We start from the raw sequence: 230,686 nt of genomic DNA on the forward strand, positions 1-230,686 counted from the left end.
TTATTCAAAAAATATCAACCCAAATCAAACTATATTACAATTTTAAGTACTTTAACTTTCACAAAACTCAGGGCAACCTATTTTAGGCAATGACACTAAAGGATAAAAAGCTTAAAGATTTTTCAAAACATTTGTTGGTTCAGTAAAGTTGAAAGTAAGTAGAACAAGTGAAACAAACGATGAAACTATACCATTAAAGCATTAAAAACCAATGCTTTAAATCCAAAATTCATCATTCACAATTCATAACTCTTACTGTATGATACCAAACGTATTTAATTTCGACTTTACTGAACCGATTGTTTTTTTCTGGCTGTGCATTGTCATATTTGTCATTGTTATTTTTCGCTACTTTTTATTAGCAAGTATTTTCCATGTTTACTTTTATCTCTGGAAACCTGAAAAATGGCAAATTAGAAAACTCAACAAAAAACAATATCCGCCAAAACAATTTCGAAAAGAAATGTTTTGGTCATTAATCACATCTTTGATTTTTTCAATTATCGGAGCATTTTCAGCAGTACTCTGGCAAAAAGGATTTACTGCTATCTATCTTGACATCAACGCCTATCCACTCATTTGGTTTCCAATAAGTATTTTGCTTTCAATGTTTATTCATGAAACCTATTATTATTGGTTACATCGTTGGATGCACCAACCGAAGATTTACAAAATTGTACATTATGTGCATCATGAAAGTAAAATCACTTCTGCTTGGACAGCCTTTTCTTTTCATCCTATAGAAGGTATTTTAGAAGCCTTGATTATGCCCGCCATTGTGATTTTTCTACCGATGCACATTTACGCCATTGTGATTCATCTCACGATTATGACGATTACGGCTGCCATTAACCATTTAGATATAGAAATTTATCCAAGAAATTTGTTCGGAAATTTATTAGGGAAATATATGATTGGAGCTACACATCACAGCCATCATCACAAGTATTATCGTTATAATTACGGACTATACTTTACTTTTTGGGATAAATTAGGCAAAACCGAAAGCCCAAATTTCACGAAGGAATTTGAAGAAAGGGAAGAAATGTAAACAAAAATAGTGAAGGGTTAAATTTGAGATAATTATCTGCTCAAATTTAACCCTTCACTATTTGCTAGAGAAACAAGATGAAGATCTCAGTCTTTTATCTTGTTTCTTATGTCTTTTTTCTCTACAAACCTATCTTAAATCATTCACCTCAACGCCCGGAAATTTACTTTTATCAAATACAAAGTATTTATCATCTACAGGAACGTTAGGTACAAAATTGCTTACTTTAAAAGTTTGACGCTTGCCGCTTTTATCAGTAACAGTCCAGCTTTTTACAGATTTATCTTTTTTGTTCAATTTAATTTTTACTTTCGAAACTTGCGTACCTTTTTTCTCAGGTGAAAGTTCAATTACTTCATAAGACTCTCCACCTTCTTTTACTTCTTGAATAAACACATAACGAAATCCTTTTTTATCAAATGAATAAATTTTTGAAGGATTCAAATCATTATCAGACGGTTCATAGTCAGAAATATTCACTTCATTTGTTTCTTTGATATAAGTAGAAACTTCTTTGCCGTTATTATAAATCTCCTGTCCACTCGTTTTTAAACGATATTTCTGTCCTTTTACCGTAATATTTCCTTGTAATACTTGTGTTGAGCCATCAGCACCATACGAAAATGAAGCACTAAATGCTTTCATTGATTTGTACTTTTTCTGCATTGCATCGATAATCACTCCAGCCTTTGAATCTTGAGCTTTTACCCCTACTACATTCATTATTAGGCAAATGGCAAGTAAAAAAATGTTTTTGTTCATCATTTTGTAATATATTTTATTTTGCTTTCGTTTGGACAAAACAAGTAAGGTTTGGTTTAACACAACCATAATAAAAACACAAAGGTGCTTAAAAAGTTCATAATTTCCATGAATCCAAGTATTGATTTAATGATTTAACAACCTTATTTTTTAATACTATCGAATTTAAAGCGGTGTACGTCGCTTTCATGCAAAATTTCAAATTAGAAACTTTATCTTTGCATACAAGGTAATCTAAGTCCAAATCTTAAGAAAAAATATGCAGTTTTCATTCAAGAAATTCCTCCCACATTTGTATGCAGTAATTGCTTTAGTTGTGCTTGCAGGAATTTACGCCTCTCCAGCCTTACAAGGCAAAAAATTAAAGCAACACGACATTACGATGTCTTTGGCTTCTTCTCATGAATCTACCGAATTTACAAAAGCAACTGGCATTGTGCCTTGGTGGACAAACTCGATGTTTGGCGGTATGCCTGCTTATATGATTCACGGAGCTTACCCAAACAGTATTGGTTCTACCGTTGGCGGTGAAATTATGGGATTTTTACCCTCACCAATCAACGTTATTTTCTTAGAAATGCTCGGAATGTACATACTCTTAATTGTACTGGGAGCAAATATTTGGCAATCAATCATTGGTGCCATTGGTTATGCCTTCTGTACACTCAATATGGTGATACTTCCAGCAGGGCATACTTCTAAAGCCATTGCCTTGGCTTATGCACCAATGGTTGCCGCTGGTGCTGTTTTGTGTTTTAGAGGCAAATATTTACTGGGTGGCGCATTAACAGCTCTTTTTATGAGCTTAGAAATCTATGCCAACCACGTACAAATTACTTATTACTTTGGTTTGATGCTATTTGGCTATGTAATTGTAGAAATTATTAACCATGTAAAATCTGGCAAAATCAAATCTTTGGTTTTTGCGCTGTTGGCATTGGGGCTTGGTTCATTCGTTGGTGTTGCTAACCACACTATGAGGCTTTGGAATAATTATGAATACTCTAAAGAAACCATTCGTGGTAAATCTGAATTAACGACTAATACACAATCTAAAGGTGGTTTAGACCGTGACTACGCTTTCAGTTATAGCTACGGAATCGGTGAAACAGGTACTTTATTGATTCCTAATTTTTATGGCGGAACAATGGGTGGAAGTTTAGGTGGTAAAAAATCTGAAACTTTAAAAGCAATGGTAAATGCAGGTATTCCTGAAGAAAATGCCTTGCCATACACCGAAAGAGGCCCTGCTTATTGGGGCGACCAACCTGCCGTTGGTGGACCAGTTTACGCTGGTGCTATCATTTGTTTCCTTTTCGTTTTAGGAGCATTTTTAGTAAGAGGTTCACTAAAATGGTGGCTGGTTAGTACAGCAGTATTTTTTACAATGCTAGCTTGGGGTAAAAATTTCCCTATTTTAAATTACCCAATGTTCGATTACTTCCCAATGTTTAATAAATTCAGAGCAATCACGATGATATTTTCGCTTACTCAATTGGCGATGGTAATATTAGGCGTATTGACTTTGAAACAGATTAGCGATAATAAACCAACATTTGAAGAACTTAAAAAACCTTTAATATACAGTTTGGCATTCACTGCTGGCTTGTGTGTTATTTTTGCACTGGTTCCAAGTTTGTTTTTCAATTTCAAATCTGTGAATGATGAAGCGATGCAAATTACGGGTGATAAAGGTGTGGATGCTCAGATTTTAAGAGCAATTGTACTTGACCGTGAATCGTTGATGCGTTCTGATGCTTTTCGTTCTTTAGCATTTATTTTATTAGCTGCTGGGCTACTTTGGGCTTGGGTTACTGGTAAAATTAAAGAATCATTATTCTATCCAGTTTTGATATTACTTATCTTGATTGACTTATTCGGAGCTGATAAACGCTATTTCAACAATGATAATTTCGTTTCAAAATCAGAATACGAAGAAATATTTACACCAACTGCTGCCGATGAGCAAATTTTGAAAGATAAGAGTATTTATAGAGTATTCGATGCTGCAGCAGCAGGTGGTTTCAGTAGCGATGCTACTGCTTCATATTATCATCAGTCAATTGGTGGTTATCACGGAGCAAAATTGCGTCGTTACTCAGAGATTATTGAAAACCAAATTGCAAAAAACAATATGCAGGTTTTAAATATGTTGAATACGAAATATTTTATTATTCCAAATCAGCAAACGGGTCAGCCAGTTGCACAACAAAACCCAGAAGCTTGTGGAAATGCTTGGTTTGTAAACTCATTTAAAATAGTAGCGAATGCAGATGAAGAAATGAAATCTTTAGACAAGTTTGACCCTAAAGGCATTGCATTTATCGACAAACGTTTCGCTGACCAAGTAGCTAATTTAAAAATTCAACCTGACAGTATTTCAAATAAAATTGCATTGACTTCTTACAAGCCAAACGCTTTGACTTACCAATCAGACACTAAAACAGACCAATTAGCTATTTTCTCTGAAATATTTTATAGAGGAAATCAAGATTGGAAAGCTTATGTAGATGGACAATACAAACCACATTTAAGAGCAAACTATATCTTGAGAGCAATGGTTATTCCAGCTGGAAAACATAAGATTGAATTCAAATTTGAACCAGAATCAGTAAGTAAAGGAAACAAAGTTGACCTTATTATGTCTGTAATTTTGGTGGGAGTATTAGGATTAGCCATCTTTTTTGAAGTAAAGAAAAAATAGCTTTTGGATTTCGGGTATCGGAATTCAGATTTTATATACATATTAATTATCACATTTTGAATTTAGAAAATTTAACCTCAGAAGTAAGCAAATTAGCTCGTCAGACGGGAGAATTTGTTAGAAAAGCAGCCTCAGAGTTCAGTAAAGACAGTATTGAATATAAAGGCTTGAATGATTTGGTTTCGTATGTTGATAAACAAACTGAGGAACTTTTAGTAGCTGGACTTTCTAAAATACTTCCTGAAGCTGGATTTATTGCCGAAGAAGGAACAGCTGAACAAGCTGAAAATCATGACTTAGCTTGGATTATCGACCCAGTTGATGGTACAACTAATTATATTCATGGAGTACCCGTTTTTGCGATTTCAATTGCTTTAATCAAAGAAAGTAAAATTGTATTGGGCGTTGTCTATGAAATCAATAGAGATGAGTGTTTCTTTGCTTGGCTTGGTGGAGGAGCCTATTTGAATGGTAGTCCAATAAAAGTATCGTCAGCCAAAACTTTAGGTGAAAGCTTAATCGCAACTGGTTTTCCATATTATGACTTTGAGTTAATGGAAAATTACATCGGCATTTTAAAAGAATTAATGCAAAAATCTCATGGTTTACGTCGTTTTGGTGCGGCAGCTGTAGATTTAGTTTATACAGCTTGTGGACGATTTGATGGATTTTTTGAGTACAATTTAAAACCTTGGGATGTAGCCGCTGGTACTTTAATTGTGCAAGAAGCAGGTGGATTTGTAAAAGACTTCAAAGGTGGAGATGATTTCGTATTCGGACGTGAACTAATTGCAGGTTGTGCAATGTTTCCAGAATTAGAGGAAGTGATTGTTCGTAATTGGAATATCACAAAGTCTTAAATTAAAATAAAGACTGTCATGGAAAATATCATCATTGCCATCATATTTTTATCTGCTGTAGCTTATTTAGGCAATATCGTTTTAAAAAACTTTAGCTTAAAAAATAAAGCAGGTTGTTCAAAAGGCTGTGGCTCTTGTGGAGCAATTGATTTTGATAAAATTGCGGCTGAGATGGAAAGTAAAAACTAGCAGCATTCGCATAAAAAAAACCTCTAAGGAAAATTCCTTAGAGGTTTTTTTTATGCGAATGAAAAACGAAATTAACCAATCGCTACTAATTCAATATCAAAAATCAAATCTTTTCCAGCTAAAGGATGGTTCGCATCTAAAGTAATCGTTGTTTCAGTTACTTCTGTTACGGTTACTGGCATTACTTGACCAGAACCATCTTGGTGCATATTTAATTGCATTCCTACTTCATAAGGAATATCCGCAGGAATTTCTGCTTTAGGAAATACTGCTAAATAATCAGGATTCACTGGTCCATAAGCTTCTTCAGCAGGGATATGAACAGTCTTTTTCTCACCAATAATCATTCCGGCAATGCCATCATCAAAACCTTTGATAACCATTCCAGTACCTAATTCAAACTCTAAAGTTTCACGTCCTGCCGAACTATCAAATACAGTTCCGTCCGTTAATCTTCCTGTGTAATGGACGTTTACTTTATCGCCCGCCTTTGCTTGTGCCATTTTATCAATTATTTTTAAAAATTTCGGTAAAGGTCGTAATTTTTATGGAAAAACTGGACTTTGTTCAAACGAAATATTAACAATCAAGTAAAGATATAAAGCTAACTTGGTCAAATAAATAGCAAAGTATTTTAAAAAATTTATTTGTGATAGACATTATAATTCAGCCAATCGCTCAATTGCTGAAATCAATGTATCTTTGTTAAAAGCATAATTGAATGTATTTACTCTTTGTTGAAATTATCGGTTGGATTGGCTCAGTGCTTATCGTTGGAGCATTTGCTTTAAATGCTTTGAATAAGATTTCATCCACCTCTATCAATTACCAATTAGCCAACCTATTTGGCGGGATTTGTTTTATCGTCAATACGCTAGAACATAAAGCATACCCTTCCGTTTTTGTAAACGTTGTGTGGGTCGTAATTGCAGTTACTGCCATTTTAAAAGCTAGAAAAATATGAAATTCATTGATTTAAGTCATGTTATTGAAGAAGGAGTTGTTACTTATAAGGGACTCCCCGCTCCTGTTATTTGTGATTTTTGGACACGTGAAGAATCCAAACAATGGTATGAAGAAGGTACTTCGTTTCAAATGGGAAAAATCGAAATGGTTTCTAACACTGGAACATATTTAGATACGCCTTTTCATCGCTATGAAGATGGAAAAGATTTATCAGAAATCCTGATTGAACAAACTGCTATGTTGGATGCCGTTTTAGTAAGTATTTCTTATAAAGAGCAGCTAAGTATTGATAAATCATATTTTGAAGGATTAGACTTGAAAGGTAAAGCTTTACTCGTTCATACAAGTTGGGATGAAAATTGGAAAAGTGATGCCTATTACTCAGGAAACCCCTTTTTAACTGCCGATGCTGCTGAATATTTAGTTTCGCAAGGAGTAAAATTAGTTGGTATTGATTCTCATAATATTGATGATGTTTCAGGAAAATCCAGACCAGTTCATACGATTTTGTTGAAAAATGAAATATTAATTGTAGAACATTTATGCAATTTGAATGAAATTCCTGTGAATACTCCATTCAAATTTTCAGCAACTCCACCGAAAGTAAAAGGCATGGGAACTTTCCCTGTGAGAGCTTATGCGGTGATTGAAAACCTTTAATTCTCCTTGAAACCAAGATATTTACTACCAGTTGTTATTTTTGCTCAATTTGCGGGTACTTCTTTATGGTTTGCACTCAATGCAGTTCTGAAAGATTTACAAATATTATATCCAAACTCATCCAACTTTCTGGGAAATATGACCTCCGCAGTTCAGTTTGGTTTTGTAGTTGGCACAGCTATTTATTCAATTTTCACGCTGAGTGATAGATTTTCACCTGTAAAAGTATTTGTCATTTCAACACTCATCGCTGCAGTTTTCAACCTTTTAATTGTTTGGATTAAGCTTGATATTAAAACACTTTTAATCATCCGCTTTTTAGTTGGTTTTTTCTTGGCTGGAGTTTATCCTGTCGGCATGAAAATCATGGCAGATTGGTATGAAAAAGGCTTGGGCAGAGCTTTAGGTTATTTAGTGGGTGCTTTAGTTTTGGGTACTTCTTTTCCACATTTTATCGCTTATTTTTCCTTAAAGATTCATTGGGAATCTGTTATTATTGCCACTTCTGTCATCGCTTCAATGGGTGCTTTGATGATGTTTTTATTGATTAAAGATGGACCATTTCGGAAAAAAGCTGGTAAATTCAACCCTAAAAGTATTGTAACATCCTTTAAAAATCCTTCGTTTAGAACATTCTCATTGGGCTATTTCGGACACATGTTTGAAGTATATACTTTTTGGGCTTATGTACCAATCATGATTCAACAATACAATCAGCATGCTAATTTTCACTTCAATACTTCTTTGTGGGCATTCTTAATTATTGCTTCTGGGCTTATAGCTTGTGTACTTACGGGAGAATTTTCTGCTAAATTTGGAAGTGCAAAATTGGCATTTTTGTGTTTATCACTTTCTTTAATATGCTGTCTTCTTTCTATTAGTTTTTCTCAAGTCAATCCTTTTGTATTCATTACAATCATGTTGATTTGGGGAATGAGTGTAGCTGGCGACTCCCCACAATTCTCAACCTTAATTTCACAAAATACTAATCCTGAATATCGAGCTTCGTCAATCACAATCGTAAATTGTATTGGTTTTGCCGTCACGATAATTAGTTTACAAATTTTACAATTCGCAAGCCAATACATCCCAAGTAATTATATTTATTTGATACTAAGTTTCGGTCCAGCTATCGGTTTGACAAGTACTTTTAATCGTACTTTTCTGGTTAAAAACAATGCTTAATATATGGATTTATTAACATCAGACACACTAACTATCGCCAAAAACCTGTTGGGTTATCGTTTGGTTCATGAAAGTGATGAAGGAATTACTGCTGGAATCATTGTAGAAACAGAAGCTTATTTACAAGACGATCCTGCCTGTCATGCTTATCGAAAAAAGAGTGCTAGAAATGCGCCAATGTTTGGCGCAGCAGGAACAATTTATGTGTATCAAATCTATGGAATGCACTTTTGTGTAAACATTGCGACCAATCAAAAAGATATTGGTGAAGCCGTTTTGATAAGAGCTTTAGAACCAATTGAAGGAATTGACTTGATGGAGAAAAGACGTAAAAGTAATGTTTTGAAAAATCTGTGTTCTGGTCCGGGGAAATTAGTACAAGCAATGGGTATTCATAAAGGAATGAACGATTGGCATATTTTAGAAGGTAACTTAAAAATACTTCCTCCACTTTCAGATTATTCCCAAACGTCAGTCGTAACTACCACTCGAATTGGTATTACACAAGGAGCAGAATTACCTTATCGGTTTTACTTCAAAGGAAATTCGTTTATTAGTAAGAAGTGATTGTTAAAACAATCCTTGATACGAAATCAAACCAATGGCCATTACAGCTAAGATTAAACCTATTTTATTAAGTAAGGTAAATTTCTCTTGAAAGAAAATAAAGGCAACCAATGCCGAACCCACAATTACGCCAATGTTATAAATCGGTAAAACGAAAGCTCCATTATTTTGATAAGCATCAAGGGCTTTCAGCAAATAATAGAAAGATAAAAAATTAGGAATGCCTAATGGAACAGCCGCTACCAAACTTTTAAGTACCAATTTTTCTTTTCCTTGCATTATTCTAATTCCCAAAACGATTCCTCCAATCAAAACAGAACCCACTAAAATGGTCAACGTAAAAGGAATTGTCGTTCCTGATGCCGTTACGTACTTGGCATTCAAGTAATTAAAAGTTGTATTCGTAATGCCGTACATTACAAATACTGCAATTGGTAATAGCCAATCTATATTTTCTTTTTTGTTACTGCTATCACTTTCGCTCTTTTTAAAAGTACTCAGCACTACAGCTACGATGGCTAATATTAATCCTAAATAATTTAAAGTATCAAAACTGCTACTCATTTTCAAAACAACTAAACTGAAAATGACTGGAACTACCAACGACATATTGTTTGCCAAAGAGGTCATCGCCATGCCAATACGTTGCGTAGAAATACCTGAAAGCATAAAAGTAATAACGAAACCTACGCCCAAAAGCATCGCTAAAAGTGTTGAGGTTTCAGATAAGTCTAAACTAAAATGCTGATTTTCTGGCAAAAATAATAAACCAGTAATGATACAAACAGGATAATTGAGAATGATAGTCTGAAAAGTATTGACGCCAAATCGTGGATGTAGTCGAAAATTGATTAACAATAAAACCGAGAAGATGATACTGAGTAATAAATCTATCATATCGAAGAATGGTTAAATGCTCTTAAAGTTGATGAGTTCTTAGTTCTAATTATTCAAATTTAAGCATTGTAATATTATGTTTAAACAAATACTCCCGAATTCAGGGATGAAAACTATCATTTCCTAAATTCGGGAATACAAATTATTCAAATAAACTACTATTAAGCTTTTTTAACCAAGTCTTCTAATAAATCAACCCACATCGGTGAGTTATTTAAGCTTTCTACTAATTGCCAATGTTGTCCGCCAAATTCTTCAAACATTTCACGGTACTCTTCACCGATTTCGATAGTTGTTTCTAAACAATCGGCTACAAAAGCTGGTGAGAAAACTAAAATTTTCTTTTTGCCCTGCGCTGCCAATTCTTTAATCACAACATCAGTATAAGGCTGAACCCAAGGGTCACTTCCTAATCTTGACTGAAAAGTAGTCGTATAAGTACCTTCTTTCAAGCCCAATTCTTTTACTAATAATCGAGTTGTTTCATGACATTGCGCTCTGTAACAATGTTGATTCATCGAGTGAATAGTATCGCAACATGAACCAAACTTACAAGTATTTCCAGTGCAATCTCCTTTGGTAATTTGGCGCTGTGGTAGACCATGATAACTAAACATGAAGTAATCATAATCTTGTTTAGCCATATAATTACGAGCCGCCGTTGCGAAGTATTCTATAAATTTAGGATGATCGTAAAAAGTATTAACAAAACTTATTTCAGGAATAATCTGCCATTCTTTTACAATGCACATGGTTTTTTCATAGACCGAACCTGTACTTGCAGAAGCATATTGTGGAAAAAACGGTACTACAATAATTTTCTTATAGCCCGATTTTTTAAATAATTCTAATCCAGCATCCATACTTGGACTTTGATAACGCATTGCCAACTTCACATCATAGTCTTCGCCCAATTGTGCTTGCAACATTTTCTCAATGTCTTCCCCGTAAAACTTCAATGGCGAGCCTCTTTCTGTCCAAAGTTCTTTATATACTTTAGCCGATTTAGGTGCTCTGAATGGCGCAATGATAAGATTCACCAACATCCATCTAAAAGCATAAGGAATATCGATTACTCTTCCATCCATTAAAAATTCACGTAAATATTTACGGACATCTGGCGTATTTGGCGAATCTGGAGTACCCAAATTAACAATTAATACGCCTGTTTTAAGTTTCGTTGCTACTGGTTTTTCAGATAACACTTGTGGTTCTTGTACTTGCATTGTAATAATTTATGTTTCTATTATTTACGCAAAAAATCGCTAAAGAGATTGTTTAAAGACAACATTCAAAGTGCAAATTTGTTTGATTTTAATGTTTCTACCGCTTTTTTGTGAATTTTATTTTAAGAAACATCTAGTTTAATCCTTCCAACCTACTGGTTTGGAAGGTGTTCTGTATAAATTATCTAAACACTCTACGAACTCATTACATACTCTTGTACCTGCTGGACATGAATATACTTCTCCTTGAAGTTTCACATAGGCTGGTCGTTCTCCTTCTGGAATTCCAACAGAGCGGTCGATATAAAACACTTTTTTTCTTACTGAATGTACATCAAAAACGCCAAGGATTTTTTCACTAGGATTGGTTACAGATTTAATATTATAGCTAAAACGTGTTTCGGCAGGAACATCAAACAATGTCCCGTTATTTTGTGTCTGTGCAACAAGTCCTTGATAATAATTATAAACACTTTTAGTAATAGAACGCTGTTCAAATTGAAGATAATAAGGTGTTGTATCATCAAAAGGTACTCTCGCTACTTGTTTGCCAGTTATTCTTTGTCCATTTAAGTATGAATCAGAAAAAATGTTAAGTGCCGTTGAAAAAGTAATATCCCAACAGGTTCTATCGCATTTATAATTCAGCGTCACATCGGTAGGTTGTGGCGGGAACATGCAAGTTTTTTTAGCAAAATCATAATATCCATTGGTGCATGTTTCACAAATAAAAGCTTTTTGGTAATGTTTCCAGAACCATTGGTAATTATCTCCAAGATTGGGTGAATCCTGAAAATCTACATAAATATTAAAACCTCCACGACGAGCATCACCTTTTACATAATTATCCATTATTTCAAATTTTGTAATCAGGTTTTCAATTTCAGGTACTGGTCGCATGGTTTCGGGCGAAGAAACATACTTTTTACCATCGCTGGTTTCAATCGTTAGCTTGTAAGTACCACCTACTCTTCCTGCAAATGTTTCAGAAGTTTGATAATTGCCCGTTCCTTTTGGGTCAGTTAAGTTTTCTATTAAGCCTTTTTCGTCTGTAAAATATACTTTAGCTTTCAATATTGGCTGAAAACTTCCTCCTGTAAGTTTGTTGGACGACATATACAATTTCACTTTATGCAAACCGGGTTGGTCTGATAAAGTGGCTTCAACCGAGAAAAAACTGTTAGTTGATACTTGTTCAAAATCAGTGATTGGTGTGATGCACGAAATCACCAAAGCACATATTAATAAGGTTAATATCGGAAATCTAGTTTTCATGATAAATCTATTTTCAGCCTTTCTGATGGAAAGGAATGGAAGTCTTATTTATAAAAATTTAAAATTGTAGGTCAATGATACCAATGGATTGGCAAATACACTTAATTCATAAGGTTTTAAACCATTCCCTACAGGTTTGAAGAAAACGGAGTAAGGATTTTTTCTTCCATAAAGATTATAAATCGTAAAAGTCCAACTTCCCTCCCATCGCTTTTCTTTTAAACTAGGATTGGTAATCGTCCAAGAAAAATCTAAGCGATGATAATCAGCCATTCTATCATTATTACGAGCTTCATACACAGGATATTTCTTGTTGTCTAACTGAAAAAAACCAGAAGGTGACGAAAACGGGCGACCAGTATTATAAGCAAACGTAAATGAAAAACTATGGTGAATAGTTGGCTGAATATTCATCATGATGTTCAAACTATGCGGTTTATCATAATTTGAAGCATACCAATTTCCATCTGAAATTTGTTGAAGTTCAGGAAAATCACCTCTAACTTGTTGCAAAGAACGAGCATAAGTATAACTCATCCAGCCACTCAGTTCGCCTCTTTTTTTTGTAACCATCAATTCTAAACCATAAGCTTTTCCTTTTCCAGCAATCAATTGTGTTTCTATGGCTTTACTTAATTGCAAGTTGGCACCAGAAATATAATCTACTACGTTTTGAGTAGAGCGAAAATAAGTTTCAGCCGACAACTCCCAAATATTATCTTTAAACGTTTTGAATACTCCTAGCGAAGCAAAATCACTTACTTGAGGTTTGATATATTCATCAGAAGTTTTCCAACGAGCCGTCGGTAAAGGCGTAGTATTATTCGATAACAACTGTATAAATTGTTGCATTCTGTTATAACCTAACTTCAAGGTACTGTTTTCACCCAAAGAGTATTTTATGGCTAAACGAGGCTCAAAACCACCATAGGTTTTCTCGACAGCACCACTTGAAATGGTTTCTTCACCAATTTGCGAAGAAATCGTTCTAGGTTCGTTATCCAAGTATTTTCTTATTGTTGTTGGTCCAAAACTCAAATATTGTGCATAACGAATACCAGCCTGAATGGTCAGTTTTTCATTGGCTTTGTATTCATCATCCACAAACAACCCTAATTCTAACGATTGTTCTCTTGGTAAAAGCACCGTCGAAATTCTTGAACTTATATTCTCGTTCAGCTTTCCGGGCGAAATCTGATAATTAATCCCACTTACACCGAAGTTAATTTTATGTTTTTCGTCTGGATTATAATCAAAATTGACCTTCAAACTTTTGTAGTCTATATTATTTCGTAAATCAATTCTGTTCACACTATCTGGTGCATACGTTTTGGTTTTATAATTACTCAAAACTCCGACCACATCCAAACTCATTTTGGTATTAAAATAATGACTCCATCTTGATGAAAAATTCAAATGTCCATAATCAAACTGTGTTTGTTTGGCTACCACATTTTCTAAACTAAATAATGAATCTACTTGATAAAAATCCTTGCTTACATAAGTTGAAAACGAAAAGGTATTATTCTTATTCGGTCTGAAAAATACTTTAGTAGCTAAATCATAGAAATTTGCACGAGTGTTCCGCATGTTATCAGGACCAATCCATTTAAACCAAAAGTCATTAAACGATAATCTTCCAGCAACCACGACCGATAGTTTTTCTTTAATAATAGGAATCTCGGCCATTGCTCTGTTAGAAACGAAACCTATCCCGCCCGAAAGTTTAAATTTCTCTAAACTTGGGTCAGTCATTTTTATATCTAAAATAGAAGCCGTTCTACCGCCGAATCTTGAAGGAATACTTCCTTTATAAAGTTCTAATTCACGAATAGCATCCGAAGCAAAAACTGAAAATAAACCAAACAAATGAGTTGGGTTAAAAATAGGAGCATCATCAATATAAATTAAATTTTGGTCGATATTTCCACCTCGCACATTGACACCATTTGAACCCTCACCAACCGACGACACCCCCGGCAAAGTTTGTAAAGAACGCATAATATCTACTTCACCCATCATTGCGGGCAATTTTTTAATACCTTTAATACTCAACAGTGTTACGCCTAAGGACGGTGTTTGAATACTTTTTCGAGTAGCTTGGCTAGAAACAATTACTTCTTCCAAGGTTTTTGATACATCGTCGAGTGCTAGGTCAAAGGTCATATTTCCTTTTAGCGCTACTTTGGTTCGATAAGGTTTATAGCCAACATGACTAAACTTAATCACATAATCGCCTTTGGGTAAGTAAACATTATACCTCCCCGTTGTATCTGTAATAATGCCTGATTTCCTAAAATCTAAGAAAATCGTTACTCCGACGATAGGCTCACCTGTTTTGGAATCTGTTATTTTCCCGGTTAAAAGAGGCAGTTTAAATTCTGCATTTTGGGCAACAATTTGTGTAGGCAATGTTATGTAAGTGCAACAAAAAAGTAAACACTTCATTGAAAGTATTCGTAAAAATTGTTTCATAGTTTAGTTTAAAAATAGTCTGAGTTCAAAAGGGTTAGCCCATTTTACAAAGAACGGCATTTTAACGCTAATCTATGGCATGTCCTACCTAAATAAATATCAATATAGTACTATAAAAAAGACGAAATGTATAAAAATCAAGATAAAACATCGAAATAATAGCGTCGAAATCAAATCCTGCCCGACTTGTTTCAACGCTATATTAATCAATCTGTACTCTATCTTGATTAATTATACTTGAACCGTTAAGCTGATAATTTATTTTGATGCAGCAAACTTAGAAAAATTAAAACCATCAATCAAATCAATAAATATTATTTAGAAATAGATAAAAACTATTAATAAGCCCAATTACTAAGTGAAAAAAGGATTTTTTTAAGAAGAAAGCACAAAAAGACCGAGATTTTATAGAAGCGAAGAATAGTGAATCCCCAAAAAGTATAACATTTAAGCACTAAATGTTAAGCATTTCATGGAATTGTGAAATTTGTTCCCTAATTTTGCACCTGAAAAATAAGTAATTTATTAATCAAAGAAATCTGTAAACAACGCTAGAGTATTTATTAATATTGTAAGCCTTTAATAATTAATCTCTAATAGTCATTTAACTAATTCTTTCTTAGTAGATTAAATACTATTCCAAATTCAAAATCACAAAACAAACTTATTATAATGGCATCAGTCAGACCAGATGAAGTATCAGCCATTTTGAGAGAACAACTCTCAGGAGCAAAATCAGAGGCTGAACTTCAAGAAGTAGGTACCGTATTACAAATCGGTGATGGTGTAGCCCGTATTTACGGACTATCGAAAGTACAGGCGGGTGAATTACTCGTTTTTGATAACGGCTTAAAAGCCCTAGCGCTGAACCTTGAAGAAGATAACGTAGGTGCGGTATTATTAGGGGATTCATCTGAAATCAAAGAAGGAGATACTGTAAAACGTACGGACGAAATCGCATCTATTAAAGTGGGCGACGGTATCTGCGGTCGTGTTGTAAACACACTTGGCGAGCCTATTGATGGTAATGGACCAATCACAGGTGATTTGTACGATATGCCTTTGGAACGTAAAGCTCCGGGTGTAATCTTCCGTCAACCTGTAACTGAACCCCTTCAAACAGGTATCAAAGCGATTGATGCGATGATTCCAGTAGGTCGTGGACAACGTGAATTGGTAATCGGTGACCGTCAGACAGGTAAAACTACTGTTTGTATCGACACTATCATTAACCAAAAAGAGTATTTTGACGCAGGAAATCCAGTTTACTGTATTTATGTTGCTTGTGGTCAGAAAGCTTCTACTATCAAACAAATCGAACAAACTCTTCGCAAAGCGGGTGCGATGGACTATACTGTGATTGTTGCCGCTGGTTCTTCTGACCCAGCTCCAATGCAGTTCTTTGCTCCATTTACTGGTGCTGCTATCGGTGAATTCTTCCGTGATACTGGTCGTGCAGCTTTAGTTATCTATGATGACTTATCTAAACAAGCCGTTTCTTACCGTGAAGTTTCATTGTTACTTCGTCGTCCTCCAGGACGTGAAGCATACCCTGGTGACGTTTTCTATCTTCACTCTCGTTTATTAGAGCGTGCTGCTAAGATTAACTCATCTGATGAAATTGCTCGTAGCATGAACGATTTACCTGAATCTATCAAGCATTTGGTAAAAGGTGGTGGTTCATTAACAGCTCTTCCAATCATCGAAACACAAGCGGGTGACGTTTCTGCCTATATTCCTACAAACGTAATCTCTATTACGGATGGACAGATTTTCTTGGAATCTAACCTTTTCAACGCAGGTATTCGTCCAGCTATCAACGTAGGTATTTCGGTATCACGTGTGGGTGGTAACGCTCAAATCAAGTCGATGAAAAAAGTAGCAGGTACTTTAAAGCTTGACCAAGCGCAATTCCGTGAATTGGAAGCATTTGCTAAATTTGGTTCTGACTTAGATGCTGCAACGAAATTGACTATCGAACGTGGTCGTCGTAACCTTGAAATGTTGAAGCAACCAAACGGTGCTCCTCAACGTGTTGAAGAACAAATCGCTATGATTTTCCTTTCAACTAAAGGTCTTCTTGATACTGTAGCTGTAAGTAAAGTTCGTGAATTCGAAAAAGATTTCATTAACGTTATGAATGCTACTCAAAAATCAACGATGGATGCTTTGAAAGCAGGAAAATATGATGATTCTTTGACAGATGTCTTGACTAAAGTATCGAAAGAAGTAGCGCCGAAATATGCGTAAAAAATAATTTTCAATTTTGAATGATAGAATGATAGTGATTTTACAATTTCAATTAACTCACTATCATTCATTCATTCTATCATTCATTTATTAGAAAAGAGAATGGCTTCATTAAAAGAAGTAAGAAACCGAATAGTATCGGTAAACTCAACTCAGCAGATTACCAAAGCCATGAAAATGGTGTCGGCGGCAAAACTTCGCCGTGCGACAGACGCAATCACTCAGATGCGTCCCTATTCAAAAAAATTAACTGAAATGATTGCTACCGTTTCTGCAAATGCAGAAGGTGCAAAAGAAAACCCATACACTATCGTTCGTAATATCAATAAAGTATTAGTTATTGTTGTTACTTCAGACCGTGGTTTATGTGGTGCTTTCAATGCCAATGTTGGTAAAGCAACAGTAAGCTTAATCGCTGAAAAATATGCTGAACAACAAGCGGCTGGAAATGTTGAAATTATGGCACTTGGCAAAAAAGGTGGTGAATACCTTTCTCGCCGTGGATATAACGTAAACACTCAATATGCTGATATTTTCACAAAATTAAGCTTTGCTAATGTTCGTATCGCAGCAGAAGCAGCTATGAAAGGTTTTGAAGAAGGTAAATACGATGTTGTTGAATTGGTTTATAACGAATTCAAAAACGTTGCTACTCAAATCTTAAAAACAGAACAAGTAATGCCTATCGTTGAGAAAAAAGACGAAAAAGTAAAAGCATCTTCTGTTGATTATATTTTTGAACCTTCCGAAGAAGAAATTATCAATGAATTGATTCCTAAAGCATTGAAATTGCAAATCTTCAAAGCAGTTCTTGAATCAAATGCTTCTGAGCATGGTGCTAGAATGACAGCAATGGATAAAGCAACAGATAATGCTGGTGAATTATTGAAAGAATTGAAATTACAATACAACCGTTCACGTCAGGCAGCTATTACTAACGAAATCCTTGAAATCGTTGGTGGTGCAGAAGCTTTGGCAGCGGCATAATATTATATATTTCTTCAAAAAACTCATTCTCAAAAGGAATGAGTTTTTTGTTTTTATACCAATCCACGATAAAGTATTTTATTGAGCTATCAATATTTACTGTTTATCGAAATTTTATGTACTTAACAAAAAGCTAAAGTATTCTTGAAAAAACTCTACTTATATTTGTAGCTTACATCATAACAAATTTTCTTCTCATGAAAAATTTTATTATTTCAATTCTAGCAATTTTTACTTTAAATACTTCATTAAATGCTCAGGGAATTAAAACCCCAGCACCAAGTCCAACGCAAACGATTAAACAAGATTTTGCTTTATCAAGTATCGAGATTACCTATTCAAGACCAAACATTAAAGGCAGAGTAGTTTTCGGAGATTTAGCCCCTTTTGGCAAACTTTGGAGAACTGGTGCTAATGCTGCAACAAGAGTAACTTTTGGCGAAGATGTAAAAGTAGGTGGCGTAGCATTAAAAGCTGGTACTTATGTTTTATACACGATTCCAAACAAAGAAGAATGGGAAGTTATCTTCAACAAAGGCATTAATAACTGGGGAATTGATGGTTACAAAGCTGAAGAAGACGTTGCTAAATTCAAAGTAAAACCTAATGCTTTAGCGAAATCTATTGAAACATTTACTATCGAAATTGCGAATGTTAACCCTTCATCGGCAGAGATTGAAATTAGTTGGGAAAAAACTTCAGTTTCTATTCCTGTAACGGCTGATATTGATGGTAAAATCTCAAAAGCTATCGAAACTGCAATGACAGTTGATAGCCGTCCTTACTTCCAAGCAGCAAGTTATTATTTTGAAACTGGTAAAGATTTGAATAAAGCTTTAGCTTGGGCTGATAAAGCAATTGAACAAACTCCTAAAGCATTCTGGATTATGCACTTAAAAGCAAAAATTCAAGCAAAATTAGGAAATAAAGCTGTAGCCATTGAAACTGCAAAAAAATCTATCGAATTAGCAAAAGAAGCCAATAATATGGATTATGTAGCGTTAAATGAAAAGTTAATTGCTTCAATGAAGTAATTCTCATTGAATTCTTTTTTAAACCTGTAAGTGTATCTGGCACTTACAGGTTTTTTTGTTTATAATGTTATAGAAATCAGAAAATAATGATACCTTTGCAGGACTAATTTTAAACGATTCTTTCAGAATCCAGTAAACATGAAGCTAAGACAAATTTTCTGCTAATTCCCTTTCTCGGCTCTGCAAAATCCAGTCTTCATGGATATTGCCCTCCGAAAGGGCAGTAATTTCAAATCATTCATTTTCTGTTTAAATGTTTTAATTTCTGGAAGATAAAATCAATTGTGTATCTTTAAAATACTCAATCAGATTAATCTTAGCCTTAGAAATCCTAACAAAGCAAGCAAGATAAACGTCCTATAAAACAATGTCAATTTAAGATAAGGCTCGCAACATTTCTTATGAATATTTTACCCTTACCAACAAGTCTGTGAAAGAGTAAAGAACCTATCTTGTGTTCTTTAATATTCATGAAAAAGTCTGAATTTATTTAGACTTCTGAATAACATTCCAATATTGATTATTAAGATATTATGCATACTACAGAAGAAGTAAAAGAGACAGCCGTATTGGTGGCTGTACAAACACAAAAGCAAACAGCAGAACAAACAAAAGAATATTTAGATGAATTAGCTTTTTTGGCTGATACTTCACAAATCAATACGCTATATACTTTCACACAAAAATTAGAAAAACCTGATACTCGTACTTACGTTGGAAAAGGTAAAATGCAAGACATCATCGCTTATGTAGTAGATAATGATGTTGACATGGTGATTTTTGATGATGATCTTTCGCCCGTTCAAATCAGAAATATTGAAACGGAATTTGCGAAGTTCCAACATGAAGTAAAAATCCTAGATCGTAGTTTATTGATTCTGAATATTTTTGCGATGCGTGCTAAAACCGTTCAAGCAAAAACTCAAGTTGAATTGGCACAACAACAATATATTTTGCCAAGATTAACTAGAATGTGGACCCACCTTTCTAAACAACGTGGTGGTGTGGGTATGCGTGGTCCGGGCGAAAAAGAATTAGAAACTGACCGTCGTATTGCTAACGATAGAATTGTTTTCTTGAAAGAAAAGCTTAAGCAAATTGACAAACAAGCTTTTACTCAACGTAAAAACCGTGATAGAATGGTGCGTGTTTCCTTAGTAGGTTATACAAACGTTGGTAAATCTACCTTGATGCGTAGATTAGCAAAAGCAGAAGTATTTGCTGAAAACAAACTCTTCGCAACGGTTGATGCTACAGTAAGAAAAGTAACTTTTGATACGATTCCTTTCTTACTTTCAGATACGGTAGGTTTCATCAGAAAATTACCAACGATGTTGATTGAATCGTTCAAATCTACCTTAGATGAAGTTCGTGAAGCAGATATTTTATTGCATGTTGTTGATATTTCGCATCCAAATTATGAAGAGCATATCGAAGTAGTAAACTCGACGCTTACAGAAATTGGTGCTGCCGACAAGCCAACGATTCTTGTCTTCAATAAAATTGATTTATTCTCTTCAGAAGAAATCGTGATTAATGACTGGGAAATTGGTTCTGGTAATGAACCTGAAAATCAACAAAGCAGGATTGAAAAAGTAACCGCTTTCTTGAAGAATTCTTACATGAATAATCCTCAGCCTCAAACGGTTTTCATTTCTGCTGAACAAAAAGAAAATATCGAAGAACTCAGAGAAACAATTGTAAAGGCTGTCAAGGAAAAACATATTCTTATTTTCCCAAATTGGTTGAATGAAGTACATTATCCAACCGAAGAACTTGAAGAGGAAGAAGAGTAAAGCGAATATTAATCGCTTACCTTGATTATTAAAGAGTTTTTAGAGAAATTTGTAATGACGGAGCTTCCAAGAAATAAATTCTTGGAAGCTCAACAAAGACGCCATAGTTCAACGGATAGAATAGACGTTTCCTAAACGTTTGATGCGGGTTCGATTCCCACTGGTGTCACTAGAGTGATGAGTTGTGAATGATGAATTGTGAATTTAATAGATATTTTAATTAGGTAGCATTAAAGTGTTCTGGTACTATTTAAAACAGCGACCTAGGTTTACTCAGCATTCATTCTAAACTCGAAACTCATTCACATACAACTGTTTTACCGACTAATTTCATACAATTTGAAAACCATTTCAATCGCTCTGTGTACATACAATGGATCTAAATTTTTAAGAGAACAACTCCAGAGTATTGTCAATCAAAAGCTTCTGCCGAATGAAATTATTATCACGGACGATTGCTCTACTGATAACACAGAAAGTATTGTGAATGAATTTAAAAGCTCTCTCAATATTACTTTTATCAGGAATATCGAACCGCTGAAAGTTGCTAAAAACTTCGAAAAAGCTATTTCTCTTTGTACTAGCGATATCATTACTCCTTGCGACCAAGATGATATTTGGCATCCTGACAAATTATCGACTATCCACAATTTTTTTGAAGAAAATCCCACAAAACTTGCTGTTTTCTCTGATGCAACATTAGTTGATAGTCATGGAAAAGATTTAGGACAACGCTTTTGGCAAAAAGTGCGTCTTGATACTCCACAAATTGAAGCTTGGAAACAAGATAAAGCTTTAGACATTACCCTTCATGGCAACAGAGTAGCTGGTTGTATGTTAGCTTTTAGAAAAGAATTACTTTCTTTTGCACAGCCTTTTCCAGCTTTTCGTCCGCCAATGATTCACGACGGTTGGCTTACTTTAATCGCTTGTATGCTGAATAGCATTTCTTTGATTGAAAAACCTTTAATTTCCTATCGTCAGCATGAAGCACAGCAAGTAGGAACAAGAGCTGTTGAAGGTGGAAAGGTTTTGACCTTGAAAGAACGATTGGCTCGTCCAAGAGCTGAGAAAATTGCGCCTTTTCTTCAAAAACGAGATGAATATATTTATTTAAAAACCATATTATCAACCTATTTAAAAGCAACCAATAACCCAATCATCCATAATAATTTCAAAAAAATTGATGCAATTATTGCTTTTTATGAAACTAGGGCTCAACTTTCGGTTTTTCATCTAGCTAGACTTTTTCCTGTGATGAAATTATTGTTTGCTGGTGCTTATCACCGTTATAAAGATCAAGAAGCTTCTTGGAAAGCACCTTATATTGCTGCTTTAGGAGATGTATTGGAGTAAAGAAAAATTCTTTTATGAAATTAATATATACCGTTTGTACTGCTAGTTATTTATATCAAGCTTTTTCGCTGGGTGATTCTATCAAAAAGACAAATCCTGATTATGAATTAATCATTTGTCTTACCGATAAAATGCCTGAGGTTAATTTCCCAATTCCATACAAAATACTTCCTGTAGAAAGTATCAACTTTCCTGCTTTAGAAGAGTATAGTCAAAAATTTAGCATCATCGAATTGGCTTGTGCTTTCAAACCTATTTTTGCCTTTTATTTGCTAAAAAGCTATCCTTCTTTAGAAAAATTGATTTATCTGGATACAGATATTTATCTATATGATTCACTTGTTGGCATTGAAAAAAATCTTGACGAACATGATATTATTTTAACACCACATATCACGAAAGCCATTCCTCTTTCTGAACGTTGGAACGAAAAACAATACTTAAATGCAGGTTTGTACAATGCGGGCTTTATAGCTTTCAAGCGTACTGAAAATTCTTTGAAGTTTTTAGATTGGTGGCAAACGCATTTAAACAAATATGGTTATCTCGACTATTGTAAAGGCATGGGAGCCGACCAACTTTGTTTGAATTTTGTACCTGTCTTTTACGAAAAAGTATTGGTAGATTATAATCCTTCGCTCAATATAGCTTATTGGAATTTACAGGAACGTGAATTAAATTTCGTTGATGGAAAGTACTTCGTGAACCAAAATACTCCATTGGTTTTCTTTCATTTTAGTGGTTACAATCCAGATAAACCAACATTAATTTCTAAGCATTTCAAATTACCCAAAAATAGAAGCCAGAAGGCTTTGAAGCAAATTATTAAAGAATATAGAACGGAATTAATCAAAAACCATTTTAACGATTTAAAAGGGATTATTCCAGCTTATGGCATTTATACTGTTCCTCCAAAAGAAAAACATCCTATCGTAAAATTCATTGAAAAGTCTGCTTGGAAGGTGATTAATTATGTAGAAAACTATTAAGGTTTTCTACATAATTAATATTTTGGCATCTGCTTTTATTTAGTTTTTTCGCCCTCTTTGATATTATCTATAACTTGACAAGCAGCAACAACAAATCAACAGAATAGCCTAACGAGTTGATAGGCTTAGTCCTATAACTCATTGTCTTGAAGACTGTTAATAATGAGTAATTGATGTAAAAGCATGGTAACAAAAAACAAAACAATGCTCATAAAAAACTCAGTGTCTCTAATCATAAAAAGAAACACTGAGTAAGCACTTTCAACCTTTAACATTTATTGAGCAAACCTATATAATACATCTGAAAATACCTTTTTAGGGTTAGAACCTACGCCTGCTACTTTGATGGCATATTGTGTACCCGCTACTAAATCTTCAAACAAAAACGTTTTGGCAGTTGATGACTCTACTTGCCATATACTATCTTCCGTTACAGGAGCTTTGGTAATCTCAAAAAGATACGACTTCGCCCCTTCTATTTTATCAACACTTGCATACAAACTAGCTGCTAATGGTCCGTTTTCAACCTTAAAATTACTTGGCTTAGCCAAGATACCAATCGGTGCTTTACTTTTCTGAATTTCAAAACCTGAACCTAGTGCAATCAAATCATCATTCTTACAATTAGCTTGAATGTATAAGGCTAGCAAACCCAATTGTTGTTCCAACTCTTTACGAGCATGGTTTTTCTTTAGTGTTTCTTGCCTACCACCCGTTTTACTCACAATCAAAGCATCTACATAAGCATTTCTGCTTGCTGTAATTTCCGCTAAAGTTGGAATGGGATTAGGAAAATTTACATTTCCTGTAAGTTTGCTGATAATAACTTGGCTTTGCGTGTCTAAATCGTCGTCTCTAAGCCTAGAAAAACTGATAATCACTTTTACTGTGGACATATTGGTGGGGATTATATAGTTGTAAATTCTTAAAAAAAATAGGAATACCGATACTAATCTCTCTAAAAAACTGAGTCATTCTTCACGTTTTAAAGATAATAAATAAACTATTTCAGATAAAAGAGATTACTGATTTTTTTATTAATTATTTATTATACGGTATTTTGACTTGTGTTTTATCCTATACTTAAACAAAAAAAGTCAAATCAAATATTCTTTACAAAGAGATAAACAAACAATAAAATCATCCAGAAATGACCTTAAAAGCAATAAAATAGTTTTAAAATAGTATTTTGTAATCTTACAATGAAGCATTGCATGAACGCAAAATCATTTTGTAAGCTTACAATGAAGCATTGCATGTATGCAAAATCATTTTGCAAGCTTACAATGGAGCATTGCATGTACGCAAAATCATTTTGTAAGCTTACAATGAAATTATGGAGTCAACAAAATGACGTTGTAAGCTTACAATAAAGCATTGCAAGGATACAAAGTGATTTTGTAAGCTTGCAATAAAGCATTGTAAGGATACAAAGTGATTTTGTAAGCTTGCAATAAAGCATTGTAAGGATGCAAAATGACTCTGTAAGCGTGTAATAAAACCTTTAAAGTTTGAATTATTTCGTTGCTCTAGCTCAAAGAGATTTTGAAGTCGTCATTTGAAAGGAAAGGAGTTGAGCTATTTTTTGATGATGTATTACTAAAATTTAATAATTAAACTGGTGCATTATTCATTAATATGCCTAATAATAGTTTTATTCAAATTCTTTATAAAAATTATATTATTGATATTAATACCATTAATAAAGCACCTTTTAATGTTTTCCTTATCAAGTTAAATCTAATCCAATAATATTCTTGATTCTTTTAATTTCAAATTTAACTTGTTTTGAATGAATATTCCAATCATAAAAATTTTGTTTTTCTTTAATTTTATCCCATACATTATCTAAATAGTCAATAAAAATTTCAGAGCGAATTAACCTTTTATGAATACTCTCTTCGTCTAAAATTAGTTGTCTAATTTTTTTATCAAAAATTGGAGTATCTACTATAATTGCGTCAATATAGGTAAACATTGTTGGTAAGAAATGTAAATGATAAGAGCCTGTGGTAGTTATTCTAAGTGAAGAGGGAAGTTTATCTTTGTCATAAGAAATACCACGAGTAGAAGGTTCAATTAAGTTTTTAGAAATTAAATAACTTAATGATGTATCTATTTGATCAATTGTATAACCAACTCCCTGAAGATGGTTTGATAAAGAAATCACTTCAATAAATCCATTGTTTTTAATAGAGTTTATACCTTGATCTAAAATCGTTAGAATTATTGGAAGTAAAAAATGTTCTTTCTCTTCTTGATAATGTACATCAAATAGATTAACTATGTAGGAACTTTCTGGATGAAAATACACTCCATTGCCAAAGATTACAGCACGCAAAAACTCATGCAAAGCAATTATGTAAGATTTCCTCCCTTCTTGAATATTTTCTGAATTCTTTCTAAGAATTTTCAGAGTATCAATATGCCCACTTCCAAGAAAATTTTTAACAATATCTATTGCATATCTGATGTTACCACATGAAATATTTTCAATAAAACGATATAATTCACTATTGGTATCTAATGAATAAATTAGAACTTGTAACATTTCCTTTAAATTCTGTGAATTAATACCTATGGTTCCTTCAAATTGAGATAAAGTATATTCCCCATTAGAAATTTTCTGAGCAAATTCTAACCTTTTTTCTATGACTAAATCTACTCTTGGTGGAGGTATTGTAAATGCTTTTGGATGATAACCACTTAATGCACCTTTCTTTAAAGAATTATGAAATGTTTCAGGTCTTAAAGAAATGAATACGGTTACTGGTTGCCAGCTATCTGCAATTTCTTGAGATATGAGAAATGCAGTTTGTTGAGTATTATAATCTCTCTGGTCACAATTATCAATGAAAATAACAATCTGTCTATTTTGGCTTTTAGCAATTTGAGACAAAGACTTTTGTAAATGCTGAATTTTATTTTTTTGTTTTTCTTCAAAAAACTCTATCGTCTTCTCTGTTGCTCTTTCTGAGTTCACATCAAATAGAGGTTTGTAAATACCTTTTTTAAACTTTTCATATTCACCAAAATAAGTATTTTTTACTGAATTATATTCATAGATATCTATACTATACTCTTCATCAAGCAATCTAATTATTTCATCTACAATTGCATCTTTAATATCTGATTGAAGAATAATTTTAGTCCCTAAATCAACTTTAAATGTAATACACTTTTCAAATACATCTTTTGCTTCTACATTAATTAAATTGTTTATAAAAGAGGATTTGCCAACGCCAACATCACCTATTAATAGTATTGGACGCTTACTTATACTTTGTGAAGCAATTGATTTTAAGTCTCTATCAATTCCTGCTTTTGACATTGCAGGTTTAATAGAAATATTTTCTGAATTTTTTTCAAATAAGTTTTCATATCTTGTTTTCAAGATTTCTCTGCTTACAGTTGAATAATTTGATATTGCTCCAGCACTACAATAACACTCTTTAAGAAATATAGGCTCTAATTCTTTATATTTTACAATATCTTCTAGTACAAGGTCACTAAGTATTTGTAAATCTGTTTGAAGTGAATTTCTATTTTTTACACCAGGGTAGCCGTTTATTTTCGAAGAAAGTTTAGGAGGCAGCTCTGGCAATATGTTTCCTAAAAGTTTATTTTTAAGATTCTTTGCTTCTATCCCTGATGGTGAAAGGTAGTTCCAGAAATCTAAAAAATTATTCTGAATCTGCTCTAGAGATGAAAATGTGATACAATATCCTTGTAGCGGAGGTATTCCATCAAGTCTAACAGCAATAAATATTACAAACTGAACTCCATTTGATACAATTGCAATTTCTACCCCTCTTTTTTGACAATAATCTGCAACTTGTTCTATTGCTTTTTTTAGTCCTATATTATCTTTACACAAAGATATTATAGAGTAATAAATATCTTTTTTTCCTGCTGGTATTTCAAAATAATTACTTTCTCTCTTTGCTTCGACAATTGCAACTGGTCGTGCAATTGAAAGAGTATAATCAGCATATTCTCCGTTATAAGATTGTTCTGTTTCTATATTAGATTTATCCCAATTTAAGCAATCTGTTAGTATAGAATCAATAAGATGAAATCTTGTGGTATCTTCATTTCTATTAAATGTTTTGACACCTTGATTCCATTCTATTAATTGATTTAATTTTAATCTACAATTGTCAAAAGTCTGATTCATTAAATATTGAGTTTTTATACAAATATAATGCTATTGTATTAATTATTAATATAACTTATCTCCTCGTTTTTTGCCCTTGTTGGAGTTATCTCCAGCCGTCAGGCTATGGTGAAAAATACCAACAAAGGCGGAAAAACAAATTGATGGGTTTGATTTCTTAACTCATTATCTTGAAGATTGTTAATTGGCGAGTTGCTGACGCAAGGCTTGTTGGTGAAAAACACCAACAAAGGCGGGAACGCATCAACATAATGAATTTACAAATAGGTTTATTATTGATATTCATATTGTTAGAGAAAAATTCTAACAATGGCATCAGTATAAAATCCCGAAGGGATGACAGGATTATAGAAAATACATTTATACAAAACAATAACTCCAAAGGAGTGATACAACTGAGATTTGCAGATTGTTTAATCTATTTTTTATGTTATAGAATACGTCATATCACCCTTTCAGGGTTCTGTTAAAGACGTTTCTATTATTGCTATAATAATGACATCCCTTCGGGATTTATACTTTTAAAGTACATACTACTAAACATTCTTTTCCAATACTTTTATCTCTATTTCCATAAAGAAAAAAGTATAATAAAGACTTATACCAAAGAAAATAACGTTTATTTAAGTTCTAAATCCATTTAACGAATTCTATAATATATGATTGACATTTTTATTACAACTCTTGTTGTACTCATCTGCTGGACTTTCTCATATTACCATTGGAAAAGTATCCAAAAGAGTAATCACTTTTGGATACTATTTAGCTTCTATGTATGTTTTGCCATTTGTTTTTTTTACACTATGTGGAGCATGTATTTTTATTTACAAAATGAAAATGGAAAATCTTTCACTGTAGGAGTTTTTGCTTTAGAACTTTTTTTATTAGAATTATCCATTGGCTTTGCATTATTTAGTTGGATACTAAAAAAAATAGCGTCAAAAAAGTTTAATTGAATTTCCCTTTCGTTTATGTTTGTGACAAGTTTTGCCTAGACCAACAAGGGCGAAAAAACAGTAAAATCCAAGCTTTATGATTTGTTATGCTGAACAAATCACAAAACTTGGGTTTATTTTTATGGGTTGGGAATTATAATTTAGTTCTACTCAGTACTTTTAAATTCAATCGCCGACACTGACATTACAATTTGTGAATCTTTTGCTTTATCATTTTTAAAGACAAAATACACATCATGTTGTCCTGAGTTTGCTGGAACTGCAATTTTTAATGAATTAGGAGCTGGTCTCGCTGGTGGAGTTGTTGCTGCAACTTGTCCATTTGTAGAAGCTGCCGTTGTTGGAGGAGGTCCCATTCTCACTTCACGAGGTTCAATCGTTTCACTTTTACCGATTAAAGCACCTGTTGGTGAATCTAATCTCAATTCCACAAAACCACCTGATGCTCCTACTCTTGTTTGTGCTTGTGCCGTTAATTCAATCTGACTGATTTCGTTTAAATCAATGTTTTTGTAGCCTAAATAAGCATTATTTCCAACTAATGAAAACGAACGCATTGGCGTAATGGTCAATTGAGTTCCTTTAGCTTTATCCGCCAATTCTGGATTCAATTTGGCATTTCTCAATACAATAAGGTCTTCAGATGCCAAAGATTTCATTACTTTCGTGCCTTTATCTTTATAAGCTGCACGCAAGATATATGAACCATTTTCTTTTTTACCTTCTGGAATTTTAGTCATATATGAACCATTGGTAGGCAATGAAGTAGCCGTTTTAGGTTCGTTGATATTCAAGATGTATTCAACGATGATATTAGCTTCTGCTTGTGAAATCTGAGGATGAGCCGCCATCATGTGGTCTCCCCAAACTCCGCCACCACCTGCAATTACTTTTTTAGAAAGATAATCTAATGCTTTTGTATCACCCTTATATTTCTTTGCTACATCTTGATAACTTGGACCAACAGATTTTTTATCAATCATGTGGCAAGATTTACAATCGCTTTTATTCATCATTCTTTCGCCCATTGAAGCAAAAGCTGAGGCATCAACGCCACGATGATTTTGTGAAGCTTCGATTTTATCATAACCAATTGCTAAATAATCAATACTTACTGCTACTTGGTCGGGTTTGATTTTTCCATTTTTCAAATCTCCGTCTTCTTTATCAGCTACTTTTACTTCGTACTCAATCGCTTTGTTCGGGAAGTAAAAAGTTTTGTTTCCTTTTTTAATATCAAAAGCCACCGCAGGCGATTCATTCCCTACTTTTACTTCTAAAGATTCGCTGTTTTCTTCGCCTTTAGTATCTTTTACCGTAAGTGTTACATTGTAAGTACCTGCTTTATCAAAAGTTACGCTTGGGTTTTCTGTTCTTAGAACTCTTTTGCCAGCTTTGCTTTTAATTTCCCATAAATAAGTCAATTTATCACCGTCATAGTCGATTGTTCCTTTTGAAGAGAAATTTACTTTTAATGGAGCAGCTCCCGTCAAATTATTAGCCGAAGCTACCACTTTCGGCATACGATTTCCGCCATTGTATTCTACTTTTACTAAACGAGCATTATCGTTTCCTCTGAACCAAGCCGAACCATATTCTAAAACATACAAATCACCATCTGGAGCAAAATCCATATCAATCGCACTACCGAAATCAGTACTCGGCATAAAACGCTCCATAGATTTAAAATCTCCCTTTTCATCCATCGTAACCGACATAATCCAGCCACGCATGAAATCAGTAATCAACCATTTTCCTTCATAATAACTTGGAAAAACTCTTTGTCCATTCGGAAAATCAGCTTTACGAAATACTGGGCCACCAGTAGCACTTCTTCCTGAACTTCCAACCAAAGGAAAATCTTCAGAAATACCATAAGGATACCAAATAAAGGCTTTTTGTGCAGGAGGTAATTGTTTTAAACCTGTATTGTTCGGAGAATCGTTGATTGGATTGGCAGGGTCATATTTTGAATTTGGACGAGCTTTTTTCGTTTCAAAATCCCAATCTGTATATACTTTATTGTCGCCAATGAAGTATGGCCAACCAAAGTTACTTGCTTTTTTAGCTTGGTTAAATTCATCATAACCTCTTGGACCTTGTTCGCCATCGTTAGAAGCATCAGGACCAACTTCTCCCCAATATAAATAACCCGTTTTGCTATCAATCGTTGGTCTCCACGGATTACGATGTCCCATTGTGTAAACTTCTTTCTTTACCAAACCATCGCCATTATTAGGCAAAGTTTCATATAAATTTCCTTTGGGAATCGTGTAAGAAGCATCAGGCTGTGGCGTAATTCTTAAGATTTTACCTATTAAACTATTGGTATTTCCTGCACCACGTTGATCATCCCAATACTCCCAGCCTTTACGTTCGTCAAGATTGGCATAACCATCCGAACCACTGTTTGAAGTATTGTTTCCAACTGTCAAGAACAAGTTTCCTGATTTATCAAAAACCATTCCTCCGCCTGTATGGCAACATTCTTCTCTTTGGGTTGGTACTTCTAAAATTACTTTTTTAGAACTTTCCACCAATTCTTCCCCATTTAATTCCCAACGAGCTAATACATGTTGCGTTTTGTTTGGGTCGGCATAGTACATATAAATCCAATGATTTTTCTCAAAATTTGGGTCGTGAACTAAACCCATTAAGCCTTCTTCGGCTTCACGTTTTTGTCCTTTGGCATTGGTGTACTTGGTATTCACAGGAATCGTCGCTAAAGTTTTGATAGCTCCTGTATTTGGGTCAAATTGTTTTAAAGCACCTTTTCGCTCAACAAACAGTACTCTTCCGTCTTTCAAGAGTGTCATTTCCATCGGTTCGTCAAGCTTATCTGCTAAAACGACTTTCGTAAATCTGTTTTCTTCTGGAGCATTTTGAGCGAAAGAAAGATGAGAGAAAAGCGAGCTAAAAAGCAAAGCCGATGCGGTTATTTTTATGCTTTTGGATAATAAAGATATATTCATTATGCAATTTTTAAATAGTTAAATATGTCGGCAAATTGCAAAATAAACTTAGAATAATATTAGAAATTCGACAGATGGGGGTATTTGTTCGATTGCTTGCTTTATCTGTAGGATATATAGTAGGGGTAGTTTTGGCGACAGATGAAAAACACCTACAAGGGTGAGATTTTATCAAAGTCCTAATTTATCCATAAGAGGTTTTTCGTAATCTCCATCTTCCGCAGGATACCTTAGAACATTATTGAATTTCCCAGACTTTTTTGCTAAAGCCCAAATTAAACTTTCACCTGCTGGAATATTGTCAATCTCTGTTTGAAAAATTGTGTCTTGATAAGCCTTATCTGCATCAATTACTTCCCAACCATTATCCTTAAAATGTTGAATTAGGTCGTCCAGAAATAATGCACCTACTAAATTATGGTGTAAAAGCATCACATGATTGATATGTCTATTAGTCATTTGATATGAAAGCGAATCATAAAAAATGGCTCTATTGAAGAGATGTTGTTTATAAAACTCTCTAAAGCCTGTAATATCTGCCTTAGGATTTTCTTTAAGTCTTTTAACTAATCGGCTGTCAACATACCAATCAGAAGCATCAATTGTTACGTGTCCATTTTTATAGCCTTTTTCTTGTAAGAACTGCCTAAAGCCATTAACCTTTTCTGGCGTATTACCTTCCTTCAAGTAAGGGAATCTAAAATAAGGCAAGTAGTTTGAATACTTGTTGATAATTGCATCATTTTGGGTAAGTTCAAGCTTGAAACTTTCAAGGCTAATGTTTTTACTGTTTAAATTTGGATGAGAAATGGTATGGTTAGCAATGAAATGACCAGCATTATTCCAAGATGATAATACATATTTACCTTTAGCAGTAGATTTATTACCTCCAGCCGAAAACAAGATTGCTTTCAGCTTATGCTTTTTCAAATTATCAAGCAATAGTTGATTCCACACTTCTAATTTATATGAGCCGATATCATCGATAGAACCATCATCAAAAGTAAATGATATGGTTGGCTTAGCGTTAACTTGTCCAACAGAGTTCTTAGGGGAACATATTATTAATCCCAAAATCGTTAATACGCCAAAAGTTAGTTTTGTATAAATGTGTTTGTTCATGGGTGTTGTTATAACGAATCCATTCGATTTTAGAGCTAGTCAATAGGCTCCCATAGTTCAATTTTATTTCCTTCCATATCAAGAATATGAACAAACTTGCCATAATCATACGTTTCTATGTTGTCAAGAATTGTTACCCCTTCTTTTTTTAATTCTTCAACCAATCCCTCCAAATCAGCGACTCTATAATTAATCATAAATTCTTTTGTAGAAGGCTCAAAATATTTTGTTTTCTCGGCAAAAGGGCTCCATTGTGTAGAACCATTTTTAGTGGAATCTGATTCTTCTTTCCACTCAAAGGTTGCTCCATACTCATTGGTATTTAAACCAAGGTGAGTTTTATACCAATCTCTCATTTTGTTAGGGTCTTTGCATTTGAAAAAAATGCCCCCAATGCCTGTTACTTTTTTCATTTTCTGTTAAATTATCGTCTTAAAAGATTACTCTTCTTAATATTCTGAAAGATACCTCGAGATGCCAAGTATAAGTAAAGATAAAAGGATTTATAATCTGAGGGAAAAAGAGGATTAATATTCTTACTATATTTCTATATGACCTGCAAAATATGGCAAAATGCATAATTGATGATTTGCTCACGCACGTCTTGTTGGTGAAGTAATACCAACAAGGGCGATAAGGTGTAAAAATTCATTTTAATTATGTCTCTATTCAAAAAGCTGGTCATCTAAAAGCGAGTTTAAAACTGTCCACTTAGTTGTAGGTCTATCAATATTAAGCTCTTCGTAAGTGACAATTTCTGGATAATGAGAGCGATACTTAAAGGTCTTTTTCAATTCCATAATTTCCACATTAATAACATCGGCAGGATCGACAATTTCCTTTAATTCTTTGTATAAAATAAGAAATTGATATGCACCATAAAAAGACGAGAAATCCCAATAGTAGCTATTGAAATTAGAAATTGAAAAATTGAATGTCTTATTGTTGTCATACCAAACCGTTCTCATCATTGTACGAGGGTTAAAATGTACAAATGTCGAGCTGGCTCGATACATGAATTCATAAAATTCTGAAAGTCCTGTTGCTAAAGCTAACTGTTCAGTTGGGGGTAATTTGTTCTTTGTTTTAATACCATTCCTATGTAAAATTTCGTTTATGGCAGTCAATTTTTCGTTTTGAGTCTCTAATTTTTCAGCGTTTAGTGTCGGCTGAAAAGGTCTATACTTTTGGAGAAAACTAAATTGTTTTGCAATATCATTGCTCAACTGTACTTGAGAAAGCTTAATTATAAGGTCGTTTCTATCAGCTTCATTGATTTTTTCTTTTAAATATTTTAACGATATAAGTTCTTCACAAGTCCCTCTAAGATTACTTAAATACAAAAATGAATTTTCACTATTTACATTTTGATTAATCAGGATATTTATTTCTAAAGCCTTAATAAAAGAAGCCATTGCAAGTAAGTCAAAAATAGATTTACTTTCAAAGTTATAATACTTTAAAAACTTTTCATTGATTTTATCAAAGGTATCTTTATAAAGTGATTTTTCTGACATTAGAATAATCGCCAACGAATATATAATCCTACACTCTCAGTTTTTCTTTATGAATTTATATAGTATAAATCTGAATTCGTTGGTATCAATTGTTTTACACAGATTTATTTTTGAAAATACATAACTATTTTTAAACATCAAACTATTTATTAAAGTAAAACTACAATACCCTAAAACAACCCTTAAATAAAAAGCCTCCCCATCAGAAAAATCTGATAGGGAGGCTTTAATATTAAACCAAATCCAAATTCTTAATAACGATAATGTTCCGCTTTGTATGGACCATCTACTGTTACGCCGATATATTCTGCTTGTTCAGCTTCTAAAGTTTCTAATCTTACACCGATGTGTGATAAGTGTAAACGAGCTACTTTTTCATCCAAATGTTTTGGAAGGATATATAATTTCTTCTCGTATTTATCAGTATTTGTCCATAATTCTAACTGAGCCAACGTTTGGTTACAGAAAGAGTTAGACATTACAAATGATGGGTGACCCATTGCACAACCTAAGTTTACTAAACGACCTTCAGCCAAAACGATTACGTCTTTTCCGTCGATGTTGTATAAATCTACTTGTGGTTTGATTTGCTCTTTTGTATCTCCGTAAGCTCCGTTCAACCAAGCCATGTCAATTTCGTTATCGAAGTGACCAATGTTACAAACGATAGCTTTATCTTTCATTGCTTTGAAGTGACGCTCACGAATGATGCGTAAGTTACCAGTTGCTGTAACAAAGATGTTAGCACGAGTAGCAGCTTCGTCCATTGGAACAACTTCAAAACCGTCCATTGCAGCTTGTAAAGCACAAATTGGGTCGATTTCAGTTACTAATACTCTACAACCAGCACCACGTAAAGATTCAGCAGAACCTTTTCCAACATCACCATATCCTGCTACAACCGCTACTTTACCAGCCAACATTAAGTCGGTAGCACGACGGATTGCATCAACTAATGATTCTTTACAACCGTATTTGTTATCGAATTTAGATTTAGTAACAGAGTCGTTAACGTTGATAGCTGGTAAATATAAAGTACCGTTTTTCAAACGCTCATACAAACGGTGAACACCCGTAGTAGTTTCTTCTGATAAACCTTTGATGCCCTCAATCAATTCAGGATATTCATCGAATACCATGTTGGTTAAATCACCACCATCATCCAAAATCATGTTCAAAGGCTGGCGATCTTCTCCGAAGAAAAGTGTTTGTTCAATACACCAGTTGAATTCCTCTTCGTTCATACCTTTCCAAGCATAAACTGGGATTCCAGCAGCAGCAATCGCAGCAGCAGCGTGGTCTTGTGTAGAGAAAATATTACAAGATGACCAAGTAACGTCTGCTCCTAAAGCAGTTAATGTTTCAATCAATACAGCCGTTTGGATAGTCATGTGTAAACATCCTGCGATTCTTGCCCCTTTCAAAGGTTGAGATTCACCATATTCTGCACGAAGTGCCATCAAACCTGGCATTTCTGCTTCGGCCAAACGTATTTCTTTACGACCCCATTCTGCCAAAGCGATGTCTTTTACTTTGTAAGGCACGTACTGTTGTGTTCCAGTTGACATTTATTTTTTATGTTTTAAATTTCAATTTTCTTAGAATAACACAAAATTAACATCTTTCTCCTTGAATCTAAAAATGATTCAGAATAAGTTTTGCGATTTATCTGCTTATTCTGAAAAAATAGATAATATATCTTTTCAGATTCAATATAAAGAAATATTATCTACTAATTTCATCCGTTCTAGTAGATTACCCATTCTGCAAGTCTTCATCAAAACAGATAAACAATGCTTATAATCAATGATTCAAAAGATAATTCATTGTCATAATCAGGGTAAAAAGCCTTTCGCTTGTCATTATTCCGAATCATCAAAATAAAGCTTATGTTCAAGAAAATTATAAATCTCTCCCTCCTCACTTTAGCCACCAATGCGGCTCTGGCACAACAAGTACCTGTAGATTCTATCTTTTCAAATGAAGGGCTCATTTTAGCAGAAGTAAAGGAAATTGCTCCTGATGTCATTAAATTCACTTATCCATCAGAAACTGTCCTCAATTCTATTTACAAAAATGCTGTTCAGAAAATCTCTTTCAAATCTGGTAGAGTACAGTTCTTCAAAGAATCGTTGGCATTAGGTGAAATCAGAAATGTTTTTGATTTTGAAAGAGTAGCACTCACACATGTTGAATCTGAAACGAAAGGCTTGTACAAATTGGATGAAGTATTTTCAAAAGCAGTTGGCACAACTACTCTTTCTAACATTACCACTGTAAAAGAAAGAGCTTTCAAAAAGCTAAAAATTCAAGCAGCATTGTTAGGTGGCAATGTAATTTATATGCTAGACCAAAATACGGTCGGCAATCAGTTTGGTGGACAATATCAATCTGGAAAAGCAACAGAGACAATTCTAACAGGAATTGTTTATTCAAACAGTATTCCCAAAGTTGAAGATATTACTGCTACACTTAATAACAAAAAGACCTTCACCGTAAATGCTAATTATTATGCAGGAAGAAACAGTACAGATATAGAAGGCAATCCATTTTTACCTGAAACATTTACCATTGAAGATTTCTATCAAGAAAATGGTTTTGTCTATGTAAGAGGCAAAGCTAAAGGCATTAAAAACACATTATTTAAAGTAGTGTCATTTAAAAATAACCAAATGACGTTCTACTGGAAAGACAAAAAAAAAGCATACAACTTATCTGTTGACCTCTAAAGAAAAAAGGCTGGAAGTGATTCCAGCCTTTAGATTTTATTTTACTTCAAAACCTCCTGTTCCAATTTTAAAGCCTTCGGCAAAAAGTTCTACCGTATATTTTCCTGCTCTGTAAGGAGCACCACGATCAAAGTAAAAATCAGCATGAGGATTTTCATTATCGAAAGTAAAATCTCTTTTAATGGTAAAAGCTAAGTCTTGTCCATTATGTTCAAAATTACCAGAACCTAAATCTGTATCAAAAAGCGTATAACCATCTGGGTCAAGTATTCTGACTAATACGGTTTTCTTACCTTTTTCAGTAAGGTCGTTTTTAGATAGTTGAATAGAAATCTTGATTTTCCCTAATTTCTTCGATCTGTAACGATTATCTTCAAACTCTTTTCCTTTATCAGTAACACCCAAAATCTTGATAGATTCTGCTTTTAAGGCTGCTGCACGAGTAACCTTTTCAGTCAGAATTTTATTGATTGAAGATACTTCACGGTTTTGCGCTCTTGCTTCTTCTACACTTTTAACCAAACCACTTTTCTCTGTTTTAAGCGTAGAGTTTTCATTGGTTAAATGAGAATTTTCTTCTCTTAATTGTACCAATTCAGCTTCTTTAGCAATCAAAATTAATTCGTAGTTTTTTATTTTTTCTGCGTAATTATCCTTGATGTTTTCTAAAGAAGCATAGCGGCTGTTTAACTCTTTTTTATCTTTTTCTAAAGCTAATTTTGCTTTTTCCAATTCAGCAACATCTCCGCCTAGTTTTGTTACTTCAGCAATTTGAGACTCCAATTGCGTCGTGATAGAATCTAACTTTACTCTGGTATCAGCCAGTTCTATTACTTTCGTTTCGATTACTTCTTGCTGATTCGCCGATGTCTGTTTTGATTCAAAAAGCATATAAGCCAAACAACCCGCAATCAAAGCCACTAATGCCAACACAGCTTTTAAAACATTATTTGAATTGGGCTTAGGATTTGATTCTTCGCTTGATAAATTATTCATGATGAAATGGATAAGTTTTAAAAATAACGTTTTGGTTTTTTAAAATCCCTCAAAGATAATACAACATTTTCACTCTATCTTGAATATTGATTAAACGGTAATGTTATCCTACAAAATGAGATTCTATTAACCCAAAAATTGCAACACACTTTCTAATCCCATACCTCTTGAACCTTTTACAAGAATATGAGTATCATTAACGGGATAATCCTGTAGCCAATTGTGTAAACCAAATTTATCTGGGAAATAATGTACTTTCATTAAAGGCAAAACTCGCACAGCGCTTTCCATCAAATGACCAGCTAAAAGAATATAATCAAAATGACAGTTTAACAATAATTTCCCGATGGCTTCATGTTCTGCGCTAGCTTCTTCACCAAGTTCGAACATATCGCCCAAAATCACCATTTTCTTGCCTACTTTCAAATCGTTAAAATAAGTAATAGCGGCTGACATTGAAGAAGGATTGGCATTGTAAGCATCCATCAAAACCATGTTTGTTCCCTTTTGAATAAACTGCGAACGGTTATTATTGGGAACATAATCAGCTACAGCCTGACAAGCTACAGACGTTTCAATTCCAAAAAATTGCCCAATTCTAATGGCTGCGCAAATATTCTGGAAATTGTAAATACCCGTTAAATGAGAAGTATATTGTTTTTCAGAAGCATCTTTGAAAACAACAAAAGGACTTTCTTCGACAATATTTACGACTTTTTCAAAAGCTTGGTTTTCCAAAGAAGTATAAACAATGGTTTCTTTGAAATTGTATGGCTGAATCATTTCATAAGTTGGTTCAGAAGCTACATTGACAAAAACTGTTCCGTTATGGATACCCAACCAATCATATAATTCACCCTTCCCTTTTTTCACACCTTCCATTCCACCGAAACCTTCTAAATGCGCTTTTCCGATATTGGTGATAAATCCATGTGTTGGTTCTGCAATTTCTACTAATTCTTTAATATCACCTTGTTTGTTCGCTCCCATTTCAATAATGGCTACTTCAATCGTTTCATCAATTGCCAAAATCGTTAAAGGAACACCAATGTGATTATTCAAATTTCCTAGTGTTGCGTAAGTACGATATTTTTTTGATAAAACACAATTGATTAGTTCTTTAGTCGTGGTTTTTCCGTTAGAACCCGTCAAACCAATAAAGGGGATATTTAACTGTTTTCGATGAAAATTAGCTAATTGTTGTAAGGCTTTCAGTCCATCTTCTACCAAAAGGTATTGCTCGTTTTTTACATAAAGGGCATCATCAACAACTGCATACTTTGCTCCTTTTTCGATGGCTTGTTCGGCAAAAGCATTTGCATTAAAGTTGGGACCTTTCAAGGCAAAAAACATAGAAGCTTCTTCAATTTTACGGGTATCCGTAGAAACACCAGAACATTCTTTATACTTTTGATATAATTCAGTAAGCGAAATCATCATTTTATTCGTTATGTGTGTACCTCAAATGTGAGATTCAGGATTTTTCGACAAATATTACATGAAAAAATTAATTTTACTTTTATTACTGTCAAATCTTGGTAAAAGCTTTGCTCAAAACTTTACCTTTCAATACAATAATACTTTCAAAATTATCCAAAATGGACAAATTTTACCAAATGCTTTTGCAGGAGGTGTTAATGCTCCGCAATTTTCAAGATGTCATTTAGATAATGATAACGTTGAAGATTTAGTCGTTTTCGACAGAACCAATTCTAAACTTTCTACATTTTTAGCCAAAAAAGATAATGCTGGAAAGTACTTTTGGCAATATGCCCCAGAATTTGAAAGTGCATTTCCAAGTATTCAACATTGGATTTTGATGGTTGATTATGATTCAGATGGCAAAAAAGACATTTTCACTTATACGCCAGCAGGAATCAAGGTTTATAGAAATATTTCTACTGATAAAATCGCTTGGCAACTCATTACTGACCCACTTTACAGTACTGGTTATTCAGGAAAAATCAATTTATACACGGCTTCAACGGATATTCCTGCCATTGTTGACATTGATAATGATGGAGATTTAGACATCATCGCTTTTGATTCTTCTGGAAACTTTTTACTCTTTCATAAAAACTTCAGCCAAGAAAATTATAAAGACAATTCGCATTTAGAATTTAAAAGAGTTGGCGATTGCTGGGGAAATTTCTTCAAAGAACATTTTGAAGATGCACGTTTTAATCAAGATTGCGGAAGTAATACGCCAGTTGGTGGAAATGGAAATGCAAGTAGCCAAAAAGTAGAACATTCTGGAAATGCTTTATTGGTTATAGATTTAGATGGCGACGGTTTGAAAGATGCTCTTTACGGACATGTTACAGCCAACAGAGTTGCTGCTTTGAGTAATAATGGAAATTTGAATCAAACCATTTTCACCAAAGCAGATTATTATTTCCCAAATCAAAAACCCATAGATTTCTCCGTTTTCCCTGCGATTTATTATGAAGATTTAGATTTTGATGGAATTAAAGACGTTATCGCCGCACCAAATGGTTATGATAATGCGCTTCAAACAGTTGATTATCAAAATTCAGCTTGGTTTTTCAAAAATTCAGGTCAAAACAATAAACCAATACTTACTTATCAACAAAGTAATTTCTTACAAAACACAATGGTAGATTTGGGAGAAAATACTTCTCCAGTTTTAGTAGATATTGATGGTGATGGCGATAAAGATTTATTAGTTGGCAATGCAGGAAATCGTGGTGAGACAGGTTATAGAGCCAATATTACTCTTTATGAAAATAAAGGGAATAATACTTTTGAATTAAAAACGGCTGATTTCTTAGACCTTTCAAAAGCACAGCAATTATTTGAAATCAAACCATTTGTGACTGATATGAATGGCGACGGCACAGAAGATTTTGGTTTTACTGCCAATACTTTTAATGGCATGACGATTCAGTACATTCCAAATCGTGCGCCTAGAAACCAAGCTTTTTCGCTGAAACTTTCTGAAATTATCACTTTACCTAAAATCAATAATTTATCAAATGGAGATTCCCCTTTGTTTTTCGATTTAGATAATGATGGCAAAAAAGATTTACTCATCGGAAAAGGAAGTGGAAGAATTGAATTCCATAAAAATAACGGAAGTAACGAAAATCCAAATTATGTTTTAACGAAAGAAGAACTCGGCGGACTTACTTCTGATTATCTTTCAGGCAATGTTTCCTTGACAGTTGCCGATTTGAATGGCGATGGAAAAGTAGAACTTATCACAGGAAATCGTGATGGCACGTTTAAGATTTATAAAAATATTATTGAACAAAGTCAAGACCTTTTCAAAGAAGATACTTCTGGTATTTTAAATGATTTTACAGGGAAACACGAACATCTGAAACTAGGCGGAATGCTTTCAATTACTGTCGGCGATTTAGATGGCGATGTAATTCCAGACTTTATTGTTGGTACAAATTCTGGAGGTTTAAGATTTTTGAAAGGAACAACAAAATTTACGGTTACAGGCAATGAAGAAAGTAAATCGGCTGTGATTTACCCAAATCCAGCCAACCATTATATTTTTATTAAAAATACTTATCCCGCAACATTTCATTTAATAGATTTTACAGGAAAAGACCTTGGTAGAAAAACAAGTACCAATCTCAACGAAGAAGTCTATTTTGATTTAAGTACTTATCCAAATGGCACTTATTTTATCAGAATAATGGCAGAAGGGAAAGCGCCAATTACCGAAAAAGTATTATTAAACAAGTAAAATACAAAATTTGGCTTCGCTGTTAAAAAGCCTTAATTGTGATTTTAAATAACATTTTTAATTTTTTTCGCAAAAAATACCTCAAAATTGCGAACTTTGGAATAATACAGTTGCTTGGCACAAGGTTAATGGTTAGAAAAAAATTGAGCTTCATCAACAAAAAGATTAATCCTCAAATCTTTAACCAATTGTAACTCGCCAAGAACCAATTTTTTATATGGCTAGAAATATTCCAAAAAATACAGAAAAAACCAAAGAACGAAATCCTTCCCAACCCATTTCGTTTGATTTCAATATAAAAAAAATACTTCAAAGCGAACAATTACACTTCGTTTTGGGCATCCTGTTTATACTCTTAGGTATATTCATGTTTTTTTCATTTTCGTCGCATCTTTTTACAGGTGATGCAGACCAAAGTGAAGTGGAAGATGATTTACAATCGTCTATTGAACCTTTGAAAAAACAGCCAAAAAATCCATTCGGTTTGTATGGAGCGAAACTAGCGCATTTGTTGCTTTTTAGACTTTTCGGTTGGTCAGCCTTTTTACTTGTTCCCATTTTATTGATTGCGGGTTACAAACTATCTTTTAAGAAGGAAATTTTACCCCTTGAAAAACTTACTTGGCAATCATTATTTTACATGATTTGGCTAAGTACTTTCCTTGGTTTTTTCGTTTTCATGCTTGAAGCGGAGGAAAAATGGAGTAACCTTTGTGGCGGTATCGGCTATTTTATCAATGAATATTTATATGGTTTTATCGGTTGGGCTTCTTTCTTTGTCATCTCTTTTGTACTAATTGTTTTTATCGTTTATTATTACAAAGTTGACACTTCAAGTTTTGCCACAACTGAAGGTGAGAACGACAATATTGCTGTAGCTACACCTGAAAATGAAGCGACAGAAGACAATATTGCCGAAGCTAAAAATATCAAACGAGTACGAGAGAACTTTGAAACAATTTTAGCTGAAGAAGAACCAGAAGAGGAGTTAGCCATCGACCGTGAAGATAATTTTGACGAAGCCAATATTCGTCCTTTTCTTCCGCCAGTTGTAGAAACGCCCATTACTAAAAGTAATAATGCAAACAAAGGTCCAGTTGCTTTGACGATTGAAAATAGCGATGATATTCCTGAAATTATTGAAGATTTTGAAGATGATGCTCCTTTAGAAATCAACGAATCTGTCAATGATGAATTAGTGAAAAAATTTGGGCTATACGACCCAATGTTAGATTTGCCTCATTACAAGTACCCAACATTGGATTTGATGAAAGAGTATGACATGGGCAAACCAAATGTTTCACAAGAAGAATTAAAAGCCAATTCAGATAAAATTGTGGAAACTTTGGCGAATTATGGCATCGGTATCGCTTCTATCAAAGCTACAATTGGACCAACGGTTACTTTGTATGAAATTATTCCAGATGCTGGAGTTAGGATTTCAAAAATCAAGAATTTAGAAGATGATATTGCTTTATCCTTAGCTGCTTTGGGTATTCGTATTATTGCTCCAATTCCAGGGAAAGGCACAATTGGTATTGAAGTACCAAACAAAAACCGTGAAATGGTTCCTGTAAAAATGGTTATTGGCTCTGAAAAATTCCAGAAATCAACTGCTGAATTACCAATTGTTTTAGGGAAAACCATTAGTAATGATATTTTTATCACAGATTTAGCCAAAATGCCTCACTTACTGATGGCAGGTGCTACTGGACAAGGGAAATCGGTTGGTTTGAATATGATTCTTACTTCTCTGCTTTACAAAAAACATCCATCACAATTAAAATTTGTATTGGTTGACCCTAAAAAGGTTGAATTAACACTTTTCAATAAAATTGAGAGACACTTCTTGGCAATGTTACCAAACGCTGCCGAAGCCATTATTACGGATACCAAAAAGGTTGTACATACTTTAAATTCGCTTTGTATAGAAATGGATAATCGTTACAATTTGTTGAAAGATGCAGGTTGTAGAAATTTGAAAGAATACAATGTAAAGTTTGTTAATAGAAGGCTGAATCCAGATAAAGGACATTATTTTATGCCTTATATCGTATTGATTATAGATGAGTTGGCAGATTTAATGATGACGGCTGGAAAAGACGTAGAACAGCCAATTGCTCGTTTGGCTCAGTTGGCACGTGCTATCGGTATTCACTTAGTTGTAGCGACCCAACGTCCATCGGTAAACGTTATTACTGGTACAATTAAAGCTAACTTTCCTGCTCGTCTTTCCTTTAAAGTTACTTCAAAAATTGACTCAAGAACGATTTTGGATACTGGCGGAGCAGAACAATTGGTTGGTCAAGGAGATATGTTACTTTCGATGGGTTCTGATATTATTCGTTTGCAATGTGCTTTTGTTGATACGCCAGAAGTAGAAGATGTTTGTGAATTTATCGGAAATCAACAAGGTTACGATTCTGCTTACATGTTACCAGAATTTGAAGGAGAAAGTGAAGGAGGAGGTTCCGAAAAAAGTGATTTCGACCCAAGTAATCGTGATCAGTTTTTTGATGAAGCAGCTCGCCTAATTGTTACCCATCAACAAGGTTCAACATCATTGATTCAAAGAAGGTTAAAATTAGGATACAATCGTGCTGGTCGTTTAATTGATCAATTAGAAGCCGCAGGAATCGTCGGTCAATTCGAAGGCTCAAAAGCCAGAGAAGTATTGATAAAAGACATGGAAACGTTAGAAAGGCATTTGAAGAGTTTGTAGTTTTTGGATGTGATTAATTCATAAACTATTCATTTTTAGGTATTTTAAAATTAAGCTTTGATGCTCCCTAATAGATAAAAATATAAGAAACGGTAACCTTTGCTGGTTACCGTTTCTTATTTCGGGTAACTACAAAGGTTACCACTACCTTAATAAGCAAACTATAATAGATTATACCTGACAATTTTGTTCATTTGTCTATGTAATCTTATGTTTTCAAAGGGTCATTAACAATAAAATCCACCCATTTTTTGGTGGATTTTATTGTTAATGAATTTCAAAAAGACTTTTCTAATAAAGTACTTCAGTCTTAAAAACTAAGAATTCGCTTTATTCATTTGCTTATCAAACATCGCTTGGTATTTAGCTGCTTCAGGAAGTTTTGCATTTTTTACGCCTTCAATGATGATTTGCATCTCATATAAATTCGTTTGTACTTCTCTGCCATCGCTACCTCTTCTATCATTTAGATAATAGTCTAAAGCTTTGTTGTTTCTGTTCATAATGGTTTCAGCCATTTCTAAACCTGTTTTCTTATCGCCAGCAGCTAAATAAAGTGCTACGAAATTGGCAGAAAGTTGGTCGTAAGGAATGGTTTTGTCTGGCATTACTTTTAAGCAATAATCTAATGCAGCTTTCGCTTTGGCAAATTTGCCTTCACGAACTAATTGGTCTGCTAAACGTAAGAAAGCTAAACGAGCCGTTACTACTGGAACTTCTAAATAAAAATCTGAATGATAATATGTTTTCGGATTGTCCAAATCACGCCAGAACATTTTCGTAGTCAGGTTATTATACATTAATTCGCTGTTTACAAAACCATCTTTTGCTTCTGGTACTTTGAAAGGCATCAATCTATAAGCATAACCTTCTAATTGCATGTATTCTTTCAAGTTCAAATAGCTTGCAGAAGGCAAAGTTGTAGCAAAGTAAATTGGACGTTTCCAACCTGTTGCTGCATTCTGAGCAATCAAATCTAATTGAATCAACTCTGGTTTCATGATACCATTTTTACCAGTTGACCAAGCCATTTGATTTGTCATGAATGGTTCTAAATCTTTTGGTACAAATCCTGCTTTTTTAACTGCTTCAACATCAATTGGTAAGAATAGATTTTCTGTTGGTAAAGTATTAATCATTGAGCCATCCGTTAAAGGTACTTTGATCGCTTGATTATCATCTTTTACCAATTTCAAGTATTCTAATAAATTGATACCCGTTTTAACATTTGGGTTTTCGTAATACATGATTTGCTCGTTCAAGCCTTCTAAGAAACGGTCTTTTGGTAAAGAGATTGGAAGTGCTTGTGAATCGTAAGTCTTACGTTTCATTTGGTCGATATACCAGTCTGTTCCTAATAAAGAAAGGTTACAAACACGCACGTCTGTACGGTAGCCTTCTACTTCTTGTACATACCACAAAGGGAAAGTATCATTATCTCCACCTGTAAATAAAATAGCATTTGGCGCACATGAATTCAACATGTTTTTAGCAAAGTCTATTTGGTGATAACGGTGATTACGGTCGTGGTCATCCCAGTTTTGTTGAATCAAAATTACTGGAACTACTGCTGTTACTAAAGTTGCTACAGTACCTGAAACCATTGGATTCTTCAAGAATTTACCTAACCATTCTGCTAATTGAATTACGCCTAGACCAATCCAAATGGCAAAGAAATAGAACGAACCTACATAAATATAATCACGTTCACGAGGTTCAACCGGTGGTGAGTTCAAGAATACAACAAGTGCTAAACCTGTCAATAAGAACATTAAGGTTGTTACTAAGAAATCGTTTTCGTTTTTACGCACCAATAATACAAAACCACATAAGCCCAAAATCATTGGTAGCCAGAAGTAATTATTTCTAGCTTTATTATGGGCTAACAATTCTGGAAGCTCGCCTTTTCTGGTATAATCAATTACGCCAGCATCTTGAACGTCACTTTCACGACCCACAAAATTCCAAAGTAAATATCTCATATACATGTGTCCCATTTGATGAGTAAACATGAATTTAAGGTTATCTCCAAAACTTGGTTTTTCGCCAGCTGACAAACCTAACATTTCTTCATATAGCTGAATGTGCTGCGGAGAACTGCTATAAACACGTGGCAACAACATTTGTCCGTCTTTAGAGTATATCAGTTTTTGCTTGTAGTCGTAAACCTCATACTTGCCATCTTTCATTTTATAAACTGGCGCACCTTTTTCAACACTTTCAACTGTACCTGTATAAATTGGGCCGTACAATAAAGAGCGTTCTCCGTATTGTTCACGCTTCAAATACTTTACATAATTCAAGATATTACTTGGGTCGTTTTCGTTGATAGGGGTATTAAAAGTAGAACGAACAAAAGCCAAGTTATAAGAAAGGTATCCAATTAATACAAAAACCAATGAAAGTAAAGAGATATTCAGGTTTACTTTTTCTTTTTTGATTGAATATAAAATTCCCCAAACAATTGCACCAACTAGCACAATTACAAAGAAAATTGCTCCAAAACCATAAGGTAATCCAAAACCATTAGTAAATAACAATTCGAATTTGAATGCCATTGAAGGAATACCCGGAATGATTGCCGAGTTGATTACTCCTAGAATAAATAAACCTGCCAATAAAGCAATGATTCCACCTTTGAAAGTAGGTTTAGGATATTTTTTGAAATAGTATAACAATGCCAAAGCAGGTACAGTAACCAAGTTCAATAAGTGAACACCGATTGAAAGACCTACGATATAAGCAATTAAAATCAACCAACGATTTGCAGTAGCTTCATCTTCAATAACTTCCCATTTGAATGCCGCCCAAACTACCAAAGCAGTAAAGAATGATGACATCGCATAAACTTCTGCTTCAACGGCTGAGAACCAGAAAGTATCAGAGAAAGCATAAGCCAAAGAACCAACTACACCAGCACCTAATAAAGTAATGGCTTCGCCTTTTGAAAGCTCTTCAAATTTTTTGTTATAAACTTTACGTCCAATTAAAACAATTGTCCAGTGCATAAACAATATTGTTAAAGCACTTGAAAGTACCGACATCATGTTTACCCAGTAAGCTACTTGAGTGGTGTCTGAACCAGCTAACAACGAGAACATTCTACCCAATAATAAAAATAGAGGTGCTCCTGGAGGGTGTGGAACTTGAAGTTTAAATGCACAAGCGATAAACTCACCACAATCCCAAAAAGATGCAGTACGTTCAACCGTTGCGGTGAAGACGAATAGTGAGATGGCAAATACAATCCAGCCTATGAGATTGTTGATTTTTTTAAAATTGTTCATTGAGGGGTACGTTATCAGTTATCGGTTGTTTGTTGATAGTAATCATTTTTTAGCTAAAAACGCTTATCAACGTAAGCAAAAGACAAATTTGAACTCAAAAATACTAAATAAGATTGGCTTGAAGAGGATAGGGCTGTTAAAATGTGTTAATTCGGCTAAGAAGTAGTTGAATTTTACAGCCTTATACAAAATAAAAAGACCTGAGTTTACAGGTCTTTTTATTAAACTTGATTCAATTTTTTATAATCCTTCAAACTGACGTAAGAATCTTACATCGTTTTCGGTGAATAATCGTAAATCTTTAATTTGATATTTTAACATCGTGATTCTTTCGATACCCATTCCAAAGGCGAAACCTGTGTATTCTTGAGAATCAATACCGCATTGTTCTAAAACATTAGGGTCAACCATTCCAGAACCTGCAATTTCTACCCAGCCCGAATATTTACAAACATTACAGCCTTTCCCTTTACATATTAAACAAGTAATGTCGATTTCAGCAGAAGGTTCAGTAAATGGAAAATATGAAGGACGATAACGTACTTTAGTATCTTGTCCGAACATCTCTTTGGCAAAGTAATAAAGTGTATCTTTCAAATCTTTGAAACCTACATTTTTATCAACATACAATCCTTCTACTTGGTGGAATAAACAGTGCGCTCTCGCAGAAATGGCTTCGTTACGATACACACGACCCGGCATAATCGAACGCAAAGGCGGTTTTTGGTTTTGCATCAAACGAATTTGTACGTTAGAAGTATGCGTTCTTAACAACATATCGTCGGCAACATTTCCACCTTTTTTCTCGATAAAGAAAGTATCTTGCATTTCACGAGCAGGGTGATTTTCAGCAAAATTCAATGCCGTGAAATTATAAAAATCAGATTCTATTTCAGGACCATCCGAAACATTGAAACCCATTTTAGCAAAGATTTCGATGATTCTAGCACGCACTAAAGTCAATGGATGAATACTTCCATTTTCGAAAGGAACGTTTGGAAGTGTTAAATCAAATTCAATCGCTACTGATTTCTCAGCACTTGCTTCCATCAAAGCTTGAAACTCATTGAATTTTACTTGAGCTGCTTCTTTTAATGAATTCAGGGATTGTCCAACGGCACGGCGTTCTTCTTGTGCAACATTTTTCAGTTCATCAAAAAGGTCACCAATTACGCCCTTACGTCCTACATAAGCAATACGGAAAGCCTCTAATTGTTCCTTGTTGGAAATAGTAAAATCAGCAATCTGCTGATGAATGTCGTTAATCTTATCTTGCATTGATTCAGTAATGAATTCAGTGAGCCAAAGTATTAGGTTTACGATGGCATCTTGAAGAATTTTAGATGATTGTTTCTTGAAGATGTGCAAAATTACACTATTCGCCATAAAGGGGCAAAAAAAAAGGCAAATTTAGAGAATTGGGTTTAGGATTGGGTTCAAATCCAATCCTATTGAGAATGAAATTGTTAAAAATAATCCGAAGGATTCAAATGTTTATAGCTTAAAAACGAAGTCTCCATACTCGAACTTTCGGAGTCTCGTACAATTCTCAATCTTTTCTTTTTTCTATAATCATATCATCCCTTTGGGATTGAAGAAAACATTAACCCTGAAAAGGTGATATACATGGATATGCGTATGAAAACTATTTCTGACAACTTTTTATACTGTCAAAAATCAAAAACGCTACGAGTAATTTAAAAATCCACTTTCGGACTAGCATCCTTTAGAGATGCTTTCATCATAGCAATGGTTTTCGATAACATTAACGGAGCTTGTGTATGGTCAAAATCAATAGACACATAAGTTTTCTTTGAAGTAATTACTTCCATTTGTGCAGCCATTGCACCATCATAAAAAGATTTAGTACTGGGTCTTTTTAAACGAGAGATACTGTTTAATTTCACTTGCTCCATCGTTTTCAAGATTTTCTTCCACTGAATAGCTTTAGTTTTAAAGCTATGTCTTTCAGCATTGATAGTAACAATGGTACTATCAGCCGTTATAAGCAAATGCTTCTGCATTCCTCTTGTCTGATAATGAAGTGCTAGTGAATGAATCGTTTCTTTGGGTGAAACATTGATTCCTAACATGAAAAATATAAAGATGAATTGATTCATAAAAAAAGCCTTCTCTCCGTGCTTAGAGAAGGCTTAAATGTATTACTTTTTATTGATTATTCCATTTATGGATTAAAACTAGCTCTAGCTCCTCCAACTGCAAAAATGGCTCTTGTTCTAGTTTTTTGTCCTGCCGAGAACATGTACATACAAGCGTCGTCGGTATAATCCATATAATTCATAAACATATCACCGTTTGGACCATTACTACAAGTAACTTTTGGAAACGATGGACAACCATAATTAGCCGTTTGTTGTGTAGGAGTGTCTGTTACCATATCATTACCACAAGAAGCATCACCCCAAATATGACGTAGATTTAACCAGTGACCAATTTCATGAGTAGCTGTTCTACCTTTATCAAATGGCGCTGAGACGTAACCTGTAGTACCAAAATACTGAGGTGAAATAACCACACCATCAGTTGAAGCAGCACCTCCTGGAAATTGAGCATAGCCTAAAATATTACTTCCAATATTACAAATCCAAATATTGAGCGTAGTTGTAGGAGACGTTGGATCAATCCCTCCTTTTTTAGCACTTTTCATCGCATCTCTAGTTCCCCACGAAGTTTTATTACTTTGTTTACGCACAACATTCGAAAGCGTAAATTGTAATTCTAAATTAGAGAATCTTGAAGTAAAAGCACTTGGTACTAAACTTGCATCGGTATTAGTACCGCTAAAATCTTTGTTAAGTACATCAATTTGTGATTGAATCTGTTCAATACTAATGTTTTGAGCAGCAGTGTTATAAATGACATTTACAACTACAGGAATTACCAAAGTACCTGTTTCTCCTACCCTACTTGCTTTCATTTTTTGTTGAAATGCCAATGTTTGTTGTTCAACAGCATTCATTTTATCAATCAAACTTGGGTCTTCTTTCATGTTTGCTTCAAGTACTTCCATCGAAGCACATTGACGCCCCATCCTAACATTTCTGGAAGATTCGTTTAAATCATTTAAAGCCTCATCTGAATTTTCTAATGATACATCATTGCAGGATACAATAGCTAAAGAACTAGCTACGAAAGCTAGTAAATGGAGAATTTTTTTCATCGCTTTTAGTTTTTTGAAGTAAAAAAGGTAATAAGAAGAACACATAAATGAAGTGCACGAAAAATGTGTTCATCTTAACCTAAATTTATCGTTTTTATTATAAAAGACAAAGAAATCACGAATATTTATCACTTAACTTTCATTTTCTTCACATAAGTTAATTGAAATATTTATTTATACTTTATTTTATTTACTATTATCAACAAAAAATGGCACTAGCTTTAGGTCAATGCCATTCCGATGACCGATTTTCAGTGGCGTGAGAATAAAAACAAGGCTTCGATGACTCCACAGTTGTTGTTGTTTATCATTGGGTCGCCAAGACCAACAATACCAGCGTTAGCAATACACCAATTATAGAAACCATAATTTTGAATTGAAGGAAAGCCTAGTACTAATTGGAGTATTAAAACAAAACTGCTGATTAAGTCAGTATTTTTAAAGTAGTGTAAATGACCCTTTCCCCAAATCCCGAAGGGATGAAAGGATTATAGAAAAGAGCAAGATATTATTTCTAAAACCCTGAACGGGTAATATAAATGTATCCAATTATCAAAACCACATTTTTTTCTCCCTCGTTGTAAGTATCTCCAACATAGACAAAAAAGATTGTCATTCCGTTAAATAAATAGCGGTCAAAAAACTAATTTTGACCGCTATTTATGCTTTTAACATTCGGGATTACTAATATTCATCCATATTCAATGCTAGGCTATTTATAGACCCTAATATAATCTACTTCAAACGTTGAGGTAACAAAATTTGGATCAATCGCTCCGCCAAATGTTCCGCCCATTGCGAAGTTGATGATAAAAAAGAAATCCTTGTTGAATGGTAAAGCATTTGTGTTGGTGAAAGTGTAAAAAAGCTTATTATCAACATACATTTTGATAGTACTTGCCGACCAATCTACTGAATAAACATGAAATTCAGTAGAAGCATTTGTGATGGTTGTATTACCACTATCGGCATTTCCTCCTGCATGATTAGGATGGTGCATTGTTCCGTAAATTTTATTGGGTTCGTTGCCTTTGGCTTCCATAATATCTATTTCTCCACAAGCAGGCCAACCAACAGTTTGTATATTACTTCCTAACATCCATAAAGCTGGCCAAGTGCCTCCTCCAGTAGGCAGTTTGGCACGAATATCTACTCTTCCATAAGTAAAAGAGAATTTATTCATAGTTTGAATTCTTGCCGAAGTATAAGCAAAACCACTGTAATTTTCTTTTTGAGCTGTGATTTTTAATAGACCATCTTTCACTTGGATGTTTTCAGTGCGATTGGTATAAAATTGTTTTTCGGCATTTCCCCAACCATTATCTCCATTGCCTAAATCATAACCCCAAACAGCAGGATTAGGCGCACCGTCTTTATCAAATTCTTCTGCCCAAAACAATTTCTTTTCTGTTACGGGTTCTTCGGCTTGTTTTACTTTCAATTTAGTAAACCAAGCATTTCCATCTGCACCGATTGTTCTTAAAGTCATGCTGTTGGCAGAAAGTGCTAATATTTCATAAGTATTACTCCCTGTTGCAAAATTTACAATCCCATTTCCCGGTACTGTAAATTGTACTCTAGTAGAATTTGCAGTTGTTGATGAAGAAGTAGCTCCTGAAAAAATTAAATTTTTAGCACCCGTAGTACTTATATCATAACAACCATCGCCACCAGCCAAACCATAATATGAAGTAGCTGCACCAATTAATGAAGATTGCCCTTTGTTATCGACAGTCATGGCTACGTTGTTGTTGGCATCTTTTGTAAAAGTAATTTCATCATCATACAAACAAGCAGGACGAGTATTTGGGTCTGCTGCATACCAAATTGGAGAAAAGGCATCTGCTGGACCAACACCTACGTGTCCCGAAGCATCTTTATCAGTCACCCAAACTTTTGAAGCATTGTTTGTCAAAGCTGTAAGAATATCCGTAGGAACTTCAAAAGCCACAAATACTTTTACTTTTTTACTCAAGGTAGAAGCTGCACCACCCGTTCCGACAGCACTCACCGTAATGGTATAATCTTTAGTACCCGGAATACTGTACTTATATGTGATTTTTCCTGAAGGAACCATTTGCGTAGTTCCATCACCAAAATCAACTTTATAAGTTAAAGCCTTGTCGGCAAGGGTTGAAATCACCACATTCCCAGAACCATTTCCGTTCGGATTGTTCGCATCTACTCCCTGTACATCAGCCGTTATTGTAAGGTTTGAAGGCGCAACAATATCTCCAAAAGCATATTCTGCTTGTTTACAAGCACTAATACTCATTACCGATGCACACAAAATGAGTATAAATGATTTTATATTATTAGTTATCATGATTATCTGAATGTTAGATTAATAAAGAATGATGTCATCAAATAAATAAGTGAAGTTCGCAGAGCCATCTCCTTTGGTACCATTATCAAAAATCAAGACTACTTTTTGATAGCTTTTGCTTACATCAATTCCGCTGAAATCAAAAGTTAGTTCTTCCCAAGCATTGGCTTTTGTCGTACTTAATTCTTTTTCAAAACTGACACCACCATCCGTTAGATTTTCTACTTTCAACAAAACTTTAGTGCCTACTTTCGGAGCATATACTTTCATTTTAAAAGTTTTACCAACAGAAAAATCTATCGTTTTCTCTAAAGTTATAAAAGCACCACCCCAAGCTTGACCACCATTTTTAATCATTTGAGCCACTTTCGAACTCGTATTGATTCCATTTGAATGAGGGTTTGTAATGACTGTAGCATTTCCTCCGTCGAAATTCAAGAAGTCATATTTCAAAGAAGTAGATTCAAAAGTTAATGGAATAGTAAGCGTATTATTGGTTTCAGTAGTTGTAGCGATTTTTACGTCATCCCAATAAAAAACTTTACCATTACCCGCTGTTCCAAAATCAAAGAATAAGGAAGCTTTGTGATAAGTATTCGCTAAATTAAGTGTAGGAGTACCAGCTACTTGTTTGGTAAAATCAAAGGTTAATTCTTCCCAAGCTTTAGCAGATTTAGTCAATACTTCTGTTTCAACAGAGATAGAAGCATTATTACGGTCTTCAATTTTTAATCGGATTGGAATACCCGCCGCAGGAGAATATACTTTCACACTCATTTTAGGATTAGAGGCCGTCAACTTAATAGCAGAAGCAAAACCTGTTGGTGTTCCGATGGTAGTTCCAGCCCAAGTTTCAGCACCAGAAGGCTTGGTTGTAATTTTCACTTTGTTGCTTGGATTCGTTGGGTCAATGCCGTCGATAGTACTATTATTTCCGAAATCAGTGACGGTATAATTCGTATTAGCTTCATCAAAAGTGACAGGCAAATTGATTGGCGCAATCACAACAGGGTTCATCAATTTAATATCATCAAACAAGAAAGTAAAATTAGCTGAACCATCACCACGAGTACCATTATCAAAAATCAACACAATGTTTTGATATGAATTAGCCGTGTTGATAGCACTGAAATCAAAGATTAATTCTTCCCAAACATTGGCTTTGCTTGTGGTAAGTTCTTTCTCAAAACTTTGTGAGCCATTTGAAGCATTTTCTACTTTCAATAAAACCTTTGCACCTACTCTTGGAGAAAACACTTTCATTGAAAAGTATTTATTCACAGAAAAGTCCATCGAAGCACCCAAAGTAATTAAACTTCCACCATAAGTTTGTCCCGGATTTTTCACCATCTTAGCCACTTTTGAAGAAGTATTAATACCACTAACTTGTGGATTGGCAATTACAGAAACATCGCCACCTTCAAAATTGCTGAATTTATAGGTTTGCCCAGCTGTTTCAAAGTCAAGTGGTAATACCACAGGACTTACAATGTTTATCGTCTTTTTTACTTCGGTTGTTGCTTTTCCACCACTCAAAGCCACTACTTTCATTTCATAAGTTCCTACCGCTGTATAAGTATGGCTAATGGTTGCACCTTCTAAAAAAGACATCGGTACTTCATTAGCAACATCTCCAAAATACACTTTAAACAAAGTTTCATAAGTAGCTTTTGCTGAAACATTTACTTTAAAAGGATTTGCTGGGTCGATAGTTGAATTTACTTCTACATTTTCTGGTGCTTTAAAAGAGACTGTAAGTTCTTGTGTACTTTCTGATACTTTTCCAGTGACTCCTTTTCCAACCAATTTTACGCTATAAATGCCTTCTGCATATTTGTGTTGTACGCTTTTTCCTGCATCGACTGTTGCGGGCGAAGCGGTACCATCACCAAAATTTACAGAGAAAGTGGCAACGCCTTCGCCATTTGGCGTGATGGTTACTAAACCCGTATTGTCTTGGGTGATGTCAAAAAGAGCTGACATTTTTGCCGGTGACGAGGCAGTTTCAAGAAAAGAAATATCATCAAAAAACTTTTCATTACATGCCGACATGATAGCGATAAAAGCTAACATGGATAAAAATTTATGTATATTTTTCATCGAAATTCATTTAGAAAATATGAGTCTGAATTAATAACCAGCATTTTGTACCAAGCCAGAAACATCAATTTCAGCTTGAGGAATTGGAAATACTTCGTTCTTTCCAACAACAAAATTTTTGATTTTCGTAGCCGCTTGTCCACTACGAACCAAGTCGAAAAAGCGGTCGCCTTCCATGCCTAATTCTAATCTGCGTTCAGTCCAGATTGCTTCTTTCAAAGTATTTCCAGTAGCTGAAATGTTATGAGCATTGTCTCCGAAAGCTCTTTGACGAACTTTATTCAAGTACAATTGCGCATTAATATCATCTGGAGAAGCTTTACGATTCAAAGCCTCAGCATACATCAAATAGACATCCGAAAGGCGGATAATACGTTGATTATTCAAATAATTCAGTTCGATTTGCCCACTGGTTTCTCCTTTTCTTGGCAGATATTTTTGGTTATACAAACCAGTATTTTTATAAGGAGCTACTTGATAAGTAATGCCTAAATTTGGATTAGCATTTTTATAGGCTTCGATTTCCAAACAAGTAATGTCTTTTCTTTTATCTCCCGCTTGATAAGCATTGACTAAATCTTGCGTTGGTAAATTCGTACTCCAACCTGCTGCATACGGACTATTCCCTGTGATACCACGAATACCACATTGTTGAACTGCTAAATTTCCTTGTCCACGAGTAACACCACCCCAATTGTAATAAGGAGAAAGATTTGAATATTGAATTTCAAAGACAGCTTCAGCACCATTTTCACCAGATTGCAAGAAAATATCTCCAAAGTTTGGTACTAAAGAATAAGGTCCATCAATTACACTTTTTAATACTCCTGCGGCTAAATCAAACTTATTTTGGTATAGATATACTTTTCCTAAAAGTGCTTGTGCTGCAAATTTGGTGATTCTGCCATTTTTAGGGTCGGTACTTGGTAAAGCAGCAATTGCATTGGTCAAATCTTTTTCAATTTGCGCATAAACATCTGCTTTAGGCGATTGCTTCAACGTTCTTGAATCTGCAATTCCCAATTTTTTATCCACAAACAAAGGCACATTTCCGAAAACTTTTACCAAAGTGAAATAATAATAAGCTCTTAAAAATGCTACTTCACCATACATAGCTTCTTTTTCTGGGAAAGCGATTACTTCGCCTGCTGGATTTTTGTCTTTGTATTGATACAGATAATTCGCACGATTGATGCCTTCGTAAGAAGCCTTCCAGATTTCGGCTAAAGTTCCGTTTTGTGCAGTAAGTGTGAGGTCATCAATATTCTGTAAATCTAGTACGTCAGAGGCATTTTCACCTCCTGCTACTGCATTGTCAGAAGCAATATCACCCACTGGCACTAACTGATTCAACCATTGTATAGGTGTATAAACACTTACACCCATGCTTTGATAATCAGCAGAAGATTTCAAATAATCTTGGTCGGTTACTCTATAATCATCTTTTGGACTATAGTCAACCCATTCACTACAGCTAGTAAAAGCCATTGTAATGAATAGAAAATAGAGAATATTTTTTATGTTTTTCATTGTTAGTTTTTCTTAAAATTTAATTGCTTTCGGACGTCGAATTTCGGTTGTCGGATTTGGAATCTGACCTTTTATTTGCACTTAGATTATCAGCTTTAATTACTGAAAACCGAAATTAGAAGTCAAAAAACTGATGACTGAAATCCGAAAGCTGAAATCCCAAATTTAAAATCTTACATCCACACCAACAGACCAAGTTCTTGCTTGCGGATAAGTACCACGATCAACGCCAGTATCTAACACGCCACCGGGTACTTCTGGGTCATAACCTGAATATTTCGTGAAAGTGAAAGCATTTTTTACTTGTGCATAAATGCGGATTTTATTCACTACTTTCTTGGGAACTAAAGAGTATGGTAATGTATAACCAATCTGAACATTTTTGATTTTCACGAAAGAACCATCTTCCACATAGCGGTCCGAAACTCTGATATTACTGTTAGCATCAACAAATGAAAAACGTGGATTATTGGCATCGTTAGTTGAACCTTCACCCGTCCATCTTCCTAAAACAGATCTGAATTTGTTAGAGTAAATCGCATTTCTTTCGTAAGCTCTGTAAATATCATTTCCCACAGACGCATAAGTAAATACGTTTACATCCAAGTTTTTATAAGTTATGCCAACGTTCCAACCCAAGGTAAAATCTGGGAAAGGATTACCAATTTGCGTTTTATCTAAATCTGTGATTTGTCCATCACCATTGACATCTACGAAACGAATATCACCCGGAACTGCACCCGTTTGTTTTGGAGCTTCGGCGATTTGTGAAGTATTTTGGAAAAGTCCATTGGTTTTAAATCCATAAAAATACCCCGGAGCAAAACCTTGTTGGAAACGAGTAGCCGTTTGTGATTGTCCGTTGAAATACGATCCACCCGGAATAATAGCCGTTCCATCTGAATTCGTAGCGGTTACTAAATTTTTAGAAGTAGTAAAAGTAACGTTTGTATTTAGTTTTAAATCTTTCAGGATTTCAGCATTGTAACCAAGGTTCAAATCAACACCGCTACTTTTGGTTGAACCAATATTCGCAGTTGGTGCAGCAGCAGCACCCAAGTACAATGAAATAGAAGGCGTAAATAATAAACCATCAACCGATTTATCAAAATAATCTGCGGAAAGCGACCATTTATTATTGCCAAAACGTACATCAAAACCAACGTTGCTTTGTAACTGTTTCTCCCAACGCAAAGTGGTATTGGCATAAGAACCCACCGTAGAACCAGTCGTAAAAGTATTGCCAAAAGTATAACCATTACTGTTAGCATCGCCTGCGTAACTTGGTCCGCCAGAAATAATACCTACATATTGCGGATTAACGTTTTCGTTACCAATAGATCCATAACTTCCTCTGATTTTCAAGTAATTCAAGAAATCAACATTGAAAAAATCTTCATTTGAAATCACCCAACCTAAAGAACCAGCATAGAAATTGGCAAATTTATTATCAATCCCAAAAGCATAAGAACCATCACGACGAGCAGAAAACGATACTAAATATTTGTCTTTATAATCATAGTTTACTCTACCGAAGTAAGAAAGGTTTTTTCTAAAATATTGTCCATTACCAACTGTTTGCGCATTGGTATTGGTAGCAGTATTGATACCTGTTGCAGAAGTAAGGTCTGCGAAAGTCCATGAATTAAAAGGAACGTCTTGTCTTGAACCATTGATTTCATCGCCAGCTATTTTAGCGAATGAAATCCCTAATACTGTTTCAAAATTATGATCATTATTAATTTTGAAATTATAAGTACCAAAAGTTTCAAAAGTATAAGTATTGTCGGTTCGTTTAGATTCGTAAACGCTGTTATGTCTGCCAGTAACGATTGAGCCATCGGCATTCATAGAGTTTTCTACATTCAAAGGACCATAAAAAACGAGTGGCGTAAACGATTTGTAAGTGTTATTAAAATTGGTATAACCAAAACGAGAAGAAAGCGTCAGATTTTTAATTACTTCATATTGTAGCTCTAATTTCCCATATAATTTATTTCCGTTACTTTCATTGTAGTTGTTATCCAGTTTTGTCAAAGGATTAAAAATCTCTGAAAGTAATAAATTACTAAAGCCATATTTCCCTACAGTATTTGGTACAGTATTTAAGACAGAAACAGTTGGGTCGAAATTCAAGGCACTTCCAATTACTGAATTGAAAGAGTTTTCTTGGACACCAACACTTTTAATATTTACATAACTGGTATTTGCCAAGAATTTTAATTTGGGAGCAATCTGAAAAGTAAGGTTTGTAGTAAAATTCAAACGGTTAAAATTTGAATTTTCACCACCGCCAACAATACCATCTTGTCCCAAATATCCACCAGAAAGAAAGTACTGAACTTTATCACTTCCTCCTTTTACCGAAACATTGTGCGATTGCAAAGGAGCATCTTTGAAAATTTGTTTTTGCCAATCTGTTCCAACACCCAAAGTTGATAAATCTTTGAAAATCAATCCTCCGCCTGAAACCAAACTTCCTTCATTCAAAATCGCTCCGTATTCTGTTGCATTTAATACGCCAATAGTTTGCATTACTTGCTGAACGCCATAATTACTACTGTAAGAAATTTCAGCTTTCTGATTCTTTCCACCACTTTTTGTAGTTACTACAATCACACCATTTCCACCTTTTACACCATAAATAGCCGTAGTTGCCGCATCTTTCAATACGTTCATTGATTCAATATCGGCAGAATTGATAGAATTAAAATCATTTAAAGTTTGTGGTACGCCATCAATAATTACGACTGGGTCTGTTCCCGAAAAAGAAGGAATACCTCTAATCAATACTGTTGGTTTTGAACCTGGTGAACCATTTGAAATAACGGTAACACCTGAAGCTCTACCCTGAAGTGCATCTTCTGGACGAACAGGACGAAGTTTTTCAATATCAGCCCCTTTTACCGTAGCAATTGCTCCAGAAACATTGGTTACTTTTTGCGTTCCATAACCTACCACAACGACTTCATTCAGTTTTTTGCTATCAGGGGCTAAACTGATGTTAATCGAAAAGCGATTTCCAACTGTTATTTCTTGTGGATCATAACCAACCGAAGTAATGACTAATACTGCTTTTTCGTTAGGAACGACCAATGAGAAATTTCCATTAGCATCGGTTGTAGTACCTTGCGTTGTACCTTTTATGGCAATACTTACACCTGCAATGGTTTCATTGTTTTCGGCATCCGTGATTTTTCCTTTGATGGTTTGCTCTATGCTACTTTCTAAAAAACCTAAATTGTCTTCTCCATCAATTTTAGAAGTGGTTTTGGCATTCAATCTTTTGAGCAAGATTTTTCTACCGACTACTTCATAATTGATTTTCAAAGGCTTTAACAATTCTTCTAAAACCGTTGAAAGTTTCTCTTTCTTTACGACAAGACTTACTTTTCTATTAGCCATAATCAACTGAGGACTATACATAAACTTGATATTCGCCTCGGTTTCTATCTTTTCAAGAATCTTCTCAACTTCTTGCTGACTAACGTTGATACTTACCTTTTGGTCAAGTATTTCCTGAGCATGCGTAGTTCCCGCATTTGCGAACGACATACACAGAAAGGTAATAATGGTTTGGAATAAACTGATTCGCATGATCTTAATCGGAATCTTGTTAAATTGTCGATTTTTTGACATAATTTTGAATTGTTAGTTTTGAACGACTGACACAAAAGAATCCCTGCATCAAATGAATAGTTGATGTTGAAAAGCTTGAGCACTTTTAGGGATATTTAAGTCGGTGATGTTGGTAGCATCATCGGCTTTTTTTTACACGAAATTTGATTGATTTGTTACTTCACGTTGATTTGAATGACTGTTTGATGATTGTTTATGTTTTGAAATTGTTTAAATAGATTCAATTAAATTTGACGATTACTTACATCCTTTTCCCTCAATTACAATTTTCCCATCTTTCATTTCATATTTGGCTTCCAATACTTCACAAATAAGATTGATTTTTTCAGCGAGTGGCTCATCGCCCAATTCTGCTGTTAATTCACATGAAGCCATTAATGTTTTGTCGTACTCAATCTCAATTCCGTAGGCATTTTCTAAAATATCAAACACTTCAAGTACTGATTTGTTCTTAAAAACAAAACTCTGACTTTGAATTGCTGGTAGTGAGACGATTTGCGGAGCAGTCAATTCAGCTCGCTTAAACTGCCATTTCGGACGAATAAACGTTGCTTGCTGATTTGGTAAAACCAATAAACCCGTTAAAACTTTGCTTACTTGCTGTTCTTTGAGCGCTACATTTTTCTGAGAGAAAACCGAAACTTTACCCGTTTTTACAAATACTTGTACTTGTTTGTCGTCTTCAAAAGCTTTGATGGTAAAACTTGTTCCTAATACTTTGGCTACGACTTCGTTAGCATAAACAAAAAATGGCTTATTAGGATTTTTAGCAATCTCGAAAAAAGCTTCTCCAGAAAGTACTACTTCACGAGTATCACCCGTGAATTTTTCAGGATAACTTAGTTTACTATCGGCTTGCAAAACCACAGAACTTCCGTCGGATAAAGTAATTAATTTGCTTGTTGATGAAGTGTTTTTTATTTCGATAAATTTAGTTTTTTGTGCGACTTTGGCTACTGAATTACTGTAAGTGGGTGTTTCTTTTTCGGATAATTTTTCAAAAACAACATAAGAAAGTAAAGTCACCAACAATACGGAAGCCGCTAAGCTTAATTTGCGGAAAGTAGAATGTTGCCAGAAATTCACTTTTTTAATGCTACGTTGTTCGGCTATATCTACAATTTTAGCAATTGCTGCTGCGATTTCTTCTTCTCCGATTTCCTCCTGAACATTTCTAAGTGCAACAATAATTGCTTTCGCTTGTTGAATAGTTTCATACTTTTCAGGATGTTGAGCAAGCCAATTTTCCCAGAAAGTACTTTCTGTTGGCGTGTTTTTCAAAACCCATTTTCTGAAACTCGCATCCAAAGCGAATTCATTAGCTGTATATTGGCTGTAATCTAACATAGAATAATTTGTATTATTTTGCTCTATACTTGAAATAGCCGATACCTAATACTCCATACTCAGTTGAAATGAAATATTTTTTATTTTTTTTGAAAAAGAAAAATGAAGAGACAAAAGCTGAAGAAATTAGGCTTTCAGATAAAGTACATAAAACAATTGTCCAGCAAGAAACCAATTGCTTTTAAGATTCAAAATAGCTCGATGCAACAAATTAGAAACCGATTGGCGGTTCATATCCATAATTTCGGCAATTTCTTCAATGCTCAAGCCTTCATAGAATTTCAAGAAAATTACTTCTTGTTGGCGTTTGGGCAATGAAGTAAGTAGTGATTTCAGTTTAGATTCATTTTCATAAAACATTTCTAATTCAATCAATTCCGATTCGGGACTGATACCTTCGGTAAAAGGCAAATCAATGTCTAAATCATCCGAAGCGTTTCTTTTTTCTTGATTGAGTTTTTTGAAAAGATTATTTCTGAGCGATTTTAACAAATAAATCGTCACAAAAGGAGAAGATTGTAGTTTTTCACGATGGTCCCACAAGAACAAAAATAAATCTTGGATACAATCTTTAATCAGTTCTCTGTCTTTCGTAAACTTGGTGGCATAGTTAAAAAGTACCTTGTAATGATTGTTTGCAAGATGCCCAAGTGCTTTACTATCACCTTCTTGGAAGGATTTCCACAGTGCTATGTAATCGTTTTTAGGCTCCATTTGATGAAAATAATGATGCAAAATACTGCAAAACATTCAATAAATACTAGAAACTCTTGATTTCGTTATGAGTATTAGCACATAAGCAATTGTAGCAGAAAACAATTTTTCGATACAGATTTTAATATTTTTTAGCTTCTATTGAAAAAAAATCAAAATGCTCCGCAAGTTTTTTAAATTAATAACATCTAAAGCGTAAATGAACCTCAATTGTTGTCAATGCTTGAAAAAGAACTCTTAGAAAAGTTAAAAAATGCTGATGAAGCGGCTTTTCGATTTTTGGTGGAAAAGTACCAAGACAAAGTATTTAATACTTGTCTGGGCTTTCTGCGGAATGTCGAGGAAGCTGAAGATTTAACACAAGAGGTTTTTATTGAGGTTTATGAATCAATTGTTTCGTTCAGAGGCGACGCCAAAGTATCTACTTTTTTGTACAGAATTGCCGTCAATAAATCATTGGATTATTTAAGAAAAAAGAAGCGAAAAAAGCGATTCAGCTTTGTCTTATCCATTTTTGGTTTAGAAGAACAACTCAATTCTAGTAGTGTAGTTGATGAACATCCAGGCATTTTACTTGAAAACAAAGAGCGAACACACTTACTTTTTAGCAAAATGGATGAATTGCCTGAACGGCAAAGAGTAGCGTTTTCATTGCATAAAATTGATGGATTGAGCTATCAAGAAATTGCTGAAGTGATGGAATTGAGTATTTCGGCTATTGAATCTTTGCTATTCAGAGCCAAACAAAATTTACAATCGAAATTGAAAAATTATTACGAATCCGAAAAATAATTTGAACATGAAAAATATCGAAGAAGAAATAGCCAAAACGCTGGAAAGTATTGAAAAAATTCAACCAGTTGCTTCTAATCCCTTTTTGTATACCAAAATTAAACATCGTATGAATGAGCTTAGTCGCCCAACAATTTCGTGGATGACTTATGCAAAGCTTGCTATTTGTATGTTGATTATTGGTTTCAATATTGTTACACTTGGTAAAATATATTTGAATAATCAGCATTCAGACATGAGTAAAGAGGAATTTGGCGCTTATTTAGGAATAACAACCACCCAAAATTTATATGAACCATGAAAAATAAATCTGCTTGGTTAATCAGTTTACTGGTGCTACTCAATGTTTTTTTGTTAGGGACTATTTGGTTTTCTCATAACAAACCACCTCATCCTGACAGACAAGAAATACGCAAATTTGTTGAAAGAGAATTACAATTCACAGAAAAGCAAATAGCACAATACGATGTACTCATCAAAGAACATCAACAAGAAATGCGTTCAATTCATCAGCAAATGCGTCCTCTGAAAAATGAATTGTTTCAAATGATTGCTTTCCCTGAAGATTCCCTCAAAACAAAAATTGTGAGTGAACAAATTGCGAAACTGGTAATTCAACAAGATTTAGCAACCTTGAAACATTTTAGAAAAGTAAGAAATAACATTTGTACAGATAAACAGAAAGCTTTACTTGATAGTCTTCTGTCGGACATCTTAGCAAAAATGGGAAGACAAGGTGGTCCCCCTCCACCGCCAAGACCATAATGTATCACTATTTAACCCTGAAAACATGAAATATTCATCATTATTATTGCTCATGATTATCTTCCTTGCTTGTAAGCAAAGCGATGATACGACCCTAACACCAAGTACTAATACTTCAAGCATTGATATTTCTGTACTGAAAACTAAATTCTCTGGAACAAGTGTTACTGCAACGGTTGAAGGTGATTATTTAGTGATTAGAAGTAACGGCATTCCCGACCACAAAAGTCCATATTTTGCTAAAACGGATACTCGTTACGAAGCTTATAATGGCAGTAACAGCAAGTTTTCAATCAATCCGAATAGTATTTTGGAGCAAACTTTGGTCTTTAAAATTCCTTTGCATCCTACTAAATCTAGTAGTGTTGCTGCTACTCCGCTTGGACCAATTGGTGTTTCTTTGAATGGCATTCCTTTTTTCAATCAATATGCAGGACCAAACCAACCTTTGACAAATGAGATTAATTCATTCGACCAATATTTGGGACACCCGCAACAAACTGGTCAATATCATTATCATCAAGAACCCGCTTATCTAACCACCAAAAATGGCAAGGCAGCTTTTCTAGGATTACTTTTAGATGGATTTCCAGTTTATGGTCCATTAGAAAATGGGAAAGCTGTCACCAATGCCGATTTAGATAATTTGCATGGACACTCGCATGCTACTACAGAATTTCCAGAGGGCATTTATCATTATCACATTACTGATGCCGACCCTTACATCAATGGTTCTGGTTTCTATGGAACGGCGGGAACCGTGAGTAAATAGCTTTTTTGATTTATATTTTTTTAGAATAATCTTTCCTAATGTTGAAATTCATCCCCTTTTTGCTTTTGATAATTGTAGCTTGTAATTCGTCCCAAGTAGAAAAAACTTGGGACGAAAAGCTTTTCTCTCAAAACAATGATGTTTTACTTTATCAGCAAAAAGCTTTTTCTGGAACTCTTGTAAAGTATTACTCTAATAAAAAGCTAGCGTCAAAACAAAATTTCACTGAAGGAAAGCTAGAGGGTTTAACTGAAAAATGGTTTGAAAACGGACAAAATCAAGAACGAAGATTTTACAGCCAAAACCACAAAACAGGCAAACACGAAGCTTGGTGGGAAAACGGTCAAAAACGTTTTGAATATGAATTTGAAAATGATGCTCCCATTAAAAATCACAAAGAATGGTATCCGAATGGACAACTTTTTTCGGTGAATAATTATGATGAAAATGGTCAGCCAGCAGGCGTACAACAAATGTGGTTTGATGATGGCAAAATCAAGGCAAATTATGAAGTAAAAAATGGTAGAAGATTCGGCTTATTAGGTGCAAAAGGCTGTATGGGCAATAATGAAAAAACTCTCTTGAATGAAAAATAAAGCCATTTTTGTCCTTACCTGTTTACTCTTTTGTCAATGCGAAACAAAGCAAGAAAGTAATAAAATTCCCTTTTATAATACACCTGATTTTACGGCTGTTTGGAAAGCGGAGGAAGTTTCTCATACTATCGCAACTTTTCAATTTAAAAATCAGGATAATAAAAGTATTACTGAAAAAGATGTTTTAGGCAAAATTCATGTAGCAAATTTCTTTTTTACAATTTGCCCAAGCCTTTGTCCGAGATTGATGGAAGCGATGCAAAAAGTGTCAAAAGCATTTCCTAATGATAGCACTGTCAGCATTATGTCTTACAGCGTAATGCCCAATCGTGATAGTGTAAGTGTTTTAAAACGTTATGCCTTAACGCACAAGCTTAATACTGCTAATTGGAATTTATTGTCTGGAGACAAAAAAGCAATTTATCAATTAGCCAGACAGTCTTATTTTGCAGATGAAAATTTAGGCGTTCAGAAAAAAGAGAACGATTTCCTGCATACCGAAAACTTTATTTTAGTCGATAAAAAGCTTAGAATCAGAGGAATTTATAATGGAACAATTCCTTTAGACATAGAAAATCTTATTGAAGATATTAAAGCTTTGAAAGCTGAGAAATAAAAATCCCTCCGAAAATTTTCCGAAGGGATTTTTTACTTTATTTAATAATATACCTAATTCCGATACCAAATGAGAATGAAACTTTTGGATTGAAATCATACTTAAATTGTTTTTCAGAAAAACTACTTGGAACACCTGATTGAGTAAGCATTCTTTTACCATCTACCCATGAATAACTAACATCAGCAAGATTTAAATTGACTAAGCTCCCAGTAAATGCCCATTTATCATTTAAACGATATACTAAACCACCACCACCATCTAAACTTATTCCAATCTCGTTAGCAGTTCTTTGTGTATAACTCATTGGGTCTTGATTGTTAGGACTAGTAAGGTCTTGATTATTGTATCTAACACCTCCTGAAAACCCTCCATAAATGCCTAATTTCCCAAAAACAGTTTTATAATATTCACGTCCTTTGTTTAAACTAACACTAAAGCTTTTATTGCCATAAAGTCCTATATCCGAAGATACATTATTATAACCTACTAGGAGGGAAAGAGTCTTTGCGGTATTCTTTGAAATAAATTTTCCATAGCTGAATCCTATTGAAGAATTATGGTCGTCTAAAGACTCTCCAAATTTAGATTGATTCATCATTAATGAACCGTCTAAATATGATTCTCCTTCATTAAACTGTGCCTTTACAAAAGTATTTGCTAACAAGATAATAGCAAAAATGTATAATAATTTTATGTTTGATTTCATGTTTTTGGAGGTTTAGAATGATTTACCGATTGAAATGGACAAAGAACTTACATTCATAATACTGTTCAAATTAACGTTAGTGTACTTGTAGTTACCAGTTCTTTGTTGGTAAAAACTCAAATTAACCAGTGATGTTTGTCCGTTGATAAACAGATTCTTTTTGAGATAATAACGAAAACCAACATTCAAATTAGCATCTAAAGAATACTGATTAATAGAAGAATTACTAGTACCACTGTAAATTCCATAGCCAGCTTTCGCCAGCAATTCGCCATAAATAGCTAATGATTTACTCAATGGCTTGAACTTATCAACAAAATAGCCTGCCTGAATAGTATGAAGGTAGCTGTTACTTTTATCCAAACTATAACTTGTAGAAGAAGTATTAGCTTCTAATTTGTAGCCTAACAACCAGCCTTTGGCTATATTATTTTCACCAAATACTGCTCTTTTAAAAGTTAGTGCTGAATAAGTTGTACTAACTTCAGTAGTGTTAGGGAAAGGCGTAGAATTGGTATTTGAATTAACATTACCACTAAAAGTACCTTCAACTTGCCAAAATTTTGAGCCTTTTTCATACTGGGCTTTAGAGAGGAAACTGATCATGACAAACATCATGACGAGCAAGGGGATTTTTTTGTTTAACATAGTGTAAGAGTTGTTTTAATTATTTAAGTGTTATTTATTTGATGACGAAAGTACTGGCTTATGTCATCCCAAACAAGTAAACGTATAGCATTGGTGTGATATTTAAGATTTATTAACAATTTTTTAAGTGGGTGGCTTAAATAAAAAACCTCTCAAATATTGAATCCTTGAGAGGTTTTTATTGGGGCTTTTAGTAATTTTGTCATTATTTTCATGAAAAGCTCAATCCATGTACAAATTTCTCCTGCAGCCTCTATTGTTTCAATTTGATGCTGAAAAAGCCCATCATATTACTTTTAGTTTAGTAAAATTCCTGTTTAAAATTCCATTTGTTCCTGCCATTTTCAAGGCGATTTATCATTACGAAAATCCTGTATTAGAAAGAGAAGTATTCGGATTGAAATTCAAGAATCCAGTAGGTTTAGCCGCAGGTTTTGATAAAAATGCTGTTTTAGTAGATGAATTATCGACAATGGGTTTTGGTTTTATCGAAATCGGAACGCTTACTCCAAAAGGACAGCCAGGAAATGATAAACCACGTTTGTTTCGTTTAAAAGAAGATGAAGCCTTGATTAACAGAATGGGTTTTAATAACGAAGGGGTAAAAGAAGCCGTTTTGAAATTAAAACAACGTAAATCTGATATTCTAATTGGTGGAAACATCGGTAAAAATAAAGTAACGCCCAACGAAAATGCAGTGGATGATTACTTAATCTGTTTTGATGAACTCTTTGATGTAGTAGATTATTTTGTAGTAAATGTAAGCTCGCCTAATACTCCAAATCTAAGAGCATTACAAGAAAAAGAGCCATTGAAAAATCTCTTACAAACACTACAAGTAGAAAACGAGAAACGTCCGAAATCAAAACCAATTTTATTAAAGATTGCACCAGATTTAACTGATTCGCAATTGGATGATATTATTGAAATTGTTCAAGAAACACATATTGCAGGCGTAATTGCGACAAATACTACAATTTCAAGAGAAGGATTACGTTCATCTGCTTCATTGACATCAGAAATGGGAGGATTAAGCGGAAAACCTGTAGAGAAACGTTCGACAGAAGTAATTCGTTATTTATCTGAAAAATCAAATAAAGCATTTCCAATTATTGGAGTAGGTGGAATTCATTCTCCAGAAGATGCCATCGAAAAATTAAATGCAGGAGCCAGTTTAGTACAAATCTATACAGGCTTTATTTATGAAGGTCCAGCTTTAGCAAGTGAAATTAATAAGGCAATTGCTGGCAAAAACTAAATATAATTACTGCTTTTCTTTAGGTAAACAGCTCAAATATTAGGCAAATTCTACTACCCAAAATTTTATTTTTCAACAAAATACAGAAAATCCCAAGGAATGTCAAATAAGACAATTTCTTGGGATTTTTATTTACAATGTATTGACAATTAAACTATTACTTTATTCAAAAACCAATACACATTTTGTATTTCACTTCTAAATTCTAATTAAAAAAATCTTTCATTTTCTCGAAGAAATTTTTGTCACTTTTACTTGGCTTTGGTTGGAAGTTTGGCGAAGTCCTGAATTTTTCTAATTGCTCCGTTTCTTCACGACTTAGCGTTTTAGGTGTCCAAATATTTACGTGAATTAATTCATCACCCACACCGTATCCGTTCAATTCTTTGATACCTTTTCCTTTTAAACGAAGGATTTTTCCTGCCTGTGTTCCAGCTTCAATAGTAATGCGGGCTTTTCCGCCAATGGTTGGTACTTCTACAGAAGTTCCTAAAGCTGCATCAGCGAAATTCAAGTATAAATCATATACTACATTCGTTCCGTCACGATGTAATACTTCATCAGCTTCTTCTTCAATCACAATTAATAAATCGCCAGCTACACCACCACGAGGAGGAACATTTCCTTTGCCCGTCATAGATAATTGCATTCCTTCTGCAACACCTGCTGGAATTTTGATTGGAATGATTTCTTCTTCTAACACTCTACCCTCTCCAAAACAAACTTCACAACGAGTTTTAATCATCTTGCCTTCTCCATTACAAGTAGGACAAGTAGAAGTTGTTACCATTTGTCCAAGCATTGTTTGCTGAACACGACGCACCTGACCAGAACCACCACAAGTCTGACATGACTGTAATTCTGTTCCGTTTTTCGCACCGCTTCCGCTACAAGGTTTACAAGTAACGTGACGTTTTACTTTGATTTTCTTTTCAACACCGTTGGCAACTTCTTCTAAGTTCAATTTAAGTTTAATTCTTAAATCAGAACCTTTTCTAGTTCTACGTCCTTGCTGTTGTCCTCCTCCATTAAAGAAACCACCAAAAGGATTGTTATCACCAAAAATATCACCGAACTGGCTGAAAATATCATCCATGTTCATGCCACCGCCGTTGAAACCGCCGCCACCGCCAGCAGCACCACTCATGCCTGCATGACCGAAACGATCATACTGCGCTTTTTTCTGTCCATTCGATAATACTTCGTAAGCTTCTGCTGCTTCTTTAAATTTATCTTCGGCAGCTTTATCACCTGGATTTTTATCTGGGTGATATTTAATTGCCATCTTACGATATGCTTTCTTTATTTCGTCTTCCGAAGCTGACTTAGAAATTTCTAATACTTCGTAATAATCTCTTTTTGCCATTTTTTCTGAACAATGAATTAAGTAATCAAGTAGAACAACAATTTCTGTCAAGAATTACTTTATTTTAGTAAGTATTATTTTTAAAATAAGCGATGATTTTCTAGATTAAAACACTGTATGTCAATATACTAAACATCAGTGGCAGACTACTCATAATTCATCACTCATAATTCATACTTATATTAGTTTGCTACAACAACTTTCGCAAAGCGAATTACTTTCTCATTCAAATAGTATCCTTTTTCAACTACATCAAATACTTTTCCTTTATCATCTTCTGTAGGAGCTGGGAATTGAGTAATCGCTTCGTGAACATCTGGATTAAATACTTGTCCTTTCGCATCCATTGGTTTTAAACCTTTAGTTGCCAAAGTATTAATCAATTTATTGAAAATCAATTGAATTCCTTCTGAAATCTCTCCTTCTTGTGCGTTTGCTGTAGCTCTTTCAATATCATCAATCACAGGAATAACATCTACAATTACTTTTTCTGAAGCTGATTGAATCATTTCCAATTTCTCTTTCGCCGTGCGTTTACGGAAATTATCAAAATCAGAATACAGGCGTAAATATTTATCTTTTAACTCCGCTATTTCTCCTTGAAGTTTTTCAGTTTCAGAAATTTCTACTGTTTCTTCAATTACTGCTTCTATATTTTCAGAAACATTGTCAGTTTCTTGGGTCAACACTTGTTCTTCTGTCTGTAATTCTTCCTTATTTTCCATTTTCAATATACTTTTCGCTTTATTTTTATATTTGCTTAATACACTCAAAAGTTTTGCCATTTGTTTTTTCTGTCAGATTGACAGATTTTGAATTGACAAAGTTACGGTTTTTTATGCTCAGATTTATTGAATTGCTGTATTCTTCACCGCTAAACTTCGCCATAAATAAAAAACAGTATAAGCTTCCCAATCTTTAAAGGCTTCAAAAAAAGTATCTAAGTCTTTTCTTAAAGGTTTTTTAGGGAAATTTTTCAAGGAATTTAGCGCATTATACAAACCAACATCTCCATAAGTAACACATTCTAAACGTTTTAAAGATTTCATCAAAGCATAATTGGCTGTCCATTCGCCAATTCCACGAATAGCCACTAATTTCTTAACAGCGTCTTCGGTAGAAAGACTTTCCAACATCGTTTTTGAAAGAATTCCATTAGAGAAATGACGAGCGATTTCAATTAAATACTCTGCTTTTCTGGTTGAAAATTGCATATTTTTAAGTTCTTCAACCGCTAAAGAAGCGATAATTTCGGCTTTTGGAAACAAGTAAAAATCAGTATTTTGATAAGTTTGTTTTTCACCATAGGTTTCTGTCAATCTACGTTTGAGCTTATACGCAAAACTAAGATTAATTTGCTGACCAATAATCGACCAGCAAAGAGCTTCAAATAAATCTGGAATTCCCAATAAACGTAATCCATGATAATCTGAAACCATGTATTTTAAATCTTCATCAAGTGTTAATAATTGATAAAATGGCATTAAATCACGTTCTAAATCAAACCATTCGCTTACAAAATGGCAGATTTTTTCTTCGTCAATCTCACCAAGAATTACTTCAATTTGCAAGTTTTCTTCAAGCTGTTTAATTTCAATTAAAGTTGGCTTTTCATTTACTGAAAGCAATTTTAACACAGAATTTTCCCGAACTTCGTGCAGACAATCATCATAGTTTCTATCTAAAAACCATAAACATTCTTGAAAAGAAAATTGTGGAGGAACGGGAAGGAGAATTGGATTCATGTTTTTTACGCAAAATACTGAATTGTTTTCTTCCGTAAAAACCGAAACTTGCTAATCTGACCGTAAAATGACTATAGAAATTTTCACAAAATACATTGATTCTCCTTTGGGTATGATTGAAGTATCCGCTACCGAAAGCTATTTGACTTCTATTCTTTTTGTGGAAACACAGAAAAAACCAAGTCCACGCAAAGAAGTAACGGCTTACATCCCTCCTATCATTGATGAATTTGAGCAACAAATGAAGGAGTATTTTGAAGGAACTCGCAAAGATTTTGAGCTTGCTATCAAACACGAAGGCACAGATTTTCAGAAATCTGTTTGGGAGAAATTGGAAACGATTCCTTATGGAAAAACGATTTCATACCTAGAACTTTCGAGAAGAATTGGTAACGAAAAAGCCATTCGTGCAGTTGGAACGACGAATGGTTCAAATAAATTTACGATTGTTGTACCATGCCACAGAGTAATTGGGGCGAATGGCTCATTGGTTGGTTATGGTGGTGATTTATGGCGAAAAAAATGGCTTTTAGATCACGAAGCTAAACATTCTGGGAATTATCAGACGAGTATGTTTTGATGAATTCGCTTACTCATAAGGTCTTGTATGAAGCTGGTTTGAAGACTAGTTAAAGAAAGAATCATATTACAAGATTGAAGCCTTATATATAAAGATGAAATCATCATATCACTAAATTAAAGCCTCATGTATAAAGATGGAATCGACATATCACTAAATTGAAGTCTCATGTATAAAGATTGAATCGTCATATCACTAAATTGAAGTCTCATGTATAAAGATTGAATCGTCATATCACTAGATTAAAGACTCATGTATAAAGATGGAATCATCATATCACTAAATTAAAGGCTCATGTATAAAGATGGAATCGTCATATACACGGAAATAGATGTATCAATATACTTTATTTTTACGAGTTGGAAACTCGTTCTACGGGTTATTTGCTACAAACAATTACAATCTTTTGGTTTTGAGCATCGGTTGTTGCAAAAAGATAATCATCACCCCCTTCATTCAGTTTTAGTTTTTCTCTAATTTGTTTCACTGTCAAAGGGAAATTTCTGATGGTAATATTGGCTTTATTACCTGAAATTTGTTTGGCAATTTCTTTTTTATCTAATTTGCAAACCGCCTTTATTTGAAAAGTTCTTCCCTGAAAATGTTCAACCAATTGTTCAGAAGTATAAAGATGACTATGCGGTGCAATTTTTTGTAAACCAAATACCTGAGCCGTCATTCTAAAAGCACCTGATTTTAAAATTGAGGCGTTTGGTTCATACAAAAATTGTTTTGGTGAACTAAAGCTGATGACAGCTGTTTTCTCTTCTGATTTCTGAAAAGTAAAAACATGTTTTTCAGGCAAATCACTTCCAGCAACAAGTACTTGCTTCGGAAAATTAATGGCTTGAATCTTGGCTTCTCCTTCGTAATCTTTTTCAAGCTTAAATAAGATTTCTTTTACTTCGTTCTCTACCGCAACAATATATACTTCACATACATTTTTCAATCCTAAAATTGCTAAATCAATATCCAGCATTGGTGATACTTTCAGCAAAATCTTATCTGTTTTTTCAAAAATTAAATCTTTAACTTTCAGCACATTAGGCTCACAATCTTCTAATCTCACTACTTTATTTCCTGTATCATCTCGTCGGTGTGGGTCAAGATATATCCATGAGAATTTTGTTTGAATTTCGCTTAAAAAAACTTCAGAATTACCTCCTATAAATTGTACATTTCCAATGCCCAATACTTCATAATTATGCTGCGTGATTTTTAATAATTCACTATTTTGTTCGGCATAAAAAGCTTTTTCAAAACCTTTACTTAGGTAAGAAAGGTCTATGCCCATTCCGCCCGTAAGGTCTAAAATACTTTCTCCTTGCACTAAACTAGCTTTAAATTTTGCGGTAATTTCTGAAGAAGATTGTTCCAAAGAAAGCATTTTAGGAAAGAAAACATCAAGGTTTTCAGTCCATTCGGGAAGCTTATTTTTGGCTTTTTGTCTGGCTTGAATTTGCGCAACTAAATAGGGAATATTGAGATTGGAGAAACGCTTTGCTTGTAAAAGTAACTGATTAATATCATCGTTAAGATGATTTTTGACAAAGGTTTTTTCTTCTTCTGAAAGTAAATATGTTGGAGACGATTCGATAATTTTAGCTTTTAAGCTACAAAATTAAGCGGTAGAAATGACATTTACCTTACTCTCATTAATTTAATAAGTAAAACGATGTTTGAATTTAGGCTGTTGCTTCAATTTTTAACAACTCCAGAAACAGCCTATATATTATTGCTCTTTTTTAACAAATTTTTTCTTTTTCTTAAATGGTTTTTTCTTGAAACCATCCGCATTTACTCTTTTATTCGGTTGATAAACTGGGGCTTCTCCCATCCCTTCAGGAAGTGGCGATTTAGGAATTTCTCTTCCAATTAAGGTTTCTATAGCGGCAAATTTCTTTTGGTCTTTATCATTGATAAAAGTAATTGCTACTCCTGTTGTTGCGGCACGAGCAGTTCTACCGATTCTATGAATATAATCTTCGGGGTCGTGTGGGGTATTAAAATTAACCACTAAATTAATTCCTTCTACATCAATTCCTCTTGAAAGAATATCCGTTCCAATCAAAATTGGTAATGATTTACTTCTGAATTCACGTAGAATATCTTCTCTTTCTTTTTGGTCTAAATCAGAGTGAAATGCCTTTGCTTTTAGTCCTGCCTGTCGAAGTTCTTTATCTAACTGTTTTACGTTCTCTTTGGTTGAAGCAAAAATAATTACACTACTGTATTTACCTTCTTCTAAAAGATGTGTCAACAATTTTATTTTCTGCGTATCATACACCAAATACGCTTGTTGAGAAATACCATCAGAAGGTTTTGAAATGGAAATATTTACTTCTTCTGGATTTTTCAGAATGGTATTTGCTAATAATCTAATTTTGGGAGGCATCGTCGCCGAGAAAAGAATCGTCTGGCGATTGGTAGGTAAATACTTGATAATTTTAATAATATCATCATAAAAACCCATATCCAACATTCTGTCGGCTTCGTCTAAAATCAAATGTTTTAAATGTGAAAAGTTGATTTTCCCCATTTGCAACAAAGCAATAAGCCTTCCGGGTGTAGCAATGATGATTTCTGCGCCATCTTCCAAAGCTTTTTTCTGCTGATTCCAGGCAGCGCCATCACCACCTCCATAAATAGAAATGGAACTTACACCTGTGAAATAACCCAATCCTTCAACTTGTTGGTCGATTTGCGTAGCGAGTTCACGGGTGGGAGAAATAATCAGCGTGTTGAGATGTCTTTGTTTTTCAGGCGTGTTGATAATTTTATGCAAAGTCGGCAATAAAAAGGCAGCAGTTTTACCTGTTCCAGTCTGAGCACAGGCAATTAAATCTTTATTTTGCAGAATCAGCGGAATAGCCTGTTCTTGTATCGCAGTTGGTTTGTTATAACCCATTGAATCAAGGCCGTCTAATAGCTTTGAATCAAAGTTGAAATCTTGAAATGTCAATTTGTATTTGTTTAAAATTTGCTCGTCTAACAAGTATTGTCTTGAACTTGTTGGCTCTCAGTAAGTATTTCAGCACGAAGAACGAACAAACGTTGATGTTCAATTTTGAAAAGATAGCTAAAATTTACGACAAATACAAATTAACAGTCCATACTACTTGATAGAAAAAAATCACAAAAGCTCTGTCAAACCTGCTGTATATGCCAAATTTGCCAATGCTTTCTCGTATTTACTCTTCAATGATTCTACTTTTATTTTCATATCAATCAATTTACTTTCACGAGTGTTGATTAAAAATAAAGTACTTTCACCAATATCAAATTTTCGCTGTTCAGCTTTTGTTAGAAGTTCCTGATTTTTAGCGGCATCTTGCTGAATGCGTAGCTGACGCTCATAATTTTTCACTTCATTGTAAGCCGAATATACTTCGTTCATAATTTCACGACGAGCCAAATTCAATTCAAAACCTGTACTTTGCTGTTTGATTCTGATTTGCTGTAATTTGCCTCTTTCTTTTCTTAGAAAAAGTGGCATTACAAACTCAAAACCTAGTTTATGATTATTTGCTGAAAATGAATTTTCGTAAGTATAAGCAGGATTTGAGCTAAAACTATCGGCAATTAAATTGAAATTAGCGTTAAAAGTAGGCTTTAACATTTCCTTTCTGAACTTTTCTTCAATGCCCAATTGCTGAATTTTCAAATCATATTTTTGAATTTCAGGATGTTGTGCTTTCGCCTGAGTAATCAAACTTTGTAATGTCGTTTCATCTACTTTCCGAACGGCTGATAATGGCGGAAAGGCATTTTCGGGTAATTCCAAAGGTGTTTCCTTTTCATCCCACAAATAATTCGACAAAGCTAAACGAGCATTTTGCAAATCTACTTGAGCTTGTTCCAAAGCTACTTCACGGTCTTGCAAAGTAATTTTTGCTTCAACAGAATCAATCGTTGCTTGTTCACCAACTCTTGAACGTTCACGGGTAGCTACAAATCTTTTATTTGCTAAGTCATACCCTTCACGGATAAACTGTAATTGTTGATGACTAAACCACCATTCCCAATAACTTTTTGCGGCATACAAAATGGTTTTGTTGATAAGTTTCTGGCGTTCTGCTTCTGCAATATTTTTAGCTAAATTGGCTTGCTTTAAAGTATTTCTTCTGGCATCAATCACTAACCCTTGCCCAATTGGAACGCTCAATCCTGCTACCATCAAACGAGAAGACTCTTCCGACAAAAGCTTTTTACCTGTACTTTGTTCATAACCAACTTTAAAATCTACGCCTGTCCAAGTCGGAATTTTCAAGGCATTTTTCCAACGATTATAATAATCATCGCCTTTAAAAGCCTTTCTATCAAAATCTGATGACAGCTTAGGATCAAAAGCACCTTTTGCTTGCATGATTTCAGCATCAGCATCCGATAAATACAAATTAGCTTGTTTTACGGTTGGATGATTTTTCAAGACTAAACTTTTGAAATCTTCATAACTAAAAGCTGACTGTGCATTCGCTTTAGGAATACACAGTATTAAAAGTAGGAAGAAATATATGTTGTAAAATCGTGGCGTGGAAAAACCTTTACTTGTAAAAAGTCCAGCTTGATGAACGCCACTCATTTTTATTTGTTTCATTTTACTTGGCTTTTTCAGATTTTAACGTGGCTTCAGGTTCATTTTTCAATGAAGGAGGGAAAGCATTTAGCTGACGCCAGATTTCATACCAAACTGGTACATCATCAAGCATTACCCAACCTACTACTCCTGAACCCATTCTTAATTGTTTTGGCCAATCTTGTTCGCCTTTATGAATTTTTGGAATGACCAATAAACGATATTCACCTTTCGCATTATCAATTCTATCAATTACTTTCACCACTCCACCAAAAGTACCGACTGATGTTGATGGCCAACCTGAAAATACTAAAGAAGGCCAACCTTCAAATTGTAAACGAACTTCTCGTCCTTCTGTAATTAAAGGAACATCCATCGCTCTTACATACAATTCTACAGCCATTTCAGGTGCAAAAGGTTGAAGCGTACAAATAGATTCTCCTTCTTTGATGGTTTCGCCGATACCTGCTTTTAACGCACGAACGACATAACCTTCTTGGGGTGCTTTGATATAATATTGATTTCTACGAATATCAACATTGGTAATTTTATTACTCAACTGTGAAATTTCATACTGACCAGCCGCCAAAGCAGATAATGCCGAACTTTTATCCGACTGAGCTTTCGCAATTTTTTCAGCATATTCTGCCCCAATAGAATTCAATTCAATTTGTGCATTTGTTAATTCTTGACGAGAAATAGCTAATTTATTTTGCGTAGAAACCAATTTGGCTCTTGTTTCTTGCAACTTCAATTTACGTGATTCAAACTCACTCAAGGAAACCAAACCGCCATTTTTGTACTGGTCTTCTCCCCTGTCGTATCGAGTTTGCGCAATATTAAATTGTACTTGTTCGGCAATGACGTCTGTACTATCAGAAGTTACTTTTAGTACTCCTTGCTTTACTTTATTTTTAGCTTTTTGCAAACTAAATTTTTGATTTTGCTCTAAAGCAGCAATTTGCTGTTCTAAAGCTACAATTTTTGCTTGGTAACTATCCAGTCCAGCTTTTTTGGCTGTTAATTGGTCTTGTAAACGAGCAGGAAGGTTTGGATCAAAGTAATCATCTTTTGTTTCAGAAATCACTAAAAGCGTATCTCCTTTTTGTACTAAATCACCTTCTTTAACTAGCCATTTTTCAATTCTTCCCGAAATAATATTCTGGATATTTTGTGGTCTATCTTTGGGTGTAAAGGCAGAAATATCACCTTTTCCTGTTACGTTTTGTTGCCAAGGTAAAAACATCACCATTAGTAAAATCACCACGATAGCCATCAGCCAACGTTTTAGCACTACCGCCGAACGTGGTGTATGAAGCGTATTGAGCGAATGTAATTCAAACTGCTCGTTTACTCGCTTACTGACACTTTGTTTTGATAAATTTAACATATCTTAGTCTATAGCTTCTTGAAAGTGAATGTCTTTGATTAAATCTTGGTATTTTCCTTGTAACACAATTTCGCCTTCGTTCAAAACGATTACTTTGTCGCATGCTGCCATTACCATTGGGTCATTTGAAATCGTGAGGAGCGTCCAAGGATTAGATTTATCAGTTAAAAAAGCAATTGTTTTTAGGCGTTCTGCTTTGTGTAATTCACGATAAATATCAGTAATCATCAATAATTTTGGTTTTTCAACCACACATCTAGCCACCGAAATTTTAGCGATAAAACTTTCTGAAAAACGTTTTCCTCCTGCAATCATCGAAGTATTTAAGCCTTCTGGAAGTTCAGCAATAAAGTCGCTTAAGTTCAAACTATCTAATGCCCATTTCACGTCAGTATATTTTACTCCTGAACGTCCCATAGCAATATTATCCAATAATGTTCCATCAAAAATGGCATCTAATGCAAGATTTCTTTCAATGCTATCACGGATTGAATCTAATTTCACATCTCTGATTGACATGCCATTATAATTAATAGCTCCTTCAAAATCCGTAAAAATTGCTGAAAGTATTTTTAATAAAGTTTCTTTCCCAGAACCATTCGTTCCTGTAATACAAATACTTTCTTTAGGTGTTATATCGACATTGAGTTTTTTCAATACATATTTAGTTTCGCCCGGATAACGATAACTTAAATCTTTCAATTTAATTTCAAGTCCCTCGTTTTTCTCGTGAAAATTAATATTTAATCCTGATTGGCGTTCTAAAGGTAAATCGGTAACATGACCCATTTTCTCTACTGCCGTCAACAAATCAAAAACAGTATCTGCTCCAGAAATAAGTTTTTCAACAGAGTTCACCACTAATACAATGATAATTTCAGAAGCAACAAATTGTCCTAGAGAAATTTGTCGGTCGATAACCAATGAAGTACCCAAAATCAATAAAACTGCTGTCACGAAAGTCTTGAAGAATACTGCATTTCCATACAAAATCAACAATACTTTAAAGTGTTTCTTTCTGTATTTCAAATAGTTATTCACCAAGTAATCCATTCTTTGCATTGGCAAATTTGTAGAACCTGCCGATTTGAAAGCATATAAAGTACGAGCAATATCTTCTAGCCACTGCGCAACTTTGTACTTGTATTTAGATTCTGCCAGACTTGTTTCCATTCCTTTTGCTGCATTCAAATACACCACAAAAGTGACGATGGCGATGGTTAACAAACCAAATGCAATAAAGTAAGGATGATACAATGACAATAAAATAATACCGAAGAGAATCTGAATGAGGGCGGCAGTAATATCAATTAATACTTTAGGAAGGGCTTTTTGAACATTGAGAATATCAAAAAAGCGGTTCATTAATTCGGGAGCATAAGAGCCTAAAAGGGCTTCGGACTTTACTCTTGGAATACGATAGGTGAATTCAAAAGCGGCTTTTGCAAATACTCTTCTTTGTAATACTTCTACTAAGGTTTGTTGGTAAATTTGCAAAACCCCTGAAATGGTAACTCCAAGTATAACGATGGTAATTAAAACATAAACTGAGCTGAAAGCTAAACCTCCAGACACTAACCCGATAATTGCCTGAATTCCTAATGGTAAGGTTAAGCTGATAATTCCGACGACGATGGCATAAATGTAAATATAACCAATGTCTTTTCGTTCTGCACCCAGCATTCTGAACAAACGCTTCATCGGGCTGATGTCTTCTACAATTGGTGTATCGTCAATATTTTCTAAAGGATATACAACCAGAAACCTTACTTTCCCATCTTTGGTGCTATCGGCTTGATTACTGACTGTGGCTGGATGAAACAATTGGTTTTCATCAATTTCTTCTACGCCTTTGTCATCGACAAACTGATAAAAAAATGGCTTGCTGTTTTTTAATTGTCTGGCAGCAAAAATGGTTTTAATGCCATCCTTACTTTCATCAAAAAAAATTACAGGGTGGTTGTTGGCTTGAATGAGCTCTTTAAAACCTTGCTCATCTGCATAATTTTCTACTACTAAGAATTTTTGTTTTCGGGCTGCTTGCGTAAGTGCGTTTACAAAATCATCAATTTCGTTTACTTTGAAAGTTGTCTGCTTCGAAAGTGGTGATTGATACGCAAAGTTGTCAAAATCAGTACCGTAAAACTCGGTTAGTTTCTTAACAATAAGGCTTAACTGAGTGGATTGCATATTTTTTTTGTTTGAATGTGTAATATTAATTTGATTAATTAATGAAATTAATGCCATTTAATTGTTCTAACAACTAAAATATTACTTGTGTTTAGCAAAAATCTCAATAATTGATAAGCGGTTAAATATTATCAATAAAACTAAGATTTATCAATAACAAATAATTGTACCAAAGTTTGTTTGTAAATTTACTCCTCAATTTTTTAATAACTCTTAACATTGGTTTAATCAATAATTTTTATTTGATTTTCAACGTTTAAGTCTTTAATCGCTAAACCCTAAAACTTTATAAGCTTATGCTAGATTCAGAAACAAAACAAACAATATGTTCGTAAAAAAAATAATTGCTTTATTTATATTTTTGACCATCAATTTATATAATAATTCGTACGCTTTTCAAAAAAATAATGCTGATTCAAACTTAGATGCCAATAGCATTATTCAAAAAGCTATTGAGCTTGCTCCGCTTCATGATAAAGCTTTTGTTAACTATCAAGCAGAAGTATTTATCCAAAATTCTGCAAAGTGGACGCAAATTCCGGGCTTATGGAAACCCATCTTAATGAATGAAGGTGTTGAAGAAAATCTTCTTTACCAGTCTGAGTCTTTTGCGCAGTTTTCAGTAAGTGCTGATAATACTTATCATTTTATCAACAAAGCCATTAGAAATAATTATCATACTGAGGCTCGTCCTGATAAATACATTAACCCAAACTTCTATAAAGCTACTTTAGGAACAAATGCCATTTCGCCACTTTCGCCAAAGGCTTTCCAATATTATGATTTTGAGTACTTAGGCACTGAAATCATTAATCAAGTAAAAATTCATCAAATAAAAGTTATCCCCAAAAATAATAACGACGAAAAAGTATTTAGTGGTATTATTTCCCTAACTGATGTGGACTTTTTTCTACAAAGTGTGGAATTAAAGGTCAAAAACTATAATATTACTTATCAAATACAAGTAAGATATGTGCCATTTAATACCCAGTGGGTACCTGAGCATTATCAAATCACTGCCACTGGTGCTTTGATGGGTTTTGAAGGTGAATATACTTACAAAGCTAAAGTTTGGAATTACCAGAGTATTATTCATAAAATAATTCCTGAATTAATTCGCCCTAATGAAGATGAATTCAAGGAAATCGTCAATATCCAAGAACGAAATTTTGAGGTTCAGCAATTTAAACAAGTAATGTCGGCTTTGAGTACCAACCTTAAAAACCAATGGAGTGATGCCAACATTGCTTCTGGTTTAAGACGTTACGATAAAATTGAAATCGCTCCTGAAGCTGATATTCAAAACGATAATGTTTGGTATCAATTAAAACTCAATTCAGATTTCAAAGCTTTCACTCCCGACTTACCGATTAGCTCATACAACAAAAACTCGCTCCCTTTACAACCTGATGAGTTTTCAACTTATCGACAAGCCAATCAAAAGTTTGGAATAGGAAGTGTTTTGTTCAGTCGTTCATACTTTTGGGGCAATACCAAACGTGGATACTATCCTTATGAAATCTATTATAAATCTCCTGTTTTAGATTTCAATTTTAATACCGTCGAAGGTTTTGTTTATAATACAGGTGCATTGTTTCGCTATCGTAGAAACCGCTATGATTGGTGGGAAATTGACCCTACTTGGCGCTATTCAGTAACACAGAATCGTTCGATGGGAATGGTGAAGATTCGTTGGAAAACACAAAGAGAAGATTTTAGTGTTTCTGGTGGTTCATTCATTTCACAGTACAATGTTGATACGCCTGTTGCGCTCGACTTGAACTCTCTTTCAACGCTTTTATTAAAAAAGAACTTCGTAAAAATCTATGAAAAAGATTTTGTCAATCTTTCTTATAACGACCGTTTCTCGAATACTTTCGGTATCAAAACTTCTTTGGAGTGGGCAAGGCGTTATCCTTTAGAAAACACCACTAATTATTACTGGATTAACTTTGCTGGCGACCCTTACTCTCCGAACTTTCCTCAAAACAAGGAAATTACGAATACAAAATTCCAAAGCAACGATGCTTTCTTAGCAAGTTTCCAGATTAATTACCGTCCTACACTCAAGAAACAATATCGTAATAGTATTCGCTATGTAGATTTTTCTTCATCGCCTCTGATTACCTTTAAATACCGTGGAGCTATTCCAAAAGTATTTGGCACAGAGATAGATTTTCATACCATAGAATTAGGAATCACCCATAATTTCCCATTAAGTATCAATACCAATTTTAATTATATTGCCCAAGCAGGTACTTTTTTAAGTGCGAACAAAATGACCTTCGCAGATTATAAGCACTTCAACGGAAACAATAACATGATTTCAATTGGCGATGCCCTTACCACACATCGTTTAGTTGGTTTTTACGATAATTATATTTGGGGAGTAAGTAAAAAGCTGATTGACCCTTTTTATTTTTCAACCAATGGCTCATACATCGACATCATGACGATGGTCGGGCTTAGAAAATTCGCTCTAACACAATCTACCACAATTCGTAATAAGGGTATTCGTGAAGAACTTTTCGCTAATTATCTTTATACTGCCAACAACGATATTCATAATGTTGAAATTGGTTATGGAATTGATGGAATTCTGAGAATACTAAGAGTTGAAGCTGTTTTTGCTTATAATAATAGAGGTTTACCCAACAAAGATTTCACCAAGTTTCAAAATACACAATTCGGTATTAGAATTTCATTGAATGCAAGAGTGCGTGGTGGAGTAACGCCTGATTGGTGATAAAAATGAATCATTTTTTCCTTAGCGGAGATACATCTAATCTTACAGAGATGAATGTATTTCCGCTATTTTTTTGTCCTTGCGGAAAATAAAAATGCTTCTGAGGAAAATTATTTTTGAATTGCGGAAAATGAAATCGCCTCTGAGGAAAATTATTTATCAATTGTGGAAAATGAAATCGCCTCTGAGGAAAATTATTTATCAATTGTGGAAAATGAAATCGCCTCTGAGGAAAATTATTTATCAATTGCGGAAAACAAAATCGCCTCTGAGGAAAATTATTTTTGAATTGCGGAAAACAAAATCACCTCAGCGGAAAATTATTTATCAATTTCGGAAAACAAAATTGCCTTAGCGGAAAATTATTTATGGATTGTGGAATTCTTAAAGGGCTTTGTATAAAGTCAATAGGCTTTAATCTACTTTATAGCAGAAATTTCGCCAAGTACATCTAAAAAAAGACAAGAAAATCAGGATAAAACACTACTTTTATTCATGAATAAATTGTTTGAGCATTCTTATTTTTAAATCTAAAAACTAATGAAAAAATCATTTAAAACCGTAGCATTCTTTGCGCTAGTACTTTCTTCAAATTACGCTTTCTCGCAAGTAACCTTAAAAAAACTCTGGGAAACCGATACCACACTGACCACGCCAGAATCTATCTTATTCGAGCCTAAATCTAATACTGTTTTTGTATCCTGTATCAATGGTGGTCCTGCGGCAACGAATGAAAAAAGCTTTATTGCAAAAATTGATTTAAGTGGCAAAATCACCCAATTAAAACTGAGCGAAAACCTACATTCTACAAAAGGAATGGGCTTTTTAGATGGCAAACTTTATGTTGCTGAAATCTTTAAATTAGTAGAAATTGACCCAAAAACAGGCAAAGTATTGCATAAATACGAAGTACCTGATGCAAAGTTCTTGAATGATGTTAGTGTGGATAGCAAAAATAAAATTGTGTATTTCACAGATATGCGTTCGGATAGACTTTGGAAATTAGAAAAAGGACAAATCGTAAAAGTAGTTGAAGGTGCTCCGCTCAAAAATCCGAATGGAGTATTCTTTGAAAATGGCAAATTGATTGTCGGCAATGGTGATGGTAAAATTTTGGCTTATGATTTACAATCGCAACAATTTTCAACTATTGCTGAAGGAATGGGTGGCATTGATGGTATTTTATCAGATGGCAAAAAAGGTTATTTTGCTTCTGAATGGAGAGGAAAAGTTTGGCATATCAACACAGAAGGAAAAACACAATTACTCCTTGATTTAGTTGACGCAAAAGTAAATACGGCTGATTTTGAATATATCCACAATAAAAAACTAATGCTAATTCCAACTTTCTTGAAGAACAAAGTGTTAGCTTATTCAGTTGAATAATTCGATTTTGGATGTTGGATTTCGGATGTCGGATTTCAGCTATCAGCTATTTAAAACAAGCTAAAATAATAATTCTGAAAGCCGAAAGCAGACAGCCGAAAGCCAACAGAAAAAAAATTAACAATCATGGCAAAGTATAATCTCACAGTAAATGGCAAAAAGTATAATGTAGATGCTGATGCCGACACTCCCCTTTTGTGGGTCATTCGTGACCACGTAGGTTTAAAAGGTACAAAGTTTGGTTGTGGTATGGCACTTTGCGGTGCTTGTACTGTTCATTTGGACGGTCAACCGATTCGTTCATGTTCAACACCAATCTCTACGTTGAAAGCTGCTAACAAAATCACAACGATTGAAGGTATTTCAGTGAATACCGATAGCGCTGTTCAAAAAGCTTGGATTGAAGAACAAGTACCACAATGTGGTTATTGTCAGTCAGGGCAAATCATGTCGGCAGTAGCTTTATTGAAGGAAAAGAGTAATCCAACAGACTCAGATATTGATGAAGCGATGTCAGGAAATATTTGTCGTTGTGGTACTTATCCACGTATTCGTAAGGCAATTCATAGAGCAGCCGAATTAATGAAAGATGGTGGTAATTCTACTGGCAAGTAATTTTAAAACCTCAAAAACATGACACAGCAAAACTCACGCAGGGACTTTATAAAAGCCAGCACGATGTTGGCAATTGGTTTCTCATTACCTTCAATCGGTAAAGCAGAAAGCCTTCACAAGATTGATACAAGCAGTGCAAGTGCTTTAGGAATAGAATTAAATCCTTACATTTTAATTAATGACGATGGTAAAATTATCCTTTTCAATGCACGCCCAGATATGGGACAAGGTACTTATCAATCGCTTCCGCTTTTAATTGCCGAAGAATTAGAAGTTACTTTAGATCAAGTAGAAATCCGTAATACCGACGGACAAGGGAAATATGGCGCACAGCTTTCGGGCGGTTCATCGTCAGTGCGTACTCGTTGGCTACCGATGCGTAAAGCAGGTGCGGCAGTAAAAGAAATGTTGATAACAGCCGCAAGTAAAAAATGGCAAGTACCCACAACAGAATGCTATGCTGAAACAGGCAAAGTATTTCATAAGCCATCAGGTAAATCTTATACTTATGGTGAATTAGTAGAAGAAGCCTCAAAATTAGAAATTCCGAAAGAACCGAAATTAAAAGACCAAAAGGATTTTAAATTGTTGGGTAAATCGGTGCCTCGTCCAGAAATTCCTTCAAAAGTAAATGGAACAGCAGTTTTCGGGATAGATTCAGACATTCCGGGAATGTTATATGCAAGTATCGAACGCTCACCAACCATTCATGGGAAAGTTGTTAGCTTCGATGGTTCAGCAGCAATGAAAGTAAAAGGTGTTAAATACGTGGTAAAAACAGAACGCAAAATGCCTCATAAAGCAGTTGAAGCAGTAGCTGTAATTGCTGATACATATTGGGCAGCCTTGAAAGGCAGAAAAGCTTTGAAAATCAATTGGGATGCACAAGGTTCTGATAAAATTTCTACCGATGCTTATTTTGAAAACTTAAGAACTTTAGCCAAAACGGAAGGTGTAGAATACAAAAATGAGAAAGTAGGTGATTTCAATAAAAGTTTTGAAAGTGCAACAAAAAAAGTAGAAGCACAGTACGAAACACCTTTCTTGGCACATGCTCCACTCGAACCAGAAAATGCTACCGTTTGGGTACAAGGTGATAAAGTAGAAATTTGGGCGCCTATTCAAGGACCAGACGGATTGATTCCACAAGTAGCACAATACTTGAAAATCAAACCTGAAAATGTAAAAGTAAACGTGCCATTTATGGGCGGTGCTTTCGGAAGAAAAGCTTATTTCGATTATGTAATGGAAGCAGCGAATCTTTCAAAACAAGTAAATGCTCCTGTAAAAGTAATTTGGACACGTGAAGATGATACTACGCAAGGACCATTCCGTCCGGGAATGTTATCGGCAATGCAAGGCGGTTTGGATGAAAAAGGCAATGTTTTAGCCCACAATCATAAAATTGTAGGTAGCTCAATTCAACACCAAGTATTTGGTAATCCATTGAAAAATGCACCAGATGATTGGGCAATTGAAACAGCCAACACAGAAGATAGTCCTTATGATTTTGCAAGTCGTAAAGCAAGTTTCCATTTAGCCGAAACTGAGATTCCAATTCTTTGGTGGCGTTCAGTATATTCTTCAACGACAGCTTTCGGACAAGAATGTTTTGTTGATGAATTAGCACACGCTGCTAAAACCGACCCATTGGCTTTCCGTTTAGATATGTTGGCAGATGCTCCAAGATTTAGCAGAGTATTACAAACCTTGGCGAAAAAGACTAATTATCATCAAAAACTTCCTGAAAGACAAGCTATTGGGATAGCCGTTGCTCGTTCATTTGGAACAATTGTAGCTCATGCAGTTACGGTTTCAAAAAATGGCAAAGGCGTTAAAATCGAAAAAGTAGTTTCGGTAATCGACTGCGGAATGACGGTGAATCCAGACAATATCAAAGCTCAAACAGAAGGCAATATTGTAATGGGTTTAACCGCTGCCATTAAAAATGGCATTACTATCAAAGACGGACTTACCGAACAAAGTAATTTCCACCAATACAATGTTTTGAGAATTAACGAAATGCCTAAAACAGAAGTGTATATTGTAGATAATCAAGAAGCACCAGGAGGCGTAGGCGAACCAGGTTTACCACCATTTGCTCCTGCACTTTGCAATGCGATTTATAATTTAACAGGTACAAGAATTCGTACTTTACCTTTTGATATTGATAATATTGGGTAGGGAAAATAACGGTCAACAAAAAAGGAACTGTCTTGACGATAGTTCCTTTTTTTGTTATTTGCCTTCTTGAAAATCTCATTCCTACACCGCTACAGGTGCTTTAATCCCCGGATAAGGATGATAGTTTTCTAAAGTGAAATCTTCAAATTTAAAATCAAAAATACTTTTCACTGCTGGATTGATTTTCATGGTTGGTAAAGCACGAGGTTCACGAGCCAACTGAGTAGCTACTTGTTCATAATGATTTGAATAAATATGCGTATCGCCACCTGTCCAAATAAAATCTCCTACTTCTAAATCGCATACTTGGGCAATCATCATTGTCAACAAAGCATAAGACGCAATATTAAAAGGTACTCCCAAAAATACATCTGCTGAACGCTGATACAATTGACAAGACAATTTATTATCGGCTACATAAAACTGAAAAAGTGCATGACAAGGCATTAAAGCCATTTCAGATAATTCTCCAACATTCCAAGCACTCACGATAATTCTTCTTGAATCTGGACTTTTCTTTAAAGTATCAATTACTTCTTTTAATTGGTCGATTACTTTGCCATTTGGCGCCGTCCAACTTCTCCATTGTTTTCCATAAACTGGACCTAAGTCACCGTTTTCATTTGCCCATTCATCCCAAATACCTACACCATTATCTTTTAAATATTTGATATTGGTATCTCCATTAATAAACCAAAGTAATTCATGGATAATCGACTTTAAATGTACTTTTTTAGTCGTCACTAATGGAAAACCTTCTTGTAAATTGAATCGCATTTGATAACCGAAAATACTGGTTGTACCAGTACCTGTACGGTCAGTTTTTTCTGCTCCGTTTTCAAGAATATGCTTTAAAAGCGTATGATATTGTTGCATTGTTACTTCTTTAAATTACTAAACTAAAACTGGTTCAATTTCGAAAGTATGGGTAATTTCTGCCGAAGCGCTAAATTGTGCAGTTGCCGAACAATACTTTTCCATTGATAATTCAATCGCTTTTTTGGCTTTTTCTTCTACAATATTCCCTTTGAATTGAAAGTGAATATTGATTTTGCGAAAAGGAGTCATTTCTGTTCCTTCAATTTTTTCACGTTCACCCGAAACTGAAATCTTTAAATCTTCAATTACTTGGCGTTGTTTTTTCATGATTAGAATCACGTCGATAGCCGTACAACCGCCTAAGCCCATCAACAATAATTCCATCGGGCGAGAACCCGCATTGTGTCCACCAATATTTTCGGCAGCATCAATATCAACTGGTACGCCCGACATACCGTTTGCCTGAAAATGAAAGGCATCGTCTATTCTAACTAATTCTACTTGCATCGCTTTTAAGGTTTATGAAATACTTAACTAAAGTATTAGCTAAGAGGATTTACAACTACAACTTTTCGGTAAAATATAAAGTTCAAAATTAGGCTTTTTTACTGATTACAAATACTCAGGAGACAATTCAAATGAATCTGAGCATAAATTCTATCAACAAATTCAACTTTTTAGCACATTTTGTTTTTAGTTGGTGAATAGTTGGGAGTATCTTTGTAGTTCTATCCATTGATTTAATAGACTTGAAATTTAATTTCAAAGAGTAAAAAAGAATTTCGCAATCCCAATTTCAAAATATGTCTTATTATTCCATCCAAAACATCAAACTTACTGATTTAGCTAATCAATTCGGTACACCTTTGTACGTCTATGACGCTGACAAAATTATCGAAAAAATATCCATTCTTCGTGATTCTTTCAAGAATGTTAATCTCAAAATAAAATATGCTTGTAAAGCCAACACCAATTTGGCTATTTTGAAATTAATGCGAAAGCATGGTGTTGAAATTGATGTGGTTTCGCCTGAAGAATTACGTTTGGCGATGATGGCTGGCTATGAAGGTTCGCAAATTACTTTTACGCCAAGTGGTGTTTCTTTTGATGAAATTGAATTGGCGGCTGAATTAGGCACAAGAATCAATTTGGATAATTTGGACGTACTGGAAAAATTTGGGCAACGTTTTGGCAATACTAAAGGTGCTTTGATTCGTTTGAAACCTCATGTTTTTGGTGGCGGAAACGAAAAAATTATGACGGCGCATCCAGAATCAAAATTTGGGATTTCTATTCATCAGAAAGCTGAAATTTTAGCGATTGTAGAAAAATACGATATGAAAATTATCGGTTTGCATCAACATACGGGTTCTGATGTAAAAAATGCTGATGCTTTCACAAAAGCGGCAACGGCTATTTTAGAGATGGCGTTTAGCTTTAAAGATTTAGAGATTATCGACTTAGGTGGTGGCTTTAAAGTGGCTTATAAAGAAGGCGACATCGTAACGGATATGAAAGAAGTTGGCGAAGTATTAAGTAACGCTTTCTTGGATTTCTCTAAAAAATATGGTCGTAAATTACAACTTTGGTTCGAACCGGGCAAATTCTTGGTAAGCGAAGCTGGTACTTTTTTGACAACTGCCAATACTGTAAAAGTTGACCCAATCAAAACTTTTGTTTGTGTGAATTCTGGTCTAAATCACTTGGGTCGCCCAATGATGTATGGTTCTTATCATGATATTTTTAATGCTTCTAACGAAGATAAATCTGAACAAGACGAATACAGAGTAGTGGGTTATATCTGTGAGACAGATACTTTTTCATGGACGCCAGAAGGAAAACAAGGCGAACGCTTGATGAATAAAGTAACCGCTGGAGACATCATTGCGATGAAAAATGCTGGTGCTTATTGTTTCTCGATGGCTTCGCAATATAATTCAAGATTATTACCAGCCGAAGTATTGGTCATTGATGGTGAAGCAAAATTGATTCGTAAAAGGGAAACTTTTGATGATATCGTAAGAAATTTAGTCAGTGTAGAAATATAAGAAAAAGGGATTTTATCCCCTGAAATAAAAATGGACGAGATGTAAATCCCGTCCATTTTTTATTAAGAATCGTAGCTCAAACCATATTGTTTTAATACTTCTTCTGGTACTCCTTCCCAATTATTTGGTCTATTACCAACATAACCAATATCGTGATGTCCCATTTCTGAAGAGTAAAAGCCTGATGCTGTAAGATTTCTCATCAAAGAAAAGAAATTTACTCCTTGCGATACTTCTGGTTTTGCTTGGTTTGGATAAGCAATTTCATCCACTAAACTGATTTGTTCCGTTTTGCTACAAAGAATAAAAGTCTTTCCAAAACGCTTTATCGAAGCCGAATCCATCCAACGCAAACCTCCACGCATTGGTGTTTTGAAAGTAGGTTGATCCTTTACGATAAATTCAATAAAAGCTGGTACTCCAGACTGCGAAGCACTTCCTGAATGCTCATCAGCAGGAATGATAATATCCGACAATACCGTGATGGTTTTCATTTCATGGTCATTGAAGAATTTTTCTGCTAATAATTTAGCATCACGAGCAATTTCATCTTCTGTTCTACCATAATTATATTTAGGAACAGCGGGAGTAGTTGCTTTAGTAGTTTTTGGTTTAGGCTTTGGTCCTTGCAATAGCTCCATTGCCACTGCTTCTTGGCTCACCACAGCCATACCCAATGATGAAAGCCCTATATTTTTTAAATAATCTCTTCTTTTCATAAAAACATGATTTGAAAATTTGATGATTTGAAAACTTGAAAATCAGATATGGGAGCTTACCCCTCTTTACAAATTTCCTTTTTTCTTTTCATTAATAATAAACTCTGAAGTACGAGCCGATAATGCCAAGATTGTCCAAGTTGCATTTTTATCTCCTTGCGAAACAAATGGTGCAGCATCAGCTACAAACAAGTTTTTCACATCATGCGCTTGACAATTTGAATTCAATACCGAAGTTTTCGGGTCTTTGCCCATTCTAGCTGTTCCTACTTCATGGATAATTCTTCCTGGATCAGCTAAGCCATAATTAGTACTTGCATCTGGCTTTTTACCCAGAGGAGTTCCTCCCATTTCAGTAATTAACTGCTCAAAGGTTTCCTGCATGTGTTTTGCTTGCTTGATTTCGTAGTCCGACCATTTATAGTGGAAACGCAAAACAGGAATACCAAATTTATCTACTACTGTAGGGTCAATTTCGCAATAATTATTATAGTCAGGTATAGGTTCTCCTCTACCCGCCATACCGATATATGCTCCGTAGAAACGTCGATAGTCTTCTTTCAAAGATGCCCCATAACCACCAGCTGCTTTTTTAATACCTTCACGAGTAGGGAATTTTTCATTAATTCCTTCGATACCCCAACCAAAACCATAAGCCGGCATTCCCATACCTCCACCATATTCGATGTGGTAACCTCTTGGGAAATCTAACTTTTTATTATCACCCCACCAAGGTGTATAAACGTGCATGCCCCCTACTCCATCTTCGTTATAACGTTTTCTATCAAACAAAGCTGGGATAATTGCTGAACGAGAAGCACCCGTTGAGTCATTGATATAACGCCCAACAATACCACTTGAATTGGCTAAACCATTCGGGAAACGAGCAGATTTTGAGTTTAATAACAAACGAGCCGTTTCACCAGCGCTGGCTGCTAAAATTACAATTTTACCTTTCACAACTTTCTCCGTCATTGTACGAGTATCCACATACGAAACACCCGTTGCCAAACCTGTTGTTGGGTCTGTCAGTACTTCACGAGCCATTGCGTAGGTAATCAATGTACAATTTCCTGTTTTCATGGCAGGAATCATCAAAACTGATGAAGAAGAAAAATCGGCATAAGCCTGACAAGCTCTATTACACTGGCTGCAATAAAAACATTGTCCACGGTCTTTATTGATAGGTTTTGTCAGAATAGAAAGGCGTGACGGAATCACTGGAATACCAATATTCGTTGCACTCTTCTTAAGCATTAATTCGTGTAAACGAGGTTTTGGAGGAGGTAAAAAGTATCCATCTGGGTCATTTCTTCTTCCTTCATTTGTCCCGAAAACACCAATCAATTTATCTACATAATCGTAATATGGTTTTACGTCGTCATAACCAATTGGCCAGTCTTCACCCAAACCATCAATTGACTTTCTTTTAAAATCATCAGGACCAAAACGTAAGGAAATTCTTCCCCAGTGATTGGTCCTTCCTCCTAACATTCTTGAACGAAACCAGTCAAATTTAGTACCGTCTTTGTGTGTATAAGGTTCGCCCTCAATGTCCCAACCACCATAAGCAGCGTCAAAATCACCAAAAGCACGAGTACTTGAAGCACCACGACGAGGAGATTCCCAAGGACTTTTTAATTGAGTAATATATTTGGGGTCGGCTGGGTCGTAATATTGACCAGCTTCGAGTACACAAACTTTTGCACCAGCTTTGGTAAGCTCATAAGCTGCCATACCACCGCCCGCACCCGAACCAATGATGACAACATCATAAACTGTTGATTGTTCCTTGATTTGAAAGTCCAACATTTATAAAATAATTTTTAGATTGAAATGAATGATTGAATCAAAAAATGAAAGTAATGTTTAAAAATCTACTTTATGTCCTTTTTTGTAAGAAATCAATATTAAATCGTTTAAGAATTTAGATTTCCAAATAGAAAACCGCATAAAAAGCAGTTCAATTTATCTGAAAAACTACAATTATTTGCAATTATTGCAATAATTTATTTGAAAGTATGCAAGAAAAGATAATAGGTTGCTTTTTAATGATAAAGAAGGAAATTCAAATTTTCATCGTGTGAGGTCTATTTACTTCAAATCCCGAAGTAACAAAATGATGATTCAAAATACAGAATTCGATTTCAACACAAATCTGAAAATATCTGTAAATCAATTATTACTTCGGGATTATCATTCAACTATTTTTAAAATTAAGCCTTTTTAAGTTTAAAATACTGCCCTGCTAATCCCGCAATTAAAAGTACCAATAATACTTTCACTACATTTTGAACAATAGGAGAATCTGGTCCGCTAGATAATGGCTGATCAACTGGTAAGCGTGAAAGTGTTTCGTTAACGGCAGGAATTAATGAAAGAAAAACGGTGGTGGACATACTGAAAGTTTGAATGTAAAGTGCTTTACTTTTAGCAAGAACTTTATCTCCTAAATAATAAGCTAAAATCAATAAAAGGAGGATTAAAATTCCAATCGCATGTCCCGGATTGAACTTCCCAGTTTTGGAAAGCCAAAAAGATGAAATACAAGCAATTGCAGTAAGTACACTGTAATACTTTCCCAATTTACCAAATGGTTTAATCAATCCTTCGCTAAATAAAGCGATTCCTGCAAAAATAAGCGCAATGATGGAAATAACTGTGTGGAAAATTCCAAGTTGTGATAGAGAGGCAATCATAAGAATGAGGTTTAAATTATGAAAAGGTTAACATGTACGTTTTAATCAATTACTTTGTAAACTCCCGCCACCATCTTTATATTTTTCGACCATTTTTGGTAATTATACCTACAATGACGAATATTATTAATCACTAAATCACTCATTCATTAAATCACAAATTACTTACCTCCACCATTCTGCAAATTCTTCATTTTTTGCTTGTTCTTCATTCGATAAAAAGGCTTTAGCATAACTTTGCCAACCTTTTTCAAAGTACTTTTCGTTAGGGCTAAACTCTCCTGTTCCTAAATCAAATTCACAAGGTATATTGGGTACTCTATAATCTGCCCATTGACAGATTCGTGATTTAGAAGCATTGTACATCGTCCAAGTGCCTACAAAAGCATTATTAAAATAGCCATCAGAAAGTAAATTGATGTCATCATACTTCAGTTGGTTGTCTTTATTGATGTACCATTTAGTCTGTACTTGTCCAGCAAAAACACCTGTATGAGGTTGATTCTTATTCTCAAAGAATTCATATTTTGCAATAAGAATTCCTTGGGTTTTGATAGCATCTTTCGCCTGATTATCCACACCAAATTGCTCTCTTTTAGTCTCTTGAATCTTTTCTACGATAATTCTCCCGACAAAATCACAGACATTATTCTTTACGTTCGATTTCCCATAAACTAAATACTCGTCTGGCTTATTGGTATTTTTAACTACCGTGAGGATTTTTACTTTAATTCGCTGAAAATCATTTCCTAATACTCCCAAAACATTGTAATTATCAGTTTTAGTCCATAAATCCGAAAAATCGTAAGTAAGAAATAGCGAAGTTTTATTTTCAGCATCAAGTTTTTCTCCATTCAAAATATCATTATGGCAAGTATTTTGAGAAAAAACTATTAATGAATGAACAATAAAAATTATGCTAAGTATTGTTTTCATATTTTGAGAGCTCTTGGAATAATTTCAATAATAAATCTTTTGTCAAGATAAGATTTATTTATCTTTTATCAAACCATGAAAAATACTAAATAACACAATATCAATATGATAAGCTTTTATAAACCCAAACAAAAATAGTCGCCTATAAAACAGGCGACTATTTTGGATTTTTCTATACCTATGTCAACAGTATTCTCTATTTTTCATTAGCTTTCATGCCTAAATAAGTAGCGGCACTGATTCCCATTAAACCCAAAGTTTCCTTTTCAAATACTGGGAATTCCATCTCATTCTTTGATATATTTTCAAGAAATTCAACCAAGAAAACGACACTAAAAATAAGGTTAAAAATTAATGCTTGATAACGATAAACTGTTATTCCAGTAGAATCTGAAAGAATATCTCTAAGAAAATGCGGAATTCGTTTTTTGAAAATATTTTGAGGGATAACGCCATCCGTTACATTGTCATCATCTTTTGGTGAATCAATAATTCCACCGATGGCTGTTGTTCCTACTCCAATACTTAATAATACCAAGCAGGTTGCATTCAAATTGATTACTTCTCCATTCGCTCCAAAACCAATCACGAAGCAAGCTCCAATGAGTGTTGTCCACCATAATCCTTGTGTTCTGGCAAAGCTGTACATCTCAATTTTCCCATACTGAGGGTGGTCAACTTCTGGGTCTTTGAGGATTTTGGTACTGTAGGATAAATAAATTGCTCCGAAGATTATCAACAGCGCTAATACATTGCAGACGATGTTCATCATGTTATCTCAAGTTAAATTGGTTGATTAATTATAGCCTTAAACATAACAAAAAAGCCAACCCTTTAAAAGGCTGGCTTACAAATATTTATCTTATTTTTATTATTCGGTCAATCAAGGTTTACTCTACCTCCAATTTTCCAACATTTTCAAATTTAATAGCTCCTTCATCATCTACTTCCATCATCACGATTGCATCTTTATTGATGTAATTTCCGAGGATTTGTTTCGATAATTCGTTCAAGATTCTTCTTTGCATTACTCGTTTCAAAGGTCTTGCTCCCATAGTTGGTTCGTAACCTTCTTCAGCAAGTTTTACCAAAGCTTCGTCTGTACTTTCTAAAGTGATACCTTGTTCTTTCAAACGGTCTTGAATGTGTTTTAATTGAATTCTTACAATCTGACTCAGATTGTCTTTGGTCAAAGGTTCAAACATCACAATTTCATCTACACGGTTCAAAAACTCTGGTCTTACTACTTGTTTCAATAAAACCATTACTTCTTCTTTGGCTTTTTCCATCACGATATGGTTGTTCCAACCTTCCATTTCACCCATTTTTTCTTGGATAATATGGCTACCAATGTTAGAAGTCATGATGATAATGGTATTTTTGAAATTAGCAATTCTACCTTTATTGTCTGTCAAACGACCGTCGTCTAATACTTGTAATAAGATATTCCAAACGTCAGGATGTGCTTTTTCGATTTCATCCAAAAGAATAACAGAATATGGTTTTCTACGAACGGCTTCGGTCAATTGTCCACCTTCGTCGTAACCAACGTATCCCGGAGGAGCTCCCACCAAACGGCTTACCGCATGACGTTCTTGGTATTCCGACATATCAATTCTGACCATCGCATTTTCGTCGTTGAACAAGTAATCTGCCAAGGCTTTCGCTAATTCTGTTTTACCAACACCCGTAGTTCCTAAGAAAATAAACGAACCAATCGGACGTTTTGGGTCTTGCATTCCTGCACGAGAACGACGAACGGCATCAGAAATCGCTTCAATCGCTTCTTCTTGTCCTGCAACTCTTTTGCCTAATTCTACTTCCAAATGCAAGAGTTTTTCTTGTTCGGCACGCATCATTTTTGAAACAGGAACGCCCGTCCATTTTGCCACTACTTCGGCAATGTTTTCAGAAGTTACTTCTTCTTGCAACATCGGAGCTTCACCATTTTTATCAGCTGATTTTCCACTTTGCAAATGTTTTAGCTTGTTCTCTGCTTCAACCAATTTTCCATAACGAATTTCAGCTACTTTTCCATAGTCACCTGCTCGTTCAGCTTGTTCAGCTTCTAATTTTAGGCGGTCGATATTTTCTTTTTCTTTGCGTACTTCGTCTAAGACAGATTTCTCACCTTCCCATTTCGCCATCAAGTTATTTTTCTTGTCGGTGAGTTCTGCCAATTCTCTACTGATAATATTTTCACGCTCTACGTTATTTTCTCGTCTGATTGCCTCACGTTCAATCTCTAACTGCATGACTTTACGTTTCAAAGCATCAATTTCTTCGGGTACTGAATCTATTTCCATACGCATTTTTGCTGCAGCTTCGTCCATTAAGTCAATAGCTTTATCTGGCAAGAAACGGTCTGAAATATAACGACTTGATAATTCAACCGCTGCAATTACGGCATCATCTTGAATCCTTACACCGTGGTGCAATTCATATTTTTCTTTGATACCTCTCAAGATAGAAATTGCATCTGTAATATCTGGTTCATCCACAATTACCATTTGGAAACGACGCTCCAAAGCTTTGTCTTTCTCGATATACTTTTGGTACTCTTTCAAAGTAGTTGCACCAATCGCATGCAATTCGCCACGAGCCAAAGCTGGTTTCAATAAGTTGGCAGCATCCATTGCAGAATCTCCGCCACCACCTGCACCAATCAAGGTGTGAATCTCATCAATAAACATGATGATTTCGCCTTCGGCATCGGTTACTTCTTTGATGACCGCTTTTAATCTTTCCTCAAATTCACCTTTATATTTTGCCCCAGCGATGAGTAAACCCATATCCAAGGTATAAATCTGCTTAGATTTTAGGTTTTCGGGTACGTCACCCATGACAATTCTTTGGGCTAAACCTTCAACGATGGCGGTTTTACCTACACCCGGTTCACCGACCAACATCGGATTGTTTTTGGTACGTCTTGATAGAATTTGTAATACTCTACGAATTTCTTCGTCTCTACCAATTACTGGGTCTATCTTTCCAGCTTTGGCTAATTCATTTAGGTTTCGAGCATAGCGTTCTAATGAACGATAAGTTGCTTCTGCGTTTTGGTCTTTCACGGTTGTGTTTCCTCTTAGTTCTTTGATGGCACTCTTTAATTCTTTTTCCCTGAATCCACTATCTTTCATCAAACCTGCCACAGAATCTTTCCCTAAAAGGATTCCCAATAATAATAATTCTATGGATACAAATTCATCCGAAAACTCCTTTAATAAATTTTCAGCTTTGGTAAAGGCAGCGGCAGCGTCGTTGGCTAAATAGGGCTGTCCTCCGCCAGAAACTTTTGGATAGGCGTTTACAATATTTTCAAGTTTTGATGAAAAAAGTGCTTGATTTACATTCAATTTTTTCATCAAAAACTCCGAAGTATTCGGCTCTTCGTCGATAATGGCTTTTAGCAAATGTCCCGATTCAATGGCTTGTTGTCCATTGGCAGAGGCAATCGAAGCAGCGTGTTGGATTACCTCCTGAGTCTTGGTTGTATATTTATTAAAATTCATTGTGTAAAATGATTTTATTTTTTTCAATCACTGATACACTTTACCTAACAAAAGGCAAGCCAGCATGACTTTTCGGAAATAATGGCGGATTTTTCAAGAAATAATTGATTTTTTCAAGTCAAAATGACTGGATTTAGACAGAAGAGTCAAGAAGCAAGAGACAAGAGTTTTGGACTTTAAGACTTTAGGATTTTAAGATGAAAGATACAAGAGACAAGAAGTAAGAGTTTAGTTTTAGCCACTTTCTGGTTCAAGCCTGTGGCTTGGACTTTTAAATAATTTTCTTTTCAAAAGAAATACTCCATATAAGTACAAGTGACGCTTTGCTTAACACTTGAACCAGTGAGGGAAATAAAAGAGATAAACTCAAAGTTAATTAAAAGAATTCCTAAACTGGAGCGGTGTAAAATTGGTTTTGTTTTTAAACAATTTGTTAAACGATTGCGGAAATTCAAAGCCAAGTTGGAAGGCAATTTCGCTGACTGAAAGACTAGTTGTGCTTAATAATTCCTTTGCCCGTTCTATAAGTTTACCGTGAATATGCTGCTGTGTACTTTGCCCAGTTAAGCTCTTGAGCATATCGTTTAAATAATGTGGAGAAACGAAAAGTTTGTCGGCAAAAAACTGTACGCTTGGCAAATCGGAAAATTTTGCTTTCTCATTTTGAAAATATTCATCAAGTGAATCTTCAAACCGAGATAACAGATTATTTTTTACATTTTTCCGAGTAATGAACTGGCGGTTATAGAAGCGGTTACAATAATTGAGCAATAAGTCAAGATGCGAAACCATTACTTCTTGGCTGAAACTATCAATAGAGGTTTCGTATTCTTGTTTCATGTCACAGAATATGCGTTCAATCATTTTTTCTTCTTTTTCGGAAAGATGTAATGCTTCATTTACTGCATATGAAAAATAACCATACTCCTTTATTTTTTTACCCAACGGATAGCTACGGATAAAATCAGGATGAAACAACAGGCACATACCTGATGGAGGAATATCATCGGAAGCTGCAATGACCTGATTAGGGGCAATGAATGAGACTAAACCATTATCAAAATCATAATAATTTTGACCGTAATGCATTTTGCCATTGAAATTTTTTTTAAGCATGATACAGTAAAAACCCAAAATGTATTTTTGATTGGGAATGTGGTTATTCAATTTCATGTCAGCAAAATAGTTAATGCTCACCAGTGGGTGTAACGGCTTTGGCAATGACATAAAATTATGTTGCTCAGAAATTGATTTGATGAAAATCGGTTTATCCTGTTTCATTTTGCAAAGATAAGAAGGGTTGTAATTTTAGTTCGTACTCCTTCCTTATTTATGATTAATAGTAGAAGTTTTATACCGACATTCTTATTAAAATGGGGTCAATCATAATACTTTGAAAAAAACTGCCATTTTATTTACAGCTTGTTCTACATATTCCGGCACATCATACATGGCAATATGAGTAGCTCCATCTACAATAAACAATTCCTTTTGCCCCTTTGCAAGTTCATAAGCCCGTTCGCTCCAAAACTTTGTGTCGGCATTACTTCCTGCTATTACCAAAAGTGGTTGTGTAAGAAAATCGCTTAGATAATCAAATACTGAAAAAGTAGTCATCTTGTCTAAACTTGTGAAAAGGAAACGACCTTTTGAATTGGGGTGCTGACCTCTTGACGTTCTATAGTAATCATATCCTTCACGGAGCATTACAGGAGTTTGTTCATTAATGTCTTCAAACTTTTCTGGCACAAAGGGAACATACATCGGTTCTGCACCATTTGCCTCTGCCGATCTTTGGTGTCTCACAAATTCAAGCGACTTAATTAGCTCTGAAGCTGGCATATCTACACCAAATTGATTTCTTACTGCTTCTCCCATAGGTGTTCCGCTTACAGTAGCTACTGCCTTAAATCTCCTCTCTGTTTGAGCTACACTCCATGTATAACCACCCCCTGCACAAATGCCATACACTCCCATTCTTTCAGCATCAACATAAGGAAGTGTAGTTAAAAAATCTGCTGCACAACGGGCATCTTCAACTCTTACTGACGGGTCTTCCAGCAAACGTGGTTCACCTTCACTTGCTCCCTGATGAGATGAATCGTAAACTAAAACTACATAACCATATTGTGTTAGTTTTTCAGCATATAAGCCTATTGTTTGTTCTTTTACACCACCGGCAGGATGAATACCAACCAACGCAGGATATTTTTTATTTTCATCAAATCCTTCGGGTAAATGAAGATTTGCAGCAAGTGTATTTGCCCTGTTTTTAAATGTTACTGACTTTGTCATTTTATTAATTTGTTTTATTGTTAAAAATTAATTGAACCTTAGTACCATCTCCGCAACTCTTTTACCAAGAACTTCTCCAGTTAGCATGTCACCTTCTGCCATAGGGATATTATCAGTTGATTGTGCAATTGCACCAGCCCATGCACCTAAGCGGTTTATTCCATTGGGGGCATAATGTGTTTCTCCTAAACTTATCCAAATCATTCCATGTTGCATAGCAAGTGTATTCAAGTATTGCATGGTACTGAATTTATCGCCAGCAGGAGTGCCCGAAACGGTGAAGCCAGCAGCTAATTTGTCTTTCCATTTTTCGGCAAACCAACTACCTACGGAAGCATCAGCAAATGCTTTGAATTGTGCTGATATGCCACCCATATAAGTAGCTGTTCCGAAAATAATTGCATCGCTGCTATCAAGTGCGGCAAACACTTCATCGTTTTTGTAGCGACCGTTAATGATGTTCTTTTCGTTGATGGCAATTAAATTGGATGTAATCCCTGCAACTTTTGATACCCCTCTGTTAACTGATTCAGCTAATTGGGTTGTATGTCCCGAGCCGCTGAAATAAATTATTGATACTGTTTTCATACTTAATTTTCATTTTAAATGATAATGCAAAGATGGGAAGCACAATGAAAAGAAATGTATCCAAATTACTTGCAGTAGTATCCAAAAGAGAGAATATGAGCAGCTTGCTTAAAAGCGTAGAAAAAAATTGGCTCTTCCTATTTTTTCTACGTTGAGATTTTGTGAGAAAGAATGATTGAGATGTGCCAAATGTGAGACAAGAAGCAAGAGTTTTGGAAATTTGGACTTTAGTACTTTAAGACGAAAGATACAAAAGGCAAGAAGCATTTACTTGTTCAAGCCCGTGGCTTGGACTTTTAAATTATTTCAGTTTTAAACTGAAATAATTCATACAAGTAATTGACAGTCTGCTTAATACTTGCACCAGTGAGGGAAAAACACTTAGACTAGCGGTGGTAATTTACTACTTTGCATCGGGACTTTTCCAATCTTTATAAATAAACCGCAAGGCATCATAATAGGCAACTATTGGCTCTGTCATGTGACTTTCTTTGGGATAATAATTGTATTTAAAACGAAGTCCCTTCAATGTTTTATTTACAATCAATCTATCAAATTTTAATACGGCAGTATGAAAGGAACCACCTTCGTTCCCATCGCTATAAAAAAGTATTTTGTTGTACACAGATGACTTTTTCAATTTTTCATCTGCCTGTTTTAGCATAAACCTATTATCCCACCAAAGCGAAGGACTTACAGCGATGTAGGCATCAAACATCTCAGGACGAATAAGCATGCAATTAATTGTGGTATTACCACCAAAAGAGTGCCCTCCAAATATGTTAAAAGAATTTGTTTTATAGTTTGTTTCAATATAAGGCATTAATTCCTTTTGTAAAAATTGAAAAAAATGTTCATTGCCGCCACTTGGTCTTAAAGTGGTGTCGTTTTTACCATCATAAGTAATTGTGTTTTTGGAGGGAGTAAGGTCTTTTTTACGGTCTGTATTAATAATACCGACCACTATCATTGGTGGAATTTCCTCCCAATGACTTAAGTATTCAATGTATGCGGAAAGTAGATGAAAATGGTTTTCTCCATCTAATAAATATAATACAGGGAATTTCTTGTTAAGGTTTGTAGAGTCTGTTTTAGGAACATGAACGTAAAAACGACGGTCCTCATTCAATACTTTTGAGGGAATTGTCAACACATCATTTGAAATAGAATCATATAGCTCAACTTTCTGGGCATTAACCTTCAAATTGAAAAACAATAAAAACAGTAAAAGCGATTTGAGAAAATTATGAAGAGAAGTCATATCGTTTAATTTTTAGGGTAACAATTTCGAGACGGACGAAAGCAACGAACCAATTATGAGAAAATTTTCTATTCTTAGCGTAGCGGCAAACGCTTGCGGTTTTTACAAGTATAATCCTTTTTCATTTTTCAATTCATAGAAAAATAAAGAAGGAAATATGTAGCAAAATACTTCTAACACTCCATTTATTGGTGTGCCTAAGTGAAAAAACACTTAGACTAGCGAGGTCTATAAATCTATAAAAAACCTGCGTTTATCTTTTCCTGTCGCACCAATTTTGTTGTAAAACTTGATGGCTCTTTCGTTGAAAGTCGGTGTCTGCCATTGAATATTTACACAATTGTTTTCCTGTCCGATATGTTTTAATTTTTCAAAAACTTGTTCTCCGATTTTTAGTCCACGAAAATTTGGCTCTAAATAAAGGCAATCCAAATATAAAAAAGTCTGTGCGTCCCAAGTCGAAAAGTCAAAAGTGAATGAAAAGTAACCTGCTAATTCTATCCCACTTTCAATTACATAGCAATACAATTTCGGATTTTGTGAAAAAATTGCATTTTTGAGTTGTTTTTCTTTACCAATAGATTTGTATGTTGCTTGTTCATATTCAGCGTGATTTTGGCATAATTCAACCAAAATTGCTAAATCTTTTTCTTCTAACTTTCTAATTATATAATCCATTGTTGGTTGATTTCGGCTTGCAAAAATTCAATAAAATGCTGAAAATAATCGGGATAGGTTTTGTTACTCATATAAGCAATATAATGTTTCCTTTTCAGTCCATTTTTCCCAATTTTTATTGCTTTTATTGAGTTACTCTTTAAATAGGGTTGTAAAGCCCATTTTGCCATTGCCATAATTCCCATATCGGCTTTTACCATTTCAATTGATGCTTCAGTTAGTGGTAATGGCGTTATTTTTTTAGGGCTAACTTTTGCTGGTTCTAACAAAAACTGATAAACAGTTACCGTTTCTAATGGCAAAGAATGTATCAACAAATGTTCATTAATAAAGTCTTCGGCAACAACAAATTTTTTTTCGGTCCAAGAGTGATTTTCAGAAACTACCATCATCATCTCGTCTTGAAAAAGTTCTACATACTTAATATTTTCGTCTTTGATTGGGTCGCTAATAATGGCAATGTCTAAAATATTTTCTTGTAATTTCTGTAAAGGATAATGAGTAGCTTCCATCACAATTTTCAACTCAATGTTTGGGTATAAAAGATGAAATTGCTTTAAAACAGAAGGCAACCAATGGTAACTTGAATAACATTCTGTGCTAATTCTTATTTCGCCAACTTCGCCAAAAATCAGTTGCTTGATTTCTTTTTCAGTGTCGGAAAGTTTGTCTAAAATTTCATTGGCTGTTGCATATAATTTTTCTCCTGCTTTGGTTAAAATCAATTTTTTATTGATGCGAAGAAATATTTTTGTACCCAATTGGTATTCGGCTTCTTTCAATTGATGACTTAACGCCGATTGTGTTAAATGTAATTTATCAATAGCTTTTGTAATGCTACCTTCTTCTACAATAGCTTTGATAAGGCGTAAATGTCTAATTTCCATTTTCTGTTCTAAATTTTTATACAAAGTAACGATATTAAACAGTCAGATTTATATGAAAATAATCGTTACAAATGATGAATTCTTTTCGTTTTTATGGCGTACAAAGTTATTTTAGTTTTGCATCATTATTAATCTTAAAATTTAGAAAAATGGATTTACAAATTAAACATTACGAAAACAAATTAGCCTTTGAAATGGATCCGTCAGATTTATTTGATGCATTAAATAACAATGAAAAAATTGTTCCGCTTGATGCAAGAAAACAATTTGGCTTTGAAGCCGAACATATTCCAATGGCAATAAATATTCCGCATCGTGAAATGAATGAAGAAAGCACCAAACATTTGGATAAAGATGTTTTGTATGTAACTTATTGCGATGGAATTGGCTGTAATGCTTCGACAAAAGGGGCATTAAATATGTCAAAATTAGGTTTTAAAGTCAAAGAACTAATGGGCGGAATAGAATGGTGGAAATTTGATGGTTATGCTACCGAAGGAACAAAGTCAAGTCCAAGTGGCGAAAAAATTCAATGCGCCTGTTAATTCGGTTTTCTATTATAAAGTTGGACAAATATAGATTTTCGAGGTCTATGTTTGTCCACTTTACCTTTTCGAGATTGATGTAACTAAAAAGGCAATCACAAAGGATTGCCAACAAATTTTGATAACACAATACGTTTACTCATTCTTCAATTGATAACATAAAACAACTACGCCAGATTTTAAGGGTGTAACACTTAGCAAACTAAGTTTTTGATGTTTGTCTAATAAGTTAAAAATACTTAGACCTTTATTAATCAGTACTGGTGTAACAAAAAGATAAAATTCATCAATGTGTCCGCCAGCGATGAGTGATGCAACAAAACTTGCCCCGCCGTACACCAAAATATCTTTACCTTCTTGCTTTTTCAAATTTGCAATTTCCTCCACCAGATTTCCTTTGGCTAAAGTGGTATTTTTGCCAAAGGGAGTCTCTAAGCTTTTGGTGAAAATCACTTTAGGAATATTCACCATTTTCTGGGCGAAATCATACTTATTATCCTCTGGCTTAAATCCTTCAAAATGTGGAATAAAAGCCTCAGACATCTTTCTCCCAAGCAGCAAAGTATCAGAAGTATCTGCCAATTCATTGATTAATTGCCAGCCTTTTTCGTCTGGATACCACGACCAGTCTTCGTTTCCATCGGGTGTTGCGACATATCCATCAACCGAAATTCTCATTTGTAATTTTAGCTTTCTCATGGCTTTTTGTTTTTACAAATGTAGCTTAAAAAGGTTTTTCGTAACGGCTATCTATGCGTCAATCAAAGGTGCAATTGCGACAATTTTAGCCTCAAAATCAGCCTGTTATATTATCAATGACAATTTTACTTTCTTTTAATTCTATCCAGTTTCATTTTAATAACTAAAGTTGAGTCAGGAGAAACATTGGGAGGATAACCTTTTCTTTTCACTAGAAAATGAGGAGCGGTTAGTTCTCTAATTTCCCCTACTCGCATCCCTCTTAATCCTTCGTCCACTGCGGCTGTCGCTTGATTACCGCCAATCAACACTTTTACAGGCGATTTTGAATGATAATTTGAATACAAAACAGTGCCATTTCTATAGCTTGTAGTTTCATAAATAAAAACCTCATCTCCTGCTTTGGCTTTAATGCCAGTTCCTTTTTCTACAATACGATATTGTAATCCTGATTTTGTCGTAACAATGTTATCTGAACAGCCTGCTAATATTAAGAGTAAAAATATTATTGCCAATGGTTTCATGGATTCTTTTATGGTTTATTGATAGTGATGATGAGTACTAACCCAGTGTTTGATAAAATATGGAACAAATCGAAAAGCGTTCTTAATACTTATAATATCTTTTTTTGTATTTGCCAATAATGCCCAAAAGGGTCTTGAACCGTTCCTTGGCGGTAGCCATATTCGTAATCTTCAGCGGGACTGATTTCTATTGCACCTGCAATGATTGCTTGGTTCATTACTGCATCTACATCTGGCACAAATAAACCAATGCAACAAGTACAGCCATTGTGTTTATCAGGAGAGAAGAATTTAATAGAAGTAATTTCATGAACATGAAAAATAGCACCGTCAATACAAAACTCTGCTACGTGAATGCTACCATCTTCATTTCTAAAACATAGATTTTCTGTTGCGCCAAAGGCATTTTCATAAAATGAGATATCTTTTACGCCATTATTGATATAAAGTTCTGGAGCGAAAAAAGTTGTATTGGCTTTCATTGCTATTGTCGTTTTAGAAAGAGATTAGATTTTTTGTGCAACAGTAATAATATTGTGTTTCAGAGAAATGTCTGTACTTAACTCTTTCTCGCATTAGTTGAATGGAACCTATTCTCTACATAAATTACAAAAACGATTCCAAGCGTATAGGCAATTAAGTCAATCCATTCAAACGATGTTCCTATTACTGTTCTGGCAAATTTTGAATGTCCTAAACCTATTTTGGTAACAATATCAAAGTATTGCAAAACCTCAAGCGTAAAAGAAAAAATTAAAACAGCTATTGCTGTTTTTAAAAAAGGAGAATCTACAAATGATTTCACAAAAGAATAAATCAGAATGACCACTAAAAAATCCCCAAAATAAGGTCGAATAAATTGGTCATGAACAAACATCGCAATAAGTACTTCGACTACAAATAACAAAAATGCTATGATAAAATAATTCCAGTTGAATTTTAGAATACTGCTCATTGGTAACGGTTTATGGGCTTATAAATGGCGAAGTAGCGAATTTACCAAAAGCTTTATACTTTGTGGTTATTTTTTTGTGTCTGCTGTCGGACTCTCAACAATCTTAGCTTCTCTCAGTCCTTCTAGAAGCACTTATTTGTTCGTACAGTTTTATTTCTTGCGTTGTTTGAATAGCCATTTTGGTAATGTCTCTCCTAAAATCTGTGTCGTAAAAACATTATCGTGTGTTGTTGCTTTTAACTTCCAAAAACGAATATTTTCACTCATTTCTCTATAAAATTGTTCGTCACTATTGATTGGATTTTCGGTGTCGTCAATACCGTGAATCAACCAAATAGGAGTCGTTGCCAACTCTTGTATTTTGTCAAACTGAGGAATGCCTGAAATACTAATTCCTGCAGCAAAAAGTTCTGGTCTGGCTGATAACGAATTTATCACTGTTGAACCTCCCATAGAAAATCCGATTACATAAATTCTTTTAGTGTCAATATTCAAATTTAATTTTAGTGTGTCAATAAGTGCTAATACTGAATTTAGACAGGCTCTTGGTGTTGAATAAAGCACATTTCTTGAAGTGTCCATTACATAGTCAGATGAACGGGTAGGGAATTGTGGTGCTCAAACATAAGCTGGATATTTATTTTGAATATCAGGACTTGCAAACAACTTTTGTAATATTCCAAGTTGAGATTTATTGTCAGTTCCAACAGGTCGCCCTGAACTATGATATATAACTACTAGTGGATATTTTTCCTTAGTTTTTAATTGATTGGGTTTAAATAGACGATACTTAATTTCTATTTGCTCTTTTCCCACAAAAGTTGCAGAATCAAAAATGTCGTTGTCTAAACTTTTGATTTTTAGAATCGCTTGTTTTGATAAAGATGTGTCAGCAGTATTTTCAATAACAGTTTCTCCGAATTGTGTTTTAGTTGTCGAACAAGATGTCAATAATATCGTAGAGATAAATAAGGCTAAAAGGGGTTTTGTCATTGTTAAGTTTCTGTTTGTTTGAGAGGTGTGCAAAATTGCTACCAACTAGTCATAAGCACTCCAACAACTCCAAACTGGTGTTATCGGGTCGTTTTCTATTTCCTTATCAGTTTATATCTTAAATGGGTTGTCAAGTCTGACGGTACTACCTCTTCAATTTGTATGTCATATTTGTCTTTATCAATGCCTTCAAAGAGTCGAATACCACTTCCTAAAAAAACAGGTGCAATGTGAATAAAAAACTCGTCAATAAGTCCTGCGTTTAGAAATTGTTGAATTGTGTTTGCTCCACCTTGTATTCTTACATCCTTTCCTTTTGCTGATTGTCTTGCTTTGTCTAAGGCACTTTCTATTCCATCATTTATGAAGTAAAAAGTTGTCGTTCCTTCTTGAACCCAAGGTTCTCGTTTTTCGTGTGTTAGTACATAAACGTCAGCTTTGTATAGGTCATTTGGCCAACTGGCTTCGCCTTCTTCAAACATGCGTTTTCCCATAATAAATACACCCGTTCGCTCAATTGTCCCTCTAATAAATTCCCCATCAAGTCCATCTTCTTCACCTCCTTCAAATCCTAAATATTCCCAAAATGCTTTTTGATTAAACATCCAAGAATGAATTTGTCCTGAAACACCACCCATAGGATTTTGAGGACTTCTGTTATCTCCTGCAAAAAAACCATCAAGAGATATTCCACTATCGAAAATTATTCTACTCATATTTTTCTTATCTGTAATTAAGAGTTCTTGTTTGTTTACTTAACTGATGGAATGGTTGCCCTAACAATGTTTTATACTCTGGCTATTTCTTTGCATGTTGAAGATATTCTTGAATTTGTTATTTTTCACAAAGTTCTTTCAGCTTGTCGAGTGCTTTGGGGTAGCTCTCGTTCATATAATCTACAAAATCTTCTGCGGTGTCTAAGTCAACAATAACGGTTGTAGTCACATTGTTTTCTTCGAAAGTATAGTTTTCAAATCCATTTGCCCATTTTTCTACTTCTGGTCCTTCCGTAATTTCTTGGTCAGCTTTTAAAAGACCATAATGTTGAATCGAAACAAACTGGTTAGGAATGTTTTCAACTATCATAGAAACCATACCTCCCTTTTCTCCTTTTTCATCTACACCAACAAATAGCATTTTACTTCCCTTGTCCCAACTTCCCTCATAGGTAGAGGTCGGATTAAACAAAGAAGTCCATTCTTTATAAGTTGATATACTGTTAATGCCAAGCATAAAATCATATATCTTGGTCGCAGGAGCATTGATGCTTACTTTGAATTGTAACTTTTCCATACTATTAAATATCGTTTAAATTAGTATTTCAAGTTACTATTTTCCATCATACTTTGCAATCGTTTAACATGGGCTTCAACTAGTCATATATTTTTGTCAATGGTAGATTTTGTTAAATATAATCCTCCTGTCGATTTTGTCTATATTTTGTTTATAGACATAGTTTAGGGTATAATCCTTAATCCGAAACGTTTCGGAATCTTCTATGAAATCTTTCATTTTTAAGTCAATGTACACATTGTAAATTTTCAACGAATCTGTTAAGTTTTTTGCGTCTTTAGCAATGGTATAAACATTCTTACTCTGATATAAATAATTTTGTGTATAAACCTTAACATACAAAGTGTCTTTTAAATGGCTAATATCCAAGGAGTCTATATATCTTAAAGAATCTATTGAAACTTTTCTGATTTGTTCGGAAATTTGATTCCACTGTTTCTTTTTGGGAAAATATCCGATGAGTCTCAAGTCCATATCCATAAACTCTTTTAAACTAATTCGGCTTATGTTTCTGTAGCTATTTCTGGTGCTTACATTGTTATTCACTTTGTTTGATTGTGCTGAGGTGGTGAAAATAGCGACTAATAGGCAAAAACCTGTGAGACTTAACATTATTGACTTTTTCATTTCTATCGGTTTAGTTATTTAATTTCTTATAGTGTATGGCTGTCTTCTACTTGTTCAAAACTGTGGCTTGGACTTTTATCAAAAGAACCACTTAATATAAGTGACACTTTGCTTTAAAATGAACCAACGGGGGATTTCAGATACATTTTTGATAAAAAACTAGTAGATAATTTTTGAACATATCATATAAATTGTAAGAACAGAATAATATGTGAGGGACAAAAATAATAACCCAACTTTGGTTACTATACTTAAAAATAACACCTCGCATTATCTCACCTATAGAAACAGGTATTACAATGAGTACTAGAATATTGAAGACCATTCCCAAATATCCAAACAAAAATGGATTCGAATCTGAGATAAAAAACCTATTTGCCTTTTTGAATAAAAAGTAAAATACAGTTGATAGTACAATATGAATTGTTAGAGTCAATAGCATAATTTTCAACCTTTTATTTATTTCCAATTAAAATTAATGACAGTCCCATTGCCGTTGTCAGTGTCTCGCTGACAACTTTTCAGCGGATGTTTTGTCCTAAAATAGGTTGACAGTTTCAGTTAAGCTATCTTATGACAAGACACTTAAACTAGTGAGTGAATTTCTCTTAATATATAGTGTAAGCTCTAATAGCTCCTCTACTGATTCAAACCTGTGGCTTGGACTTTTAAATTGTTTCTTTTCAAAAGAAATATTCTATTTGAGTACAAGTGACACTTTGCTTTAAAATGCACAAGTGAGGGGTTTTAAGTAAAAAACACTTAGACTAGCTGGGTTTCAGATTATCCGTTTACATTTCTACTTTTTAATTCTTTGTTGATATTAGTAATTGAATTGTATATGATAGCTGTAATAGGTAAAAATGAAAATGGAATAATATTTGATAATTGAAATCCATTTTTGATTGTCTGGAAGATAGTTATTATCAGTGTTATTATTAAACTACCTACCATTAAACCAAAAGCAAAGTTTAAACTCTTTTTCTTTTTAATTAACTCTTCCGTAGAGAGTTCATGTAAATTTTCCTTTTCCATTTTTTTAGTTTTTAGATGGTGATTTTTTAAATACTTCCCGACAACGGTGTTAAATCATCTTCTTTTCAAAAGAAGTATTCTATTTTATGCAAGTGACACTATACCTTACAATAGCAGGGTAAAACTGACCAAAGGTTATTCTTTGGTCTTTCCAGTATTTCTAAAAAGTATGATAAATGCAACGCCAAAAAATAATCGATAAATAATAAATGCGTAAAAAGGAACATCAAATGATAGAATTTCATACGATGCTTTTGGCTTGATAAAAGCGTAAATTACTTCAAGCAAATAAAAAAAGCCGAGTATCAAAAAAACGTATTTAAAATTCTTCATGATTATATTTTTTGTTTAAATTCAAAAAAGGTTGCTTTGATTTGTATTAAAATTGTCTATGTTCTTGCTTCTGAGTGCAGTCTGAGAAGCATTTTATTGGTTGGTCTATTGAAAAACACTTATAACAGCGAGGGGCAGAAGTTTATTTTTGTCCTTTTAGCCTCTTTTCAAGGGCAGGGAGTTCTTTTTTGTATCGTTTGGCGTCCCAAGTAATATCCCATCCTTTAACATAAACAGACATAGGTTCAAGTCCTACTTTCATTCTTCGTTTATCCACATTCTCAGGGTCTTGAAGTGGTAAAACAAAGCTTTTCTCAGTGTCTTCGTCGTAACCAATTTGGCTTCCATAAATTTGACGTTTGCCTTCTTCTAATGCAACTCTATCTTCTAATAAAGCCAAAGAACTTGCACTTGCTTTGTTAGTTTTTACGGCTTCTCTCATCATCGGAAGGTATTTTTGTTGGGTTTTCAAGTCAGAGTGTTGAATTACTAAAAACAGTGTTTGGTTGGCTTGTCCACCAATTTTGTCAACTCCCAGCCAACCATACTTGTCCAATATCTCTGTAACTTTCATCAAATTGATACTGTCTTTTAGCATCATAATTGTACCCAAACTATCCACTTTTTTACTATCGTATCCAAACTCTTTTTGTGCAGTAATAAATTGTTGTCTTATCAGTTGGTCATCATCATAAATTGCCAAGAGCTTGGCCTGTAAAGGTTTATCATAATTGGCTTCTTTTTTATCTAATTCCTTTTGCATTTCAATTACCAAGTTGTTCCACCTATCGTCTTCGTGTAATGAATTTAGGTCTGAATCTGCTTTTAGGTGTCTGACATTAACCCAACCATTTCTTAATGCACTGTTCAACCATTCAAAAGCCAAGTTTTTATCACCAAGCAATGAAGCTGCACAACTTGCATTATAAATATTCCCTGCACTTTTTTGTTCTATCTTAAATGCTGCCTTAAACATATCTACAGCTTTTTTGTAGTCTTTACTTTGGTAGAATTTGTCTGCCTCCGCAATGAGAGATTTGTAAGTTTGTCCATAAGTTAATGAACATACAAATAGAAGTAGGATTGTAATTTTGAGTTTCATGTGTCTGTCATATTTAATTTCTGCTAACAGTTTGGCACTTGGTGAAGAAATGAATTTCGATACCCAAAATTGGTTCAAGCCTGTAGATTGGAATCTAAATTATTATCCTTTCAAAAGAGATACTCTCCATATAAGTACAAGTGACGCTTTGCTTCTGAGTGCAGTCTGAGAAGCATTTTTGGGGTTGGTCTAGGTGAAAAAACATTCACACCAGCAGGTGTCAGTGTTTATTTTTCAGTTTCGTCCTTTTTTTTCTTAAATGTCATAAATAAACTGAAAATAAATGTTGTGAGGTAAATAAAACCTAATGCTGGATTTCTAAATACAAAATTGTGAAAATCAAATTCTCTAAGCAATCCCAAGCCTATTGGGAATGCTATGATGGCAAAACCAATATTAAAACCTATTTTATCCTTCATTTTTTTACGTTTTTACTATTTTATAATCATCTAATGTTTTGAAAATACTGTCCGTGGGTAATAAAATTAAATTTTGAGAACGTCCGATGTTGCAAAAAACTGTCCACGGGCAACCAAACTTTTATAAGCTGTCAGAAATTTGCAAAAATTATTTACCATCAACGAGACCAATATATTTACTGACGTGATTTTATTTCTTTAATAATTTCATTGCCAGCATTAATTCTCTTTATAAATGAATAAATCAACCAAAGAATTATCCCTGTTAAGATGTAGCTAAAACTATCTTTCATGGCATAAACGAGTAATAGAATGGTGGTTACCAGTAAGCCAATGCTGATTAACGTGTATTTAGTGTTTTTGGTAGAAGGAATTGTGTCATCCAACCTTCTTTTTTCAGCATAAAGCTCATCCACAGTCATTTCTGATAATTTCTTTTTTGCATTCATTTTACATTACTACGTTAAAAACATCATTATCAATTCGGCAATATGTACACAGTCTGATAAGCATTTTATTGGTTGGTCTAAGTGAAAAGCACTTAGACCAACGGGGGAAAAAACTAAAATTATTTACTCACATTTATATGTAAATGTTGAATTATTAGATGATGTCCCAGTCATTAACCTTCTTTTCAATTTATCACCATCAAATTCATAAGTAAAATTAAAAGTTGAACCTAAATTCCCACCTGAATTGTACCTTTTAAGAGTTTTTATGAGATTTTTTGATCTTTTTCCCAAATTATAAATAAACCAAATATCACTAGAGAAAAAACCAAAGTTACGTTCATCAAGAAAATTGAACACTATAGGTGATTTTTGAAAATTAGGTTGCTCCAAATTAAGTTTATCTGCATAATATTCCATCTCATAACTTAATTCTGGCGTATTAATAAAATCTGTTCTTTTAGATGTAATTTTTATAGGATTTCCTGAATCGTAAGTTACGTCATACTGAAAAACACCTGATATGAATTTAATCAAATACCCTTCGCTGTTATATTCAAAACTGTAGCTCCTCGACTCTTTACTATAAACATCAAATGTAGATAAATTGGCAACCTGTGAAGCATTATTTAAAGTCCAAGTAGATTTCACATATTCAGAATAGTTATAGGGAGTTGAATTCACTGTTATTTTATTGCCCGAATAAATGACTGTATCTTTCTCTAATTGAAATGTCCCTTGCTTTCTAATTATACCAGAAATCTTTTTTTGTTTATCATAATTTATAGTTGCAGTTATACCTTTAGATTCATCTTTAACTGATGTAACATAACAATTAGGTGTTTGGGGATTTGCAGTGTCTTCATCTTTTTTACAACTGAATAGCAACACAAAAAAGACAGATAGTAAATGTTTTTTGTTCATGATTTTTAATGTTTAAATTATAGAGTTTTCTTATTTTTCTTATAGAAATTAATGCTAATCCTTGGAATCTATCAAATCACTTCCTAAATCTCCTTCAGTACTTCCTCTAAACAATTCAATTGATAGGAATAAGGCACTTACTGGTTCAAGCCTGTGGCTTGGACTTTAAAATTATTTCTTTTCAAAAGAAATATTCTATTTGAGTACAAGTGACGCTTTGTGTGTGAGTGCAGTCAGAGACTGCATTTATTTGTGGGTCTAAGTGAAAAAACACTTAGACCAGCGGGGAGCTTTAGTCTTTATAATTTTTTGGGAATTTTCGTAAAGTCTGGAAATAAATATTCTTTATTGATTCCCATTTTGTCAAGTTTTTTTCTAATTTCTGGAATTAATTTCTTGTATATATTCATACAAAATCCTATTTTCCTTGGTATTTGACATTTTATTTTATCATTTAGATTGAATTCATTTCTAAACTCATCCGCAATTAAATTATATTTTACTTCTAATGGGCAAAATGGATGATGATTATAATAAAATACACCTTCTTGATTAATAATATTTGCATTATTATTTAATTTCAGAGTTCCATCTTCATTACTAAATAAATATAAACCGATAGAATTAGATAGACTTTTATAGGGAATGCTATTTAAGTCCAAATTATTGAACCTAAAAAAATCATGAAAAAGCTCATGAGTTATTGTCGGTTTATACACTCTATAAACGGAAATAAAATCATCAATCAGATTTTTACTATTATTTTTTACTGTTCCATCATGATTAGATATTGCAAAATAAAGTGCAACAAATGGATTACGAGTAAAATCAATCAAAGGGGTTGGAAGTCCATAATGTTGCATAAAGCTTAAATATGCAATTGTATTATCCTCAAAAATACCATTTGCATTAAAAAACTTTTCAACTAAACCATTTTGCCATAATTTAAGATTTGATATATTATTTAAAATATATTGTTCATAATTAGAAAATTGCTCGTTATTATTTATGTTTAAATATCGTTCTTGTTTGATGTAGTCCCTCTGAGATGAACTGAAGATAAAATATTTTGCTTCGCTAAGTCCCCTGTAGATAAATGGTGTGTTTGTACTTTTATATTCTTTGTCTAGCAATTCAAACAATTTGTCAACACTTAACCAGGTTATCTTGTCCCCTGAAAAAAAGTACTTTCCTTTTACATCAAAATTTTGATAATTAATTAAGATTTTTTCCATACTTAGTATCACAAATAACTAATATTCACCTATTAACGTTTTTCCTAAAAGTAAGAAATTGGACTTGACAAACCAATTTTTTATTCCAATCGATTTAATAAAACACTCCAAAACAAATCTATTTAGTCAAAGCCTCTCCAACTAGTCGTAGGCTCTCCTACAACTTAAAATGAGCATCCGCTCATTTATTGAAACTAATTTTTACTTCGATGACACAAAATATCTCTCAGGAATCACTTTACATCTCTTCGATGACACAAAACATCTCTCGGGAATCACTTTTTATCTCTTCGATGACACAAAATATCTCTCGGGAATCACTTTTTATCTCTTCGATGACACAAAACATCTCTCGGGAATCACATTACATCTCTTCGATGACACAAAACATCTCTCGGGAATCACATTACATCTCTTCGATGACACAAAATATCTCTCGGGAATCACTTTTCATTTCTTCGATGACACAAAATATCTCTCAGGAATCACTTTACATCTCATCTATCAGAGACAAAAAATGGCTAGTGGTTTTTGACTTCACTAGCCATTTTGATTATTTGATTACTCCGACAACTATTTAAGGTTTTGAATCTTTCTTATTTTGCTTTTTGTATCTCAATGCAATTCTGGCTAAAAGCTCATTAATCGCTCCGTCTTCTTTGGCTGCTCCTTTTAGTAACTCATACACTTTATCAGAAGTAACCATTGCATCAGCACTCGCAGCGTCCATCGTATCATCAATTCTTGCTAATAAATCTGCCACCGCTATGCGTACACTCCATAGCTGACTAATCAAATTCACATCCCGTTCAAATTCGGGTGCATCAAAATCTGCTCTCATCTTGGTCGGATATGTTCTAACTCCTTCCAAGCAAAGTCCTACATACTCTACACTACTGGGTCCCATTTTATGTTTAGGAGCTTGCCCAATAGGCGTACTAATCAAAAAAGGCAATTTGGTTTTTACTTGTTCAAGTAAAGCGAGGGTTGCGGTTTTGTCTGCTTCAGGCAAAACGGCTGAGATTTTGTTTGTGTTACTCATTTTATGTAAAAGGTTTAAAATTGCAATAGATAAGAGTATGCTGTTTTCGGGGCGATACCTCCAGAAAGGTGCAATCGTTTTGTAAGAATTTCTTCTCTCAAAAAGAAGCTTGAACGTAAATTTTCTGAATGATAATGGCAACGAAAGGTCTTCGCTTTAGATGGTTTTTCGGTGTCGAATATCAGGTGCATCTACCAACTTTTGCGATACATCAAACATAAAGAAAAATTCGATTGGGACGTAAAAAATGGAGGAAAATTTAATCGCTTTTTTATTAAACGGTATTTGGCGACTTTAGGACTGGAGGATTTTAGGACTTTAGGGGAGACTAAAGAAGCAAGAGACAAGAGGCAAGATTTGGGATTGGGGATTTGGGATTTGGGACTGGAAGATTTTAGGACTTTAAGACTAAAGAAGCAAGAGACAAGAGGCAAGATTTGGGACTGGAAGATTTTAGGACTTTAAGACTAAAGATGAAAGAGGCAAGAGACAATATTTTGGATTGGGGATTTGGGACTTTAGAAGAGACTAAAGAAGCAAGAGGCAAGAAACAAGATTGGAGATTGGAGATTAGTGATTTGGGACTGGAGGATTATTTAGCCATCGTTGGTATTGTTACCAACGAGACGGGCGAAAGCAACGAGCCAATGATGAGAATACTTTCCGTTGTTTGTATAGCAAAACTCTTGCTTTACTGTTTGGCTTGTTGTACCTACAAAAGGCAACTTTAAGGGATTGTCTCTTTTGCCGTTGTCTTGTCTCAATGACAAATTTGGGTCATTAATGAAAGTAGCAGAAATGTGCAGTTTAAGAGTTTATTTGTGGGTCTTTTGAAAAAATACTTGGACTAGCGAGGGAGGATATCATTTTGACTTAGTTTTTTGTTTTGGTTTAGTTGTCTTATTCTGCAAAGATTTTTCAAAAATTACATTATGTTTTTTATTGTCGTTTATAGCTTCGACAATAGGTTTTATTGCATTTTCAGAAAAAACAATTTTATGTGTTTTGTCAAGTATTTCAACCCAAATATATTGATTAAACTCATTATTAATTTTTGTTTCGTCAGGGTTTTCAATTGGAAGCTTTTCATCAGAAATCCAATCTAAATATTTAAATACACATTTTAATTGATTTGATGATAAATTGTAATTTGAGAGAGCTTTTATTTTGTCAAATAAAGATGAGAAATATATGAAATCTCTTGGTGTTTTACTTTTTAATTCTCCAACTATTTTATAAATAGGTTTTCCTTCATCATTTGAAATTTTCCCAATATCTCCAGCGGAAATAGCATTAAGAATTATGTTGAAAATTCCATTTTCAGTTTGGTCTATATCAATTTCGCTACTCGAAAGTAAGTTTTCTTTAGAGTTATAGCCGTAAACAGTATTGTTCTTTGGATTAAGAATTAAAACTTCTCTTGGATTTATGTCAAACATTTCAGGCAAAAGCTTTGACCAAATTTCCATAAATTCTTTGTTCTTTTCGTTTGCCTTTATTTGAATAAATCGGTTAAGGTCTTGAGTAGTTGAGTTTGCTGTTTCGTTTTTCCCTGAAACTCGATAAGTTATTTCTCCCTTTTTTAAATTATAATCTTTATAATCATTAATTGGAATTATTATTTGGTTTTGCTTTTCAATTAAAAGATAGAAAAATTTTCTTGTCCCTGTTTGAAATGATTGTAAATCTAAATCAATACCAACTTTAGCAATTTTATTAAATTGTTGAGAAACTAAACTCAAGTCAATTTGACTAAGAAGTTCAAAATTTTTTACATCTAAACCTATATCTTCTAAAATTCCAGTTTTTTTATCTTCTTTTATTCCAATTAAAAGAATACCACCATTTGAGTTTGCAAAAGATAAAATATCTTTTGCAAAATTTCTCATAAAGATTTCAATGGGTTCGGTTAAACCATAAAAGTTTAGTTCCAATTTATAGTCATAAAGATTATTTTCTTTTGGAAATTTTCCGTGGTTTTTTAAATTATCAATAGTTATTGAAATTTGTTCTTTTAATTCTTTTAAATTCATAAGGTTTTACTTGGTTCTGTTTGAAAAATATGGCGGCTAACTCTCTAAAATTTGAAAATTTTATACTACTTTTTGAATTGTCGAAATAGACAAAAATCATTTACTAAATGTATCAAATTAAAAACAAATGTTGTATTGGTATTCACAATTTTCTTTCAAAAATTTATTATGCGGTATTTTTTTCTTAGGGGAAAATCACTTTTGAACTCATCATTGAGATAAAATACCTCTCAAGAATCATTTAGAAGGTCTTCCTAAAAATAAAATTCCACTTAGCAGGCGAATTAATTCGCCTGCTAAGTGGAAAAACCTAATTCATAATCACCTATTCTGTAATAACATCAATCTCAGCATAGCCAACGCTGTCATCGTCTTTGGTATTTCGTAAAGCTCTCAATTTGATGTATCTAGCCTTTTGAGGGGCAAAAGTTTTAATTTGCCACAAAGGATTATTTTTAATATTCGAGAATTCACCTTCATCTACTTGTTTCCAATCATTACCATTTTCGGATACAAAGAAACTGTAATGTGTGATAATTCCTGAACCCCACCAGTTTTGGTCTGGCAAGTATTTGAAACCGCTAATATTTTGAGTTTTACCTAAATCAATTACCAAATCAACGGGCATTTTAACCGTATTTTTTTGATACCATTGCGTATCAGGATTTCCGTCTAATAAGTTGTTTGCCTCCTTATCTTCAATACCAACCATTTTCCAAGCTTTTTTAGAAACATCAAATTTCTCTTCCGTCAAAGTACTTGTCTTTTTACTTTTTGGGTCGTAGCTAATACATTTAATGACCACTTTTCCATCATCCGTTTTGATAGGCTCAGTATATTGATTCGATTTCAAGGTTGGTGTACTACCATCCAAGGTATAATATATTTGAGATTCAAAGTCTGCTGGGATAATACGTACATCTCCCGAACGCTCACGAATGGCTACGGGAGGCACTAATATTTGTGGAGCATCATAAATGCCAATATTAGAAATCAGTGGACAAGCCTTGGCATCGGTAATGTTCAAACGAAGTTTTGTGGCTTTAACCGTTTTGAAACGTAGAATACGTTTATAACCTATCGTTGTTTCTTTGGCAATTTCTTCCCATTGATTATTGACGAATGCTTCCAAAGTAAAGACTTTTACTCTTTGTCCTAATTTGATGTATTCTTGTATCAAAAAGCGATTGAAGGCAATGGGCTTTGCAAAATTGAAGGTCAAACTTGCAGATTTTACCTTATCATCCGTTGTCCAATAACTTTCATTACTTACATCAATTGCCTTGTTTGCTCCAAACTTTGGGTCGTTTCCACGCACATTAGAAGCTACCACCTTTGCCCCTTTGATAAGGTTTACAGCAAATACTTCTTTGACAGCCTTTCCAAAATCTAATGCAGCTTTTTCATCATAAGGATGAATTAAACCATTCGGCATGATAGGAAAGTTTAATAACAAAGTGGCATTTCTACCGATAGAATTATAATAAGTATCCATCAGTTGAGGTAAGGTTTTTACTTTGTTATCTTCTTTAGGGTGATAAAACCATTCGGGTCTGATAGAAGTATTTACCTCGCCTGGCACCCAAGTATTTCCATTTTCTAATCCATAACGAAGCATATTTTCTGGCACATCACCTTTGTCATTTAATAAACTCCAATTGGTTTCACCAATATAACCTGCTTCTGTTCCAACCCAACGAAGGTCTGCTCTATCACCACCATCATTCCATATTACAATATTGGGTTGTAAAGAACGAACAAGTTTATACGTATTTTCCCAATCATAGTAAGTAGTGCGGTCAATCTTACGTGTTTCATTAGCTCCGCCATAATAACCAGAACCACCGTTGGCACCGTCAAACCAAACTTCAAAGATTTCTCCGTAGTTGGTCAAGAGTTCACGTAATTGGTTTCTGAAATAAGTAATGTATTCGGGTTTTCCATAGTCAGGATGGTTTCTATCCCACGGAGAAAGGTAAATACCCAATTTTAAACCATACTCTTTACAAGCATCAGCCATCTCACGTACCATGTCACCTTTCCCATTTTTCCAAGGTGAACTCTTTACTGAATAATCCGTGTATTTTGATGGCCAAAGGCAAAAGCCACTATGATGTTTTGCGGTAATAATAATGCCTTTCATGCCTGCCTCTTTACAAATTCTTGCCCATTGGCGACAATCTAATTTATCAGGATTGAAAATTTTTGGGTCTTCATCACCTTTTCCCCACGACATATCGGTGTAAGTATTCACTGAAAAATGGACAAAGGAATAATACTCCATTTGTTGCCATCTCATTTGGTTTTCACTGGGTACAGGTCCATAAGGAGAAGGCGCTTTTACTTGACCCAATGTATAAAAATTGGTAAAAATGAAGAAGAGTAAAATCAAGTGTTTATAATTCATGTTATTGTAAGATTTGGATAATGTTAGAGCCGTCTCTTTCAGAAAACAGCTTTTTGATTTAAAGTAAATTAACTTAGAAAATACTTTATCAAAAGCTATTTTTTTAAGAGAGAGCATTAGCCAGTACTTATCCTTGACTGCTTTTAGACGCTAGACTTAAGGACTTTAAGACGCTTTGATAAAACAGGAATTTAGTCTAAAAAGAAAATACTTGAACCTTGAGAGACTACATTGATCACATTGATTAATGAATCTAAACGATTTTTTCACTTAGAAGGCTGAAAGAAGAATCTGTGAATGATGTAATTTTCAAGATTTTAGACTTTAGGACTTTGAGAAGGAAGAAGCTTTGTGAAAAAGTTTTTAATCTAAAAAGATAAATGCTTTAACGTTCAGCGAACTTTGTTATTTTATCGTGGGACTAGGGTGCAGTCGGAGACTGCATTTATTTTAGGTCTAAGTGAAAAAACACTTAGACCAGCGGAGTTGCCATCGTTTCAATTAGTCTTTGTTTATTCAGAAAAAGTTGTAAATGTTTTCCCATCGAAACGACATAAGGTAGTATTTCTTGTACCTATCCATAGGTTACCTTTAATATCTTCCACAATGGAATATACTCCATTGTGGCACAAACCATCTTTTCTTGTAAAACGAATAAAGGTTTTTCCATCATAGCGCCAAAGTCCACCATCCTCATTGAGTTCCCCACTACCTAGCTCTGTTCCAAACCAAAGATTACCCGCTTTATCTTCAAATGCCAAATTAATTGAACCATTTTGAATTCCTCCTTTTTCTGTAAAATTGCTAAACTTTTGACCATCAAAACGACATACACCGTTGTGTCTGGTTACAATCAGCAAATCCCCATTTTTATCCTCCAATATAGAACGAACCCATCCTTCTCCATAAGGTTTATATTGTGTTATTGATTTTCCGTCGAAACGGCAAATACCTTCATTAGCAAGTACCCAAGACCCAAACCAAATATTGCCTGATTTGTCTTCAAAAATACACTGTGTCCATTTGAGGCTAACCTTGCTTGTATTTAAGATATTAATATCTAAAAAACGGGTAAAGGCTTTTCCATCAAAGCAATAAATACCGTCAGTAGTGCCTAACCAAATTTTCCCACGTCTATCCTGCATCATACTCCAAAGCTCATTTTTTATTGAAGGGTTATTATTGAGAGAATTATTATACAGAAAACTGCTTGAAATAGTGTTGGGGATAGATATGTTTGTAAATTTCTTTCCATCGAAACGGGATATTGCATCTTTCGAGCCGAACCAGATGTCACCAGATATATCCTCTATCATGAAAAATATACCATTCCCACACAAACCGTCTTTTTGGGTGAACTGGGTAAATACTTTTCCATCATAGCGATAAACTCCTTCGCCTGTAGTACCAAACCAAATATTTCCTGATTTATCCTTCAAACTACAACCTACTTGCTGATATTGGTCTGTGCCTTGGGTTTTGGTCAGCTTTGGATTTTTACTGGTAAATGATAGCTGCTCCACAACCATTTCATTTTTTCGTTTACTTTTTGTTTGTCCGTTACAAGATGTAAAAAGCATGGATACTAACAGTAAAGAGAAGATTGGATTGAATGTTGTTATAGTCATTTGTTAAATTATTTCTACTTATAGTAAAAGAGCAACCATTCCAGATTATCTTCCAAAACTGGTACTTAGTGTAACAAAGCTATCTTTAATACCCTCTATGCAAGCAGAAAAAGTGTAAATAAATTGTAAATTAGTGTAAATGATGTGTGGAAATGTATTTGGATTGGTGGGGCTGAGGAAATAACGATGAACAAGTAGAGGCAAATAGTAATCGAAGTAAAAATATTTGAATCATCGGCTGATTTGAAACTTTGAAAAAAAGAAGCTTTGCTGAATTTTGAAAACTTAGCAAAGCTTTTCATATTACTCTTAAAATCCAGAAAATTAACTCTTTTTAATCATTTTACGAGGTTTACTATCTATGAATACAACCATGTGATACAGATGCTTACTTGCCATTGTTTCTTGATAATATTTTTCATAACCTGCATGAGTCATTAAACTTATCTGATAATAATGTTTACCATAATTAATAGCATTTTTCTCAAGCTTACTAACAGACTCATAAGAGAAATCAGTGTTTTTGTATTGGTTTAATACAGCGTTACTTACTCTTTTATCGTCAATCCAAATACCATAAATTTTATCATTCTTCCAAGCTTCGATTTGTTCTTGTGTTGGAACACTCTTTGGAGATGGTGGTAGGCTTGGTCTAAATATTACTCTCTGTTTAGCCTGTTGTTCTTCATTCATCGATAAGAATATAGTTTCTAATCTTTTTCTTTCAGCCTCTGTAAACTTATATATGAGAGGAATTCCCTTTTTATTCTTTTTACTGTTAAGAATTTGTTCGTACTCATCTAATAATGCTTGTGAAACACCATCTTGAGTAGCAGGTACAGCTATTTGTTTGACTTTTGAAGTGCTACTTGCTTTTTCTTGTGAAAAGGATTTTGTACTAAATGCAAATACTGCTATTGCTAATACTGGAATAATAACTAATTGCTTGAATAAAGCCTTTTGAGGTGATTTTGATTTAGTCATCATGATTAATCGTTGTTTAGTTATGAGATAATTGAAAGAACTTGAAAGGTTATACGTATTACTTTTACTGGCTTTTTCAATCAGTAGATACTGATAACTGGCTACGTTTGGATATGTATTTATCACGGCTTCATCCGCTAAAAATTCATGATTTAGCTGAACTGCTTTTTTATACATTAAGAGGAATGGGTTAAACCAACAAACTATTTGTAATATTTCTATCAACAGAATATCATAAGAATGTCTCTGCTGAATGTGTGCGCACTCATGCAATAAGATTTCCTTTTCAATTCCTCCGCTGACATATTCTTGATTATTGACAAACAAATAGTTCAAAAAACTATGAGGACTCAATGCTTCATCGCTTAAGACTATTTGGGAATTGTTAAAAGGAATCGTTTTAGTGTTGCGGGTTTTTGAAAGAATTTTATTAAGATTAACGATAAAACGTAGAAAGAAAAAAGTACTAATCAAACCATAAAGTATTGTCAACACTAAAAAAGTATAATCTGTCTTTTCTATAGCTGATACTTCTTGAACAGTAGTATTATAATCTTTTATAAAATTAGTTTGCAGAATTTCATTGTCTGAAATGGGTAATGTAGGTGTAGAATAATTAAAAGTTATTAGTGGAATCACAAATGATAATAGCAGACTTAACAATAAGTAGCCTCTATTAAAATTGTGCATTTTTTCTTTTTCAAGCAGTAGTTTATAAGTAAAAATAAACACTGCTGAACAGAGAACTATTTTGATGATGTAGGTTGTCATTGTTCTTTTCGTTTGATTTCTTGTTCAACAATTTTTTTAAGGTCTTCTAATTCTGATGATGACAAATCTGTAGATGTTGTAAAAAACGAAGCAAATTGCATGGGCGAATTGTTGAAAAAGTTTTCAATCATTCCTTTTACATGCTTCGAAAAGTAATCGGACTTTTTCACTAAAGCGTAATACTGTCGGGAGTTTCCAAACACATTATAAGCTACAAAACCTTTGTCTTGCATTCTTTTTAATAAGGTTGCTATGGTTGTTGTTGCGGGTTTTGGGTCTGGATAACTATCAATTAAATCTTTCATGAAGACAGTTTCATGTTTCCAGATTACTTCCATTAATTGCTCTTCTGATTTCGACAATTGCATTGCTCTACATTTATATAATTTACTCTACAAATGTAGAGTAAATTATTGATAAAGCAAGCGTCCTTTGAAAAAAAATTAAAAGTTGATTTACTTATTCTACAAGAGATATTGGATTTTTTAAAAATAGGATTTTAATTCAAAAAAGAATTGTCTGATTTTTCTAAGAACCTATTTCCTTGTTGTTTCAATACTTGTCGGTTATTTGAACAATGTGGTTAATCAAAGGAAAACTCACATAATTAGACTTAAAATTCTTTTATTTTCATGGTTAATAGGGAAAAATGCAGTAATATTATGTACAATTTTCTCTATTATTCTATATGAAAAACCTGTCTATTTTACTGTTAGCACTATTCGTGCTGGGTTTCGTTAGTTGTGCTAAAGAAGATAACCCATCTGGTACCATCACTCCAGTTACTCCTGGTACATCTGAAGAACCGTATTTTGAGTATAAGATTAACAGTGGCACAGCCGTGCATGTCGATTGTAGTGCTATTAAGTTTGAAGCTACTAGTGGTGGCAGTTCGGTGGTGCCGATTGTAGCAACTTCTGCTTCTACAAAATCAACATTTACTTTTGCTTTTTATGGTGCTGCAGCAGCCCTAGATACAGTAAAAGCTGGCATTCATCCGCTATTGGCATATTCCAGCTTTACACCAACTGCAACAGCCATTCCCATGCACTTAAGTGTCAAAGTGCCTCAAACCACTGGTGGTACCGATTATTTCTATGGCTTGGCTCCATCTGAGGCAACTCACAAGCATACAATAAAATCTATCACCAAAGCTGGTGTTGAAAATGGTAAGCGAATCTACTGGATAGAAGGTGAGTATAGCTGTAAAGGACAACAGTTGCCAGGAACAACTACGGCTACAATATCAGGTAAATACAGATTCAAGCTTTTGGCAGTGCAATAATAGCATTAGTGATAAACGATATTAGATTGTATTTCGGAGAAAGTTTTTATTTATTGTATCACTTATTCTTCTTAACAAGTGATACAACCAACAGTTACTCCACTTTCAAAACCTTCACCAAAGTACTTTTACTTTCATTACCGATGCGTAGAAAGTATGTTCCTCTGTTTAAATGCGCTAATGATAGTTTGAAGATTTGGGAATTGATGGGCTGATAAAGTAGCGTCTTGCCAGTAATGTCCATTAAACTGGTAAAATATTGATTGACCTTAGTCTCGTTAAGTTGAATCGTAATTTCTCCAGAAGTCGGATTCGGATATGCTTTGAAAAGCGCATTGCTTTCATCTTGAGTAGATAACACAACAGTTGGAGTATTCGCTCTAGTAAAATCAGGAATACCATAGCCCAATCTCTCATCTGGATTTTCATATTGACTTCCCGATTTTCTTAATCTATCTATTACTTCCATTGCTGTAAGCGTTGGATTTGCTTGCCAAAAGCCCGCTACCATTCCACATAAAATTGGTGAAGAAAAAGAAGTTCCAGTACTTGTAGTAACCGTGCCTGAAGGAGTAACAATGGCGGAACTTTGTCCCAATGCTACTAAATCTGGCTTTACTCTCCCATCAGCCGAAGGGCCAATCGAACTAAAAATAGCATAAGATTTCAACGCATTTACTGCGCCTACAGTAATGATTGAATCGGCATCGGCAGGTGTTGAAATATATCGCCAAGCATCATTTCCTTCATTTCCTGCACTGATTACACAAACAATTCCTACCGATGCCGCCCAAGTAGCTGCTTTAGCGGCGATGGTTGTTTTCCCATTCAAGTCTGAATATTTATGACTAGTACTGGCATCATCAAAAGTACTATAACCTAGTGACGAATTGATTAAATCAACCCCAACACTATCGGCATACTCTGCCCCAAAAAGCCAATTGGCTTCTTCAATTAGATATTCCGAAAAAGCATCTTCTGTACGTAATAATAAAAAAGAAGATTTATAAGCAGTTCCAACGATTTGTCCGTCCAAGTAAGCGCCCATACACGATAAAACCGATGTTCCGTGTCCATCATCTTCATAAACCGCTTTTTCTTTTTTTACAAAATCATAAGTACCTATAATTCTGTTTTCATCAAAAAGTGGCTTTAAAGCTGCAATATTATTGGCATTGTTAAAACCTGCATCCAATACCGCAATCATCATTCCTTCGCCATGAAAACCTTGTTCGTGCATTTTATCTGCACCAATCATTTCGATTTGTGTTTTAGATAAACCATAATTGAGTGCATCGGTTTCATAACTTTCAAACTTAGATGATTTTCGGGCTGTTCTATTGTTGGGATTATCAATCGAAGTATTGACTTCCAAACCTTTTACAAAAGATAATTGTAAAATACTCGTCAAAACGGTGGAAGAACATTCTATCAAAGCCGCATTCATCCAACGTGAAGTATAAATTACTTTTGCTCCTTTCTTTTTTACTTCTTCGATATAACTAGGATTAACGGGTAAATCTCTAGTGGTAAAAGCGATTTTCTGTTTCTGGCGACGAGCTACTGAGCGTTCAGACAAATAAGCTAAAGGCTGAGTAATTGAATAAGGAGAATTGTTTTTGTCTTTAAAAACTAAAAGGTATTTCGCTGGTAAAGCTTGTGAAAAAGCAGTTTGAAAGCTTAGTAAGCTCACAAAAAAGAGTAAAAAAATCAGTATTTTATAGGGTGATACAAAGTGACAGGTATTACTCTTTTCCATTCTTTTTAAATTTCATGATGAAACGTGTTCCAAAATCAACTTTATTTTTACCGATACAATCAGGAGTATTACAATAAGCGAGTGCTGTTTTTTCGGCATAAATCAAGCCTACTCCATCTGCATAAACTTCTATTTTCTTTTTTAAATCAACTAAAGTAGAATCATTTTCTTGAACAATTCTAACTGTACTCGGAAAGTATTGATTATTAACAGTGTAAGGCTTGTATAGATTTTCAACCACTACTTCATCTTTTCCAAAAGCATTAAATAGGTTAATATCCCAAGTCATTTTTTCTTTTAAAGGAAATATAAACTTTAAATACGTAATATTATTCTCTGATTTTAAAGCCTTGTCTTGGAGTTTTTTTGAGGTAAAAACAGAGTCTAATTTCCACGCTTGTTGTTCATTATTTCGATGAAATCTTTTAATAAGCAAGGCTTCTTTTCCATCAATATCTGTAAAAAAACTATCGACTAATTCTTTTACTTGATAGGTTTTCACCGAAGGTTCTTGGCTTAAAGCATATTGTGTTTCTTCTACTTCGTATTCAACATATTGTTTATAAATTGGATAGAAAAACCCATAGCCGCTCTGAGGTGGAGTAACACAACCACAATCATTATGGTTACAAGCTTGAAGAAGTAGGAAAAAAAGGATTAGAAATAAATAGGTTTGTTTTGATTTCATAGTTGTAAGAGTTTAAATTCAGTTAAATATAAAATGATAGAATGCTAAAGACTAGACATCAATCGCTTTATTTTCGTTGCATCACTGCAAGAAATTAAAAAGCCAGTCAAATGTAAAATGACTGGCTTTGATTATTTTGCTTATTGTCCTTCTGGCACTAACCAAGCTCTACGCAAAGCAACCTGCGCTTCAGTTGGGTTTTCCATTGGAGAAAGAAGATTTTTCTCAACAACTTCTGGTATAAAGATTTTCGCCGAAAGTTTTGTTTCTACTTTTTTATCTCCGTCTTTTCTCAACACGACAAAATCAACATTATCACCTTCTTTACTATTATTGATAAAGTCTGAACGAGTAGCTCTGAATGTTTCTAAACCTAATGCTTTTCCATTTAAAGAAACCAATTCATCTCCAGCCTTGAAACCAATTTTTGCTCCAAAAGCATCAATTCCATCTTCATCAATGATAAAAATACCCTTAGTTTCTGGATTGATTCCTAGGTTATACACAGAGAAACCTAAAGTTTTTTCAAGTTTCTTATTCGTTTTTTGGAAATTAATCCCAACGCTATTTAGACTTTCTTCTAATGGTAAAGGCTCTTTTCCTTCTACATATTTAGCAAAAAACTGACGAATTTCTGGGAATTTAGTTACTTCAGCAATTTTATCGAAAAGCTCATCGTCGTTAAATGATTTATCTTTTCCATAATATTTTGATAAATCTCTCATCAAATTTTGAGTACCATATTTTCCACCAGACAATTGGCGAAGTTTAATATCCAAACAAAGTCCGATTAAAGCACCTTTTTCATATACATTTTGGTATTGGTCTTTATATTTTTCCAACACATCTGCCGACATTACTGTGAAAGGAACATCATCTTTATAACGGTCGTACATATTTCCAATTTTAGAACGAAGCATGTTCATGTACATTGGCAATTCAATCAAACCGTATTTTGCTTGCATGTGTCCAGCAGCATATTCAGTCATTCCTTCGTACATCCAAAGGTGTTTAGACATCTTTGGTTTGTTGAAATCAAAGTCTCCAATTTCTTTTGAATGAATACTTAATGGCGTTACGATATGAAAAAATTCATGCGAACAAACATCTTTTACAGTTTGCGAAAGTTCGTCTGATGAAGATTCTGGCAAATAATAAAAAGAAGAGTAAGAGTGTTCTAAAGCACCATAACTTCCGTTTTTCAAATTATCAGAAAGTACAATCACAAAAGCATATTTTTTAATGGGCAAAGTGCCTCCTAAATACTCTTTTTGTGCTTCCAATAAAGTTTTAACATTCTCAGCAATTTCAGCAGAAGTAGCTTTTTTGTTTGGCGAATAAACCGAAATCAAAATATCAGCTCCACCAACTTTCAAAATTGTAGTATCAGGTTTGCAGTACATGATGGGCGCATCAACCAAATCATTATAATTTGAAACACTGAAAACATCTTTCTTATCGTCTGATTTAGTCGCCGTCAATGACGAAGCACCATAAAAACCAGTTGGTTTGCTGAAAGTAAGTTCGAAAGTACTACGCTTTAAATCATCGAAGTAACCAAAGAAACCATGCGTATTTATCGCAAAAAGTGTATTTTCTTCAATATCTGTTCCAGCAGGTTCAAAAACGTATTCACCAGAGATCTCAGGTGAATCCCAAGTATCATCTACCAAATAGGTAATTTTATTGAGTTTTTTCGCTCCTTTTATTTTGTAACTATTAACATCAACCTTCGTGACAGACAATTCTTTACCTTTTTCATCAAAAGCTTTCAACGCTGAGATATAACGTCCAAAATCATAATTGGCATAAGTACCCGGAACAATTTTAGGGAAATTATAAACTACTTCATCTTTCGAGATTTTAGGAGTAGTCAATGATACTTCTAATTTATCGTTTTGAACTTTTGTTAAATCAATAAAAAACTGATAATTGGCATTTTGAGTTACTTTCTGAGCGAAAGTTGGTAGGCATGTTATTAATGCCAAAAACAGCAAGAATTTAATCTTCATTGGGTTGTATTTTTCAGTTAAAATAAAATCAATTAGCATTCAATTTTTTGTAAACGCAAAATTGAATGTAAAAGTATGATTAATCCGCATTGTCTGAATCCTTTACTAGCGTTTAAGATTAATCGTACCTTGAATAGAAGTTGCACTTTTAGCTTCTTGTTCAGTTCCTTTGTATTGCAGGGCAAGACCACCCATTGCTAAATAAACAAAATCCTCAAAAGTTGTAGCATTAAAATCGCCATCAGCATCTGCTGTAAATTTCTTGTAACCTAATACTAATTCATTTGAAGTAAGAGTTAATACTGATAACGTCTGAACTTGGTATTTCCCATTCATCCCCTTTGTTACTTTTGAAGTCAAAACGATTGTTTTTCCATCACTTGAAGATTTCCATTTTCCAGAGTCTGTTCCTGAAAGGTAAGTACTATCCGTCTTAAATTCATAAGCGTAAGTGTTAGAAATTGAATCTACACTTGAAGTATTAGTGCCAGGTATTTTTCTGATGTCATCCAATGTTAATTCATACGTTTTTTTGTCTGTAATTGTACCCAAACTTTTAAATGACCATTTACCAGTAATAGTAGCTTCTGCTGGTGTTGGGTCAACATCCGGTCCAAATTTTTCTTCACAAGAAACAAGAGAAATAGTAGAAATTACTAAGAGGAGGAATAGGGTGATTTTGTTCATTTTGTTAGATTTTTAGAGTTTAAAATCAAATTTAATAAATATGTAAAAAAGTCAAGCAAAAAATTATTAAACGGCAAGAAGTGCTTAGCAATTTGTGATTGTTATTAGTTTTTGCAACAGGTTGATTATTAGAAAAAACCAGATTTTGATGAGTAAAATAGCATAAACTAATTATTAATAAGTACTTGTGTAAAACAAAAGCAAAAAGCCCGACAATTCATCGAGCTCTCTACTTTTAAAGAATTTTATTGATTACTCCCACTCAATTGTAGCTGGTGGTTTTGACGAAATATCATAAACTACTCTGTTTACACCTTTTACTTTATTGATAATTTCGTTAGAAATCTCTGCTAAAAACTCATAGGGTAAATGACACCAGTCAGCCGTCATTCCATCAACCGATGAAACTGCTCTTAACGCTACTACTCTTTCATAAGTACGTTCATCGCCCATTACTCCCACTGATTGAATCGGCAATAACATTGCTCCTGCTTGCCAAACGTTATCGTACAAGCCTTTATTTTTCAAACCGTTGATAAAAATATAATCAACTTCTTGTAAAATCTGTACTTTCTCAGCCGTAACATCTCCCAAAATTCTAATACCTAAGCCTGGTCCTGGGAATGGATGACGACCCAAAATAAACTGTGGAATTTCTAATGTTTTACCTACCAAACGTACTTCGTCTTTGAACAAAGTTTTAAGTGGTTCAACAATTTTCAATTTCATATAATCAGGTAAACCGCCAACGTTATGGTGAGATTTAATTGTTTGTGAAGGACCTCCACTAACTGAAACTGATTCAATAATATCTGGATAGATTGTACCTTGTCCTAACCATTTTACGTCTTCAATTAAATGAGATTCTTGGTCGAAAACGTCGATAAATACTTTACCGATGGCTTTACGTTTAGCTTCTGGGTCTGTCAAGCCTGCTAATGCTGAATAGAATTGTTCTTTTGCATCAACACCTTTTACGTTCAAACCAAGGTTTTTGTATGATTCCAAAACATCTTCAAACTCATTCTTTCTCAATAAACCATTATCAACAAAAATACAATAAAGGTTTTTGCCAATTGCTTTGTGAATCAAAACGGCTGCTACTGAACTATCAACACCGCCTGAAAGCCCTAAAACTACTTTATCGTCGCCCAATTGTGCTTTCAATTCAGCTACAGTTGTATCGACGAATGAATCTGCCGTCCAATCTTGTGAACATCCACAAACGCCAATCACGAAGTTTTTCAACATCGTCTTTCCCTCTAAAGAGTGTGTTACTTCTGGGTGAAACTGAATCCCATAAGTTTGTTCTCCTTTAATATGGAAAGCGGCAATTTTTACAGATTCTGTTGAACCAATGATTTCAAAATCGTCTGGAATCGACATGATGGTATCACCGTGCGACATCCAAACTTGGTTATTTTCAGAAACATCGTTCAATAATGGATTCTCCGCTACTTTCTGCAATTTTGCTCTTCCGTACTCACGATGTCCAGAATTATATACTTCTCCACCAGCTGTAAAAGCCAATAATTGTGCGCCATAACAAATGCCCAAAACTGGTAATTTTCCTCTGAAAAGACTCATATCCACTCGTGGAGAATCTTCTTCACGTACAGAACATGGGCTTCCTGATAGAATTACGCCTTTTACGTCTTCGCCAATCGATGGAATTTTATTGTATGGATGGATTTCGCAATAAATATTAAGTTCACGAACTCTACGGGCAATTAATTGAGTGACTTGTGAACCAAAGTCGAGGATAAGAATTTTTTCGGACATTTTCGATTTCGGATTGCTGAATTCGGATAGCAAAATGGAGCGACCCGAAAACTATGCTAAAAAATAAACCGCAAATTTCGGGAAAATTTGCGGTTTTGAAGTAATATATTTTACTTTTTTTGAAAAATCTCTTCAGAACTTAAAATTGGAAATAAATAAACTGCGACGGTGCATCAAACATTCCTAAGAAAAGTATCGCTAAAATGATTCCGTAATAGAGTATCCAACGAAACAAAACTGATTGCTGATTCAATACTGTTCTTAAACTTTTTCCTCTTTGGAAATAATGCACAGTTTCCATGACCAACAGCGCAAAAACAACCATCACAAAATTGGCAATGCCTTGCCCAAGAAAGATATTTTTTTCAATAAAACTTCTATTACTTATCTGCGAAAGCTGTTCACCAATTCCTGTAAATAAATGTGTAGCGATATAATAAGCCGATTTGAAATCAACTGCACGGAAGAAAATCCATGCAAAACTTGTCAAACAAAAAACAGTTAGAATCTGAATAATTTTATAGAAAAAAGGCGACTTTTTAATCCCGATTATTGCTACTATTTTATTCCTATAATCAACCGTAAGATTGGCAAAAATCAAGTAAAAACCGTGCATAGCACCCCAAATAACGAAATTCCAACTCGCTCCATGCCAAATTCCAGACATTAAAAAAACGATGAAAACATTATATTCTCTTCGCCATTTTGAAACCCTATTTCCACCCATCGAAATGTACAGATAATCACGAAACCAAGTAGAAAGAGAAATATGCCAACGACGCCAAAATTCAGAAATGGTTTTTGAAAAGTACGGACGATCAAAATTTTTCATTAAATCAAAGCCCATTACTTGTGCCGAACCCAAAGCGATGTCGGAATATCCAGAAAAATCACAAAAAATTTGAATTGAAAAAAGTGAAGTCGCTACCAAAAGTGGAATTCCTTTTTGCTCAAAAGGATGGTCGTACACTTGATTGACCATCACCGCCAAACGGTCGGCAATGACTACTTTTTTGAACATTCCCCAAGCCATCAATTTCAAACCATCAGTTACTCTTTGATAATCAAAATCAAATTTTTCATGGAATTGATGTAGCACATTTTGTGGCCTTTCAATTGGCCCAGCCACTAATTGTGGGTAAAACATCACGTACAAAGAGTAAATCCCAAAATGTCTTTCCGCTTTTTGTTTGCCACGATATACTTCAATTGTATAAGACATCGCCTGAAAAGTATGAAAGGACAAACCGATTGGCAATAAGATTTTGAGATAAGGAATCGGGTTTTCAAGCGCAAAACCTTTGAATAAAAAACCTATATTTTCGTTCAAAAAATTATAATATTTAAACACCGCCAAAACACCAATATTGGCAATGAGGCTCATCGTTAAAAACATTTTTCGCCTACTTCCCTCCGACTGCTCAATATAAATACCAGCATAATAATCGATGACAATCGTGAAACCCAAAATAAGCATGTAAATCGGCACGAAAGCCATGTAGAAATAACAGCTCGCCACCAATAATAACAGCCAACGAAAACGATACGGCATTAAAAAATAAAGTATCGTAACGACGGGAAAAAAGATTAAAAATTCTAATGAATTAAATAACATAATTTTTGAAAGCCCAAATCAGTTTTCATGCTTTGGCATAAAGGTTTTCAACGAGATATGTTGATATTTTAGTTTTTAGTAAATAAATGATAATTAGAAGGTTGAAATGCTAATCACCAATCGCTATTTACTAATCATTACTTATTGTCTTTTATAAACACTTAAATATTTACCTTTTACTATTCGCTGATAAATATGTTGATGAAATTGAATCGTCTGAGCAGTACTTCTACTTGAAACAATGGCTTCTGGCAAAAATGTTTTACTTTCTAACTTTCCTAAAATGCCTTTCACTGCAATTTGGCGTACTTCTATACCTTCAGGAATTAATACTCTTAGCATTAAATAATCTTTATCGTCTTCCAACAATTCTAAACCAATAGATTTGAAGTGTTTTTTTAAGATAATTTCATTCATCGTTAAAAAATCTGCCGCTTGAATATCCAAACCTTCATGCGTAAGTACATCTTGATAAGTAGCATCAAGAATACTCTTTTTTTGGTACAAAGCCAAAGCGCCTGATTTTTCATTAATTGACATAAATTTCTTGGCAAGCATCGTCAGTCCATGAAATGAAATAATCGGTTTCTGAAAATTCAATAGTAAAAAAGGTAAAGTAGCCAAGCTTAAAACGATTACGATTGGTTTAATTATCGCTTTTCTTTCTCCAATTACTAAGGCACAAAAACATGAAATTAACAAGAAAAAAGGACTATGCAAACGACTTCCAAAAAGCTGAAATCTTAATAAAGCACAAAACATGATAAAACCCAAAACACAAGCAAACCAAAATAAACTAAGCGTTTGCTGTTTTTTTGCTTTCAGAAAATAGAAAAATGAAGCAAATATAATGAGTAAAAAATGTAGGAAATTCCCAGAGAAATCTTCGGTAGTGCTGAATCTTGGAATTTTAAAAACACTGTCTTCGCCAAAAGTGGTCAGAGGGTCAGAAATGCTAATTCCTAATAATTCATGTAAATTCAACAAGATATTCATCCAGAAATTATTCCATATATTTCCAGGCGAGTGCATTCCAATGTGCAAAGCTATTTGACGAGTAATATTTGAAATCAATGCCGCAGGCGAATGATTTTCTAAAGAAATTCTATCAGAAGCATGACCGAGTGGGTCATGAAAAACCACCCAGTTTCTAGCGTAATAACCCAAATTAATAGCAACACTTACAAGTACAATTAGGATAAGCCCCGTCCAAATCTTAGATGATTTCCACCAGTTTTTTTTCAACAAAACACGATAAGCCAGCCAAAGACAAAATGGAAATAGGAAAATATAACCCGTTCCTTTGGTCAATTCTGCCAAACCAAGACTTAAACCAAAATAAATGGCATTTTCTAGCGTAAATTCTTGGACATATTTAAAAGAAAAATAAACTCCACAAACTACAAAAAACGAAACCACTAAATCATTTTGCGTAGAAGTTGCTTGAAGTACAATCATCGGAATTGTTGCTACAATCAATGCGCCAAACCATTGTGTTTTGATACTTCCTCCTAATTGTTTTATCAATAATGAACAAGCGGCGATAGCTCCCAAAAAGCTAAACCATTGCACCAAATTGGCTGCAAAATCAGATTTCCCCAGAACGTATAAATGAAGTATTACTAATTCAGAAAAAATATTGTAGGCTACCTGTCGGTGATTATTCGTTGCAAAATGACTAAGATGTTCATCTTGAAGCCAATACATAATTCTTGACAAATGGTAAGTAAGCGAATCTGTATTATTGACAGGAGAAATCAGTGCCAAAAAAAGCGTGATACTCAAAATGATAAAAATAGGAATCAAAAAAAGACTTGCCCCAGTACTTTCTTTTTTGATATTTTCAAACAACGCTAATGCTTTTTCTTTTTTATCAGTATGTTTTGATAAGCGAACTAGCAAGAAACAAATGAGTAAAATCCAAAAACCTAAAATATTAACGAAGTTAATTTTGAAGCATACATTTAAAATTTCAGTGCTAAAAACAATCGAAACAGCATTTACCAATAAAGCTTTTAGCAAAGATTCTCTGATTCGTTTTGAATTAAAATAACAATCAAAAAAAGCTAAAATGATGGCAAATAAAATAAGAAAAATAAGCATTGGTTTTTATATTTTTAGGATAGTCCACAAAGGCTAAAATGAGGAATGTTGAGAAAAAGCTTTTCGTTTTACAATTTGCTGATGCGAAGTTAGCGATAATAACTTATTCTAAATCCTCCTTTTTTTCTTTGAATCCACTGTTTTCAAAGAGTGTTAAAAGTCTTTTTGTAAAAATTTCTCTTCCTTTTGCATTTGGATGATAAGCATTATCGTAGAAAAAAGCATCGTCCATCAAGGCATTTTCTGCCGTTCCTAAAATCGGAATTTTTAGTTCTTTGTGAATTTGCTGACTTATTTTCCGAATCGTTCCCATATTTTCTTCGTAGCTTTTTTGTGCCAAACATGGAAAAGTAAAATATACTTTAGCTCCTTTCTTTTGTGCAAAAGCATAAAAATCATTTAAATCTTTGATTTGTTCGGTAAAATCTGATGATGATAAGGTTGGATAGACAATTTCAATTTTAGGATTATTCAAATGACAGAGTAAATCACCTTTTGGTGAAAAGCAATTTCTATAAAAAATAGAAGTAGTATCGGCAATACTAATTGGTTTACTTCTGGAATGATTGATGGCTTCTCCAATAATTAATCGACAATCCGTCAATCGATGTACAGCATAAGCTCCCATTTGTTCTGTAATTGAGGGGAAGTGAATCCATTGTTTTGATGGCGGATAAAAATCTGCCGCAAGTAATTGTTCATCATATTCCCCTTCAGAAGTAACCATGTACTCTAAACTTAGCAGTATAACATCGCCTTTTTTCAAATACGTTTTTAGCTCTTCCATCATGTAGCGACTACCGAAATTATAATGCAAAGCCGCATTGACAACGGGTAATTTTAAATCACTTTCGAGCAAATCGCTATCTACACCAAACGCCATACTTGAGCCACTCATCAACACCAATCTCGGACTAGGTACAGATGCTAGCATCTTAGTTTTGTCGATAATTGTTGCGATGTACGCATTTTGCGAGCGAGGGTCAAGGCTTAAATCTAATTTCCTTGCTCCATCAATGGCTAACAATGGTAAAAATCCAATCAAAAACAGTTTTATGAAGAACTTTAGGAGTTTCAAAATGTGTGATTTATTTAATGTTTATTAATCGACATAATTGCTCTGTGGCTTATTCAGCATATAGCAAATACTTTTTTCTGATAACTTTATAGGCTTCTAACTCTTTTTGCCAAGTAGCACGAATTTCAGCTTCAGTTTTTCCTGCAATGATTTGTTTACGTAAATCATCAGAACCTGCTAATCTATCAAACGAAGGAATACTGGTAAAAAACTTAGTTTTATCCGTCGCTTTTTGATAAAAGTCGAGTACATATTTTAAAGTAAAGCCCTCTTTTCGGGCATCAACTTGGGTTAAATCTAAACCGTAGCAAAGTTTATCTTTTTGTGGTGGATTTTTTGCACCCGGTTTATCTACAGGCGTAAAAGTAAAATTCCCATTTGCTGGATTTGGCGAACCAATTACTTGAAATTGCTTATCCGTTCCACGACCCACGCTTACTTCTGTTCCTTCAAAAAAACAAATAGAAGGATATAAAAGTATAGATTGTAAATTGGGCAAATTTGGCGAAGGTGCAATTGGTAAAGTATAAGGCGTTGAATGCTTGTAATTTAAACATTTGATGACCTTTAGATTTGCTTTTACACCATCTTTCAACCAACCTTCTTGATTAATCATTCCTGCCAATTCGCCAACGGTACAACCATGAACCACTGGCACAGGATTTAAACCGACAAATGAAGCAAATTTTCTATCTAACACTGGACCATCCACAAGATGACTCATTGGATTTGGTCGGTCAAGAACTAGTATTGTTTTGCCAGTTTCTGCACAAGCTTCCATCACATAGTGCATGGTAGAAGTATAAGTATAAAATCTCGCTCCAACATCTTGAATATCAAAAATCACAATATCAATTCCTTCTAATTGTGCTACGCTTGGTTTTTTATTTGAACCGTATAAAGAAACAATTGGCAAGCCTGTTTTTTTGTCAATGCCATTGGCTACATGTTCGCCAGCATCTGCTGTTCCTCTAAAACCATGTTCTGGGGCAAAAATCGTTTTAACTTTTACTCCCAACGCAATTAAAGAATCTGCCAAATGTGTTTTCCCAATCACAGAAGTATGATTTACGACCAAAGCCACTGTTTTGCCTTTCAACATTGGTAAATACAAAGCCGTTTGTTCAGCACCCGTTTTTAGCGTTTCTGTTGTATTTTTTTGGATAGAAACACAAGAAATTAGCAAAAAACCTGTTAGAATGAAGATTATTTTTGTTGTATGAAGCATAAGGTAAGCTTTGAGTTGTGAGTTTTTAGTGATGAGATTTAAGTTTTTCAAAGATTAAAAAAGCAAGCGCTTTACTAAATTACACAGAATGAAAATCGACTCATCAATTATTTTACCAGTAAAAACTACTTAATTTGTAGTCAAGAAACAAAATTACAAAATACTGCATGAATTTCCCTTATTTCATTTCTCAGCGCATTCAAAATACTAAAACTACTTCTTTTTCTGGGACGGTTACTCGCATCGGTGTGGGAAGTATAGCAATTGGCTTGTCGGTGATGATTGTTGCTTTTGCAGTATTATTTGGTTTTAAAGATGCCATTCATCAGAAGTTATTTAGCCTTACACCACACATCAAAGTTTCGAAGTTTTCAGCAAACGAATCTTACGAAGAAAATCCCATTACTCAGCAAAGCGACCTTTTTAGAAATCATAAAAGCATCAAAGAAATTGCTCATATTCAAACTGCGGCTACAAAAGCAGGCATTTTGAAAACTCGTCAAGATATTTTAGGCGTGGTAATGAAAGGCATTAATCGTGACTTTGATTTTAAAAGATTTGAGCCGAACATCATCAAAGGTCAGCAAATTAGTTTCTCAAAAGATGAGTATTCAAAAGATATTTTAATCAGTAATATTATTGCCAACAAACTGAATTTAACCGTTGGGAACGACGTAATTATTTACTTCTTAAATGCACCAGACCGCCCAAGAAAATTAATCGTAAAAGGTATTTATGAAACCCAAATGGAAGAGTTTGACAAAACTTTAATCATTGGCGACATTCGTTTGATACAAAAAATGAATAATTGGGGAGCAGACTCTGTAGGAAGTTATGAAATTTATATCAGTGATTTTGAGCAATTGGATGCTGTTACGAAAAAGATTCAACGCAAAATTCAGCCTGATATGAAGTTAGAAAAAGTAACAACTACATTCATGGGTTTATTCGATTGGCTAGGAATGTTGGACAGAAATATGGTGATTTTCCTAAGCCTCATTTTATTTGTGGCTTCCTTCAATATGATTTCAATTTTGTTGGTTTTGATGTTAGAGCGTACTCCAATGATTGGCGTTTTAAAAGCTTTGGGAGGAAGTAATTGGCAAATCAGAAAGATATTTTTATGGAGTGGTTTTTCGATGATTTTCAGAGGATTAATCTATGGAAATTTGCTTGGAATTGGACTTTGTCTTTTACAAAAACAATTTAAACTCATTCCTCTCGACCCCGTGAATTATTATATGAATACTGTTCCGATTATGATGAATTGGCCAGTAATACTTTTATTAAATCTGGCTACGGTTTCATTGGTTTTGTTCGTACTGATTATTCCCACTTTCGTCATTACTCGCATAGAACCTGTCAAAGCGATTGTTTTTAGAAAATAATTTGGCATTTCGTTATCTGATAAAACAAATGGGATTTCGAACTAAACAAGTTCAAAATCCCATTTCTAAATCAATAGAATTTCCTTACAAAAGTGCTGCACCAAAAACGCCAGCGCTATCACCCAATATTGGTTTTACGATAGGAGTTGAAATCTTTTTATTATTGAAAATATATTTCTTGATTCTTTCGTAGCCTTCTGTATAAAGTAAATCTATATTTCCTACTCCTCCGCCAATCACGATTAAATCTGGGTCAAGTACATTAATCAATGTTGAAATTCCTCTTCCGTAATATTCTAATAATCTTTCAATGGTTGCTGTGGCAAATTCATCGGTATTGGCTAAATAACGTTCAAGTATTTCTTTCAACTTTAGTGAGTCACCACTTATTTTTTGGTAATATTTTTCAAGGGCTGGACCAGCAATTACTTTTTCTACACAACCAGCTTTTCCACAATAACATGAGTCGCCACCTTCCTCAATGATATTATGTCCCCATTCGCCACCAATTCCATGATGTCCTGAAATTACTTTTCCATGAACGACTAAACCACCACCAACGCCAGTTCCCATAATTACTCCAAATACTAATTCTGCTTTTGGAAAGTTTTTCCCTGCTCCCATCAATGCCTCTGCTAATGCAAAACAGTTGGCATCATTGGCTAATTTCACAGGAATACCCAATGCTTTTTCTAAATCTTCGTGCATTGGTTGTCCGTTCATACAAACAGTATTACAGTTTTTCATGGTTAGTGTAGCAGGGTCTAAAACGCCTGGCGTAGCAAAACCAATTTGAGCTGGCTGCTCGTCAATTTCCTCAATGACCAAATTAACTAACTTAACAATTTGACTTATAATATGTTGATAGCCTTTATCTGCTTCTGTAGGAATACGTTTTCTACAGATTACAGCCAAGTCATTTGATTTATCTAAAACGGCACATTCTATTTTTGTACCTCCTAAATCAATACCCCAAAGATGTGTAGGATTTGTAATTGATGATTTCAAGTTTTTGGATTTATTTAATTTATAGTTTACAAATTTTAAGCACTGCAAATTAACTATTTATTCTTACTTTTGGAAGGAAATCACTTTTTACACTTATTTACCCTGTAATTCAAACAATCTCCCCTAAATGAGTAGCTTTTTACTCATTTTATTTGTTATTTATCATCATTTTGAGGAAATGACAATAATTTGGTGTGATTAATCATGGTATAAAAATTTTAAGTTTAGTAACAATATATTCTTGTTCAACTTAAACTTTTATTACTATGATACGCTGGTCAATCACATTCTTAATTATTGCCTTAGTTGCAGCCATTTTGGGTTTTGGAGGTATTGCCGCCAATGCTGCCTATTTCGCTAAAATACTATTTTTTGTAGCCTTAATATTTGCCGTATTTAGTTTTTTAAGAGGCAGACGAAATAACTAATTTTTCGGCAAACGGTTACTCAATTATTTTTAATCAAAACAAATTCAAGCATTTTCACAAATATCTAAATCAGAATAAAAGCTAAAATCATGAAACTTCAAATAAGTTGCCAACTTGATTACGAAGCTTACTCCTCTACTCCGTTAATTCTGATGCTGAGACCAAGAAGTGGTTCTGGGCAATGGATTATTAAGGAGGAATATATTCTTGAGCCGAGTGTTCCTATTACTGAGTACACCGATATTTATGGAAATTTATGTCAACGTTTATTAAGTCCTCAGGGTAAATTCACCGTTTTTACTTCATCAATTGTACAAACTGCTGATGAAATTGATGTAGCGCCCGGAGCAGAATTTGTGTTGATTGAAGATTTACCCGCTGAAGAATTGATTTATTTACTACCAAGTAGATATTGTGAATCTGACCAATTAGGAAATCTAGCTTTTCAAATTGTGGGAAATGCTTATCCCGGATATGACCAAGTGGAATTAATCCGACAATGGATTCATTACAATATTGTTTATCAATATGGCTTCAGTAATGTTTCTACTTCTGCCAAAGATACTGCTTATGCTAAAGTTGGCGTTTGTAGAGATTTTTCACATTTAGGAATTGCCCTTTGTAGAAGCTTGAGTATTCCTGCTAGAATGGTTGTGGGTTATTTACACGAATTAAACCCGATGGATTTACATGCTTGGTTTGAAGCTTTCATTGGCGGACGTTGGTACACTTTTGATGCCACACAAGACTATCCAAAAGGCAACAGAGTAGTATTAGCTTACGGCAGAGATGCTGCTGATGTTGCTCTAGCAACACAATTTGGCAGTATTTTTTTATTAGATATGCGTGTTTCGGTGTCGATAGCAGAAGATATAACTGTGTAAACTATCTTCTGTTATCATCATCACCCATCATACTCAAATAACTATTATATCGACTTTCTGCAATTTCACCACTGCCTACGGCTTCCATTACGGCACATTTAGGTTCATTAAGATGCTTGCAATTATGGTATTTGCATTCACCTAATAACGCTCTCATTTCTGGGAAAAAATGTGATAATTCTTGCTTTTCAATATCAATCAATCCTAATTCTTTAATGCCAGGCGTATCAATGATGTAAGAATTCTCTTCGATTTCAAACATCGTTGCAAAAGTTGTAGTGTGTACTCCTTTATTAGCAAAGCTTGAAATTTCCATTGTTTTTAAATCTAATTCTGGCGCAATCTGATTCACCAAAGTAGATTTCCCAACCCCCGAATGACCAGAAACTAGTGAAATTTTATCTTTCAAAATATCATTAAAGGCTTTGATGCCGATTTTCCCAACCGCCGAAGTAAATACGCATGGATAACCAATACTTTCGTAAAGTGCTGCTAAATCAGCCAAGTAGTCTTTTTCTTCCTCAGAAAGTAAATCTATTTTATTAAAAACAATGGTTGTTGGAATTCGGAAAGATTCAGCTGAAACTAAAAAACGGTCTAAGAAACCCAATGAAGTTCTAGGATAATTTAAAGTAACAATAATCACCGCTTGGTCGAGATTCGCAGCTAAAATATGTCCATGAGCTGTTTTATGAACTGATTTACGGATAATATAATTTTCACGAGGCGCAATTTTAAAGATTGTCGCCATATTTTCTAATTTATCTTCAATTTCAAATTCTACTCTATCCCCAACCGCAATCGGGTTAGATGTTTTTAATCCTTGTATTTTAAATTTTCCTTTCAAACGGCATTGCCATACGTGCTTATTTTCGTCTAGCACTTCATACCATGAACCCGTTGAACGTAATACTAATCCTTTCATTATTGTATCAGAATATTGATAATTCCTTGATAAATTTTATAATTTTTGCTGTCCCTCCTAAATTCTCTTTCACATAACTTAATATCGTAGCAGACCTCTCTTTTCTTAACGTTTCATCAAAATATAGTTGCTCGAAATTACTTTTAAATTGCGCAGTATCTGCAATCACAAATGCGCCACCAATACTTATCAAATCCATGGCTTCTTGAAATTTTTGGTAATTATTATTGCCAAAAAAGATAGGCAAGCCAAAAGTAGCTGCCTCTAAAGTATTGTGTAAACCTTTACGGTAAGCACCGCCAATCCAAGCAAATTCTGCATATTGATACAGCGAAGAAAGCATCCCAATATTATCAATAAAAAGTGTTTGGGCAACTTCTAATTCTCCATTTTTTAACTGTTGAATTTCAGAAAATTTGATAGATTTTCCTTTTAACACTTTTTGCCAAGCCGTTATTTCTTCATCATGAATTTCATGTGGTGCAATGATTACTTTTAAATCATGCTTAAAATCATTCAACATTGGCGCAATTACTTCAAAATCTTGTTGCCAACATGAACCTACAATTAACACAGGTTTTTTATCCTTAAATTGGGCTACTACTTCAATTTCTTTTTTGGCATCGGCTATTTGTTTTACTCTATCAAAACGAGTATCTCCACCAATACTAATTTGCTGAATACCAATACTTTTCAGCAAATTATATGATTTTTTATTCTGTACAAATATATGCGTAAAGTAAGCTAAAACACTTCTATAAAAGCCACCATATTTTTTGAAAAAAACTTGATTTTCTCTAAAAATAGTCGAGAAAGAAATTACTGGAATTCCTTTTTCTGAAAGTATTCTCAAATAATTATACCAAAATTCGTACTTCACAAAAAAGGCTACAGCTGGTTTAAACAATTCGATAAACTCAAGTGCATTCGCTGAAGTATCGGCAGGTAAATAACAGATATAATCTGCCCCAGCATAATTTTTACGAATCTCGTAACCAGAAGGCGAAAAAAAAGTAAGTAAAATAAGATGCGTTGGGAATTCCTCTTTGTATTTTTCAATCACTGGTCTGGCTTGTTCAAATTCCCCCAATGAAGCACAATGAAACCAAGCCAATGGCACTTCGGAAGTATTTTTTTTTATCCAGAAATCACTAGCATAAACCTGATTGCTAAAGTTTTTTCTACCTTGAATCCAAAGCTTAGCTTTACTGTTGAAAGGACTTGCAAACCAGACTAATAACTGGTAAATGTAAATTGAAATATGATAAAGTAGCTTCGACAAATGAAATTTGAATTAATTTTGAATCAAAATTACAGCTAATTAGTTTCATATTAAAACAAACACAAAGCATTTACATAATCTGAAGTAGCGAAGAAGCGCTAAATAATTACAATGAACTGGAATCAATTAACAGATTTATCTCAATTAGAGGCTATCAAAGAGGAATCTAAACAACAACCAATTTTGATTTTGAAACACAGTACAACGTGTTCAATTTCATCTACTGCCTTAAATCGTTTGGAAAGAAATTGGAAACAAGAAAGTGTAGGCGAACTAAAACCTTATTACTTAGATTTATTGAAATTTCGTCCAATTTCAACCGAAATTGCTAATACTTTCGATGTTGAACATCAATCTCCACAAGTATTAGTAATTCAAAATGGTGAATGTATTTATGATGCTTCACATTTTGATATTTCATTTGCTGAATTAGCAGAAAAAGTAGCGTAGGTAATTGTGAGTTAGTGAATGAGTGATTTAGTGATTTGTCATAAATAAAAATTCAATCACTAATTCACTAATTCACAATTAATTTAGTTCCACTCAAAACTCACCACTTGTTCCAAATCTGGATGCAAACTTAGTGAAACAGGACATTTGTGTGCGATGTTCTCTAGTTTCTTAATTTGTTCTTCTGTCAAGACAATATTTGTCTTCATTTTTAAGTTTATTTCTAAACGAGCTACTTTTCTTGGGGGTGTCTGAGACATAATTTTTGCTACCTCAACACCAGAACCTGCTAATTCAATTCCGTCACGTTGTGCAAAAATTGCCATAGTAGTTAGCATACAAGTTCCCGTAGCAGTCGCCAATAAATCGGTTGGAGAAAAAACCTCACCTTTACCCATATTATCGGTAGGTGCATCAGTAAGTAATTGTGTACCAGATTGCAAATGTGTTGATTCGGTACGGAGGTCGCCTAAATAGGTAGTTTTTACTGTTGGCATTATGTTGTTGTTATGTGTTAAATATTTGATGATTTTTGTCCTAAATTTAAACAAATAGCGTCATATTCCGTATTTTTATCATAATTATATAATTTGTTGACATTGATTTTCATTTTTAGAAACAAAAACTGTGGATTGTCTGATAAATATCAATATTCATTGTATGTTTAGTTCATTCATATAAAATTTTTGATTAAACCATTGTGAAAAAACTACTAAATACACTTTTATTCTTCATTTTAGCTTCGTTGTCGTTTCATACAATTGAAGCACAGCGCCGAAATACTTCGACTAAAACTACTCAGACCAGAGAAGTGGTCGATGAAGAAAATTACCATTCTATTTTATCGTTTGGCTTAACAACCAATACGAATTCTGGTTTGTTAGGCGGTTTAATGGCACGTAAAGAAATTGTGATTGATAATAATGCTTTGCATCGCCAATTTCATTATTTCAACCTTGAAATTGTGAATGTAAACCATCCAAAAGAAAATACAATTAGTTTCTTAGGCAACGGAAGTAGTTATGTTGATGGAAAACAGAATTACCTTTTTGCCATTCGCCCTCAATATGGTCGTGAAATTAATTTGTTTCATAAATCATCAGATGGTGGAGTAAACATTAATGGAATCATTGCTGGCGGACCAACGATTGGAGTTGTAAAGCCATATTACGTACAAGTATTTTATGGAAGAGGAAATATTCGTGACGAAGCATACGACCCTGCCAAACATAATTACAATAATATTTATGGAAGCGGTGGTTTCTTTGAAGGTTTAGGGAATGCCAATCTAGTGCCTGGAGTGAATTTAAAAGCTGCTTTAAACTTTGAATTAGACGCTTTTCGCCAATCAAATATTAGTTTAGAGATTGGTTTTTTAGCAGAAGCATATACTAAAAAAGTAAATATCATGGCGACGGCGGAGAATAAAAGTGTATTTACTTCAGGTTATTTAACCATCTTTTTTGGTGGAAAAAGGTAATTATCAAATAAGTTGAAAATCTAAAATAAACTGATTAAAAGATATTTAAGCCAAATATTACTCTTGAATTAACTGAATATTCAAAAATAGCGTCAGGAAAATGTAAACCAATTTCATTTTCCTGACGTTTTTATTTTATTAGCATTTAACTTTGTAGTATAATAGTATTGTTCAAGGAATAGACAGACGATGATAGAACTTCCAGTAATAGCTCCAAAAGCAGAGACAGCCTCAACGCATTCAAAAAAACCTAGTTGGTTAAGAGTAAAATTACCGATTGGTCAAGAATATGCAAGAGTACGTAATATTGTAGATGAATATAAACTACATACCATTTGTCAATCAGGAAATTGCCCAAACATGGGCGAATGTTGGGGCGCAGGTACAGCAACCTTTATGATTTTAGGAAATGTTTGTACTCGTTCTTGTACTTTTTGTGCAGTAGCCACAGGACGTCCGAACGAATATGATGCCGATGAACCACGTCGTGTAGCTGAAGCCATTAAATTAATGGGCGTAAAACACGCTGTAATCACTTCAGTAAACCGTGATGAATTAAAAGACCGTGGTGCTGAAGTTTGGTATCAAACAGTAGTACAAGTAAAAGAAGCATCGCCAAAAACGACAATTGAAACATTGATTCCTGATACAAAAGGAAATTGGGATGCACTTTATAGAATGATTGAAGGTGGACAAGAAGTAGTTTCTCACAATATGGAAACAGTAGAGCGTTTGTACAGAAATGTTCGTCCACAAGCAAAATATGCTCGTTCCTTAGAACAAACCAAACGTACCAAAGAATTTGGGAAAAGAACCAAATCTGGTATTATGTTGGGTTTGGGCGAAACGCAAGAAGAAGTATTCAAAGCAATAGACGATTTAGTTGAAAATGGTTTAGATGTATTGACATTAGGACAATACTTACAACCTACTAAAATGCACCATGAAGTAATAGAATGGGTACATCCAGACACTTTTGCGATGTATAAAGAAGAAGGATTAAAGCGTGGTTTAAAATATGTAGAATCAGGAGCTTTGGTTCGTTCAAGTTATCATGCTGAAAAGCATATTTAGTAACAGCTCAATGATTTAGATTTAATGTCAAAAGCCTCAGTTTTACTGGGGCTTTTGGCGTTTATAAACATTACTATTTCGCATAAAAGAAATCTTTGATAATTAGTTTTAAAATTCATTTATCCCCAAAAACAATAAAGGGCAAGCTTTCGCTCGCCCTGTTATTTGGCATATATTAGTTTGATTATGATGATTAAATGGTTGGGTCGGTTGGTGTGTTGGGATTCGTCAACCTTTCTTGATCTGGATATGGATAGAAATTACGAGTACGTTCTATCAAGCTTGTAGGTGGCGCTGGTCTTCCAAAACGACGACTGTCTTCTAAACGCATACCTGTCATAAACAACTCTGCACAACGTTGTTTGTAAACTTCTATGAGTAAAGCATCTTTTGTTGGGCTTCCAGAATAAGCTCCTAAACCAGCATTTACACCAAAAGCATCTCCAGTAGTTTGTGTTCTTACTGCATTAATATCAGCCAATGCTGAAACAAGGTCTGGAGTAGCTTTTCTTAGATTAGCCTCTGCTCTGATTAAGCGCATTTCATCTGGTAAATACACAGGAATCGCACGGTCAACAGCATCAAAGAAACCAACTAATTTCTTCAATTTCTCTCCTCCTACTATCACATCAGGAGTACTTAAATAGAAAGCCAAACGTTTGTCGTCACTTTCCACCAAAGTAGTTGGTAAACCAAAATTTTCACGAGGCGCATAATCTTTGCTAATTTGCGTTGCTGTGTAAATTGGATTCTGGCTTTGTGAAGAGTAAACGAATGATGACTTCTTTGACAAGTCCACTGCATTGGCGGCTGCAATGGCTGCGTCAAAGTTGCCAAGCATCATGTTGTATCTTGCACGATAAGCTTGAATGCTATTAATCAGGTCGAAATCTGCACCTGTTACTTTCGTTCTGAATTCTGCTGAAGGAGCTGTTGTTGAAATCATCGCTACAGCTTCGTCTAATAATTTTACAGCTAATTTTAAGGCTTCTGTTCGATCTGAATAAACGGCTTGTCCCAATTTATCAGTTTGTAAAGGCATTTTTTCGAATGAAGTAGCTAAACCTCCTAAAGCCATCGCTTTAAATAAATTCGCATGAGCTACCACTCCACTCTTCATCGCTGCATCACTTGCTAATGCCGTTGGCGCACTGGCAATGATGTCGTCTGCCATGCCAATTACACGATACATTCTCGACCATACTCCCAATACATTTCCATTGAAAGTTGGCAAAGCTGTTCCGCCTGCTTCTATTTCAATAATGTTGGTAAATGTGGTAATTCCTTTTGTTTCACGAGCAGTAGTACCTGGTGTTAAAATCAAGGCACTTATTCCTAAAGTTGAATAGTTTTGACGTAAACCCACACTTAAAGTAATGAGTCCGTCACGAGTTGTTAAAATCTGAGCGTCTGTTGGACCATTCGGATTTTTAATATCCAAGCTACAATTAGTCAGCATCAAACTAGAAGCTACTAAAAGGCTGGTTGTTAATATTTTTATCTTGAATTTCATTGTCTATTCTTTATTAAAAAATGAATAATCTATTTATGAATATTAAACATCTTTAAAATCACTGGATTGTTAGAAATTAGCCGTTAAGCCAATTGAGTATTGATGTGGAATTGGTACCTCCACAAAGTCGAAACCACGAACAGCATTAGATTGTCCAGCAGAATTTACTTCTGGATCATAACCACTGTAATTATCGAACGACAATAAATTACGTCCTGCCAATAAAATACGAATGTTTTTCAAACCCAATGCTTTTGGAGTAGCCATGTAAGAAATAGATAATTCTCGTACTTTTACAAATGAACCTTTCTCTATATAATTTTCGAAAATACTAAACAAAGCCGCACTTGTTCCTTTTGGTACTTCTCCTTTTAATTCTGCTTCGTAACCAGCCAAACCTCCGTACAAATCACGTTCACCTACTCTACGTGTAAAGTTGAAAACATCAAAACCCTGCATTGCATCTAATTGTAAACGGAAAGTAAATTTCTTATACTCTACTTCATTGATGAATGAATACACCGCAGTTGGGTTCGGATTACCAATTACTTTACTCAAAATCGCTCCACTAGGTTGTCCTGTTGCATCTCTACCAACTGTGTATTGTCCATTTGCTAACTGAGTACCTCTTTCACGTTGGGGAAAACCAGTTGGGGTCAACAATAAAGAACCGTCTGGATTACGAGCAAAGAATGTTGAATAGAAAGCTCCCAGAGAGTAACCATTTACTGCAGCAACTTGACTGAAACCTCCGGCAAATGGTAATACTCCGTTCCCTTCTACCCCATCGATAACATTTTTATTTTGGGTGTAAGTGATAGTCGAAGTCCATTTTACATCTTTGTTTTGTACTGGAATTGCTCTAACCATTACTTCAAAACCTTTGTTAGTCATCGTTCCAATGTTTACAAAACGGTTGTTGTAACCTGTAGTTGGCGCCAATGTACGGTTCAAAATCAAGTCTTTTACTTCTTTGTTATAGTAAGTAAATTCAACACCGATACGATCTTTCAATAAACTGAAATCTGTACCGATTTCAAGTTCTGTTTGTCTTTCAGGTTTTACTGTAAAGTTTCCTAAAGTCAATGGTGCTAAATATCCATTCAAACCCGCCGTTGTTACTGGTGAATAATTCGTAAAACGGTCGTAAGCACCGATAGCCGTTAAGTTACCAGCTTGTCCCCAAGCCGCTCTTACTTTAAAGTTCGGTAAAACATCAGCGAAAGTATTTTTCCAGAATTCCTCATTAGAAAGTACATAAGATGCACTTGCTTTAGGATAAAACTGCCAACGATTATCTAAACCATACACTGAAGCAGCATCCCAACGACCAGCACCCGTCAAGTACAATTTATTAGCAATACCAAAAGTTTGTTGCACAAAAATACCTGCAAAAGCTCTTTCCGAGCGACTTTCACCCGATACTATCAAAGCACCATTATTAACAGTTTCTCCGAAAACACCCAATTGTTGTGCATTGATAGAAGTAGTTTGAGAACGGTCGTATTGAATCGTTCCACCAACTCCCGTTGTTGATTCAATTAAATCTCCGATTTTTGTTTGATAACGAATGTTCAAATCGTTGTTTACTTGTAAAACATTCGCATCTGCACGACGAGATAAACCTGCATCATAACTTGGCGTTGTATTCACTGGAGGAATATATGCAGTTCCTAATTGAGAATAAGTATCTAAACCAAAAGTATAATCAATTCCTAACCCATCAATTGGTGTAAGGTTTAATTGAACATCACCTGTAAAGCGTGAAGTACTTTGTTTGAATTTGAAGCGGTCGATTGCCTCTAAAGGATTTGTTCTACGCAATACTGCCGTTGGAGCTGTTGAAGGATAAGCACCAGTAGTTTCGTTTTTAGCAGGATTCACGAAATTATTCGAGAAAATAAATCCTGTTAAAGCTCCATAAGCTTCATTGATACCACCATTCGGAATTTCATTTGAGCTACTATAAGTATAATTTCCACCTACAGTAATACTTGCCCATTTATTCAAATGTTGACCGATTCTCATTCTTACGTTTGAACGACCAAAATCTGAACTTTTAATAATTCCTTGATTTTGGAACATCGAACCTGAAAAGAAGTAATTAGAATTTTGATTTCCACCCGAAACCGATAAATATTGTTCATTACCAACTGCCTGACGGAAAATATCTTTTTGATAATCGTAACGAGTTACGTCCATCTGCGTTTTGTCAGTAATTGTAGTATTGACAAATGCTTTCCCATAAGTATTATAAGGTAAAGTTTTGCGCACTTCGCTCACTCTGAAAGTTGATGAAAAACTAACATTTGCCTTTCCATCTTTTCCTTTTTTCGTAAAAATCTGCACAACACCATTACTTGCTCTTGAGCCATAAATAGCGGCAGCCGCTGCTCCTTTAATTACTTCAATTCTCTCAATATCATTTGGGTTTAAATCTACCAAACGGTTTTGTGCATAACCACCCAAGTCTAATAATTCACGAGAATCATTATTGACAATTACACCATCTACAATATAAAGTGGGTCTGAAGAACCAACAATCGTACTTGGACCACGTAAACGAACGCTGATACCACCCGCAGGGTTTCCAGAATTTTGTGTAATTTGTGCCCCAGCAATTTTACCAGATAAAGCTTGGTCGATTGAAGTAGCTGCTGAATACTGTAAATCTGATGCTTTTAATGAAGTAACTGCATTTCCTAATTGCTTTTTGCTCGTTGCTACAGAAGTACCCGTTACGATTACTTCGTCTAAACCAAGCGCATCAGTTGGTAATTGTACTGACAAAACAATTGGACTCTCTTTGCCAATCATTACTTTTTTAATCACTGAACGAAAACCTACAGAACGAAATTCAAAATCATAATTGCCAGCTTTTACATTGACATTTAAAGTAAATTCACCATTGACATTCGTAGCTGTACCAAGTTGAGTACCTTTTAAGATGACAGAAACACCGATGAGTGGCTCATTACTCTCATCCAAAACTTTACCCTTTACGACAGTGGATTGTGCCAAAGCGTTCAGAGAGAACAACATGACAAACAGTCCAAGCAAAGTAGATAGGAAATGTTTTTTCATTTGGATTTTTGGGGGTTGAGTGAAGGTTTAAATGCCTTTTTCTGCATCTTTCATTCGCCACAAAAACAAAAAACAGGCGAATTCATGCAAAAATCAGAATCATATTTAAACAAAAATAATGAATTTATTCAAAAATGTTTATTTTTATTGTAAAATTTCACCCTAAATCTACTTTTTTAACAAACATTCAATCAAAAACCCGCAAAAAAACGCATGAGTATTATTGAAAGTAAAATCTTGCTCAAGAAAGAAAGACAATTGGAGATTATTCATCAGATTAATCTTCATAATAAAATACTTTCTTCGGATCTCAGTCTGATTCTGAATGTTTCAGAAGATACTATCCGCCGTGATTTGAACGAATTAGCACTGGAAAATAAAATCGTAAAAGTACATGGTGGTGCACTCTCGAAATCATACAATGTTTCAGCTACACAAGCTGATACTTATGCTTATGATGAAAAAAAGGTAATTGCCACAAAAATGATTAAACTAATTAAAGATGGCATGACGATTCTGACCAGTGGCGGAACAACGATGCGTGCCATTGCAAATCAGCTTCCTAATAATTTACATGTTACTTTTTTTACGGTAAGTCCGTTAATTTCCTTAGAATTAGCCGAACACCCGAATGTTGAAGTGATATTTTTAGGCGGAAAAATTTCTAATATTTCTAAAATCAGCGTTGGTGGCGAGGTAGTGAGTAAAATCAATGACATCAAAGCCGATTTATGTGTATTAGGAATTAATGGTTTCGACCAAGAAGGTATCAGCGATTCTGATTATGAAGTGGTACAAGTAAAAAAAGCGATGATTAAATCGTCCAGACAAGTGGTAGCAACCACGATTTCTGAAAAATTAAACTCAGATTTACGTTTAAGAGTATGTACTTTAAATGAAATTGATTACTTAATTACAGAGCTTTCACCAGAAAATGATTTATTAAAACCCTACAAAGGTTTGGTGAAATACATTTTATAAAACCAAAAAGGTAAGCCTTGATGGAAAATAATTGATTAATTTTGTAGCCCATTCAAAGCTATGGATGAAAAGGAAGTCCAAAACGTTAATCAAATTCAAAAATGTCTGTCATTATTTCCAATATTTCTGAAAGTCTCCCAGCATTTCTGGCTGAAAACCAATACACCAAAATTCATGTAATTGTTGATGAAAAAACGCATCGTCATTGCTATCCAATCGTTAAATCTTTATTGCCAAAGCACCAAGTAACAAAAATTAAATCTGGCGAAGCCAATAAAAATTTAAGTACTTGCGAAGCCATTTGGACAGGTTTAACAAATCAATCTTTAGATAGACATAGTTTGGTGATTAATATTGGTGGTGGAGTAATTGGCGATATGGGCGGATTTTGTGCAGCTACTTACAAGCGTGGAATTGATTTTATTCAGATTCCAACCACTTTACTTTCACAAGTAGATGCCAGTGTTGGCGGTAAATTAGGCATTGATTTTAATGGATTGAAAAACCATATTGGTGTTTTTAAAATTCCGAATACGGTACTTATCGACCCAGCTTTTTTACAAACTTTACCCGTAAGTGAATTACGTTCTGGCTTCGGAGAAATTATCAAGCATTGTTTAATCAGAGATGCCGTGAAATGGGAAGAGATTCGTAAAATTGATTTTGAAGAGCAAAACTTTGCGGATTTAATTGCTCATTCTGTGGCAATTAAGCAAGAAGTTGTAGCAGCAGACCCAACAGAAAAAGGTTTAAGAAAAATATTAAACTTCGGGCATACATTAGGTCATGCCATTGAAACATTCTATTTAGGCAAACCAAAATTACACTTACTTCATGGTGAAGCCATAGCAGCTGGAATGATTTGCGAAGCTTACATTTCTTTTAAAAGAGGAATGATTGACCAAAAATCATTAGAAGTAATTGAAGAATTTATCTTTGCAGTCTATGGAAAAGCGACGATTAAAGAAACTGAAATTGAAGAAATTATCGCATTGACAGCACAAGATAAAAAGAACAAAGGCAAAGAAATTAGATTTTCTTTATTAGAAGGAATTGGGAAATGTACTTATGATATTTCGGTTTCTGCCAGCGAAATGAAAGAATCCTTACTTTATTATATTGGTTAAAAAAGAATAGGCTGTCTCAATGAGACAGCCTATTCTTTTTTAAGATAAACTTTAATTATTTTTTAGGAGCTCCTCCTGCTGGAGTTGTAGCCGCTGGTGTTGCTGGTGCTGGAGTAAATGGTTTTGGAGTAACACCCATTCTTTTTAACACTAAGTCAGAGATGTTTGCATCGTCTGGAGCATGTAAAACGATTGGAGTAGTTCCTTGTCCTGCATCGTAGTTAAATACGAAAGCAAAACCATTTTCTTTTGCTACACCGTGCATGTTGTCTTCAATTTTCTTCAACAATGGTTGTAACAATTGAGCTTGTTTCTTTTGTAAAGAAGTAGATGAATTCTGACGGAATTCTTCGATACTGCTTTGCATTCCTTGCAATTCTTTCTCTCTATCCGCTTTAATTACATCTGCCATTGTAGCAGCATTTTTCTCATAATCAGCTAATTTCGTTTGGAAATCTTTCACTTTTTGCTGATACATGTTGTCATATTGCGTTTTAGTAGTCGTCAATTCAGTTTCTACTTGTTTTGCTTCTGGCATTTGAGCTAAAATGTAATCTAAGCTGATGTAACCGATTTTTTGTTGTGCATTTACATTAGCTGTTGCTAAAGCAAAAATTGCAAATAAAGCAATTAAAAATTTGTTTTTCATTTTGTCTGTTATTCTGATTTGGTTAATTACTCTTTTTTGAAGTTGCTTACCGCTCCTTTTCTATTTGATTTACTTTTTGTTGTATTACTATTTTCTTTGTTCTCTTCTGTTTGTTTGGCTTCTTCTTCTTGTTTTTCCTTGATTTGCTCAGGCGAAATTCCAAGTTCTTCCATTACGTAATCTGTATAATCATGGGTTGGATTGGTATATAACATAGCTAAACCTTCCGAAGATTTATCAAAGAGAATGTCTAGTTTTTTAAGTTTAGCCACTTTTTCAACCGCTTTTGCTACTTCGTCTAAAACGGGTTTCATAATGTCTTGTTTTTTCTTAAACAACTCACCTTCAAAACCAAATATTTTGTTTTGTAACTCTTTCGCTTCTTTCTCTTTTTCAGCAATTACTTTTAATCGCTGTACTTTCATTTCCTCTGTCAGAAGTACCTCTTCATATCTATAAGCTTTTTCTAATTTAGAAAGCTCTTCGTTTTTAGCAGCAACTTCTTTTATCCATTTACTTGTTAATTTCTCAATTTCTTCCTGAGCATTTCTGTATTCAGGTAATTTAGAAGTAACATATTCGGTATCTATATAACCAAACTTTTGGGCTTTTATACTAGCACAAAAACACAGGAATGGCAAAATTAGTAAAAATATCCGCTTTTTCATGGCTAAGGTGGTTAATTTAGTGAATGTATTTGATTAACGCCTTGAACAATATCTTATTGCCATTCTATGTCGATTAACAAAAGATTAACAATACTGAAAAACCAAGCCAATTATCAAATCGGCTTGGTTTTTCAATTCTTTATTAGCGTATTTGCTGACCAATCGAGAAAGTAAAAGCTTGCTGACCAAAACCATTACTTGAAGTTTGTCCAGGTACTTTATCAAAAGCAAAACCATAATCAATACCAATCATACCGAAGGCTGGCATAAAAATTCTAGCCCCAAAACCTGCTGATTTATATAATTTGAATGGATTGTATTCTGAATAATTAGCAAAGTTGTTTCCGCCTTCTGCAAAACCTAATAAGAAAATCGTTGCTGATGGATTTAAAGAAACTGGATAACGAACTTCCATTACAAACTTGTTGTAGGCAACCCCACCACTTGGTAAGCTACCTTGCGAACCAAACACTCTGTCTTTATAACCACGAAGAGCGATGATGTCACGGCTGATGACATTATAACCTGTTTGCATACCAGAACCACCAAGGTCAAAACGTTCAAAACGAGTAATGTCTTTATTTGAATTATATGAACCAAGGAAACCCATGTGTGTTCTCATGTGGAAGACCAATTTGCTTGTAATTGGTGTAAACCATGAGGCATCAAACATCCATTTGTGGTACTCAATTAAATTTTTATTATCGCCTCCAAATAAAGAATACGGAGGAGTTAACGAAGCCGTCAATGAGAAACTAGAACCTGAACGTGGGAACGTTGGGTTGTCAATACTGTTTCTTGAAAAATTCGTTACAAAAGAAACCGCTACCGAATTACCTTCTGGATAACCATAATATGGTAAGTTCTTCACATCAATTAATTGTAACGATAGTGAATTACTTAATGAGAAATAATCATCTGGTACTTTCAAACGCTTTCCTAAACTGAATGCTAAAGTAGTACTGTTAAAGTGAGCATCATTCTGAGCAGCTGTAGCACTATCAGACGTTGAAGTATTTAAACCTAAACCTGTACCATAGCCATATCCGTAACCACTTCCATATAAGCTACTTCCGTAACCATAACCTGAACCGTAACCACTCAACTGATTGTACTGTTGAATTTTGTATGGATATGAAATACTTCTACTCAATGAAATAGAGAACGAATTTGGTTTTTTACCTCCTAACCAAGGCTCTGTAAATGATAAAGAGTAGTTTTGGAAAGAAGTACCATTCGCTTGAAAACGAACAGATAGTTTTTGTCCATCTCCAGAAGGCAATGGTTTCCAAGCGCTTAAGTTACCGATATTTCTTGCAGAGAAGTTATTAAAAGTTACACCTAAAGTTCCTACGAAACCGATATAACCACCCCAACCACCTGAAAGCTCAATTTGATCAGAAGGTTTTTCTTCTACGTTATATTCAATATCAACCGTTCCATCTGCTTTTGGAATTGGGTTTGGTGTAATTTTTTCTGGGTTAAAATAACCGATAGTTGATAATTCACGAACGGTACGAATGATAGCAGATTTACTAAATTTTTGTCCCGGTAAAGTTCTAATTTCACGCATTACTACGTGGTCAGAAGTTTTAGTATTACCGTTTACAATTACCTTATTAATAGTCGCTTGTTTACCTTCAGTAATTCTGAAAGTTAAATCCATTGAGTCTCCAGCAACTGCTGTTTCAATAGGCTCACATTGATAAAACAAATAACCATTATCCATATAAGCCGAACTAACATCTTCGCCTGGCTTACCGTTCAAACGCTTTTCTAAATCTTCAACGTTATAAACATCTCCTTTTTTAACGCCTAATAATTCAGTCAAGACAGAATCTGGATAAATGTAGTTTCCTTCCCAATATACATTTCTATAATGATACTGTTTCCCTTCATCTAGTTTCAAGATAATTTTAACAGTTCTATCAGAATCTTTAAAAACTGAATCAGAAATCAATTGTGCATCTCTGTATCCTTTTTTATTGTAGAATTCTATCAATTTCTGTTTATCTTCTTCAAACTTTTTAGGAACGTATTTTGAAGAAGTAAAGATTTTATAAAATGCTTTCTGTTTCGTTCCTTTTAATTTACGACGAAGTACGCTTTCTTTTATCTCTGTTCTACCTACAAATTCAATTTTAGAAATTTTTACTTTATCTCCTTTTTTAATGGCTACTTTCATCGTTGCATTATTACCACGAAGTGAATCGGTTTTTTCAGCAATTTTGATACTAACATTCAAATAGCCTTTATCTTGATAGAATTTTCTAATGGCTAACTCTACGTTTTTCTTAACCGTTTCAGTAACGATTTTTCCTTTGTAGGTTTTGATTTTATCACTTAATGTTTCCTGCTCTCCTTTTTTAATACCTGTATATTCTAATTTATACAATCTAGGACGCTCTTTAATAACGATATTCAACCAAATTTTATCTCCTTCGATTTTAGTAGCTTCTACTTGTACTTCTTCCAAAATCCCTTGACCCATCAATTTTTTAATAGCTGAAGTAGCAGCATCTCCCGGAACTTTGATTCTATCTCCGACTCTTAACCCAGAAAGAGAAATCATTGAATTGCCATCGTAGAATTTAGAGCCAGTAGTAGTAATTTCAGCAATTTCATATTCTTTAGGTTCAGCGTAATTCATTTCAATTGCTTTTTCAGCAATTGGCGAACGTGCTCCCATTGCTCCACGCAATTGGGCTTGTGAAAGAAAAGAAATGAATAAGCATGAAAGTAATAATGTATATTTTTTCATTTTGCGAATAGTTCTCATTTCAGATGAGAAAGAAAACATTTGTATTTTAAGCATTTACTGGGTTTTTAATTTGCTCTGAGGTTTTCCCAAATCTACGTTCACGTTCTTGATAATCAAGGATTGCTTCAAAAAGGTGTTCACGTCTGAAGTCTGGCCAGAACAATTCTTCAAAAATATACAATTCAGAATAAGCTAATTGCCAAAGCAAGAAATTACTAATACGGTGGTCGCCTCCTGTACGAATCATCAAATCAGGATTTGGAATTCCTTTGGTATCTAATGATTGTTCGAAAAGTTGCTCATTAATATCCTCAACAGCTAACTCTCCATTTTTTACTTGTTCGGCTAGTTTTTTGGCAGTTTTAACAATGTCCCACTTTCCACTATAACTTAGTGCCAAAATAACAGTGATACCAGTATTATCTTTGGTTTCTTCAATGGCATTTCTAAGCACTCTTTGTGAACTTTCAGGTAATGTGTCGATAGCACCTATGGTATCTAGTCGTACATTATTTTTCTTCATATCTTCAAGTTCATCTTTGAGTGCACTGATTAAAAGCATCATCAAAGCATCAACTTCAGCCTTTGGACGATTCCAGTTTTCAGTTGAAAAAGCATAAAGTGTTAAATATTTCACACCTAAATCTGCACTACCTTCAATGGCTTCTTTTACTGCTTTTAAAGCATTTCTATGTCCGAAAATTCTGTCAACGAAGCCTTGCTGTTTTGCCCAACGTCCGTTTCCGTCCATGATAACGGCAATATGTTTTGGTAGATTGTTAGGGTCTAATTGTTCTTTCACCGATTTAACACTTTTTAACACATAAAACTTATAATAATAGGCTTCCAAATACGCAATAAGCAGGTTTGAAGCCCTTTATTCCTAGTATGATGGGTAACTCTTGTAGCTTTTGAAACTTGGATAATAAGTCAAAAAATAGACTAGGAGTACTTTTGGGGAATAATATGACAAATTTAACGAATTCCCTATCCTATTCAAAATCAAGGAAGCCCTTATTGCTGGCAAGTATGATATTAAAAGGGCATAAAAATGGTATTAAACATAAATAATGTAAAGCTTTTCAGCTTTTACTCATTACGTTCAATACTTCAAAACATGAAAATTTCTTATTTAAGGACAATATACTTTGATAAATTTGTAGGTTAAAGACAGTGAAGTATAATAATACATATCACCACGACTGTAGTCATTTTGTTGGTTTTTAGGTAAAGCTGGATTGTCGCCACCTAAATTATCTAAATAGTCTGTAAAGGTTTTTCTAGCACCAAATTCAAGGTTAATATCCCAAGGTCCAGCCAGATTATATTTCACGCCAATTCCAAAAGGAATTACTACTTGTAAAGTTTTATAATTTGTTACAGGTGTATCTCTAGGTGAAAACTTCATTAAACCTAATCCTCCAAAAACATAAGGACTCCAATCTTTATGATAACGATTGTACTTGTAGTCGAAAAAATTATATTCAGTAATTAGGTTTAATTCATTAATAGATGTTTTGAAAGTCTGTCCTCTTAATTGATTAAAAGAATCATTTACTTTGCTATCATCTCCATAAATTGAGCCTAAAACAATGCTCGATCTGAAACTAACGATTTTGTTAGGATTATATCTAAAAAGCAAATTTCCACCCAAACGTGCGAAAGCTGGGTGAAAATCGGGAGAAATATCTCCTTTATAATTCATTACTCCTAAACCACCTCCTATTTCTATTTTTTGTGCGAAAGTATTTATACTTAATAAGCTAAATACTAAAAGGAGAAACTTTTTTGATAATGTCATAATTAATAAAAAAGTCAGGCGAAAAACACCTGACCGTTCATGAATGTTATTCCAGACTGATTAACGAGTAACTGGACATTTAATTTTATTAGGAATATGATAAATCAACTTCACGGTTGTTAACATGTAAGCATCATTATATTTTGGATTTCCACGTAAATCAGCTTTGTCTGAAAAACCTGGAATTGCAGTCAAACTAAAAGGGTTGATAGGTGCGGATGCACTATAAATGCCTATATCTGTCAAATAATTTATTACTCCTTGTGTACGGTCATTTCCAGAACGAGCAGCAATTTGTTCTAATGATCTATTTCCCATTGAAGCTGCCAGCGGACTTTGCGCTGCTAAATCAGCAGGATCAGCAAAATTACCACTTACATCATCCAAATAATCCGTCAAAGTATAACGGTAGCTCATTTCTACGCCTAAATCCCAATGCTTGTTCAGTTTATACTTTACGCCAACACCTAGTGGAAAAGAAACGCTAATTAATGAATAAGGATTATTGGCATAGCCCGGAAGACCTTGTCCTTCTGTATTTAAAGGTTGTAAGCGAACCCAATCATTTCCGTATAAAGAAGCATCTGGTTTAGCCATTGGGTCGTGAGCAAAAACGGCAACACCTCCAAAAATATAAGGAATAATATTAGCTCTACGCAAATAACTACGACTTGTACGTACTAAATCATATTGTCCAACAATTGAAAGTTCTTTAATATCATTTCTAAAATGCAAGTTTCTGATAAAATTACCTTCATAACCTTTTACTCCTTCAAGATAATTATCATCACCAGAAATTCTAGCATAAGTAAGACCAAAACGAAGCGCAAAAGTTGGTGAAAACTGACGAGTAAAATTGAAGTTAACATTCCAACGCATTCCATTTACTGTAGATTGTAAAAATCTGTTGTAAGGAGAAATATCACCATAATAGCTTGAAGTACCAACGCCTAAACTAACTGTTGAATTTGGTTCAAACAATCTATTTTTACGTGGTTTATCTTTGCCTCCGAAAAGATTTGAAAATCTAAATTGTGCCTCAGAATCTTGTGTATTCAAAGCACAAATTATCAGTATCAGAAGTATTGAAGAATATTTTTTCATATTTGTCTGGTAATGGATGGAATCTATGTGGTTATTCTTTTTCAATTGAATCAACAAACAATTTGTTAACGTAAAACCATTAAGTTTGTTATGAGTATTTATTAAATTTTACAACGAAAATAATATATTCAAATGGATTCTTCTTGCTTAATTTTAATTAAAATGATTTATTAATTCCTTGCATCAAATCCCCAATTAAGTTTACTTCTTAAAGTATTCAAGAAATTACTATCACTCAGTTTAATAATATTTGCTTTAAAAGCTTCTCTTTTCATTCTGATTTTCACATTGCTATCAATCACTTTTGAACGAGCATCCAAAGAAATCAAACAACTGTTACTTCTACTTTCTACTTCAAAATCCAGAATTACATCTGTTGAAACCACCAAAGGACGTACATTTAAGTTGTGAGGACTCATGGGCGAAATCACAAAAATATCTGAACTTGGCATTACCAAAGGACCACCAACACTAAGATTGTAGCCAGTTGAACCTGTTGCAGTAGCAATAATCAGCCCATCCGCCCAATAAGTATTCAAAAACTCACCGTTCAAATATGCTTTTAACATAATCATCGAAGAAGTATCCGTTTTCATGATACCTAATTCATTCAATCCAAAATTTATCCCATTAAAAACATCTATTGGTTCATTATTTAAGCGGGTTTCCACACTTACCAACGTTCGTGGGTCTAAGGTGTAGCGTTCTGCAAAAATTTCTTCTAAACTTTCATTAATCTTGTCGGGTGAAACTGTCGCTAAAAAGCCTAATCGACCAGTATTTATGCCAAGTATTGGTGTTTCTCGCTTGGTTACATGCGTAACAGTATCTAGCAAAGTGCCATCTCCGCCCAAACTCAATACAATATTTGCATCAAATAAATCTTCTTGAGATGTATAAAATTGCGTTGCATGATGGCTGACTCCAATCTCAGTCAAAAATTGTTGATAGATTTCGGAAATTTGGATTTCAACTCCTTTCTGAGCCAAAAAATCAAACATTAGTTGAACAAAAGGTTTGATTTCATCCTTAAAATTTCGCCCGTTAATGGCTATTTTCATCTTGTATGATCTGTGTTGATTGGAAGCTTATTTTCTAAATTTAAGAAAAAAGCCTGATTTTCTATCTGAAAAACAAAAGAAGAAAGAAGAATGTAAATTCCCAAACTTTTGGGAATTGAATATTGGATTTATTGATAGTTTTCGAACAAATTGCGTTTTTTACTCTTTTTAAAAGTTTTTCGCAATCACTTTAAAAACAAAAAAGCTCTTGAGGTTTTCTCAAGAGCTTAATATTATAAATTCAAATATTTCATCAGCATATCGTATCGTTCTTTATCGGGTGAAGTAATTTCTTCAAAATTATAAGCTCCGACAATATCATATTCAAAACGTTCGAGTGTTGCAATTACTCTTGAAATATCTTGTTGATTTAATTTCAAGGTTAAAATATCTTTTGAGTCTTCCAGTCCAGAACCACTTGTATAATATGAACTGATAATTTTAACATTATTAGATTCTATTAAACGACTAATTTCTGAAAGTGAATAACTTCTGTTTTCAACTGCAATTTCTAATACAGCTCCAATTTCTTGTGAGCCTAAGTTTTTAGAAAACTGATTTAGCAATTCTTGAACACTGATTGTGCCTACAAACATTTGTTCTTCATCAAGTACAACCACTGCTTGTAAATCGTACTGCTGAACAATTTTCAGAATCTCAAAAAGATGTTGATTTACATTGACAAAAGCGTCTTCAAATTCAGGTTGTAATGCCAAAAGTGGTAAATCTTCATCGGCATCAAGCAGAATATCATGGCTAATCAAACCTTGATATTCTTGTTCATGAATCAATGGCAATTGTCCTATTCTATATTCTTCCATCCAGTTTAACGCCTCCCCTACAGTATCTGTAGATTTTAGCACTGGTAACATTGGATTAATGAAGTCTTTAGCGTGCATATTGTGTCGATGAAATTTATATAATTAAAGCTAATATAGTTAATTATAGATAAATTCCAAATTTTAAGTTGATTATACCAACTCAACTACACGAATAGGAGTTTTTTCGAGCCAGCCATCCAAAATTTCGTTAAATCTTTCTGGACACTCCATCATCGGTGCATGACTACACTTATCGATAAAATGTAATTCAGAATTTTCAATTAAACGATTGAATTCATGACCTACTTGTGGCGGCGTTATGGTGTCGTTCAATCCCCAAACCAATAGTGTTGGTACTTTGATTTTAACAACATCTTTCGCCATATTGTTCCGCTGTGCAGACTTTGCTATCGAGATAATTCTAATTACTTTAGAAGCACTGTTGGTAATTTCAAATACTTCGTCAATCAATTCTTTTGTAGCCGTTTCAGGACGATAGAAAGTATATTCTACTCTTTCTTTAATGTATTGATAATTTCCACGTTTTGGATACGAACCGCCCATTCCATCTTCAAAAAGCCCCGAACTCCCTGTCAACACTAATCTTTTTACTTTTGAAGGATTTCTCAATGTGTAAATTAATGAAACGTGTCCACCCAAAGAATTTCCTAAAAGTGTTAATTCATCAAAGCCTTTCCAATTCACAAAACCTTCAATGAATTCAGTCAATCCTTCACATCCAGCTTTTGCAATTGGCATTTCATAAATTGGCATCATCGGAATAATTACTCGATATTTACCTTTGAAGCCCTCAATTACTCCTTCCCAGTTACTCAATGCACCGAAAAGCCCGTGAAGTAAAAAAAGAATTTCGCCTTCTCCTTCGTCGATGTACTTGTAACCATTTTCTTCGTGAATTTGATAGTTCATATCTTATAATATTAAAAATTTGATGATGATTTCACTTTTCAGCCCAATCAAAATACTTGTATATGGATAAATCAACCCTTTAAGCAATCTAAATAAAATACAATTTTCCTCGAAATTTTAATAATCTATTAAATAGTTTATCGGTTTAATTCAATTTTATATAGATTTTAAATGTGATGCAAAATAATAAAAAATCTCTGAAAAGTATATTATTTGTATGTTATTAGTTTTAACAAATTAGATTAAGATAAATTCATTTTAAAGCAAAAAAATACATAAACCACTAAATACCAATACATTATATATTAAAACAGAAAATCATTTTTCTGTAATTCTTTAGATGAATGTAAATATAAAAAACTGATTACTCTTAATTTGTCAGGCAAATGACTCATTTTTCAATATTAGAATATTTATATTTTCCTTCATTTTGTCATAATGGTTTTATATAATTTTCAAGAAAGTCAAAACTCTTTACGAAATAGCTAGTTATTTTTAATAAATAAAGAAAAACAGTCAAAATAATATAAATCCTATAAACATACTAGATTTTATATAAAATTGAGGCTGAAATATAATCTATCATTATTAAATCAATACAGAAATGATTATCATCATCGGAGCTGGCATAGCTGGATTGACATGTGCCAAATACTTAAAAGACAGAGGAATTGACTCTTTGGTTTTAGAAGCTAGTGATACAGTTGGCGGAAGAGTAAAAACAGACAAACAAGATGGATTTCTACTTGATAGAGGTTTTCAGATTTTATTGACTGCTTATCCAGAAGCACAAAAATTGTTAAACTATGAAAAATTAAATCTCCAACCTTTCACATCTGGCGCTTTGATTCGTGACAATGAACAACATAAATTCACGAAAATGCTTAATCCGATACAAGAACCATCGGCTTTGTTTGCAGCGCTTTTTTCAAATGTTGGGACATTTGCCGACAAGCTCAGAATCCTTCGTTTGATTATCGAAACCCAAAATATGCAAGAAGATATTCTTGAAAATAAGTATCAGTCAACCTTGCAATATCTACAAAACTTTGGATTTTCTGATAAAATGATTTTGCAGTTCTTCAAACCTTTCTTCGGTGGTGTATTTCTTGAAGATGAGTTAAATACTTCTGCCAATTTTTTCAAATTTATTTTTGAAAAATTCTATGAAGGTGATGCTGTAATTCCAGCCAATGGGATGCAAGAAATTCCTTTACAGATTGCTAATCATTTGCCCAAAAACGCCATACTTTTCAATACTAAAGTTGTAAAAATTGAAGAAAATAGGGTTTATTTAGAAAATGGAGAAAAATTGTATGGCGAAAAAATTGTCTTAGCAACAGATGGTTTAACTTCTGAAAAGCTTTTAGGGAAAACTCAAAATCTGTCATTCAACAAAACTACTTGTACTTATTTTTCAGCAAATAAATCACCCCTTACAGAAAAACTTTTAGTACTCAATCCAGATAGAAAAGCTAAAATCCATAATCTGTGCGTACCGAGTGATATTGCTTCTAATTATGCCCCAGCTGGTAAATTTTTAATTGCTGTTTCTACTCAAGGAGATGTGAAAGAAGATGAGAAAACATTGACCGAAAGTATTAAAAAGGAATTAATTACTTGGTTTGGCAAAGAAGCATCCACTTGGCAACATTTAAAAACCTATCATATTCCACAAGCTTTACCAAGTTTTAACCAGAAAAATAAGGAAACATTTCCATTGCAAATCAGTGATATACTCTATCAATGTGGCGATTATACTGCTTATCCATCTTTGAATGCAGCGATGTTGACTGGCAGAAAAATTGCTGAAAGCTTATAAATTTACTTCACTTAAAACGGTGGATTATTCAGCCGTTTTAAGTGAAGTTTCTAGTATAAATTTAGCCACATTTAAACCTGATAAAAATGCACCTTCAACATTTCCAATACCAAAACCATCGCCTGCCATAAAAATAGCTTTATTATCAAATTGATAAAAAGTTGCGGGATAACGACTTGATGCTAAACTGTAACGCCAGCGGTGTACTTGAAACGTTTCAACGGATGATTTTGGAATAAATTCTTCCACCGATTCAAGCATTTTTTGAGCAATTACGTTTAAATCTCCTTCTAAATTTTCAGTACTAAAATTAGCCGAAGCATGAAGTGTCGCACAAGGTTTTGTTGAGATGCCTTTTTGAAAATTATCTGCAATCCAAGCTACTGGTTGATTTTCCAGTATTATTCCTCCATTTTGGATTTCTGTCACTTTATTTAAAACAGCCATTACAGCTATACAAGGCTCATATTTAACCAAATTTAAAGCAGACTCATCTTTAGCAGAAATAAGTATTGATGATTTCTTTAATAATTCCTGAATTTGTGGAACGGGCTGAGTAAGAATTAATTGGTCGAAAATATATTCCCTTCCACTTTCTAAGAGAAGCTTATTATCAACAATTTCACTTACTTTTTCATTGAGAATCATGTTGATATTTTCCGCCATTTTCTTTGGAATCATTTTCATGCCTTTATTTCCAAAATAGCGAACATTTGTCCGTTGTGCCAATTGCCATTTTGAGACTATACTTTCTGCTAACAATTCATTTATAAAATACTGAAAATCTTTCGATTGTACAGAAAAATATTGTGCTCCATGATCTGCTTGGCAGTCACCAATTTTTCGAGTAGCCATTCTCCCGCCTACCCCTCTGCCTTTATCAATAACAGTTACTTCATGATATTTTGCTAAAATTTTAGCGGCTGAAAGTCCAGCTATGCCTGCGCCAACAATAAGTATTTTCAAAGTTCTATGATTTGATTCTATTAGTCAACTTCAAAAAAAGCTTTATGTTTTAAAATTTACAGAATAAACAATTGATGACTAAAGAAGTAATTAAAAGCATTTTCAATTTGCTCATTTTCAGAATTATTATCAGAATAATTAAAAAAAAGATAAAAATCATCCTTAAAATTAACAATTTCCATTTTTTAGGAAAAAAAGTTTTGTAATTTTGATTTACCATTTTAAAACCCAAACAATGAACAAAAACATTCTACTGATATTATCGTGTATTACTTTATTATTCAGTTGTAAAAAAGATGACGGTAGTTGGAAACAAGCCGCTGAAAATCCTGAGTTCCTAAGAAAAACACAGTTACAAGTTACTGAATCAATTATTCATGACATTTTTCCTCCTCCAGTTTCAAGTCGTATATATAGTTATGCCTCTTTAGCTGCTTATGAAGCACTTGTTCCAGCGAACAAAGGGCTGAAATCAATGGTTGGACAATTCAATGGTTTTGAAAAAGTTTATAAACCAGATTCAAGTAAACAATATTGCTATCCATTGGCGGCTACCAGAGCATTTCTAACTATTGGCAAAAACCTTACTTTTGCCCAAGATGTTTATGTGAATTTTGAAAAAAAGCTTTGGGAAGAATATAAAGCAACAGGAATTCCCGAAGAGGTTTTTGATAATTCGATTGCCTTTGGTGACTCTGTAGCGGCTTCTATCATGAATTATTCTAAAAAGGATAATTATAAACAAACACGTGGATTCCGTTTTACGGTGACTAATAAAGTAGGAACTTGGGTGCCTACTCCTCCTGCTTATATGGATGCCGTTGAGCCAAATTGGCAAAAGATTCGCTCTTTCACATTAGACTCTTCTGCTCAATTTCCTCCGCCACCACCTTCAAAATTTGATTTAACAAAAGGAAGTGAGTATTACAATGAAGTAATGGATTGCTATAATACCGTTAAAAACTTGACGGATGAACAAAGAGCTATCTGTAATTTCTGGGATTGTAACCCTTTCAAGATGAACATTACTGGTCATGCTATGTTTGCTACTAAAAAAGTATCTCCAGGCGGACATTGGATGGGAATTGTTTCGCAAGTAAGCAGAAATACCAATGCTGATATTTATAAAACAGCACAGGCTTACTTAATGACGTCAATTGCTGTTTTTGACGGATTCATTTCTTGCTGGACAGAAAAATATCGTTCGGTTCGTATTCGTCCTGAAAGTGTTATCAACGCTAATATTGATAAAGATTGGCAACCTGTTTTGCAAACTCCTCCTTTCCCAGAATATACTTCTGGACACTCGGTAATTTCTGGAGCAGCGTCAGTGGCATTATCATCAATTTTAGGCGATAACGTTGCTTTTGCGGACTCAACTGAAATTCCTTATGGCTTACCAGTTCGTAAATTTACTTCTTTCACACAAGCCGCTGAAGAAGCTTCTATTAGCCGTTTATATGGAGGAATTCATTTCCGCCCAGCTTTAGAAAATGGTTTAGTACAAGGCCGAAAAGTAGGAAACTGGATTGTTGGAAAAATAAAAACGAAGTAATCAGATGCGTTTTCAAACGTTTTAAATATTGAAAAATTTAAGCAAAAAGCCAAACTAGTCGTCAGTTTGGCTTTTTTGTGTAATTTCACTTTATGAAAGTCCCCCAAACATTAATTAATTCATTGCAAAACATTCAAGGTTTTAATGAAAGTACCTTTATTAAAGCGCATGAAAATGACGCATCTCCTACTTCTATTCGCATAAATCCGTTTAAAAATTCAGATTTTTTTAATGATGAAGCTCCCGTAATTTGGTCTGATTACGGAAAATATTTAGCCTCTCGTAGCGACTTTTCGCAAAATCCACTTTTTCATGCTGGTACTTTTTTTGTTCAAGAGGCAAGTTCGATGTACTTAGAACAAGTTTTGAAAAACACAGTCGATTTATCTCAAGATTTAAAAGTGCTTGATTTATGTGCTGCACCGGGTGGAACAAGCACATTAATTGCCAGTTTACTAACGCCTGATTCTTTATTAATTAGTAATGATGTTATTCAAACTAGAAGTAATAATTTGAGTGATAATCTGACAAAATGGGGTACAATGAACACGATTGTGACTAATAATGACCCAAAAGATTTCATGCGTCTTTTTGGTTTTTTTGACGTATTAGTGATTGATGCACCAAGTTCGAATTCAGGTCTATTGAGAAAAGATCCCAATATTTTGAAAGAATGGTCGGATGCAAATGTTTTAGCTTGGTCATTAAAACAAAAGAAAATGATTAGCGATGCTTGGTCTAGCTTAAAACAAGGTGGAATACTAATTTATTCAACATCGTCCTATTCTAAAGAAGAAAATGAAGATATTGTAGATTGGATAGAAACTACTTTTAATGCAGAACATTTAACCGCAAAAAATACTGACATACTTGGAGGAGAAGTAATTTCGGAAGGCTCATTTAGACTTTTCCCTGACCATGTAAAAGGAGAAGGCTTTTTTATTACAGCCTTCAAAAAAAAATCGTCAGAAAAAGAAGTATTCATTCGCTCTGGTAAACCCATCAAAAATAACAATCGTAGAACTGAACGAGAAATTTTCAGAAATTGGATAAAAGACGTTGATGACCATACTTGGTTTGAAAAAAATGGAGATTATTTTTTAATCAAGCCTACACACGAACATGCCATTAATTTAATCCAGTTTAATTTTAATCTTAAAAAAGTAGGCACAAAAATCGGAAAACTATCTAATAAAGATTTAATTCCTGACCATGAGCTTGCTATGAGCATATTTTTATCCGAAAAAACAAACAAAGTTGAACTCAGCGCAGAAGAAGCAAATAAGTATTTAAGAAGAGAAGATTTTGTTTTGGAAGAAGAGATAAAAGGCTGGTCTTTAATGACTTTCAAAGGCTTTGGATTAGGTTGGGTGAAAATACTTCCTAATAGAATCAATAATTATTATCCAAAAGAACTGAGGATTTCGAGTAAAGAAGCTTAATCTTCCTAAAAAAGCGACAAGGATTCTGTGAAAAGATGATTATTGAGCTTTGTTTGTAAGTATTTTACTTATTTTTGTAGCAAATTCTTTGTGAAGTAATTAAACAAAAAAATTACCTAAAAAACTCATCAAGAGAATTTGATATTTTCTTTTAATGATTGAGTCTTTAATTCATTATTTTAGTAATAAATTCAAACCAACAATCATTAACTGTCTGTCAGCAGGTTGAAAAACCTGATTGTTAAATGTTTATCTCAAATGTAACAGCCGACTCTAATCTTATTAAATACTGATTTGTAGAGCGCTGTCAAAAGAACGCATGATTAACGAAGAAGCAAAAGAAATTAAAGAAGAAATCGAAGCACAAGCTATCGAAGTAACAGAATCCGCAGCTAACACACAAGCGGAAGAAGTATCTATTCTTGAGGTTGCAGCAACCCCTGAACCCATTGAAACAATCTCTGAAGTAACACCTGAGCCTATTCTTGTATCAGCGGTACTTGAAACAATTGAAGAGACAGAAACAATTGAAACCCAAGCAATTGATTATTCTAGCTTTCAAAAAGCAGATTTTGTGAAAACTTTAGAGAAAGTATTAGCAGAAGTAAAGGAAAATCCTTCAGTAGGTATTTTCAGAAAATCTGAAGATACTTTGAAAGAAATTAGACCATTATTTGAGCAAATTAAAAGTGCAGAAAAAGCAGAAGCACTTGCTAAATTTAAAGAAGCCAACGAAGGTTCTGAAGATGGATTCGAATTTAAGCTAGACACTGCAAGTGAACAATTTGATACGCTTTTTAAAGCTATTAAAGAAGAACGTTCAAAGTATTTTGCCAACATTGAAAAAGAAAAAGATAAGAATTTCAGTCAAAAAACTGTACTTATCAATCGTCTTCGCACGTTGGTTGAAGGTGAAGACAGCAGTGACCCAGCACATATCAAATCTGGTTTCAATGAATTCAAGAAGATTCAAGAAGAATGGAAAACTGCTGGAAATGTAAATTCTCCACACAATAACACGCTTTGGCAAACATTCCACGCTTTAGTTGATAGATTTTACAGTAATCGTAGTATTTATTTTGAGTTATTAGAACTTGACCGCAAGCGTAATCTTCAACATAAAATTGAGTTGTGTAGCAAAATCGAAAAAATAGCAGAAACGTCGAAAACAGAAAACGTTACTGGTAAAATGTTAGATGAAGCTGTAGCGACTTTTGAAGAGTACAAGCACGTTGGTCCAGCACCAAAAGAAGAAAACGAACTTATCTGGCAAAGAGTAAAAGATGCTTTGGATATTATTTATGGCAAGCGTCGTGAACAATTAGAAGCCTCAAAAGCAGAAGCAGAACAAGTATTCGCTTTGAAAACATCAATTGCTGAGCTTATTCAACCTTTTGCAAGCTTCAATTCCGCTTCAATTACCGAGTGGAACGACCGCACCAAAGCACTTTTGGCTTTACAAGACCAATGGAATAATATCAAAGGTTTTATGCCTAAAGAAAAAGGCAAAGAATTGAGCGATAAGTTCTGGTCGGATATTAAAACGTTTTTCAGAAACAAAACAGAGTTTTTCCGTTTACTAGAAATCAAAAGAGAAGAAAATCTAAAAGCTAAAAATGCAATTATTGAAGAAGTAGAAGCATTATTAGCCAATGAAGATGAATCTCAAGAAGCTACCAATACTGTAATTCGTTTACAAAAAGAGTTCCGTGAGATTGGTCATGTTCCTGAAAAAGAAAAAGATGTCATTTACAGTAAATTCAAAAACGTTTGTGATACTTTTTTCAATGCAAAAAGAGCTAAAAACCAAACTTTGGAAAAAGAGTTTGAAGCTAATTTAGTGAACAAAATTGCACTTTGTGAGCAAATAGAAAAAGAAGCTTCTGAAGGTGCTGAAACAGCAAGACTAGCTGAATTCAAAGCACAATGGTCGGCAATAGGTTTTGTTCCTAAAAAGGAAATGCAAAATATCGGAAAACGTTATATCAATGCCATCAACAAATATGTGAGTGCAATGGCAAAACTTTCTGGTAGAGAACGTGAGCAATTGAGTTTACAGAATGAAGTTGAAATGGTTAGAGCGCACGGAGAATCGCCAAAAGATTTAATCCGTAAAGAAAATGACATTCGTCGTAAAATGCAGACAATTGAAAATGACATTGCAGTTTACAGAAATAACTTAGAATTTTTCGCAAAATCTAAAAATGCGGATAAGCTTCGCCAAGATGTTGAAGCAAAAATTCAAAAAGCGGCAAAAGATTTAGCAGATTTGAAACATCAAATTAAAATAATCAGAGAAGCTGAAAGATGAAAAATCACCAAAACAGGGCTAATTTAATCATTAGCCCTGTTTTTTTTGAAAAAAATTTCACTGCTTAATCTTTTGAAATTCAGAAACTTGCAAAAAAGTTTAAGAAAATGTTAAAAATTTCTTTCCAAAACGTTTGCACAGTAATACAAAACCTACTAATTTTGCATCACGATAAACGAAGAACATCTCGCTAATCGTTGAGAAAAGCCTTCTTAGCTCAGCTGGTAGAGCAACTGACTTGTAATCAGTAGGTCATTGGTTCGATCCCGATAGAAGGCTCAAAAATTACAAAAAACCTTCATACATGGCGTATGAAGGTTTTTTTGCTTTAAGATTCGGGTACTCTTTTTTTTCATACCCAAATCTCTCCTCCCCTTTTTTCATTATGGTTCAAAATGATGTATTTTTGTCAGGCAAACTCAACGCTGATGAAATATAATCCTTTTTACTATATTTTTCTTTTCTTACTTTCCTGTTTTACTTTATCGGGATGTCTTTGGGCGAAGCGTTGCCCTGAGAAAAACTGTAGGGTTTCTGTAGAACATAAACACGAAGGCGGAACTTTTAGACCAAGAGCTGCCTTTTCATGGACAACTACCAAAAAACATTTGCCGTGGAATCCTGTAAAAGGAAATAAGAAATTCAATGGTAAAAAAGATAAAAAATCAGGAAAAACTAAATTCAAATATACGCTTCCGGGCGAAAGAGTGAATTTCGATAAAAAGAACTAGCCTTAGCTATTCAAATACAATAATATGAATCTAATTAAAGTGGCCGTTGGAGTAGTTAACCAAACACCTCTGGCATGGGAAAGTAATAAAAACAATATCATTGCTTGTATTGAAGAGGCGAAAAAACAGGAAATTAGTCTTTTATGCCTCCCTGAACTATGTATTACTGGCTATGGCTGCGAAGATATGTTCTATGCACAAAGTACTTGCGACAGCGCCTTAGAAGCTTTAGAAGATATTGTTTTGCATACTTCAAGCATTGCAGTTTGTGTAGGTTTACCTATTCGTATCAATAATCATATTTATAATGCTGCTTGTTTAATTGTCAATAAGCAAATCAGAGGCTTCGCTTGTAAGAAAACTTTGGCGAACAATGGTATTCATTATGAAACTCGCTGGTTTCAACATTGGCCTGTGGGTGAGAAAACTGAATTAAGAATCGGAGAATTTACTTATCCTGTTGGCGATTTACTTTTTGAAGTAGGTGGTGTAAAAATTGGTTTTGAAATCTGTGAAGATGCTTGGGTAGCGAATCGTCCGGGAAGAGAGCTTTACTTAAAAGGTTGTGATGTTATTCTGAATCCAACGGCTTCTCATTTTGCTTTCTTTAAAACCCAAACTCGTGAACGCCTCGTTCAAGATGGTTCTCGTGCTTTTGGAGTCGCTTATATTTATGCGAATTTGCTCGGTAATGAAGCAGGAAGAGCCATCTTCGACGGAGATGCGATGATTGCTCAGGCTGGAGAAATGCTCGTTTCTGGTACACGATTTTCTTACAAAGATTATTACTTGACTTCTGCGGTGATTGATTTAGATAAAATTCGTTTAGAACAAAGTCTAAATCTATTCCAATTCAAGGCGAGTAATGCGATTCAAGTACTTTTTGATTATCCAGAGATTCCTCCTTTCAAAAATCATTATGCTTTAGAACATTGGGAAGCAAATGGCTTTCAGAAAGAAGAAGAATTTGCAAGAGCTATTGCTTTAGCATTATTCGATTATTTAAGAAAATCACGTTCAAATGGTTGGGTAATTTCACTTTCTGGTGGTGCTGATTCATCTGCCATTACTGCGCTATGTTACTTAGCCATCGAAATGGCTGTTACAGAATTGGGACTGGATGGTTTCAAACAAAAATTAAAATACATCAAGGCAATTCAACATTGTAATTCTGTCGCAGAATTATCTGCCGCTTTGATTACTAATATTTATCAAGGAACGCAAAATAGTTCATCGGATACTCGTCATTCGGCTACTTCATTAGCCAAAGATTTGAACACTACTTTTTATGATATTGACATCAATGGTTTGGTGGAAACTTATAAAGGTTTAATTCAAGGTGCTATTGGAAGAGATTTATCTTGGCAGACCGACGACCTAGCATTACAAAATATTCAAGCGAGGGTTCGTAGCCCAAGTGCTTGGTTGTTGGCAAATATCAATAATGCTTTACTTTTATCGACTTCTAACCGTTCTGAAGCATCGGTTGGTTATGCGACGATGGATGGTGATACTTCAGGTTCTATTTCACCCATTGCTGGCATCGACAAGCATTGGTTACGTCATTGGTTACGTTGGTTAGAAAACACTGGTTTGGGCGGAACTCATAAAATAAAAGGCTTGAATGCCATGAATAATTTACAGCCAACTGCTGAATTACGTCCGCTTGAAGCTAAACAGATTGATGAAGAAGATTTAATGCCTTATGATTTATTGAATGCCATTGAAACCTCCGCAATTCGTGATAAAAAATCTCCTACAGATTGTTTGAAAATCATGGAAATGGAATTTGAAGGCGTTTATACTCGTGAAAAATTAATTACTTCTATTGAAAGATTTTTTAGACTTTTTGCTAGAAATCAATGGAAACGTGAACGCTATGCACCAAGTTTCCATGTGGACGACCGCAACCTTGACCCAAGAAGTTGGTTGAGATTCCCTATTCTTTCTGGTGGTTTTAACAAAGAAATTGAAGAGATGTTGGAGTACGCCAATAACACTGTGAAAGGAAAACGAAGAGGTAAAATTGGCTTTTAATATTATAAATTAGAGAATATGCTTTTAGCAATAGACATTGGTAATACTGACGTAGTTTTCGGGATTCATAATCAGCAGGAATGGATTCATCAATTCAGAATTCCTTCTGATTCTTCTCGCCGTTCTTCTGATTTTGAAGCAAAACTTCGCTTGTTTTTCTTGGAAAACAACTTAAAAATCAGTGAAATCAATCGCTCGATTATTAGTTGCGTTGTGCCAGATTTAAAACATGTTTTGAAAGAAACGGTTCAAGAAATGCTTGGTCTCGACCCAATCATCATTGGCCCAGAAATCTATGACCAATTGAAAATGGAAATTCTAAGTCCTTATGAAATCGGCACAGATTTGGTTTGCAATGCTACTTACTCGTATTATACCTACAAGAAAACGTGTTTAATCGTTGATTTTGGTACTGCTTTAACTTTTACCGTTGTTACTGCCGAAGGTAAAATTTTAGGAGTTTCAATTGCTCCGGGTTTGAAAACAGCCGTAAAATCCCTTTTTTCAAACACGGCACAATTACCAGAAGTACCTTTGGTAATGCCAGAATCTGCCATTGGTAAAAATACTGTTCATGCTATTCAAGCAGGGATTCTTTGGGGATATGTAGGAATGGTTCGTGAAATGATTATGCAAATCAAAAAAGAAGTTGGGCAAGATTGTCTCGTTTTAGCTACTGGTGGACTGTCGTCTATTCTAACACCACTTCGTGATGAATTTGATGAAGTGGATAAATTACTAACCTTGAATGGCTTAAAAATCATTTCTGAAATTGTAAAATAATTAATAATTCATCCCTCTAATAGGCGATTTAGTTGATAAACTGAATCGCCTATTTTTTTGTCCCCAAATCTTTTTTAGATTTTTTTTCAATTCTCTGCAACCTTTTTCTGCATGGCTGCATCTTAGCTACAAATCATTCCCCTTAACGTTTCAATTTTTCATTGACGGTAAATAACAAACCATTTATCCTTTAGGGAAGCCGATTAAGTAGTTTGCATAACAAGGTAGTTGGCATAATATTAATTTTAACACAGTAATCATCCAAATATGTTTAACCAATAAATCTAAAAACCTAAAATTCACTCATCATGAAAACAATTTTTTACGCTATCCTTACCATATTTAGTTTAGCTAATATTAAGGCACAAGCTCAGGGAAAAATCTCAGGACAAATCACAGACGATAAAAGTAAAATTGTAGAATTTGCTACGGTTACTTTATTGAATGCAAAAGACTCATCATTGGTAAAAGGTGCTCTGGGCGATGTAAACGGTACTTTTGAATTCGAAAAAGTAAATTATGGCGCTTATATCGTTAACATTTCTCAATTGGGATATAAAAAATATTACACGCCAAAGTTTATCCTTTCTGCCGAAATACCCAATATTAAATTAACAAAATTAGTATTAACAGAAGCTTCAAACGAGCTGGGAGAAGTACAGGTTACCGCCAAAAAACCTTTTATCGAACAGCAAATCGACAAAACTGTTGTGAACGTTGAGAACTCAGTAGTTTCAGCGGGCAATACTGCGATTGAAGTATTAGAGAAATCTCCGGGCATTACAGTTGACAAAGACGGAAACATTTCATTGAAAGGAAAGCAAAATGTAATGGTTATGTTAGATGGCAAACCAACGTATATGTCGGCTAGTGATTTAGCCAATATGCTTCGAAACATGCAAGCGTCTCAGTTGGATAAAATCGAAATCATGACCAATCCGCCTGCAAAATACGATGCTGCTGGAAATGCTGGAGTAATTAACATCCGTTTGAAAAAGAATCAAAATACTGGCTTAAATGGTTCGGCGAATGTTGGTGTTGGTTTCGGTCCTTATAAATCTTTACCAAAAGAAAGTGCTGGTTTAAACTTAAATTACAGAAATGGTAAAGTAAACCTATTCGGAAATTTTTCTGCGAATGACCGTAAAAGCTTTCAAGTTCAAACGATTAACCGTAAGTTTTTTGAAAATGGTAAAGTAATTTCTGGATTCGACCAAGTTGGAGATAATGACCGTAGAAATAATTCTTTCTCTTATAAAATGGGAGCTGATTATTTCCTTGACAAAAAGAATACGATTGGTTTCTTATTCAATGGCATGAATGGTAATTGGAGCGAAGATTTAAACAACGAAACTTTAATCAAAAATGCGATGGCTCAATTGGATACTACTTCAAGAACTTTAGGAAGTATTAATAACAATTGGGGAAATTACTCAACCAATTTGAACTTCAAACATGTAATTGATTCAACTGGTAGAGAAATCACTGCAGATTTAGACTATGCTCGTTACGATGCCAATAATTCGATGAAGTATCGCACTTCAAAATACGATACTCAGAATATTTTACGTGAAAAAAGAAATGAAGATGGTTTAACTGATTCTAAAATCAATATTTATTCTTTCAAAACAGACTTAGTTTATCCAATCAATAAAACATCAAAATTTGAAGCTGGTTTAAAAACAAGTTATGTACATTCTGGCAATGATATGCGTTTTGATTTCTTAGTGGGTGATGCCAATACTCATGTAAATGACCCAACTCGTACTCGTGATTTTGTTTACAAAGAAAACATTAATGCTGGTTATGTAAACTATTCTAAGGAATTCAAAAAAGTAAGTGTTCAATTAGGTTTAAGAGTTGAAAATACTAACGGACAAGGTACTTTATTAGGAAAAGAATTATTGAAAAGAAATTATACGAATCTTTTCCCAAGTGTATTTTTCCGTCAGAAATTATCAAAAGACCACCAATTGGGTTACTCGTTCAGTCGTAGAATCGACCGTCCAAGTTATGAAGATTTGAATCCTTTCTTATTTTTCCTTGACCCATATACTTTCCAAAGAGGAAATGAATTGTTACAACCACAATATACCAATGCTTTTGAAGTATCGCATACATTCAAAGATGCCATTACAACTACAGTAAACTTTAGCCGTACAAATGGTGTAATGACTGATATTTTAGAACAAAACAATGCTTTGAAAACGACTAACGTTACCAAAATCAATATTGGTTATGTTGAAAACATGGGAATTTCGTTCTCAGTGCCTGTTCCCGTTACAAAATGGTGGTTTAGTAATACTTATTTGAATTTGTATAACAATCATTATGTGGGCGATATTCCAAAAACAATTATTGCTTCAGATGGTAGTTCTTCGACTATCCTTCAACCATTGGATGCTCGTGCTACTACTTATCAATTAAATATGACTCACCAATTTACATTGCCTAAAAAATATACTTTAGAATTAAGTGGTTGGTATATGTCACCATTTGTAGAAGGACAATTGGCGGGTCGCCCGATGGGAGCAATGTCGTTCGGAATTCAAAAGAAATTAATGAAAGACAAAGCTACTTTGAAATTAAATGTTAACGATGTATTCTGGTCTAACCAATTCCGTGGTTCATTCATTTTCAACGATATTGATGTACAAGTAAGAAACAAATGGGAAAGTAGAGTGATTCGCTTAAACTTCTCTTACCGTTTTGGAAATAGTAAAGTAGCCGCCGCACGCCAACGTAAAACTGGTTTAGAAGACGAAAAAGGTCGAGTAAAAAGTGGAGGTAACTAATTAACGATTTTTCATTACAGTGAAAAATAACTCAAATCTATTTAATTAGAAAATTCGAAGAGAATGTCGTTAAAGGCATTCTCTTTTGTTTTAATGACCATAAAAAAGAGGTTTCCTTATTCAAGAAAACCTCTCTCTAATCTATAAATTGCTACTTAGTGGCAACGTGAATGTTAGATGGCGTTAGGAAATCGAAAAAACGCTCTAACCAACTTTTATTTGCATCATTTGCTTGTGATGCTTTCAAGTTTTCTGTTTTGTGGCTCTTTGATTCTTCCAGAATCATTTCGGCCAATAAAGGATAGTATTTCATAAATTTGTGTTGTTTAATGATACACGGTTAATGATTATTGATACTCTAAGCTGAGGTTCACATAAAAAAGTGATAATCGTTTAATCCGAGTTAATCACTTGACAGACACAAAGTTACGAATATTAGTTCTCACAATTGCAAAAAATATAACTATTCCAATACAGATTCTTTAAATACTGCAATTATATTTGATTATTCTCAGAAATCAACCATTTTTAATACCAATAATGGCTAACATTCTTCCTGTTTTTCCTTTTTCTTTTCTGTGTGAAAAATAACTTTCATTGTCTAAAACAGTGGAGAATTTAGAGATTTCAATTTGATTGACGGGTACTCCCGCTTCTAATAATTGTGCCTGATTGGCTTGTTTCAAATCGACAAAGTATTTAGCTTTTTCAGCATCAAATCTTTTGAATTTCTCTTCAAAATTTTGGGCTACCTCCTCTCCTACTTCAAAAGAACATTCATCAATACAAGTCCCAATGTATGCAAAACAATCTGCGGGATTTGTACCAAAGTCTGCCACCATTTGTTGAATAGTTTTAGTGACAATTCCCAAAACCGTTCCTCGCCAACCTGCATGAATGGAAGCTACTACTTTTTGCTTATCATCATAAATCAAAATGGGTGTGCAATCTGCCACAGTAACGGTTACAAATACATCGGCTTGATTAGTAATCAAAGCATCAAAGCCTTCATAAGCACCTGCTTGTGTTGTACTTAATATTTTATCTTCATGTATTTGATAAGAATAGGCTACCTTTTCTGCAGAAAAACCGAGTGCTTCAAAGAATTTATCTCTATTTTTATAAACATTTTCAAGATTGTCTCCTGAATGCAAACCTAAATTCAATGAAGCATAAGGTGCTTCACTATAACCATCTTTCCGAGTACTTTCAGCGGCAACTAGTTTGGGGAATTGTTGAAATATTTGGGGTTTGGTAAACATATTTTTATGGAATTTTAGAGTTGAGACAAAAGAAGCAAGAGGCAAGACATAAGAAACAAGAAGAAAGAAAAAAGAGACAAGAGTAAACAACTTTTGTCTTAAGCTTATCTTTTATGTGAAATCTTAAAACAAAAATCTTGAATCTTGTTTCTTGCTTCTTGCTTCTTGCTTCTTGCTTCTTGCTTCTAAAATCTAAAGAAAAATGAAATCTATTTACATACTAATCTTTATCTCCTTAATCAGTTGTCAAGAAAAAAAAGCTCCTCAACCTGCTGGAATTGCGCTTTCTTTTGATGACCGATTTATTAAAGAATGGTTTGAATTAAGACCACTCTTTAAAAAGTATCATGCAAAAGTAACATTTTACATTACGCAACCTGATAGTTTATCGACCGAAGAAATTGAAATGTTGCATCAATTACAAGCCGATGGACATGAAATCGGCTGTCATGGTGCTATGCACGTGGCTTCGATAAGGTACGTTTGGGAACATTCTTTAGAAGAATATATGCAAAAAGAAGTATTCCAAGCCCTGAAAACTATGAAGCGACAAGGCTTCTCTCCTACTACTTTTGCGCATCCGGGTGGCTCACAGATTTGGTATATCGACCGTGAATTGTTAAAACATTTTAGCTTGTTACGTGATGTTTCGATGAAAGAAAGAAACATTTTCGGTTTTACCTATCGCCGAGAAGTAGAAAACATGGATGAAATCTATCATCATCACGATGATACCCGAAAAGTAAATGCCTTAATCATTGATGTAAGCGCTAATCTGACTATCGAAGATATTAAAAAAGGGTTGGCAAAAGCACAAAAAGAACAAGCCGTTATGATGCTTTTTGGTCATAAGCCTCTGCGTAAAATCACTCATAAACCAGAAGAATATGGCTTTGATATACATTTTTTAGAGCAAATCTTGGCAGAAAGTGCTAAATTGAAGCTTCAATACTTCACAATGAATTCTTTGTAGTTTATGAGTTTATGAGTTTATGAGTTTATGAGTTTATGAGTTTATGAGTGACAATCGCTTTTTAAGTTTGTGGGTTCATTAATTCTCATAAGATTGTTAATCATATTTTCATCTTTCTAAATAAACTCATTGACTCATAAGCTCATAAACTAAAAAGAAATCATCAACCAATAAAAAATGAAAAAACAAACTACCTTCATCACAAGTTTAATTTTATCGTTATCATTATCCTCTTTTGCACAAGATAATGATTCAACAGTAATTCGTAAATTCTTCAATGAATCTCTCTCAAATGGCAAATCTTATGAATGGCTTCGTGATTTAACGACCAATGTTGGTCCAAGATTAAGTGGTTCGGAAGGTGCTAAAAAAGCAGTACAGTGGGGAAAAACACTTTTAGAAAGCGGTGGCTACGACCGTGTTTTTTTACAAGATGTCATGGTGCCACATTGGGTGCGTGGTGCTAAAGAAGAAGGCTATATTTTAGATGGTAAACAGAAAATCAAAGTACCTTTAGTAGCTTTGGGGGGGTCGGTGGCTACGCCTAAAAAAGGGATTACGGCAGAAGTAATTGAAGTAAAAACCTTTCAAGAACTAAGAGCTTTGGGCAAAGAAAAATGCGAAGGCAAAATCATTTTCTTCAATCGCCCGATGGATCCTACCAAGATTAATACTTTTGAAGCGTATGGACAAGCTGGCGACCAACGTCGTAGTGGTGCAAATGAAGCAGCAAAATTAGGTGCGATAGGCGTTATCATTCGTTCGTTGAGTAGTACTGAAAACGATTTTCCGCATACAGGTTCTATGGTCTATGCAACGGGTGTACCATTGATTCCTGCGGCAGCATTGAGTACCAATGCTGCTACTTTATTGAGCAAAACTTTGAAGGAAAATCCGAATACAAAATTCTATTTCAAACAGTCTTGCGAGACTTTACCTGATGCTCCTTCGCATAATGTGGTGGCAGAAATTAAAGGTACTGAACATCCAGAAGAGATTATTGTGGTGGGCGGACACTTAGATTCATGGGATTTAGCACAAGGTGCACATGATGACGGAACAGGTATTGTACAGTCGATGGAAGTGGCTCGTTTATTCAAAAATTTGGGTATCAAACCGAAGCATACTATCAGAATAGTATTGTTTATGAATGAAGAAAACGGAAACCGTGGCGGTGTGAAATATGCAGAATTAGCCAAGCAAAATAATGAGAAACATATTTTCGCATTAGAGTCTGACAATGGTGGCTTTACTCCTCGTGGCTTTGGTATGCAAGGTGCATCGGCTGATTTATTAGCGAAAGTTCAGTCGTATCGTACACTGTTAGCACCTTATGGTTTACATGAAATTGAACGTGGAGGTGGCGGTGTTGATATTGGTCCTTTGGCACCACAAGGCACAGTATTGATAGGTTTTAAACCAGATGCTCAACGTTATTTCGAATATCACCATGCCTCAAATGACACTTTTGATACCGTAAACCAACGAGAATTAGAAATGGGTGCGGCATCAATGGCAAGCTTAATTTACTTATTAGATAATTTGACTAATTAAGTCGCTTAGTTTTTAACTTTTAGCTTTGACAAATTCAAATTTGTCAAAGCTAAATTCTAACAAAAAGGATAAAATTTTCCTCTTTTTACCCCAACTTTCCATATAAAAGAGGAAAATTTGTGTCTTTTTCATGGAAAGTTGCTTCTTCAAGTAGCAAAATTCCTTCTTTTTTGCGGAATATTGCGTTTTTAACAAGAAAACTTCCTTCTTTTTTACGGATAATTGCGGTTTTAGGTAGAAAAATTGCTATTCAAAGTACCAAAATTCTATCTCAGAATAGAAATACTCCTTCTTTTTTGCGGGAAATTGCGGTTTTAAGTTGAATTGACTCAGTATGGTTAATCAAAAAATGGCATCAGGAATATGTTTTCTTGATGCCGTTTTTTTGTGCAATTGATATAAATAAATCCCGAAGGGATGATACGATTAAATGTTTCACCCTTTCAGGGTTCTGTAAACGATATTTCAATGCATTACTATAATACTGACATCCCTTCGGGATTTAAAGGGAGGCTTTATGGCTTTCAACGAAAACATCCTTAAGTTGTTTACTCATGGCATGACTTGAAGTCATGCCATGAGTAAAGAGGACATTTCACCTGTGACCTTTAACTATCATTTTCTCACACATAATACACTTTGAGTGAGCTTCATCAATTTTGCAAACTCTTCAATTCTTCTCTCTCCTTAGCCTCCGCCAATTTCCACCAAGGTAAGTATGGATAAGCATGATGTTCGTGATGATAGCCAAAGAAGTAACATGAAATAAAAGCAATAAAATGATTGAGTTTCTGACTTCGGGATTTATAAATATCATTCTCTTCATGTTCACCACGATGTGGAAGATATGTGCCGAAATAAAAAAGTTGTAGGGTACTTAATATTGCTGGTACTTCCCAAAAAACAATTAGGTTTTCCATCGGAAAAACTAATTTCAATAGATTATAAGTAATTGCCATCAACAAAATCTGCCAGAAGGTAACGTATTCTAAAGCAAATTTTAAATACCATCTAAAAAAGTTACCATGATAATAATCTGGGTCTTCGTCAGTCACTACGTTTTTATGATGTAAGTGATGTTTCTTCGATAGTTTTGCATAGTTATTAAAAGCAAAAAGTGTAGCACATAAAAAACCAATGGCATAATTGAGTTTTTTATTATTAGGAGCAACAACGCCATGAATAGCATCGTGTGCCGTAATAAAAACGCCAGTATAAAGTTGCATTTGAAGCAACACGAAAACGTATACCAAAGGATTATAAAAATCTATCGGATAATTCAACAAGTAGGCAAGCGAAATGCCCCAAAGTGAAATAATACTGATGGCAAAAAAGAGTCCTTTATATTTCATAAGATTGAGTGTCGGCACAAGTAATTAAGGAATAATACTTTAAAAACTCATTTATCCGTAACTTTGTTACAAAGATAAGATAAATCATTAGCATCCAGTTTTGCATTCAATATGGCAAAAATAGAAAAAGAATTACAGCAGGCAATTGTGGCGATGCCTCAGAAAGAGAAAGATAAATTATTGTTAAGACTTATCGGCAAAGATGATATTTTGATTCAACAATTGACTTTTACTTTGGTAGAAGAAAGCCTAACGATGGAGTCGAGAAGGGATGATATTAAAGTATTGATTGATAAATTATATGATACCACCAATTACTCTTCGGGTTATTTGATGATGGATATGCGTTATACCAATGCTGAAATTACTCGTCATGTAAAAGTAACGAAAGACAAATACGGAGAAGTAGAATTGACCTTGAAATTACTGAAAGAGTGTTTTGAAAAACAATTGAAATGTATTGAAAAATACTCTTCAAAATCAGATACTTTGGCACTTTATGTGGTAAAAAGAACTGATTTCCTTTTAAAGAAAGTAGTGAAAATACACCCAGATATTCAATTTGATTTTCATGCAGATATGAATACTTTATTGGAGTCTTTGCACAAATACGCTACGGCTTATTATGCCAAAGAATTACAAATTCCTCAAAAATTTGAAATCGCTGAGTAAATAAAAAATATTATGAATCAACCTGAACACTTAGCGACTTTTATCAATACTTTCTCTGAAAGTCTGCAAGATAATTCCTTCGTAAAAATCTCTTTGGGCAATTATAAAGGCACAGAAGAGCAACTCAAGAATATTTATATCAAAAGAGTTTTAATCAAGAAAGAAGAAAAACTCAGTTTTACTTATCGCTACAAAACTCGTGATATTGTAAAGAACTTTTCACTGTCGGAAGGTATCAAAGATGTCGAAAAAGCTTTGCAAGAAGGTTTTAATATTGCTACACTTTTCACAAGTAAATTTGATTTGATTATTGAAAAGTTAAATCAGAAAACCGTTTTGCGTAAAACTGATTCAAGTAATCCGAAAGCTATTTCTTTGGAACATGACAAAGCGAAAAATCGCTTGATAAAGCCACAAGAAAAACCGTATTTACATGAATTAAAGATTACTGACGAAGCAGGAAATGTCTATAAAAATGCACAAGACAAGTATCGTCAGATAAATCATTATGTGGAAATCTTGAGTACTTTAATCAAAGATATTCCTACGCAAAATCAATTGAAAGTAGCCGATATGGGTTCTGGAAAAGGCTATTTAACTTTTGCTTTGTACGATTATTTAACCAATGTGTTGAAACTTGAAGCAACAGTAACAGGCGTTGAGTTCCGCCCAGACATGGTGGCACTTTGTAATAAGATTGCTCAAAATACAGGTTTTTCAACACTCAATTTTGTTGAAGGAACAATTGAAGATTATGACAGTACAGGTACTAATATTTTAATTGCTCTTCATGCTTGCGATACCGCCACAGACGATGCCATTTATAAAGGAATCACCGCCAATGCCGATTTGATTGTAGTTGCACCTTGCTGTCATAAACAAATCAGAAGAGAAATTGAAAAGCATAAAGCGTCTAATGAATTAGATTTCTTAACGAAGTATGGCATCTTTTTAGAGCGACAAGCAGAAATGGTAACAGATGGCATTAGAGCGATGATTTTGGAATACTTCGGCTATAAAACTAAAGTGTTTCAATTTATTTCAGATGCTCATACGCCTAAAAATGTATTGGTCGTAGGAATTAAAAATCCGAATGCGGTATCTAAAAAAGAAGAGATTTTGGCAAAGCTAAAAGCCACAAAAGAGTACTTTGGCATAGAATATCATCATTTGGAAAAACTTTTATCTATTTAATGCGTAATGATGAATGCGTAGTGTTTTTAACGATAAACTTTTAACTTATTACTCATTCATCATTACGCACTACGCATTAAAAAAGTTATGAAAAAAGACATCAATTTTGAGCAACTTTTAGCGGATGAGAATCAGCATTTACAGAAGCTCCATCAAATCGTTGAAGAAACGATAAAATCTGAACGATTGATTGTCCAGAATCTATTAAATCCACCCAGCGAAACAATCACGAAAGGTCAAGCTATATCAGACAAAGTAGCTCAGTTTGGTGGAAGTTGGAAATTCATCATCATGTTTGGAGTAATCCTAACACTTTGGATTATTTTCAATACTGTTATGATTGTTCAGTACAGATTCGACCCTTATCCATTTATTTTGATGAATTTAGTACTTTCTTGTATTGCTGCTTTGCAAGCACCAATCATTATGATGAGCCAAAATCGTCAGGAAGAAAAAGATAGAATGAGAAGTGAAAATGACTACTTGATTAACCTGAAAGCAGAAATGCAAATCAGAAGTTTGCAACAAAAGATGGATTTGCTGTTGGAAGAACAAATCAAAACCTTGTTTGAATCTCAAGCAAAACAATTTGCTTTACTTGATGAAATCAAGAAGAAACTTGATAAAATGGATAACAAAAAACTTTAGTTTGCGATAAAATATACAAGAATGAACGAAGAATTTTATGAACAAGTTTTTGAAAAAATTGACTTTTCAAAACAAGTAATTACTGGTAAAGAATACGATAGTTGCACTTTTAAAAACTGTGATTTTTCGAATACTAATCTATCCAACAAAGATTTTATTGATTGTACTTTCGAGAGTTGTAATCTTAGTAGCGTCAACTTGAACAATGCAAGTTTAAAAACAGTAAAATTCATTGATTGTAAAATCATTGGTGTAGATTTTAGTATCAGTAAAGAATTCTTATTTTCAGTATATTTTAAAAATTGTTCGCTAAATTATACTTACTTCTTCAAGAATAAATTGAAGAAAACTAAATTTGAACATTGTCAGATTCAAGAAGCAAATTTTAGTGAAGCAGATTTAACTGGCGCATCGTTCAATCATTGTGATTTATTAAATACTGTTTTTGAGCAAACAAATCTGACTCAAACAGATTTTAGAACAGCCGAACATTACGCCATCAATCCAGAGAAAAATAACATTAAAAAGGCGAAATTTTCTTATGATGGCATCAGAGGTTTGCTGTACCAATATGATATTGTGATTGAGTAAAACATCCTTGAAACTTTATTCTAAACAAAAACTATGTTTATCTTAACTTCAAATAACTCGATAGCGAATCATTTTATCGCTGAACTTCGTGATGTAAAAATTCAACAAGATTCGATGAGATTTCGGAAAAATCTGGAGCGATTAGGAGAAGTATTAGCTTATGAAATTTCAAAAACATTATCCTATCAAAGTACCGAAATACAAACGCCATTGGCAATTGCAACAAGCAATTTATTGTTGAACCAGCCTGTGTTAGTGACAATACTGAGAGCAGGTTTGCCATTTCATCAAGGTTTTGTGAATGTATTTGATAAAGCAGAAAATGCTTTTATTGGTGCTTACAGAGGGAAACATAGTGCAGACGAAAGTTTTGAAGTTGAAATGGATTACTTGGCGAGTCCAGATTTAACAGATAAAACCATTATTTTAATCGACCCAATGTTGGCGACTGGGAAATCTTTATTGAAATCTTATCAAGCTTTATTGAAACATGGAAAACCCAAAAAAATAATTATTTCATCAGCAATAGCCGCACCAGAAGGAATTGCTTTTTTGCAAGAACAAATACCCGAAGCAGAACTTTTCATTGCAACAGTCGATGAATGTTTGAACGAAAAATATTACATCGTGCCAGGTTTGGGCGATGCGGGAGATTTAGCTTATGGTTTGAAACTATAGTTTTTCTCGCAACAAGCTAATTCCTACTTCACAAGACAGGCATTTTTTATGATGACAAAAAACATTGAACCATTCAATACCAGCTTGCGAATCAAAAGCGGACTTCATTGGTAAATCTAGTATTTGCCAATGTTTAGTAATATTATTCTCTTCAGCAGGTAATTCTTCTAAAAACCGAATCGCTTTTTCAAGATAAAGTACTTCATCTTTTTGCTGGCTATAAGCCACCAATAAAGGCACAATTGTATTAATAATTACATTTTGCACAGAACTTTCGCCAATGATTGCTACTTTTCCATTAGCTTTTTTGCCGAATAAATAATGTTCTTGCCAATAAGCAGATTGTTTTACTCGCATGATTTTATAAACATTCTCAACATTTTCAAAATGTAACATCACTGAAAATAGATTGATGTTTTCTTGAATAATTTTGGCAAACTGTGCCAAACGAACAGTTGGAAAATTAGCAGGTCTGAGACGTAAAAACTTCCATTCATGTAAACCCAATACTTTATCTTGAAGTTGATACTTCGCAGCAAGAAATTGAAACTCTTTCGCCAATCTACTTTGGTATTCATCTACTACATCAATTGAAGTAAGAAAACCAGCTACGCCAAACAACAAAGCTTCAATTTGAAAAAGATTATCACGATGTTTACTCAACACTTTCAGCGGTAAATTTTGTGCTAGTCTGATAAAAGGCTCTGCGTTGAGTTTAAACCCAAAGTTTTTTGCCAATACTTGATATGCAGTTTCTTCCCAATCTTGTTTATTCTTATGAAGATATTTGTGGATAATAGAAGCCTTACTTTCCAATCTCTGCATCAATACTTTATCCAGCATTGCAAATTTCTTTAAAGATGAAACCTGTTGAAATTGTGTTTGACAAGCAATTTGCGCCTTACTTTCTACTAAACTTGAATACTTTTTGATTAAAGCTATATCTGTTTTGTCAGAAAGTGTCATCGTAGGAATTTTAGTATTATCACTTCGGAAAATCGGTTTGTCGTCTTCCCATACTACATGAAGAATCACATTTTGATAAGCAGCATCAGAATGATGTGAATGAAGATTCCAATCAGAAGATTTTAAATGGATTTCAACAGCACCCACCCACTCAACCTCGCCAATCAGGATACGAGTATCTTGAAAATCAGCACCAGCATCCGTATTGTATCTTCCAATTTTTAATACTTGAAGAGATTCATTATCAGTAGTTTGAAGGCAAGATTTATCAAAATATTGAAATTGCCAGAGAAAGTGTAGAAAAGTCTCGTTCATAAGTGTTTCAAAATAATTGTTTAAACAAAAATAATGAGTTTGAGGAATTTTCATTCATAAATCCAAAAAAGAAATGCTTGACATACATTACATCAAGCATTTTCTTTAGGATGTGTATTACTACACTGTTTATCAATAGCATTTAGAGGAAACAGAAAAAGGCTAATCTTCTACAGGTACATTATAACTGATGTATAAATTCCGTTTGGCTTGTACGATGTGGCGTTGATTGTGAGCAATTAAAAATTGAAAAACATCTCCTAATTTCAATCGTATCCATTTTGTAATTGAAATCGGAATACGAATGGCATTCATATCTATTGCAACACTTTGCTTTAATAAATTCAACAATTCTTCTTGATGTTCAATGAATTCTGCCACTACTGCATAAGCATCCAAATTTGTTATTGGACTATGATTTTTAGCGGCTTTCATTTTCTTCATATTTTCTTTAGGTTCCATCAATTGAGTAAAGTAAGCACCCAAATATGAGCTTTTGAAAACCAGACTTCCCTCCTGTTGAGGCTGATTGATTAACGCCTTTTTAATGACTGGCAAATAATAACGACTATAAGTATTGAGGTGTTCTAAACATTGAGCAATACTCCAACCGCCATTAATGGAAGGCTTTAACAAAACACTTTCATGAAGATTCTGAAACAGACTAATACTCTCTTTTAAATGAAGCTCCACTCTGTCTTCTAAATGACTGACTAACAACTGATTTTCAATACTTTTCATGGCAAATTAAAATATTTGATGAGGTTAAAAATTGATGTTACAAATTTGGTACATGAGCAAATAAGAAATGTTGGTAAATACCAAGATTTAATGAATACGATTGACATCTTCAATCACTTAAAAGAAAATTTGCAAAGAAGCACAGAAATGCCCTATTTTGAGTAATAAACAAAATCACTAACACTATCACAATGTTTTCTATTCATCTTCAACATATCGTAAAGCGTTTTGTCTTCAAAAAAATCGTTTTCTTCTTTGCTATCAGCCTTTGTTTTACTGCTTGTAAAAGTGCTAAAGTAGCCAGTACAACAAGTACAGTTACAACGCCTGTGGTTAAAAAAGATAAAATTGTAGAAATCTCTATTAAATCAATTGAAGCCATTGATTTAGAAGAAGATTTAAGTTTTGCAGATGAAGTTTCTTTGACTTATGCTTTAACGCTAGTGGATGAAAACAAAAAAATATTGAAAGTAGTGAATACTTCTTGGGGCGTAGAAAGCTTAAAAAAAGGACAAATTGTAAAAGCTGAGCAATTCAAAAAATTAGAAATTGTTATTCCTGAAAAGGGAACATTATTATCATCTGTAATTTTGATGGAAGTTGATAATTACGAAAAAGCAATGAGTACCATCAAGAAAATCAATGAATTAGGAGGTTTAGCTAAAATTCCCGCTACCATTATCAATATTGCTGAATACGAAACCCCTTTGGCAATTGTTTTCGCCAGTTTACAAGCTGCTGGTTTAGGCTTGAAAGTAGCCGACCGTTTCGACCAAGACGATTTACTCGGACAAAGCACTTTTGAACTAAAATTAGATTCCCTCTCAAATACTCAGAAAAACTATCCTGTAGATTTAACCTTTGAAGGCGAACATCTCAAAAACACTTTCCGATACAAACTCACTTATGAGTTAAAAATTCGTTGATTCTTTTTTATTAAAATAGTAATCTACTAATAAACAACAAGTTACTGCATTATGTCTGGTTTTTAATAAAATACACATAATACTTTGCTGGTTTTTTATTTATATTTTTGTAATTCTCTTACAATAAACATAAGCATTTAATAGTTACATAAGGTACTATGTACTTATACGTTTTGTGTGTTGAAGCGAATAAATTTAGGGGTATCAAGGTTTGAAAATAATTGCTTCAAACAATTAAGATTGAAAAATAATGAATAAATCACTAACCAGAATATACAGGCTAATTGCATTACTATTGATAACGGTAGCCACTGCCGAAGCTCAAAATGAAAATTATGTACTTAAAATCGGGAATAGAACTATCAACTCAAAGGAATTCGCCCAAACCTACCAAAAGCTTCTTCAAAGCGATAGCATCAGAAAAGATAATCAGAAAGAATTTATCAATAATTATATCAATTATAAGTTAGTTGTGTATGCGGCAGAACGCATGGGAAAAGATACTACTCGTGCTTTTCGTGAAGAAATAGATACTTACCGCAAAGAATTAGCCAATCCATATTTAGTTGATAAACAGGTATTAGAAAAACTCATCCAAGAATCGTATGAAAGAATGCGTGAGGAAGTAAGAGTAGCTCAGATTTTTATTCCTTTAGCAAAAAATGCTAGTCCTGCCGATACCATGGCGGCTTATAATGAACTAAGGGCGCTCAGAGCCAGAATTACAAAAGGCGAATCATTTGAACAATTAGCTAAAACAAATTCTAAAGATACTTACTCCGCAATAAAAGGCGGTGATTTAGGTTTTCTATCGGTATTAGAAAACAATTACACCTTTGAAACTGCCGCCTACAATACTCCAAAAGGCGAAATGTCTATTCCTTTTAGATCCAACAAAGGTTTTCATTTGATAAAAGTATTAGATAGACATTCTTTCAGAGGGAAGGTAAAATTAGCACACATTCTTGTAAGTCTTGCTCCAAATGCTTCATCAGACGAAGCTGCTGTTGCTAAAAAGAAAATTGACGAAGCTTATGAATACCTCAAAAGAAATGAACCTTTTGAAGGAGTTTGCCGAGCATTTTCTGAAGACCCACGCACCAAAGATAATGGTGGCGTAATGAATAGATTTTGGGATGCTGGTACATTGATTGACCAGAAAATTGTAGAAACAGTTTTTGCATTAAAAGAAAAAAACGACTACACTTTGCCTATTCAAACCTCATTAGGTTGGCATATTTTCAGACTTATTGAAAAGAAAAGCTTGCCAAAATATGATGAAATGGCACCTTTTATCCGCCAAAAAATCAATGCTGATGCTTCACGCAATGTCATCATCAAAAATAATTTAGTAAAGCGTTTACAAAAAGATAATAACTTCCAAGAAACTGTTTCGGTAAAACAAGAAGCTATCGACAATTTCTACAAAGACAGAATTGGTTCTGAAGACTATTTAAGTAAAACTCTTTTCACAATCAATCAATCGGTTTCAACCGTTAAAGATTTTTATACTTTCGTCACCAAACATCAACGTCAATTAGCCAAACTAAAAGCGCTTGATGAAAAGACTCCACAAGATTGGTACGATTTATTTGTAGAAAATCAAAACTTAAGATTTGAAGAAGCTAACCTTGAAGTAAAATTCCCAGAATTTCGTGCTGATATTCAAGAATACAGAGAAGGTATTCTTCAAAAACAGATGTTGAATGATAATGTGTTTGAAAAATCGCTAGATTCTTTAGCACAAGTAAAATTCTACAATCAGCATATAGACCAATACCAATACACGCACAGAGTTTTAGCGAAAGTAATCACTAGCGACCGCAAAGAAACTTTGGAACAAGCCAAAACGCTGTTAGCCAAAGCGCCTTATCCGATGAATCGTAGATTTCCTGATATTTATTTTGAAAAAGATAAATCTGCATTCTCTGCCGATGCTCAAAAAATGTTGTATGATTTAAACATCATTCTATTAAAAAACAGAGATTATGTTGTTGAAGTAACGGGAAATTCTGACCCTGAAGAGCAAGAAAGTATTTCGGCAGAAAGAGCGAAAAAAGCGGTGAATCTATTAATCAATAGTGGCGTATCGCCAATGAGAATCATCGAAAAAGATGATGGAAAATATAAGCCAGTTTCTAAAACGGATAGAAGTAAAAACAGCAGAATTGGCATTAGATTCTTATCTGATTCGATGGAAGATGTTGTAAAACGTTTTAATGCTTTAAAACCAAACAGTTTAAGTGCCGAAGAAGGTTATTTCAAAAAAGATGAAAATGAATATTTAGGTGCTGTTGAATGGACTTTAGGAGAAAAAAATATTAACGTCAAAGGTAGATTTGTTTCAGTCAATATTCAAAAAGTTGAAGAACCAAGAACAAAAACTTTTAAAGAAGCTCGTGGACAAGTAACCAGAGACTACCAAAAACAACTATCTGATGAATGGCTCAATCAATTAAAAGCTAAGTATCCATTAACGATAAATGAAAGTGAAATTCAAAGAGTATTAGATTAAACAAGAAAGTCAAAAGCAGAAGTAAATACATTTCTCTTTTGACTTTTTTCATATTCAACAGCCTGTTTATTCTCTCTTTATGATTTAGACGGTGTTCTTAACACTTTTTAACGGTGCAAGCATATCAAATTAGAGATTAAAAAACGTTATCTTTGTCAATCTACGTACATTTTCAAAAACCATAAAGCCCTGTACGTTTCATATTAATTCATTTTTTAGATGAAATTTTCGAAATTCTTCATTTCCCTTTTTGCAATCTGTCTGCTTTTTTGTCAAGCAATACAGGCACAAACGCCAGTTGTAATTGATAAAATCATTGCAAAAGTTGACAACCATTATATCTTAAAATCAGAGTTAGAATCACAAGTACAACAATACAAACAAAGTGGTCAGGCTGGAGCACCATCTACTTGTCAAATTTTTGAAAGTTTAGTAGTTGGCAAAATGATGTTAGCAAAATCTGAGATTGACTCAATTACTGTTGAAGACAAAAGAGTAGAGTCTGAACTTACTTCCAGAATGGAACAAATGGAACAACAGTTTGGCTCTCAGAAAAATATTGTTGAAGCTTATGGCAAAAGTATTGCTTCCCTAAAAGATGAACTTCGTTCAGCTATTAAAGAACAATTGACAACTCGTAAAATGCAAGAAAAAATTACGAGTGATGTAAAAATTACGCCTAAAGAAGTAAGACGTTTCTTTGAAGCAATTCCTAAAGATTCTATTCCTTATATGCCTTCTGAAGTAGAGATTGGACATATTGTAAGGCTCGCAAAAACAACCAAGTCACAAAGAAACGAATTATACAAAAGGTTATACGATTATAAGAAACGAGCTGAAAATGGAGAGTCATTTGAAGAGATGGCTAAATTATATTCCGAAGATTTAGGTTCAGGAAAAAGAGGTGGCGATTTAGGTTTTGCTAAACGTGGGCAAATGGTTGCTCCATTTGAAGCAGCAGCGTTGAAATTAAAGCCTAATCAAATGTCGGATGTAGTTGAATCTGAATTTGGGTTTCACTTAATTAAATTATTAGAAGTACGTGGACAAGAATATCATGCTTTACACATTTTATTAAGACCAGACTATCAAAGATTAGACGTTGTAGAACCAACAAAATTCTTAGATAGTATCAGAGTATTGATTCAAAGAGATAGCATCAAATTTGAACGTGCTGCGAAAGAATTCTCAGAAGATAAAGCAACACAAGATGGTGGTGGAATGATTACTGACCCACAAACTCGTTCGATAAAAATGGCTTTAGATGGCACGATGGAATCTGGTTTATATTTCACGATTGATTCAATGACGGTAGGAACAATTACTCCACCAATGCCATACAGAACTGAAGATGGACGTTCGGCAGTAAGAATTTTATATTACAAAGCAAAACATCCTCCACACTATGCGAATTTAGAAGACGATTTCCAAAGAATGTCAAATTACGCATTGAACAGAAAACGAAATACAGCCATTGAAAAATGGTTTGCTACCGCCAAAAACGATGTATTTATTTACATTGTTGATGAATATAAAGAATGTAATATCATGAAAACGAACGATCAGTGATTTTAAGATTCATTATTCTTTGGTAAAAATCTTGTTTTAAATTAAATTGTGTCAGGTTAAACTACGATTAACCTGACATTTTTCGTTATAAGTACATCTCATAAAATAGTAAGCAAAATTTTGTGTGTAAAAAGACACAAAATCGACAAACAAAATAGAAAATATGGTTCAATTTAAGTCAGATGTTGAAGCAGTTGATGCTTTAAAAGAATCCTATCAGAAACTTACTTCAGAAATCGGAAAGGTTGTTATCGGTCAAGATGAAACGGTTAAAATGCTTCTTACCGCTATCTTTTGTCAAGGACATTGTTTATTGGTTGGTGTACCCGGTTTGGCAAAAACACTTCTCATTCAAACTATTGCTGGTGCATTAGATTTAGATTTCAACAGAATACAATTCACTCCAGATTTAATGCCTTCTGACATTATCGGCTCAGAAACATTAGATAATGAGCGTAATTTCAGGTTTGTAAAAGGACCAATCTTTGCCAATATCGTTTTAGCAGATGAAGTAAACAGAACGCCCCCAAAAACGCAATCTGCACTTTTAGAAGCCATGCAAGAGTATTCGGTAACAGTTGCTGGCAAAAAATATGCTTTAGATAAACCTTTCTTTGTCTTAGCAACTCAAAACCCAATTGAACAAGAAGGTACATATCCATTACCAGAAGCACAATTAGACCGTTTTATGTTCATGGTAACGCTTGATTATCCATCTTATCAAGCAGAATTAGACATTGTTAAAAATACGACCTCAGACAAGAAATACAAAGTATCACAACAAGTTTCAGGCGAAGAAATATTAGCCTATCAACAATTGGTAAGAAGAGTACCTATTGCTGATAATGTAGTAGAATATGCAGTGACGCTTGTTCATAAAACAAGACCAAACACTGAATTAGCAGATGCTATTTCAAATAAATATTTAGAGTGGGGAGCTGGACCAAGAGCCTCTCAAAACTTAATTTTAGCGGCTAAATGTAATGCATTGCTTAGTGGAAAATATTCGCCAGATATTGAAGATGTAAAGGATGTAGCAATGGCTGTACTTCGTCATAGAATTGTTAGAAACTTCAAGGCAGAAGCAGAAGGAATATCTGTTGAGAATATTATTAGCAAGCTTTTATAAAACAAAAAATAATTCATCAAAAAAGAGGATGCCTTAGAAAGACACCCTCTTTTTTAATTTTATGACTCCATTACTTTCGGAACTCTGAAATATTCCCCATCTTGTTTTGGAGCATTTTTCAAACCTTGATCTCGACTGATGTTTGGAATTACTTTATCTTCACGCAAAGCATTGATTTCTAAACTCATGTGAGTAAGTGGCTTTACATTTGAAGTATCAATTTCATCCAATTCCGACATCCAATTCAATACCGATTCCAAAGAATCTTTCATTTCCTTTTCAGCTGATTCTGGCATTTCTAAACGAGCCAAATGAGCAATCTTTTGTAATAATTCTTGATCTATATTCATCTTTTGATTGATTGAAAGCAAAGATTATTCTCTTCCTCTCAATTTTTTATCGTCCATGTGTTTATTCAAAAACTCATTGATTTTTTCAATATCAATACTTCTATTGATTTCACCAAAAGAGTTGATTGAAATATCAAATCCATCAAGTTCATTATGAACTTTTGGGAGTTCTTTTTTAGGAGTTTCTTTTTTCTTTGCCATTTTATGAATTTGAAAATTTGAAGTTCAAAATTAGTACATTCAACATATTAATTACTCATCACTCACAATTCACAACTCATCACTTACATAACCGCCAAAGCTTTTTCTAAACGAGTAATTACAGCTTCTTTTCCGATAATTTCCATCGACAACATTAAGTCTGGTCCTGCTCCTGCTCCAGTGGTTGCTACACGTAAAGCTTGCATTACTTTTCCCATTTTGATGCCCAATTTTTGTAATTCATCATTCATAACGTGTTTGATTTCGTCGGCTACAAAATTATCTAAAGCTGGCAAAGCATCTTTGAAAGCAGTGATTCCATTCTTCGCATCGTCATTCCATTTCGACGCAACTACGGCTTCATCATAAGTAGTCGGTGCTACAAAAAGTGCTTCGGCTTCTTTCGTAATTTCTTGTGGGAAAGTTACTCTTTCTTTGAATAAATGTACTATTTTCAGCGCTTTATCTAATTCAAAGTTCGGCAAATATTCTGTTGCCAAAGTTTCATCTGAACGTAATTTCAAATATTGCTGATTGAACCACTTCGCTTTATTAATATCAAACTTCGCTCCTGCTTTGTTGATTCTTTCTAAAGTAAAGGCTTCAACTAATTCCTCCATCGAGAATAACTCTTGCTCAGTACCAGGATTCCAACCTAAGAAAGCTAAGAAATTCACTACTGCATCATTCAAATATCCTTCTTCTCTGAAACCTTTCGCAATTGAACCGTCTGGATTTTTCCATTCTAAAGGGAAAACTGGAAAACCGCCTAAATCTGCATCACGTTTTGAAAGTTTACCATTTCCTTCTGGTTTTAATAATAAAGGTAAATGAGCAAACTGTGGCATGGTATCTTCCCAACCAAAAGCACGATACAATAATACGTGTAAAGGTGCTGAAGGCAACCATTCTTCTCCACGAATTACGTGTGAAATTTCCATCAAATGGTCGTCCACAACGTTGGCTAAGTGATAAGTTGGCATTCCGTCCGACTTCATCAGTACTTTATCGTCCATCGTTGATGAATGTACATGAACCCAGTCACGAATAATGTCTTTGAAACGTACTTCTTCTTTGGCTGGTACTTTCAAACGAATCACAAATGGTTCGCCTGCGGCAATTTTAGCTTGAGTTTCTTCTTCAGAAATCGTCAAAGAGTTTTTCAAACGTCCACGAGTAGCGGCATTATATTGAAATGCTGAACCTTGGCTTTCAAAAGTTTGACGCATGGCATCCAATTCTTCACTTGAATCGAAAGCGTAATAAGCTTTTCCTGAATTGATGAGTTGCATCGCATAATCCATATACATCGCCTTTCGTTCTGACTGGCGATAGGGTGCGTGTGGGCCGCCAACTCCTACTCCTTCATCAATCGTAATGCCAATCCACGAAAGGGCTTCGATGATATAATCTTCTGCACCTTCAACAAAACGAGTTTGGTCGGTATCTTCAATACGAAGTAACATTTTACCGCCCAACTTTTTGGCTAATAAATAATTATATAATGCTGTTCTAACACCGCCCACGTGCAAAGCTCCCGTTGGACTTGGTGCAAAACGTACTCTTACTTGATCTGACATTTTTTGAAAATTAAATTACTGCAATACAAGAAATCTCTACATTCACATCTTTTGGCAAACGAGCCACTTCAACGGTTTCACGTGCAGGAGGATTCTCTGAAAAATATTCACCATAAACACCATTAATGGCTACAAAATTATTCATGTCTTTTACAAAAATAGAAGCTTTTACTACGTTTGCGAAAGTCATGTTGGCAGCTTCTAAAATTGCTTTCAAATTTTCCATTACCTGACGAGTTTCATCCTGAATACTTGCTCCTGATTCTGCCAAAGCAAAGGCTATTTGCCCTGAAATGTACAATGTTCCATTAGAAAGTACTGCTTGCGAATATGGGCCGATAGCAGCGGGTGCTTTTTCAGTGAAGATGATTTGTTTCATTGTTGATTTGTATCTTTAATTGGTTTCCCGAAATTTTGTGCAAGTTACAAAATGATTAGCTGTTTTAAGGCATTTATTCAAATCATGATAATTTTGTGGCAAGCAAATCGGTACTCATATCAAAAGATTTTAGGTGTATTCTAAGATATTTTCAATAATTTGCTCACAATGAATTTAATCGTATTAAATATCTACTTTCTATGGCATTCAATATTCGTCGAAAATATAAAATTGTTTTTTTGTTTTTAGCCCTAATTACTTTAATACTTTTCTGGCAAAGAGTATGGGTAGTCTATTTTTACCAACAAGCCAAAGGCGGTTTGGATGTTGCTTTTAATACTCGTCCATTGCAAGAAGTTTTAGCAGATAAAACCGTACCCGATTCCTTAAAAAAACGTATCTTATTTATTGGTGAAGTACGCCGTTTTGCGATTGATTCTCTGGGATTACACGATAATCCAGATGTCTATCAGACGCTCTATGACCAATCTGGCAAACCTTTGGTTTACTTGCTGACGGTGGCAAAACGCTATGAAATGGAAGCCGTTATGTTTGATTTCCCCATTATTGGTAGTTTTGCCTACAAAGGTTTTTTTGATTCTACAGCTGCTTATCAAGAAGAAAAGGTTTGGAAACGAAAAGGTTATGATACCGAAATGGGGCAAGGCATCGCATACTCTACATTAGGTTGGCTACCCGAACCTATTTTATCAAGTATGCTTTATTACTCAGATGGGAAATTAGCGAACCTTATTATTCACGAAATGTCTCATGGAACAATTTTTGTGAAGGATAATCATGAAACAAGTGAAAACCTTGCAAATTCAATTGGAGAATATGGTGCGAAGCGTTTTTTAATTCATAAATATGGTCTTGATTCACCAGAATTAAAAAAATATCTTCAAGCAAAAATCATCCGAGACAAGTACATAAGACATTTAAACCGAGGAACGTTGAAACTGGATAGCCTTTATCAAACTTTCAAAGGTAAAAATATTTTAGATGCACGCAAGGATTCATTAAAGTATGCGTTAATTGAAAAAATTGAAGTAAACCAAGATACTATTTATAAAAGCTTACGAGTACTCCCCAAACCAAAAATCAGCAAAAAAGAATTACCCAACAATGCCTATTTCGTAGGTTTTAAAACCTACCATTCTCAACAGAATGAATTTGAAGAAATATTCCAAAAACAATTTAATGGGAATTTCGACCAGTTTTTGAAATTCTTCCAAAAGAAATATAATCAGTAGATAGTGATATGAAAAAAATATTTTTGCTTCTCATCGTCATCATCACAGCAATGGGTTTCAAATCAGCACTTCAGGAAAGAGTAATTGAACAAGATAGTTTTGGCACTGGCGAACATATTGAATATCGTGTGCATTACGGTTTTGTAAATGCCGCTGAAGCAATTGTTGACGTTGATGATAAATTACAAAATGCCAATGGGCGTCCTTGTTATAAAGTTGGAATTGTTGCTCGCACCGTTGGCGTGACAGATTGGATTAGCAAAGTACGTGATACTTGGACTTCCTATATTGATGCCTCTCAGATTTTACCTCAACAGTTTTACATGAAAAAACAAGAGGGAAATTATAGAAAAGAGCAAAGAGTCATCTTTAATCATAATACGAATACGGCTAAATTATTCGAATTGAATGATGAACAAGAGAAGAAAAACTACACACTTCCTAAGTATATCCAAGACGTAGTAAGTGGCTATTATTTTATCAGAACGATTGATTTTTCCAAAATGAATGTTGGTGATGCCGTTCCAGTTACTTTCTTTTTTGAAGGCGAAGTATATAACATGCGTTTGAAATATCGTGGAAAAGAAACGATTAACACCAAATTTGGTAAAATAAGTACTTTCAAAATCACGCCACAGCTACCTAAAAATAATTTCTTTTCAGATGAAGAATCTGTAAAAATGTGGGTGACTGACGATGAAAATAAAATTCCAGTAAGAGCAGAGGTTTCCTTAAAAATTGGTGCTTTAGCTTTAGATTTAAGAAAATATTCAGGGTTGAGACATGAGTTGAAGTTTCATTGATTTAAGCTGTTAGTCATCAGCTTTGAGCTATCAGCTATTTTTTATAACAATGAAATTTTACAAGAGTGTTCTCAGAAAAACTGAGCTTGAATACAGCTTTTGTGCATTAGAACTCACTTTCTCTGAGTAATAAGGCAGTCAATCTGAGTACTAACTCGGATTTTCTGAGCTACAATACACTTTTAGTGAGCTTTAACTCCATTTCTCAGACTCATAACTTAGATTTTGTGTATTGCAAGTCAGAAAAAGTGTATTAGCATACAGCTTTTCTGAGCTAAGATTCGGAATTTGTGAGATAAGAATCATTAACCCTATCTGCCACAAATCCTTTTATAATCACAGTATTGACATTTGTCTTGGTCTTTGGTTTTTTCAAAAGGTGTTTCGGGGTTGAGTAAATCGCTGACGAATTGTTGTAAGTATTTTTCGGAATCGGCTACAAATTCCATCGCTGTTTCGCCTGCATTAAAGGCAATTTGTTGTTCTAATAAACCTGCGTCAATATTTCTGAATGAATATATACCTGCACTTACTTCATTATCAATTTCGGGTAATTTCGTTCCTCTAATACTCAAGCCTTTGGTTGAAAGCATTTGTTTCAATACCATGTATTTATACAACCAAAGTTGTCTGAATTTATCTTTATCAGTATCGCCTAAGAGTTTTTCTTCCAAATCTTCTGGTTTCATGGTCAGTTCTTTGGCTTCAACTTTACCCGTTTTATAATCAATTACTCTGATTTTATTGCCCGACACTCTATCCAATCGGTCTATTCTACCTGCAATTTTAACGGGTAATACTTTATCATTTACTTGGGCATTGAACGTTACTTTCAGCGTTTTTTCTACATCCAATAATTCAATCGGGAAAACCTCATTTTCCAATTGGTAATTGATAAATTTCTTAACAATCGTTTCCCCAATTTGGTAGAGAATAAAGTTCATGCCATCATCAGCTTTCAAACCTTGATTGGTTTGGAGAAAGGCTTCTTTCAGATAAGTATCAATGTTTTCGAGTACTGTTTGTAAATCTTCTTTCTCTACTTTACTGCCTTTTTCTACAAAGGTTTTGTCGATATTTTCAAAAGTTTTATGAATCCAATTCCCAAACGTATCCGCTCCTATTTTCTCTTCTACTTCCTCTTCCTGAGCAATTCCCGCAATGCGTGTGAAATAATACTTGAGCGAACAATCCAAAAACTGATTCATCTGAGAAGGGAATATTCCCTTTTCAGTAATTTCTTGTTCAATAAATGCCAAAATATCGGCTGTTTTTTGAATCAACAAAGGTGTTTCTTCTTTATCCTCAGTTTCTTCCAAACCAATAAATTTCACATTCGGATAAGTAATATCAAGATTAGGATTTAGTTTAGATAATTCATGCTCAATCTGCAAAATAAAGCGACTTTTCTCGCCAGCTCCATAAGTATCCGAAGGCAAAACATGTACAAGTACTACTTCTTTGGCACGCTGCATGAGCCTAAAAAAGTGGTAAGCCATTACGGCATCAGCGTGATTGTGCGTAGGTAAGTTAAATTGTGGGTCGCTGAGGGCATCAAAAGGGATTAAAGTATTTTGTCTTTTACCTTGCGGAAGTGTTTTTTCATTGACCGATAAAATGATTACTTTTTCAAAATCAAGGGTACGGGTTTCCAACATTCCCATGATTTGTAAACTTTCATCCGTTTCAGATTCAAAAGGAATTTTGGTTTGTTTAATCAATTCATACAAGAAAGTTTTGAAACTTCGGATACTAACGGTGTCGCCACGTTCTTCCAGAATCACTTCCATTCTTTGTAAAATCAAGTAAAATTGATAGAGATATTCAGTTTCTATCGCATCTTGATTTTCTTTATAAACTTCTCTTAATAAGTCGATTAACTCATAAAAACACTTGACTGCATTTTTAGGTTTGTTATGCCAGTGTTTAAAAATACTCTCGAAAAGTGGTTCATTTTCAGCAATTTCTAAAAGCTCTTTTGAGCTAAGAAAAACACGATTTCTTTCAGTGATTTCACGGAGGGTTTTACGGATGGGGTTTAAAACCTCACCCCCCAGCCCCCTCTCCTGTTGAGAGGGGGTGTTTTCTTTCGATGGATTGGAGGGTTTATATTCAATATTTGTAGCACTTTTCTTTTGATGATTCTGCTCTTTATTAAGAGTAGAATCGTCAAAAGTAGAAAAGCTCCCCCTCTCAACAGGAGAGGGGGTTGGGTGGTGAGGTTTTAGTTCTCCTCCTCTAATTACCCTCAATATCTCATCCAGTACTCTTTGAACATTTCCCAACACCTCTTCATTTTTAAAACGAAGTACTTTATAGCCAAGTTGATTTAATTCTTGTGTTCGGTAAATATCGTATTTTGGATTATCATCTTTCTCATGGATTTCTCCATCCAATTCTATAACTAAGTTGTGTTCGATATTGATAAAATCGACGATATAACCCAAAACTGCATGCTGTCTTCTGAACTTATAGTTTTCAAACTGTCGGTTGCGAAGGAGTTGCCATAATAATTCCTCTGCTTTGGTAGATTCAATGCGGTTTTCTCTTACAAAGGGTTTTAGGTATTTCCATGTTTGGGCGTCGGTGGTGAAAACGTTATGAATAACCTCACCCCCTAACCCCCTCTCCTGTTGAGAGGTGGAACTGTTTTTTGATTCTTTACTTTCTGACGTGTTACTTTCAGAAAGTAAAGAATCGTTTACTGAAGCCTGAAAGTATTCTTTTTCATCAGAAAAAGAATCACTCGCAGAAATGCCCCCCCTCTCAACAGGAGAGGGGGCTGGGGGGTGAGGTTTAAACCTTATCAACTCATACCTCCTCAAAAACGGATGATTCAACACCCTTACAATTTGTCGATGCGAGAATTTTGGAATTTTTACCGTTCCGCCGTCTTCTGTTTTAAATTCTACTAAATTCTTTTGTAATTCAAAAAGAGCATCAACCAACGTAAATAGCATAGAATTTCGCAAAGAAAGCCCCATCGTAATGTTAAAATCTTTGACTGATTCATCTAAAGAGTTCATCACAGGTACTAATAAATTCTCGTCACCCAAAACGATTGCTGTCTGCGATTTAGGAACAGTTGAATCGACTTTTGAAGTGTTTTCCCAATCTTTAAAAAGATGTCCTGCTACTTTTGCTTGTACACTGGCATTGGCTACTCCAATAATTTGAATCTTCTTTTTGCCTTTTAATAATTCATCCGACTGCCATTTCCACTCTTCATTAAAAAGGGGAGTAATACCATTTTTCTCGTCGCCATTTTTGTAATAACGAAGCCAGTTTCCAGCTTTTTGGTCTTTATTATAGAGATAATAAGCATCTGAATCCCAAAGGGTTTCAGCAAAACCTTTTCGTTTTAATAAAGTACGAATGATTTTTTCTTCGGCATCACTCAAGGCATTAAAGCCCACGAAGTAATATTTTGTATGACGCTCTTTGCTTAAAATATATTTTTCAACATTATCAGCCAACTCACGATACGCCATTCCACGATAATGTAAACCCTTGTCTGCCAAATGCTGACGAAGATTTTGGTAAACTGTAAAAATATTCTCGAAAAGTTTGAAGTATCGGTCGGTGCGGTCGGTTTTAAGATTTTTATCTTTCTGCGACTCTCCCAATTGCATTTGCCAACGTTCTATGGCTTTGGCTTCCGTCATATACGAAAACAAGGCTTTGGCATCTACTAAATATTGGTCTATTTTATCAAAATCATTCAGCAAAGTACTTGCCCAAGTCATAAATCTTTCAAACACAACATTGGGGTCAATTTCTTTAAAAACATCGTACAATTCAAACAATAAAGCCACTTGATCAATTTGGCGAACGCCCGTCATGGTATTCACAAAATCGTCGATAGCCAGTACATCGGGAGCTAAAAAAGGTTTATCAGAAAGCTTCGCCAAAGCATCTTTGAAGTACAAAACCCCACGACGAGAAGGAATCACGATACAAACCCGACTGAGCTGATTGAGGGAATGTTGTTTAAAAATATATTCAGCGGCTTGGTCGAGGAAAGTTTGCATGATAGCTTAATTTGAAAGTTTGGAAATTTGAAGATTTGAAAATTATCAAACTTCATTTTTTGTAGATGATTATAAATATGAAGTATGAGTTATTAATTGTGAAATGTCATTTAGTAGTTTGTTAAGCTGACAAAAAGGTAAAACAGCTTGATAAACTAAACAAGTAGCGGCAATCCCTTGCGGTTGCCATTTTGAATGCGGCAACTGCAAGAGTTGCCGCTACATCAATTTTATTTTATAGACAAAACAAAACCTTAGTACAGGACTAATTGTAATCTAAAAATCTCTGGTTCTCAAATCCCAGAGTCTAAAAAATCTTTTTTCTTGTATCTTGAATCTTTTATCTTAAAATCCCAAAGTCCAAAAGAATCTTGTTTCTTATATCTTTAATCTTTTGTTCTAAAGTCTTAAAGTCCAAAAACCCTAAAATCTCCACCCAAAAATCTTGTCTCTTGTATCTTGAATCTTTTAAAAAAAATCAATGCACTCTATCCCCTCTCAACTCCAAATTTTTCATAATGTTTGCTTCCATTTCTAGCCATTCATTCCAACGTTGTTTCACATAATTTTCAGACAAGTACTCTTTCGCTAGGTCAATAAAGTTTACGTAATGTCCCGCTTCCGAAATCATCAATTCATGGTAGAATTCTCTAAGACTTTCATCCGAAATTTCTAAAGAAAGTAATCTAAAACGTTCGCAACTGCGGGCTTCAATGAGGGCATTCATAAATAATCTTTCGCCCAGTTGTTCTTCACGAGAACCGCCACGTTTCATTCCTTCATACAATTGATGCACGTACAAATCTTTTCGAGGATTCCCCAAAGCCAAGCCACGTTTATCCAATTCTTTAATCACCATTCTAAAATGCGCCCATTCTTCCGAAACCACTGGCATCAATACTTCTCTGAGTTTTTCTTTTTCAGGAAATTGAATGATTAGTGAAATACAAGACGAAGCCGCTTTTTGCTCGCAATAAGCATGGTCAATCAAGATTTCTTCAATATTTTTTTCAGCGATATTTACCCAACGTGGGTCAGTCGGGAGTTTTAATCCTAACATTGTTTTGGTAGCGTATTGTTTTTGTTCGTTTGTCATGTTTTGAAATTGTGAATTGTGAATGAGTGATTTAGTGATTGACTTCAAAATTTTGACTTAACAATTCATTACTAAATTTGATATTGAGCAGCAACTTAGATTCTTTTAAAACAAAATAAAATCATTCACAAATCACTAATTCGCTAACTCACTCATTCACTAATTAATCAAAAAGCAACCATTGTAAGCCAAAGCCAAATGTTCTTCCCATTCCTAAGAAGCCTGGAGCGGCGTAATATCCATTACCAAGTATTCCTTGAGCAACGTTGGCAAATTTGAAAAATAAACGCACTCTGTTGATTCGCATATCGGCAAAAGCATCTGCTTGCAAATAGCCATTTATCATCTGTTTATCTTGCAAATGAAATTGCTGAATGACTGGCATATAGGCGTCAGCATAATAATTTGATTTATAATGAAGCTCCAAACCTGTTTGGATAAAGAGTTTTTTCTTGTACAATAAATCAAAAGCTAGACGAGTACTGGCAAATATCTTTGGAATTCTGATTAAATCTGGACCAGTTGTTGTTGTCAAATACAATTGGCTGATGGTAGAAAAAGCTCCTTTTCTTAAATCCATTCCCAAACCAGCCCTGAAAATCGCAATATCTTCTGTTGCCTGTTTTACAAAAGCCAGAGTATCATAATAAATATAACTGTTGATTAAATTAATATCTACACTTGGTCGAAGCGTCAATTTCCCAAACTTAGGACTTGCCGAAGCATAAGCATGATAAGTTTGCATGTTGTTACTGATTCCACGGTCAGTCACGAAAGCTGTAGTGTTTTTATCCCAACGGAAACCATCATTAAACGTTACTTGTTGCACCAAAGTTGGCGAAGTGGACATGGCTTTTCCGCCAATATTCAACCATTTCCCTTGAAATTCTACATTCAATTTAAAATCACTTCCCGTTAATAAATATTCCAATTCTGCAAAAGCCCTCGTGCTGTCTTTGAAGTATTGATTCAACCAAACACCTAAAAAGTTTTCGTTTCTGCTAATACTATAATTGTACAAAGGATTAGTGAACCCAAAGAAACGTTGACGCAAGTGCAAACGATAATTAAAACCTCTGTAAAATCCTTTGATGCCTGATTTATGCTCAAAAATGCTGTATTGACTTTCGTTATAAAGTGAATCTAACTTCATTTTTCCGGTTACTGCGGCATTTGTGGTATAACGAGAGGCTTTTCCTAAAGTATCATAAGCAATTGGGTAAAATCCGTTCGTCCAATTCGCAATATAATCTGGGTCTCTGAACTGTACTTTTCTTGTCTGATAATCAAGCACTTGATATACCTGAAAAGCTTTATAACCAACGTATTCATGATAAAGATGAAGATTGTAGAATTTATCTCTGGTAGCAGCATTATTCAAAATAGCAGCATTATTACCTTGTTGAAGTATCAAATCATAGCTTCTACCTTGTGGCAAAACACCGCCTTCATCGTTTGAATTATGGTCTGATAAATTGGCATAAGCCAAAAGTTGATACTTTCTGTTTTTGGTTTGGTAATTGGTATGAATCATAAAATCCCAATGACCCAAAGCATTTTTATTGGTAGAAGTAGAACTTGTTACCAACTGTTTGTTACTCACAATTCTTTGTAGATTGATGCTGAAATTCCACAAAGAATCAACATTTCGGCTGAATTCAAATTGTAATAAATCTTGGGTATTCCCACCCGTTACATAAACTAAATTGGTAAAAGGCGAACGAGTATTGAAGTATCGTACTTGATTGGGCTTGAAAGCGTACAATGTATAGGCATCATAGCCAAGCATTGTCCCGATTTGTTCGGGTGCTTGGAAGAAAATTGGACGAATGGCTGTACCAATATTTCCTAAATCTTGGTACATATTTCTATAGCGTTGAACAAAATTGAAATTATGTCCTTCGCCAATTGTTGTATCAATCGTATAAAGTTTTTTACGATTATTAAAAACATCTTCTTCTAAAAAGTATTTGGTAGAAGTTGGTCCATAAATAACTTTTGTTGAGTCATCTACGCCTGCTCTTCCTGTTGGACTTTTAGCTTTATCTGTTGTTTTTCCTTGTGGAAAATTATTGGTTGATTGCGTTCCCGTACCAAAACCCGAAGTAGAGAACTGAGCCAACAAGACTTCTGAAATGAGAAGCCCTAAAAATGTTAGGATATATCTTTTGAAATTCACGATGCAAAATTAAATAAAAAAGGCGAAAGAGGGTCAAGCGGATTTCGCTTGTAATGACTCAAAAAATATAAAAGTCTTTTATCTACCAATTTAGGCTTTACTTTTTGATGGTTTACAGTTTTTCAATACTAATTCATTAAATAATTGTTCACTTTCATTCAGAAAGTAAATTTCGATAGGCAAATAAAACATTGGAATTTCTTTCAACTTTTCATTTTCCAGAAAAATCTGAAATTTCACCATATCTTTTTCGGTCATCAAAATACTTTTTTTTGTTGCAGGAATTTTATCAAAAGTATCCAAAATAAACCTAAAATCTTGTTCCGTAAAATGATGATGGTCTTTATAAATCAAATGTTGTGTTACGTTAAAATATTGCTGACAATACGTTTCAAAAGGTTCTGGTCTGGCAATGCCCGAAACCAATAATATTGTTTCAGCAAAATCTTTGTTTGAATTTTGACTCATTGCTTGCGGTTCTCCATAACGAATTCCCGTAAAAAAAATGGGCGTTTCAGCTGACAAGTATGGAGTAATTTTATTGGCAATTTGTTGCTGCTCTGTTTCTGACAAATCATCAGGACATTTACTTACGATTAGAATATCAGCTCTTTCAGCGCCACGTCTTCTTTCACGAAGTCTGCCAGCAGGAAAAGTAAAATCTTTGTCAATCGGTCGATGAAAATCCATCAAGAGTATATTCAAAGAGGGTTTTACGGCACGATGTTGAAAGGCATCGTCTAAAATCACTAAATCTGTCGCAAGGAAATTTGAAAAAATAGTGTTCAAGGCTTCCGCTCTTTTCTCTCCAACTGCAATTTTTACTTCATTTTTAAATTTATTGTAAAACTGCATAGGCTCATCTCCTATCGTTTCGGCTGTAGCATTTTCATCTGCAACAATAAAACCTTTTGTTTTTCGACCATAACCACGACTTAGCGTAAAAATGTTGAAATCCTTCTTGAGCAAACGAATTAAATATTCAACGTGTGGACTTTTCCCTGTTCCGCCAACGGTTAGATTTCCAATGTTGATTACTGGTTTTTCAAAAGTACTCACGCTAAAAAACTGGTTATCGTAGCAGTAATTTCTAAAATCGGTAACCAAACCATAAAGCCAAGAAAAAGGTAAAAGAAGAAAACGCATATTTTTAGCATTAAGAATAAAATGAGCGCTAGCAAAATATTAGCTATTGCTGGGACTATGGTTTTATTTTTTTCTTTAAAATCAAATTCAAAAAATTATTTAATTTCCAGTTTTCATAAAAAATAAAAATTTTACACTGCAAAATTCATAAAGAGTTCTGACTTTTTACTAATTTCAACTCCCTTTTAAGATACTTTAACGGAGTACTTGTCTCACAGAAGATCTTTCCAGAACCATTAATACACAGACAATCAGACGATTAATGTAAAATAATTGCTGAAATTTATTTATTTCGGCACAAACCTTATTGCTAAATTCTTTTAAAAAAATTGGGCTTACCAGAAAATGAGTCTTAAAGCTGTCTTTGCAAAATATACGCTAGATTTTAAATTCGAGGCAGGAACGTCTCGGGGTGTGCTAACGCACAAAGATAGCTACTTCATTAAGATTTTTGACTCTGACAACCCGACGGTTTTCGGTTTAGGCGAGTGTGCACCATTGAAAGGACTCAGTATTGACGACCGACCAGATTTTGAATTACAGCTTTTGGGTATCTGCGAGAACTTCAATACACTTGAATTAGAAGTTTATCCTTGGAATCTCAACATCATTCTTGAACAAGTATTAGAAAAATCATTTCCATCTGTTGTTTTCGGTTTTGAAACCGCCATGCTTGATTTAATGAATGGTGGAAAACGAAAAGTTTTCAACAATGCTTTTGCCAAAGCTGAACGCCAAATTGACATCAATGGATTGGTTTGGATGGGAAGTAAAGATTTTATGCTTCGCCAGATTGACCAAAAATTGGAAGCTGGTTATGATACCATCAAAATAAAAGTTGGGGCGATAGATTTTGACAAAGAGTGTGAATTATTAGAATATATCCGAAAACGCTACACACCCGAACAAATTACATTAAGAGTAGATGCCAACGGTGCATTTTCGATTGATGAAGTATTACCAAAACTTCATCGACTTTCAGAATACCAATTACATTCTATTGAACAGCCCATTCGTCAAGGAAATGAAGATTTGATGGCAGAACTTTGCAAGGTTACGCCTATCCCAATTGCTTTGGATGAAGAACTCATCGGCGTTCGTGAGTACACAGAAAAATATAAATTGCTAAAAAAAATAATGCCTCAGTACATTATTTTGAAACCTACTTTAGTTGGCGGTTTTCAACAATGTAGAGAATGGATTGAAAATGCCAATCGTTTAAAAATTGGTTGGTGGCTTACTTCAGCTTTAGAATCGAATGTTGGTTTGAATGCTATCACACAATTTACCGCAGAATTCAACAATCCATTGCCTCAAGGACTAGGAACTGGGCAACTTTACCATAATAATATCGCTTCTCCATTAGAAATTAGTGATGGAAAAATTTTACATAATCCACAACAAGCTTGGGATTTAGCTCCCTTGAGCTTCTTAATTTAGGATTTTGTAAAGATAAATTTTTGTCGATAAATTTGAGATTCAACGCAGGACTTTGCAATTTTGTATCATATATCAATTACAAAATTTAATTCAATGAATATTCAGGAACTTGATAAAGAACTTCTTTCTTTGTTTGAAAAACGAATCGCTCTTAGCCAAATGGGTTACGACCATCGTGATTATGATGATGTAGAAGAAGCACTTCACGATTTAGAAGATGATTTTAACGATAAATACGGCGACTTTTTAGAAAATATTCTTCAAGAAATTCACAAAGAATATTGTCCAGAGTCTGATGTACTTTTACCAACCGCTTATTTAGCTCGCTCTTTCAAAGAAACTAGCGATGGTGGTATTGAAGTAGGTGCTGATGCTGGTGTTGAAGTAGAATTAGAAGAAAACCCAATTGCCAATGCAAGATTGATGCTTTTACCAAGCCCAACTAGAATTGTTTTAGTGGTTGGTAAAAAGAAAAAAATTGTATGGTCAGCAGATGCTGAGTAATATCTTCGGAGCTATCAATTGAATTTTTCTGCCAAAGCATGTACTTTAGTTGAATAATTAAACAAAAAGGTCTCTGCGAAAGATGTTGCGGAGACCTTTCTGGTTTGAAATAACAAAAACCCATTTAAGCAAATTATTAATTTTACGAACATCCTATCAATACTTCAATTGCCATAATAAATACAAAGATTAAATGGAAAGTAAGTTTAGTGCCAATCTCAGAATTCTGAGAAAAAGAAATAAGTTGACATTAGAAGCATTAGGCAAAATACTGGATGTAAGTAAAAGTGCATTGTCTGATTATGAAAATGGGCATACTTTCCCTTCTTTGGATGTTTGTGATGCGATTTGTAATTACTTCGGAATCAACTTAGATAATTTGCAGAAACTAGATTTTTCTGTAATTTCTGTGGAAGAATTACGACAAAATCAACAGATTAAAGTTGAAACGCCAAAAGATAATATTAACGATTTCAGTAATCCTTCCAAACAATTAGAATTTCATAACAAGTTGCTTCATCAGCAAATAGAAGGTTTGGGAATTCAATTACAATTGCTAAAGCAATTGCTTGAAAGTAAAGTTTCTGAAATAAAATCTTTGCAAATTCAAATCAAATTACTTGAAGAAAAAATTCGTCATCAATAAAAAAAGGTTTAGAGTTGCCTCTAAACCCAATTAATTCCCTTCTTTAAAAGACTCAAGGTTTTCTCTTCTTCCGAACCCTTATCTGCTTTATAATCATAAACCCATTGTGCCATTGGTGGCATCGACATCAAGATGGATTCTGTTCGTCCATTGGTTTCGAGTCCAAACTTCGTGCCTCTGTCGTGAACTAAATTGAATTCTACATAACGTCCACGGCGTAACATTTGGAATGTTTTTTCATTTTCAGTAAAAGGCAAATCTTTATTCTTTTGCATAAAATGTGTGTAAATCGGTGCAAAAGATTCTCCAATGGCTTTTACAAAAGCAAACAAGTCCTGTTTATTACGAGATTCATTTGGTTTTTGATAATCAAAAAATATTCCACCAATCCCACGAGTTTCATTTCTATGTGTATTGAAAAAGTAATCATCCGCCCAATTTCTAAATTTAGGATAATAACTTTCATCATGTTGGTCACAAACAGTTTTTAAGTATTGATGAAACCAAATGGCATCTTCTTCCACAACATAATGTGGCGTCAGGTCTATTCCACCGCCAAACCAATATGTTCCGTTAGACATCTCAAAGTACCTTACATTCATGTGAATAATAGGCACTTTCGGACTATTTGGATGCAAAACGATAGATACTCCTGTTGCAAAAAAATCAACCTTTTCTGTCAAGCCCATTGAGGCTAACATTTTTTCATGTAAATCTCCCCAAACAGCAGAAAACATTACTCCACCTTTTTCGATAACATTTCCGTTTTGGATAACTCTACTTCTTCCTCCGCCACCGCCTTCACGCTGCCAATTATCCTCATGAAAAGTTGCTTTTCCATCGGCATTTTCTAAGGATGCACAAATCTGATTTTGCAATTCCTTGAAGTATTCCGAGATGCTTTCTTTCGTCATAACTTTATAATTTATTTAAAAGAGCATCTAAATATCCTTAGATGCTCTTGCTATTTTTCCGATGAATTAATTTCCTCTACCCGATGAATCAGGTCTTGCTTCATTGGGTGACCTTACTGGTGCAAGTGAATCAGACCTAACATAATTACTATCAGCATTGGTTGAATCGTTTACAGCAGCATATCTTACCGTACAGTTGAAAGGCTTGGTAATTCGCTTTGGATCTAATTTTTCAAAAGGTACAGGATGATATGCCTCAAGACTTGGGTCTTTAATCACTTTTGACATATATCGCCCAAAAAGTGGCAATGCCGTTTTAGAACCTTCACCATAAGCTCCACTCCTAAAGTGGATAGAACGGTCGTCGCCACCTACCCAAGTTCCTGTTACCAAATTACTGGTTAAACCCATGTACCAACCATCTGAATGATTAGAAGTTGTACCCGTTTTTCCAGCAAAACGTGATTTGTAGCGGTCTTTTCCATCAAATAAATCTTTAAACGACCAAAGGTTTTGTGAAGTACCTCCTTGTTCTTCCAAACCACCTTCTAACATGTATCTCATTAACTGAGCAGATTCTTTTCTGATGGCTTGATGGCGTTCTGGCTCAAAAGTATGAATCGTATTTCCGTTTCTATCTTGAATTTCAACGACCAACATAGGTTGTGTATAAATTCCTTCATTCAAGAAACATCCATAAGAACCAACCATTTCAAATAAAGTAACATCGTTAGACCCTAAACCAATGGATGGAACAGCCGCTAATGGACTTTTGATTCCCATTTTATGAGCATAATAAACTACAGAATCGGGACCAACTTCGTTAGTTAACCAAGCAGCACAAGAGTTGATAGAACGAGCCATCGCCCTTCGTAGCGACATCGAAGTATAAGTAAATCGACCATCGGCATTGTGTGGACGCCAGATTTTTTTTTCGCCTTTTTCTTCTACTTCAATTTCAAAAGGTTCATCTTTAATCTGTGTACATGGCGACATATCTTTCGGACCATCAATCGCTGTGGTGTAAACAAATGGTTTGAAAGTAGAACCAGGTTGACGACGCCCTTGATTGACGTGGTCATATTTAAAATATTGAAAATCTAAACCACCAACCCAAGCTTTAATATGCCCCGTGAACGGATCCATACTTATCATACCAGCCTGTAAAAAACGCTTGTAATACACAATCGAATCGTAAGCACTCATCGTCATTTGTTCTTCTCCAGAACCATTTCTTGAGTAAACCCACATTTTACGCTTTACATTTTTCATGTAATGCCAAATAGAATCTGAGTTGTTTTTATATTTTGCTGCTAAAGCTTTATAATAGCTAGTTCTTTTAGCAACAGTATCAATGAATCCCGGAATTTCATTTCCTTTTTCATCTGACCAAGGATTTTTTCCAGACCAATGATTATCAAAAGTTTTTTGCAAAGCTCGCATTCCTTCCTGAACAGATGATTCTGCATAGATTTGCATTCTTGAATCAACAGTAGTAATAATTTTTAGTCCATCTCTATACAAATCTAATTCAACATCACTTGTATCCGCCCATTCTTTTAATGCTTTCGCTACGGCTGTTTTAAAGTAATTACTTGAACCATCATAAGGAGATTCCTCATTTATTTTCAACTTAATTGGTAATTTTGAAAGCGAGTCATAATGAACTCTTGTTAAATAACCATACTTCACCATTTGTGACATAACGGTATTTCTTCTTTTCAAAGATTTATCGTAATTCCTTCTTGGATTATAAGTATTGGTTGCTTTTTGCATTCCAACTAATACCGCAGCTTCTTGCACATTTAAGCTATCTGGTGAAGTATTAAAATATGTTTTGGCGGCTACTTTTATTCCGTAAGAATTACTGCCAAAATCAACGGTGTTCAAGTACCATAAAATAATTTCTTCTTTAGTATAATACCTTTCAAGTTTGATGGCTGTTAACCATTCTTTCGTTTTGATGACAAACTTGCCCAAAACTGGTACATAACCAAATACTCCTTTTTTGGCAACACCTTCTTTTTTACGGGTTTTAAAAAGGTTTTTGGCCAATTGTTGCGTAATGGTACTTCCACCACCACGTTCACTTGCCCCTGTGACAATCCCAGCCACTACGCCAAAAATGGCTCTAAAGTCAATTCCTGAATGTTGATAAAAACGAGCATCTTCTGTAGCAACTAATGCTTTTACTAAAAAAGGAGAAAGGTCTTTATAGTTTTTGATAGGTGTGCGATTTTCTTGAAAAAACTTCCCCATTAAAACACCGTCCTCTGAATAAATCTCTGATGATTGAGAAAGTTTAGGGTTTTGTAATTCTCCTACCGAAGGCATTTCGCCAGTTAACCACAAAAAGTTGGTTTGGATACAAAAAAGATAGAAAACACCTGCCAGTACTGTCCATACAAATGATTTCCAAAGTGTTCTTATCGGTTTATAATAAGCAGATTCTTTATCAAAACTTTGGCTAATTTTTTGTTTTGCATCTGAAAAATAAGCCTTTATACTATCGAGGCGCTTATAAAGTATTTGTACCTGTTCTTCACCCAATATTATTACCAACAATTTATCTATTTGAAGCCAAAGCAAATGCAGAGAATTCAACAGCGCTGTTTGAATAATAACACTAAGATTTTGAATGAGTTGTTTTATCTTGTTCATCGTGTACTTATTTATCAAACTAAAATAGGCGACAATTTACGACAAAAGTTTTAGATTAAGGAGTGAAACAAGATAGAAAATTGAAAGCTTTAACATTAAAAATTGATTCATAAGTCAGTTTTTTGAGATTTACTTGATGAATCAATTTGATAATATTTTGTTGATTATTTTTTTACAAAAATTAAAGTATTGCCTTACTGGTTTGATATTTCCTTGTAAGCTTTGATTCATCATCAAAAACTTAATCAAAATTGCTATACATTTTAAAATCAAAAAGAGATAAAACTGAAAAAACAAGCTCAAAAGGCCATTGAGCGACCTTTAAAATAGATATTTACAAAAAAACTTTAAAGTTTTTTTACACTTTAACTCCCTAATAATCAGCCAAACTTACATTCACTGATATTTTTTTTGATATTTTTTTTGCGTAAAAGTTGCACAAAAAGAAAGAAAGCACTAATTTTGCATCATCAAAAACGAAGAGAGTTGGCAGAGTGGTCGATTGCGGCAGTCTTGAAAACTGTTGACTGTAACAGGTCCGGGGGTTCGAATCCCTCACTCTCTACAAAGGTTAGCCTAACAGCTAACCTTTTTTGTTTTATACAGTTTTCTTAACATTAAACATTAAAACTATGTGGATAGAAGAAGACAATAAATTGAAAAGAGATTTTCTTTTCAAAGATTTTTCAGAGGCTTTTGCCTTTATGACTCGTGTGGCTTTCTTGGCTGAAAAACAAAATCACCACCCTTTCTGGACTAATGTTTATAATAAAGTAAGCATTGAACTCAATACTCATGATGCTGGAAATATCATTACTGACAAAGATTACAAACTGGCTAAAGCGATAGATTTGTTAATTCTTTAATCAGGTTGTACTCCAATTTGCTTCATATAGGCTTAAATTCCCCAATTATTATGAAATTATACCTTGTTCCCACGCCAATCGGAAATCTGGATGACATTACTTATAGAGCTGTAAAGATTTTACAATCTGTTGATGCTGTTTTAGCTGAGGATACTCGAAATTCAGGGATATTGCTAAAACATTTGAATATATCGAAACCTTTATATGCACATCATGCGCACAACGAGCATCATGGCACAAATGGCATCATCAAATTATTGAAAGAAGGAAAAGTATTGGCACTGGTTTCAGATGCTGGTACGCCAGCTATTTCTGACCCTGGTTTTTTATTGGTGCGAGAATGCTTGAAACAAGGTATTGAAGTAGAATGCTTGCCGGGTGCTACTGCTTTTGTTCCTGCTTTGGTAAATTCTGGCTTACCTGCTGATCGTTTTATTTTTGAAGGTTTCCTTCCTCATAAAAAAGGCAGGCAAACAAGACTTAAAAATTTAGTAGAAGAAGAAAGAACTATTATCCTTTATGAATCGCCACATCGTCTTTTAAAAACACTGGAACAATTAGCGGAATTCTTAGGAATAGACCGCCAAGCTTGCGTTTCTCGTGAATTAACTAAAGTTTTTGAAGAAAATATCAGAGGTACATTATCTGAAATACTTTTGCACTACCAAAGTAATCCAAACACAATTAAAGGTGAAATTGTGATTGTTGTTGCTGGTAAAGCATAAAATTTTATTATTTTAGGGGGTTAATTCATCCCAAATCCAAACTAATATATGAAATACCTCTCTTCATTTAAACATTTGATACTGTTTTTCGCCTTCCTGATTTCTACAAATATCAGGACCGAAGCTCAAAATCTTTCTGCAAACAGCAAAGTAAGTTTAATTACTGTTGAACCCGGCAATGAACTAAATGATGCTTTTGGGCATACGCTTTTATGGATTTATGACCCTGTAAATCAAATAGATAAAGCTTACAATTTTGGTGTATATGACTTTGAAACCGAAAATTTCTATTGGAAATTTGTCAAAGGTCAGCTTCCATACAAAATGTCTCATGCGCCTTTAATGGCTTACCAAGAGTATTATCAGCAACAACACCGCAATATGACTGAGCAAGTACTTGATATTTCGGCTAGTCAAAAGCAAATTGTTTATAATCATCTTGAAAATACTTATAACGACCCTAGCAAAAGGGTTTATATGTATAAATTCTTTTACGATAACTGTGCTACAAGGGTAAGAGACGCCATGATGTTGGCTTGTACTGATAGTGTTCATTTACAAAATATCCCTGAAATGAATGATAGTACCTACCGCCAATGGATGAACAAATGTTTAATCAGAAAACATCATTATTGGTCGGCATTGGGAATGAATATTGCTTTAGGCGCACCTGCTGACGAAAGAATTTTACAATTTAAAGCCTGTTATTTACCTGAAAATTTACAAAAAAGTATGCGTGCCGCTAAAAGAATGACGCACCACGTTTTACGCTTTTTAGTTCGTTCAGAAAATCCACTTTATTCAACAACTCCTATCGACGAAGAGCCACTTTTTATATTTACTCCAAGATTTTGGCTATTACTAATATTTCTTTTCACTGGCTACAAAACATACTTTCACTGGAAAAGGCGTCAGAAAGGATACTCTTTTGATAAAATACTTTTTTCAGTTGCTGGTCTAATTGGTTGGTTATTACTTTTCTTGTGGTTCGGAACAGACCACGGTGTAACTGATTACAACAGAAATTTATTGTGGGCTTTTCCTTTACACCTTCCGTTGGTGTGGTTTATGCAAGAACGTAACGGTAGTTATTGGTATGGCTATTATTATATTTTGGTAGGTTTATTACTTGCAATGGGTCTGTTTTATGCCGTTCAATATTCTTGGGACATTACTTTATTGGTTTTAATTCTTATCATCAGAGCATTTTATCATGCTGGCTTTGAAAGAGAACATAGAATGACCCAAACTAAATTCCGCAAAATTATTAAAGGAAGACGTTTGGAAGTTATTCATAGTGAGCATAATTTGGAGTAATCAAGTATCAAAACATCATAAAAAAGCCATTCTTCGCATGAAGAATGGCTTTTTTATGATTAGCAAAATTTACTTTACTGCTAATACACCTGTTTTATAAATCTTTTCTAAAATTCCATCTCTGAAACTTCTGCCTACTGGTAAGCTTTTTCCTGAAACAATTAAATCTCCTGCTTCGATAGAAGTTACTTTGGCTATCGACACAATAAATGATTTATGAATTCTAGCAAATTGTTCTGCTGGTAAAATATCACCAATGCCATTCATGGTTTGATAAGTAACAAAAGTGCCTGCCAAAGTGTGAATTCGGATATAATCCTTTAAACTTTCGATGAATAAAATATCTGAAAAATTAATCTTTACGATGCGTTTATCAACTTTAATAAACATCGCTTCTGGGCGTTCGTTACCATTTAATTGAACAGAAGTACTGGTAGTTATTTGTTGATTCGCTTCGTTTTCTTTCGGTACAACTTTATTGACAGCCTTTACAAAACGTTGAAAAGGGATAGGTTTTAATAAGTAATCTACCACACTCAATTCAAAACTTTCAACAGCGTAATCTCGATAAGCCGTTGTGATAATTACTTTTGGTGGATTTTGAAGACTTTTCAACAATTCCATTCCATCTAAAGTTGGCATTTCTATGTCCAGAAAAAGTAAATCGATATCGCCTTTTTTCAGATAATTAAAAGCTTGAATACCGTTTTCACAACGCCCAACTAATTCAAGGCTGTCGATTCTTTCGATAAAAGTTTCTAATACATCTAATGCCAATGGCTCATCATCCACTATAAGGGTTTTCAATTTCATGTGCCTATTTTAAAGGAATAAATAATGAAATAAAGTATTGTTTTTCAGTAGGTTGTATGTTCAACTCGTAATTATTCCCATAAAGTAAGGCTAATCTTCGCTGAACATTTTTAAGTCCTAAACCTTTGTGTTTTTTCCGATTTGAACTATTATCAAATCGAGGATTTACAACTACAAAAAGTAATTTTCCATTTAAGATTTTAAGGGTAATTTTCAAATCTAAAACACCTGTTTCATGCGAAGTTCCATGTTTGAAAGCATTTTCAATAAATGGCAATAAAAGAAGTGGCGCAAGTTTACGCTGTTCGATACTCCCTTCAATTTGAAAATCTAAATTTAAACGTTTCCCGAATCTCAGGCTTTCTAAATCTAAATAATTTTGAATATGTTCTATTTCTTTTTTTAATGTGGTTTCATGGCTATCCGACTCATACAACATATAACTCATTAATCCTGAAAGCTTTACCACTACTTCTGGTGCTAAATCAGATTTTTTGATGGTCAAGGAATATAAATTATTCAAGGTATTAAAAAAGAAATGAGGCTGAATCTGAGACTTCAAAAATTCTAATTCATTTTTTACACTTTGTCCTTCTAATTCTTTGATTTTTTCTTGATTATCAATCCAATCTTTCGTTAGTTTTAATCCGCTGGTTACTCCTAAAACCGAAAAAGTATCGAACATTCTTTTGGCTGTAGGTTTTGGGTCGAATAAAACATTTGGATGATAACCCACTGGACAATAATTGATTAAAATTAAATGATTAATCAGCGTTTGAATAACAGCTACCGACAGCAAAGTGGATAAAACCAAAAACACAAAGTATTGAAAGTATTTACCTGTAAGTAAAAAACGGGGAATTAAATAATATATATTTCCATAAACCAGAATAAAGTAAAATGGGAATTTTACCGAATATTCAAAAACTGCCTGTGTGTAGTTATTGAGCAAAAAGCCAAAGTACAAAATATTGTACATACTTAGTACAATCCAAAAAAGGGAATGATAAGCCCAACGCTGACTAAGTACTCCTTTGGCGGGGAGATCAGTAAAAAAGGCTGTTCTATGTGGAAATGAAGCAGTTGATTGCACGATTAATAGCTTTTATATTGAGAAGATTGTATATCAAATTTATACAAAAAATTAGTAAAAATATATTCTTTTCGATGAACAGTAAAACAAATTGGCTTTCTCCGATTTTACATCATTTACGTTATTGGTCGAAAGGATATTGTTTTTTGGCGAATTTATCTAAATCCATATACAAATTATACGTTATTTGCGAACTGTAATCTTTTGAATTACAATTCATCAACATAAAATTATACAGAGTAAATTTCAAAAGCTCCGAAGTAAATGTAAAAACTTGTGTTTATTACGGAGCTTTTTTTAAATAATCTTCTCAAAAGATCTTTTTAAATAAGAAAAATAATAATTAATTTGGTTAAGGGGTCTAGGGACGTAGCTTTGCTGTGTCCCTAATTTTTGTCACCTCAAACCTCATTTAAGTAAACAAAACCTCTTTATCAACATTATTTAAATATGAAATATTTTTACGCTTTGTGGATAATTCTTTGTTTTAGTAAGCTACTTCAAGCCCAAGAAATTTTCTTACCAGATTCTATTAAAAAGCAAACACAAGCCGTCCGTATCGAGCATTCTATTAAAATTGACGGAAAATTAGAAGAATCTGCGTGGAATACAGCAAATCCAATTACCAATTTCGTACAAGTTGAGCCTTTTCAAAAACAAGAGGCTTCGCAAAAATCTGTGTTCAAATTATTGTACAATAAAGATTACTTGTACATCGCTGCCATTTTGCATGAACCTTTGGGCAAAAAGGCATTGCGTGTAACGAATCTTCAACGTGATTTCGATTATGGCAGAAGCGACCAAATCGGTATTTCAATTGATGGTTTTAATGACGAACGAAATGCCATGATTTTCATGACCAATCCTTATGGTTCGCAAAGAGATTTATTGGCTTTTGACGACCAAGTTTTTGATGAAGATTGGGACGGACTTTGGCGTGTGCGTACTTCCCGAACAGATACCGCTTGGATAGCAGAGTTTTCAATTCCTTGGCAAACGCTGAGATACCAACGAAGTTCTGATTTTAATACTTGGGGCATTAATTTCTTCAGAATGCGAAGAATGACCAACGAGCAAACTATTTGGTCGGCTTTGCCACGTTCATTTACTCCTGCTAGAATGCAATATGCAGGTAAATTATCAAACATTTCGCCACCACCACCAAAAGCAAATATTAGATTTCAACCTTATTTGTTAATTTCTGAAGATAAATACGATGGCTCTGAGTTTTACGACCAAAAGAATGGTTCTAAAATAAAAATGGGCGGAGAAATAAAATGGGCAATTACACCCAATACTGTTCTTGATTTAACATATAATACAGACTTTGCCCAAGCTGATGCCGACCGACAAGTAAATAATCTTTCAAGATTATCGGTTTTCTTTCCAGAACGTCGTCAGTTTTTCTTGGAAAATGCCTCTCTTTTTGCCGCTGGATTGAGTCCCATTGAAGAATATTTTGGTGGTCAGCAGCGTATTCAGCCATTTTTTAGTAGAAGAATTGGCTTAGATGCTGAAGGAAATCCAGTGCCAATTGTGTTGGGAGCAAGAATCGTAAATCGTTCTACCAAAAGCAATACTGGTTTTATGTATGTTCGCCAAAAAGGTAATGACATCAATAGCGCTACAGATTTCTTAGTTGGTCGTTACTCTCAAAATATTGGAAAACAAAACCGAATTGGAGGAATTGCTACTTTGAAAAACGATAGCGACCATGCCAATATCACTGCTTCAGCAGATGGATTTTTCCGTATCAACGAAAGTACAAGTATCAATACGATGGCGATGACGTCTAAATCTACCAATGAAAATTCAACGGGTTTGGCGGCGCATTATCAGTTATCGCACAGAGGAATCGATTGGATGTACTGGCTAACACAAAATGTAAACAACAAAGCTTTTAATCCAGAAATGGGCTTTGTGTCGCGTCCAGATGTGATTGAAAACTCAGCAGGTTTTTATTGGCTGAATCGTGGAAAATGGCTACCAAAATTTGTAAGAGCTTTTGAACCAGGCGGTTATTACTTGAATTATTACTCTACGACAACCGGAAAACTCATTGAACAACAATGGAATACCAATCCAATTTGGTTTACTTTACAAAATGGGGGCGGTTTTGGCGTATTGACAAACCACTTCTATCAATTGATTGATTATACTGATGGAAGCGATACTTTGTCGTTTTTTAATGTGCCTATTCAAGGTGGGAAATTTAAGTACGACCGCTACATGATAGTTGGTGAAACAGACGCTTCGAAAAAGATTTCGCTTTCGATGAATGTTGATTTCGGAAAATATTATAATGGTTCTTTAACTACTTTTTCAAGTACGTTTAGGTTTGCTCCTATTCCTCATATTTCAATGGAAGCACGTTTTACCAATAATAGTTATAGCAGTTTAGGTGTCGATAAAGTAGCTGGAAATAATCAGTTATATACCATTTCTGGAAGATTTGCGCTGAATCCAAGAGTACAATTAATTGGCTTTTATCAGCATAATTCTATTAGTGATTTTGATGTTTGGAATGTGCGTTTTTCTTGGGAATATCAACCTTTGTCATTTTTGTACTTGGTGTTCAATCAACGTGGTTTTAATGATTTCCAAACGCAACTATCTAATGATGGTTTAACCAGAATCAGAACGAATCAATTGGCTCGTCAACATGAATTACATTTAATTGCCAAACTTTCGTACTTAAAACAATTTTAGTTTTTAATTGTTTTGGCAATATGAACAGAGACGAAGAATTACCAAAATTAAGACCAATCATTAATCTTGAAATTCAAGCTGAAAGTGAAGTAGAGCAATTTCAAAATAGATTATTAAGACCGATTCTGAAACTACAAAATGAATTATTGATTCAGGTTTTTATTCAATATTGTCATCAACGAAAAGGTCTATTTTTCAAACTTTCTGATAAAGATAAATCATTTTACATCGACCAATCTATCAGAAAAGACATGAAGTTCAAGCATTATTTAGAAGGAATTATTGCTGGACATTTCACCATTGAAGAGTATCAACTTTTCTTACAAAACGAAGAAGAACTGACCAAAAGAATGATTCATTTATTGATTCAAAGGCTTCAAAGTCAGCTTTTTTTATTAACTAAGTAAATACCGAACAGAACTATCATTCCGCCAATGATCTGTTCGGTTCTTAGTACTTCTCTCAACAGAAAGAATGAAATTACAGAAGTAAGTACTGGTTGAATTAATAATGTTGGCGAAACGATAGCCGCAGGAATAAAACCCAACGCATAATTGATACAAAGCCAACCAGCCAAATGACAAATGATACCCGAACCAACAAAGGCAATCCACGTTTTTTGATTGAAGTGAATCATCTCTAAATCTTGTTGCCAACAAGTCAGCAAAGAAAAAAACAAACAAGCCAATAAAGACCAAGCCATAAAATTGACAGTATCTACTTTGCCTCTGATTCGCTGAGTAATTAGCATATAACCTGCATAAAAAATAGCAGCACTTATCGCCATTAAATGCCCAAAACCTACACTCGAATTTTGTAAAATATCTTTCCCTGCTACCAGAAAAACACCGACCATCGCCACAGAAAGCCCAATCCAATAAATCTTAGGCAATTTTTGTTTGAAGAAAATCAATGTTCCTAAACCCACAAATACAGAAGCATTATTCGCTAATAAAGTAGAAACAGAAGCAGAAGTACGAAGAATAGAAAGATTCCAAAGACTCATATCAGCCACAAACAAAAAACCTGCAATAATTATGAGTAATGACGTTTTTCCATCAGGAATTTTAATGCCTTTAAAAAGCCAAATTGGTAATAAACCAAGAAAACAAAAAAAGTAACGATAGAAACCAGAAGTTAGCGCTGGAGCATCTGCCATCTTCACAAAAATAGCCGACCAAGCAATGCAAAAAACACCCAAAAGTAAATATAGATAAGCTTTAAGTGGGATTTCGGAACCTTGAGTTTTCAAAATATTAAGTTAACGTTATGAAGTATATTCCAAAATTACCGAAATTGTTCATTATTTACTTACAAGTAGCAATACTTAATCAATTGACAATAGAAACCGAGGAGCTTTAAACTAAAAATAATCACTCCATAAAATCCGAATGACAGAAAAACAACTCTTTGAAATCCTTAAACAGAAAGAATCTACCACGCTAGAATATAAAAGTAGAATTGATAGTTCTTACAAAATTGCACGCACGTTAGCAGCTTTCGCCAATACTTCTGGCGGACAATTAATTGTTGGAGTAAATGATGATAAATCAATAAAGGGTTGTTCTGAAATAGAAGAAATGACCAAAATTATTCATGCTGCTAACGAGTTAGTCATCCCTCCTATTGACATTATTTATTCCTCAGTAAAGGTTGAAGGCAAACACAATGTTTTGATTATCAATATCAAAGAAGCAGAAAACAAACCCTACGAAACTTTGGACGAGCAACAAAACCGTAGCGTTTATGTAAGAGCTAACGACGAAACAACGCCCGTAACCAAAGAGATGTCGCAAGTGATGATTAAGGCAGAAAAGGACATCGACAAGCAAATGTTGGAGCAACCCAATGTAAAATATTTAATTACTTATCTGAAAAAGAATACCAAAATTACGGCAAAAGAGTATGCCAAGCTGGTGAATATTTCTGCTTACAGAGCTACCAAATTGCTAGAAGCCCTTACTTATGCAAGTATTTTGTTGATGCTGTCGAGACAAAAACCAACGCAGTTTGTACTTCGGAAATGGTGATAGTTTGTGGCTGTCGGGTTTCGGCTGTCAGCTTTCGGATGTCGGACATCGGATTATTATTTTAAAGCAGTACAAAATTAAAATTCAATAAAAAAACAGACATCCAAAAGCCAAAACTGAAAGCTGATGTCTGAAAGCTGATGTCTGAAAGCCGAATGCTGAAAGCCAAAATCCGACATCACAAATCCAAAATCTAATGTATTATCAATTCAGTATCAATAATAATTTCTTCTGGAATTAGCGTTTTATCTTGTTTGGCATCAATGATTTTCAATAATAAAAGTGCGGCTTGTTCACCCATTTTATAGGCAAATTGTTCTACAGAAGCCATTGGCGGATTATCCAAATAAGCCGTAATTGGCAAATTAGCAAAGCTTACAAAATGAATATCTGTATTGGGAACAATTCCTTTTTGCCTACAACTTTGCATGGCAAATAATGCCACATAATCATTAAAACAGAGTACAGCTTGCGGTTGTTCAGGTAAAGCAATTAACTCCTCCATTTTCTTAAAAGTATCTTCTTTAGTTAAATCTGTCGATTTGATATATTGTTGAATAATGGGCAAATTCAACGATTTTAGGGCTTTCCAATAACCTTCTAAACGTTCATTAGAAATCTCTAAATTAGATGGACCATTCAAAATAGCGATTTTTGTAATTCCTTTTTTAGCAAGAAAAGAAGTCGCTTCAAAAGCTGCTTCTAAAATATTTCCTCTTACTTTATTGACGGCTACATCTTTTGGAACTCTATCAAAAAACACTAAAGGAATGCCATAATTTTCTAACTCTTTAAAAGAGTAATATTGTGTTGTTTCGGCAGAAATAGAGGCAATTACGCCATCCACTCTACTGCTGATAAAAGATTTAATCGCCCTGTTTTCTCGCTCTAATTTATCTCTCGACTGACTGATGACTACATTGTAACCTTGCGCACTAATTACGTCTTCAATACCTGTAATTGTCTGAGAAAAAAACTCTTCTTGCAGATGTGGGAAAACCACGCCAACAGTATAAGTTTTGTTTTTTCTCAATAAAATTGCTGCGGGATTTGGCACATAATTCAATCGTTTGGCTACTTCAAAAACCTGTTCTTTGGTTTTAAGACCAATCCGAGGATGATTTTGCAAAGCCCTCGACACCGTAGAAATAGCGATTCCTAATTCCTGTGCAATATCTTTTATCGTTACCTGACTTTTCTGCATAATCTAAACCGTTGAATTTGTAAAATTAAGGAGATTTTAGAAGTTTGTGCAAAATTTGCGCAAATGTTTGTATTCATGTTTCAAGCCTATTTTTTAGTAATTTTCTAGTAAAATCCATCATCAAGACAAGAATGTCTGAATAAATATTTCTAAAAAATATCGTCCTTTGAATTCTAATTTAATCTTACGCTCATAAATGTATCCAGAAAATATCATTACCAAATTTCAAGAACAATTTTCAAAAGAAGCTTCTTTAGTCGTTCGTGCGCCAGGACGCATTAACCTTATCGGCGAACATACCGATTATAACGATGGTTTTGTATTGCCAGCAGCTATCGACAAAGCTATTTACTTTGCCATTTCACCTCGTGAAGATGAAAATTGTTATGTTTATGCTTACGATTTGAAAAGTAGTGATACTTTCAGCATTTCAACGATTCAAAAATCTGATAAAAGTTGGGCGAACTACTTAATCGGAGTTGTGGATGAATTACAAAAATCTGAACAAAAAATTAAAGGTTTTGATTTAGTTTTTGGTGGTGATATTCCTTTGGGCGCTGGGGTATCGTCGTCCGCTGCCGTTGAAACAGGCTTGGCTTTTGCTTTAAATCAACTTTATGATTTAGGTTTAGAAACCATGCAAATGGTGAAAATCGGGAAAGCCGCTGAAAATAATTTCGTTGGTGTAAACTGCGGAATTATGGATCAATTTGCTTCTATGTTTGGTAAAAAAGATGCTGTAATTCGCTTGGATTGTAGAAGTTTGGAGTATCAGCATTTTCCTTTGTCTTTGCCAAATCATACCGTAATTCTTTGTAATTCAGGCGTAAAACACTCTTTGGGAGATTCTGAATACAATACTCGTAGATTAGAATGTGAAGAAGGATTAAGTATTTTATCAGGAATCTATCCAAATGTAAAAAGTTTTAGAGATTTAACTTTAACAATGGTGGAAGAAGCCAAAACAAGCCTTTCAGAAAATGTTTACAAGCGTTGTGTGTATGTGGTCGGTGAAATCGACAGAGTAATTGTAGCTTGCGAAGCTCTTGAGCGAAACGATTTGGCAACTTTCGGTAAAAAAATGTACGAAACGCACGACGGACTTCAACATAATTATGCGGTTTCTTGTGAAGAATTAGACTTTTTGGTGGACGAAACTCGTGAAGATGATGCAGTAGTTGGTTCAAGAATGATGGGCGGTGGTTTCGGTGGATGTTCTATCAACATCGTTGAAAAAAGTAAAGCAGAAGCATTTCTGAATAGAATCAAAAAAGCATATCAAGCAAAATATCAAAAAGATTTAGTTACTTACGCAGTAGCATTAACGAACGGAACAGAAATAATTTAATTGTAGCTACGAGCCTTGAGCTATGAGCTTTTAGAGTAGAAAACTCATAGCTCATAGCTCATAGCTCATAGCTTACAGCCAAAAACAATGAATTCAATTTTTGAAGAGCATCCTCACAAAAGATATAACCCGCTGACAGACAGTTGGGTATTAGTTTCGCCACACCGTGCGAAACGTCCGTGGCAAGGACAAGTAGAAAAAGTGGCTGGCGACGACCGTCCCGCTTATGACGAAACTTGTTATTTATGTCCGACCAACACTCGGATGAATGGCGAAGTAAATCCAGATTACCAAGACGTTTATATTTTCAATAACGATTTTGCGGCTTTGTTGGAAGATACTCCTCCACACAGTTTTGAAGAAGACGAACTTTTCAAAGCAGCAACAGAAAGAGGTTTGGGAAGAGTAATTTGTTTCTCGCCTCGTCACGATTTGACCGTTCCAGAAATGGAAGAAACTGCCATTAGAAAAGTAGTGGATGCTTGGGTTGATGAGTATTTGACGCTCGGCGGAAAAGATTTCATCAATTACGTGCAGATTTTCGAGAACAAAGGTTTTGTGATGGGTTGTTCGAACCCACATCCGCATGGACAGATTTGGGCTTCGTCGTCAATCCCAGACGAACCGATGAAAAAGCAAATTTCGCAATTAAAGTATTGGCAAAAAAATCAACGCTCTTTATTGGCTGATTATGTAGAAAAAGAATTAATCAAGCAAGAAAGAGTACTTTTTGAAAATGAGCATTTTGTAGCCTTAGTACCTTATTGGGCGGTTTGGCCATTTGAAACGATGATTGTTCCGAAACGTAAAATGGCAAGAATTTCGGACATGACTGATGCTGAAAAAGACGCATTTGCGAATGCTTATAAAAGATTGACTGTTCGTTATGACAATCTTTTTGAAACATCATTCCCCTACTCTGCTGGCGTTCACCAAGCCCCAACCGACGGTGAAGCACATGACGAATGGCATTGGCATTTTGTATTTTATCCGCCATTATTACGTTCGGCGACTGTCAAGAAATTTATGGTCGGTTACGAAATGTTAGCCAATCCACAAAGAGACATCACGGCAGAAAAAAGTGCTGCAGTACTTAGAGCTTTATCAGAAGTACATTATAAAACCAAGTAAACAAAGAAAGCTGTTCCGAATGAAAATTTAGAACAGCTTTTTTGTTTGTCAAATAATTCATGATTTGCGATTTGCAAATCATGAATTATTATATCTTTGCATATATTAATGCTAAGTTTTTCTAAACATACATTAAATTCTTATGAAAAAACATAATGGAATGCGTCCACAAGACGTAGTTATTATATTAGACTTAATATCTATGAAATTGTCTAATAATGAGGACAATAAACCATCTGACTTACAGAACAATGGCTCATATCAAAATAAAAATATTGCATACAGTCTAAAAATGAGCGAAGCAGAAGTTTCTGAATCTTTAAGAAGATCAGAGTTCGCAGGGCTAATTGCCGATATAAAAACTAAAAAAATTAATCAAAAAGCATTCTTGGCATTTCTATTAAACGGTCTAAAGTATGTTTTTCCTACACATCCAGGGGCATTGGTAAGAGGCGTACCTACAGCCCATTCTGCAATGCCTCTTGCGAAAAGTATTATTTCTGATGAGCTCTATGTTTGGGAAAACCCAGCAGGTGAAGTAAGAGGGCAATCTATTGTCCCATTATATCACACAGTTCCAGATATTGTAGAAAATAACAAAAAGCTTTATGAACTCTTAGCCTTGGTTGATGCTATCAGAACAGGAACTGCCAGAATCGTAAATATTGCTACACAGGAATTAGAAAAACGAATTTTATCAGTATGAAGAATAGTTATCATAATATTGTAAGAATAAAAGTATTAGCAGAAGCATTTAACAATTTGACGAATAAAATCGTCTTTGTCGGAGGTGCTGTTGTTGAACTTTATTGCGATGACCCGGCTAGAGCAGAAGTACGACCAACGAACGATGTTGATGTTGTTGTAGAACTTCACAACAAAGGTTCTTACGTTATTTTAGAAGAAAAACTACGAACTATGGGTTTCCAAAACGATGTATTTTCTGGGGTTATTTGTCGTTATATTTATCATGATATTGTTGTTGATATTATGCCTGATGATGATAATATTTTAGGATTCACCAATATTTGGTATAAAGAAGGACTACAAAACAGTTTAACTTATCATTTGGATGATGAGCTAAATATTCAAATCTTTCCTCTTGACTTATTTCTCGCTTCAAAATTTGAAGCACTGATTTCAAACAGACATGGAGGTGATTATCGATTAAATAGCGATTTTGAAGACATTGTGTATATTTTCGATAATCGTTTAAAGATTAAAGAAGAAATAATAGCTTTAGAAAATGAAGTGAAAAAATATTTACAAGCATCTATTTCCATGCTTTTAAAACGTCCTTATATAGAGGAAGAAATATCTTCAAATTTAGAATCATCAAGTTCAAAAGCTAGAACAAGTAGAATATTATCCATTTGGAAATCGATTATTAAAAAAGAATAAACTCTTCGAGATATTCGGAAAGACATTTCGAAGAGTTTTGTAAAAAGAATATTTATTTTAAGGATACACCACAACAATCCTCTGTCTCTACAAATTTATCAACAGTAACTAATCCAATAATGCCCAATGTTGAGCGACAAGGTTTATTAGAGTTCTATTTTGTATCATTACCTAAAATACCTTGCCCTCAAACGGTAATATTTTATCGTCATTACATTAATTCAAAATTCATAATTTAACTAATTTCTTTAGAAGAAAGATACAAAGTCATAATTCCTGCAAAAACTGTTGGAATAGCGTATATTAAAAAGTTGGCACTCATCGAAAGTCCCATGCCAATCAAAATTCCACCCAAAGCTGGACCAATGATTCCGCCCAAACGACCGATGCCTATTGACCAACCCACGCCAGTAGTTCTGAATTCTGTTGGATACATTCTTGCTGCAACGGCATAAAGTCCGACAAAACCGCCTTGAATCCCAAAACCCAATAAGCCCAAAATAAAGAGTAAAATATCTGAACCAATAAACAATTGGAAAACTGCCATCAAGATTGCCGTGAGGATTAAGAATACTCCGATAGTGTTTTTCAAACCAAACTTACTTGAAAAATATCCTTGTGTGATGATGCCAATGAATGCACCAACATTGAAAACTGTTCCCGAATAAATGGCTAATTCAATTGAAAGTCCTGCGTTGGTGGCTAGTTTCGGAATCCAACTTGTCAGAAAGTACAAAGTGGCGAAAGCTAAAAACAAGGCAACCCATAATTGAATCGTGGGAATTTTATAGGTTTTCGTCATCAATGATTTGATGGATTTGCTATGCTGCTCGCTTGGCTTATCCGGTAAAACGACCAATGTATCAACACCCATTTGAAGTAAAATCTGATTAATTTTACCAAGAGCAAATTTAGGCTGTGCCTTTAAATAAAACGATAAGGATTCAGCTAAGAAAAAGTAAATCAATGGAATAGCTACCAAAGTAGCATAGCCTGCGACCTGAAACATAATTGTCCAACCATATTGAGGAATGATTTTAGCCGCTACTAAACCCGATAAAACTGCTCCGACAGGATAACCAGAAATGACAAAACTTACCCAAAAATCTTTGGTTTTGTTGGGCGTATATTCTGCTGTAAGTGAAGCCGTACTTGCCAACATACTTCCGATTCCTAAACCGCTGATGAATCTGCAAAGCAATAAATAGGAAATTGAAGTAGCAAAAGAAGTAAGAAAAATCGTACTTCCCATTAAAATTGCACTCAATAAAATCATGGATTTTCTCCCAATTTTGTCGGCATAAGGAGCTAAAAGTATCGCCCCGAAGGTCATCCCGACTAAACCAGAACTAAATACGATGCCTAATGCTTGTGGACTTGTATCCCAAGCTTTGGCGATGGCGGGTGCAGTGTATGAAATCACCATTACATCCATACCATCTAGCATATTCATTACAAAGCAAATGACAATGGTAGCGTATTGCAGCCCCGTCATGGAGTTTCGATTAATTATATTTTCAAGCGTCATTTTTCATAGTTAGTTAGGGTGATAAGTTGTGAGCTTTGAGCCGTGAGCTTTCAGCTTTTAGGCTTATTTAGTCTTTTTTCTTGCTTCTTGAATCATTTTTCTTAAAGTCCTAAAATCTCAAATTCAAAAATTCTTGCTTCTTGTCTCTTGCATCTTGTGTCTCAGCGCAAGCCCAACATTTTAATCGCATTTTCTTTCAAAATCAAAGGCTTAACTTCTTCTTTAAAACCTGCTTCATCGAAATCTTTCATCCATCTTTCGGGCGTAATCAAAGGAAAATCCGTTCCAAAAAGCATTCTGTCTTTCAGCATCGTATTGGCATATTGAATCAGTTGTTTGGGAAAATACTTCGGCGACCAGCCACTTAAATCAATATACACATTAGGTTTGTGCATGGCTACTGAAAGAGCTTCATCTTGCCAAGGCCAACTTGGATGTGCAATAATGATAGGACAATCTGGAAAATCAATCGCTACGTCATCCAAGTGTATCGGGTTTGAATACTCCAAACGAAGT

At 34.3% G+C, this 230,686-nt stretch carries 193 protein-coding genes and 3 tRNA genes (1 of these 196 cut by a window edge); 79 read left to right on the forward strand and 117 right to left on the reverse strand.

Translation table 11 applies throughout. The features are described from left to right. Nucleotides 1-259 precede the first annotated feature (259 nt). A complete protein-coding gene (locus ABID42_RS08920) occupies nt 260-1,051 on the forward strand; it encodes a sterol desaturase family protein (protein WP_367283362.1) in 792 nt (263 codons plus the stop codon). Nucleotides 1,052-1,180: 129 nt separating this feature from the next. Here ABID42_RS08920 and lolA1 read toward each other — a convergent pair whose 3' ends face one another. After that, nucleotides 1,181-1,816, reverse strand: coding sequence for an outer membrane lipoprotein periplasmic chaperone LolA1 (gene lolA1, locus ABID42_RS08925; RefSeq protein ID WP_323260045.1), 636 nt, complete (start codon nt 1,814-1,816; stop codon nt 1,181-1,183). A 256-nt stretch (nt 1,817-2,072) separates the two neighbouring features. Here lolA1 and ABID42_RS08930 point away from each other — a divergent pair, with 256 nt between their 5' ends. The 3 genes from ABID42_RS08930 to ABID42_RS08940 are packed head-to-tail and all read left to right on the forward strand — an operon-like array spanning nt 2,073 to nt 5,566. Beyond that, nucleotides 2,073-4,517, forward strand: coding sequence for a putative glycosyltransferase family protein (locus ABID42_RS08930; protein WP_367283363.1), 2,445 nt, complete (start codon nt 2,073-2,075; stop codon nt 4,515-4,517). A 56-nt stretch (nt 4,518-4,573) separates the two neighbouring features. Beyond that, nucleotides 4,574-5,377, forward strand: coding sequence for an inositol monophosphatase family protein (locus tag ABID42_RS08935; protein ID WP_367283364.1), 804 nt, complete (start codon nt 4,574-4,576; stop codon nt 5,375-5,377). An 18-nt stretch (nt 5,378-5,395) separates the two neighbouring features. Further along, nucleotides 5,396-5,566, forward strand: a complete 171-nt coding sequence (locus tag ABID42_RS08940) for a FeoB-associated Cys-rich membrane protein (RefSeq protein WP_367283365.1) — start codon at nt 5,396-5,398, stop codon at nt 5,564-5,566. Nucleotides 5,567-5,637: 71 nt separating this feature from the next. Here the strand turns inward: ABID42_RS08940 and ABID42_RS08945 are convergent, their stop codons facing one another. After that, entirely contained in the window at nt 5,638-6,069 is a 432-nt protein-coding gene (locus ABID42_RS08945) for an FKBP-type peptidyl-prolyl cis-trans isomerase (protein ID WP_323260037.1), read from the reverse strand. 218 nt (nt 6,070-6,287) lie between these two features. Between ABID42_RS08945 and ABID42_RS08950 the strand changes: the two genes are divergently transcribed. From ABID42_RS08950 to ABID42_RS08965, 4 genes are read left to right on the forward strand one after another with little or no spacing between them, the layout of a single operon-like run. After that, complete coding sequence (locus tag ABID42_RS08950) at nt 6,288-6,530, forward strand: CBU_0592 family membrane protein (RefSeq protein ID WP_367283366.1); 243 nt, start codon at nt 6,288-6,290, stop codon at nt 6,528-6,530. Further along, complete coding sequence (locus ABID42_RS08955; protein ID WP_367283367.1) at nt 6,527-7,192, forward strand: cyclase family protein; 666 nt, start codon at nt 6,527-6,529, stop codon at nt 7,190-7,192. Before ABID42_RS08950 ends, ABID42_RS08955 begins: the two co-directional genes overlap by 4 nt. 6 nt (nt 7,193-7,198) lie before the next feature. Further along, nucleotides 7,199-8,377 carry an MFS transporter gene (locus tag ABID42_RS08960; RefSeq protein WP_367283368.1) on the forward strand — a complete coding sequence of 393 codons (1,179 nt, stop codon included), beginning with the start codon at nt 7,199-7,201 and terminating at the stop codon, nt 8,375-8,377. A gap of 3 nt (nt 8,378-8,380) precedes the next feature. Beyond that, a complete protein-coding gene (locus ABID42_RS08965; protein WP_367283369.1) occupies nt 8,381-8,944 on the forward strand; it encodes a DNA-3-methyladenine glycosylase in 564 nt (187 codons plus the stop codon). A 3-nt stretch (nt 8,945-8,947) separates the two neighbouring features. Here the strand turns inward: ABID42_RS08965 and ABID42_RS08970 are convergent, their stop codons facing one another. The 4 genes from ABID42_RS08970 to ABID42_RS08985 form a co-directional block, all read right to left on the reverse strand. After that, complete coding sequence (locus ABID42_RS08970) at nt 8,948-9,841, reverse strand: EamA/RhaT family transporter (protein WP_367283370.1); 894 nt, start codon at nt 9,839-9,841, stop codon at nt 8,948-8,950. Between the two features lie 161 nt (nt 9,842-10,002). Beyond that, the gene (gene hemH, locus ABID42_RS08975) at nt 10,003-11,067 is read right to left on the reverse strand and encodes a ferrochelatase (RefSeq protein ID WP_367283371.1); all 1,065 of its coding nucleotides are present in this window, start codon (nt 11,065-11,067) and stop codon (nt 10,003-10,005) included. Nucleotides 11,068-11,205: 138 nt separating this feature from the next. Further along, nucleotides 11,206-12,342: a DUF4249 domain-containing protein gene (locus ABID42_RS08980; RefSeq protein ID WP_367283372.1), complete on the reverse strand. Its 1,137-nt coding sequence runs from the start codon at nt 12,340-12,342 to the stop codon at nt 11,206-11,208. Nucleotides 12,343-12,390: 48 nt separating this feature from the next. Then, entirely contained in the window at nt 12,391-14,817 is a 2,427-nt protein-coding gene (locus tag ABID42_RS08985) for a TonB-dependent receptor (protein WP_367283373.1), read from the reverse strand. A 672-nt stretch (nt 14,818-15,489) separates the two neighbouring features. Between ABID42_RS08985 and atpA the strand changes: the two genes are divergently transcribed. From atpA to ABID42_RS09020, 7 genes are all read left to right on the forward strand, one after another. Then, the gene (gene atpA / locus ABID42_RS08990) at nt 15,490-17,067 is read left to right on the forward strand and encodes a F0F1 ATP synthase subunit alpha (protein ID WP_323260014.1); all 1,578 of its coding nucleotides are present in this window, start codon (nt 15,490-15,492) and stop codon (nt 17,065-17,067) included. A gap of 102 nt (nt 17,068-17,169) precedes the next feature. Next, nucleotides 17,170-18,054, forward strand: a complete 885-nt coding sequence (gene atpG / locus ABID42_RS08995; RefSeq protein WP_367283374.1) for an ATP synthase F1 subunit gamma — start codon at nt 17,170-17,172, stop codon at nt 18,052-18,054. A gap of 197 nt (nt 18,055-18,251) precedes the next feature. After that, on the forward strand, nt 18,252-19,088 hold the full coding sequence (locus tag ABID42_RS09000; protein ID WP_367283375.1) for a DUF2911 domain-containing protein: 837 nt from the start codon (nt 18,252-18,254) through the stop codon (nt 19,086-19,088). Nucleotides 19,089-19,621: 533 nt separating this feature from the next. Beyond that, on the forward strand, nt 19,622-20,884 hold the full coding sequence (gene hflX, locus ABID42_RS09005) for a GTPase HflX (protein WP_367283376.1): 1,263 nt from the start codon (nt 19,622-19,624) through the stop codon (nt 20,882-20,884). A 97-nt stretch (nt 20,885-20,981) separates the two neighbouring features. Continuing rightward, nucleotides 20,982-21,053, forward strand: a tRNA-Arg gene (locus ABID42_RS09010). A gap of 170 nt (nt 21,054-21,223) precedes the next feature. Then, nucleotides 21,224-22,240 (forward strand): glycosyltransferase family 2 protein, encoded by a 1,017-nt coding sequence (locus tag ABID42_RS09015; protein WP_367283377.1) that lies wholly within the window; start codon nt 21,224-21,226, stop codon nt 22,238-22,240. A 14-nt stretch (nt 22,241-22,254) separates the two neighbouring features. Further along, entirely contained in the window at nt 22,255-23,229 is a 975-nt protein-coding gene (locus tag ABID42_RS09020) for a hypothetical protein (RefSeq protein ID WP_367283378.1), read from the forward strand. Nucleotides 23,230-23,504: 275 nt separating this feature from the next. Here ABID42_RS09020 and ABID42_RS09025 read toward each other — a convergent pair whose 3' ends face one another. The 7 genes from ABID42_RS09025 to ahcY form a co-directional block, all read right to left on the reverse strand. Next, nucleotides 23,505-24,125, reverse strand: a complete 621-nt coding sequence (locus ABID42_RS09025) for a hypothetical protein (protein ID WP_367283379.1) — start codon at nt 24,123-24,125, stop codon at nt 23,505-23,507. An 833-nt stretch (nt 24,126-24,958) separates the two neighbouring features. Further along, nucleotides 24,959-27,406 (reverse strand): P-loop NTPase fold protein, encoded by a 2,448-nt coding sequence (locus ABID42_RS09030; RefSeq protein ID WP_367283380.1) that lies wholly within the window; start codon nt 27,404-27,406, stop codon nt 24,959-24,961. A 1,102-nt stretch (nt 27,407-28,508) separates the two neighbouring features. Then, nucleotides 28,509-31,334: a PQQ-dependent sugar dehydrogenase gene (locus ABID42_RS09035; RefSeq protein WP_367283381.1), complete on the reverse strand. Its 2,826-nt coding sequence runs from the start codon at nt 31,332-31,334 to the stop codon at nt 28,509-28,511. 171 nt (nt 31,335-31,505) lie between these two features. Continuing rightward, entirely contained in the window at nt 31,506-32,456 is a 951-nt protein-coding gene (locus tag ABID42_RS09040; protein ID WP_367283382.1) for a polysaccharide deacetylase family protein, read from the reverse strand. A 35-nt stretch (nt 32,457-32,491) separates the two neighbouring features. Further along, nucleotides 32,492-32,869, reverse strand: coding sequence for a VOC family protein (locus ABID42_RS09045; protein WP_367283383.1), 378 nt, complete (start codon nt 32,867-32,869; stop codon nt 32,492-32,494). Nucleotides 32,870-33,121: 252 nt separating this feature from the next. Next, nucleotides 33,122-33,973, reverse strand: coding sequence for a DUF5677 domain-containing protein (locus ABID42_RS09050; protein WP_367283384.1), 852 nt, complete (start codon nt 33,971-33,973; stop codon nt 33,122-33,124). A gap of 251 nt (nt 33,974-34,224) precedes the next feature. Then, on the reverse strand, nt 34,225-35,541 hold the full coding sequence (gene ahcY, locus ABID42_RS09055) for an adenosylhomocysteinase (RefSeq protein WP_367283385.1): 1,317 nt from the start codon (nt 35,539-35,541) through the stop codon (nt 34,225-34,227). A 321-nt stretch (nt 35,542-35,862) separates the two neighbouring features. On the opposite strand from ahcY, the gene ABID42_RS09060 reads away from it, so the two are divergent. Beyond that, the gene (locus ABID42_RS09060; protein WP_367283386.1) at nt 35,863-36,702 is read left to right on the forward strand and encodes a hypothetical protein; all 840 of its coding nucleotides are present in this window, start codon (nt 35,863-35,865) and stop codon (nt 36,700-36,702) included. Between the two features lie 36 nt (nt 36,703-36,738). Here the strand turns inward: ABID42_RS09060 and ABID42_RS09065 are convergent, their stop codons facing one another. Together ABID42_RS09065 and ABID42_RS09070 are read right to left on the reverse strand one after the other, a co-directional pair. Continuing rightward, the gene (locus ABID42_RS09065; protein ID WP_367283387.1) at nt 36,739-37,698 is read right to left on the reverse strand and encodes a DUF8428 domain-containing protein; all 960 of its coding nucleotides are present in this window, start codon (nt 37,696-37,698) and stop codon (nt 36,739-36,741) included. 126 nt (nt 37,699-37,824) lie between these two features. Next, the gene (locus tag ABID42_RS09070; protein ID WP_367283388.1) at nt 37,825-39,138 is read right to left on the reverse strand and encodes a UDP-N-acetylmuramoyl-tripeptide--D-alanyl-D-alanine ligase; all 1,314 of its coding nucleotides are present in this window, start codon (nt 39,136-39,138) and stop codon (nt 37,825-37,827) included. 58 nt (nt 39,139-39,196) lie between these two features. On the opposite strand from ABID42_RS09070, the gene ABID42_RS09075 reads away from it, so the two are divergent. Continuing rightward, the gene (locus tag ABID42_RS09075; protein WP_367283389.1) at nt 39,197-41,419 is read left to right on the forward strand and encodes an FG-GAP-like repeat-containing protein; all 2,223 of its coding nucleotides are present in this window, start codon (nt 39,197-39,199) and stop codon (nt 41,417-41,419) included. Between the two features lie 217 nt (nt 41,420-41,636). Further along, on the forward strand, nt 41,637-44,141 hold the full coding sequence (locus tag ABID42_RS09080) for an FtsK/SpoIIIE family DNA translocase (RefSeq protein WP_367283390.1): 2,505 nt from the start codon (nt 41,637-41,639) through the stop codon (nt 44,139-44,141). Between the two features lie 317 nt (nt 44,142-44,458). On the opposite strand, the gene ABID42_RS09085 is transcribed toward ABID42_RS09080, so the two are convergent. From ABID42_RS09085 to ABID42_RS09130, 10 genes are all read right to left on the reverse strand, one after another. After that, on the reverse strand, nt 44,459-47,428 hold the full coding sequence (locus ABID42_RS09085) for a glycosyltransferase family 117 protein (RefSeq protein ID WP_367283391.1): 2,970 nt from the start codon (nt 47,426-47,428) through the stop codon (nt 44,459-44,461). 240 nt (nt 47,429-47,668) lie between these two features. Further along, nucleotides 47,669-48,706, reverse strand: a complete 1,038-nt coding sequence (gene pheS / locus ABID42_RS09090) for a phenylalanine--tRNA ligase subunit alpha (RefSeq protein ID WP_367283607.1) — start codon at nt 48,704-48,706, stop codon at nt 47,669-47,671. Between the two features lie 419 nt (nt 48,707-49,125). Beyond that, nucleotides 49,126-49,521 carry a hypothetical protein gene (locus tag ABID42_RS09095; RefSeq protein WP_367283392.1) on the reverse strand — a complete coding sequence of 132 codons (396 nt, stop codon included), beginning with the start codon at nt 49,519-49,521 and terminating at the stop codon, nt 49,126-49,128. A 92-nt stretch (nt 49,522-49,613) separates the two neighbouring features. Next, nucleotides 49,614-50,609, reverse strand: coding sequence for a zinc metalloprotease (locus ABID42_RS09100; protein WP_323259974.1), 996 nt, complete (start codon nt 50,607-50,609; stop codon nt 49,614-49,616). A 712-nt stretch (nt 50,610-51,321) separates the two neighbouring features. Then, entirely contained in the window at nt 51,322-52,935 is a 1,614-nt protein-coding gene (locus ABID42_RS09105) for a family 16 glycosylhydrolase (RefSeq protein ID WP_367283393.1), read from the reverse strand. Between the two features lie 18 nt (nt 52,936-52,953). Beyond that, complete coding sequence (locus ABID42_RS09110; protein ID WP_367283394.1) at nt 52,954-55,035, reverse strand: hypothetical protein; 2,082 nt, start codon at nt 55,033-55,035, stop codon at nt 52,954-52,956. 30 nt (nt 55,036-55,065) lie between these two features. Continuing rightward, complete coding sequence (locus ABID42_RS09115) at nt 55,066-56,565, reverse strand: RagB/SusD family nutrient uptake outer membrane protein (RefSeq protein WP_367283395.1); 1,500 nt, start codon at nt 56,563-56,565, stop codon at nt 55,066-55,068. A gap of 165 nt (nt 56,566-56,730) precedes the next feature. Next, a complete protein-coding gene (locus ABID42_RS09120) occupies nt 56,731-60,162 on the reverse strand; it encodes a TonB-dependent receptor (RefSeq protein ID WP_367283396.1) in 3,432 nt (1,143 codons plus the stop codon). A 279-nt stretch (nt 60,163-60,441) separates the two neighbouring features. Next, entirely contained in the window at nt 60,442-61,551 is a 1,110-nt protein-coding gene (locus tag ABID42_RS09125) for a FecR family protein (protein ID WP_367283397.1), read from the reverse strand. Between the two features lie 126 nt (nt 61,552-61,677). Further along, nucleotides 61,678-62,265, reverse strand: coding sequence for an RNA polymerase sigma factor (locus ABID42_RS09130; RefSeq protein ID WP_323259960.1), 588 nt, complete (start codon nt 62,263-62,265; stop codon nt 61,678-61,680). Between the two features lie 219 nt (nt 62,266-62,484). On the opposite strand from ABID42_RS09130, the gene ABID42_RS09135 reads away from it, so the two are divergent. Genes ABID42_RS09135 through ABID42_RS09160 form a run of 6 tightly spaced genes read left to right on the forward strand, consistent with a single transcriptional unit; the run spans nt 62,485 to nt 65,806 of the window. After that, nucleotides 62,485-63,057, forward strand: a complete 573-nt coding sequence (locus ABID42_RS09135; RefSeq protein ID WP_367283398.1) for an RNA polymerase sigma factor — start codon at nt 62,485-62,487, stop codon at nt 63,055-63,057. 7 nt (nt 63,058-63,064) lie between these two features. After that, the gene (locus tag ABID42_RS09140) at nt 63,065-63,358 is read left to right on the forward strand and encodes a hypothetical protein (RefSeq protein WP_367283399.1); all 294 of its coding nucleotides are present in this window, start codon (nt 63,065-63,067) and stop codon (nt 63,356-63,358) included. Next, nucleotides 63,355-63,822, forward strand: coding sequence for a Spy/CpxP family protein refolding chaperone (locus ABID42_RS09145; protein ID WP_367283400.1), 468 nt, complete (start codon nt 63,355-63,357; stop codon nt 63,820-63,822). The genes ABID42_RS09140 and ABID42_RS09145 overlap by 4 nt, the downstream gene beginning before the upstream one ends. 25 nt (nt 63,823-63,847) lie before the next feature. Next, nucleotides 63,848-64,594: a YHYH protein gene (locus tag ABID42_RS09150; RefSeq protein WP_367283401.1), complete on the forward strand. Its 747-nt coding sequence runs from the start codon at nt 63,848-63,850 to the stop codon at nt 64,592-64,594. A gap of 38 nt (nt 64,595-64,632) precedes the next feature. Further along, nucleotides 64,633-65,190 carry a toxin-antitoxin system YwqK family antitoxin gene (locus tag ABID42_RS09155; RefSeq protein ID WP_367283402.1) on the forward strand — a complete coding sequence of 186 codons (558 nt, stop codon included), beginning with the start codon at nt 64,633-64,635 and terminating at the stop codon, nt 65,188-65,190. Continuing rightward, nucleotides 65,180-65,806: an SCO family protein gene (locus ABID42_RS09160; RefSeq protein WP_367283403.1), complete on the forward strand. Its 627-nt coding sequence runs from the start codon at nt 65,180-65,182 to the stop codon at nt 65,804-65,806. Before ABID42_RS09155 ends, ABID42_RS09160 begins: the two co-directional genes overlap by 11 nt. A gap of 37 nt (nt 65,807-65,843) precedes the next feature. Here ABID42_RS09160 and ABID42_RS09165 read toward each other — a convergent pair whose 3' ends face one another. Beyond that, entirely contained in the window at nt 65,844-66,515 is a 672-nt protein-coding gene (locus ABID42_RS09165) for a hypothetical protein (RefSeq protein ID WP_367283404.1), read from the reverse strand. 12 nt (nt 66,516-66,527) lie between these two features. Next, a complete protein-coding gene (locus tag ABID42_RS09170; RefSeq protein ID WP_367283405.1) occupies nt 66,528-67,133 on the reverse strand; it encodes a hypothetical protein in 606 nt (201 codons plus the stop codon). 259 nt (nt 67,134-67,392) lie between these two features. Here ABID42_RS09170 and ABID42_RS09175 point away from each other — a divergent pair, with 259 nt between their 5' ends. Further along, on the forward strand, nt 67,393-68,421 hold the full coding sequence (locus tag ABID42_RS09175) for a quinone-dependent dihydroorotate dehydrogenase (RefSeq protein WP_367283406.1): 1,029 nt from the start codon (nt 67,393-67,395) through the stop codon (nt 68,419-68,421). A gap of 205 nt (nt 68,422-68,626) precedes the next feature. Here the strand turns inward: ABID42_RS09175 and dnaJ are convergent, their stop codons facing one another. From dnaJ to ABID42_RS09190, 3 genes are all read right to left on the reverse strand, one after another. After that, on the reverse strand, nt 68,627-69,787 hold the full coding sequence (gene dnaJ, locus ABID42_RS09180) for a molecular chaperone DnaJ (protein WP_367283407.1): 1,161 nt from the start codon (nt 69,785-69,787) through the stop codon (nt 68,627-68,629). A 182-nt stretch (nt 69,788-69,969) separates the two neighbouring features. Next, on the reverse strand, nt 69,970-70,512 hold the full coding sequence (locus ABID42_RS09185; protein WP_323259939.1) for a nucleotide exchange factor GrpE: 543 nt from the start codon (nt 70,510-70,512) through the stop codon (nt 69,970-69,972). A 123-nt stretch (nt 70,513-70,635) separates the two neighbouring features. Then, nucleotides 70,636-71,532: a DNA-3-methyladenine glycosylase family protein gene (locus ABID42_RS09190; protein WP_367283408.1), complete on the reverse strand. Its 897-nt coding sequence runs from the start codon at nt 71,530-71,532 to the stop codon at nt 70,636-70,638. Nucleotides 71,533-71,599: 67 nt separating this feature from the next. Here ABID42_RS09190 and ABID42_RS09195 point away from each other — a divergent pair, with 67 nt between their 5' ends. Continuing rightward, nucleotides 71,600-72,112, forward strand: coding sequence for a methylated-DNA--[protein]-cysteine S-methyltransferase (locus ABID42_RS09195; RefSeq protein WP_323259935.1), 513 nt, complete (start codon nt 71,600-71,602; stop codon nt 72,110-72,112). Between the two features lie 379 nt (nt 72,113-72,491). On the opposite strand, the gene ABID42_RS09200 is transcribed toward ABID42_RS09195, so the two are convergent. The 5 genes from ABID42_RS09200 to ABID42_RS09220 all read right to left on the reverse strand — a co-directional run bounded on the left by ABID42_RS09200 (nt 72,492) and on the right by ABID42_RS09220 (nt 80,268). Then, nucleotides 72,492-73,490 carry a class I SAM-dependent methyltransferase gene (locus ABID42_RS09200; RefSeq protein ID WP_367283409.1) on the reverse strand — a complete coding sequence of 333 codons (999 nt, stop codon included), beginning with the start codon at nt 73,488-73,490 and terminating at the stop codon, nt 72,492-72,494. Nucleotides 73,491-73,844: 354 nt separating this feature from the next. Next, nucleotides 73,845-75,074: a DEAD/DEAH box helicase gene (locus tag ABID42_RS09205; protein WP_367283410.1), complete on the reverse strand. Its 1,230-nt coding sequence runs from the start codon at nt 75,072-75,074 to the stop codon at nt 73,845-73,847. 171 nt (nt 75,075-75,245) lie between these two features. After that, nucleotides 75,246-76,709 carry a TolC family protein gene (locus tag ABID42_RS09210; protein WP_367283411.1) on the reverse strand — a complete coding sequence of 488 codons (1,464 nt, stop codon included), beginning with the start codon at nt 76,707-76,709 and terminating at the stop codon, nt 75,246-75,248. Between the two features lies 1 nt (nt 76,710). Continuing rightward, complete coding sequence (locus ABID42_RS09215) at nt 76,711-78,078, reverse strand: HlyD family secretion protein (protein WP_323259927.1); 1,368 nt, start codon at nt 78,076-78,078, stop codon at nt 76,711-76,713. A 3-nt stretch (nt 78,079-78,081) separates the two neighbouring features. After that, complete coding sequence (locus ABID42_RS09220; RefSeq protein WP_323259925.1) at nt 78,082-80,268, reverse strand: ATP-binding cassette domain-containing protein; 2,187 nt, start codon at nt 80,266-80,268, stop codon at nt 78,082-78,084. A gap of 361 nt (nt 80,269-80,629) precedes the next feature. Between ABID42_RS09220 and ABID42_RS09225 the strand changes: the two genes are divergently transcribed. From ABID42_RS09225 to ABID42_RS09240, 4 genes are all read left to right on the forward strand, one after another. Further along, nucleotides 80,630-83,014 carry a DUF5686 family protein gene (locus tag ABID42_RS09225; protein WP_367283412.1) on the forward strand — a complete coding sequence of 795 codons (2,385 nt, stop codon included), beginning with the start codon at nt 80,630-80,632 and terminating at the stop codon, nt 83,012-83,014. Nucleotides 83,015-83,554: 540 nt separating this feature from the next. Continuing rightward, nucleotides 83,555-84,400: an SMP-30/gluconolactonase/LRE family protein gene (locus ABID42_RS09230; protein ID WP_367283413.1), complete on the forward strand. Its 846-nt coding sequence runs from the start codon at nt 83,555-83,557 to the stop codon at nt 84,398-84,400. A gap of 126 nt (nt 84,401-84,526) precedes the next feature. Beyond that, complete coding sequence (locus ABID42_RS09235; RefSeq protein ID WP_323255818.1) at nt 84,527-85,015, forward strand: 2Fe-2S iron-sulfur cluster-binding protein; 489 nt, start codon at nt 84,527-84,529, stop codon at nt 85,013-85,015. A gap of 18 nt (nt 85,016-85,033) precedes the next feature. After that, nucleotides 85,034-87,199, forward strand: a complete 2,166-nt coding sequence (locus ABID42_RS09240) for a xanthine dehydrogenase family protein molybdopterin-binding subunit (RefSeq protein ID WP_367283414.1) — start codon at nt 85,034-85,036, stop codon at nt 87,197-87,199. 81 nt (nt 87,200-87,280) lie between these two features. Here the strand turns inward: ABID42_RS09240 and ABID42_RS09245 are convergent, their stop codons facing one another. Beyond that, nucleotides 87,281-88,075, reverse strand: a complete 795-nt coding sequence (locus ABID42_RS09245) for a thymidylate synthase (protein WP_367283415.1) — start codon at nt 88,073-88,075, stop codon at nt 87,281-87,283. 18 nt (nt 88,076-88,093) lie between these two features. Beyond that, nucleotides 88,094-88,525 carry an OsmC family protein gene (locus ABID42_RS09250; RefSeq protein ID WP_367283416.1) on the reverse strand — a complete coding sequence of 144 codons (432 nt, stop codon included), beginning with the start codon at nt 88,523-88,525 and terminating at the stop codon, nt 88,094-88,096. A gap of 296 nt (nt 88,526-88,821) precedes the next feature. On the opposite strand from ABID42_RS09250, the gene lysA reads away from it, so the two are divergent. Beyond that, nucleotides 88,822-90,066, forward strand: a complete 1,245-nt coding sequence (gene lysA, locus ABID42_RS09255) for a diaminopimelate decarboxylase (RefSeq protein WP_367283417.1) — start codon at nt 88,822-88,824, stop codon at nt 90,064-90,066. Between the two features lie 62 nt (nt 90,067-90,128). Here the strand turns inward: lysA and ABID42_RS09260 are convergent, their stop codons facing one another. From ABID42_RS09260 to ABID42_RS09315, 12 genes are all read right to left on the reverse strand, one after another. After that, the gene (locus ABID42_RS09260; RefSeq protein WP_367283418.1) at nt 90,129-90,785 is read right to left on the reverse strand and encodes a gluconate 2-dehydrogenase subunit 3 family protein; all 657 of its coding nucleotides are present in this window, start codon (nt 90,783-90,785) and stop codon (nt 90,129-90,131) included. Between the two features lie 66 nt (nt 90,786-90,851). Next, nucleotides 90,852-92,597, reverse strand: a complete 1,746-nt coding sequence (locus tag ABID42_RS09265) for a GMC family oxidoreductase (protein WP_367283419.1) — start codon at nt 92,595-92,597, stop codon at nt 90,852-90,854. A gap of 404 nt (nt 92,598-93,001) precedes the next feature. Then, on the reverse strand, nt 93,002-93,484 hold the full coding sequence (locus tag ABID42_RS09270; RefSeq protein ID WP_367283420.1) for a hypothetical protein: 483 nt from the start codon (nt 93,482-93,484) through the stop codon (nt 93,002-93,004). Between the two features lie 165 nt (nt 93,485-93,649). Then, the gene (locus tag ABID42_RS09275) at nt 93,650-94,420 is read right to left on the reverse strand and encodes a hypothetical protein (RefSeq protein WP_367283421.1); all 771 of its coding nucleotides are present in this window, start codon (nt 94,418-94,420) and stop codon (nt 93,650-93,652) included. Nucleotides 94,421-94,616: 196 nt separating this feature from the next. Then, entirely contained in the window at nt 94,617-95,192 is a 576-nt protein-coding gene (locus ABID42_RS09280) for a hypothetical protein (RefSeq protein WP_367283422.1), read from the reverse strand. 118 nt (nt 95,193-95,310) lie between these two features. Continuing rightward, nucleotides 95,311-97,932: an ATP-dependent chaperone ClpB gene (clpB, locus tag ABID42_RS09285; RefSeq protein ID WP_367283423.1), complete on the reverse strand. Its 2,622-nt coding sequence runs from the start codon at nt 97,930-97,932 to the stop codon at nt 95,311-95,313. 372 nt (nt 97,933-98,304) lie between these two features. Further along, nucleotides 98,305-99,213 carry a helix-turn-helix domain-containing protein gene (locus ABID42_RS09290; RefSeq protein ID WP_367283424.1) on the reverse strand — a complete coding sequence of 303 codons (909 nt, stop codon included), beginning with the start codon at nt 99,211-99,213 and terminating at the stop codon, nt 98,305-98,307. Between the two features lie 102 nt (nt 99,214-99,315). Further along, entirely contained in the window at nt 99,316-100,227 is a 912-nt protein-coding gene (locus ABID42_RS09295; protein ID WP_367283425.1) for an alpha/beta hydrolase, read from the reverse strand. Nucleotides 100,228-100,254: 27 nt separating this feature from the next. Then, complete coding sequence (locus ABID42_RS09300; RefSeq protein WP_367283426.1) at nt 100,255-100,815, reverse strand: flavodoxin family protein; 561 nt, start codon at nt 100,813-100,815, stop codon at nt 100,255-100,257. A 403-nt stretch (nt 100,816-101,218) separates the two neighbouring features. After that, nucleotides 101,219-102,076, reverse strand: coding sequence for an alpha/beta hydrolase (locus ABID42_RS09305; RefSeq protein ID WP_367283427.1), 858 nt, complete (start codon nt 102,074-102,076; stop codon nt 101,219-101,221). Between the two features lie 228 nt (nt 102,077-102,304). After that, complete coding sequence (locus ABID42_RS09310; protein ID WP_367283428.1) at nt 102,305-102,754, reverse strand: GNAT family N-acetyltransferase; 450 nt, start codon at nt 102,752-102,754, stop codon at nt 102,305-102,307. Beyond that, nucleotides 102,742-103,641: a LysR family transcriptional regulator gene (locus ABID42_RS09315; RefSeq protein ID WP_367283429.1), complete on the reverse strand. Its 900-nt coding sequence runs from the start codon at nt 103,639-103,641 to the stop codon at nt 102,742-102,744. The genes ABID42_RS09310 and ABID42_RS09315 overlap by 13 nt, the downstream gene beginning before the upstream one ends. A gap of 71 nt (nt 103,642-103,712) precedes the next feature. On the opposite strand from ABID42_RS09315, the gene ABID42_RS09320 reads away from it, so the two are divergent. After that, a complete protein-coding gene (locus tag ABID42_RS09320; protein ID WP_367283430.1) occupies nt 103,713-104,186 on the forward strand; it encodes a rhodanese-like domain-containing protein in 474 nt (157 codons plus the stop codon). Nucleotides 104,187-104,321: 135 nt separating this feature from the next. Here ABID42_RS09320 and ABID42_RS09325 read toward each other — a convergent pair whose 3' ends face one another. From ABID42_RS09325 to ABID42_RS09405, 17 genes are all read right to left on the reverse strand, one after another. Next, nucleotides 104,322-104,885: a dihydrofolate reductase family protein gene (locus ABID42_RS09325; RefSeq protein WP_367283431.1), complete on the reverse strand. Its 564-nt coding sequence runs from the start codon at nt 104,883-104,885 to the stop codon at nt 104,322-104,324. A gap of 125 nt (nt 104,886-105,010) precedes the next feature. After that, entirely contained in the window at nt 105,011-105,400 is a 390-nt protein-coding gene (locus ABID42_RS09330; RefSeq protein ID WP_367283432.1) for an FKBP-type peptidyl-prolyl cis-trans isomerase, read from the reverse strand. A gap of 98 nt (nt 105,401-105,498) precedes the next feature. Further along, the gene (locus ABID42_RS09335; RefSeq protein ID WP_367283433.1) at nt 105,499-105,891 is read right to left on the reverse strand and encodes a VOC family protein; all 393 of its coding nucleotides are present in this window, start codon (nt 105,889-105,891) and stop codon (nt 105,499-105,501) included. 77 nt (nt 105,892-105,968) lie between these two features. Further along, a complete protein-coding gene (locus tag ABID42_RS09340) occupies nt 105,969-106,364 on the reverse strand; it encodes a ribosomal maturation YjgA family protein (protein ID WP_367283434.1) in 396 nt (131 codons plus the stop codon). Nucleotides 106,365-106,514: 150 nt separating this feature from the next. Next, entirely contained in the window at nt 106,515-106,946 is a 432-nt protein-coding gene (locus ABID42_RS09345) for a carboxylesterase family protein (RefSeq protein ID WP_367283435.1), read from the reverse strand. A gap of 36 nt (nt 106,947-106,982) precedes the next feature. Then, entirely contained in the window at nt 106,983-107,357 is a 375-nt protein-coding gene (locus ABID42_RS09350) for a hypothetical protein (RefSeq protein WP_367283436.1), read from the reverse strand. A 95-nt stretch (nt 107,358-107,452) separates the two neighbouring features. Continuing rightward, a complete protein-coding gene (locus ABID42_RS09355; protein WP_367283437.1) occupies nt 107,453-108,073 on the reverse strand; it encodes a dihydrofolate reductase family protein in 621 nt (206 codons plus the stop codon). Nucleotides 108,074-108,191: 118 nt separating this feature from the next. After that, nucleotides 108,192-108,650, reverse strand: a complete 459-nt coding sequence (locus ABID42_RS09360; protein WP_367283438.1) for an SRPBCC domain-containing protein — start codon at nt 108,648-108,650, stop codon at nt 108,192-108,194. A 96-nt stretch (nt 108,651-108,746) separates the two neighbouring features. Beyond that, nucleotides 108,747-109,277 (reverse strand): hypothetical protein, encoded by a 531-nt coding sequence (locus tag ABID42_RS09365; protein ID WP_367283439.1) that lies wholly within the window; start codon nt 109,275-109,277, stop codon nt 108,747-108,749. Nucleotides 109,278-110,060: 783 nt separating this feature from the next. Continuing rightward, entirely contained in the window at nt 110,061-110,312 is a 252-nt protein-coding gene (locus tag ABID42_RS09370) for a hypothetical protein (protein WP_367283440.1), read from the reverse strand. A gap of 135 nt (nt 110,313-110,447) precedes the next feature. Continuing rightward, nucleotides 110,448-110,645 (reverse strand): hypothetical protein, encoded by a 198-nt coding sequence (locus tag ABID42_RS09375; protein WP_367283441.1) that lies wholly within the window; start codon nt 110,643-110,645, stop codon nt 110,448-110,450. 142 nt (nt 110,646-110,787) lie between these two features. Beyond that, nucleotides 110,788-111,747 carry a DUF6624 domain-containing protein gene (locus ABID42_RS09380; RefSeq protein ID WP_367283442.1) on the reverse strand — a complete coding sequence of 320 codons (960 nt, stop codon included), beginning with the start codon at nt 111,745-111,747 and terminating at the stop codon, nt 110,788-110,790. 227 nt (nt 111,748-111,974) lie between these two features. After that, nucleotides 111,975-112,166, reverse strand: coding sequence for a hypothetical protein (locus tag ABID42_RS09385; RefSeq protein ID WP_367283443.1), 192 nt, complete (start codon nt 112,164-112,166; stop codon nt 111,975-111,977). A 176-nt stretch (nt 112,167-112,342) separates the two neighbouring features. Further along, on the reverse strand, nt 112,343-112,615 hold the full coding sequence (locus tag ABID42_RS09390; RefSeq protein ID WP_367283444.1) for a hypothetical protein: 273 nt from the start codon (nt 112,613-112,615) through the stop codon (nt 112,343-112,345). A 123-nt stretch (nt 112,616-112,738) separates the two neighbouring features. Continuing rightward, nucleotides 112,739-113,539: a DUF4595 domain-containing protein gene (locus tag ABID42_RS09395; protein WP_367283445.1), complete on the reverse strand. Its 801-nt coding sequence runs from the start codon at nt 113,537-113,539 to the stop codon at nt 112,739-112,741. Nucleotides 113,540-113,838: 299 nt separating this feature from the next. Further along, nucleotides 113,839-114,774 carry an FRG domain-containing protein gene (locus ABID42_RS09400; RefSeq protein ID WP_367283446.1) on the reverse strand — a complete coding sequence of 312 codons (936 nt, stop codon included), beginning with the start codon at nt 114,772-114,774 and terminating at the stop codon, nt 113,839-113,841. A 577-nt stretch (nt 114,775-115,351) separates the two neighbouring features. Then, a complete protein-coding gene (locus ABID42_RS09405) occupies nt 115,352-115,816 on the reverse strand; it encodes a hypothetical protein (RefSeq protein WP_367283447.1) in 465 nt (154 codons plus the stop codon). Nucleotides 115,817-116,017: 201 nt separating this feature from the next. Here ABID42_RS09405 and ABID42_RS09410 point away from each other — a divergent pair, with 201 nt between their 5' ends. Then, nucleotides 116,018-116,281, forward strand: a complete 264-nt coding sequence (locus ABID42_RS09410; RefSeq protein ID WP_367283448.1) for a hypothetical protein — start codon at nt 116,018-116,020, stop codon at nt 116,279-116,281. Nucleotides 116,282-116,289: 8 nt separating this feature from the next. Continuing rightward, on the forward strand, nt 116,290-116,547 hold the full coding sequence (locus ABID42_RS09415; RefSeq protein WP_367283449.1) for a hypothetical protein: 258 nt from the start codon (nt 116,290-116,292) through the stop codon (nt 116,545-116,547). A 132-nt stretch (nt 116,548-116,679) separates the two neighbouring features. Here the strand turns inward: ABID42_RS09415 and ABID42_RS09420 are convergent, their stop codons facing one another. The 5 genes from ABID42_RS09420 to ABID42_RS09440 form a co-directional block, all read right to left on the reverse strand. Further along, nucleotides 116,680-117,849: an ATP-binding protein gene (locus ABID42_RS09420; RefSeq protein WP_367283450.1), complete on the reverse strand. Its 1,170-nt coding sequence runs from the start codon at nt 117,847-117,849 to the stop codon at nt 116,680-116,682. A gap of 325 nt (nt 117,850-118,174) precedes the next feature. Then, nucleotides 118,175-120,133 carry an alpha-L-fucosidase gene (locus ABID42_RS09425; RefSeq protein WP_367283608.1) on the reverse strand — a complete coding sequence of 653 codons (1,959 nt, stop codon included), beginning with the start codon at nt 120,131-120,133 and terminating at the stop codon, nt 118,175-118,177. Nucleotides 120,134-120,768: 635 nt separating this feature from the next. Continuing rightward, nucleotides 120,769-121,884 carry a ligand-binding sensor domain-containing protein gene (locus ABID42_RS09430; protein ID WP_367283451.1) on the reverse strand — a complete coding sequence of 372 codons (1,116 nt, stop codon included), beginning with the start codon at nt 121,882-121,884 and terminating at the stop codon, nt 120,769-120,771. Nucleotides 121,885-122,208: 324 nt separating this feature from the next. Further along, nucleotides 122,209-123,639, reverse strand: coding sequence for a M56 family metallopeptidase (locus ABID42_RS09435; RefSeq protein ID WP_367283452.1), 1,431 nt, complete (start codon nt 123,637-123,639; stop codon nt 122,209-122,211). Continuing rightward, nucleotides 123,636-124,007 carry a BlaI/MecI/CopY family transcriptional regulator gene (locus ABID42_RS09440; RefSeq protein ID WP_367283453.1) on the reverse strand — a complete coding sequence of 124 codons (372 nt, stop codon included), beginning with the start codon at nt 124,005-124,007 and terminating at the stop codon, nt 123,636-123,638. The genes ABID42_RS09435 and ABID42_RS09440 overlap by 4 nt, the downstream gene beginning before the upstream one ends. A 473-nt stretch (nt 124,008-124,480) precedes the next feature. Between ABID42_RS09440 and ABID42_RS09445 the strand changes: the two genes are divergently transcribed. Further along, entirely contained in the window at nt 124,481-124,924 is a 444-nt protein-coding gene (locus ABID42_RS09445) for a hypothetical protein (protein WP_367283454.1), read from the forward strand. A 94-nt stretch (nt 124,925-125,018) separates the two neighbouring features. Here ABID42_RS09445 and ABID42_RS09450 read toward each other — a convergent pair whose 3' ends face one another. The 9 genes from ABID42_RS09450 to ABID42_RS09490 form a co-directional block, all read right to left on the reverse strand. Beyond that, entirely contained in the window at nt 125,019-126,683 is a 1,665-nt protein-coding gene (locus tag ABID42_RS09450; protein WP_367283455.1) for a S8/S53 family peptidase, read from the reverse strand. Next, nucleotides 126,670-127,371: a hypothetical protein gene (locus tag ABID42_RS09455; RefSeq protein WP_367283456.1), complete on the reverse strand. Its 702-nt coding sequence runs from the start codon at nt 127,369-127,371 to the stop codon at nt 126,670-126,672. The genes ABID42_RS09450 and ABID42_RS09455 overlap by 14 nt, the downstream gene beginning before the upstream one ends. 140 nt (nt 127,372-127,511) lie before the next feature. After that, nucleotides 127,512-129,383 (reverse strand): M61 family metallopeptidase, encoded by a 1,872-nt coding sequence (locus ABID42_RS09460; protein ID WP_367283457.1) that lies wholly within the window; start codon nt 129,381-129,383, stop codon nt 127,512-127,514. A 105-nt stretch (nt 129,384-129,488) separates the two neighbouring features. Further along, nucleotides 129,489-130,070 (reverse strand): hypothetical protein, encoded by a 582-nt coding sequence (locus ABID42_RS09465; RefSeq protein WP_367283458.1) that lies wholly within the window; start codon nt 130,068-130,070, stop codon nt 129,489-129,491. A gap of 252 nt (nt 130,071-130,322) precedes the next feature. Continuing rightward, a complete protein-coding gene (guaA, locus tag ABID42_RS09470) occupies nt 130,323-131,852 on the reverse strand; it encodes a glutamine-hydrolyzing GMP synthase (protein ID WP_367283459.1) in 1,530 nt (509 codons plus the stop codon). A 139-nt stretch (nt 131,853-131,991) separates the two neighbouring features. Beyond that, complete coding sequence (locus tag ABID42_RS09475) at nt 131,992-133,467, reverse strand: MBOAT family O-acyltransferase (RefSeq protein WP_367283460.1); 1,476 nt, start codon at nt 133,465-133,467, stop codon at nt 131,992-131,994. A gap of 141 nt (nt 133,468-133,608) precedes the next feature. Then, the gene (locus ABID42_RS09480; RefSeq protein WP_367283461.1) at nt 133,609-135,570 is read right to left on the reverse strand and encodes an ArnT family glycosyltransferase; all 1,962 of its coding nucleotides are present in this window, start codon (nt 135,568-135,570) and stop codon (nt 133,609-133,611) included. A 103-nt stretch (nt 135,571-135,673) separates the two neighbouring features. Next, a complete protein-coding gene (locus tag ABID42_RS09485; RefSeq protein WP_367283462.1) occupies nt 135,674-136,615 on the reverse strand; it encodes a hypothetical protein in 942 nt (313 codons plus the stop codon). 82 nt (nt 136,616-136,697) lie between these two features. Beyond that, on the reverse strand, nt 136,698-137,876 hold the full coding sequence (locus ABID42_RS09490; protein WP_367283463.1) for an exo-beta-N-acetylmuramidase NamZ family protein: 1,179 nt from the start codon (nt 137,874-137,876) through the stop codon (nt 136,698-136,700). Nucleotides 137,877-138,043: 167 nt separating this feature from the next. Here ABID42_RS09490 and ABID42_RS09495 point away from each other — a divergent pair, with 167 nt between their 5' ends. Next, complete coding sequence (locus ABID42_RS09495; RefSeq protein ID WP_323255724.1) at nt 138,044-139,264, forward strand: ABC transporter permease; 1,221 nt, start codon at nt 138,044-138,046, stop codon at nt 139,262-139,264. An 84-nt stretch (nt 139,265-139,348) separates the two neighbouring features. Here ABID42_RS09495 and ABID42_RS09500 read toward each other — a convergent pair whose 3' ends face one another. Next, on the reverse strand, nt 139,349-140,272 hold the full coding sequence (locus ABID42_RS09500) for an ROK family protein (RefSeq protein ID WP_367283464.1): 924 nt from the start codon (nt 140,270-140,272) through the stop codon (nt 139,349-139,351). A gap of 266 nt (nt 140,273-140,538) precedes the next feature. Here ABID42_RS09500 and ABID42_RS09505 point away from each other — a divergent pair, with 266 nt between their 5' ends. Both ABID42_RS09505 and ABID42_RS09510 read left to right on the forward strand, forming a co-directional pair. Further along, entirely contained in the window at nt 140,539-140,700 is a 162-nt protein-coding gene (locus ABID42_RS09505; protein WP_323255719.1) for a DUF1328 domain-containing protein, read from the forward strand. Between the two features lie 89 nt (nt 140,701-140,789). Further along, nucleotides 140,790-141,584, forward strand: a complete 795-nt coding sequence (locus ABID42_RS09510; RefSeq protein ID WP_323255717.1) for a transglutaminase family protein — start codon at nt 140,790-140,792, stop codon at nt 141,582-141,584. A 1-nt stretch (nt 141,585) separates the two neighbouring features. Here the strand turns inward: ABID42_RS09510 and rsgA are convergent, their stop codons facing one another. Then, nucleotides 141,586-142,509, reverse strand: a complete 924-nt coding sequence (gene rsgA / locus ABID42_RS09515; protein WP_323255714.1) for a ribosome small subunit-dependent GTPase A — start codon at nt 142,507-142,509, stop codon at nt 141,586-141,588. Between the two features lie 7 nt (nt 142,510-142,516). Next, complete coding sequence (locus ABID42_RS09520; protein WP_367283465.1) at nt 142,517-143,791, reverse strand: 3-deoxy-D-manno-octulosonic acid transferase; 1,275 nt, start codon at nt 143,789-143,791, stop codon at nt 142,517-142,519. Nucleotides 143,792-143,902: 111 nt separating this feature from the next. On the opposite strand from ABID42_RS09520, the gene ytxJ reads away from it, so the two are divergent. Further along, nucleotides 143,903-144,241 carry a bacillithiol system redox-active protein YtxJ gene (gene ytxJ, locus ABID42_RS09525; protein ID WP_323255710.1) on the forward strand — a complete coding sequence of 113 codons (339 nt, stop codon included), beginning with the start codon at nt 143,903-143,905 and terminating at the stop codon, nt 144,239-144,241. An 83-nt stretch (nt 144,242-144,324) separates the two neighbouring features. Here the strand turns inward: ytxJ and ABID42_RS09530 are convergent, their stop codons facing one another. Next, entirely contained in the window at nt 144,325-144,738 is a 414-nt protein-coding gene (locus ABID42_RS09530) for an OsmC family protein (protein ID WP_323255708.1), read from the reverse strand. Nucleotides 144,739-144,941: 203 nt separating this feature from the next. Here ABID42_RS09530 and ABID42_RS09535 point away from each other — a divergent pair, with 203 nt between their 5' ends. Beyond that, nucleotides 144,942-145,721, forward strand: coding sequence for a hypothetical protein (locus tag ABID42_RS09535; RefSeq protein WP_367283466.1), 780 nt, complete (start codon nt 144,942-144,944; stop codon nt 145,719-145,721). A gap of 189 nt (nt 145,722-145,910) precedes the next feature. Then, nucleotides 145,911-146,795 carry a lipoyl synthase gene (gene lipA, locus ABID42_RS09540; protein WP_367283467.1) on the forward strand — a complete coding sequence of 295 codons (885 nt, stop codon included), beginning with the start codon at nt 145,911-145,913 and terminating at the stop codon, nt 146,793-146,795. Nucleotides 146,796-146,988: 193 nt separating this feature from the next. Here the strand turns inward: lipA and ABID42_RS09545 are convergent, their stop codons facing one another. Beyond that, entirely contained in the window at nt 146,989-148,308 is a 1,320-nt protein-coding gene (locus ABID42_RS09545; protein WP_367283468.1) for a RagB/SusD family nutrient uptake outer membrane protein, read from the reverse strand. Between the two features lie 69 nt (nt 148,309-148,377). Further along, on the reverse strand, nt 148,378-151,392 hold the full coding sequence (locus tag ABID42_RS09550; RefSeq protein ID WP_367283469.1) for a SusC/RagA family TonB-linked outer membrane protein: 3,015 nt from the start codon (nt 151,390-151,392) through the stop codon (nt 148,378-148,380). A gap of 213 nt (nt 151,393-151,605) precedes the next feature. Here ABID42_RS09550 and ABID42_RS09555 point away from each other — a divergent pair, with 213 nt between their 5' ends. Next, nucleotides 151,606-152,373, forward strand: a complete 768-nt coding sequence (locus tag ABID42_RS09555; RefSeq protein ID WP_323255697.1) for a DeoR/GlpR family DNA-binding transcription regulator — start codon at nt 151,606-151,608, stop codon at nt 152,371-152,373. 101 nt (nt 152,374-152,474) lie between these two features. Next, complete coding sequence (gene aroB / locus ABID42_RS09560; RefSeq protein ID WP_367283470.1) at nt 152,475-153,500, forward strand: 3-dehydroquinate synthase; 1,026 nt, start codon at nt 152,475-152,477, stop codon at nt 153,498-153,500. A 55-nt stretch (nt 153,501-153,555) separates the two neighbouring features. Here aroB and ABID42_RS09565 read toward each other — a convergent pair whose 3' ends face one another. From ABID42_RS09565 to ABID42_RS09605, 9 genes are all read right to left on the reverse strand, one after another. After that, nucleotides 153,556-154,149 carry an OmpH/Skp family outer membrane protein gene (locus tag ABID42_RS09565; protein ID WP_323255693.1) on the reverse strand — a complete coding sequence of 198 codons (594 nt, stop codon included), beginning with the start codon at nt 154,147-154,149 and terminating at the stop codon, nt 153,556-153,558. A 26-nt stretch (nt 154,150-154,175) separates the two neighbouring features. Then, nucleotides 154,176-154,817, reverse strand: a complete 642-nt coding sequence (locus ABID42_RS09570; protein WP_367283471.1) for an OmpH/Skp family outer membrane protein — start codon at nt 154,815-154,817, stop codon at nt 154,176-154,178. 142 nt (nt 154,818-154,959) lie between these two features. Next, nucleotides 154,960-157,578, reverse strand: coding sequence for an outer membrane protein assembly factor BamA (gene bamA / locus ABID42_RS09575; RefSeq protein ID WP_367283472.1), 2,619 nt, complete (start codon nt 157,576-157,578; stop codon nt 154,960-154,962). A gap of 46 nt (nt 157,579-157,624) precedes the next feature. Beyond that, a complete protein-coding gene (uppS, locus tag ABID42_RS09580) occupies nt 157,625-158,401 on the reverse strand; it encodes an undecaprenyl pyrophosphate synthase (protein ID WP_323255687.1) in 777 nt (258 codons plus the stop codon). A gap of 309 nt (nt 158,402-158,710) precedes the next feature. After that, the gene (porG, locus tag ABID42_RS09585) at nt 158,711-159,379 is read right to left on the reverse strand and encodes a type IX secretion system protein PorG (protein WP_367283473.1); all 669 of its coding nucleotides are present in this window, start codon (nt 159,377-159,379) and stop codon (nt 158,711-158,713) included. Between the two features lie 60 nt (nt 159,380-159,439). Beyond that, nucleotides 159,440-160,483 (reverse strand): DUF6089 family protein, encoded by a 1,044-nt coding sequence (locus ABID42_RS09590; protein ID WP_367283474.1) that lies wholly within the window; start codon nt 160,481-160,483, stop codon nt 159,440-159,442. A 170-nt stretch (nt 160,484-160,653) separates the two neighbouring features. Continuing rightward, nucleotides 160,654-161,544, reverse strand: coding sequence for an NAD kinase (locus tag ABID42_RS09595; RefSeq protein WP_323255681.1), 891 nt, complete (start codon nt 161,542-161,544; stop codon nt 160,654-160,656). Between the two features lie 233 nt (nt 161,545-161,777). Then, complete coding sequence (locus ABID42_RS09600; RefSeq protein ID WP_367283475.1) at nt 161,778-162,443, reverse strand: CBS domain-containing protein; 666 nt, start codon at nt 162,441-162,443, stop codon at nt 161,778-161,780. Between the two features lie 72 nt (nt 162,444-162,515). Further along, entirely contained in the window at nt 162,516-163,295 is a 780-nt protein-coding gene (locus tag ABID42_RS09605; RefSeq protein ID WP_367283476.1) for an alpha/beta fold hydrolase, read from the reverse strand. 604 nt (nt 163,296-163,899) lie between these two features. Between ABID42_RS09605 and ABID42_RS09610 the strand changes: the two genes are divergently transcribed. Beyond that, complete coding sequence (locus ABID42_RS09610; protein ID WP_367283477.1) at nt 163,900-165,117, forward strand: NAD(P)/FAD-dependent oxidoreductase; 1,218 nt, start codon at nt 163,900-163,902, stop codon at nt 165,115-165,117. A gap of 24 nt (nt 165,118-165,141) precedes the next feature. On the opposite strand, the gene ABID42_RS09615 is transcribed toward ABID42_RS09610, so the two are convergent. Next, complete coding sequence (locus ABID42_RS09615) at nt 165,142-166,083, reverse strand: NAD(P)/FAD-dependent oxidoreductase (RefSeq protein ID WP_367283478.1); 942 nt, start codon at nt 166,081-166,083, stop codon at nt 165,142-165,144. 235 nt (nt 166,084-166,318) lie between these two features. Between ABID42_RS09615 and ABID42_RS09620 the strand changes: the two genes are divergently transcribed. The 8 genes from ABID42_RS09620 (at nt 166,319) to ABID42_RS09655 (ending at nt 177,737) form a co-directional block, all read left to right on the forward strand. Next, entirely contained in the window at nt 166,319-167,638 is a 1,320-nt protein-coding gene (locus tag ABID42_RS09620) for a vanadium-dependent haloperoxidase (protein WP_367283479.1), read from the forward strand. Between the two features lie 92 nt (nt 167,639-167,730). After that, nucleotides 167,731-169,080 carry a methyltransferase RsmF C-terminal domain-like protein gene (locus ABID42_RS09625; protein WP_367283480.1) on the forward strand — a complete coding sequence of 450 codons (1,350 nt, stop codon included), beginning with the start codon at nt 167,731-167,733 and terminating at the stop codon, nt 169,078-169,080. 319 nt (nt 169,081-169,399) lie between these two features. After that, complete coding sequence (locus ABID42_RS09630; RefSeq protein WP_367283481.1) at nt 169,400-171,391, forward strand: DUF349 domain-containing protein; 1,992 nt, start codon at nt 169,400-169,402, stop codon at nt 171,389-171,391. Between the two features lie 206 nt (nt 171,392-171,597). Continuing rightward, nucleotides 171,598-171,670: transfer RNA gene (locus ABID42_RS09635), tRNA-Thr, on the forward strand. Nucleotides 171,671-171,786: 116 nt separating this feature from the next. Then, on the forward strand, nt 171,787-172,122 hold the full coding sequence (locus ABID42_RS09640; RefSeq protein ID WP_367283482.1) for a hypothetical protein: 336 nt from the start codon (nt 171,787-171,789) through the stop codon (nt 172,120-172,122). 24 nt (nt 172,123-172,146) lie between these two features. Continuing rightward, nucleotides 172,147-174,159 (forward strand): NAD(+) synthase, encoded by a 2,013-nt coding sequence (gene nadE / locus ABID42_RS09645; RefSeq protein WP_367283483.1) that lies wholly within the window; start codon nt 172,147-172,149, stop codon nt 174,157-174,159. Nucleotides 174,160-174,177: 18 nt separating this feature from the next. Beyond that, nucleotides 174,178-174,942 carry a type III pantothenate kinase gene (locus tag ABID42_RS09650; protein ID WP_367283484.1) on the forward strand — a complete coding sequence of 255 codons (765 nt, stop codon included), beginning with the start codon at nt 174,178-174,180 and terminating at the stop codon, nt 174,940-174,942. Between the two features lie 308 nt (nt 174,943-175,250). Beyond that, nucleotides 175,251-177,737 (forward strand): TonB-dependent receptor, encoded by a 2,487-nt coding sequence (locus tag ABID42_RS09655; protein ID WP_367283485.1) that lies wholly within the window; start codon nt 175,251-175,253, stop codon nt 177,735-177,737. 151 nt (nt 177,738-177,888) lie between these two features. On the opposite strand, the gene ABID42_RS09660 is transcribed toward ABID42_RS09655, so the two are convergent. Next, nucleotides 177,889-178,050 (reverse strand): hypothetical protein, encoded by a 162-nt coding sequence (locus ABID42_RS09660; protein WP_323255644.1) that lies wholly within the window; start codon nt 178,048-178,050, stop codon nt 177,889-177,891. Between the two features lie 205 nt (nt 178,051-178,255). Beyond that, entirely contained in the window at nt 178,256-178,999 is a 744-nt protein-coding gene (gene pgeF / locus ABID42_RS09665; protein ID WP_367283486.1) for a peptidoglycan editing factor PgeF, read from the reverse strand. Nucleotides 179,000-179,201: 202 nt separating this feature from the next. Between pgeF and ABID42_RS09670 the strand changes: the two genes are divergently transcribed. Both ABID42_RS09670 and ABID42_RS09675 read left to right on the forward strand, forming a co-directional pair. Next, entirely contained in the window at nt 179,202-179,972 is a 771-nt protein-coding gene (locus ABID42_RS09670; RefSeq protein ID WP_367283487.1) for a polysaccharide deacetylase family protein, read from the forward strand. Nucleotides 179,973-180,149: 177 nt separating this feature from the next. Then, entirely contained in the window at nt 180,150-181,526 is a 1,377-nt protein-coding gene (locus tag ABID42_RS09675; RefSeq protein ID WP_367283488.1) for a M20/M25/M40 family metallo-hydrolase, read from the forward strand. Between the two features lie 653 nt (nt 181,527-182,179). Here the strand turns inward: ABID42_RS09675 and ABID42_RS09680 are convergent. Continuing rightward, the gene (locus tag ABID42_RS09680; protein WP_367283489.1) at nt 182,180-182,878 is read right to left on the reverse strand and encodes a fatty acid desaturase; all 699 of its coding nucleotides are present in this window, start codon (nt 182,876-182,878) and stop codon (nt 182,180-182,182) included. A gap of 111 nt (nt 182,879-182,989) precedes the next feature. Here ABID42_RS09680 and ABID42_RS09685 point away from each other — a divergent pair, with 111 nt between their 5' ends. The 5 genes from ABID42_RS09685 (at nt 182,990) to upp (ending at nt 186,661) form a co-directional block, all read left to right on the forward strand. Then, entirely contained in the window at nt 182,990-183,550 is a 561-nt protein-coding gene (locus ABID42_RS09685; RefSeq protein ID WP_367283490.1) for a hypothetical protein, read from the forward strand. A 12-nt stretch (nt 183,551-183,562) separates the two neighbouring features. Then, complete coding sequence (locus tag ABID42_RS09690) at nt 183,563-184,744, forward strand: class I SAM-dependent methyltransferase (RefSeq protein WP_367283491.1); 1,182 nt, start codon at nt 183,563-183,565, stop codon at nt 184,742-184,744. Nucleotides 184,745-184,831: 87 nt separating this feature from the next. Continuing rightward, on the forward strand, nt 184,832-185,392 hold the full coding sequence (locus ABID42_RS09695) for a DUF1003 domain-containing protein (RefSeq protein ID WP_367283492.1): 561 nt from the start codon (nt 184,832-184,834) through the stop codon (nt 185,390-185,392). A 21-nt stretch (nt 185,393-185,413) separates the two neighbouring features. Further along, entirely contained in the window at nt 185,414-185,983 is a 570-nt protein-coding gene (locus ABID42_RS09700) for a pentapeptide repeat-containing protein (protein WP_367283493.1), read from the forward strand. A 33-nt stretch (nt 185,984-186,016) separates the two neighbouring features. Continuing rightward, nucleotides 186,017-186,661, forward strand: coding sequence for a uracil phosphoribosyltransferase (gene upp / locus ABID42_RS09705; protein ID WP_367283494.1), 645 nt, complete (start codon nt 186,017-186,019; stop codon nt 186,659-186,661). On the opposite strand, the gene ABID42_RS09710 is transcribed toward upp, so the two are convergent. After that, complete coding sequence (locus ABID42_RS09710) at nt 186,656-187,942, reverse strand: DUF2851 family protein (RefSeq protein WP_367283495.1); 1,287 nt, start codon at nt 187,940-187,942, stop codon at nt 186,656-186,658. The genes upp and ABID42_RS09710 overlap by 6 nt on opposite strands. Nucleotides 187,943-188,104: 162 nt before the next feature. Next, complete coding sequence (locus tag ABID42_RS09715) at nt 188,105-188,683, reverse strand: DinB family protein (RefSeq protein ID WP_367283496.1); 579 nt, start codon at nt 188,681-188,683, stop codon at nt 188,105-188,107. A gap of 191 nt (nt 188,684-188,874) precedes the next feature. Between ABID42_RS09715 and ABID42_RS09720 the strand changes: the two genes are divergently transcribed. From ABID42_RS09720 to ABID42_RS09735, 4 genes are all read left to right on the forward strand, one after another. Further along, nucleotides 188,875-189,609 carry a hypothetical protein gene (locus ABID42_RS09720; RefSeq protein ID WP_367283497.1) on the forward strand — a complete coding sequence of 245 codons (735 nt, stop codon included), beginning with the start codon at nt 188,875-188,877 and terminating at the stop codon, nt 189,607-189,609. A gap of 250 nt (nt 189,610-189,859) precedes the next feature. Continuing rightward, nucleotides 189,860-192,124, forward strand: coding sequence for a peptidylprolyl isomerase (locus tag ABID42_RS09725; protein ID WP_367283498.1), 2,265 nt, complete (start codon nt 189,860-189,862; stop codon nt 192,122-192,124). Nucleotides 192,125-192,343: 219 nt separating this feature from the next. Continuing rightward, the gene (locus ABID42_RS09730) at nt 192,344-193,693 is read left to right on the forward strand and encodes a peptidylprolyl isomerase (RefSeq protein WP_367283499.1); all 1,350 of its coding nucleotides are present in this window, start codon (nt 192,344-192,346) and stop codon (nt 193,691-193,693) included. 163 nt (nt 193,694-193,856) lie between these two features. Then, nucleotides 193,857-194,822 (forward strand): AAA family ATPase, encoded by a 966-nt coding sequence (locus tag ABID42_RS09735; RefSeq protein ID WP_367283500.1) that lies wholly within the window; start codon nt 193,857-193,859, stop codon nt 194,820-194,822. 59 nt (nt 194,823-194,881) lie between these two features. Here the strand turns inward: ABID42_RS09735 and gatC are convergent, their stop codons facing one another. The 4 genes from gatC to ABID42_RS09755 all read right to left on the reverse strand — a co-directional run bounded on the left by gatC (nt 194,882) and on the right by ABID42_RS09755 (nt 197,332). Beyond that, nucleotides 194,882-195,172, reverse strand: a complete 291-nt coding sequence (gatC, locus tag ABID42_RS09740) for an Asp-tRNA(Asn)/Glu-tRNA(Gln) amidotransferase subunit GatC (protein WP_367283501.1) — start codon at nt 195,170-195,172, stop codon at nt 194,882-194,884. Between the two features lie 24 nt (nt 195,173-195,196). After that, a complete protein-coding gene (locus tag ABID42_RS09745; RefSeq protein WP_184134445.1) occupies nt 195,197-195,373 on the reverse strand; it encodes a hypothetical protein in 177 nt (58 codons plus the stop codon). Nucleotides 195,374-195,456: 83 nt separating this feature from the next. Then, nucleotides 195,457-196,953 (reverse strand): glutamate--tRNA ligase, encoded by a 1,497-nt coding sequence (gene gltX / locus ABID42_RS09750; protein ID WP_367283502.1) that lies wholly within the window; start codon nt 196,951-196,953, stop codon nt 195,457-195,459. Between the two features lie 10 nt (nt 196,954-196,963). Next, complete coding sequence (locus tag ABID42_RS09755; protein ID WP_323255608.1) at nt 196,964-197,332, reverse strand: Rid family detoxifying hydrolase; 369 nt, start codon at nt 197,330-197,332, stop codon at nt 196,964-196,966. A gap of 200 nt (nt 197,333-197,532) precedes the next feature. Between ABID42_RS09755 and ABID42_RS09760 the strand changes: the two genes are divergently transcribed. Continuing rightward, on the forward strand, nt 197,533-198,585 hold the full coding sequence (locus tag ABID42_RS09760) for an aminopeptidase (protein ID WP_367283503.1): 1,053 nt from the start codon (nt 197,533-197,535) through the stop codon (nt 198,583-198,585). An 8-nt stretch (nt 198,586-198,593) separates the two neighbouring features. Further along, entirely contained in the window at nt 198,594-199,388 is a 795-nt protein-coding gene (locus tag ABID42_RS09765) for a DUF3108 domain-containing protein (RefSeq protein WP_323255604.1), read from the forward strand. Between the two features lie 311 nt (nt 199,389-199,699). On the opposite strand, the gene ABID42_RS09770 is transcribed toward ABID42_RS09765, so the two are convergent. From ABID42_RS09770 to lpxK, 4 genes are all read right to left on the reverse strand, one after another. Beyond that, complete coding sequence (locus ABID42_RS09770; RefSeq protein ID WP_367283504.1) at nt 199,700-203,419, reverse strand: DUF559 domain-containing protein; 3,720 nt, start codon at nt 203,417-203,419, stop codon at nt 199,700-199,702. 478 nt (nt 203,420-203,897) lie between these two features. Further along, on the reverse strand, nt 203,898-204,515 hold the full coding sequence (locus tag ABID42_RS09775; protein WP_367283505.1) for a MiaE family protein: 618 nt from the start codon (nt 204,513-204,515) through the stop codon (nt 203,898-203,900). Nucleotides 204,516-204,678: 163 nt separating this feature from the next. Then, a complete protein-coding gene (locus tag ABID42_RS09780; protein WP_367283506.1) occupies nt 204,679-206,694 on the reverse strand; it encodes a putative porin in 2,016 nt (671 codons plus the stop codon). A 90-nt stretch (nt 206,695-206,784) separates the two neighbouring features. Next, nucleotides 206,785-207,840 (reverse strand): tetraacyldisaccharide 4'-kinase, encoded by a 1,056-nt coding sequence (gene lpxK / locus ABID42_RS09785; protein WP_367283507.1) that lies wholly within the window; start codon nt 207,838-207,840, stop codon nt 206,785-206,787. 345 nt (nt 207,841-208,185) lie between these two features. Between lpxK and ABID42_RS09790 the strand changes: the two genes are divergently transcribed. From ABID42_RS09790 to ABID42_RS09800, 3 genes are all read left to right on the forward strand, one after another. Beyond that, nucleotides 208,186-209,280: an o-succinylbenzoate synthase gene (locus tag ABID42_RS09790; protein WP_367283508.1), complete on the forward strand. Its 1,095-nt coding sequence runs from the start codon at nt 208,186-208,188 to the stop codon at nt 209,278-209,280. Nucleotides 209,281-209,373: 93 nt separating this feature from the next. After that, a complete protein-coding gene (locus tag ABID42_RS09795) occupies nt 209,374-209,784 on the forward strand; it encodes a hypothetical protein (protein ID WP_323255592.1) in 411 nt (136 codons plus the stop codon). 193 nt (nt 209,785-209,977) lie between these two features. Continuing rightward, nucleotides 209,978-210,430 carry a helix-turn-helix transcriptional regulator gene (locus ABID42_RS09800; RefSeq protein ID WP_367283509.1) on the forward strand — a complete coding sequence of 151 codons (453 nt, stop codon included), beginning with the start codon at nt 209,978-209,980 and terminating at the stop codon, nt 210,428-210,430. Nucleotides 210,431-210,450: 20 nt separating this feature from the next. Here ABID42_RS09800 and hemF read toward each other — a convergent pair whose 3' ends face one another. Both hemF and ABID42_RS09810 read right to left on the reverse strand, forming a co-directional pair. After that, the gene (gene hemF, locus ABID42_RS09805) at nt 210,451-211,344 is read right to left on the reverse strand and encodes an oxygen-dependent coproporphyrinogen oxidase (protein ID WP_367283510.1); all 894 of its coding nucleotides are present in this window, start codon (nt 211,342-211,344) and stop codon (nt 210,451-210,453) included. A gap of 66 nt (nt 211,345-211,410) precedes the next feature. Continuing rightward, nucleotides 211,411-214,005 (reverse strand): penicillin-binding protein 1A, encoded by a 2,595-nt coding sequence (locus tag ABID42_RS09810; RefSeq protein ID WP_323255586.1) that lies wholly within the window; start codon nt 214,003-214,005, stop codon nt 211,411-211,413. Between the two features lie 480 nt (nt 214,006-214,485). On the opposite strand from ABID42_RS09810, the gene ABID42_RS09815 reads away from it, so the two are divergent. The 4 genes from ABID42_RS09815 (at nt 214,486) to ABID42_RS09830 (ending at nt 216,913) form a co-directional block, all read left to right on the forward strand. After that, nucleotides 214,486-214,570: transfer RNA gene (locus ABID42_RS09815), tRNA-Ser, on the forward strand. Nucleotides 214,571-214,637: 67 nt separating this feature from the next. After that, a complete protein-coding gene (locus ABID42_RS09820) occupies nt 214,638-214,871 on the forward strand; it encodes a 4a-hydroxytetrahydrobiopterin dehydratase (RefSeq protein WP_323255442.1) in 234 nt (77 codons plus the stop codon). Between the two features lie 50 nt (nt 214,872-214,921). After that, nucleotides 214,922-215,596, forward strand: a complete 675-nt coding sequence (gene rsmI / locus ABID42_RS09825; RefSeq protein WP_323255440.1) for a 16S rRNA (cytidine(1402)-2'-O)-methyltransferase — start codon at nt 214,922-214,924, stop codon at nt 215,594-215,596. A gap of 48 nt (nt 215,597-215,644) precedes the next feature. After that, nucleotides 215,645-216,913, forward strand: a complete 1,269-nt coding sequence (locus ABID42_RS09830; RefSeq protein ID WP_367283511.1) for a lipoprotein N-acyltransferase Lnb domain-containing protein — start codon at nt 215,645-215,647, stop codon at nt 216,911-216,913. 69 nt (nt 216,914-216,982) lie between these two features. On the opposite strand, the gene ABID42_RS09835 is transcribed toward ABID42_RS09830, so the two are convergent. Together ABID42_RS09835 and ABID42_RS09840 are read right to left on the reverse strand one after the other, a co-directional pair. Then, the gene (locus tag ABID42_RS09835) at nt 216,983-217,726 is read right to left on the reverse strand and encodes a LytR/AlgR family response regulator transcription factor (RefSeq protein ID WP_367283512.1); all 744 of its coding nucleotides are present in this window, start codon (nt 217,724-217,726) and stop codon (nt 216,983-216,985) included. A gap of 4 nt (nt 217,727-217,730) precedes the next feature. Further along, on the reverse strand, nt 217,731-218,819 hold the full coding sequence (locus ABID42_RS09840) for a sensor histidine kinase (protein WP_323255435.1): 1,089 nt from the start codon (nt 218,817-218,819) through the stop codon (nt 217,731-217,733). Nucleotides 218,820-219,269: 450 nt separating this feature from the next. Here ABID42_RS09840 and ABID42_RS09845 point away from each other — a divergent pair, with 450 nt between their 5' ends. Both ABID42_RS09845 and ABID42_RS09850 read left to right on the forward strand, forming a co-directional pair. Further along, nucleotides 219,270-221,528, forward strand: a complete 2,259-nt coding sequence (locus ABID42_RS09845) for a DUF5916 domain-containing protein (protein ID WP_367283513.1) — start codon at nt 219,270-219,272, stop codon at nt 221,526-221,528. Nucleotides 221,529-221,548: 20 nt separating this feature from the next. Next, entirely contained in the window at nt 221,549-221,935 is a 387-nt protein-coding gene (locus ABID42_RS09850) for a glyoxalase (RefSeq protein WP_367283514.1), read from the forward strand. Here ABID42_RS09850 and ABID42_RS09855 read toward each other — a convergent pair. Then, entirely contained in the window at nt 221,911-222,780 is an 870-nt protein-coding gene (locus tag ABID42_RS09855; RefSeq protein ID WP_367283515.1) for a DMT family transporter, read from the reverse strand. The two genes, ABID42_RS09850 and ABID42_RS09855, sit on opposite strands and share 25 nt — an antisense overlap. Nucleotides 222,781-222,919: 139 nt before the next feature. On the opposite strand from ABID42_RS09855, the gene ABID42_RS09860 reads away from it, so the two are divergent. Beyond that, entirely contained in the window at nt 222,920-223,558 is a 639-nt protein-coding gene (locus ABID42_RS09860) for an AlbA family DNA-binding domain-containing protein (RefSeq protein ID WP_367283516.1), read from the forward strand. 193 nt (nt 223,559-223,751) lie between these two features. On the opposite strand, the gene ABID42_RS09865 is transcribed toward ABID42_RS09860, so the two are convergent. Then, complete coding sequence (locus ABID42_RS09865) at nt 223,752-224,762, reverse strand: LacI family DNA-binding transcriptional regulator (RefSeq protein WP_367283517.1); 1,011 nt, start codon at nt 224,760-224,762, stop codon at nt 223,752-223,754. 196 nt (nt 224,763-224,958) lie between these two features. Between ABID42_RS09865 and ABID42_RS09870 the strand changes: the two genes are divergently transcribed. From ABID42_RS09870 to ABID42_RS09885, 4 genes are all read left to right on the forward strand, one after another. Next, nucleotides 224,959-226,110, forward strand: coding sequence for a galactokinase (locus ABID42_RS09870; protein ID WP_367283518.1), 1,152 nt, complete (start codon nt 224,959-224,961; stop codon nt 226,108-226,110). An 87-nt stretch (nt 226,111-226,197) separates the two neighbouring features. Further along, nucleotides 226,198-227,241, forward strand: a complete 1,044-nt coding sequence (locus tag ABID42_RS09875) for a UDP-glucose--hexose-1-phosphate uridylyltransferase (protein WP_367283519.1) — start codon at nt 226,198-226,200, stop codon at nt 227,239-227,241. Between the two features lie 160 nt (nt 227,242-227,401). After that, nucleotides 227,402-227,947: a hypothetical protein gene (locus tag ABID42_RS09880; protein ID WP_367283520.1), complete on the forward strand. Its 546-nt coding sequence runs from the start codon at nt 227,402-227,404 to the stop codon at nt 227,945-227,947. Then, nucleotides 227,944-228,642: a hypothetical protein gene (locus ABID42_RS09885; RefSeq protein ID WP_367283521.1), complete on the forward strand. Its 699-nt coding sequence runs from the start codon at nt 227,944-227,946 to the stop codon at nt 228,640-228,642. The genes ABID42_RS09880 and ABID42_RS09885 overlap by 4 nt, the downstream gene beginning before the upstream one ends. 235 nt (nt 228,643-228,877) lie before the next feature. Here ABID42_RS09885 and ABID42_RS09890 read toward each other — a convergent pair whose 3' ends face one another. Both ABID42_RS09890 and ABID42_RS09895 read right to left on the reverse strand, forming a co-directional pair. Beyond that, nucleotides 228,878-230,137, reverse strand: coding sequence for an MFS transporter (locus ABID42_RS09890; protein ID WP_367283522.1), 1,260 nt, complete (start codon nt 230,135-230,137; stop codon nt 228,878-228,880). A gap of 194 nt (nt 230,138-230,331) precedes the next feature. Further along, nucleotides 230,332-230,686, reverse strand: the final stretch of a protein-coding gene (locus ABID42_RS09895; protein ID WP_367283523.1) for an amidohydrolase family protein. The gene runs 512 nt beyond the window's last position; 355 of the gene's 867 nt are visible here — the last part of the coding sequence; the start codon falls outside the window, past its right edge; the stop codon is at nt 230,332-230,334.

It is taken from the genome of Arcicella rosea (assembly GCF_040543805.1).
Taxonomy (GTDB): domain Bacteria; phylum Bacteroidota; class Bacteroidia; order Cytophagales; family Spirosomataceae; genus Arcicella; species Arcicella rosea.

Coding starts and splice junctions, on each gene's coding strand:
- ABID42_RS09165 (WP_367283404.1), bottom strand. CDS start 66,515: ATGAAATCAAACATAAAATTATTATACATTTTTGCTATTATCTTGTTA.
- ABID42_RS09035 (WP_367283381.1), bottom strand. CDS start 31,334: ATGAATATATCTTTATTATCCAAAAGCATAAAAATAACCGCATCGGCT.
- ABID42_RS09570 (WP_367283471.1), bottom strand. CDS start 154,817: ATGAAAAAGCGGATATTTTTACTAATTTTGCCATTCCTGTGTTTTTGT.
- ABID42_RS09335 (WP_367283433.1), bottom strand. CDS start 105,891: ATGAAAGCCAATACAACTTTTTTCGCTCCAGAACTTTATATCAATAAT.
- lipA (WP_367283467.1), top strand. CDS start 145,911: ATGATAGAACTTCCAGTAATAGCTCCAAAAGCAGAGACAGCCTCAACG.
- ABID42_RS09725 (WP_367283498.1), top strand. CDS start 189,860: ATGAATAAATCACTAACCAGAATATACAGGCTAATTGCATTACTATTG.
- ABID42_RS09850 (WP_367283514.1), top strand. CDS start 221,549: ATGAACAGAGACGAAGAATTACCAAAATTAAGACCAATCATTAATCTT.
- ABID42_RS09220 (WP_323259925.1), bottom strand. CDS start 80,268: ATGCAATCCACTCAGTTAAGCCTTATTGTTAAGAAACTAACCGAGTTT.
- ABID42_RS09130 (WP_323259960.1), bottom strand. CDS start 62,265: ATGGAGCCTAAAAACGATTACATAGCACTGTGGAAATCCTTCCAAGAA.
- ABID42_RS09190 (WP_367283408.1), bottom strand. CDS start 71,532: ATGAATCCAATTCTCCTTCCCGTTCCTCCACAATTTTCTTTTCAAGAA.
- ABID42_RS09760 (WP_367283503.1), top strand. CDS start 197,533: ATGGCATTCAATATTCGTCGAAAATATAAAATTGTTTTTTTGTTTTTA.
- pgeF (WP_367283486.1), bottom strand. CDS start 178,999: ATGTTTACCAAACCCCAAATATTTCAACAATTCCCCAAACTAGTTGCC.
- ABID42_RS09070 (WP_367283388.1), bottom strand. CDS start 39,138: ATGATGATTTCGCTTACTGAATTATATCAAAAGTATAAAGAATGTTCT.
- aroB (WP_367283470.1), top strand. CDS start 152,475: ATGTCTGTCATTATTTCCAATATTTCTGAAAGTCTCCCAGCATTTCTG.
- ABID42_RS09875 (WP_367283519.1), top strand. CDS start 226,198: ATGAATTCAATTTTTGAAGAGCATCCTCACAAAAGATATAACCCGCTG.
- ABID42_RS09495 (WP_323255724.1), top strand. CDS start 138,044: ATGAATTTCCCTTATTTCATTTCTCAGCGCATTCAAAATACTAAAACT.
- ABID42_RS09320 (WP_367283430.1), top strand. CDS start 103,713: ATGATGAATTCTTTTCGTTTTTATGGCGTACAAAGTTATTTTAGTTTT.
- ABID42_RS09215 (WP_323259927.1), bottom strand. CDS start 78,078: ATGTTAAATTTATCAAAACAAAGTGTCAGTAAGCGAGTAAACGAGCAG.
- ABID42_RS09845 (WP_367283513.1), top strand. CDS start 219,270: ATGAAATATTTTTACGCTTTGTGGATAATTCTTTGTTTTAGTAAGCTA.
- ABID42_RS09700 (WP_367283493.1), top strand. CDS start 185,414: ATGAACGAAGAATTTTATGAACAAGTTTTTGAAAAAATTGACTTTTCA.
- ABID42_RS09300 (WP_367283426.1), bottom strand. CDS start 100,815: ATGAAAACAGTATCAATAATTTATTTCAGCGGCTCGGGACATACAACC.
- lysA (WP_367283417.1), top strand. CDS start 88,822: ATGTCTTATTATTCCATCCAAAACATCAAACTTACTGATTTAGCTAAT.
- ABID42_RS09405 (WP_367283447.1), bottom strand. CDS start 115,816: ATGAGTAACACAAACAAAATCTCAGCCGTTTTGCCTGAAGCAGACAAA.
- ABID42_RS08940 (WP_367283365.1), top strand. CDS start 5,396: ATGGAAAATATCATCATTGCCATCATATTTTTATCTGCTGTAGCTTAT.
- ABID42_RS09690 (WP_367283491.1), top strand. CDS start 183,563: ATGAATCAACCTGAACACTTAGCGACTTTTATCAATACTTTCTCTGAA.
- ABID42_RS09360 (WP_367283438.1), bottom strand. CDS start 108,650: ATGGAAAAGTTACAATTCAAAGTAAGCATCAATGCTCCTGCGACCAAG.
- clpB (WP_367283423.1), bottom strand. CDS start 97,932: ATGAATTTTAATAAATATACAACCAAGACTCAGGAGGTAATCCAACAC.
- ABID42_RS09630 (WP_367283481.1), top strand. CDS start 169,400: ATGATTAACGAAGAAGCAAAAGAAATTAAAGAAGAAATCGAAGCACAA.
- ABID42_RS09720 (WP_367283497.1), top strand. CDS start 188,875: ATGTTTTCTATTCATCTTCAACATATCGTAAAGCGTTTTGTCTTCAAA.
- ABID42_RS09890 (WP_367283522.1), bottom strand. CDS start 230,137: ATGACGGGGCTGCAATACGCTACCATTGTCATTTGCTTTGTAATGAAT.
- ABID42_RS09295 (WP_367283425.1), bottom strand. CDS start 100,227: ATGACAAAGTCAGTAACATTTAAAAACAGGGCAAATACACTTGCTGCA.
- ABID42_RS09660 (WP_323255644.1), bottom strand. CDS start 178,050: ATGAAATACTATCCTTTATTGGCCGAAATGATTCTGGAAGAATCAAAG.
- ABID42_RS09075 (WP_367283389.1), top strand. CDS start 39,197: ATGAAAAAATTAATTTTACTTTTATTACTGTCAAATCTTGGTAAAAGC.
- ABID42_RS09565 (WP_323255693.1), bottom strand. CDS start 154,149: ATGAAAAACAAATTTTTAATTGCTTTATTTGCAATTTTTGCTTTAGCA.
- ABID42_RS09600 (WP_367283475.1), bottom strand. CDS start 162,443: ATGCACGCTAAAGACTTCATTAATCCAATGTTACCAGTGCTAAAATCT.
- upp (WP_367283494.1), top strand. CDS start 186,017: ATGTTTATCTTAACTTCAAATAACTCGATAGCGAATCATTTTATCGCT.
- ABID42_RS09040 (WP_367283382.1), bottom strand. CDS start 32,456: ATGAACAAACACATTTATACAAAACTAACTTTTGGCGTATTAACGATT.
- ABID42_RS09210 (WP_367283411.1), bottom strand. CDS start 76,709: ATGAAACAAATAAAAATGAGTGGCGTTCATCAAGCTGGACTTTTTACA.
- ahcY (WP_367283385.1), bottom strand. CDS start 35,541: ATGTCAACTGGAACACAACAGTACGTGCCTTACAAAGTAAAAGACATC.
- ABID42_RS09480 (WP_367283461.1), bottom strand. CDS start 135,570: ATGCTTATTTTTCTTATTTTATTTGCCATCATTTTAGCTTTTTTTGAT.
- ABID42_RS09060 (WP_367283386.1), top strand. CDS start 35,863: ATGTTCAAGAAAATTATAAATCTCTCCCTCCTCACTTTAGCCACCAAT.
- ABID42_RS09430 (WP_367283451.1), bottom strand. CDS start 121,884: ATGACTATAACAACATTCAATCCAATCTTCTCTTTACTGTTAGTATCC.
- ABID42_RS09440 (WP_367283453.1), bottom strand. CDS start 124,007: ATGCAATTGTCGAAATCAGAAGAGCAATTAATGGAAGTAATCTGGAAA.
- ABID42_RS09770 (WP_367283504.1), bottom strand. CDS start 203,419: ATGCAAACTTTCCTCGACCAAGCCGCTGAATATATTTTTAAACAACAT.
- ABID42_RS09115 (WP_367283395.1), bottom strand. CDS start 56,565: ATGAAAAACATAAAAAATATTCTCTATTTTCTATTCATTACAATGGCT.
- ABID42_RS09260 (WP_367283418.1), bottom strand. CDS start 90,785: ATGAAAAGAAGAGATTATTTAAAAAATATAGGGCTTTCATCATTGGGT.
- ABID42_RS09765 (WP_323255604.1), top strand. CDS start 198,594: ATGAAAAAAATATTTTTGCTTCTCATCGTCATCATCACAGCAATGGGT.
- ABID42_RS09745 (WP_184134445.1), bottom strand. CDS start 195,373: ATGGCAAAGAAAAAAGAAACTCCTAAAAAAGAACTCCCAAAAGTTCAT.
- hemF (WP_367283510.1), bottom strand. CDS start 211,344: ATGACGAAAGAAAGCATCTCGGAATACTTCAAGGAATTGCAAAATCAG.
- ABID42_RS09880 (WP_367283520.1), top strand. CDS start 227,402: ATGCGTCCACAAGACGTAGTTATTATATTAGACTTAATATCTATGAAA.
- ABID42_RS09545 (WP_367283468.1), bottom strand. CDS start 148,308: ATGAAATTCAAGATAAAAATATTAACAACCAGCCTTTTAGTAGCTTCT.
- ABID42_RS08955 (WP_367283367.1), top strand. CDS start 6,527: ATGAAATTCATTGATTTAAGTCATGTTATTGAAGAAGGAGTTGTTACT.
- pheS (WP_367283607.1), bottom strand. CDS start 48,706: ATGCAAGATAAGATTAACGACATTCATCAGCAGATTGCTGATTTTACT.
- ABID42_RS09145 (WP_367283400.1), top strand. CDS start 63,355: ATGAAAAATAAATCTGCTTGGTTAATCAGTTTACTGGTGCTACTCAAT.
- ABID42_RS09715 (WP_367283496.1), bottom strand. CDS start 188,683: ATGAAAAGTATTGAAAATCAGTTGTTAGTCAGTCATTTAGAAGACAGA.
- ABID42_RS09390 (WP_367283444.1), bottom strand. CDS start 112,615: ATGAATGCAAAAAAGAAATTATCAGAAATGACTGTGGATGAGCTTTAT.
- ABID42_RS09380 (WP_367283442.1), bottom strand. CDS start 111,747: ATGAAACTCAAAATTACAATCCTACTTCTATTTGTATGTTCATTAACT.
- rsgA (WP_323255714.1), bottom strand. CDS start 142,509: ATGAAAGGATTAGTATTACGTTCAACGGGTTCATGGTATGAAGTGCTA.
- ABID42_RS09385 (WP_367283443.1), bottom strand. CDS start 112,166: ATGAAGGATAAAATAGGTTTTAATATTGGTTTTGCCATCATAGCATTC.
- ABID42_RS09045 (WP_367283383.1), bottom strand. CDS start 32,869: ATGAAAAAAGTAACAGGCATTGGGGGCATTTTTTTCAAATGCAAAGAC.
- ABID42_RS09795 (WP_323255592.1), top strand. CDS start 209,374: ATGAATATTCAGGAACTTGATAAAGAACTTCTTTCTTTGTTTGAAAAA.
- dnaJ (WP_367283407.1), bottom strand. CDS start 69,787: ATGGCAAAAAGAGATTATTACGAAGTATTAGAAATTTCTAAGTCAGCT.
- ABID42_RS09670 (WP_367283487.1), top strand. CDS start 179,202: ATGAAATCTATTTACATACTAATCTTTATCTCCTTAATCAGTTGTCAA.
- ABID42_RS08930 (WP_367283363.1), top strand. CDS start 2,073: ATGCAGTTTTCATTCAAGAAATTCCTCCCACATTTGTATGCAGTAATT.
- ABID42_RS09230 (WP_367283413.1), top strand. CDS start 83,555: ATGAAAAAATCATTTAAAACCGTAGCATTCTTTGCGCTAGTACTTTCT.
- ABID42_RS09860 (WP_367283516.1), top strand. CDS start 222,920: ATGACAGAAAAACAACTCTTTGAAATCCTTAAACAGAAAGAATCTACC.
- ABID42_RS09175 (WP_367283406.1), top strand. CDS start 67,393: ATGTACAAATTTCTCCTGCAGCCTCTATTGTTTCAATTTGATGCTGAA.
- bamA (WP_367283472.1), bottom strand. CDS start 157,578: ATGAAAAAATATACATTATTACTTTCATGCTTATTCATTTCTTTTCTT.
- ABID42_RS09250 (WP_367283416.1), bottom strand. CDS start 88,525: ATGCAAGTAGAATTAGTTAGAATAGACGATGCCTTTCATTTTCAGGCA.
- ABID42_RS09605 (WP_367283476.1), bottom strand. CDS start 163,295: ATGAACTATCAAATTCACGAAGAAAATGGTTACAAGTACATCGACGAA.
- ABID42_RS09135 (WP_367283398.1), top strand. CDS start 62,485: ATGCTTGAAAAAGAACTCTTAGAAAAGTTAAAAAATGCTGATGAAGCG.
- ABID42_RS09265 (WP_367283419.1), bottom strand. CDS start 92,597: ATGTTGGACTTTCAAATCAAGGAACAATCAACAGTTTATGATGTTGTC.
- ABID42_RS09790 (WP_367283508.1), top strand. CDS start 208,186: ATGAGTCTTAAAGCTGTCTTTGCAAAATATACGCTAGATTTTAAATTC.
- ABID42_RS08965 (WP_367283369.1), top strand. CDS start 8,381: ATGGATTTATTAACATCAGACACACTAACTATCGCCAAAAACCTGTTG.
- ABID42_RS09030 (WP_367283380.1), bottom strand. CDS start 27,406: ATGAATCAGACTTTTGACAATTGTAGATTAAAATTAAATCAATTAATA.
- ABID42_RS08920 (WP_367283362.1), top strand. CDS start 260: ATGATACCAAACGTATTTAATTTCGACTTTACTGAACCGATTGTTTTT.
- ABID42_RS09510 (WP_323255717.1), top strand. CDS start 140,790: ATGAAACTTCAAATAAGTTGCCAACTTGATTACGAAGCTTACTCCTCT.
- ABID42_RS09345 (WP_367283435.1), bottom strand. CDS start 106,946: ATGGACACTTCAAGAAATGTGCTTTATTCAACACCAAGAGCCTGTCTA.
- ABID42_RS09160 (WP_367283403.1), top strand. CDS start 65,180: ATGAAAAATAAAGCCATTTTTGTCCTTACCTGTTTACTCTTTTGTCAA.
- ABID42_RS09735 (WP_367283500.1), top strand. CDS start 193,857: ATGGTTCAATTTAAGTCAGATGTTGAAGCAGTTGATGCTTTAAAAGAA.
- ABID42_RS09325 (WP_367283431.1), bottom strand. CDS start 104,885: ATGAGAAAGCTAAAATTACAAATGAGAATTTCGGTTGATGGATATGTC.
- ABID42_RS09730 (WP_367283499.1), top strand. CDS start 192,344: ATGAAATTTTCGAAATTCTTCATTTCCCTTTTTGCAATCTGTCTGCTT.
- ABID42_RS09640 (WP_367283482.1), top strand. CDS start 171,787: ATGATGTATTTTTGTCAGGCAAACTCAACGCTGATGAAATATAATCCT.
- atpA (WP_323260014.1), top strand. CDS start 15,490: ATGGCATCAGTCAGACCAGATGAAGTATCAGCCATTTTGAGAGAACAA.
- ABID42_RS09710 (WP_367283495.1), bottom strand. CDS start 187,942: ATGAACGAGACTTTTCTACACTTTCTCTGGCAATTTCAATATTTTGAT.
- ABID42_RS09375 (WP_367283441.1), bottom strand. CDS start 110,645: ATGAAGAATTTTAAATACGTTTTTTTGATACTCGGCTTTTTTTATTTG.
- ABID42_RS09370 (WP_367283440.1), bottom strand. CDS start 110,312: ATGGAAAAGGAAAATTTACATGAACTCTCTACGGAAGAGTTAATTAAA.
- ABID42_RS09490 (WP_367283463.1), bottom strand. CDS start 137,876: ATGCTTCATACAACAAAAATAATCTTCATTCTAACAGGTTTTTTGCTA.
- ABID42_RS09650 (WP_367283484.1), top strand. CDS start 174,178: ATGCTTTTAGCAATAGACATTGGTAATACTGACGTAGTTTTCGGGATT.
- ABID42_RS09450 (WP_367283455.1), bottom strand. CDS start 126,683: ATGGAAAAGAGTAATACCTGTCACTTTGTATCACCCTATAAAATACTG.
- ABID42_RS09150 (WP_367283401.1), top strand. CDS start 63,848: ATGAAATATTCATCATTATTATTGCTCATGATTATCTTCCTTGCTTGT.
- ABID42_RS09870 (WP_367283518.1), top strand. CDS start 224,959: ATGTATCCAGAAAATATCATTACCAAATTTCAAGAACAATTTTCAAAA.
- ABID42_RS09270 (WP_367283420.1), bottom strand. CDS start 93,484: ATGATTGCCTCTCTATCACAACTTGGAATTTTCCACACAGTTATTTCC.
- ABID42_RS09365 (WP_367283439.1), bottom strand. CDS start 109,277: ATGAAAAAGTCAATAATGTTAAGTCTCACAGGTTTTTGCCTATTAGTC.
- ABID42_RS09315 (WP_367283429.1), bottom strand. CDS start 103,641: ATGGAAATTAGACATTTACGCCTTATCAAAGCTATTGTAGAAGAAGGT.
- ABID42_RS09695 (WP_367283492.1), top strand. CDS start 184,832: ATGAAAAAAGACATCAATTTTGAGCAACTTTTAGCGGATGAGAATCAG.
- ABID42_RS09505 (WP_323255719.1), top strand. CDS start 140,539: ATGATACGCTGGTCAATCACATTCTTAATTATTGCCTTAGTTGCAGCC.
- hflX (WP_367283376.1), top strand. CDS start 19,622: ATGCATACTACAGAAGAAGTAAAAGAGACAGCCGTATTGGTGGCTGTA.
- ABID42_RS09835 (WP_367283512.1), bottom strand. CDS start 217,726: ATGAAATTGAAAACCCTTATAGTGGATGATGAGCCATTGGCATTAGAT.
- ABID42_RS09235 (WP_323255818.1), top strand. CDS start 84,527: ATGGCAAAGTATAATCTCACAGTAAATGGCAAAAAGTATAATGTAGAT.
- ABID42_RS08985 (WP_367283373.1), bottom strand. CDS start 14,817: ATGAAACAATTTTTACGAATACTTTCAATGAAGTGTTTACTTTTTTGT.
- ABID42_RS09050 (WP_367283384.1), bottom strand. CDS start 33,973: ATGTCAGAAAAATCACTTTATAAAGATACCTTTGATAAAATCAATGAA.
- ABID42_RS09460 (WP_367283457.1), bottom strand. CDS start 129,383: ATGAAGATTAAATTCTTGCTGTTTTTGGCATTAATAACATGCCTACCA.
- lpxK (WP_367283507.1), bottom strand. CDS start 207,840: ATGCGTTTTCTTCTTTTACCTTTTTCTTGGCTTTATGGTTTGGTTACC.
- ABID42_RS09245 (WP_367283415.1), bottom strand. CDS start 88,075: ATGCAACAATATCATACGCTTTTAAAGCATATTCTTGAAAACGGAGCA.
- ABID42_RS08970 (WP_367283370.1), bottom strand. CDS start 9,841: ATGATAGATTTATTACTCAGTATCATCTTCTCGGTTTTATTGTTAATC.
- ABID42_RS09885 (WP_367283521.1), top strand. CDS start 227,944: ATGAAGAATAGTTATCATAATATTGTAAGAATAAAAGTATTAGCAGAA.
- ABID42_RS09820 (WP_323255442.1), top strand. CDS start 214,638: ATGTGGATAGAAGAAGACAATAAATTGAAAAGAGATTTTCTTTTCAAA.
- nadE (WP_367283483.1), top strand. CDS start 172,147: ATGAATCTAATTAAAGTGGCCGTTGGAGTAGTTAACCAAACACCTCTG.
- ABID42_RS09395 (WP_367283445.1), bottom strand. CDS start 113,539: ATGAACAAAAAACATTTACTATCTGTCTTTTTTGTGTTGCTATTCAGT.
- ABID42_RS09610 (WP_367283477.1), top strand. CDS start 163,900: ATGATTATCATCATCGGAGCTGGCATAGCTGGATTGACATGTGCCAAA.
- ABID42_RS09555 (WP_323255697.1), top strand. CDS start 151,606: ATGAGTATTATTGAAAGTAAAATCTTGCTCAAGAAAGAAAGACAATTG.
- ABID42_RS09355 (WP_367283437.1), bottom strand. CDS start 108,073: ATGAGTAGAATAATTTTCGATAGTGGAATATCTCTTGATGGTTTTTTT.
- ABID42_RS09800 (WP_367283509.1), top strand. CDS start 209,978: ATGGAAAGTAAGTTTAGTGCCAATCTCAGAATTCTGAGAAAAAGAAAT.
- ABID42_RS09530 (WP_323255708.1), bottom strand. CDS start 144,738: ATGCCAACAGTAAAAACTACCTATTTAGGCGACCTCCGTACCGAATCA.
- ABID42_RS09455 (WP_367283456.1), bottom strand. CDS start 127,371: ATGAAATCAAAACAAACCTATTTATTTCTAATCCTTTTTTTCCTACTT.
- ABID42_RS09195 (WP_323259935.1), top strand. CDS start 71,600: ATGACTATAGAAATTTTCACAAAATACATTGATTCTCCTTTGGGTATG.
- hemH (WP_367283371.1), bottom strand. CDS start 11,067: ATGCAAGTACAAGAACCACAAGTGTTATCTGAAAAACCAGTAGCAACG.
- gatC (WP_367283501.1), bottom strand. CDS start 195,172: ATGAATATAGATCAAGAATTATTACAAAAGATTGCTCATTTGGCTCGT.
- ABID42_RS09310 (WP_367283428.1), bottom strand. CDS start 102,754: ATGGATTATATAATTAGAAAGTTAGAAGAAAAAGATTTAGCAATTTTG.
- ABID42_RS09620 (WP_367283479.1), top strand. CDS start 166,319: ATGAACAAAAACATTCTACTGATATTATCGTGTATTACTTTATTATTC.
- ABID42_RS09830 (WP_367283511.1), top strand. CDS start 215,645: ATGAAATACCTCTCTTCATTTAAACATTTGATACTGTTTTTCGCCTTC.
- ABID42_RS09590 (WP_367283474.1), bottom strand. CDS start 160,483: ATGAAAAAATATTCTTCAATACTTCTGATACTGATAATTTGTGCTTTG.
- ABID42_RS09155 (WP_367283402.1), top strand. CDS start 64,633: ATGTTGAAATTCATCCCCTTTTTGCTTTTGATAATTGTAGCTTGTAAT.
- guaA (WP_367283459.1), bottom strand. CDS start 131,852: ATGTCCGAAAAAATTCTTATCCTCGACTTTGGTTCACAAGTCACTCAA.
- ABID42_RS09095 (WP_367283392.1), bottom strand. CDS start 49,521: ATGTTAGGAATCAATGTTTCACCCAAAGAAACGATTCATTCACTAGCA.
- ABID42_RS09340 (WP_367283434.1), bottom strand. CDS start 106,364: ATGAGCAGTATTCTAAAATTCAACTGGAATTATTTTATCATAGCATTT.
- ABID42_RS09465 (WP_367283458.1), bottom strand. CDS start 130,070: ATGAACAAAATCACCCTATTCCTCCTCTTAGTAATTTCTACTATTTCT.
- ABID42_RS09305 (WP_367283427.1), bottom strand. CDS start 102,076: ATGACTTCTCTTCATAATTTTCTCAAATCGCTTTTACTGTTTTTATTG.
- ABID42_RS09775 (WP_367283505.1), bottom strand. CDS start 204,515: ATGACAAACGAACAAAAACAATACGCTACCAAAACAATGTTAGGATTA.
- ABID42_RS09595 (WP_323255681.1), bottom strand. CDS start 161,544: ATGAAAATAGCCATTAACGGGCGAAATTTTAAGGATGAAATCAAACCT.
- ABID42_RS08945 (WP_323260037.1), bottom strand. CDS start 6,069: ATGGCACAAGCAAAGGCGGGCGATAAAGTAAACGTCCATTACACAGGA.
- ABID42_RS09290 (WP_367283424.1), bottom strand. CDS start 99,213: ATGAAACAGGATAAACCGATTTTCATCAAATCAATTTCTGAGCAACAT.
- ABID42_RS09350 (WP_367283436.1), bottom strand. CDS start 107,357: ATGACAAAACCCCTTTTAGCCTTATTTATCTCTACGATATTATTGACA.
- ABID42_RS09415 (WP_367283449.1), top strand. CDS start 116,290: ATGAAAGAGGCAAGAGACAATATTTTGGATTGGGGATTTGGGACTTTA.
- ABID42_RS09100 (WP_323259974.1), bottom strand. CDS start 50,609: ATGAAAAAAATTCTCCATTTACTAGCTTTCGTAGCTAGTTCTTTAGCT.
- ABID42_RS09655 (WP_367283485.1), top strand. CDS start 175,251: ATGAAAACAATTTTTTACGCTATCCTTACCATATTTAGTTTAGCTAAT.
- ABID42_RS09675 (WP_367283488.1), top strand. CDS start 180,150: ATGAAAAAACAAACTACCTTCATCACAAGTTTAATTTTATCGTTATCA.
- ABID42_RS09400 (WP_367283446.1), bottom strand. CDS start 114,774: ATGGAAAAAATCTTAATTAATTATCAAAATTTTGATGTAAAAGGAAAG.
- gltX (WP_367283502.1), bottom strand. CDS start 196,953: ATGTCAGATCAAGTAAGAGTACGTTTTGCACCAAGTCCAACGGGAGCT.
- ABID42_RS09625 (WP_367283480.1), top strand. CDS start 167,731: ATGAAAGTCCCCCAAACATTAATTAATTCATTGCAAAACATTCAAGGT.
- ABID42_RS09680 (WP_367283489.1), bottom strand. CDS start 182,878: ATGAAATATAAAGGACTCTTTTTTGCCATCAGTATTATTTCACTTTGG.
- ABID42_RS09120 (WP_367283396.1), bottom strand. CDS start 60,162: ATGCGAATCAGTTTATTCCAAACCATTATTACCTTTCTGTGTATGTCG.
- ABID42_RS09865 (WP_367283517.1), bottom strand. CDS start 224,762: ATGCAGAAAAGTCAGGTAACGATAAAAGATATTGCACAGGAATTAGGA.
- ABID42_RS09125 (WP_367283397.1), bottom strand. CDS start 61,551: ATGTTAGATTACAGCCAATATACAGCTAATGAATTCGCTTTGGATGCG.
- rsmI (WP_323255440.1), top strand. CDS start 214,922: ATGAAATTATACCTTGTTCCCACGCCAATCGGAAATCTGGATGACATT.
- lolA1 (WP_323260045.1), bottom strand. CDS start 1,816: ATGATGAACAAAAACATTTTTTTACTTGCCATTTGCCTAATAATGAAT.
- ABID42_RS09810 (WP_323255586.1), bottom strand. CDS start 214,005: ATGAACAAGATAAAACAACTCATTCAAAATCTTAGTGTTATTATTCAA.
- ABID42_RS08980 (WP_367283372.1), bottom strand. CDS start 12,342: ATGAAAACTAGATTTCCGATATTAACCTTATTAATATGTGCTTTGGTG.
- ABID42_RS09080 (WP_367283390.1), top strand. CDS start 41,637: ATGGCTAGAAATATTCCAAAAAATACAGAAAAAACCAAAGAACGAAAT.
- atpG (WP_367283374.1), top strand. CDS start 17,170: ATGGCTTCATTAAAAGAAGTAAGAAACCGAATAGTATCGGTAAACTCA.
- ABID42_RS09280 (WP_367283422.1), bottom strand. CDS start 95,192: ATGATGAACATCGTCTGCAATGTATTAGCGCTGTTGATAATCTTCGGA.
- ytxJ (WP_323255710.1), top strand. CDS start 143,903: ATGAACTGGAATCAATTAACAGATTTATCTCAATTAGAGGCTATCAAA.
- ABID42_RS09420 (WP_367283450.1), bottom strand. CDS start 117,849: ATGAATTTAAAAGAATTAAAAGAACAAATTTCAATAACTATTGATAAT.
- ABID42_RS09110 (WP_367283394.1), bottom strand. CDS start 55,035: ATGAAAAATATACATAAATTTTTATCCATGTTAGCTTTTATCGCTATC.
- ABID42_RS09020 (WP_367283378.1), top strand. CDS start 22,255: ATGAAATTAATATATACCGTTTGTACTGCTAGTTATTTATATCAAGCT.
- ABID42_RS09140 (WP_367283399.1), top strand. CDS start 63,065: ATGAAAAATATCGAAGAAGAAATAGCCAAAACGCTGGAAAGTATTGAA.
- ABID42_RS09000 (WP_367283375.1), top strand. CDS start 18,252: ATGAAAAATTTTATTATTTCAATTCTAGCAATTTTTACTTTAAATACT.
- ABID42_RS09170 (WP_367283405.1), bottom strand. CDS start 67,133: ATGATGTTTGTCATGATCAGTTTCCTCTCTAAAGCCCAGTATGAAAAA.
- ABID42_RS09275 (WP_367283421.1), bottom strand. CDS start 94,420: ATGAAAACAATACTTAGCATAATTTTTATTGTTCATTCATTAATAGTT.
- ABID42_RS09475 (WP_367283460.1), bottom strand. CDS start 133,467: ATGTTATTTAATTCATTAGAATTTTTAATCTTTTTTCCCGTCGTTACG.
- ABID42_RS09025 (WP_367283379.1), bottom strand. CDS start 24,125: ATGTCCACAGTAAAAGTGATTATCAGTTTTTCTAGGCTTAGAGACGAC.
- ABID42_RS08950 (WP_367283366.1), top strand. CDS start 6,288: ATGTATTTACTCTTTGTTGAAATTATCGGTTGGATTGGCTCAGTGCTT.
- ABID42_RS09550 (WP_367283469.1), bottom strand. CDS start 151,392: ATGAAAAAACATTTCCTATCTACTTTGCTTGGACTGTTTGTCATGTTG.
- ABID42_RS09105 (WP_367283393.1), bottom strand. CDS start 52,935: ATGATAACTAATAATATAAAATCATTTATACTCATTTTGTGTGCATCG.
- ABID42_RS09065 (WP_367283387.1), bottom strand. CDS start 37,698: ATGAATAATTTATCAAGCGAAGAATCAAATCCTAAGCCCAATTCAAAT.
- ABID42_RS09425 (WP_367283608.1), bottom strand. CDS start 120,133: ATGGAGTATTATTCCTTTGTCCATTTTTCAGTGAATACTTACACCGAT.
- ABID42_RS09185 (WP_323259939.1), bottom strand. CDS start 70,512: ATGGAAAATAAGGAAGAATTACAGACAGAAGAACAAGTGTTGACCCAA.
- ABID42_RS09755 (WP_323255608.1), bottom strand. CDS start 197,332: ATGAAACAAATCATCTTCACTGAAAAAGCACCCGCTGCTATCGGCCCA.
- ABID42_RS09435 (WP_367283452.1), bottom strand. CDS start 123,639: ATGACAACCTACATCATCAAAATAGTTCTCTGTTCAGCAGTGTTTATT.
- ABID42_RS09240 (WP_367283414.1), top strand. CDS start 85,034: ATGACACAGCAAAACTCACGCAGGGACTTTATAAAAGCCAGCACGATG.
- ABID42_RS09685 (WP_367283490.1), top strand. CDS start 182,990: ATGGCAAAAATAGAAAAAGAATTACAGCAGGCAATTGTGGCGATGCCT.
- porG (WP_367283473.1), bottom strand. CDS start 159,379: ATGACATTATCAAAAAAGTTTCTCCTTTTAGTATTTAGCTTATTAAGT.
- ABID42_RS09085 (WP_367283391.1), bottom strand. CDS start 47,428: ATGAACAATTTTAAAAAAATCAACAATCTCATAGGCTGGATTGTATTT.